199 protein-coding genes, 10 tRNA genes and 7 pseudogenes (2 of these 216 cut by a window edge) are annotated in these 230,686 nt (G+C 64.7%); 89 read left to right on the forward strand and 127 right to left on the reverse strand.

From position 1 onward, the window contains the following. From boxA to OKW26_RS27895, 4 genes are all read right to left on the reverse strand, one after another. Positions 1-76, reverse strand: the start of a protein-coding gene (gene boxA / locus OKW26_RS27880) for a benzoyl-CoA 2,3-epoxidase subunit BoxA (RefSeq protein WP_429355826.1). 1,163 nt of this gene lie to the left of the window's left edge; the window shows 76 of its 1,239 coding nt (coding positions 1-76); the start codon lies at positions 74-76; its stop codon lies off the left edge, out of view. Between the two features lie 16 nt (positions 77-92). Beyond that, positions 93-1,520, reverse strand: a complete 1,428-nt coding sequence (gene boxB, locus OKW26_RS27885; protein WP_429355827.1) for a benzoyl-CoA 2,3-epoxidase subunit BoxB — start codon at positions 1,518-1,520, stop codon at positions 93-95. Positions 1,521-1,618: 98 nt separating this feature from the next. Further along, positions 1,619-3,298: a 2,3-epoxybenzoyl-CoA dihydrolase gene (gene boxC / locus OKW26_RS27890; RefSeq protein ID WP_429355828.1), complete on the reverse strand. Its 1,680-nt coding sequence runs from the start codon at positions 3,296-3,298 to the stop codon at positions 1,619-1,621. Positions 3,299-3,412: 114 nt separating this feature from the next. Beyond that, positions 3,413-4,411, reverse strand: a complete 999-nt coding sequence (locus OKW26_RS27895; protein WP_429355829.1) for a helix-turn-helix transcriptional regulator — start codon at positions 4,409-4,411, stop codon at positions 3,413-3,415. Positions 4,412-4,634: 223 nt separating this feature from the next. On the opposite strand from OKW26_RS27895, the gene OKW26_RS27900 reads away from it, so the two are divergent. The 5 genes from OKW26_RS27900 to OKW26_RS27920 all read left to right on the forward strand — a co-directional run bounded on the left by OKW26_RS27900 (position 4,635) and on the right by OKW26_RS27920 (position 10,314). Continuing rightward, positions 4,635-5,102, forward strand: coding sequence for a DUF4863 family protein (locus OKW26_RS27900; RefSeq protein ID WP_429355830.1), 468 nt, complete (start codon positions 4,635-4,637; stop codon positions 5,100-5,102). A gap of 59 nt (positions 5,103-5,161) precedes the next feature. After that, a complete protein-coding gene (locus OKW26_RS27905) occupies positions 5,162-6,751 on the forward strand; it encodes a benzoate-CoA ligase family protein (protein WP_429355831.1) in 1,590 nt (529 codons plus the stop codon). An 11-nt stretch (positions 6,752-6,762) separates the two neighbouring features. After that, positions 6,763-7,623, forward strand: a complete 861-nt coding sequence (locus OKW26_RS27910; protein ID WP_429355832.1) for an alpha/beta fold hydrolase — start codon at positions 6,763-6,765, stop codon at positions 7,621-7,623. A gap of 120 nt (positions 7,624-7,743) precedes the next feature. Further along, positions 7,744-8,055, forward strand: coding sequence for a hypothetical protein (locus tag OKW26_RS27915; RefSeq protein ID WP_187610906.1), 312 nt, complete (start codon positions 7,744-7,746; stop codon positions 8,053-8,055). A 129-nt stretch (positions 8,056-8,184) separates the two neighbouring features. Beyond that, positions 8,185-10,314: a phosphocholine-specific phospholipase C gene (locus OKW26_RS27920; protein ID WP_429355833.1), complete on the forward strand. Its 2,130-nt coding sequence runs from the start codon at positions 8,185-8,187 to the stop codon at positions 10,312-10,314. 96 nt (positions 10,315-10,410) lie between these two features. On the opposite strand, the gene OKW26_RS27925 is transcribed toward OKW26_RS27920, so the two are convergent. Then, a complete protein-coding gene (locus OKW26_RS27925) occupies positions 10,411-10,791 on the reverse strand; it encodes a DUF5594 family protein (RefSeq protein WP_429355834.1) in 381 nt (126 codons plus the stop codon). 49 nt (positions 10,792-10,840) lie between these two features. Then, positions 10,841-12,304: an AMP-binding protein gene (locus tag OKW26_RS27930; protein ID WP_429357135.1), complete on the reverse strand. Its 1,464-nt coding sequence runs from the start codon at positions 12,302-12,304 to the stop codon at positions 10,841-10,843. A 524-nt stretch (positions 12,305-12,828) separates the two neighbouring features. Here OKW26_RS27930 and OKW26_RS27935 point away from each other — a divergent pair. After that, positions 12,829-13,695, forward strand: a complete 867-nt coding sequence (locus OKW26_RS27935) for a hypothetical protein (protein WP_184063706.1) — start codon at positions 12,829-12,831, stop codon at positions 13,693-13,695. A 10-nt stretch (positions 13,696-13,705) separates the two neighbouring features. On the opposite strand, the gene OKW26_RS27940 is transcribed toward OKW26_RS27935, so the two are convergent. Continuing rightward, on the reverse strand, positions 13,706-14,614 hold the full coding sequence (locus OKW26_RS27940; RefSeq protein ID WP_429355835.1) for a LysR family transcriptional regulator: 909 nt from the start codon (positions 14,612-14,614) through the stop codon (positions 13,706-13,708). 126 nt (positions 14,615-14,740) lie between these two features. On the opposite strand from OKW26_RS27940, the gene OKW26_RS27945 reads away from it, so the two are divergent. The 4 genes from OKW26_RS27945 to OKW26_RS27960 all read left to right on the forward strand — a co-directional run bounded on the left by OKW26_RS27945 (position 14,741) and on the right by OKW26_RS27960 (position 20,110). After that, positions 14,741-16,861: a 3-hydroxyacyl-CoA dehydrogenase NAD-binding domain-containing protein gene (locus OKW26_RS27945; RefSeq protein WP_429355836.1), complete on the forward strand. Its 2,121-nt coding sequence runs from the start codon at positions 14,741-14,743 to the stop codon at positions 16,859-16,861. A gap of 30 nt (positions 16,862-16,891) precedes the next feature. Then, positions 16,892-18,100: an acyl-CoA dehydrogenase family protein gene (locus OKW26_RS27950; RefSeq protein ID WP_429355837.1), complete on the forward strand. Its 1,209-nt coding sequence runs from the start codon at positions 16,892-16,894 to the stop codon at positions 18,098-18,100. A gap of 12 nt (positions 18,101-18,112) precedes the next feature. Then, complete coding sequence (locus OKW26_RS27955) at positions 18,113-19,264, forward strand: acyl-CoA dehydrogenase family protein (RefSeq protein WP_429355838.1); 1,152 nt, start codon at positions 18,113-18,115, stop codon at positions 19,262-19,264. Between the two features lie 579 nt (positions 19,265-19,843). Then, complete coding sequence (locus OKW26_RS27960; protein ID WP_429357136.1) at positions 19,844-20,110, forward strand: lysozyme inhibitor LprI family protein; 267 nt, start codon at positions 19,844-19,846, stop codon at positions 20,108-20,110. Between the two features lie 95 nt (positions 20,111-20,205). Here the strand turns inward: OKW26_RS27960 and OKW26_RS27965 are convergent. From OKW26_RS27965 to OKW26_RS28035, 15 genes and pseudogenes are all read right to left on the reverse strand, one after another. After that, positions 20,206-20,282: transfer RNA gene (locus OKW26_RS27965), tRNA-Pro, on the reverse strand. Positions 20,283-20,357: 75 nt separating this feature from the next. After that, positions 20,358-20,774, reverse strand: coding sequence for a MerR family transcriptional regulator (locus OKW26_RS27970; protein ID WP_184021872.1), 417 nt, complete (start codon positions 20,772-20,774; stop codon positions 20,358-20,360). A 39-nt stretch (positions 20,775-20,813) separates the two neighbouring features. After that, positions 20,814-21,230 carry an integration host factor subunit alpha gene (locus tag OKW26_RS27975; RefSeq protein ID WP_090800976.1) on the reverse strand — a complete coding sequence of 139 codons (417 nt, stop codon included), beginning with the start codon at positions 21,228-21,230 and terminating at the stop codon, positions 20,814-20,816. Positions 21,231-21,299: 69 nt separating this feature from the next. Then, a pseudogene (gene pheT / locus OKW26_RS27980) lies at positions 21,300-23,736 on the reverse strand (phenylalanine--tRNA ligase subunit beta). 160 nt (positions 23,737-23,896) lie between these two features. Next, entirely contained in the window at positions 23,897-24,910 is a 1,014-nt protein-coding gene (gene pheS / locus OKW26_RS27985) for a phenylalanine--tRNA ligase subunit alpha (RefSeq protein WP_008918800.1), read from the reverse strand. A gap of 158 nt (positions 24,911-25,068) precedes the next feature. Then, a complete protein-coding gene (gene rplT / locus OKW26_RS27990) occupies positions 25,069-25,428 on the reverse strand; it encodes a 50S ribosomal protein L20 (protein ID WP_006052502.1) in 360 nt (119 codons plus the stop codon). A 29-nt stretch (positions 25,429-25,457) separates the two neighbouring features. Continuing rightward, positions 25,458-25,655, reverse strand: a complete 198-nt coding sequence (gene rpmI, locus OKW26_RS27995) for a 50S ribosomal protein L35 (RefSeq protein ID WP_006052501.1) — start codon at positions 25,653-25,655, stop codon at positions 25,458-25,460. 258 nt (positions 25,656-25,913) lie between these two features. Beyond that, the gene (gene infC / locus OKW26_RS28000; RefSeq protein ID WP_075643713.1) at positions 25,914-26,438 is read right to left on the reverse strand and encodes a translation initiation factor IF-3; all 525 of its coding nucleotides are present in this window, start codon (positions 26,436-26,438) and stop codon (positions 25,914-25,916) included. Between the two features lie 49 nt (positions 26,439-26,487). Continuing rightward, positions 26,488-28,395, reverse strand: coding sequence for a threonine--tRNA ligase (thrS, locus tag OKW26_RS28005; protein WP_429355839.1), 1,908 nt, complete (start codon positions 28,393-28,395; stop codon positions 26,488-26,490). A 254-nt stretch (positions 28,396-28,649) separates the two neighbouring features. Next, positions 28,650-28,726: transfer RNA gene (locus OKW26_RS28010), tRNA-Val, on the reverse strand. 105 nt (positions 28,727-28,831) lie between these two features. After that, the gene (locus OKW26_RS28015) at positions 28,832-31,075 is read right to left on the reverse strand and encodes a RelA/SpoT family protein (RefSeq protein WP_429355840.1); all 2,244 of its coding nucleotides are present in this window, start codon (positions 31,073-31,075) and stop codon (positions 28,832-28,834) included. A 69-nt stretch (positions 31,076-31,144) separates the two neighbouring features. Then, positions 31,145-31,498, reverse strand: a complete 354-nt coding sequence (locus tag OKW26_RS28020; protein ID WP_184021856.1) for a RidA family protein — start codon at positions 31,496-31,498, stop codon at positions 31,145-31,147. Between the two features lie 79 nt (positions 31,499-31,577). Next, on the reverse strand, positions 31,578-32,492 hold the full coding sequence (locus tag OKW26_RS28025) for an alpha/beta fold hydrolase (RefSeq protein ID WP_429355841.1): 915 nt from the start codon (positions 32,490-32,492) through the stop codon (positions 31,578-31,580). Positions 32,493-32,719: 227 nt separating this feature from the next. Then, positions 32,720-33,361 carry a CoA transferase subunit B gene (locus tag OKW26_RS28030; protein WP_184021841.1) on the reverse strand — a complete coding sequence of 214 codons (642 nt, stop codon included), beginning with the start codon at positions 33,359-33,361 and terminating at the stop codon, positions 32,720-32,722. A 2-nt stretch (positions 33,362-33,363) separates the two neighbouring features. Further along, positions 33,364-34,068 carry a CoA transferase subunit A gene (locus OKW26_RS28035; RefSeq protein WP_090800989.1) on the reverse strand — a complete coding sequence of 235 codons (705 nt, stop codon included), beginning with the start codon at positions 34,066-34,068 and terminating at the stop codon, positions 33,364-33,366. Positions 34,069-34,287: 219 nt separating this feature from the next. On the opposite strand from OKW26_RS28035, the gene OKW26_RS28040 reads away from it, so the two are divergent. After that, positions 34,288-34,833, forward strand: a complete 546-nt coding sequence (locus tag OKW26_RS28040) for a LuxR C-terminal-related transcriptional regulator (RefSeq protein WP_018421157.1) — start codon at positions 34,288-34,290, stop codon at positions 34,831-34,833. A 44-nt stretch (positions 34,834-34,877) separates the two neighbouring features. Here OKW26_RS28040 and OKW26_RS28045 read toward each other — a convergent pair whose 3' ends face one another. Together OKW26_RS28045 and OKW26_RS28050 are read right to left on the reverse strand one after the other, a co-directional pair. Then, positions 34,878-35,309 carry an acyl-CoA thioesterase gene (locus OKW26_RS28045; RefSeq protein WP_090800991.1) on the reverse strand — a complete coding sequence of 144 codons (432 nt, stop codon included), beginning with the start codon at positions 35,307-35,309 and terminating at the stop codon, positions 34,878-34,880. A 56-nt stretch (positions 35,310-35,365) separates the two neighbouring features. Continuing rightward, entirely contained in the window at positions 35,366-36,142 is a 777-nt protein-coding gene (locus OKW26_RS28050) for an SDR family oxidoreductase (protein ID WP_018421159.1), read from the reverse strand. 198 nt (positions 36,143-36,340) lie between these two features. On the opposite strand from OKW26_RS28050, the gene OKW26_RS28055 reads away from it, so the two are divergent. Beyond that, positions 36,341-38,014: an electron transfer flavoprotein-ubiquinone oxidoreductase gene (locus tag OKW26_RS28055; protein ID WP_429355842.1), complete on the forward strand. Its 1,674-nt coding sequence runs from the start codon at positions 36,341-36,343 to the stop codon at positions 38,012-38,014. Between the two features lie 175 nt (positions 38,015-38,189). Here the strand turns inward: OKW26_RS28055 and aroC are convergent, their stop codons facing one another. The 3 genes from aroC to OKW26_RS28070 form a co-directional block, all read right to left on the reverse strand. Beyond that, positions 38,190-39,290, reverse strand: a complete 1,101-nt coding sequence (gene aroC, locus OKW26_RS28060) for a chorismate synthase (RefSeq protein WP_429355843.1) — start codon at positions 39,288-39,290, stop codon at positions 38,190-38,192. A gap of 163 nt (positions 39,291-39,453) precedes the next feature. Beyond that, positions 39,454-41,391 carry an MFS transporter gene (locus OKW26_RS28065; RefSeq protein WP_429355844.1) on the reverse strand — a complete coding sequence of 646 codons (1,938 nt, stop codon included), beginning with the start codon at positions 41,389-41,391 and terminating at the stop codon, positions 39,454-39,456. A 202-nt stretch (positions 41,392-41,593) separates the two neighbouring features. Continuing rightward, on the reverse strand, positions 41,594-42,073 hold the full coding sequence (locus OKW26_RS28070) for a CBS domain-containing protein (RefSeq protein WP_429355845.1): 480 nt from the start codon (positions 42,071-42,073) through the stop codon (positions 41,594-41,596). 272 nt (positions 42,074-42,345) lie between these two features. Here OKW26_RS28070 and OKW26_RS28075 point away from each other — a divergent pair, with 272 nt between their 5' ends. The 3 genes from OKW26_RS28075 to OKW26_RS28085 all read left to right on the forward strand — a co-directional run bounded on the left by OKW26_RS28075 (position 42,346) and on the right by OKW26_RS28085 (position 45,100). Next, positions 42,346-43,740 carry an O-acetylhomoserine aminocarboxypropyltransferase gene (locus tag OKW26_RS28075; RefSeq protein WP_187610890.1) on the forward strand — a complete coding sequence of 465 codons (1,395 nt, stop codon included), beginning with the start codon at positions 42,346-42,348 and terminating at the stop codon, positions 43,738-43,740. Next, positions 43,737-44,570 carry an alpha/beta fold hydrolase gene (locus OKW26_RS28080; RefSeq protein ID WP_429355846.1) on the forward strand — a complete coding sequence of 278 codons (834 nt, stop codon included), beginning with the start codon at positions 43,737-43,739 and terminating at the stop codon, positions 44,568-44,570. Before OKW26_RS28075 ends, OKW26_RS28080 begins: the two co-directional genes overlap by 4 nt. A gap of 209 nt (positions 44,571-44,779) precedes the next feature. Then, a complete protein-coding gene (locus tag OKW26_RS28085; RefSeq protein WP_184006183.1) occupies positions 44,780-45,100 on the forward strand; it encodes an Mpo1-like protein in 321 nt (106 codons plus the stop codon). A gap of 34 nt (positions 45,101-45,134) precedes the next feature. Here the strand turns inward: OKW26_RS28085 and OKW26_RS28090 are convergent, their stop codons facing one another. Next, positions 45,135-46,448: a YihY family inner membrane protein gene (locus tag OKW26_RS28090; RefSeq protein WP_429355847.1), complete on the reverse strand. Its 1,314-nt coding sequence runs from the start codon at positions 46,446-46,448 to the stop codon at positions 45,135-45,137. A gap of 142 nt (positions 46,449-46,590) precedes the next feature. Here OKW26_RS28090 and wrbA point away from each other — a divergent pair, with 142 nt between their 5' ends. Genes wrbA through OKW26_RS28110 form a run of 4 tightly spaced genes read left to right on the forward strand, consistent with a single transcriptional unit; the run spans position 46,591 to position 50,083 of the window. Then, the gene (gene wrbA, locus OKW26_RS28095; RefSeq protein ID WP_184063646.1) at positions 46,591-47,193 is read left to right on the forward strand and encodes an NAD(P)H:quinone oxidoreductase; all 603 of its coding nucleotides are present in this window, start codon (positions 46,591-46,593) and stop codon (positions 47,191-47,193) included. A 10-nt stretch (positions 47,194-47,203) separates the two neighbouring features. Then, a complete protein-coding gene (locus OKW26_RS28100) occupies positions 47,204-47,773 on the forward strand; it encodes a DUF2069 domain-containing protein (protein WP_429355848.1) in 570 nt (189 codons plus the stop codon). Between the two features lie 32 nt (positions 47,774-47,805). Continuing rightward, positions 47,806-49,224, forward strand: a complete 1,419-nt coding sequence (locus OKW26_RS28105; RefSeq protein WP_429355849.1) for an FAD-binding oxidoreductase — start codon at positions 47,806-47,808, stop codon at positions 49,222-49,224. Between the two features lie 52 nt (positions 49,225-49,276). After that, positions 49,277-50,083 (forward strand): metallophosphoesterase, encoded by an 807-nt coding sequence (locus OKW26_RS28110; RefSeq protein WP_429355850.1) that lies wholly within the window; start codon positions 49,277-49,279, stop codon positions 50,081-50,083. Positions 50,084-50,122: 39 nt separating this feature from the next. Here the strand turns inward: OKW26_RS28110 and OKW26_RS28115 are convergent, their stop codons facing one another. Next, positions 50,123-50,275 (reverse strand): hypothetical protein, encoded by a 153-nt coding sequence (locus tag OKW26_RS28115; protein ID WP_429355851.1) that lies wholly within the window; start codon positions 50,273-50,275, stop codon positions 50,123-50,125. A gap of 253 nt (positions 50,276-50,528) precedes the next feature. Next, positions 50,529-51,467 carry a LysR family transcriptional regulator gene (locus OKW26_RS28120; RefSeq protein ID WP_184063634.1) on the reverse strand — a complete coding sequence of 313 codons (939 nt, stop codon included), beginning with the start codon at positions 51,465-51,467 and terminating at the stop codon, positions 50,529-50,531. Positions 51,468-51,622: 155 nt separating this feature from the next. On the opposite strand from OKW26_RS28120, the gene OKW26_RS28125 reads away from it, so the two are divergent. From OKW26_RS28125 to OKW26_RS28140, 4 genes are read left to right on the forward strand one after another with little or no spacing between them, the layout of a single operon-like run. Then, positions 51,623-53,257, forward strand: coding sequence for an efflux transporter outer membrane subunit (locus tag OKW26_RS28125; RefSeq protein WP_429355852.1), 1,635 nt, complete (start codon positions 51,623-51,625; stop codon positions 53,255-53,257). An 8-nt stretch (positions 53,258-53,265) separates the two neighbouring features. Continuing rightward, positions 53,266-55,485 (forward strand): FUSC family protein, encoded by a 2,220-nt coding sequence (locus tag OKW26_RS28130; protein WP_429355853.1) that lies wholly within the window; start codon positions 53,266-53,268, stop codon positions 55,483-55,485. After that, entirely contained in the window at positions 55,475-55,675 is a 201-nt protein-coding gene (locus OKW26_RS28135) for a DUF1656 domain-containing protein (RefSeq protein ID WP_018421177.1), read from the forward strand. The genes OKW26_RS28130 and OKW26_RS28135 overlap by 11 nt, the downstream gene beginning before the upstream one ends. A 13-nt stretch (positions 55,676-55,688) precedes the next feature. Further along, entirely contained in the window at positions 55,689-56,594 is a 906-nt protein-coding gene (locus tag OKW26_RS28140; RefSeq protein ID WP_429355854.1) for an efflux RND transporter periplasmic adaptor subunit, read from the forward strand. A 261-nt stretch (positions 56,595-56,855) separates the two neighbouring features. Here the strand turns inward: OKW26_RS28140 and OKW26_RS28145 are convergent, their stop codons facing one another. After that, positions 56,856-57,677, reverse strand: a complete 822-nt coding sequence (locus OKW26_RS28145; RefSeq protein ID WP_184021766.1) for an ankyrin repeat domain-containing protein — start codon at positions 57,675-57,677, stop codon at positions 56,856-56,858. A 14-nt stretch (positions 57,678-57,691) separates the two neighbouring features. Continuing rightward, a complete protein-coding gene (locus OKW26_RS28150; protein WP_184063614.1) occupies positions 57,692-59,008 on the reverse strand; it encodes a DUF2974 domain-containing protein in 1,317 nt (438 codons plus the stop codon). 115 nt (positions 59,009-59,123) lie between these two features. Between OKW26_RS28150 and OKW26_RS28155 the strand changes: the two are divergent. Further along, positions 59,124-59,525 (forward strand): annotated as a pseudogene (locus tag OKW26_RS28155) (efflux transporter periplasmic adaptor subunit); the annotation flags it as partial. A 15-nt stretch (positions 59,526-59,540) separates the two neighbouring features. Here OKW26_RS28155 and OKW26_RS28160 read toward each other — a convergent pair. Beyond that, positions 59,541-61,142: a methyl-accepting chemotaxis protein gene (locus OKW26_RS28160; RefSeq protein ID WP_429355855.1), complete on the reverse strand. Its 1,602-nt coding sequence runs from the start codon at positions 61,140-61,142 to the stop codon at positions 59,541-59,543. Between the two features lie 482 nt (positions 61,143-61,624). Between OKW26_RS28160 and OKW26_RS28165 the strand changes: the two genes are divergently transcribed. Continuing rightward, positions 61,625-62,890 carry an MFS transporter gene (locus OKW26_RS28165; RefSeq protein WP_429355856.1) on the forward strand — a complete coding sequence of 422 codons (1,266 nt, stop codon included), beginning with the start codon at positions 61,625-61,627 and terminating at the stop codon, positions 62,888-62,890. Between the two features lie 713 nt (positions 62,891-63,603). Here OKW26_RS28165 and OKW26_RS28170 read toward each other — a convergent pair. Further along, positions 63,604-63,846, reverse strand: coding sequence for a hypothetical protein (locus OKW26_RS28170; protein WP_184063607.1), 243 nt, complete (start codon positions 63,844-63,846; stop codon positions 63,604-63,606). A 384-nt stretch (positions 63,847-64,230) separates the two neighbouring features. Between OKW26_RS28170 and OKW26_RS28175 the strand changes: the two genes are divergently transcribed. Further along, on the forward strand, positions 64,231-66,135 hold the full coding sequence (locus tag OKW26_RS28175) for a propionate--CoA ligase (RefSeq protein ID WP_429355857.1): 1,905 nt from the start codon (positions 64,231-64,233) through the stop codon (positions 66,133-66,135). A 44-nt stretch (positions 66,136-66,179) separates the two neighbouring features. Here the strand turns inward: OKW26_RS28175 and OKW26_RS28180 are convergent, their stop codons facing one another. The 4 genes from OKW26_RS28180 to OKW26_RS28195 form a co-directional block, all read right to left on the reverse strand. Beyond that, positions 66,180-66,974 carry a 5'-methylthioadenosine/adenosylhomocysteine nucleosidase gene (locus tag OKW26_RS28180; RefSeq protein ID WP_429355858.1) on the reverse strand — a complete coding sequence of 265 codons (795 nt, stop codon included), beginning with the start codon at positions 66,972-66,974 and terminating at the stop codon, positions 66,180-66,182. Then, a complete protein-coding gene (locus tag OKW26_RS28185; RefSeq protein WP_429355859.1) occupies positions 66,971-69,334 on the reverse strand; it encodes a UvrD-helicase domain-containing protein in 2,364 nt (787 codons plus the stop codon). The genes OKW26_RS28180 and OKW26_RS28185 overlap by 4 nt, the downstream gene beginning before the upstream one ends. A gap of 18 nt (positions 69,335-69,352) precedes the next feature. After that, positions 69,353-70,156, reverse strand: a complete 804-nt coding sequence (locus tag OKW26_RS28190) for an IS5 family transposase (protein ID WP_143037180.1) — start codon at positions 70,154-70,156, stop codon at positions 69,353-69,355. Positions 70,157-70,972: 816 nt separating this feature from the next. Then, the gene (locus tag OKW26_RS28195) at positions 70,973-71,965 is read right to left on the reverse strand and encodes an IS5 family transposase (protein ID WP_429355860.1); all 993 of its coding nucleotides are present in this window, start codon (positions 71,963-71,965) and stop codon (positions 70,973-70,975) included. 321 nt (positions 71,966-72,286) lie between these two features. Here OKW26_RS28195 and OKW26_RS28200 point away from each other — a divergent pair, with 321 nt between their 5' ends. Continuing rightward, the gene (locus OKW26_RS28200) at positions 72,287-75,166 is read left to right on the forward strand and encodes a valine--tRNA ligase (RefSeq protein WP_429355861.1); all 2,880 of its coding nucleotides are present in this window, start codon (positions 72,287-72,289) and stop codon (positions 75,164-75,166) included. A 62-nt stretch (positions 75,167-75,228) separates the two neighbouring features. Continuing rightward, positions 75,229-76,110, forward strand: a complete 882-nt coding sequence (gene galU / locus OKW26_RS28205) for a UTP--glucose-1-phosphate uridylyltransferase GalU (RefSeq protein ID WP_090801031.1) — start codon at positions 75,229-75,231, stop codon at positions 76,108-76,110. Positions 76,111-76,210: 100 nt separating this feature from the next. Here galU and OKW26_RS28210 read toward each other — a convergent pair whose 3' ends face one another. The 4 genes from OKW26_RS28210 to OKW26_RS28225 all read right to left on the reverse strand — a co-directional run bounded on the left by OKW26_RS28210 (position 76,211) and on the right by OKW26_RS28225 (position 79,514). Next, a complete protein-coding gene (locus OKW26_RS28210; protein WP_026225937.1) occupies positions 76,211-76,438 on the reverse strand; it encodes a sulfurtransferase TusA family protein in 228 nt (75 codons plus the stop codon). A 136-nt stretch (positions 76,439-76,574) separates the two neighbouring features. Continuing rightward, positions 76,575-77,621, reverse strand: a complete 1,047-nt coding sequence (locus OKW26_RS28215) for a Gfo/Idh/MocA family oxidoreductase (RefSeq protein WP_429355862.1) — start codon at positions 77,619-77,621, stop codon at positions 76,575-76,577. Next, a complete protein-coding gene (iolG, locus tag OKW26_RS28220) occupies positions 77,621-78,637 on the reverse strand; it encodes an inositol 2-dehydrogenase (RefSeq protein ID WP_429355863.1) in 1,017 nt (338 codons plus the stop codon). Before iolG ends, OKW26_RS28215 begins: the two co-directional genes overlap by 1 nt. After that, positions 78,630-79,514 (reverse strand): MurR/RpiR family transcriptional regulator, encoded by an 885-nt coding sequence (locus OKW26_RS28225; RefSeq protein WP_187616890.1) that lies wholly within the window; start codon positions 79,512-79,514, stop codon positions 78,630-78,632. The genes iolG and OKW26_RS28225 overlap by 8 nt, the downstream gene beginning before the upstream one ends. Positions 79,515-79,790: 276 nt before the next feature. Here OKW26_RS28225 and OKW26_RS28230 point away from each other — a divergent pair, with 276 nt between their 5' ends. The 7 genes from OKW26_RS28230 (at position 79,791) to iolB (ending at position 88,835) form a co-directional block, all read left to right on the forward strand. Continuing rightward, entirely contained in the window at positions 79,791-80,837 is a 1,047-nt protein-coding gene (locus OKW26_RS28230) for a sugar ABC transporter substrate-binding protein (protein WP_187610874.1), read from the forward strand. Positions 80,838-81,012: 175 nt separating this feature from the next. Then, entirely contained in the window at positions 81,013-82,203 is a 1,191-nt protein-coding gene (locus tag OKW26_RS28235) for an ABC transporter permease (RefSeq protein ID WP_429355864.1), read from the forward strand. 13 nt (positions 82,204-82,216) lie between these two features. Then, positions 82,217-83,023, forward strand: coding sequence for an ATP-binding cassette domain-containing protein (locus tag OKW26_RS28240; RefSeq protein ID WP_184061477.1), 807 nt, complete (start codon positions 82,217-82,219; stop codon positions 83,021-83,023). Positions 83,024-83,109: 86 nt separating this feature from the next. Then, positions 83,110-85,134 (forward strand): bifunctional 5-dehydro-2-deoxygluconokinase/5-dehydro-2-deoxyphosphogluconate aldolase, encoded by a 2,025-nt coding sequence (locus OKW26_RS28245; RefSeq protein ID WP_429355865.1) that lies wholly within the window; start codon positions 83,110-83,112, stop codon positions 85,132-85,134. Then, complete coding sequence (gene iolD, locus OKW26_RS28250) at positions 85,131-87,110, forward strand: 3D-(3,5/4)-trihydroxycyclohexane-1,2-dione acylhydrolase (decyclizing) (RefSeq protein ID WP_429355866.1); 1,980 nt, start codon at positions 85,131-85,133, stop codon at positions 87,108-87,110. The genes OKW26_RS28245 and iolD overlap by 4 nt, the downstream gene beginning before the upstream one ends. 19 nt (positions 87,111-87,129) lie before the next feature. Beyond that, entirely contained in the window at positions 87,130-88,038 is a 909-nt protein-coding gene (gene iolE / locus OKW26_RS28255) for a myo-inosose-2 dehydratase (protein ID WP_184061474.1), read from the forward strand. Beyond that, the gene (gene iolB / locus OKW26_RS28260) at positions 88,035-88,835 is read left to right on the forward strand and encodes a 5-deoxy-glucuronate isomerase (RefSeq protein ID WP_429355867.1); all 801 of its coding nucleotides are present in this window, start codon (positions 88,035-88,037) and stop codon (positions 88,833-88,835) included. The genes iolE and iolB overlap by 4 nt, the downstream gene beginning before the upstream one ends. Positions 88,836-88,857: 22 nt before the next feature. Here the strand turns inward: iolB and OKW26_RS28265 are convergent, their stop codons facing one another. The 9 genes from OKW26_RS28265 to OKW26_RS28305 all read right to left on the reverse strand — a co-directional run bounded on the left by OKW26_RS28265 (position 88,858) and on the right by OKW26_RS28305 (position 97,565). Beyond that, complete coding sequence (locus tag OKW26_RS28265; RefSeq protein WP_090801053.1) at positions 88,858-89,583, reverse strand: ABC transporter ATP-binding protein; 726 nt, start codon at positions 89,581-89,583, stop codon at positions 88,858-88,860. Further along, positions 89,580-90,380 carry an ABC transporter ATP-binding protein gene (locus OKW26_RS28270; RefSeq protein WP_429355868.1) on the reverse strand — a complete coding sequence of 267 codons (801 nt, stop codon included), beginning with the start codon at positions 90,378-90,380 and terminating at the stop codon, positions 89,580-89,582. The genes OKW26_RS28265 and OKW26_RS28270 overlap by 4 nt, the downstream gene beginning before the upstream one ends. Beyond that, positions 90,377-91,723 carry a branched-chain amino acid ABC transporter permease gene (locus tag OKW26_RS28275; protein ID WP_429355869.1) on the reverse strand — a complete coding sequence of 449 codons (1,347 nt, stop codon included), beginning with the start codon at positions 91,721-91,723 and terminating at the stop codon, positions 90,377-90,379. The genes OKW26_RS28270 and OKW26_RS28275 overlap by 4 nt, the downstream gene beginning before the upstream one ends. Beyond that, a complete protein-coding gene (locus OKW26_RS28280; RefSeq protein ID WP_429355870.1) occupies positions 91,716-92,660 on the reverse strand; it encodes a branched-chain amino acid ABC transporter permease in 945 nt (314 codons plus the stop codon). Before OKW26_RS28280 ends, OKW26_RS28275 begins: the two co-directional genes overlap by 8 nt. Positions 92,661-92,664: 4 nt before the next feature. Continuing rightward, positions 92,665-93,114: an acyl-CoA thioesterase gene (locus OKW26_RS28285; protein WP_184028416.1), complete on the reverse strand. Its 450-nt coding sequence runs from the start codon at positions 93,112-93,114 to the stop codon at positions 92,665-92,667. Positions 93,115-93,142: 28 nt separating this feature from the next. Further along, positions 93,143-94,291 carry an iron-containing alcohol dehydrogenase gene (locus OKW26_RS28290; RefSeq protein WP_429355871.1) on the reverse strand — a complete coding sequence of 383 codons (1,149 nt, stop codon included), beginning with the start codon at positions 94,289-94,291 and terminating at the stop codon, positions 93,143-93,145. 184 nt (positions 94,292-94,475) lie between these two features. Then, on the reverse strand, positions 94,476-95,006 hold the full coding sequence (locus OKW26_RS28295; protein ID WP_090801064.1) for an NUDIX domain-containing protein: 531 nt from the start codon (positions 95,004-95,006) through the stop codon (positions 94,476-94,478). A gap of 126 nt (positions 95,007-95,132) precedes the next feature. Further along, positions 95,133-96,164, reverse strand: a complete 1,032-nt coding sequence (locus tag OKW26_RS28300) for a threonine aldolase family protein (RefSeq protein WP_429355872.1) — start codon at positions 96,162-96,164, stop codon at positions 95,133-95,135. An 87-nt stretch (positions 96,165-96,251) separates the two neighbouring features. Continuing rightward, complete coding sequence (locus OKW26_RS28305) at positions 96,252-97,565, reverse strand: YbfB/YjiJ family MFS transporter (protein WP_429355873.1); 1,314 nt, start codon at positions 97,563-97,565, stop codon at positions 96,252-96,254. Positions 97,566-97,666: 101 nt separating this feature from the next. Between OKW26_RS28305 and OKW26_RS28310 the strand changes: the two genes are divergently transcribed. Next, positions 97,667-98,587: a LysR family transcriptional regulator gene (locus tag OKW26_RS28310; RefSeq protein ID WP_429355874.1), complete on the forward strand. Its 921-nt coding sequence runs from the start codon at positions 97,667-97,669 to the stop codon at positions 98,585-98,587. A gap of 160 nt (positions 98,588-98,747) precedes the next feature. Here OKW26_RS28310 and alaS read toward each other — a convergent pair whose 3' ends face one another. Further along, entirely contained in the window at positions 98,748-101,384 is a 2,637-nt protein-coding gene (gene alaS, locus OKW26_RS28315) for an alanine--tRNA ligase (RefSeq protein WP_429355875.1), read from the reverse strand. A 289-nt stretch (positions 101,385-101,673) separates the two neighbouring features. On the opposite strand from alaS, the gene OKW26_RS28320 reads away from it, so the two are divergent. After that, the gene (locus OKW26_RS28320) at positions 101,674-102,894 is read left to right on the forward strand and encodes a CaiB/BaiF CoA transferase family protein (RefSeq protein WP_429355876.1); all 1,221 of its coding nucleotides are present in this window, start codon (positions 101,674-101,676) and stop codon (positions 102,892-102,894) included. A gap of 18 nt (positions 102,895-102,912) precedes the next feature. Here the strand turns inward: OKW26_RS28320 and OKW26_RS28325 are convergent, their stop codons facing one another. Together OKW26_RS28325 and ggt are read right to left on the reverse strand one after the other, a co-directional pair. After that, the gene (locus OKW26_RS28325) at positions 102,913-103,473 is read right to left on the reverse strand and encodes an RBBP9/YdeN family alpha/beta hydrolase (RefSeq protein ID WP_429355877.1); all 561 of its coding nucleotides are present in this window, start codon (positions 103,471-103,473) and stop codon (positions 102,913-102,915) included. Between the two features lie 55 nt (positions 103,474-103,528). Then, positions 103,529-105,325 carry a gamma-glutamyltransferase gene (ggt, locus tag OKW26_RS28330; protein WP_429355878.1) on the reverse strand — a complete coding sequence of 599 codons (1,797 nt, stop codon included), beginning with the start codon at positions 105,323-105,325 and terminating at the stop codon, positions 103,529-103,531. A 350-nt stretch (positions 105,326-105,675) separates the two neighbouring features. Between ggt and OKW26_RS28335 the strand changes: the two genes are divergently transcribed. Together OKW26_RS28335 and OKW26_RS28340 are read left to right on the forward strand one after the other, a co-directional pair. Next, a complete protein-coding gene (locus OKW26_RS28335; RefSeq protein WP_429355879.1) occupies positions 105,676-107,385 on the forward strand; it encodes a glutamine--tRNA ligase/YqeY domain fusion protein in 1,710 nt (569 codons plus the stop codon). Between the two features lie 105 nt (positions 107,386-107,490). Then, complete coding sequence (locus tag OKW26_RS28340; RefSeq protein WP_429355880.1) at positions 107,491-108,480, forward strand: transporter substrate-binding domain-containing protein; 990 nt, start codon at positions 107,491-107,493, stop codon at positions 108,478-108,480. Between the two features lie 16 nt (positions 108,481-108,496). Here the strand turns inward: OKW26_RS28340 and OKW26_RS28345 are convergent, their stop codons facing one another. The 5 genes from OKW26_RS28345 to OKW26_RS28365 form a co-directional block, all read right to left on the reverse strand. Continuing rightward, positions 108,497-108,946 (reverse strand): NUDIX hydrolase, encoded by a 450-nt coding sequence (locus tag OKW26_RS28345; protein WP_184061458.1) that lies wholly within the window; start codon positions 108,944-108,946, stop codon positions 108,497-108,499. Between the two features lie 46 nt (positions 108,947-108,992). Continuing rightward, complete coding sequence (locus OKW26_RS28350; RefSeq protein WP_090801080.1) at positions 108,993-109,376, reverse strand: RT0821/Lpp0805 family surface protein; 384 nt, start codon at positions 109,374-109,376, stop codon at positions 108,993-108,995. Positions 109,377-109,490: 114 nt separating this feature from the next. After that, positions 109,491-111,056, reverse strand: a complete 1,566-nt coding sequence (locus OKW26_RS28355; protein WP_429355881.1) for a methyl-accepting chemotaxis protein — start codon at positions 111,054-111,056, stop codon at positions 109,491-109,493. Between the two features lie 189 nt (positions 111,057-111,245). After that, a tRNA-Arg gene (locus OKW26_RS28360) sits at positions 111,246-111,322 on the reverse strand. A gap of 119 nt (positions 111,323-111,441) precedes the next feature. Further along, entirely contained in the window at positions 111,442-112,272 is an 831-nt protein-coding gene (locus OKW26_RS28365) for an undecaprenyl-diphosphate phosphatase (RefSeq protein WP_429355882.1), read from the reverse strand. A gap of 587 nt (positions 112,273-112,859) precedes the next feature. Between OKW26_RS28365 and OKW26_RS28370 the strand changes: the two genes are divergently transcribed. The 5 genes from OKW26_RS28370 (at position 112,860) to OKW26_RS28390 (ending at position 117,795) form a co-directional block, all read left to right on the forward strand. Continuing rightward, positions 112,860-113,768 (forward strand): aldose epimerase, encoded by a 909-nt coding sequence (locus OKW26_RS28370; protein ID WP_429355883.1) that lies wholly within the window; start codon positions 112,860-112,862, stop codon positions 113,766-113,768. Between the two features lie 153 nt (positions 113,769-113,921). Further along, positions 113,922-114,644, forward strand: a complete 723-nt coding sequence (locus OKW26_RS28375; RefSeq protein ID WP_429355884.1) for a peptidoglycan DD-metalloendopeptidase family protein — start codon at positions 113,922-113,924, stop codon at positions 114,642-114,644. 94 nt (positions 114,645-114,738) lie between these two features. Then, positions 114,739-115,065, forward strand: coding sequence for a hypothetical protein (locus OKW26_RS28380; protein ID WP_018433468.1), 327 nt, complete (start codon positions 114,739-114,741; stop codon positions 115,063-115,065). Positions 115,066-116,062: 997 nt separating this feature from the next. Then, positions 116,063-116,371, forward strand: a complete 309-nt coding sequence (locus OKW26_RS28385; RefSeq protein ID WP_184047728.1) for a DUF2288 domain-containing protein — start codon at positions 116,063-116,065, stop codon at positions 116,369-116,371. A 56-nt stretch (positions 116,372-116,427) separates the two neighbouring features. Further along, positions 116,428-117,795 (forward strand): MATE family efflux transporter, encoded by a 1,368-nt coding sequence (locus OKW26_RS28390; RefSeq protein WP_429357137.1) that lies wholly within the window; start codon positions 116,428-116,430, stop codon positions 117,793-117,795. A gap of 218 nt (positions 117,796-118,013) precedes the next feature. Here OKW26_RS28390 and OKW26_RS28395 read toward each other — a convergent pair whose 3' ends face one another. After that, positions 118,014-118,181, reverse strand: coding sequence for a hypothetical protein (locus tag OKW26_RS28395; protein ID WP_167368601.1), 168 nt, complete (start codon positions 118,179-118,181; stop codon positions 118,014-118,016). A gap of 178 nt (positions 118,182-118,359) precedes the next feature. Between OKW26_RS28395 and OKW26_RS28400 the strand changes: the two genes are divergently transcribed. The 5 genes from OKW26_RS28400 to OKW26_RS28420 all read left to right on the forward strand — a co-directional run bounded on the left by OKW26_RS28400 (position 118,360) and on the right by OKW26_RS28420 (position 120,905). Beyond that, entirely contained in the window at positions 118,360-118,536 is a 177-nt protein-coding gene (locus OKW26_RS28400; RefSeq protein WP_018421224.1) for a hypothetical protein, read from the forward strand. 384 nt (positions 118,537-118,920) lie between these two features. Further along, a complete protein-coding gene (locus OKW26_RS28405) occupies positions 118,921-119,079 on the forward strand; it encodes a DUF3309 family protein (protein WP_090801093.1) in 159 nt (52 codons plus the stop codon). A 110-nt stretch (positions 119,080-119,189) separates the two neighbouring features. Next, positions 119,190-119,266: transfer RNA gene (locus tag OKW26_RS28410), tRNA-Pro, on the forward strand. Between the two features lie 212 nt (positions 119,267-119,478). Further along, on the forward strand, positions 119,479-119,937 hold the full coding sequence (locus OKW26_RS28415) for a SixA phosphatase family protein (RefSeq protein WP_184061447.1): 459 nt from the start codon (positions 119,479-119,481) through the stop codon (positions 119,935-119,937). A 155-nt stretch (positions 119,938-120,092) separates the two neighbouring features. Continuing rightward, positions 120,093-120,905 carry a GNAT family N-acetyltransferase gene (locus tag OKW26_RS28420; RefSeq protein WP_184028352.1) on the forward strand — a complete coding sequence of 271 codons (813 nt, stop codon included), beginning with the start codon at positions 120,093-120,095 and terminating at the stop codon, positions 120,903-120,905. 93 nt (positions 120,906-120,998) lie between these two features. Here OKW26_RS28420 and ppx read toward each other — a convergent pair whose 3' ends face one another. Beyond that, on the reverse strand, positions 120,999-122,651 hold the full coding sequence (gene ppx / locus OKW26_RS28425; RefSeq protein WP_184061446.1) for an exopolyphosphatase: 1,653 nt from the start codon (positions 122,649-122,651) through the stop codon (positions 120,999-121,001). Between the two features lie 204 nt (positions 122,652-122,855). Here ppx and ppk1 point away from each other — a divergent pair, with 204 nt between their 5' ends. Beyond that, complete coding sequence (ppk1, locus tag OKW26_RS28430; protein WP_090801097.1) at positions 122,856-124,919, forward strand: polyphosphate kinase 1; 2,064 nt, start codon at positions 122,856-122,858, stop codon at positions 124,917-124,919. Positions 124,920-125,035: 116 nt separating this feature from the next. Here ppk1 and phoR read toward each other — a convergent pair whose 3' ends face one another. The 11 genes from phoR to OKW26_RS28485 form a co-directional block, all read right to left on the reverse strand. Then, positions 125,036-126,349 carry a phosphate regulon sensor histidine kinase PhoR gene (phoR, locus tag OKW26_RS28435; RefSeq protein WP_429355885.1) on the reverse strand — a complete coding sequence of 438 codons (1,314 nt, stop codon included), beginning with the start codon at positions 126,347-126,349 and terminating at the stop codon, positions 125,036-125,038. Between the two features lie 85 nt (positions 126,350-126,434). Beyond that, a complete protein-coding gene (gene phoB / locus OKW26_RS28440) occupies positions 126,435-127,136 on the reverse strand; it encodes a phosphate regulon transcriptional regulator PhoB (protein ID WP_085480866.1) in 702 nt (233 codons plus the stop codon). A gap of 26 nt (positions 127,137-127,162) precedes the next feature. Further along, the gene (gene phoU / locus OKW26_RS28445) at positions 127,163-127,867 is read right to left on the reverse strand and encodes a phosphate signaling complex protein PhoU (RefSeq protein ID WP_027198295.1); all 705 of its coding nucleotides are present in this window, start codon (positions 127,865-127,867) and stop codon (positions 127,163-127,165) included. A 28-nt stretch (positions 127,868-127,895) separates the two neighbouring features. Then, a complete protein-coding gene (pstB, locus tag OKW26_RS28450; RefSeq protein ID WP_184061444.1) occupies positions 127,896-128,744 on the reverse strand; it encodes a phosphate ABC transporter ATP-binding protein PstB in 849 nt (282 codons plus the stop codon). A 16-nt stretch (positions 128,745-128,760) separates the two neighbouring features. Beyond that, on the reverse strand, positions 128,761-129,657 hold the full coding sequence (gene pstA / locus OKW26_RS28455; protein ID WP_187610850.1) for a phosphate ABC transporter permease PstA: 897 nt from the start codon (positions 129,655-129,657) through the stop codon (positions 128,761-128,763). After that, on the reverse strand, positions 129,654-130,655 hold the full coding sequence (gene pstC / locus OKW26_RS28460) for a phosphate ABC transporter permease PstC (RefSeq protein WP_429355886.1): 1,002 nt from the start codon (positions 130,653-130,655) through the stop codon (positions 129,654-129,656). The genes pstA and pstC overlap by 4 nt, the downstream gene beginning before the upstream one ends. Positions 130,656-130,815: 160 nt before the next feature. Then, on the reverse strand, positions 130,816-131,847 hold the full coding sequence (gene pstS, locus OKW26_RS28465) for a phosphate ABC transporter substrate-binding protein PstS (protein ID WP_184061442.1): 1,032 nt from the start codon (positions 131,845-131,847) through the stop codon (positions 130,816-130,818). A gap of 420 nt (positions 131,848-132,267) precedes the next feature. After that, a complete protein-coding gene (glmM, locus tag OKW26_RS28470; protein ID WP_184061441.1) occupies positions 132,268-133,626 on the reverse strand; it encodes a phosphoglucosamine mutase in 1,359 nt (452 codons plus the stop codon). 29 nt (positions 133,627-133,655) lie between these two features. Then, complete coding sequence (folP, locus tag OKW26_RS28475; RefSeq protein WP_429355887.1) at positions 133,656-134,555, reverse strand: dihydropteroate synthase; 900 nt, start codon at positions 134,553-134,555, stop codon at positions 133,656-133,658. Between the two features lie 83 nt (positions 134,556-134,638). Next, a complete protein-coding gene (gene ftsH, locus OKW26_RS28480) occupies positions 134,639-136,528 on the reverse strand; it encodes an ATP-dependent zinc metalloprotease FtsH (RefSeq protein ID WP_018421239.1) in 1,890 nt (629 codons plus the stop codon). 190 nt (positions 136,529-136,718) lie between these two features. After that, entirely contained in the window at positions 136,719-137,381 is a 663-nt protein-coding gene (locus tag OKW26_RS28485) for an RlmE family RNA methyltransferase (protein WP_429355888.1), read from the reverse strand. Between the two features lie 197 nt (positions 137,382-137,578). Here OKW26_RS28485 and OKW26_RS28490 point away from each other — a divergent pair, with 197 nt between their 5' ends. Beyond that, positions 137,579-138,106 carry a YhbY family RNA-binding protein gene (locus tag OKW26_RS28490; protein ID WP_429355889.1) on the forward strand — a complete coding sequence of 176 codons (528 nt, stop codon included), beginning with the start codon at positions 137,579-137,581 and terminating at the stop codon, positions 138,104-138,106. Positions 138,107-138,307: 201 nt separating this feature from the next. Here OKW26_RS28490 and OKW26_RS28495 read toward each other — a convergent pair whose 3' ends face one another. The 7 genes from OKW26_RS28495 to gloB all read right to left on the reverse strand — a co-directional run bounded on the left by OKW26_RS28495 (position 138,308) and on the right by gloB (position 148,640). Continuing rightward, complete coding sequence (locus tag OKW26_RS28495; RefSeq protein WP_026225946.1) at positions 138,308-138,817, reverse strand: DUF4149 domain-containing protein; 510 nt, start codon at positions 138,815-138,817, stop codon at positions 138,308-138,310. A gap of 20 nt (positions 138,818-138,837) precedes the next feature. Continuing rightward, positions 138,838-139,314 (reverse strand): transcription elongation factor GreA, encoded by a 477-nt coding sequence (greA, locus tag OKW26_RS28500; protein ID WP_026225947.1) that lies wholly within the window; start codon positions 139,312-139,314, stop codon positions 138,838-138,840. Between the two features lie 153 nt (positions 139,315-139,467). Next, positions 139,468-142,722, reverse strand: coding sequence for a carbamoyl-phosphate synthase large subunit (gene carB, locus OKW26_RS28505; RefSeq protein ID WP_429355890.1), 3,255 nt, complete (start codon positions 142,720-142,722; stop codon positions 139,468-139,470). Positions 142,723-142,880: 158 nt separating this feature from the next. After that, a complete protein-coding gene (gene carA, locus OKW26_RS28510) occupies positions 142,881-144,035 on the reverse strand; it encodes a glutamine-hydrolyzing carbamoyl-phosphate synthase small subunit (protein WP_429355891.1) in 1,155 nt (384 codons plus the stop codon). A gap of 462 nt (positions 144,036-144,497) precedes the next feature. Continuing rightward, on the reverse strand, positions 144,498-145,739 hold the full coding sequence (locus tag OKW26_RS28515) for an MFS transporter (RefSeq protein ID WP_429355892.1): 1,242 nt from the start codon (positions 145,737-145,739) through the stop codon (positions 144,498-144,500). A 263-nt stretch (positions 145,740-146,002) separates the two neighbouring features. Then, entirely contained in the window at positions 146,003-147,691 is a 1,689-nt protein-coding gene (locus OKW26_RS28520; RefSeq protein ID WP_429355893.1) for a transglycosylase SLT domain-containing protein, read from the reverse strand. Positions 147,692-147,848: 157 nt separating this feature from the next. Next, positions 147,849-148,640: a hydroxyacylglutathione hydrolase gene (gene gloB, locus OKW26_RS28525; RefSeq protein WP_090801121.1), complete on the reverse strand. Its 792-nt coding sequence runs from the start codon at positions 148,638-148,640 to the stop codon at positions 147,849-147,851. A gap of 18 nt (positions 148,641-148,658) precedes the next feature. Between gloB and OKW26_RS28530 the strand changes: the two genes are divergently transcribed. The 5 genes from OKW26_RS28530 (at position 148,659) to OKW26_RS28550 (ending at position 153,315) form a co-directional block, all read left to right on the forward strand. Then, a complete protein-coding gene (locus tag OKW26_RS28530; RefSeq protein ID WP_429355894.1) occupies positions 148,659-149,540 on the forward strand; it encodes a class I SAM-dependent methyltransferase in 882 nt (293 codons plus the stop codon). After that, positions 149,537-149,983, forward strand: a complete 447-nt coding sequence (gene rnhA / locus OKW26_RS28535) for a ribonuclease HI (RefSeq protein WP_184028269.1) — start codon at positions 149,537-149,539, stop codon at positions 149,981-149,983. Before OKW26_RS28530 ends, rnhA begins: the two co-directional genes overlap by 4 nt. Positions 149,984-150,064: 81 nt before the next feature. After that, complete coding sequence (gene dnaQ, locus OKW26_RS28540; RefSeq protein ID WP_184061433.1) at positions 150,065-150,799, forward strand: DNA polymerase III subunit epsilon; 735 nt, start codon at positions 150,065-150,067, stop codon at positions 150,797-150,799. Between the two features lie 48 nt (positions 150,800-150,847). Beyond that, positions 150,848-150,922: transfer RNA gene (locus tag OKW26_RS28545), tRNA-Val, on the forward strand. Positions 150,923-151,440: 518 nt separating this feature from the next. Next, a complete protein-coding gene (locus OKW26_RS28550) occupies positions 151,441-153,315 on the forward strand; it encodes an ABC transporter ATP-binding protein (RefSeq protein WP_429355895.1) in 1,875 nt (624 codons plus the stop codon). 84 nt (positions 153,316-153,399) lie between these two features. Here the strand turns inward: OKW26_RS28550 and OKW26_RS28555 are convergent, their stop codons facing one another. The 3 genes from OKW26_RS28555 to OKW26_RS28565 form a co-directional block, all read right to left on the reverse strand. Then, entirely contained in the window at positions 153,400-153,864 is a 465-nt protein-coding gene (locus OKW26_RS28555; protein ID WP_184006244.1) for a DUF2214 family protein, read from the reverse strand. 150 nt (positions 153,865-154,014) lie between these two features. Beyond that, complete coding sequence (locus OKW26_RS28560) at positions 154,015-154,863, reverse strand: hypothetical protein (protein ID WP_429355896.1); 849 nt, start codon at positions 154,861-154,863, stop codon at positions 154,015-154,017. Positions 154,864-155,123: 260 nt separating this feature from the next. Continuing rightward, complete coding sequence (locus OKW26_RS28565; RefSeq protein WP_090801132.1) at positions 155,124-156,188, reverse strand: glycosyltransferase family 4 protein; 1,065 nt, start codon at positions 156,186-156,188, stop codon at positions 155,124-155,126. 696 nt (positions 156,189-156,884) lie between these two features. Between OKW26_RS28565 and OKW26_RS28570 the strand changes: the two genes are divergently transcribed. Further along, entirely contained in the window at positions 156,885-158,720 is a 1,836-nt protein-coding gene (locus tag OKW26_RS28570; protein WP_184061429.1) for an ABC transporter ATP-binding protein, read from the forward strand. Positions 158,721-158,810: 90 nt separating this feature from the next. On the opposite strand, the gene otsA is transcribed toward OKW26_RS28570, so the two are convergent. The 3 genes from otsA to OKW26_RS28585 all read right to left on the reverse strand — a co-directional run bounded on the left by otsA (position 158,811) and on the right by OKW26_RS28585 (position 161,374). Further along, entirely contained in the window at positions 158,811-160,289 is a 1,479-nt protein-coding gene (otsA, locus tag OKW26_RS28575; RefSeq protein WP_429355897.1) for an alpha,alpha-trehalose-phosphate synthase (UDP-forming), read from the reverse strand. Positions 160,290-160,342: 53 nt separating this feature from the next. Continuing rightward, complete coding sequence (otsB, locus tag OKW26_RS28580) at positions 160,343-161,092, reverse strand: trehalose-phosphatase (RefSeq protein WP_429355898.1); 750 nt, start codon at positions 161,090-161,092, stop codon at positions 160,343-160,345. Positions 161,093-161,155: 63 nt separating this feature from the next. After that, complete coding sequence (locus OKW26_RS28585) at positions 161,156-161,374, reverse strand: hypothetical protein (protein ID WP_429355899.1); 219 nt, start codon at positions 161,372-161,374, stop codon at positions 161,156-161,158. Positions 161,375-161,578: 204 nt separating this feature from the next. Between OKW26_RS28585 and OKW26_RS28590 the strand changes: the two genes are divergently transcribed. From OKW26_RS28590 to OKW26_RS28600, 3 genes are read left to right on the forward strand one after another with little or no spacing between them, the layout of a single operon-like run. Beyond that, positions 161,579-162,193, forward strand: a complete 615-nt coding sequence (locus tag OKW26_RS28590; protein ID WP_429355900.1) for an SCO family protein — start codon at positions 161,579-161,581, stop codon at positions 162,191-162,193. 28 nt (positions 162,194-162,221) lie between these two features. Then, positions 162,222-162,683, forward strand: coding sequence for a copper chaperone PCu(A)C (locus tag OKW26_RS28595; protein WP_429355901.1), 462 nt, complete (start codon positions 162,222-162,224; stop codon positions 162,681-162,683). Between the two features lie 39 nt (positions 162,684-162,722). After that, positions 162,723-163,607, forward strand: coding sequence for a cytochrome c oxidase assembly protein (locus tag OKW26_RS28600; RefSeq protein WP_429355902.1), 885 nt, complete (start codon positions 162,723-162,725; stop codon positions 163,605-163,607). 11 nt (positions 163,608-163,618) lie between these two features. On the opposite strand, the gene OKW26_RS28605 is transcribed toward OKW26_RS28600, so the two are convergent. Together OKW26_RS28605 and OKW26_RS28610 are read right to left on the reverse strand one after the other, a co-directional pair. Further along, entirely contained in the window at positions 163,619-164,119 is a 501-nt protein-coding gene (locus tag OKW26_RS28605; RefSeq protein WP_429355903.1) for a GNAT family N-acetyltransferase, read from the reverse strand. A 139-nt stretch (positions 164,120-164,258) separates the two neighbouring features. Further along, positions 164,259-164,786: pseudogene (locus tag OKW26_RS28610) on the reverse strand (TraB/GumN family protein); the annotation flags it as partial. A gap of 237 nt (positions 164,787-165,023) precedes the next feature. Between OKW26_RS28610 and OKW26_RS28615 the strand changes: the two are divergent. Further along, on the forward strand, positions 165,024-165,224 hold the full coding sequence (locus OKW26_RS28615; RefSeq protein WP_429355904.1) for a hypothetical protein: 201 nt from the start codon (positions 165,024-165,026) through the stop codon (positions 165,222-165,224). A 142-nt stretch (positions 165,225-165,366) separates the two neighbouring features. Here the strand turns inward: OKW26_RS28615 and OKW26_RS28620 are convergent. From OKW26_RS28620 to uvrC, 5 genes are all read right to left on the reverse strand, one after another. After that, a tRNA-Cys gene (locus tag OKW26_RS28620) sits at positions 165,367-165,440 on the reverse strand. A 128-nt stretch (positions 165,441-165,568) separates the two neighbouring features. Then, positions 165,569-165,644, reverse strand: a tRNA-Gly gene (locus OKW26_RS28625). A gap of 61 nt (positions 165,645-165,705) precedes the next feature. After that, positions 165,706-165,781, reverse strand: a tRNA-Gly gene (locus tag OKW26_RS28630). A 181-nt stretch (positions 165,782-165,962) separates the two neighbouring features. Further along, positions 165,963-166,556: a CDP-diacylglycerol--glycerol-3-phosphate 3-phosphatidyltransferase gene (pgsA, locus tag OKW26_RS28635; protein WP_184061423.1), complete on the reverse strand. Its 594-nt coding sequence runs from the start codon at positions 166,554-166,556 to the stop codon at positions 165,963-165,965. 203 nt (positions 166,557-166,759) lie between these two features. Continuing rightward, on the reverse strand, positions 166,760-168,991 hold the full coding sequence (gene uvrC / locus OKW26_RS28640) for an excinuclease ABC subunit UvrC (protein ID WP_429355905.1): 2,232 nt from the start codon (positions 168,989-168,991) through the stop codon (positions 166,760-166,762). A 261-nt stretch (positions 168,992-169,252) separates the two neighbouring features. On the opposite strand from uvrC, the gene earP reads away from it, so the two are divergent. From earP to OKW26_RS28660, 4 genes are all read left to right on the forward strand, one after another. Further along, complete coding sequence (gene earP, locus OKW26_RS28645) at positions 169,253-170,446, forward strand: elongation factor P maturation arginine rhamnosyltransferase EarP (RefSeq protein WP_429355906.1); 1,194 nt, start codon at positions 169,253-169,255, stop codon at positions 170,444-170,446. Between the two features lie 396 nt (positions 170,447-170,842). Further along, positions 170,843-171,400, forward strand: coding sequence for an elongation factor P (efp, locus tag OKW26_RS28650; protein WP_008919334.1), 558 nt, complete (start codon positions 170,843-170,845; stop codon positions 171,398-171,400). A gap of 274 nt (positions 171,401-171,674) precedes the next feature. After that, a complete protein-coding gene (locus tag OKW26_RS28655; protein WP_429355907.1) occupies positions 171,675-171,881 on the forward strand; it encodes a CsbD family protein in 207 nt (68 codons plus the stop codon). A 188-nt stretch (positions 171,882-172,069) separates the two neighbouring features. Next, positions 172,070-173,452 (forward strand): sigma-54-dependent transcriptional regulator, encoded by a 1,383-nt coding sequence (locus OKW26_RS28660; RefSeq protein WP_184061420.1) that lies wholly within the window; start codon positions 172,070-172,072, stop codon positions 173,450-173,452. 110 nt (positions 173,453-173,562) lie between these two features. On the opposite strand, the gene nagZ is transcribed toward OKW26_RS28660, so the two are convergent. The 22 genes and pseudogenes from nagZ to OKW26_RS28770 form a co-directional block, all read right to left on the reverse strand. Beyond that, complete coding sequence (gene nagZ / locus OKW26_RS28665) at positions 173,563-174,591, reverse strand: beta-N-acetylhexosaminidase (protein ID WP_429355908.1); 1,029 nt, start codon at positions 174,589-174,591, stop codon at positions 173,563-173,565. 64 nt (positions 174,592-174,655) lie between these two features. Continuing rightward, positions 174,656-175,123, reverse strand: coding sequence for a holo-ACP synthase (acpS, locus tag OKW26_RS28670; protein ID WP_429355909.1), 468 nt, complete (start codon positions 175,121-175,123; stop codon positions 174,656-174,658). 24 nt (positions 175,124-175,147) lie between these two features. Next, positions 175,148-175,912 carry a pyridoxine 5'-phosphate synthase gene (pdxJ, locus tag OKW26_RS28675; RefSeq protein WP_429335072.1) on the reverse strand — a complete coding sequence of 255 codons (765 nt, stop codon included), beginning with the start codon at positions 175,910-175,912 and terminating at the stop codon, positions 175,148-175,150. Further along, positions 175,909-176,824, reverse strand: a pseudogene (gene recO, locus OKW26_RS28680) (DNA repair protein RecO). Before recO ends, pdxJ begins: the two are co-directional and overlap by 4 nt. Further along, positions 176,811-177,710, reverse strand: coding sequence for a GTPase Era (gene era, locus OKW26_RS28685; protein ID WP_429355910.1), 900 nt, complete (start codon positions 177,708-177,710; stop codon positions 176,811-176,813). Before era ends, recO begins: the two are co-directional and overlap by 14 nt. 54 nt (positions 177,711-177,764) lie before the next feature. Further along, a complete protein-coding gene (rnc, locus tag OKW26_RS28690; protein WP_429355911.1) occupies positions 177,765-179,045 on the reverse strand; it encodes a ribonuclease III in 1,281 nt (426 codons plus the stop codon). Positions 179,046-179,219: 174 nt separating this feature from the next. Then, entirely contained in the window at positions 179,220-180,113 is an 894-nt protein-coding gene (lepB, locus tag OKW26_RS28695) for a signal peptidase I (protein ID WP_184061413.1), read from the reverse strand. Between the two features lie 18 nt (positions 180,114-180,131). After that, positions 180,132-181,925 carry a translation elongation factor 4 gene (gene lepA / locus OKW26_RS28700; protein ID WP_429355912.1) on the reverse strand — a complete coding sequence of 598 codons (1,794 nt, stop codon included), beginning with the start codon at positions 181,923-181,925 and terminating at the stop codon, positions 180,132-180,134. A 229-nt stretch (positions 181,926-182,154) separates the two neighbouring features. After that, positions 182,155-182,427: a glutaredoxin family protein gene (locus tag OKW26_RS28705; RefSeq protein ID WP_184061411.1), complete on the reverse strand. Its 273-nt coding sequence runs from the start codon at positions 182,425-182,427 to the stop codon at positions 182,155-182,157. Continuing rightward, positions 182,424-183,935 (reverse strand): DegQ family serine endoprotease, encoded by a 1,512-nt coding sequence (locus OKW26_RS28710; RefSeq protein WP_184061410.1) that lies wholly within the window; start codon positions 183,933-183,935, stop codon positions 182,424-182,426. The genes OKW26_RS28705 and OKW26_RS28710 overlap by 4 nt, the downstream gene beginning before the upstream one ends. Before the next feature lie 37 nt (positions 183,936-183,972). Next, positions 183,973-185,013 carry a MucB/RseB C-terminal domain-containing protein gene (locus OKW26_RS28715; protein WP_429355913.1) on the reverse strand — a complete coding sequence of 347 codons (1,041 nt, stop codon included), beginning with the start codon at positions 185,011-185,013 and terminating at the stop codon, positions 183,973-183,975. A 4-nt stretch (positions 185,014-185,017) separates the two neighbouring features. After that, a complete protein-coding gene (locus tag OKW26_RS28720; RefSeq protein ID WP_184061408.1) occupies positions 185,018-185,632 on the reverse strand; it encodes a sigma-E factor negative regulatory protein in 615 nt (204 codons plus the stop codon). Positions 185,633-185,726: 94 nt separating this feature from the next. Continuing rightward, positions 185,727-186,326, reverse strand: coding sequence for an RNA polymerase sigma factor RpoE (gene rpoE / locus OKW26_RS28725; RefSeq protein ID WP_006051939.1), 600 nt, complete (start codon positions 186,324-186,326; stop codon positions 185,727-185,729). A gap of 106 nt (positions 186,327-186,432) precedes the next feature. Beyond that, positions 186,433-186,825: a hypothetical protein gene (locus OKW26_RS28730; RefSeq protein WP_409259406.1), complete on the reverse strand. Its 393-nt coding sequence runs from the start codon at positions 186,823-186,825 to the stop codon at positions 186,433-186,435. A gap of 122 nt (positions 186,826-186,947) precedes the next feature. After that, positions 186,948-188,205, reverse strand: a pseudogene (fabF, locus tag OKW26_RS28735) (beta-ketoacyl-ACP synthase II). Between the two features lie 256 nt (positions 188,206-188,461). Continuing rightward, positions 188,462-188,701, reverse strand: coding sequence for an acyl carrier protein (gene acpP, locus OKW26_RS28740; RefSeq protein WP_004197638.1), 240 nt, complete (start codon positions 188,699-188,701; stop codon positions 188,462-188,464). A gap of 152 nt (positions 188,702-188,853) precedes the next feature. Next, positions 188,854-189,603, reverse strand: a complete 750-nt coding sequence (gene fabG, locus OKW26_RS28745) for a 3-oxoacyl-ACP reductase FabG (RefSeq protein ID WP_090801174.1) — start codon at positions 189,601-189,603, stop codon at positions 188,854-188,856. Between the two features lie 114 nt (positions 189,604-189,717). After that, positions 189,718-190,653, reverse strand: a complete 936-nt coding sequence (gene fabD, locus OKW26_RS28750; RefSeq protein WP_429355914.1) for an ACP S-malonyltransferase — start codon at positions 190,651-190,653, stop codon at positions 189,718-189,720. Positions 190,654-190,771: 118 nt separating this feature from the next. After that, the gene (locus tag OKW26_RS28755; RefSeq protein WP_184028002.1) at positions 190,772-191,761 is read right to left on the reverse strand and encodes a beta-ketoacyl-ACP synthase III; all 990 of its coding nucleotides are present in this window, start codon (positions 191,759-191,761) and stop codon (positions 190,772-190,774) included. Beyond that, positions 191,761-192,867 carry a phosphate acyltransferase PlsX gene (gene plsX, locus OKW26_RS28760; protein ID WP_090801179.1) on the reverse strand — a complete coding sequence of 369 codons (1,107 nt, stop codon included), beginning with the start codon at positions 192,865-192,867 and terminating at the stop codon, positions 191,761-191,763. The genes OKW26_RS28755 and plsX overlap by 1 nt, the downstream gene beginning before the upstream one ends. Positions 192,868-192,990: 123 nt before the next feature. Continuing rightward, a complete protein-coding gene (rpmF, locus tag OKW26_RS28765; protein WP_027198353.1) occupies positions 192,991-193,170 on the reverse strand; it encodes a 50S ribosomal protein L32 in 180 nt (59 codons plus the stop codon). Positions 193,171-193,272: 102 nt separating this feature from the next. Then, the gene (locus tag OKW26_RS28770) at positions 193,273-193,929 is read right to left on the reverse strand and encodes a DUF177 domain-containing protein (protein WP_187612377.1); all 657 of its coding nucleotides are present in this window, start codon (positions 193,927-193,929) and stop codon (positions 193,273-193,275) included. A 308-nt stretch (positions 193,930-194,237) separates the two neighbouring features. Between OKW26_RS28770 and OKW26_RS28775 the strand changes: the two genes are divergently transcribed. After that, positions 194,238-194,855: a Maf-like protein gene (locus OKW26_RS28775; protein WP_184027985.1), complete on the forward strand. Its 618-nt coding sequence runs from the start codon at positions 194,238-194,240 to the stop codon at positions 194,853-194,855. After that, positions 194,852-195,571 (forward strand): SAM-dependent methyltransferase, encoded by a 720-nt coding sequence (locus OKW26_RS28780; RefSeq protein WP_429355915.1) that lies wholly within the window; start codon positions 194,852-194,854, stop codon positions 195,569-195,571. The genes OKW26_RS28775 and OKW26_RS28780 overlap by 4 nt, the downstream gene beginning before the upstream one ends. A 111-nt stretch (positions 195,572-195,682) precedes the next feature. On the opposite strand, the gene OKW26_RS28785 is transcribed toward OKW26_RS28780, so the two are convergent. From OKW26_RS28785 to OKW26_RS28800, 4 genes and pseudogenes are all read right to left on the reverse strand, one after another. Continuing rightward, positions 195,683-196,684: a S49 family peptidase gene (locus tag OKW26_RS28785; RefSeq protein WP_429355916.1), complete on the reverse strand. Its 1,002-nt coding sequence runs from the start codon at positions 196,682-196,684 to the stop codon at positions 195,683-195,685. A 28-nt stretch (positions 196,685-196,712) separates the two neighbouring features. Beyond that, positions 196,713-197,130, reverse strand: a pseudogene (locus OKW26_RS28790) (Rieske (2Fe-2S) protein). Beyond that, positions 197,127-197,786, reverse strand: coding sequence for an HAD-IA family hydrolase (locus tag OKW26_RS28795; protein WP_184071591.1), 660 nt, complete (start codon positions 197,784-197,786; stop codon positions 197,127-197,129). The pseudogene OKW26_RS28790 and the gene OKW26_RS28795 overlap by 4 nt, the downstream one beginning before the upstream one ends. Further along, entirely contained in the window at positions 197,779-198,828 is a 1,050-nt protein-coding gene (locus OKW26_RS28800; protein WP_429355917.1) for an RluA family pseudouridine synthase, read from the reverse strand. The genes OKW26_RS28795 and OKW26_RS28800 overlap by 8 nt, the downstream gene beginning before the upstream one ends. Positions 198,829-199,553: 725 nt before the next feature. On the opposite strand from OKW26_RS28800, the pseudogene OKW26_RS28805 reads away from it, so the two are divergent. From OKW26_RS28805 to OKW26_RS28830, 6 genes and pseudogenes are all read left to right on the forward strand, one after another. Beyond that, positions 199,554-202,809 (forward strand): annotated as a pseudogene (locus OKW26_RS28805) (Rne/Rng family ribonuclease). A 186-nt stretch (positions 202,810-202,995) separates the two neighbouring features. Beyond that, positions 202,996-204,105, forward strand: a complete 1,110-nt coding sequence (gene moaA / locus OKW26_RS28810) for a GTP 3',8-cyclase MoaA (RefSeq protein WP_429355918.1) — start codon at positions 202,996-202,998, stop codon at positions 204,103-204,105. 11 nt (positions 204,106-204,116) lie between these two features. Then, positions 204,117-204,743, forward strand: a complete 627-nt coding sequence (gene mobA / locus OKW26_RS28815; protein WP_429355919.1) for a molybdenum cofactor guanylyltransferase MobA — start codon at positions 204,117-204,119, stop codon at positions 204,741-204,743. 61 nt (positions 204,744-204,804) lie between these two features. Further along, entirely contained in the window at positions 204,805-206,121 is a 1,317-nt protein-coding gene (gene moeA / locus OKW26_RS28820) for a molybdopterin molybdotransferase MoeA (protein WP_429355920.1), read from the forward strand. Positions 206,122-206,221: 100 nt separating this feature from the next. Then, complete coding sequence (locus OKW26_RS28825) at positions 206,222-206,497, forward strand: hypothetical protein (RefSeq protein ID WP_008923126.1); 276 nt, start codon at positions 206,222-206,224, stop codon at positions 206,495-206,497. Then, positions 206,497-206,979: an N-acetyltransferase family protein gene (locus OKW26_RS28830; protein WP_429355921.1), complete on the forward strand. Its 483-nt coding sequence runs from the start codon at positions 206,497-206,499 to the stop codon at positions 206,977-206,979. Before OKW26_RS28825 ends, OKW26_RS28830 begins: the two co-directional genes overlap by 1 nt. Before the next feature lie 18 nt (positions 206,980-206,997). Here the strand turns inward: OKW26_RS28830 and OKW26_RS28835 are convergent, their stop codons facing one another. The 5 genes from OKW26_RS28835 to pncB form a co-directional block, all read right to left on the reverse strand. Further along, positions 206,998-208,446, reverse strand: coding sequence for a DNA recombination protein RmuC (locus OKW26_RS28835; RefSeq protein ID WP_429355922.1), 1,449 nt, complete (start codon positions 208,444-208,446; stop codon positions 206,998-207,000). Then, on the reverse strand, positions 208,443-209,432 hold the full coding sequence (locus OKW26_RS28840; RefSeq protein ID WP_090801203.1) for a 2-hydroxyacid dehydrogenase: 990 nt from the start codon (positions 209,430-209,432) through the stop codon (positions 208,443-208,445). The genes OKW26_RS28835 and OKW26_RS28840 overlap by 4 nt, the downstream gene beginning before the upstream one ends. A gap of 48 nt (positions 209,433-209,480) precedes the next feature. Then, entirely contained in the window at positions 209,481-210,872 is a 1,392-nt protein-coding gene (locus OKW26_RS28845) for a sodium:proton antiporter (protein ID WP_429357138.1), read from the reverse strand. A gap of 139 nt (positions 210,873-211,011) precedes the next feature. Then, positions 211,012-211,674, reverse strand: a complete 663-nt coding sequence (locus tag OKW26_RS28850; RefSeq protein WP_429355923.1) for a LutC/YkgG family protein — start codon at positions 211,672-211,674, stop codon at positions 211,012-211,014. 186 nt (positions 211,675-211,860) lie between these two features. Beyond that, complete coding sequence (gene pncB, locus OKW26_RS28855) at positions 211,861-213,057, reverse strand: nicotinate phosphoribosyltransferase (protein ID WP_429355924.1); 1,197 nt, start codon at positions 213,055-213,057, stop codon at positions 211,861-211,863. 291 nt (positions 213,058-213,348) lie between these two features. Here pncB and fdxA point away from each other — a divergent pair, with 291 nt between their 5' ends. From fdxA to OKW26_RS28895, 8 genes are all read left to right on the forward strand, one after another. Next, positions 213,349-213,672 (forward strand): ferredoxin FdxA, encoded by a 324-nt coding sequence (gene fdxA / locus OKW26_RS28860; protein ID WP_090801209.1) that lies wholly within the window; start codon positions 213,349-213,351, stop codon positions 213,670-213,672. A 118-nt stretch (positions 213,673-213,790) separates the two neighbouring features. After that, positions 213,791-213,866 (forward strand) — tRNA-Asn (locus tag OKW26_RS28865). 61 nt (positions 213,867-213,927) lie between these two features. Next, positions 213,928-214,003 (forward strand) — tRNA-Asn (locus tag OKW26_RS28870). Between the two features lie 159 nt (positions 214,004-214,162). Then, positions 214,163-214,639, forward strand: coding sequence for a CreA family protein (locus tag OKW26_RS28875; protein ID WP_429355925.1), 477 nt, complete (start codon positions 214,163-214,165; stop codon positions 214,637-214,639). 120 nt (positions 214,640-214,759) lie between these two features. After that, positions 214,760-215,602 carry an AraC family transcriptional regulator gene (locus tag OKW26_RS28880; RefSeq protein WP_429355926.1) on the forward strand — a complete coding sequence of 281 codons (843 nt, stop codon included), beginning with the start codon at positions 214,760-214,762 and terminating at the stop codon, positions 215,600-215,602. Positions 215,603-215,780: 178 nt separating this feature from the next. Further along, on the forward strand, positions 215,781-216,542 hold the full coding sequence (locus OKW26_RS28885) for an AzlC family ABC transporter permease (RefSeq protein WP_429355927.1): 762 nt from the start codon (positions 215,781-215,783) through the stop codon (positions 216,540-216,542). After that, positions 216,539-216,862, forward strand: a complete 324-nt coding sequence (locus OKW26_RS28890; protein WP_187612389.1) for an AzlD domain-containing protein — start codon at positions 216,539-216,541, stop codon at positions 216,860-216,862. Before OKW26_RS28885 ends, OKW26_RS28890 begins: the two co-directional genes overlap by 4 nt. A 335-nt stretch (positions 216,863-217,197) precedes the next feature. Then, a complete protein-coding gene (locus OKW26_RS28895; protein ID WP_429355928.1) occupies positions 217,198-217,968 on the forward strand; it encodes a DUF4088 family protein in 771 nt (256 codons plus the stop codon). Positions 217,969-218,057: 89 nt separating this feature from the next. On the opposite strand, the gene OKW26_RS28900 is transcribed toward OKW26_RS28895, so the two are convergent. Next, a complete protein-coding gene (locus OKW26_RS28900) occupies positions 218,058-220,253 on the reverse strand; it encodes an ATP-dependent helicase (protein ID WP_429355929.1) in 2,196 nt (731 codons plus the stop codon). Here OKW26_RS28900 and OKW26_RS28905 point away from each other — a divergent pair. Further along, complete coding sequence (locus tag OKW26_RS28905) at positions 220,217-220,441, forward strand: hypothetical protein (protein WP_429357188.1); 225 nt, start codon at positions 220,217-220,219, stop codon at positions 220,439-220,441. The two genes, OKW26_RS28900 and OKW26_RS28905, sit on opposite strands and share 37 nt — an antisense overlap. A 53-nt stretch (positions 220,442-220,494) precedes the next feature. Here the strand turns inward: OKW26_RS28905 and OKW26_RS28910 are convergent, their stop codons facing one another. Next, the gene (locus OKW26_RS28910) at positions 220,495-221,013 is read right to left on the reverse strand and encodes a hypothetical protein (RefSeq protein ID WP_429355930.1); all 519 of its coding nucleotides are present in this window, start codon (positions 221,011-221,013) and stop codon (positions 220,495-220,497) included. Positions 221,014-221,352: 339 nt separating this feature from the next. On the opposite strand from OKW26_RS28910, the gene OKW26_RS28915 reads away from it, so the two are divergent. From OKW26_RS28915 to fumC, 5 genes are all read left to right on the forward strand, one after another. After that, entirely contained in the window at positions 221,353-221,571 is a 219-nt protein-coding gene (locus tag OKW26_RS28915) for an RNA-binding S4 domain-containing protein (RefSeq protein WP_013090085.1), read from the forward strand. 294 nt (positions 221,572-221,865) lie between these two features. Then, positions 221,866-223,281 (forward strand): MATE family efflux transporter, encoded by a 1,416-nt coding sequence (locus OKW26_RS28920; RefSeq protein WP_090801226.1) that lies wholly within the window; start codon positions 221,866-221,868, stop codon positions 223,279-223,281. A 342-nt stretch (positions 223,282-223,623) separates the two neighbouring features. Beyond that, entirely contained in the window at positions 223,624-224,583 is a 960-nt protein-coding gene (gene panS, locus OKW26_RS28925) for a ketopantoate/pantoate/pantothenate transporter PanS (protein WP_429335094.1), read from the forward strand. Positions 224,584-224,711: 128 nt separating this feature from the next. Continuing rightward, positions 224,712-226,436, forward strand: coding sequence for a phospholipase D family protein (locus tag OKW26_RS28930; protein WP_429355931.1), 1,725 nt, complete (start codon positions 224,712-224,714; stop codon positions 226,434-226,436). A gap of 15 nt (positions 226,437-226,451) precedes the next feature. Beyond that, positions 226,452-227,849 carry a class II fumarate hydratase gene (gene fumC / locus OKW26_RS28935; protein WP_429355932.1) on the forward strand — a complete coding sequence of 466 codons (1,398 nt, stop codon included), beginning with the start codon at positions 226,452-226,454 and terminating at the stop codon, positions 227,847-227,849. 10 nt (positions 227,850-227,859) lie between these two features. Here the strand turns inward: fumC and OKW26_RS28940 are convergent, their stop codons facing one another. Together OKW26_RS28940 and OKW26_RS28945 are read right to left on the reverse strand one after the other, a co-directional pair. Continuing rightward, positions 227,860-228,366, reverse strand: a complete 507-nt coding sequence (locus tag OKW26_RS28940; RefSeq protein ID WP_176105428.1) for an acyl-CoA thioesterase — start codon at positions 228,364-228,366, stop codon at positions 227,860-227,862. A 118-nt stretch (positions 228,367-228,484) separates the two neighbouring features. After that, on the reverse strand, positions 228,485-228,625 hold the full coding sequence (locus tag OKW26_RS28945; protein WP_167368602.1) for a hypothetical protein: 141 nt from the start codon (positions 228,623-228,625) through the stop codon (positions 228,485-228,487). A gap of 210 nt (positions 228,626-228,835) precedes the next feature. Here OKW26_RS28945 and OKW26_RS28950 point away from each other — a divergent pair, with 210 nt between their 5' ends. Both OKW26_RS28950 and OKW26_RS28955 read left to right on the forward strand, forming a co-directional pair. Continuing rightward, positions 228,836-229,549, forward strand: a complete 714-nt coding sequence (locus tag OKW26_RS28950; protein ID WP_429355933.1) for an ArsR/SmtB family transcription factor — start codon at positions 228,836-228,838, stop codon at positions 229,547-229,549. Positions 229,550-229,698: 149 nt separating this feature from the next. Beyond that, positions 229,699-230,686, forward strand: partial view of a DUF6600 domain-containing protein gene (locus OKW26_RS28955; protein ID WP_429355934.1) — the beginning only. It continues 1,556 nt past the right edge of the window; only the first 988 of its 2,544 coding nucleotides appear in the window; its start codon is at positions 229,699-229,701; its stop codon lies beyond the right edge, outside the window.

Below are 230,686 nucleotides of genomic sequence, written 5' to 3' on the forward strand. Positions count from 1 at the left end.
AGGTATTGCAGCGAATGCAGATCTCCGGATCGATCAGATGCTGCCGCAGAACTTCGACCGATACTGGCCCGTTCATGACTTCCTCGCCTGCTTCAGTTGAAGCGCACGTATTCGAAATCGACCGGCTGACGGTTCACGCCCATCGCGGGCGGCGCGATCCAGTTCGCGAACTTGCCCGGCTCGGCGACGCAGCCCATCAGCGAGGCGACGAACGCGCGGTCTTCCGGCGTGGCGAGCCAGTTCGCTTCGTTGGCGGCCCATTCGGCTTCGCTGAGCACGCGGCCGTCCGGCGACACCCGCGTGCCGGCGAACGTGCCGATCTGCCGGTTGAACGCCTTGTGCGGCACCGTCATGCGAAAGTCGACGCCGGCCTTCTCGAGCACCTTGTTCCAGCGCCCAACGCCCGCAACCGAGTCCTTGATGTAATCGTCGCGCAGCACTTCGTTCATCGCGTTGAGCATCGGCACTTCGCGCTCGACGAGCTTGCCGTCCCGCACGTCGAGCAGCTTGTAAGCATGCTCGTTCAGGCGATGATCGTCGTCGCGCTTGCCTTCCTCGTAGCGGCCCTTCAGACCCGAGCTATAGAACGTCGCCGCGTTCGACGAATGATCGGCGCCGAACAGGTCGATCGTGACCGAGTAATGGAAGTTCAGATAGCGCTGGATGGTCGGCAGATCGATCGCGCCGGCCGCGCGGATCTTCGCGACGTCGTCGGTGCCGAGTTCGTTCATCACCTGAGCGGTGCGCTGGATCACGCGCGACACGCCCGATTCGCCGACGAACATGTGATGCGCTTCCTCGGTCAGCATGAACTTCGTCGTGCGCGCGAGCGGATCGAAGCCCGACTCCGCGAGCGCCGACAACTGGAACTTGCCGTCGCGGTCGGTGAAGTACGTGAACATGTAGAACGCGAGCCAGTCCGGCGTTTTCTCGTTGAACGCGCCGAGAATGCGCGGGTTGTCCTCGTCGCCGGAGCGGCGGCCGAGCAAGGCTTCGGCTTCCTCTCGACCGTCGCGGCCGAAGTAGCGATGCAGCAGGTACACCATCGCCCACAAGTGGCGGCCTTCCTCGACGTTGACCTGGAACAGGTTGCGCAGATCGTACAGCGACGGCGCGGTCAAACCGAGGTGACGCTGCTGCTCGACCGAGGCCGGTTCCGTATCGCCCTGCGTGACGATGATGCGGCGCAGGTTCGCGCGATGCTCGCCGGGCACGTCCTGCCACGCGACTTCGCCCTTGTGCTCGCCGAAGTGGATCGTGCGATCCTGCTCGCCCGGCGTGAGGAAAATGCCCCAGCGGTACTCGGGCATCTTCACGTAGTCGAAGTGCGCCCAGCCGCCCGCATCGACGCTGACCGCGGTGCGCAGATACACGTCGTACCCGTGCGAGCCTTCCGGGCCCATGTCGCCCCACCATGACAGAAAGTTCGGCTGCCATTGTTCGAGCGCGCGTTGCAGCGCGCGGTCGTCGGCGAGGTTGACGTTGTTCGGAATCTTTTCGCTGTAGTTGATCGAGGACATGGTCGGTTCCCTGGGTCAATTCCCTGTTCGGAAGCTGCAGTGGCGAGAGGCGCGTATCGGCAGGCGGCGTCGTTTAGTCGGAGTGAGCGCGGCGCATCTCACACGCGCGACACATCGAATTGCGCCTTGCTGCCCTTGCCGTACACCTTGAGCGCACCCTTCTCGCCCACTGCGTTCGGCCGGTTGAAGATCCAGTTCTGCCAGGCGGTGAGACGGCCGAAAATGCGCGTCTCCATCGTCTCCGGCCCATTGAAGCGCAGATTCGCTTCGAGGCCGGTCAAGGCATCGGGCGACATCGCCGCGCGTTCTTCGAGCGCGATGCGGATTTCGTCGGCCCAATCGATATCGTCAGGCGACGCGGTGACGAGACCGAGGCGCTCCGCGTCGAGCGCCTTGACCGGCTGGCCGATCAGCGCGCGCGCCGCGTCGAGCGGCTCGGCTTCCTCGTAGAAGCGCCGCGCGAGCCGCGACTGATGCGTCACCATCGGATACAGGCCGAAGTTGACTTCCGACAGCGTGATCGCCGGCTCCTCGTCCTCGTTGTCGGGCAGCGCGGCCATGTAGGTGCGATCGGCGGCGAACGCGAGTTCCGCGAACGTGCCGGCGAAGCATGAACCCGGCTCGATCAGCGTGAAGATGGAGCGCGACGACACGTCGAGGCGCGCGAGCGTGCGGCGCAGCATGCCGATCGTTTCGCGCACGAACCAGTGATTCCGGTGCTGCAGCAGCGTCGCGTCGACCGCGAGCAGGTGGCGCGCGTCGCCTTCGGTCTTGAACACCCAGGTGCCGATGTCGAGCGCGTTGGTGCGCATCGAGAGGATCGCGTCGTCGAGTTCGCGCGCGAATTGCAGCGGCCACCAGTTGGCGCCGGCCGCGGCGATCGCGGCGAGGTCGGTCGGTTGCTCGGTGCGCGGCGCGCGCGCGGTGAAGGTCGCCATACGTTTCGCGCGATCGATCGTGACGTCGACCGTCTGATAGCTGAGGCCAGCTTCGCGATCCGTGCGTTCGATGCGCGCGAGCGCGACGCCCGGCGCCCCGGCCGGACGATCGCTGTGCGCGCCGAGTTCGAGCGCGCGCGCCTGAATGGCCTGCTCGAACTGGTTCGGTTTCACGACTTCGTCGACGAGACGCCAGGCCTTCGCGCGTTCGCCGCGCACGCCCTCGACCACCGTGCAGAAGATATCCGCGCGATCGTGGCGCACCTTGCGCTTGTCGGTCACGCGCGTGAGTCCGCCGGTGCCGGGCAGCACGCCGAGCAGCGGCACTTCCGGCAGCGACACCGAAGAGGAACGATCGTCGATCAGATAGATTTCATCGCAGGCGAGCGCGAGTTCATAACCGCCGCCCGCGCACGCGCCGTTCACCGCGGCGAGAAACTTCAGCCCCGAATGGCGCGACGAATCTTCGAGCCCGTTGCGCGTTTCGTTCGTGAATTTGCAGAAGTTGACCTTCCACGCGTGCGATGACAGCCCCAGCATGAAGATATTCGCGCCCGAGCAGAACACCCGGTCCTTCAGGCTCGTCACCACCACCGTGCGGACTTCCGGATGCTCGAAGCGAATGCGCTGAATCGCGTCGTGCAGTTCGATGTCGACGCCGAGATCATACGAATTGAGCTTCAGCTTGTAGCCGTCGCGAATGCCGCCGTCCTCGGCGACGTCGAGGCCGAGCGTCGCGACCGGACCGTTGAAGCTGAGCTTCCAATGCTTGTACTGCGACGGGTCGGTGCGATAGTCGACCGGCGCGGCCTGAGCAATGGCGGCGGGTGCTGTGGACATGGGGCGTCTCCTGACTGGACGATGCAATCTGTTTTTTGAACAATAGTGCATCGTCATACCAGCGTAAAGCACTTTAGTGCATTTTTACGGGGAAACCCTGGTGCCCGCGATCGGTCAGTTCACGCGCGCCTCGTCGGGGGCTTCCGCCGCGAGCCGCGCGGCGAGACGGTCGCGCAACTGCAGGTACGCATCGGCGAGCGTCTTTTCGCTGGTGTCGAACGACATGTCCGCGCGTCCGTATAGCTCGGCGCGCCCGGCGAGGATGCGCTTCAGGTCGTCCATCGCCTCGCGGTTGCCGGACATCGGCCGCAGATCGCCTTGCGCGACGACGCGGCGCATATGCTCCTCGGGCGTCGCCTGCAACCACACGGTGAAGCAGTGCGACAGCAGCACGTTGAACGTGCCCGATTCCGACACGAGCCCGCCCGGCGACGCGATCACCGCGTGCGGATGCTCGTGGATCACGGCCTCGAGCGCGCGTTGCTCGTAGCGTCGATACGCGCTCGCGCCGTACAGCGAATGAATCTCTGACGGCGGACAGCCCGCGAGCTGTTCGATCACGCGCGTGAGCTCGATGAACGGCACCTTGCGCTCCTGCGCGAGCATGCGCCCGAGCGTCGACTTACCCGCGCCGCGCAGGCCGATCAGCGCGATGCGGTCCTTGCGGTGCGGGTCGCGCGGCGCCTGCGCGAACATCTCGGCGAGCGCGATGCGCGCGCGCTGCAGTGCCGCCTGGTCGCGCCCCTGCAGCAGCTCGCGGATCAGCAGCCATTCGGCGGACGCGGTGGTTTCGTCGCCGATCACCTCGGCGAGCGGGCAGTTCAGCGTGGCCGCGAGCTGCCGCAGCACCAGCACCGACGCATTGCCGACGCCCGATTCGAGGTTCGCCAGATGTCGCTCCGACAAACCGGTTTCGGCCGCCAGCGTCTTGCGCGTCATGCCGCGGCGCGCGCGCAGCAAACGCACACGCTCGCCCATCGCGGTCAGGAACGGATCGCGTTCTTCGCGCTCGCCGCCACGTTCGGCCGTGCGTTCACCCGCGCGCTCGGTGCGTTCGGCGCGGGCCGCGTCGTCGGTTTCGTCCAACGGTGCGGGAGGGTACTTTTGATTCATGTTTTGCGACCTCGTGACTACGATACATGTACTATAGTGCTTGACACGCACCAGGTGAACGGTTTAATTTTCGCCAAAAGCTGATCCAATCACAAACACAGTCGCGCGCCGCCTTGGCATTCCGGCCGCGTCACGGAGACGGCGCCGCAATACGCATGCACCCAAGTTCCGGCGGCCGGCGACCCGGCGGCCGGCCTGCGTGAGCGCGCTTCTGGAGGCTCGCATGTCCCCACAGGAATTCCGGCGCCTGATCGCAGGCGTCACTGGGCAACTCGCCGGGCGGCCGCTGGACGCCGCGCTCGCCGACTGGCTGAACGACACCTGGCCTGCCGGCAGCCCCACCTTTCACGAACTCGCGAACGCATGCCGCAGCGGCGTCGCCGAAGGCTGGCTGTGCAACCGCGAGGCCGGCGGCATCCGCTACGGCCGCATGTTCAAGGCGCTGCCCGACACGCACGGCTTTTCCGTCGACGTCGTCGACATGCAGGACATTGCCGGTCCGCACCACGTCCATCCGCACGGCGAGATCGATCTGATCATGCCCCTCACCGACGGCGCGACGTTCGACGGCCATCCGGGCGGCTGGTGCGTGTACGGCCCCGGCTCGGCGCATCGTCCGACCGTCGCGAACGGCCGGGCGCTGGTGCTGTATCTGCTGCCGCAAGGGGCGATCGAATTCACGCGCGCGTGAGCCGCGAGCAGATCACGATCACACAAGAGCCGGACCGTGTCCACGGATGGAGGAGACATATGGAAGCCCTGCTGGAAACGAGCGCGCGCGAGCCGGTTGCGCCGCCGCCCCCGCTGTTCAACTTCGCGAGGCATCTGTTCCAGTTGAACGAAGCGCGCGCGAGCAAAGTCGCCTATATCGACGACTACGGCGCGATGACCTACGGCGAACTCGAACAGCGCGCGCGGCGCTGCGCCAGCGCACTGCGTGCGCTCGGCGTGCATCCCGAGGAACGCGTGCTGCTCGTGATGCTCGACACCGTATCGCTGCCGGTCGCATTTCTCGGCGCGCTTTACGCCGGCATCGTGCCGGTCGTCGCGAACACCTTGCTGAGCGCCGCCGACTATACGTACATGCTGACGCACAGCCACGCGCGAGCGGTGATCGTATCGGAACCGTTGCTACCTAACGTGACGGAGGCGCTGAGCAGCATCGACGACGACGGCTGCCAACCGATCGTCTCGCAGCCTCACGCCTCTACCGAAGCGCCGCTCGCGGCGCCCCGCTTCGAAACGCTGGTCGACACCGCACTACCCGCCGGCAAAGGCTGTGCAAGCAACGCGGACGACATCGCGTTCTGGCTCTATTCGTCGGGCTCGACCGGCAAGCCGAAAGGCACCGTCCATACGCACGCGAATCTGTACTGGACCGCCGAGCTGTATGCGAAGCCGGTGCTCGGCATCGTCGAGAGCGACGTGGTGTTTTCGGCGGCGAAACTGTTCTTTGCATATGGGCTCGGCAACGCGCTGACGTTTCCGCTGTCGGTCGGCGCGACCGCGATCCTGATGGCCGAGCGCCCGACCGCCGAGGCGATTTTCGCGCGCCTCGTCCGGCATCGCCCGACCGTGTTCTACGGCGTGCCGACCTTGTACGCGAACATGCTGGTGTCGCCCAACCTGCCCGCGCGCGCCGACGTCGCGATCCGCGTGTGCGCGTCGGCCGGCGAGGCGTTGCCACGCGACGTCGGCGAACGCTTCACCGCGCACTTCGGCGCCGAGATTCTCGATGGCATCGGCTCGACGGAAATGCTGCACATCTTCCTGTCGAATCGCGCGGGAGAAGTCGAATACGGCACGACCGGGCGCCCCGTGCCGGGCTACGAAGTCGAGTTGCGCGACGAAGCCGGGCGGCCGGTGCCCGATGGCGAAGTCGGCGATCTGTTCATCAAGGGGCCGAGCGCGGCGCTGATGTACTGGAGCAATCGCGAGAAAACGCGCGCGACGTTTCTCGGCGAATGGATCAGAAGCGGCGACAAATATCGGCGTCTCGCGAACGGCTGCTATGTCTACGCGGGCCGCAGCGACGACATGCTGAAAGTGAGCGGCCAATATGTGTCGCCGGTCGAGGTCGAGATGGTGCTCGTCGCGCATCCGGCGGTGCTCGAAGCGGCGGTGGTCGGCGTCGATCATGGCGGGCTCGTGAAAACGCGCGCGTTCGTCGTGCTCAAGCGCGACTTCATGCCGTCCGACCTGCTCGCTGAGGAACTGAAGACCTTCGTCAAGGAACGGCTCGCGCCGCACAAGTACCCGCGCGATATCGTGTTCACCGACGATCTGCCGAAGACCGCCACCGGCAAGATTCAACGCTTCAAGCTACGCGAACAGTCATAGGTGATTCATTGATGCAGAACCGAGGTACCGCCCCTGCCACTTCCTCCGCGGTTGCCGCCAGCCGCTTTGCCGCACTGCCGGCGAGCGCGTCGCATGGACCGCTGCGCATCGAGTACCGCTGGGTCAACGAGCAGGCGAATGCTCAGCAGGACGATTCGCCGATGGCGGTATTCCTGCACGAAGGTCTCGGCTCGATCGCGATGTGGCGCGACTGGCCGCAGACGTTGTGCGCGCGACTCGGCATGCGCGGGCTCGTCTATTCGCGGCCAGGCTACGGACTCTCGACAGCGCGTGCGCCTGACGACAAATGGCCGGTCGATTTCATGACCGCACAGGCGCGCGACATCCTCCCCACCCTGCTCGACGCGCTCGATATCGACCTGCGGCAACGCCAACGCATGTGGGTGATCGGTCATAGCGACGGCGGCTCGATCGCGTTGCTGTATGCGGCGCTGTACCCCGATGCGCTCGCGGGCGCGGTCGTGATCGCGCCGCACGTATTCGTCGAAGACATCTCGGTGCAAAGCATCGCCCAAACGAAGCAGCTTTACGAAACCACCGATCTTCGCGCGAAGCTCGCCCGCTATCACGCGGACGTCGATTCCGCGTTCTACGGCTGGAACGATATCTGGCTCGACCCTGCGTTCAGGCGGTGGTCGATCGTCGAGGCGCTCGCGCCGATCCGTCGACCGCTACTCGCGATCCAGGGCAACGACGACAACTACGGCACGATGGCGCAGATCGACACGATCGCCGCGCGCGTGCCGCACGCCCAATTCGTGAAGCTCGACGCATGCGGACACTCGCCGCATCGCGACGCGCCCGCCGCACTCAACGACGCCATCGCGGCGTTCGTGCGCGCACAACGATAAGCGGCGCCCGTCTGTTACCGATACTTCATAAAAATTACACGGATCGGCGATTATGCTGCTGCATCGCTGACCTCGGCACATCGATTGCGAGGCATCCCTTCCCCGCCCGGAGACAGTGCCATGCCCTTCGTGTCGAAGCCGATTCGTGCGCCCCGTCGCAAACGTTTGACGGGCGCCATCGCGGTGATCGCGCTGTGCGCGCTAGCAGGAGCGTGCAGCGACGACGCCCCGCCCGCCGGCACGAATACGATCAGTTCAACCGACCATTCCGCCGCTAACCCCGGCGACCCATCGATCGCCCCGCCGCCGGCCGACTCCGCGCCGCCGACGCTGACGATCCAGACACCGGCGGCACCCGCATCCGAAGCCGGCACGGCGCTGTCCGCCACCTCGCCGCCGCTGGCCAGCCCCGTCATCCATACCGTCGATTGAGAATCGCACCGCGCGCGGCGGCTAGCCCGCCTTCGCGCGTCCGACGCAGCATCGCCGTTTCAGTACCGCAATTTGTCGTCCCCGTGCCTTTTTCCTCCACCGAAGATCAAAGCCACCACCGCCCCAACCATGACCTCAAACAATCGTCGTGATTTTCTGCGCTCGGCCGCGCAAGCCGCCGGTTCCTTCACCGCGTTGAGCATGCTGCCGCCGGGCATCCGCAATGCGCTCGCGATTCCGGCCAACAACCGGACCGGCACGCTCCGCGACGTCGAGCACATCGTCGTGCTGATGCAGGAGAACCGTTCGTTCGACCACTACTTCGGCACGCTCAAAGGCGTGCGCGGCTTCGGCGACACGCGCGCGATCAACCTCGCGAACGGCCAGCCGGTGTGGTATCAGCCGCAAACCACCGATGCCAGCGGTGCCAGCTACGTGCTGCCGTTCCGTCCGGGCGCGCCGAACCTCGGCCTGCAATTCCTGCAGGATCTCGCGCACGACTGGAGCTCCACGCACGCCGCATGGAACGGCGGCCGCAACGATCAGTGGGTACCGTCGAAAGGCGCGACCACGATGGCCTACCTGACGCGCGACGACATCCCGTTCCACTATCAGCTCGCCGACGCATTCACGATCTGCGACGCCTACCACTGCTCGCTGATGGGCCCGACCGATCCGAATCGCTACTACATGTGGAGTGGCTGGGTCGGCAACGACAGCAGCGGCGGCGGTCCGGTAATCGACAATTCGGAACTCGGCTACGGCTGGTCGACCTACCCCGAAGTGCTGCAGAACGCGGGCATCTCGTGGAAGATCTATCAGGACATCGGCACCGGGCTCGACGCGAACGGCTCGTGGGGCTGGACGCAGAACGCGTACATCGGCAACTACGGTGACAACTCGCTGCTGTATTTCAATCAGTACCGCAACGCGCAGCCGGGCAACCCGCTATACGACAACGCGCGGACCGGCACCAACGCGGTCAACGGCGACGGCTACTTCGACATTCTGAAGCGTGACGTGCAGAACGGCACGCTGCCGCAGGTGTCGTGGATCGTCGCGCCCGAAGCGTACAGCGAGCATCCGAACTGGCCGACCAACTACGGCGCGTGGTACATCGATCAGGTGCTGCAGATCCTCACGTCGAACCCGGACGTGTGGAGCAAGACCGTGCTGCTGATCAACTACGACGAAAACGACGGCTTCTTCGATCACATCGCCGCACCGTTCGCGGCCGCGTCGAGCGCCAACGGTTTGTCGAGCGTCGACATCACGCACGAAATCTATGCCGGCGATGCGAAGAACGTCGCCGGGCCGTACGGGCTCGGACCGCGCGTGCCGATGCTGGTGGTCTCGCCGTGGTCCAAAGGCGGCTACGTGTGCTCGGAAGTGTTCGACCATACGTCGGTGATCCGCTTCATCGAAAAGCGCTTCGGCCAGCAGCACAATCTCGGCGAATCGAACATCACGCCGTGGCGTCGCGCGGTGTGCGGCGATCTGACCTCCGCGTTCAACTTCGCGAATCCGAACGCGTCGGTGCCGTCGCTGCCGGGCACGAGCGGCTACGTGCCGGCCGACCAGAACCGTCACCCGGACTACGTGCCGCAACCGCCGACGGTGCAGACGGTGCCGAAGCAGGAAGCGGGCGTGCGCCCGGCGCGCGCGTTGCCGTACGAACTGTTCGTGCGCGTCGACGAAGGCTCGAACGGCAAGCTGACGATGCGCTTCGTCAACACGGGCCGCGCGGGCGCGGTATTCCTCGTGTACGCGGCCAATAGCGCCGACGCGCCGCGCAGCTATACCGTCGAAGCGGGCAAGCATCTGCAGGACGCGCTGCTGCTCAACGCCGACGGCAGCTACGACTTCAGCGTGCACGGGCCGAACGGCTTCCTGCGCCGCTTCGCGGGCAAGGTGGTCGCACGGAACTGGTGGAATGGTTCGGACACCGCACGGCCGGCCGTCGCCGAAGGCTACGATGTCGCGAACGGCAATCTGCAACTGCGGCTCGAGAACGTCGGCAGCGCGCGTTGCCAGTTCACGATCGTCAACGCGTACGACGCGAGCCATGTGATCAAGCGTTCGGTACGCGGCGGCGACACCGACAATCTGTACCTCGATCTGCGCAACGCATACGGCTGGTACGATCTCGCGATCACCGTCGATACGGACCCGACGTTCGCGCGCCGCATCGCCGGTCATGTCGAGACGGCAAACAACAGCATGAGCGATCCGGCGCTGGGCGGCTGGGCGTCGCTGTAACCCAACGCTGCAAAAGCAACGGCCGCTGGCTCTTCGAGCACAGCGGTCGTTCTTTATCCAGCTCTCGAACGCAAACCCGCAAACGCGCGCGAGCGTCTACGATTCGAAATCGAGCCCGCCGATCAACGTAACCGGCTCACCCTGCGTGTGCGTGGAGAAATCGAGTTCGCGCGCCTGGGTCCACGCATTGAGCTTGCGCGGCAGCGCGGCCAGATATCTGGCGAAACGCATCGCGCCCTGCTCGCCCATCAGCCTTTCTATTTCGTCGCCGTCCCAGGTCAGATACAGATTCAACGGATGCGGGTAATGACCGAGCTCATCGAGCGGCGCGGCGTGAATCCGCACGCGGGTGGGCTGACCCTGTTCGCCATGCGGCAACACGTCGGTGTGCACGGTCTTTGCGATACACGCGGCGATCGCCTCGGCAATGCGCGGCGCGAACTCCTGATCGAAACGCATTGCACTCTCGGGGCGCATCCAATCTCTCCGCTGTGATTCCCATCGTGGGTTGGTCATCGTAGCAGACTCAGTTTTTCGCCGGTGAGATCGCGTCCGGACCGTGCGTCACCGCCTCGCGCAGCGTCTTGCGGATCACCTTGCCGGTGGCCGTCATCGGCAGGCTTTCGACGAAGCGAATCTCGCGCGGATATTCGTGCGCGGCCAGACGCGTCTTCACGTGCTGCTGGATCTCGCGCACGAGTGCATCGTCGCCGACGAAACCCGCTTTCAGCACGACGAACGCCATCACGATTTCGGTGCGCTCGCGATCGGGGGCGCCGACCACGGCCGCCATCGCGACGGCCGGATGACGCAGCAGCGAATCCTCGATCGACGCCGGCCCAATCCGGTAACCGGCGCTCGTGATCACGTCGTCGCCACGACCGACGAAGCGAATGAAGCCGTCCGCGTCGCGGGTGCCGAGATCGCCGGTCAGCAGAAACCTGCCGCGGAATTTGTCGTTGGTGGCCGCAACATTCCGCCAGTAGCCGAGAAACATCACCGGATCGGGCGCGGCCACCGCGATATCGCCGATCGCGCCGGGCGGCAGCTCGTTGCCGGCGGCATCGACGATCGCGACATGGTGCCCCGGCACCGCGCGCCCGATCGCGCCGAAGCGCGGCTCGAACAGCGCCGCGCACGACGACACCACGACGTTGCACTCGGTCTGCCCGTAGAACTCGTTGATCGTCACGCCGAGTGCGTCGCGCCCCCAGCCGATCAGTTCCTCGCCCAGCGATTCGCCGCCGCTCGCGACCGATTGCAACGCGAGACGCAGATGGGCGGGCCGCTCGACGCCGCGCATCATCTTCAGCGCGGTCGGCGGTAGAAACGCATGGGAGACCGCGTGACGCGCGAGCAGATCGAACGCGGCGTGGCCGTCGAATTTCGCAAAACGGCGCGCCAGCACCGCGACACCGTGATGCCACGATGGCAGCAGCACGTCGAACAGACCGCCGATCCACGCCCAGTCCGCGGGCGTCCACATCAGCGTCGCGCGCGCGGGAAAGCCCTGCTGCGACATCTCCACGCCGGGCAGATGCCCGAGCAAAACGCGATGCCCGTGCAACGCGCCCTTCGGTTTTCCGGTCGTGCCCGACGTATAGATGATGATCGCCGGATCGTCCGCGGCGGTGTCGGCCGGCGTGAACTCGGCGCAAGCGCCATTCAACGCCTGCCAGAACGACCGCACGGGCGCGTCCGATGCTTCGTCATCCTGCTCGATATCGACACTGAACACGTGTCGCAACTCGGGCAGCGCGCCGCGAATTTCGTCGATCTTTTGCACGCCGGCGTGATCGGTGATCAGCGCGAGCGCGCCGCTGTCGCCGAGCCGATGCTCGATCGCGTCCACGCCGAACAGCGCGAACAGCGGCACCGCGACCATGCCGGCCTTGTAGGCCGCGAGATGCGCGATGGCCGTTTCGATCGATTGCGACAGAAAGATGCCGATGCGCTCGCCGCGCCGCGCGCCCGCCGCGAGCAGCGCAATTGGCGAAGCGGTCGGACAGGGCTTTCAGTTCGTCGAACGTATAGCGGGTCGCGCGGCCGTCGGCGTCTTCGTAGATCAGCGCGAGACGCCCCGAGCCATCGGCCCACTTGTCGCATGTGTCGACGCCGATGTTGTAGCGCGGTGGAATACGCCACGCGAATCTGGCCGTGAGCGAATCGTAAGTCTCGCCGTCGAGGTTCATCGGGTCTCCTGGATATCGTCGTTGTCGCTGCATGGCGTGATGCATGGTCCGTCGCTTGCTGCCTCTGCGCGCATGGCCGGTGTTCCGCAGTTTAGCCCACGACCTTGCGCACTCGGTTGATGCATTGCCGTGCGCAACTGAATTCGCCAGATACGACATAGTCCCGCTCATAATCGCCGACTCGTGGCGCTGAACTCAACGTTTTGCGACAACTCCTGTGCGATTCAAGCCCTTTACATCTGACCTGTGCCGCGCCCGTCTAGGATCGTTACACAGGTTCGGCGCGCATGTTGCGCCGCATGATCGCTACCCTGGATGACATATGCGCAAGGCAAGGTTTGCATCGTTCTGGCATGGCCCGGAACTTTCTCCCTACGAGATCGCCTGTCTGAATTCGTTCACGCTGTACGGCAGCGAGGTCGCGCTCTATAGCTACGAGCCGATCGACACTCTGCCGCCCGGCGTGATCGCGAAGGACGCGACCACGATACTGCCGCGCGACTCGCTGAACGACTTCCCGATTCACGGCGTGCCGTCGATGCAGCATTTCACCGACTATTTCCGCTTCGTGATGTTCACGAAGACCGATGAGATCTGGGTCGATACCGACATGCTGCTGCTACGCGATTTCGATCTCAACGCCAAGGGCGATCTGATCGGCCGGGAAACCCAGTCGAGCATCTGTAATGCGATTCTGCGGCTCGATCCGGATCAGCCGCGCTTGCACGAGGCGATCGAACGGGTCGAAGCGATGAAAGGCCGGGCACTGAAGTGGGGCGACACCGGCCCGCGTCTGCTGACCGCCATCTACGGCGTGAAGGCCGGTCTTCCCGAAAGCCTGTTCTATCCGGTGCACTTCAACGATTACTACAAGGTGTTCCTGCCGCGCTATTTCGACGAGTGCGCGGCGCTCTGTTCCAATGCGTACACGCTGCATCTGTGGAACAACCGGGTGGTCAAGATGGGCCTGTTCAAGCGCATCGGCCCCCCCGTTGGGTCGCTCCTGCACCACGTGTTCGAGCAAACCGGCGCCAACACGCTGTTTCGCGAATTTTATCCGGCGAGCGTGATGCAGGCGATGATCGACAACGCGGTGGGCAAAGTCGGTAGCGACGAAGGCGTGCGCAAGCTGCTGCGCGTCGGCGTGCCGATGGTCACGACGGCCATCGCGCGCAGACTCGGCGCCTGAGTTCGCAGCTTCAGTTCGCGCCGCCCCTGCCCGAGCCCTGCGCCCGCTCCAGCACGAAGTCGATGAACGTCGCCGCCGCGCGCGTGTGATGCCGATTCGGCATGTACAGCATGTACATGTGCGTGCCGAAGATGCTGAGCCGCCATGCATCGAGCGCGGTCAGCACGGCGCCGAGCTTCAGATCGTCCTGCACCACGTAGTCGGGCACGAGTCCGACACCGAGACCGGCCAGCACCGCCTGGCGCAAAAATAGAAAGTTTTCCGAAATAATCGTCGGTTCGAGCAGGACTTCATGACGCTCGTCGCGCAGATACGCGGCGAGCCGCAACTGCTTGCCGATCACGGCCGCGGTAATCAGCGGCGCGGTGCGCAGGTCGTCGAGCGTCGCGGGCAGGCCGTGTGTCCGCGCGAATTCGGGGGATGCGCAGGCCACGTACCGGACTGGCCCCATGTCCCGCGCGACGAGGTTTTGCGGCGGCTCCGACATCACGCGCACCGCGATGTCGATCTCGTCGCGCATCAGATCCTCGACACGGTTCTCGAACATCACATCGAGCACGATACCCGGATACAGCCGCTTGAACGCGATCAGCCAGTCGGACATCACGAGCTGGCCATAGCCGCTCGGCACGCTGAGCCGCACGCGCCCCTGCAGGCTCTGGCCCAGTGTGGTCACCGACTCGCGCGCGGCCAGCAGCGCGTTGCGGATCGTGCGGCCGTGCTCGTAGAGCCGCAGACCGATCTCGGTCGCCTCGACGCGACGCGTGGTGCGTCGCACCAATTGCAGGCCGACCGAACGCTCGAGCTGATTCAGGTGATAGCTGACGTTCGCGCGGCTCATCTTGAGCCGGCGCGCCGCTTCGCTCAGATTGCCGGCGTCGAGGATGTCGACGAGCAGGGTCAGCGAGTTGACGTCCATGGCCCAGTCTTTGTCAAAATAATTTTGACAGTCTGTCAATCAACGGTGTCATTGTCAATGAACGTTGACCACTCCAGAATGGGACGATCCGGCGCGCCTCGCCATCCTCAAACGGAGACACCTACGATGACCCTTTCCTCCTCAGCCGACGTCGTCACGCGCGAATTGCACGGCAAGGTCCTGCTCGTCACGATCGACCACGCGCCGGTCAACACGCTATCCGCCGACGTGCGGCGCGGCCTGCTGGCCGCGATCGAAGCCGCCGACGCCGACCGCGCGGTCGAAGCCGTGCTGATCGTCGGCGCGGGGCGCAACTTCATCGCCGGTGCCGAGATTCGCGAGTTCGGCAAGCCGCCGGTGCCGCCTTCGCTGCCGGACGTGTGCAACCGCATCGAGGCATGCACGAAACCCGTGATTGCCGCGCTGCATGGCGCGGCGCTCGGCGGCGGGCTCGAAGTGGCGCTCGCCGCGCATTACCGGATCGCCGTCGACGGCGCGAAGCTCGGCCTGCCCGAAGTGCAGCTGGGTCTGCTGCCTGGCGCGGGCGGCACGCAACGCACGCCGCGTCTGATCGGCGCGCCGGCGGCGCTCGACCTGATGCTGAGCGGCCGTCACGCGAACGCGAAGGAGGCGCTCGCGCTCGGCCTCGTCGACCGTCTCGGCGACAGCGGCGACATCCTCGCCGAAGGGCTCGCCTACGCGCACGAGCTGCTCGCCGCGCACGCGCCGGTACGCCGCACGCGCGACGCCGCCGCATTGATCGATCGCGCCGCGAGCCGCGCCGCCGTCGCGAAAGCGCGTGACGAAACCGCGAAGAAAGCGCGCGGCCTGTTCTCGCCGCTGAAAATCGTCGATGCCGTCGAAGCCGCGATCGAACAGCCCTTCGAGGAGGGCTTGAAGCTCGAACGCAAGCTGTTCCTGCAATGCCTCGACAGCCCGCAGCGCGCCGGCCTGGTTCACGCATTCTTCGCCGAGCGCGAAGTGCTGAAGGCGCCCGAAACGCGCGACGCGAAACCGCGCGCGCTGGAGGCGATCGGCGTGATCGGCGGCGGGACGATGGGCGCGGGCATTGCGGTCGCAGTGCTCGACGCGGGGCTGCCCGTCACGCTGATCGAACGCGACGAAGCGGCGCTCGCGCGTGGCCGCGCGCACATCGACAAGGTCTACGATGGGCTGATCGCCAGGGGCCGCCTCACCGCTGAGAAGAAAGCCGCGACCATGGCGCGCTGGAGCGGCAGCACGTCGTACGATGCGCTTGCTCACGCCGACCTCGTGATCGAAGCCGTGTTCGAAGATCTCGACGTCAAAAAGGCCGTATTCGCCGAGCTCGATCGCGTCTGCAAGTCCGGTGCGGTGCTCGCGACCAACACGTCGTATCTGGACATCGACGCGATCGCAGCCAGCATCTCGCGCCCCGCCGACGTAATCGGCCTGCACTTCTTCTCGCCCGCCAACATCATGAAGCTGCTCGAAGTCGTGGTGCCGAAGCAGGTCAGCGCCGACGTCGTCGCGACTGCGTTCGAGTTCGCGAAGAAGCTGCGCAAGACGCCGGTGCGCGCCGGCGTGTGCGACGGCTTCATCGGCAATCGCCTGCTTGCCGTGTACCGCGCCGCCGCGGACGCGCTGATGGAAGACGGTGCATCGCCGTATCAGATCGACGCGGCGGTGCGGGCGTTCGGCTTGCCGATGGGCCCGTTTCAGGTGGTCGATCTCGCGGGCGGCGACATCGGCTGGGCGGCGCGCAAACGCCGCGCGGCCACGCGCGACCCGAACGCGCGCTACGTGCAGATCGCCGACCGCCTGTGCGAGCGCGGCTGGTTCGGCCAGAAGACCGGCCGCGGATTCTATCTGTACCCCGAAGGATCGCGCGGCGGCATGCCCGATCCCGAAGTCGAGGCGATCATCGACGCCGAGCGTGCGCGCGCGGGCATCACGCCGCGCAGCTTCACCGACGAGCAGATCATGCGCCGCTATCTGGCCGCGATGATCAACGAAGGCGCGAACGTCGTCCACGAAGGTATCGCGCTGCGCCCGCTCGACGTCGACGTGACCCTGCTGTACGGCTACGGCTTTCCGCGCTACCGCGGCGGTCCGATGAAATACGCGGATAGCGCCGGCCTGCCGACGATTCTCGCCGACATCCGCGAGTTCGGTAAGGAAGACCCGCTGTTCTGGCGGCCGTCGCCGCTGCTCGTCGAGCTGGTCGAGCGCGGCGCGGATTTCGCGAGCCTGAACACGACGGCCTGAACCACCACGAACACTGACGGAACGACTGCGATGGATCTGAACTTCACCTCCGAGGAAGAAGCGTTTCGCGCCAGCGTGCTGGCGTTTCTGCGCGACAAGCTCCCGCGACGTCTCGCCGGCAAGGTGCACGGCGGGCGGCGTCTGACGCGCGGCGACATGGCCGAGTGGCACGCGATTCTGAACGCGCAAGGCTGGCTCGCGAATCACTGGCCGAAAGAGTACGGCGGCCCGGGTTGGAGCGCAGTGCAGAAATTCATCTTCGAAAACGAATGCGCACTCGCCGGCGCGCCACGCGTCGTGCCGTTCGGCGTCAACATGCTCGGGCCGGTGCTGATCAAGTACGGCAGCGAGGCGCAGAAGCGTCACTGGCTGCCGCGCATTCTCGACGGTTCCGACTGGTGGTGCCAGGGCTATTCGGAGCCGGGCGCGGGCTCCGATCTCGCTTCGGTCAAGACGACGGCAGTGCGCGGCAAGGACGCGCAGGGCGAGCACTACCTCGTCAATGGCCAGAAGACGTGGACCACACTCGGTCATTACGCGAACATGATCTTCTGCCTCGTGCGCACCGCGACCGACGTGCGCAAACAGGAAGGCATCAGCTTTCTGCTGATCGACATGAACACGCCGGGCGTCGAAGTCCGGCCGATCATCACGCTCGACGGCGAGCACGAGGTCAATGAAGTGTTCTTCACCGACGTGCGCGTGCCGGTCGGAAATCTCGTCGGCGAAGAAAACAAGGGCTGGACCTACGCGAAATATCTGCTTACGTACGAGCGCACCAATATCGCCGGCGTCGGCTTTTCCGTCGCCGCCTTCAACCGTCTGCGCAAGATCGCCGCGACACAGCTGCGCAACGGCCGGCCGCTCGCCGAGGATCCGGCGTTCGCGGCACGCATGGCGCGCGTCGAGATCGATCTCGAGAACATGAAGACGACCAATCTTCGGGTGATCGCGGCCGTGGCGGGCGGCGGCGTGCCCGGTGCCGAGAGTTCGATGCTGAAGATTCGCGGCACCGAGATCCGTCAGGAGATCTCGTCGCTGACGCGGCGTGCGATGGGCGCTTATGCGCAGCCATTCGTCGAGCAAGCGCTGCACGAAGGCTTCGACGGCGTGCCGGTCGGCCCCGACGAAGCCGCGAGTGCCGCGTCGCAGTACTTCAATAATCGCAAGCTGTCGATCTTCGGCGGCTCGAACGAAATCCAGAAGAACATCATTTCCAAAATGATCCTCGGACTGTAAGAGGCGCACGTCATGAATTTCCAGCACACTGAAGAGCGCCGCATGCTGGCGGATACGCTGAATCGGTTTATCAGCGAGCAGTACGGCTTCGCGACGCGCGATGAAATCGCACGCTCGACGCAAGGCTTCAGCACCGAATTGTGGGCACGCTTCGCGGAGCTTGGCGTGATCGGCGCACTGTTCGACGAAGCGAGCGGCGGTTTTGGCGGCGGCGGGTTCGATATTTCCGTGGTGTTCGAGAGCATCGGCCGCGGGCTCGTCGTCGAACCGTTTCTCGATACGCTGATCGTCGGCCGGGCGATCGCTCGCAGCGGCGGCGACGTGCAGAATGCGGCGCTGGGTTCGTTGATCGACGGCTCGCGGATCGTTGCGCTCGCGCATGGCGAACCGGACAGTCATTACGAGCTTGCCCGGGTCGCGACGACGCGCGCGCGCCGCAGCGTAAATGGCAACAGCGGCGTGTGGACGTTGCACGGCGCAAAGGCCGTCGTTCAGCATGGCGAGCATGCTCAGGTGTTCCTCGTCTCGGCACGCACGAGAGGCGAGGACGATGCCGAAGCCGGCATCACGCTATTTCTGGTGCCGAGGGACGCGACGGGTGTGAGCGTGCGCGGCTACCGCAAGATCGACGGAGGACGCGCGGCCGAAGTGACGTTCGACGACGTCACGCTCCGCGACGACACCGTGCTCGGCTCAGCGGATCACGGCTTTGCGACGCTCGAATATGCGCTGAGTTGCGGCGTGCTCGCGCTGTGCGCGGAAGCGGTCGGCGCAATGGACGTCGCGAAAGACTACACGCTCGACTATCTGCGCACGCGCAAGCAGTTCGGCGTGCCGATCGGCAGCTTCCAGGCGTTGCAGCATCGCATGGCCGATTTGCTGCTCGAAATCGAGCAGGCGCGCTCGGCGGTGATCAACGCGGCGGCGGCGCTCGACGGTGAACGAAACGCGCGCGAGCGCGCGGTGTCGGCGGCCAAGTACAGCATCGGCCGGATCGGCACGCGAGTCGCGGAGGAATGCATCCAGTTGCACGGCGGGATCGGTATGACGTGGGAACTGCCGCTCGCGCATTACGCGAAGCGGCTCGTGATGATCGATCATCAGCTTGGGGATGAGGATCATCATCTGGAGCGGTTTGTCGCGTTGGGCGCTCGAGGGCTGTGATTCGTGTGCGCTTGCGAATGCGAACGCGTGCCGGTGACAAGTCTGCCAGATTGCACTCGCCTATTCTTGAGGAGCTGAGCCTGCCAAACGAATCAAAAAAAAGTTGAGCGATGCCGGATGGACTGCATTGCGGATGCACGTGGGCGCTGTCCTTCGCTACGACAACGACGTAGCGAACAATTGCACCTTCGGGATAGGCACACCTGCGTACTTTGGCCGATGCACCAATGACGAGATTCGGCGACCGGTGACCTTGCAGATGTCAACGCTCAACTCGCAGCAGAAAGATGAAGTCGCAATCGAAATGGCACGCAACGTCTACGTACATCCTCGCGATGCCCACGGGCGACGGCTATCGGCTGTGCGAGTGCCAAGCTTGGTAAATCGCCGCCGCGAAGAAGCGGCGCCGTTCCTGATGCAGGGCCGGCAATGAGACGGCTGTGTGTCGCGCTTGCGCTTGTTAGCAGTTCGGCACTGGCCGCCGCATCCAATCCAGCCCACGTCATCGCAACCCGCAGTGGACTGCCCGCCAGTGAGGTCGACGCGGCCCTGTCGCATTGCGACGCGAATCAGATGAGCATGAATCTGTGCGCGTGGCGCGATCAGATCGTCGCGGAGCAGAAGCTGGAGCAGGTCGTCAAGGGCAAGGCCGCGGTGTCGGCGAGTTGCAAAGCGGCGATCGAGAAGAGGCTCACCGCGTGGAAAACGCGCCGTGACGCCAACTGCAAAAAATCGGCTTCTCGAGAATGGGGCGGCGGGTCGATGCTGCCCACGGCGGTCGCGATGTGCAAGACAGCCGAAACCGAGCGCATAAGCAAAGCAATCGAGGCTTCGGGATGCAGATGAGCTTGTGCGAAGCGTTGACAGCGGGAAACGCTGCCCCGCGCGACGGGCAAGAAAAAAGGACTTACGGCTTTCACCGTAAGTCCTTTTGATCTTTTTGGTCGGGGCGAGAGGATTTGAACCTCCGACCACCTGCACCCCATGCAGGTACGCTACCAGGCTGCGCTACGCCCCGAACAGAAGAAAATTATAACAGACACTTCATTCGATTAGAACCGCTCGACACGAACAAAGCGAACAAGTCCATGAACTAGTGGCCCAGCAGATCGATTACGTTCTGCAGTTCCTTGCGCAACTTCTCGACATCGACCGCAACCGTTGCCGCCGATGCCTGCACCTGACCCGCGACTCCGGCGGTAGCCTCACCCTCTTCGACCACCGCATCCGGCCCACCGCCGCCATGCGAATCGAGCCGGTTGCGCGCCCCGTTGATCGTAAAACCCTGCTCGTACAGCAACTCTCGAATCCGCCGGATCAGCAGCACCTCGTGATGCTGATAATACCGACGATTGCCGCGCCGCTTGACCGGCCTCAACTGGGTGAACTCCTGCTCCCAGTAACGCAGCACGTGAGGCTTTACCCCACAAAGTTCGCTGACCTCACCAATCGTGAAGTACCGCTTCGCCGGAATCGGAGGCAAGACGACTTTTTCGATCGTCGCTGTCATCGTCAGTTAGCCGTGATGGGTTGCCCGAAAGCGCGCCAGTCAATCAGCGCGCGAGAAGCTCGCTTCGGCGCCGTTTTCGACGAGCGCCTTCAGTTTTTGACTTGCATGAAACGTCACCACGCGACGTGCTGCAATCGGAATCGCCTCGCCCGTCTTCGGATTTCTGCCGGGACGCTGCGGCTTGTCGCGCAACTGGAAGTTGCCGAAGCCCGACAGCTTCACGCTGTCGCCGCTCTCGAGCGCATCGCGGATCACCTCGAAGAACGCCTCGACCATGTCCTTCGCTTCCCGCTTGTTGAGCCCGACATTGTCGAACAGCAACTCGGCAAGTTCCGCCTTGGTGAGTGTCGGCGTTTCATTGGAAACGACGGCGGATGATGTCGGAATATCTCGAATCATGGCGCTGCGTTGCGCCGTAAGAAGGGCTTCGAAATCACTCGAGTTCATTTCATTCATATCTATCAAATGGCGCGCCAAGCGTAAAACAATGGATGCGGAAACAGCCGTGCAATTGTTAAATGCGGGTTATCCGCGCAACCGTGCGCCATATACTCGAGCTAGACGTTCCACCAGAGTTTGAATAGCCAGATCGACCGTTTCATCCTGAAGGGTTCCGCCAGTATCTTGCAAGGTCACCCGGAACGCAAGGCTTTTCTCGTGCGCGGCCAGACCACCGGAAGTGTTTGATTTTGGACGAAATTCGTCGAAAAGTGCAACCTTCTGGACAGCCTTGCAGGCCGGTTCGGACTGGGCCTTCTGAAGCTCGTCGAGCAGCGCCTGAACCTCGATTTTCTGATCGACGACCACCGCGATATCACGTCGTACCGGCGGGAATTTTGAAACTTCCGACGGAATCGGCAATACCCGTTGCATTAATGCTTCCGCTTCGATTTCAAACAGAATCGGCGCATGCGGCAAATCATATTTTTGCATCCAGCGCGGATGCAATTCGCCAATCCAGCCCACTGCGCGACCATTCAATTCGATCCGCGCGCTGCGTCCCGGATGCAGCGCAGGATGCTCGGCCTGTACGAACCGCGCGAGCGCCGGTGCGACCAGCGCTTCGAGGTCGCCCTTCACGTCGAAGAAGTCGACGGCACGCGTCGGTGCGCCCCACTGCTCGTCGAGCGCGGGCCCATAGGCGAGCGCGCCGATCATCTTCGGCTGCGCGAAACCTTCGACGGTCAGCTCGCCGGCCTTGATCGACGGATCGTGCAGGAATACGCGACCTGCTTCAAACACGCGTACGCGGTCCGCCGCGCGACGGTTCAGATTCGTGCGCAACACATGAATCAGGCTGCCGAACAACGTCGTGCGCATCACCGACAGTTGGCTCGCGATCGGGTTGATAAGACGCACGGGGTTGCTGTTGCCTGCGAAGTCCTGCTCCCACTCCGCGTCGACGAAGCTGAAGTTCACCGTTTCCGCGTAGTCGCGCGCGGCGAGCGCATGACGGATCGCGTGGATGGAGCGTTGCGTCTCGTTGGTCGCGCGCATTTCGCTGGTCGCGACCGGCGGGCGCGCCGGAATCTTTTCGAAGCCGTGGATACGCGCGACCTCTTCGATCAGGTCCTCTTCGATTTCGATATCGAAGCGGTACGACGGCGGCATCACCGAGAACGTATCGCCGTCACGCTCGAACGAGAGGCCGAGGCGCGTGAAGATCTGCGCGATTTCATCGACACCGATCGCGACGCCGATGATGCGGTTCGCGCGCGAAACGCGCATCTTCACGGGCGCGCGCTTCGGGACGTTGACGATCTGATCGTCGACCGGACCCGCTTCGCCGCCGCAGATGTCGAGGATCAGCTGCGTGATGCGCTCGATATGATCGACGGTCGTCGCGTAGTCGACGCCGCGCTCGAAGCGATGGCCTGCATCGGTCGAAAAGTTGTACTTGCGCGAGCGACCACGAATGCTGTCGGGCCACCAGAACGCGGCCTCGAGATAGATGTGGGTGGTGTCGAGCGTGACCGCGGTGCTGTCGCCGCCCATGATGCCCGCGAGGCTTTCGATATGCTGCTCGTCGGCGATCACGCCGACCGTTTCGTCGAGCTCGACCGTGTTCCCGTTCAGCAGCTTCAGCGTTTCGCCCTTGCGGCCCCAGCGTACGTCCATGCCGCCGTGGATCTTGTCGAGATCGAACACGTGCGACGGACGCCCCAGCTCGAGCATCACATAGTTCGAGATGTCGACGAGCGCGGAAATGCTGCGCTGGCCGGAGCGCTCGAGACGCTCGACCATCCATTGCGGCGACTTTGCACGCGCATTGACGCCGCGGATCACGCGGCCCGAGAAACGGCCGCACAGATCGGGCGCGGAGATTTTCACGGGCAGCGTTTCGTTGAGCGTGACCGGAGCCGGCTTGATTTCGAGCGGACGCAGCGGCGCTCCGGTAATCGCCGACGTTTCTCGCGCGACGCCGAATACCGACAGACAGTCGGCCTTGTTCGGCGTCAGCTTGATTTCAAAAACGGTGTCGTCGAGATTGAGCGTGTCGCGGATGTCCTGGCCGATCGGCGTGTCTTCCCGGCAGGATCATCAGACCGCTGTGATCTTCGGAGAGCTTCAGCTCGCGCGCCGAGCACAGCATGCCCTGGCTTTCCACGCCGCGCAGCTTCGACAGCTTGATCGCGAACGGTGCGCCGCCCTCTTCGGCCGGCGGCAGTTGCGCGCCGACCAGCGCGACCGGCACCTTGATGCCGGGCGCAACATTCGGCGCGCCGCACACGATGTTGAGCGTCGCGCCGGTGCCAGCGTCGACCTGACACACGTTGAGCTTGTCCGCATCCGGGTGCTTGACGACTTCCAGCACCTGGCCGACGACGATCTTCGAGGTCGGCGGCGCGGCCGTCCGCAGGTCTTCGACTTCGAGACCCGCCATCGTCAACGCGTGCGACAGCTCGTCGGTGGTCAGTTGCGGATCGACAAAAGTTCTGAGCCAGGATTCCGGAAATTGCATGGTTCTGTGTACGTTGTGATCAGGTTAGGTCCACGTCCGGCAGATGCTTCGTAAAGCCCGGTGGTCTTGCGCCGGTTCAGCGAGCTCTGCCGGGGACGCTCGCGGCGCGCACCAGGTGCGCTGCCGCGATTTATGCTTCGTCGCGCTCGCGCGCGCCGGGTCACGCGAATTGACGCAGGAAACGCAGGTCGTTTTCGAAAAACAGGCGCAGGTCCTGCACGCCGTAACGCAGCATCGTGAGACGCTCGAGGCCACTGCCGAAAGCGAAGCCGATGTAGCGCTCCGGGTCGAGACCCATGTTGCGGATCACAGTCGGATGCACCTGGCCGGAGCCCGAAATTTCGAGCCACTTGCCCGCGTTCTTGCCCGTTTCGAACTGCATGTCGATCTCGGCCGACGGTTCGGTGAACGGGAAATACGACGGACGGAAGCGCACGAGAATGTCGTCGCGCTCGAAGAATTTCTTCAGGAAGTCGGTATAGACGCCCTTCAGGTCCGCGAAGCTGATGTTCTCGTCAATCCACAGGCCTTCGACCTGGTTGAACATCGGCGAATGCGTCGCGTCGCTATCCACGCGATACGTGCGGCCCGGCACGATCACCTTGATCGGCGGCGTGTTGGTGCGCGCGTAGCGCACCTGCATCGGGCTCGTATGCGTGCGCAGCAGCAGCGGGCGGCCGTCGGCATCCTTGCCGTCGACGTAGAAGGTGTCCTGCATCGAACGCGCCGGATGGTTTTCCGGGCTGTTCAGCGAGGTGAAGTTGTACCAGTCGGTTTCGATCTCGGGGCCGTCGGCCACGTCGAATCCGATCGTACGGAAAATCTGTTCGACGCGCTCCCAGGTGCGCATCACCGGGTGCAGGCTACCTGCATTGGCGCCGCGGCCCGGCAGCGTGACGTCGATCGCTTCAGCAGCGAGACGCTGGTTCAGAAGTGCGTCGGCGAGCGCCTGACGACGTGCCGTCAGCGCGGCCTCGACCTGTTGCTTGACGAGGTTGATCCGTGCGCCTTCGGTCTTGCGCGTTTCGGGATCGAGTTTGCCAAGGCCCTTCAACAGCTCGGTCAGCGCACCCGCCTTACCGAGAAAGCGCGCTTTCTCGTTCTCGAGGGTGGTGACGTCGGGGGCTTCTGCGAAGGCTTTTTGCGCGTCGGCGACAATCTGGTCCAGATCCATTGATCCCATCATTTCAACGTCAGTGTTCTATCGAAACAAAACTGGTTCTACCAACAAAAACGGGGCTCGGTGAGGAGCCCCGTTTTTGTTGCAGCGTCACCGAGACTACCGGATGTTCGCTGCAACGAACCACGCAGTTTTAATTGCCAGAAGCGCAATCAGGCTGCAACGGCGGCTTTCACCTGCTGAACGATCGCAGCAAAAGCAGCCTTGTCGAACACAGCCATGTCGGCCAGCACCTTACGGTCCAGTTCGATCGATGCCTTCTTCAGGCCGTTGATGAACACGCTGTACGTCATGTCGTGCTGACGCACCGCCGCGTTGATACGCGTGATCCACAGTGCGCGGAACACACGCTTCTTGTTGCGGCGGTCGCGGTAGGCGTATTGGCCTGCGCGCATGACCGCCTGCTTGGCGATGCGATAGACGTTATTGCGACGGCCGCGGTAACCCTTGGCCAGCTTGATGATCTTCTTGTGACGGGCCCGTGCGGTAACCCCACGTTTTACTCGAGGCATGTTTCGCTCCTATGAGTGTCGGTTAAGGGTTAAGCGAACGGCAGCATTGCGCGAACGGAGTTCAGATCGGAATCATGAACTGCCGTGGAGCCGCGCAGATGGCGTTTGTTCTTGGTGGTCTTCTTGGTAAGAATGTGACGCTTGAAGGCCTGACCGCGCTTGACGGTACCGCCCGGACGCACCACGAAGCGCTTTGCAGCGCTCTTCTTGGTCTTCATCTTCGGCATGACAACTCCATTATTAGATGGACATGGGTGTGCGGTCGGCCAGATGGCCATTTCCCGCCCTTCGAAACCCATTCCACTTGGTATGCAGACCGCCGATACCGCCAGCGGCCGCTTTTCGGGAACCACTGCGCACTTGCATGCGCGACGTTCCGAAACCTTCCGACACCAAGCCGGACACCCAGCACAGCATCAAACAACCTTGCGCCGCCGGAGCGCGCGCCACATGGCACGCCGTCGCTCCGGCCAACTGCTTCGCGCTTACTTCTTTTTCTTCGGAGCGAGCACCATGATCATCTGGCGCCCTTCCATTTTCGGCATCTGCTCGACCTGACCGACTTCGTCGAGGTCGGTGCGCAGGCGTTCGAGCATGCGCATGCCGATTTCCTGGTGAGCCATTTCGCGGCCCCGGAAACGCAACGTGATTTTCGTCTTGTCGCCGTCTTCGAGGAAGCGGACGAGGTTGCGCAGCTTGACGTTGTAATCACCGTCGTCGGTACCTGGGCGGAATTTGACTTCCTTGACCTGGATGACCTTCTGCTTGAGCTTGGCCTCGTGTTGCTTCTTCGCTTCCTGGTACTTGAACTTGCCGTAGTCCATCAAGCGGCAAACCGGCGGAACCGCTTGCGGAGCGATTTCGACCAGATCTACGTCCTGCTGTTCCGACATGCGGAACGCATCAGCGAGTTTCACGATGCCGAGCGGTTCGTTCTCGACGCCGACCAGTCGCACCTCGGGTGCTGTAATTTCACCGTTGATGCGGTGCGCAGACTTATCAGTAGCGATGTTACGTTTCCTCTAAAAATTAAAAAAAACGAGCCGGGTACCAAGTGGCTCAGTTGAACGACTGCACGTCCTGGCGCAGACGCTCAATGAAGGCGTCAACAGGCATTACACCCATATCGACACCACCACGGGCACGCACGGCTACCGTTTGCGCTTCACGCTCCTTGTCGCCGACCACCAACAGGTAGGGGACCTTTTCCAGCGTGTGCTCGCGTATTTTATAGCTAATCTTCTCGTTGCGCAAATCGGCCTCGACTCTAACCCCTTGTTTTTGCAACGATTGGGCTAGCGCCTGCGCGTATTCGGCCTGACTTTCCGCAATATTCATCACTACGACCTGCATCGGCGCGAGCCAAGCGGGCATTGCACCAGCATGGTGCTCGATCAGAATCCCGAGGAAACGCTCCATCGATCCGACGATCGCCCGGTGCAGCATGATCGGGCGACGGCGACTGTTGTCTTCGGCAACGTATTCGGCACCCAGCCGCTCCGGCAACACCATGTCGAGCTGCAGCGTACCGCACTGCCACGAGCGGCCGAGCGCGTCCTTGATGTGATACTCGACCTTCGGGCCGTAGAATGCACCCTCGCCGGGCAACTCTTCCCACGTGACGCCGCAGGCCGTCAGCGCATCGCGCAGTCCCTGCTCCGCGCGATCCCAAGTTTCGTCGGTGCCGGCGCGCGCATCCGGGCGCAGTGACAGCTTGATCTCGACGCTATCAAAGCCGAAGTCTCGGTAGACGCTCATTGCCAGCGTGTTGAACGCGATCGATTCGCTGATGAACTGATCTTCGGTACAGAAAATATGCGCGTCGTCCTGCACGAAGCCGCGCACACGCATCAGTCCATGCAGCGCGCCCGACGATTCGTTGCGATGGCACGAACCGAACTCCGCGTAACGCAGCGGCAGATCGCGATACGAGCGCAGACCGTGATTGAACACCTGCACGTGACCGGGGCAGTTCATCGGCTTGATCGCGTAGTCACGCTTTTCCGATTCCGTCGTGAACATGTTTTCACGATAGTTCTGCCAGTGGCCCGAAGCTTCCCACAGCGAGCGGTCCATGATCAATGGCGTCTTGATTTCTAGGTAGCCGGCGTCGTTCACGCGACGGCGCATGTACTGCTCGACTTGCTGCCACAGCGTCCAGCCGCGCGGATGCCAGAACACCATGCCCGGCGACTCGTCCTGCATGTGGAACAGGTCGAGCTGCTTACCAAGCTTGCGATGGTCGCGCTTCTCGGCTTCTTCGAGCATGTGGAGATACGCTTCCTGGTCTTCCTTCTTCGTCCAGGCCGTGCCGTAAATGCGCTGCAGTTGCTCGTTCTTCGAGTCGCCACGCCAGTACGCGCCCGCGACTTTCATCAGCTTGAAGACCTTCAGCTTGCCGGTGGACGGCACGTGGGGGCCGCGGCACAGGTCCGTGAAGCCGCCATGCGAGTACAGTTTGATTTCGTCGCTAGCGGGGATCGATTCGATGATCTCGGCCTTATACTTTTCACCGATGCTCTTGAAGTACTCGACCGCTTCGTCGCGGGACACCACGCGACGCGACACCGGCTCGTCCCTCTTCGAGAATTCCTGCATGCGCTTTTCGATCTTTTCGAGATCTTCCGGCGTGAAAGGACGGTTATAGGAGAAGTCGTAATAGAAACCGTTGTCGATGACCGGGCCGATCGTGACCTGCGCTTCCGGGTACAGATCCTTCACCGCGTACGCGAGCAGGTGCGCCGTCGAGTGGCGGATGATATCGAGACCGTCTGCGTCCTTCTCCGTGACGATGGCGAGCGCCACGTCGTGATCGATCAGCATGGACGTATCGACCAGCTCCCCGTCGATCTTGCCGCCGAGCGCGGCTTTCGCGAGACCGGGGCCGATCGAGGCGGCCACTTCGGCGACGGTCACCGGATGCTCGTACTGTCGAACAGAACCGTCAGGCAAACGTATCGAAACCATTGCGTTCTCCGTGGTGCCGACCGGCGGCGGCACATACAACCAGGGTCAAAAAGATAAAAAAAATGCGGCCCCGCTTTCGAGGGGCCGCATTCACATTTTATGCAAACTTCACTGGCGAAAGTGGTCCTCGACTAGCGTCGTTCCGAAGTGGTTTCGGTCAACGTTCGCGGTGTCATAACCGTATTCGCCTTTTTGCGCTCAAAGCGCTTACTGCAGTTTGCGAAACCCCAGCGAGGCCGGAATTTCATTTTCGTTGGTAGGCTCGATTGGACTCGAACCAACGACCCCCACCATGTCAAGGTGGTGCTCTAACCAGCTGAGCTACGAGCCTGAAGAGACGAGAGTATATGGAGTATAGCGCGGCTTGGCAAGTACTTTTATGCAGCGACTTTAGTCCGTCGCGCCACTAGCAGGGCTTTTTCCAACCGCCCGCGCCTCAGTTCTTGCGCGTCGCGCGCACGACACCCGTGATCTCGCCCAGCAGCGTGCACGCGCGCTGAATCTGCGCGGAGCTCGACACCTCGACGGTAAATTGCATGAACGCGGCATTGCGGCGCGATTGCGTCTTTACGCCGATCACGTTCATCTTTTCCCGCGCGAATACTTCGGAGATATCGCGCAGCAGACCTTGCCGGTCCGTCGCCTCGATGCTGAGGTCGACCGGGTAGACGGAATGGCCGCGGCCGCTCATCACGTCCGCCGACCACGCCGTCTGAAGCACGCGCTCCGGCGCGCGCTCCGCCATCCGGCGGAACGTCGCGCAGTCGCTGCGATGAACCGACATGCCCTTGCCTCGCGTAACGAATCCGCAGATGTCGTCGGGCGGCGCCGGCCGGCAGCAGCGCGCGAGCTGGGTGAGCAACGCATCGACGCCGACCACCAGCACCCCCGTGGATGCGCCGCGCGCGACGCTCGCGCCGCTGCTGCGTTTCTCGAACTTCTCCGGCGCATCGACCTCGGGCTCGGGCGGCGGCGCATCGTGCAACGCCTGCTCGACGAGCCTCAGACTGAACTCCTCCTTGCCGACCACGGAGAACAGGTCGTCGGTGGTCTTGAAACCGAGCCGCGCGGCCAGTTGATCGAGATTGACCGAGGTCTTGCCTTCGCGCTGCAGGGTTTTTTCAACCATCGCGCGACCGTTCGCGATGTGCTCCTGTAACTCCACCGCGTTGAACCATGCGCGCACCTTCTGCCGCGCGCGCGGGCTTTGCAGATAGCCAAGTTGCGGATTAAGCCAGTCGCGCGACGGACCGCCCTCCTTCACCGCCACGATCTCGACCGTCTGGCCGTTCTGCAGCGGCGTGTTGAGCGGCACCATCGCGCCGTCGACGCGCGCGCCGCGGCAACGATGCCCAAGCTCGCTGTGCAGGTGAAACGCGAAGTCGATCGGCGTCGCGCCGTGCGGCAACGGAATCACGCGCGCCTGCGGCGTCAGCACGTAGATGTGATCGTCGTCGAGCGTGGCCTGGCGCAACTGCTCCCACGGCTGTGCCGAGCCCGCTTCGCCATGCTCGCCCTCGGAGACCTCGTCCTTCCACGCGAGCAGCTGTCGCAGCCAGGCGATCTTCTCGTCGTATTTCTCGCTCGCGGTGAACGTGCCGCCATAGCCGCGCGCACCCGCTTCCTTGTAGCGCCAGTGCGCGGCCACGCCGTATTCGGCGAAGCGATGCATTTCCTGCGTGCGGATCTGCACTTCGAACGCGCGGCCGTCGTCGCCGATCACGACGGTGTGCAGCGACTTGTAGCCGTTCGGCTTCGGCCGGGAGATGTAATCGTCGAACTCCTTCGGCACCGGCTGCCACAGGTTGTGCACGATGCCGAGCACGGTGTAGCAGTCCTTGATGTCCGGCACGATCACGCGAAACGCGCGCACGTCGTACAACTCGGCGAAGTCCAGCTCCTTGCCGCGCATCTTGCGCCAGATGCTGTAGATATGCTTCGGCCGACCGCTCACTTCCGCGCGGATATGCGCGGCGGCCAGCTCCTGCTGCAGGCTTTCGATCGCCTGCGCGACATAGCTCTCGCGCTCGACGCGCTTCTCGTCGAGCAGTTTCGCGATGCGCTTGTAGGTGTCCGGCTCCTCGAAACGGAACGCGAGGTCCTCGAGCTCCCACTTCAATTGCCAGATGCCGAGGCGGTTCGCGAGCGGCGCGTAGATATCGAGCGTTTCGCGTGCGACGTCGGGCGACGGCGTGAGCTTCGCGGCCGCGTAATAACGCAGCGTTTGCAGCCGCGACGCGAGGCGGATCAGCACGACGCGAATGTCCTGCGCGAACGCGAGCAGCATTTTGCGCAGCGCCTCGACCTGCACGCGGCGCGCAGCCTGCGCGTCACGCCCGGCCTCGGGCATCGCGTTTTGCGCCGCGCGCAAACTGACCGTGCCGAGCCGCAGCAGCTTGCGTACGTCGCTGACCAGTTGGGCGACTTCTTCGCCGAAGTCGTCGGCGATCACGCGCTCCGGATCGCGCAGATGCGGTGTCAGCGCAAACAGCGCAGCGGCCAGCACCGCCGGCGGATCGACGTTGAGCTTGCGCATGATCGACGCGGTGCCCGCCGCGTGATCCGCGAGCAATTCGCCCGACGACAGCCGCACCTCGCCCGCATGTTCGCGCACGAACGCCATCGCTTCGTCGAAGGAACGATGGGGATGAGGCGCGCTCGGAACGGTATCGGTGTTCATGGTGCGACGGCCCGCCGGGCCAGACGATTCAACGGAAAATCAACCACGGTGCTGCCGGACGGCCGCGACTCAGTTGCGCTGCGCCGCGATCACGACGATTTCGACGAGGCACTTCGGATTCGCAAGCTTTGCCTCGACGGTCGCGCGCGGCGGCGTGTCGCCCTGCGCGACCCACTCGTCCCACACGGCGTTCATGCCGGCGAAATGCGCCATGTCCGAGATATAGATCTGCACCGACAGCAACAGCGACTTGTCGCTGTTCGCTTCGGCGAGCAGACGGTCGATGTGGCCGAGCACTTCGCGCGTCTGGCCGGCGATGTCCTGATCGTCGTCTTCGGCGATCTGACCCGCGAGGTACACGGTGCCGTTGTGCACGGCCATTTCCGAGAGACGCTTGCCGACGTGATAACGAATGACTGCCATGAAAAGTCCTGAGCTGAGGGGTTAATCGAACTACGTCCCACACGACACTGCCGATGAAATCGTCATGCGGAACTCAATATTATGACGCGTTCGCGGCCTGACCGATGAAGAACTCCCTCGCGAGCGCGATCTGGTCCGCCGCCAGGAACGCCGGCGCATGCCCGACGCCGGCGATCTCCACGCTCGAAGCGGCACGCGCGGTCGACACCATCTTCGCGACCGTTTCACGCGACAGCAAATCCGACTGCTCGCCGCGCACCACCAGCACCGGCCCCTGGAACGACGCGAGCGAATGCCACAGCGCCGCCTCGCCGAGCTTCGCCGCTTCCTCGGCGACCGCCGCGAACGGCTGCGCGATGCGCGGGTCATAGCGCAGCACCCATGCGCCGTCCTCTTCGCGCAGCAACGGCGTATTGATTTCGCGCCATTCGTCGGGAGTCAGCGGTCCGAAGCTCTGCGCGAGCTGCGCGGCATAGTCAACGCCCTGCTGCAGCGTTTCGAAGCGTGCGGGCTTGCCAAGGTAATCGCCGATGCGCTTGACCGCGACCGGCTCCAGATGCGGCCCGACGTCGTTCAGCAGCAGCTTGCGGATCGGCGTGTCCGGCAGGCCGGCGAGCCCCATGCCGATCAGGCCGCCCATCGAGGTGCCGAACCAGTCGACGGTGTCGACGTCGAGCCGCGCGATCAGTGTGACCATGTCGGAGACGTACTGCGGCACCGCGTATAAGTTGGGGTTCGCGAGCCACGACGACAAGCCCCGGCCAACCACGTCCGGGCACACCACGCGATAGGTGTCCGCGAAGTTGGCGGCGAGGCGGTCGAAATCGCGCCCCGATCGCGTGAGTCCGTGCACGCACAGCAACACTCGGGGATTGTCCGGGTCGCCCCACTCGGTATAGGCGACGCGATGCAGGCCGGCAGCGCTCGCGCACCGCACGTAACGTTGACGCGGCGCGGGCCGCCCGGTGGTGGAAGCGGAAGTCGTTGCGGCCATCTGGTGTCCTTGCAAAGACGCTGCGGATTGGGCTGCAAACGATTGTAAACCGCTTCGTCGCCCGGCAAGCATCGGCCAGAAGGCTTAGGAAGGTCGATCCAACCGTCCGGCGCATCCGCCGCCGCGCGCCAAAAACAGAACGGGCGAGACTCACGTCTCGCCCGTCCGGAACACACCGTTGCCGCCGCGCGGTCGCGCCGACGCGCGCAGCGGCGTTTCAAGCCGCGTCAGCTCACCGCGCTCACATCGAGCGGCGCGCCGGTTTTCGCCTTGATTTCGTCGACGCTCACACCCGGCGCGAGTTCGGTCACTTTCAAGCCGTTTTCGGTCACTTCGATCACGCCGAGATCGGTAATGATCTCGTCGACCACACCCACGCCCGTCAGCGGCAGCGTGCATTCTTCGAGGATCTTGTGCTGATCGCCCTTCGCGACGTGCTCCATCAGCACGACCACGCGCTTGACGCCCGCGACCAGGTCCATCGCGCCGCCCATGCCCTTGATCATCTTGCCCGGGATCATCCAGTTCGCGAGATCGCCCTTCCTGCTGATCTGCATCGCACCGAGAATCGCGAGATTGATGTGGCCGCCGCGAATCATCGCGAACGAATCCGCCGAAGAGAAAATCGACGAACCGGGCAGCGTCGTCACCGTTTGCTTGCCGGCGTTGATCAGGTCGGCGTCGACTTCGTCTTCGGTCGGCGACGGGCCGATACCGAGCAGACCGTTCTCCGACTGCAGCCACACTTCGACGCCCGCCGGCACGTGGTTCGCGACCAGCGTCGGCAAGCCGATGCCGAGGTTCACGTAAAAGCCGTCCTGCAGTTCCTTCGCCGCGCGCGCGGCCATTTCGTCACGAGTCCATGCCATGATCAGTCTCCTTTCGCGCGGACGACGCGTTGTTCGATGCGTTTTTCCGGATGCGCATTCAGCACGATGCGCTGCACGAAGATGCCAGGCGTATGGATCGCGTCCGGATCGAGCTCGCCCACTTCGACGATCTCTTCGACTTCCGCGACGGTGATGCGGCCCGCCATCGCGCACATCGGATTGAAGTTGCGCGCGGTGCGGCGATAGATCAGGTTGCCGGCCTTGTCGGCCTTCCATGCCTTGACGAGCGCGACATCGGCGGTCAGCGAATGTTCGAGCACGTAGTGGTTCTCGCCGAACTGGCGGGTTTCCTTGCCCTCGGCGATCTGCGTGCCGTAGCCGGTGTTCGTGAAAAACGCCGGGATGCCCGAGCCGCCCGCGCGCAGCTTCTCGGCGAGCGTGCCTTGCGGCGTGAATTCGAGCTCGAGTTCGCCGGCCAGGTACTGGCGCTCGAACTCCTTGTTTTCGCCAACGTACGACGAGATCATTTTCTTGATCTGACGCGTCTCGAGCAGCAGGCCGAGGCCGAAACCGTCGACGCCCGCGTTGTTGCTGATGCAGGTGATGCCCTGCACCTTCGAATCGCGCAGCGCAGCGATCAGCGCCTCAGGAATGCCGCACAGCCCGAAGCCGCCGACGGCGAACGTCTGCCCGTCCTTGACGATGTCCTTCAGCGCCTCGGCGGCGCCTGGATAGACCTTGTTCATCTGTATGTCCCTTCCTTTATGGAAACCCGAAACGTGTACGCAGGCCGCCGGATCATTGCGGCTGATATCGCAACGGGTGAACTTCACGTCGCCTCACGATACCGCTACGTCATTCTAGTCATCCGCGGCTTGAGCCGCGTTGTCATCCGCCCGAAAGAGTACGCTGAGCCCGCCATGCGGCACAATACGCAAAAATACATAAGTACTTGCCGCCCGCCCATGCCCGCCCTGGATTACCGCACTGCGTTTCACCTCGCGCCGATCGGACTCGTGCTGTCCCGCGAGCGGACCATCGAAGACTGCAACGACGAGCTAGCGTCGATATTCGGCTACGCGCGCGACGCGCTGATCGGTCAGTCGTTCCAGGTGTTGTATCCGTCGGCGGATGAGTTCGAGCGGATCGGCGCGCGCATTCCGCCGATCATGACCGCGCAAGGCAGCTACGCGGATGACCGGATCATGAAGCGCGCGAACGGCGAGCTGTTCTGGTGTCACGTGACGGGCCGCGCGCAGCAGCGCACCGACCCGCACGCGGCGGGTGTCTGGACCTTCGAGGATTTGAGCGCAACCCGGCGGGTCGCGGTGGAGCTGACGCCACGCGAGCGCGAAATCGCCGCGCAACTGGTGACGGGCAAGACCAGCAAGCAGATCGGCCGCGTGCTCGACATCAGCCCGCGCACGGTCGACGTCTACCGCGCGCGGCTCATGCGCAAATACGATACGGGCAATGCGACCGAGCTGTTGCAGCGGCTGCTCGGGGATTGAGAGAGGGCGTTTGAAGCGCGCGACAGCGCTGTCAAGCCGCGCGCTCAGGCCGCCTTGACGAGCGCCGCGCTCTCGATGGCCGCGCGCAGTACGTCAGGCACCGGCACCGACTTGCCCGCCGCGTAGTCGATCCACACGCATCGCGCGGCGCCTCGCGCATAGAGCGTATCCGGCTCATCGGCGCGCAGGAGCTCGAAAGCCGTATCGAAGCTGCTGCGCCCCGGTGTCGCCACCGACATCCGGCCGATCACGTCGCCCGGATAGTGCAGCTGCTTCAGAAACTCCATCGACGCATTGACGATCACCGGCCCCTGCCCGTGCGCGCGCTGGCCGACAAAGTCCATGTGCTCGAACCAGGAAATCCGCACCTGCTCCATGTAGCGGAAATAAACCGTGTTGTTGACGTGACCGAAGGCGTCCATGTCGCCCCAGCGGATCGGCATCGTCATTTCGAAAACTGCGTGAAAATCGCTCATTCCGTACTTCCGTTCTTCCTTTTTCTGCCTGACTTTTGAAACTTTGGACAACCCGCTCACGCGAGTCCGAAGCCGTCGTCGGCGACGATCACCGAGCCGTTGATGAACTGCGATTCATCCGCCGCGAGCAGCAGGAGCAGCCCATCGAGATCCTCCGGCTTGCCGACCCGATGACGCGGCAGCATCGCCACGAGTTTCTGGCCCTGATCGGTCGACCAGTGGTGATGGTTGATCTCGGTGTCGATATACCCGGGGCAGATCGCGTTCACATTGATGCCATGCTTGCCCCACTCGAGCGCCATCGCCTTCGTCATGTGGACGACCGCGGCCTTGCTCATCGAATACAGGCCGATTTGCGGCAGCACGCGCAAGCCCGCCATCGACGCGATGTTGATGATCCGGTACGACGGCTTCTGCGCGTTGTTGCCGCGCATGATCATGCGCTTGGCGACTTCCTGCGCCACGAAAAACGCGCCGCGCGTATTCGTGTCGAACACGTATTCGAAGTCCGCCGGCGTGACCTCGGACAGCTTCTGCGTGGTCGACACGCCCGAGTTGTTGACGAGGATATCGATGGTGCCGGCCTCGGTCTCCGCATGCGCGACCGCCGACTTGATGCTCTGATAGTCGGTCACGTCGAGCGACACGACGTGCGCGGCGCCGCCGGACGCCTCGATTTCCGCGCGCAGCTCCTTGAGCCGCTCGGTACGTCGGCTCGCCAGCACGACCTTCGCGCCCGCCTGCGACAGCACCTGCGCGAAGCGCTTGCCCAGCCCGCTCGAGGCGCCCGTAATCAGCGCGACCTTGCCTTCCAGATTGATCGAACGGCCCATTGTCTTTCCTTGTTCGGTTGTGGTGACAACTGCGGTTGACGGGTTCGGTAGGACCCGACTAAGGGTCTATACCGTATCATGAAATAGTACGGTCGTGCTAATCTGCGGATTTCGGGTTGCGGCGCGGGAATCGATCGCCCACAATACGAACCCGAAAAAAGCATTCTAACGGACATTCTAACGGTAAGAGGAGCATCAATGACCCCCGCAAGTCTCATTGAGCAGTACGGCCCGCGCGAGTCGATGGAGTATGACGTCGTCATCGTCGGCGGCGGCCCTGCGGGCCTGTCGGCGGCCATTCGCCTGAAGCAGCGCGCCGCCGAACGAGGCGCTGACATTGGCGTGTGCGTACTCGAAAAAGGCTCTGAGATCGGGGCCCATATTCTGTCGGGCGCGGTGATGGACCCGCGCGCGCTGACCGAGCTGATCCCGGACTGGAAGGAAAAAGGCGCGCCGCTGACGGTCGACGTGACCGAAGACCGCTTCCTGTTCCTCTCGGAGACGGGCGCGAAGAGCGTGCCGACCTGGGCGCTGCCGGACAATTTCAAGAACCACGGCAACTACGTGATCAGCCTCGCGAACGTGACGCGCTGGCTGGGTCAGCAGGCCGAGGCGCTCGGCGTCGAGATATTCCCGGGCTTTCCGGCGGCCGAAGTGCTGTACAACGACGACGGCTCGGTCAAGGGCGTCGCGACCGGCAACCTCGGCATCGGCAAGGACGGCGAACCGACCGAAAACTTCCAGCTCGGCATGGAGCTGCACGCGAAGTACACGCTGTTCTGCGAAGGCGCGCGCGGCCACCTCGGCCGCCAGCTGAACGAGAAGTTCAAGCTGCGCGACGGCGTCGATCCGCAGGTGTACGGCATCGGTATCAAGGAGCTGTGGGAGATCGATCCCGCCAGGCACAAGCCGGGTCTGGTGATGCACACGGCCGGCTGGCCGCTCGAAAACGACACGTACGGCGGCTCGTTCCTCTACCACATGGACAACAACCAGGTCGTGGTCGGCTTCGTGGTCGGCCTCGGCTATTCGAATCCGTATCTGTCGCCGTTCGAGGAATTCCAGCGCTACAAGACGCATCCGGCGATCCGCGCGATTCTCGAAGGCGGCAAGCGCGTGTCCTACGGCGCGCGCGCGATCACCGCGGGCGGCCTGATGTCGTTGCCGAAGCTGGTGTTCCCGGGCGGTGCACTGGTCGGCGACGACGCGGGCTTCCTGAACGCGTCACGCATCAAGGGTTCGCACGCCGCGATCAAGACCGGCATGCTCGCCGCCGATGCCGCGTTCGACGCCGTGCAGGCCGGCCGTCAGTCGGACGAACTGAGCGCCTACCCGGAAGCGTTCAAGACGTCGTGGCTCTACACCGAGCTGTATCGCGCGCGTAACTTCAAGCAGTGGATGAGCAAGGGTCTCTACCTCGGCACGCTGATGGTCGGTCTCGAGCAGAAGCTGCTCGGCGGCAACGTGCCGTGGACGCTGCATCATCAGCATTCCGATCACGAGATGCTGAAGCCGGCTTCGCAGTGCAAGCCGATCACGTATCCGAAGCCGGACGGCAAGCTGACGTTCGACCGGCTCTCCTCGGTGTTCATCTCGAACACGAACCACGAAGAAAACCAGCCGGCGCACCTGACGCTGAAGGATCCGACCGTGCCGGTCAACGTGAACTGGCAGACCTACGCGGGACCGGAGGCGCGTTATTGCCCCGCTGCAGTGTACGAGTTCGTGAAGAACGACGACGGCAGCGAGCGGCTCGTCATCAATGCGCAGAACTGCGTGCACTGCAAGACCTGCGATATCAAGGACCCGACGCAGAATATCGTGTGGGTCACGCCGGAAGGCGGTGGCGGTCCGAACTATCCGAATATGTGATTGATGTGCCGTCTGCCTGTGCGGCGCTGCGCGATAACCGGCAGCGTCGCGCAGGCAAATTCCGATAGCGCGCTCGCGCTTTCGTCTGCGCGCATTCTTGCGCGTTTCGTTGGTCCCCTTCCCTATTCTTTTTTATGGCGGCTCGTTCGCCGCCAATCGCGGGACCGCGTCAGGGTTACGGCGCGCTCGCCGCGATCTTCGGCGTGCTCACCGCCACATCGCCGCATTGCGCGCGATGGCGCAGCGCGTGATCGATCAGCACGAGCGCAAGCATCGACTCGGCGATCGGCGTCGCACGAATGCCGACGCAGGGGTCGTGCCGCCCGAAGGTCTCGACGATCGCGGGGTTCCCCGCCTTGTCGATCGAACGGCGCGGCGTGCGAATGCTCGACGTCGGCTTGATCGCGATCGACACCGTGATGTCCTGCCCCGTCGAAATACCGCCGAGCACGCCGCCCGCGTGATTGCCGACGAAACCTTCCGGCGTCAGCTCGTCGCCATGCACCGAGCCGCGTTGCGCGACGCTCGCGAAGCCGGCGCCGATCTCGACGCCCTTCACCGCGTTGATGCCCATCATCGCGTGCGCGATGTCGGCGTCGAGGCGGTCGAACAGCGGCTCGCCGAGGCCGACCGGCACACCGGAGGCAACCACGTTGATGCGCGCGCCGATCGAATCACCGTCCTTGCGCAGCGCGTCCATATACGCCTCGAGCTGCGGAACGATCTCCGCATTCGGCACGAAAAACGGGTTTTCGCGCACCTGCGCCCAATCGACGAACGGCACGTCGATCTCGCCGAGCGCGGCCATATAGCCGCGAATTTCGGTGCCGAACTTCTCGCGCAGCCACTTCTTCGCGACCGCGCCCGCCGCGACCGCCGGCGCCGTCAGCCGTGCCGACGAGCGGCCGCCACCGCGGTAGTCGCGAATGCCGTACTTTTGCCAGTACGTGTAGTCGGCGTGGCCGGGGCGGAACGTTTCCGCGATGTTGCCGTAGTCCTTGCTGCGCTGGTCGGTATTGCGGATCAGCAGCGCAATTGGCGCGCCGGTGGTTTGACCTTCGAACACGCCCGAGATGATCTCGACCTTGTCTTCTTCCTGGCGCTGCGTCACGTGGCGCGACGTGCCCGGCTTGCGGCGATCGAGTTCGAACTGGATGTCGGCTTCGTTGAGCGCCATGCCCGGCGGGCAGCCGTCGATCACGCAGCCGATAGCGGGGCCATGCGATTCGCCGAAGGTCGTGACAGTGAAAAGCGTACCGAGCGTGTTGCCGGACATGAGCGTCGTCCAAAGAAATACGGGGAGAACGCTATTATGCCAGCCCGCTCGTCTCGAAGCCGGGCCTGGCGACGGCGATGGCCGATCGGCCTGGGCGCACTCGGCCGAAAGCGGGTGATGGTGGGCGAGCCCGCCATCTCGGCGTCCGCGCACCGGCCCACGGCTACTTGCGGGCGCCGCGCAGCTCGGTCACGATCCGCTGCAGCGTCTCCGGCGTCGCGAGCGCCGAGTCGATCGGCTCGCCGACGGCGAGGCTCAGCCGGCTCATCACACCTTTGCTGATCGGCCGCGGCCAGGTTGCGTCCACCGCGCGCGAAAACACGCTGCCCCACAGCCCGCGCAGCGCCATCGGAATGACGGGCGCCGGCGTCCGCCTGACGATCTCGGCGACGCCGTGGCGAAACGGATTCAGCTCGCCGGTACGCGTCAGCTTCCCTTCGGGAAAGATACAGACGAGCTCGCCGTCCGCGAGCGCCTGCGCGCACAGGTCGTACGCACGCGCGAGCAGCGCCGCGTCCTGATGCGCGGACGCGATCGGAATCGCCTTCGCGTGCCGGAACAGCCAGCCGACGAACGGCGAGCGGAAGATCTGGTGGTCCATCACGAAGCGGATCGGCCGCGGGCTTTCGGCCATGATGACGATCGCATCGACGAAACTGACGTGGTTGCACACGAGCACCGCCGCGCCCTGCTCCGGAATCCGCTCCGCGTGCACGAGCCGGATCCGGTAGAACGTATGCACGAGCAGCCACGCGATGAAGCGCAGCAGGAACTCGGGCACGAGCGAATAGATGTAGCCCGCGACGACCACATTCAGAAGCGCGGTGACGAGGAAGATCGCCGGAATACTGAAGCCCGCGGCGGTCAGGCCCACCGCCATCAGCGCCGACACGATCATGAACAGCGAATTGAGGATGTTGTTCGCGGCGATGATGCGTGCGCGATGGCTCGGCTGACTACGACTCTGGATCAGCGCATACAGCGGCACGCTGTAAAAGCCGCCGAACATCGCGAGCAGGAACAGATCGGCGAGCACGCGCCAATGCGCTAGCCGCGCGAGAAATTCGCCAACGCTGAGCAGATGCCCCGCCGGCGGCAGCGCGTGGCTCGCGAAAAAAAGATCGATCGCGAACACGCTCATGCCGATCGAGCCGAGCGGCACGAGGCCGACTTCGATCCGCCGCTTCGAGAGCCGTTCGCACAACAGCGAGCCGATGCCGATGCCGATCGAAAACGTGGCGAGCAGCACGGTCACGACGTCGGGATCGGCGGACAGCACGTCCTTCGCGAAGTTGAAGAACGACGCGAGGAACGTCGCGCCGACGAACCACAGCCACGAAATGCCGAGCAGACCAAGAAACACCGTGCGGTTTTCGTGCGCGAGCTTCAGATTGCGCCACGTTTCGCTGACCGGGTTCCAGTTGATGCGCAACCCGGGCTGCGGCGCGGGCGTAGCCGGCACGAAGCCCGACACGGCGCGCCCGATCAGCGCGATCGCGATACACGCGCAAGCGAGCACCACCGCGCCATGCTCGGCGAACCCCGCGCCCGCGCCGCCGACGATCGTGCCGATCAGGATCGCGACGAAGGTGCCCATCTCGACCATGCCATTGCCGCCGACTAGCTCCGCCTGCGACAGATGCTGCGGCAGATACGAGTACTTGACCGGCCCGAATACCGTCGAATGCACGCCCATCAGGAACGTGCACAGGTACAGCAACGGCGCGCCATGCAGCCAGAACCCCGCACCGCCGACCAGCATCACCGCGATCTCGAAAGTCTTGACGAGGCGCGTGAGCAACGCTTTGTCGTACTTGTCCGCGATCTGGCCGGAAGTGGCCGAAAACAGCACGAAAGGCAGAATGAAAATCGCGGAGATCAGGAACGCCGCGGTTTTCGGGTCGACGCCCGAAAACCGCGCCGCGTGATACGTGACGAGCGACGTGAAGCCGATCTTGAACACGTTGTCGTTCATCGCGCCGAGAAACTGTGTCCAGAAGAACGGCGCGAAGCGGCGCTGGCCGAGCAGGCGGAACTGGGATTCGTGCGCTTCGTGCGCGCGAGCGGCGCGGCGGGCAGCGGGCAACGGACGATCGTTCATGAAGTCAGGAGAACGGCGCGGAAAAATGGCGATGACGCGGGCGGCACGGCCGGCAAGCGGATCGCCGCGACTCGCGCACGCGGCTGCCGCAATCCGTCCGCACCAGCTCCAGACACAAAAAAAGCGCCCGCTTGCGCGCGCGCCCTGTCGGCGGATTCGCGCTCGCGGCGACGGCCGGAGCGCGACCTTCGAGCCACGCGCATCAACGCGCCGGCTGCTGGGCCGGCTGCTGGTCCTGTCCTTCCTGCTCTTCCGGCCAGTCGCGGATATAGGCCTTCAGCATGCGGTTCTCGAACCCCTGCTCCTCGACCACCGCCTTCGCGACGTCGTAAAACGAGATGACGCCCATCAGCGTGCGGCTTTCCATGACGGGCAGATAGCGCACGTGATGCTCGAGCATCATGCGGCGCACTTCGTTGACGTCGGTTTCGGGCGTGCAGGTGAGCGGATGGTCGTCCATCACCTTGCGGATCGTCGAGGTGCCGACGCTGCCGCCGTTCTCGCTCAAGGTCAGAATGATTTCGCGAAACGTCAGCATGCCGACGAGGTCGCCGTACTCCATCACGACGAGCGAGCCGATGTCGTGCTCGGCCATGGTATTGACGGCGTCATGCAGCGTGGTATCCGGCGTGACCGTAAAAAGGGTATTGCCCTTGACTTTAAGAATGTCGCTGACTCGCATGATCTATCTCCTGATACCGCCAATCTTGCAGTGCATGAAATGTTTTTTCGATCCTATCGGAAAGGCCCATAAAAGGAAAGCGGCCCGCCAGCCAAGGCGCGGCGGGCTTCGGAGACTCGAATTCGTCTGACTTCCACATTGCGAGCATGCCCCGCTCCCGGCACGAGCCGCAGGAACCCGCGGGAAAACCGCGCTTGAAGCGGCGCGCGCCAATGGTAGGATGGCCGCCCACCCCGATCTTTCGCGAGGCCGCTCGCGGCCCGCCGCCCACGATGTCCGCCAACCGTTTCGATACGCTTGCGCTGCACGCCGGCGCAGCCCCGGACCCTGCCACCGGCGCGCGCGCGACGCCGATCTACCAGACCACGTCGTTTTCGTTCCGCGACTCGGATCATGCCGCCGCGCTGTTCAACATGGAGCGCGCCGGCCACGTCTACTCGCGCATCTCGAATCCTACCGTCGCTGTGTTCGAGGAGCGCGTCGCCGCGCTCGAAAACGGCGCCGGCGCGATCGGCACCGCGAGCGGCCAGGCCGCGCTGCATCTGGCGATCGCGACGCTGATGGGCGCGGGTTCGCACATCGTCGCGTCGAGCGCGCTGTACGGCGGCTCGCACAATCTGCTGCATTACACGCTGCGACGCTTCGGTATCGAGACGACCTTCGTCAAGCCCGGCGACCTCGACGCGTGGCGCGCCGCGCTGCGCCCCAACACGCGCCTGCTATTCGGCGAAACGCTCGGCAATCCGGGCCTCGACGTGCTCGACATCGCCGCACTCGCACAGATCGCGCACGCGCACCGCCTGCCGTTGCTGGTCGACTCGACCTTCACGACGCCCTACCTGCTGCGCCCCTTCGAGCACGGCGCCGACCTCGTCTACCACTCGGCGACCAAGTTTCTCGGCGGCCACGGCACGACGATCGGCGGGGTGCTGGTCGACGGCGGCACGTTCGACTTCGAGGCTTCCGGCCGCTTTCCCGAATTTACCGAGCCGTACGACGGTTTCCACGGCATGGTATTCGCCGAGGAAAGCACCGTCGCGCCGTTCCTGCTGCGCGCGCGTCGGGAAGGCTTGCGCGACTTCGGCGCGTGCCTGCATCCGCAGGCCGCGTGGCAGCTGCTGCAAGGCATCGAGACACTGCCGTTGCGCATGGAGCGTCACGTCGTCAACACACGGCGCGTGGTCGAGTTTCTCGCCGGTCATGCGGCGGTCGAATCGGTCGCCTATCCCGAGTTGCCGACGCATCCCGACCACGCGCTCGCCAGGCGGCTGCTACCGCGCGGCGCGGGCGCCGTGTTCAGCTTCAACCTGCGCGGCGACCGCGCGGCCGGGCGCGCCTTCATCGAAGCGCTCACGCTCTTCTCGCACCTCGCGAACGTCGGCGACGCGCGCTCGCTGGTGATTCACCCGGCATCGACGACGCACTTCCGCATGGATGCCGCCGCGCTCGCCGCGGCCGGTATCACCGAAGGCACGATCCGCCTGTCGATCGGGCTCGAAGATCCGGATGACCTGATCGACGATCTCAAGCGCGCGCTGAAGGCCGCGCAAAAAACCGCGCAACCGGCGAGCGGCGGTCGTACCGCAACGCCGAGCAGCGCCTCGCAACAGACCGCCACTGCCGCGCCCGCCGCCACGAGCACCCCTGCCCGCCCGGAGTCCGCATGATCGTCAGCGTTCAAGGCAAACCGGCCTACGCCTACACCGGCGGCAAACCCTTCGACGCGAGCCTGCCAACCGCCGTGTTCATCCACGGTGCCGAGCACGATCACTGCGTGTGGGCGCTGCAAAGCCGCTACTTCGCGCATCACGGCTTCGGCGTGCTCGCGGTCGATCTGCCGGGCCACCGACGCAGCGCCGGCCCCGCGCTCGCCAGCATCGCCGCGCTGGCCGACTGGCTCGCTGCGCTGCTCGACGCCGTGGGCGTCACGCGTGCGTTCGTCGCCGGTCACAGCATGGGCTCGCTGATCGCGCTCGACTTCGCCGGCCGCTATCCGCAGCGCGCAACGCATCTTGCGCTGCTCGCCACCGCGCTGCCGATGACGGTCTCCGACGCGCTGCTCGACGCCGCGCTCAATCGCGAGCCCGAGGCAATCGGCATGGTCAACCAGTGGTCGCATTCGACGCTCGCCGCGAAGCCCTCGTGCCCCGGCCCCGGTTTCTGGCTGCACGGCATGAACCAGCGGCTGATGGAGCACGTGTCCGCCGGCGGCGAGCCGCATCTGTTCCACACCGACTTCACGGCCTGCCATACCTATGCGGACGGCCACGCTCGTGCGGCGCAGGTGCGTTGCGCCACGCGCCTGATCGTTGGCCGGCGCGATGCGATGACGCCGCCGCGCGCGGCGAAAGCGCTTGCCGATGCGCTCGCGCAGGCGGGCACGCCGGTCGACACCGTCACGCTCGATGCGGGCCACGCGTTGATGACCGAGCAACCCGACGCGACGCTCGATGCGCTCTATGGCTTCGCTTCGCGGCCGCCGCACGAAGCGGGCTGAAGGGGCGCGCGATGGCCGCTCGCCGCGCGCCTCGGTGCTCCGCGGGCGGCCGTCGGGAATGCCGTTGCGAATCGCCACCGAATCACTGCCGAACGACCACGATACCCACGCCGAACCCGCCGCGCCATCTGCCGAATGGCCAGGTTGCGCCAGGCAGGCGATCGCCGGAGAATGATCGAAGCTGTCTTTTTCAGCCTCCGGAGGCCGTCATGGCTCATACAGCACATACCGATCACTTCGCGAACTTCGCGGAGTTTTATCCGTACTACCTGAGCGAGCATCGCAATCTCGTGTCGCGGCGGCTGCATTTCGTCGGCTCGCTCGGCGTCATTGGCTGCCTCGCGATGGCGCTCGCCACCGGCGACTGGCTATGGTTGCCGGCGGCCGTGGTGTGCGGCTACGGCTTCGCGTGGGTCGGCCATTTCTTCTTCGAAAAGAACCGGCCTGCCACCTTCCGTCATCCGTTTTACAGCCTGATGGGCGACTGGGTGATGTTCAAGGACATCTGCGTGGGGAAGATTTCGTTGTAGTTTTATCGGGGCGGCTCGAAGTCTGGCGGCCCTATCACGCCGCCTGGTGCGGCATCGAAGCCGCCGCGCGCTCGCCATCGCCGGCTCGCGCCGCCCGTGCCGCCGCGCGCGAGGCGAGCAACGCGGCGAGCGTCACCTTCAGCTGGTCGTTGTCGAGCGCGGCGAGCAGCATGCCGCCGTCCACGCGTGTGGAGTCGAGTTCGAGCTGATACGTAAGCTCCGCGCGGTCGATCACGAACAGGTCGTACAGCCGCTGCACGGTCACCTGCGCCGGGTTCGCGAGGAGCACGAAGTGCGGGCCGGTATGGTCCTCCTCCAGCCGCGCGATCCACTCGATCTCCTCGAGACGCTGCAACAGCATCAGCGTCGTATCCTTGTCGCGGCGAAGCATCCGGGCAAGCTCGGGCATCGTGTAGCCGCGTCTGCCGCTCTCACGCGCCTCGCACAGCCGTGCGAGCAATTCGAGCGAATCGAACAGATTGCTGCCATAGAACACAGGGCGGTGAAACTGACCGATGCGAATCGCCGGCAACGCCGATGCGATCATCGCGCCGGTCAGCGTGATGAACCAGCACAGGTACATCCACAACAGGAACAGCGGCACCGCGGCGAACGCGCCGTACACCGCCGTATAGGTCGGAATACGGCGCACGTAGTAGCCGAAGCCGCGCTTGGCGAGCTCGAACGCGACCGCGGCGATCACGCCGCCGACCACCGCGTCGCGCCATTCGACACGGCAGTTCGGCAGATAAACGTAAAGGATCGTGAACGCGAGCATCGTGAACGGCAGCGAGGCGCTCGCGAGCGCCCATTCGATCAGCGGTGTGATGCGCTGCGCGGCGCTAAACGACATCGATTGCGTGAACACATACGACGAGATGGAGAGGCTCACGCCGATCAGGATCGGACCGAGCGTGATGATCGCCCAGTACACGAGAATGCGCTGCGCGACGGGCCGCGCCTTGCGCACGCGCCAGATCACATTGAACGCGGACTCGACGGTCATCATCGTCATCACCGCGGTGACGAACAGGATGATCATGCCGATCGTGGTCAGCCCTTTGGCCTTCGATGCGAACTGGTTCAGATACTTGAAGATCTGATCGTTCAGTTGCGCGGGCATCAGGTGGTCGGCAAGAAAAAACTGCAGCGACGCCTGAAACGAGCTGAAGATCGGAAACGCGGTGAACAGCGCAAACGCGACGGTGGCGAGCGGCACGAGCGCGAGCATCGTCGTGAACGTCAGGCTGCCCGCGACCTGCGGAATCCGGTCCTCGCCGATGCGTTGCGCCGCGAATTGCGCGAGCCGTTTGAGCGTGTCGAGATCGAAACGCATCCTAACCAACAAACCTGCCTCCTTGCTTGCTGAACCGTCAGACCGGGACTGCGGGAACTCCGCGCGGCGTTTGGCCGAAGCTCCTGGCCGAACGGCTATGAGCGGCCTGTGCAACTGACCGAACCCCTATAATACCCGTTCAATGATGAGGCCTATGAAAGACATTCTCGTGCTTTATTACAGCCGTCACGGCGCCACCCGCGAGCTCGCGCTGGCGATCGCGCACGGCGTCGACAGCGTCCCCGGCATGCAGGCGCGCGTGCGCACCGTGCCGGCGGTTTCCACGGTTTGCGAGGCGAGCGAGCCGGACATTCCCGCCGAAGGACCACCGTACGTCGAGCTGCGCGACCTCGAAGAATGCGCGGGCCTCGCGCTCGGTTCGCCGACCCGCTTCGGCAACATGGCTGCCGCGCTCAAATACTTTCTCGACGGCACCACGCCGCAGTGGCTATCCGGTGCACTGTCGGGCAAGCCGGCCTGCGTGTTCACGTCGACCGGCAGCCTGCACGGCGGCCAGGAATCCACGCTGCTGTCGATGATGCTGCCGCTGCTCCATCACGGCATGCTGATCGTCGGCATTCCATACACGGAGAGCGCGCTGTCCACCACGCAGACCGGCGGCACGCCGTACGGCGCGTCGCATTACGCGCGCGCGGGCACGACCGGCCATGGCATCTCCGCCGACGAACGGACGCTGGCGATTGCGCTTGGTGCGCGCGTTGGGCGCACGGCGGCGTCGATGTCCGAAAGGCCGTGAGCGTAAAGCCGTGAACGAACCGGATCCGCAACCGACCGAACGCGACGACGCCCGTCGTGACGCGGGTGGCGCTGAACTCGCGGCCACGAACTCCGGGGGCCACGCGAACGCGGCGCCCGCAAGCCTCGCGGCCAACGCGTCGGCATCTACGACCGTCGTGCCCGTGCAACCCAAAGCTGCCGCCGCGCTCGTCGCCGCTTTCACACTGGTCTCGATGATCGTGCTTGCCGTCGCATGGGAATGGTGGCTCGCGCCGTTGCGCTCTGGCGGCTCGCTGCTCGTGCTGAAAGCGTTGCCGCTACTCTGCGCGTTGCCGGGCGTGTGGCGACGTCGGCTTTACACGATGCAATGGGCGTCGATGCTGATCCTGCTGTATTTCGCCGAAGGCGTCGTGCGTGGCTGGAGCGATCATGGCTTGAGCGCGCGGCTCGGCTGGCTTCAAGCGGCGCTCGCCATGATCTTCTTCACCTGCGCACTCGCGTATGTCGGACCGTTCAAGCGCGCGGCGAAACGAGCTGCGAAGCAGGCTGCAAAGCAGGCTGCACAGCAAGCCGCCAGCGAACCGACCCCGCCCGCCTGACGCCCAGGCCCCGACACCGTCAACCGATCCACATGACCCACACCGCTTTTCTCGCCGCCTGCCGCGACGCCATCGGCGCGACTTACGTACTGACCGATTCGCACGACACCGCTCCCTTTCTGACCGACTGGCGCCGCCGCTACACCGGCGCGGCCTGCGCGGTGCTGTGCCCGGCCACGTCCGCGGAAGCCGCCGCGCTCGTCAGGCTCGCGGTCGAACATTGCGTCGCGCTGGTGCCGCAGGGCGGCAACACCGGCCTCGCGGGCGGCGCGACACCCGACGCGAGCGGCGCGCAGGCGGTCATCAGCCTGCGCCGCCTGAATCGCGTGCGCGACATCGATCCGCACAACAACACGATCACGGTCGAAGCCGGCGTGATCCTCGCCGACGTGCAGAAGCACGCCGAAGCGGCCGGGCGTCTGTTTGCGCTGAGCCTCGCCGCCGAAGGCAGCTGCACGATCGGCGGCAATCTGTCGACCAACGCGGGCGGCACCGGCGTGCTGCGCTATGGCAACTCGCGCGAGCTATGCCTCGGCCTCGAAGTGGTGACGCCGCAAGGCGAACTGTGGGACGGCCTGCGCGGGCTGCGCAAGGACAACACCGGCTACGATCTGCGCGACCTGTTCATCGGCGCGGAAGGCACGCTGGGCCTGATCACCGCGGCGGTGCTCAAGCTGCATCCGCAGCCGGCCGCGCGCGTCACCGCGCTCGCCGCGCTCGCATCACCGCATGCGGCGCTCGATTTTCTCGCGCTCACGCAACGCGTCGCCGGGCCGCTCCTGACCGGCTTCGAACTGATGTCGGATTTCTGCCTGCGCCTCGTCGGCCGGCACTTCGAGCAGATGCGTTATCCGTTCGCCGAACCGCATGCGCAGGTCGTGCTGCTCGAACTGTCGGACAGCGAAAGCGAAGTGCACGCGCGCACGCTGTTCGAGGGGCTGATGGAAACCGCGCTCGAACAAGGTCTCGTGGAAGACGCCGTGGTGGCGGAAAACCTCGCGCAGTCTCGCGCGTTCTGGAATCTGCGCGAGCACATTCCGCTCGCCCAGGCCGAGGAGGGCCTGAACATCAAGCACGACATCGCGGTGCCGATTTCACGCATCGGCCATTTCATCGAAGCGACCGATGCGGCAATCGCGCAAGCCGCGCCGGGCGCGCGCATGGTCACGTTCGGCCATCTCGGCGACGGCAATCTGCACTACAACGTGCAGGCGCCCGAGGGCGTCGATGCGAAGGCGTTTCTGCGGCAGTACCAGAGCCCGATCAACCGGATCGTCTACGACAGCGTCGATGCGCATCGCGGCAGCATCAGCGCGGAACACGGACTCGGCCAGTTGAAGATCGACGAAGCCGCCCGCTACAAGCAGGACGTCGAGGTGCGGATGATGCGCGCGATCAAGCAGGCGCTCGATCCGCTGAACCTGATGAATCCGGGCAAGGTGCTACGCTAATATCTGAAGCCTGCGCGATCCGGCGCGCAGGCGTTTTGCAGGAGTCGCGTCCGTGAAGATTCGCGTGCTGTCCGATCTGCATCTGGAAAACGACGAGCCTGAACTGATCCCGCATGCGCAGGCGGATCTCGTGGTGCTGGCGGGCGACATCCACAATCATGCGGCCGGCCCGCGCTGGGCCGCGCAGGCGTTCGACGACGCGGTGCCGGTCGTCTACGTGCCGGGCAATCACGAGTACTACGACGGTGAATTCGGCGCGCTGGAGAGCGCGATGCTCGACGCGGCCGCGCAGGTCGACAACGTGCATATGCTGAACAACGCCGCGCTGGTCGACAGCCAGGGCCACTGGCGCGTGCTCGGCACGACGTTGTGGACCGACTTCGCGCTGTACGGCGCGACACCGGATGCAATCGAGGAATCGATCGTCGCCGCGCGCCGGGTCATGCTCGACTATCGCGGGCTGATCCAGATGAACTGGCCGCACGACCCGCGCGACGCCGCGCGCGACTTCACGCCCGCCGATTCGCTCGCGCTGCACCAGCATGCGCGCGCGTGGCTCGAAAGCGAGCTTGCCAAACCGTTCGCCGGCCAAACGATCGTGGTCACGCATCACGCGCCGCATCGGCTGAGCCTGGCCGGGCGTTTTGCCGAAGACCGCGTGTCGGCGGGCTTCGTCAACCATCTGCCCGAGCTCGTGCGCGCGCCTGTCGCGTTGTGGATTCATGGCCACACGCATACGTCGTTCGACTACGTGGTGGACGGCACGCGCGTCGTGTGCAATCCGCGCGGCTATTTCGACCGGCGCACGCGCCAGTGGGAAAATCCGCTGTTTGCGTGGGACAAGGTCGTCGAGATCTAGCGGGTGCGGGCCTCTTGCATCAGATCAACCCGCCGCCGCTCACCGCTCGCGCCGCGGCGCATCCTTTGACTCGACCTCGACCGGCACGAGCTGCGGCTGCTGTTCGCGCATGCGGCGCAGCAGATCGCGCGACGCGGCGACGCCGATCAGTCCAAACATGACGGCCAAGCCGATCATCAGGTGCGTATCCATGGATGTGTCGTCCTTCAGTGGTTGCGAGGCGCCGAACGGCGGCGAATCCAGCGCGTCCGGCCAGAGCGGCGACGCGTGAACGACACGTTAACAAATCGGCTGCGCGGCAGAAGTAAAGAAATGTTGCGGCGCGGCGCGTGTGTAACAGGCTGTCACGCCGCGTACCCACTCCGCGTGCCGCACTCCGCGTGCCGCACTCCGCGTGCCGCACTCCGCGTGCCGCTCGAACGTCAATGCATGACGAGCAGATCGGTCAGGTCCGCGCGAACTGCCGCAACTCCTCCTGATCCGCCGCCAGCGTCGAAGGCAACTCGTCGCGCAGGAATTCGACCCACGTGCGGATCTTCGCATCGAGATACTGCCGCGACGGATACAGCGCATACAGATTCATCTGCTGCGACGTGTACCCGGGCATCAGCCACACCAGTTCGCCGCTGCGCAAACGGCTGATCGCCGAGTAGATCGGAATCAGCGCTACGCCCATGCCCTGGGCGACGGCCACGACCATCGCCTCGGCCACGTTCACCTGAAACGTCGCCGCGCCGAGCGAGACCACTTCCTCGCCGTGCGGGCCGTCGAAGGTCCATTTGTCCGGCGGATTCACCGGCGTCACCATCTGCAGGCAGACGTGCTGCGCCAGGTCCGCAGGCGTTTGCGGCACGCCGCGCCGTTCGAGGTACGCCGGCGACGCGCACGCAATGCTGAACGCGCTGCCAAGGCGCTGCGACACGAGCCCCGAATCCGGCAGGCCGGTCGCGAGCGTCAGCGACACGTCGAAGCCTTCGTCGAGCAGATCGGGCATGCGCTGCGCGAGCGTCAGTTCGATATGCACGTCCGGGTAGCGCTGCTGGTAACGGCCTACGGCCGGCACCACGTAGTGCTGGCCGAAGCTCGTCATCGCGTGAACCTTCAGCTTGCCGGACGGACGCGCGTGCGCGTCGCTCGCCTCGGCCTCCGCCTGATCCACGTACGCGAGAATCTGCTCGCAGCGCTGCAGATAGCGCTCGCCAGCTTCGGTCAGCGCGATGCGGCGCGTGGTCCGGTTCAAAAGCCGTGTGCGCAGATGCGCTTCCAGATCGGAAACCGCGCGCGACGCGTAGGCCGTCGTCGTATTCAGATGCTGTGCGGCGCCCGTGAAGCTGCCCGCTTCGACGACGCGGACGAAAACGCGCATGTTTTGAAGCGTGTCCATACCTATCCTCAGAAATCGGCATCGATTGTTACACGATCAGCAATGGCGATTGTCTCATGTCTGGTAAAAATGCCTTGCATCTTTACCGGTTATTCCGCAATCGATCAAAAAATATAATTGCGCACAAGCTTCTATAGTCAAATTTGGAGGAAATCGTGCAGTCTCCGGTACTCAAAGGGATCGCCGCGGCCGCGGTTCTTACGATCCTATTAACAATCGCCGGATGCGCAAGTACCGGAGGCGTCGCGCCGCAAACGCACACGATCAATCCTGCGTCGCTCGATGCGGGCAACGCAATCCGCGCCGCCAACGCCGACGCGCAGTGGCCCGCCGCCGACTGGTGGCGCGCCTATGACGATCCGCAGCTGGACCGGTGGATCGCGGACGCGCAAGCCGGCAATCCCAGTCTCGCGGTCGCCCAGGCGCGCGTGCGTGAGGCGGCGTCGATGGCCGGCGTCGCGCGCGCGGCGCTCGCGCCGCAAGTCAACGGCAGCCTGTCGATCCAGCGCCAGCAGTGGGCCGACAACGTGTTCTACGGTCCGGGGCCGCTCGCCGGCGAGCAGTCGTGGAACAACACCGGCACGCTCGGCCTCGCGTATCACCTCGATTTCTGGGGCAAGGACAAGAACGCCGCCGAGCGCGCGCTCGACCTCGCGCACGCCAGCGCCGCCGACGCGCGCGCCGCGCAGCTCGAACTGCAGGCGAACGTCGTGCGCACCTATATCGAGATGTCGCTGAACTACGCGTTGCTCGACATCGCGAAGGCCACGCTGCAGCAACAGCAGCAGATCGTCGACCTCGCGAACCGGCGCCTGAAGGGCGGCATCGGCACGCAGCTCGAAGTGAGCCAGGCCGAGACGCCGATGCCCGAGTACGAGCGCCAGATCGACGCGATCGAGGAGAAGATCGCGCTCGGCCGCAATCAGTTGGCCGCGCTCGCGGGCAAGGGTCCGGGCGCCGGCGACGCGATCCAGCGCCCGGCGCTGTCGCTCGCCGCGCCCGCTGGTCTGCCGGCCGCGCTGCCCGCGGATCTGATCGGCCACCGGCCCGACGTGGTCGCGGCACGCTGGACGGTCGCCGCGCAGGCGCGCGGCATCGACGTCGCCAAGGCCGGGTTCTATCCGGACATCAACCTGCTCGCGTCGATCGGCGGCTATGCGGCGATGGGGCCGCTGTTCCAGTTTCTGAAGAGTCCGTCGCATAGCTGGAGCGTGGGTCCCGCGCTGACGCTGCCGATCTTCGACGGCGGCCGGCTGCGCTCGCAGCTCGGCGCGGCGTCGGCGGGCTACGACGAGGCCATCGAGCGCTACAACCAGTCGATCGTGGGCGCGCTGAAGGACATCTCCGACCAGGTGATCCGCATCCGTTCGCTGACCACCCAGGCCGACGACGCCGACCGCTCGGTCGCCGCCGCGCGCAGGAACTACGAGCTGTCGCGCGAAGGCTACCGGCGCGGCTTGACCGACTACCTGAACGTGCTGGTCGCGCAAAACCAGTTGCTGCGCGCGCAGGAAGGTGTCGCCAAAGTGCAGGCCGAGCGGCTCGGCGCGCATGCGTCGTTGATGACGGCGCTCGGCGGCGGTCTCGACGATCCGGCCAACGGTCCGCGGGATAACGAAACGTTGCCGGCGCATGGCAAGGGCAGCGGTGAGAGCAAGAGCGGCGCGGCGAGTAGCGACACGGCAACAGCGGATGCGGATGCAGATGCGAACGCCAACGCAAAGACCAACGCGGCCATCACCTCTGCCACCACCGCCTCGCGCGCCCCGAACGCGCCCGCGTCCGAGTAAGGAAGGCCATGTCCTCCTCGCCCTCCCCGTCGAGCGCGCGCCCCGCCTCGTTCGCCGCGCTCTACGAAGCCGCCGCCCACTGGGCGCGCACCGACGGCCTCGTATGGATCTATCTGTTCAAGTCGCTCGCCGCGTGCTTCCTCGCGCTCGGCATCGCGATGAAGCTCGATCTGCCGCAGCCGCGCACCGCGATGACCACCGTGTTCATCGTGATGCAGCCGCAAAGCGGCGCAGTGTTCGCGAAGAGCTTCTATCGGATCTGCGGCACGCTGGTCGGTCTCGTCGTGATGCTCGCGCTGATCGGACTGTTCGCGCAGCAGCCGGAGCTGTTCCTCGTCACGACCGCGATCTGGGTCGGCATCTGCACCGCCGGCGCCGCGCGCAATCGCAACTTCCGTTCGTACGGCTTCGTGCTGGCGGGCTACACGGCCGCGCTGATCGGCATCCCCGCTTCGCAGCATCCGGACGGCGCGTTCCTGAGCGCGCTCACGCGGGTCGCGGAAGTGGTGATCGGGATCATCTGCGCGGGTGCGGTCAGCGGCCTCGTGTTTCCGCAGTTCGCCGGCCTGCAGATGCGCAGCACCGTGCGTGCGCGCTTCTCCGCGTTCGTCGAGTACGTGTCGGCGTCGCTTGCCGGGCGCAACGATCGCGCGCAGATCGAGGCGACCAATGCGCGCTTCGTCGCCGACATCGTCGGCTTCGAGGCCGCGCGCAGCATCGCCGTGTTCGAAGGCCCCGATTCGCGGATGCGCGGCGGGCGCCTCGCGCGTCTGAACAGCGAGTTCATGACCGCGTCGACGCGCTTTCACGCGCTGCATCAGCTGATGAACCGTCTGCGCGACAGCGGCACGCACGGCGCGGCGATCGCGATCGCCGCGCTCGAACCGTACTTCAAGGAGATCGCGCCGTTGCTCGCGAAGTCGGGCGAGCCGGTGCTGAGCGCGGCCGACGCCGCGCACGCCGCGGCCCAGCTCGACACCTACAGGAGCGAGTTGCCCAAACGCGTGCGCGCGACGCGCGACGAGCTCGAAACGCACCCCGACGCGCCGTTGCTCGATTTCGACACGGGCGCCGAGCTGCTGTACCGCTTCATCGACGACCTGCATGCGTACGCGGCGACCTACGCGTCGCTCGCCGTCGACAAGCACGCGCGCGAACGCTGGATCGAGCGCTACGAGCCGAAAACCAACGCGATCGCGGCCGGCGTCGCGGGCCTGCGCGCGGCCATCGTGATGACGGTGCTCGGGGCGTTCTGGATCGCCACCGCGTGGCCGAGCGGCTCGACGTTGACGCTGGTCGCAGCGACCGTGTGCGCGCTCGCGTCGGCGTCGCCGGATCCGAAGCGCACCGCGTTCAAGATGGCCGGCGGCACGGTGCTCGCGACGCTGATGGGCATGATCGCGGTGTTCGGCGTGTATCCGCACATCGACGGCTTCGTGATGCTGTGCGTCGCGCTCACGCCGTTCCTGCTGCTCGGCGTGTTGATGACCACGCGTGCGACGCTCGCGGGCTACGGCGTCGGCTACTGCATCTTCTTCTGCTTCCTCGCCGGCCCCGACAACGTGATTCACTACGACCCGAGTGCGTTCATGAACGACGCGCTCGCGCTGGTGCTGTCGATGCTGGTGTCGTCGATCGCGTTCGCGGTGCTGCTGCCGCCGTCGACGCCGTGGCTGCGCAACCGTCTGCTCGTCGACCTGCGCCGCCAGGTGGTGCTGGCCGGCCGCGCGGGTCTGGCACGCGTGCGCTCGCGCTTCGAAAGCGGCGCGCGCGATCTGATGTTCCAGATCGACGCGCTGTCGCAGAACGAGCCCGAAACGAAGCGCGACACGCTGCGCTGGCTGTTTTCGGTGTTGGAGATCGGCAACGCGATGATCGACCTGCGCCGCGAAATCGCGACGCTGCCCAACGAGCCGCGCTACCACAAAGCGGCACCGTGGCGCGTCGCGCTGCGCGCGCTGCGCGATGCGCTCGCGGCGCTGTTCGAGCGGCCGCGGCAGCAGCACTTCGCGCGCGCGCTCGCGGCGACCGCCGATGCGATCGCGCAAGTGCAGCAGCTGATGGCCGGCTTCACGCCATCGCGTGAAGAACGCCATCAGCTGTTGCGCATCCTCAGTCAACTGCATTTCATCCGTACCGCGCTGCTCGATCCGCAATCGCCGCTTGCCTCGGCGATCGGCGCGCGCGCGGACGCATCAGAAGAAAAAGGAGTTCCTCATGCCGCGTGATATCGCCGTGCTCGATGCCTATGTGCCAGCCATTGTGCTGCTGTTCATCGCGGGCGCCGCGCTGACCTGGCTCGTCGATCGCGTGATCGCCTATACGGGCCTCTATCGCGTGGTGTGGCACCCCTCCCTGTTCCGGGCCAGCTTGCTCGTGTCCGTGTGCGGCCTTCTCGGCCTCGCCGTTTATCGTTGATCAGAGTCGAAACATGACCATCCGAAATCTTGTGGGCTTCATCGCGACAGCCGTCATTTTCATCGTCGCGATCGTGATTGGCCGCGTGCTGTGGGTCCATTACATGGACGAACCGTGGACCCGCGACGGCCGCGTGCGCGCCGAGATCGTCAACGTCGCGCCGGACGTGTCGGGCGCGATCGTCGATCTGCCGGTCAAGGACAACCAGTTCGTGAAGAAGGGCGACCTGCTGATGCAGATCGATCCGTCGCATTACCAGATCGCGGTCGAGCAGGCGCAGGCCGCCGTTGCCGCGCGCAAGGCCGAATTGCAGATGAAGCGCGACGACGCGCAACGGCGTGCCGACATGGATTCGCAGGTGGTGTCGAAGGAAAGCCGCGAAAACGCGACGCATACCGCGTCCGCCGCCGATGCCGCCTATCAGCAGGCACTCGCCGCGCTCGACGCCGCGAAGCTGAACCTCGAACGCACGCGCGTGGTGTCGCCGGTCGACGGCTACGTGACGAACCTGTCCGTGTTCCGCGGCGACTATGCGAGCGCGGGCGCGGCGAAGCTCGCGATCGTCGATAGTCACTCGTTCTGGGTGTATGGCTACTTCGAGGAAACCAAGCTGCCGCACGTGCGCGTCGGCGATCAGGCCGAAGTGCGGCTGATGAGCGGCGGCACGCTGCAAGGCCACGTGGAGAGCATCTCGCGCGGCATCTACGACCGCGACAATCCGCAGAGCCACGAGCTGCTCGCGGACGTGAATCCGACCTTCAACTGGGTGCGCCTCGCGCAGCGCGTGCCGGTGCGCGTGCGGATCGACTCGGTGCCGCCCGACGTGATGCTGGCGGCGGGCACGACCTGCACGGTGGTGGTGCGGCCGGGGACGGGTTCCGCGTCGGCGTCGGTGTCCGGGTCGAACAACGCGAGCTGACGCCCGCGCCGCCTCTTATAGCCGGAACTGCCCCACCATCGCCTTCAGCCCGCGCGCCTGATCGTCGAGCGAGCGGGCTGCGGCGGTGGCCTCCTCCACCAGCGCGGCGTTCTGTTGCGTGCCCGGAGCCTATCCGCCTTTTCGTGTGCGAGTCGGTTTAAAAAATCCTACCCCCTCGCCAGCGTGAAGCGCTCGCCAAACAGGATGACAAACTGGTTCATCGCGGACTTCCAGTCGAAGGTTGCCCTTTCGGTCTCTGCGTCAAGGCAGCGGAAGCTTGCTGTCATCGAGCCGTCGCGGAGGATTGGCTCCCCAACGTGCTTTTATCTGTTCCGGAGTCTCCGGAGGCCATTTCACGCCCATCTTGATGATGCGGTCCCGGATTTCGACCAGCTTCATGTAGGCTGGTGAATCAGGCGCGGAGGCGTTTCTGTTGATGTCATGTGAAAGCGCGAATGGGAACGATACTCCGTTGATGTTGTAAGTAGACGGGTTTGCGCCGTGATCGAGAAGGTAGTCAATCTGGTCGAGTGCGTTGTTCATCAATGCTTCAAATAGCACTGAATTACGCAACGAATCGCGCCGGTTCACATCTGCGCCACGCTCCACCAGCAGCCTGAGCGAACCAGATGTCGACTCCTTTGCAACATCAAAAATTATCGGGGTGCCTTCTGAAATCAAGTTTGGATCAACACCGCCGTCTAGCATCGCACGCAGGAATTCCGGGTGCGAGCTGTTGAGCACGACCCCGAGCGGATCGCCAAAATTCGGCACTTCCTGCAAGGAATCGGCCCCCGCCCTCACCACCTCCGACGCAACCGCAAGCCGATGCGGGTCGCGCTGCAACGCCTCCTGAAACGCAAAAAACAGCATCGTCATGTTCTTGCGTCCGGGCGTGTTCAGGTCTGTCTTCGGGGCCAATCGCCGGACCTGCTCCATATCACCTCGCTCGATGGCCTGCGCCAGTTCGAGTTGCGGGCCGCTAAAAAAATCAGTGGCGGGAAATTTTTTCATTGCATGAACTACAGGGGATAGCGCCAGTAACAGCACCGGCACGATAAGAATTCGGCTGAGTGTTTTCATCGCTTTCAGCCCCGTTATGACAGTGTTTCAAGTACGGAGATGTCCTCCGCCTTCTGCTGCTCGATGCCGTCTATTGCCTGCCTGATGAAGTGCCGCGACACCGGCGATCCGCTGCCGGGCAGGGGATAGGCAGTACCGGCTGCACCGGGTAGGGGCGTCCACGTCTGTGCCACGGTCAGAATGTCGCCGTTCACATGGTACGCATTGATGTTCGATGGCGTGACCTGGCCGCCGTAATGCTGGACCGTCTTCGGGTGCAGGCCCGCTGCATTGAAGCTCCAGCAGTCCTTGCCGCTGGCGACGGATGCAGCCGAACACAGGCCACCGCCTAACGAGTGACCCGTTATGTCGATAGGTTCTGCTGAGAAGGCTAATTTTTTGCCTGTATTGACAGCCCTCTCGTAATAGGGCGATTCCCTATCCACGCTTTGGCTAAAGTTGTTCGACCAGTCGGCCAGGCTCGTCATTTCGGTTCCCTTGAAGGCGAGGGTGGGCTTCATATCGTCGCCGAAGACATGACGATCGGGTTCGTATAGCTGCGCTCCAAAATTGGAACCCTTGATTTTCAGGTCTTTCGGCTTCAAGCCATACCAATCCAGAAATTCCATATCCCCGCTGCGGTTCGTCCACCCTTCGGGCACCGGCCTGGACGGCTCGTAGACATGATCGGAGAGTCTGGCCTTCTCCACCGCGACATTGTTGCGCGCAAGCCGTTCAGCCGCTGCCCGCACGCGCCCGGACATGGTCGCATTGCCCGCCGCAATCAGCGCCTTGCGCGTCTGCCACCGCTGCGCCTTGGTCAGTGCCTGTGGTATCTCGATGCGCGGCGGTGTCGCCCGGGCTGCGCGCGCAGCGTTCAGCTGCGTTTGCCAGGTGGCCGGATCATACTGGACGGACAGCACAGGTTCACCGTCCGGGTGACTGCCGGTCCTCCCTTCGGGATTCATTAACGGCGTGCCGCTGTACGGTGACGGAAACAGGCCATTACGCGGACCTTTAACGGCAAGCAGTTTGCCCCGGCGCATCTCTTCGAACAGAGCAACGATGACCCGCCAGCCATCGGTGTCAGGGTTCCGGTCCCGTACATCATGAAAAAACAGCCAGTGACTGTCGATGAGATTCCTGACCAGCTTCCGGTCCTCCTCCCACTTTCCGCGATTCAGTGTGGCGATAGCAAGAAATTCCCGGGTCTCCGCCCTGGCTCTCTGAAGGTCTGCGGCCTTGCCGAGGCACGCTTTATAGTGCCATTCGTCGCAGATGACGTAACAGGTACCCGGTGGCCGCTGGCAGAAAAGCTCCAGGGAGTGCATCTCAAATACGGACAGGGACATAGGTGTGTCGATGGTCTATCTGAAGTCGCTGCCGGGGTGACAGCAGTCAGATAATTACCGTGCGACAGGCAGTCCGTACATGGGCGACGGCCCAAAATCTCCACAGCTTTCGATGAACCTGTCCGTGTTCCGCGGCGACTATCCGACGGCCGGCGCCGCGAAGCTCGCGATCGTCGATAGTCACTCGTTCTGGGTGTATCGCTACTTCGAGGAAACCAAGCTGCCGCACGTGCGCGTCGGCGATCAGGCCGAAGTGCGGCTGATGAGCGGCGGCATGCTGAAAGGCCACGTGGAGAGCATCTCGCGCAGCATCTACGACCGCGACAATCCGCAAAGCCACGAACTGCTCGCGGACGTGAATCCGACCTTCAACTGGGTGCGCCTCGCGCAGCGCGTGCCGGTGCGCGTGAAGATCGACTCGGTACCCGCGGACGTGATGTTGGCGGCGGGCACGACCTGCACGGTAGTCGTGCGGCCGGGGACGGGCTCCGGCTCCTCGTTGGCCAACGCGAGCTGACGCCCGCGCCGCCTCTTATAGCCGGAACTGCCCCACCATCGCCTTCAGCCCGCGCGCCTGATCGTCGAGCGAGCGGGCCGCGGCGGTGGCCTCCTCCACCAGCGCGGCGTTCTGCTGCGTGCCCGAGTCCATCTGCGTGATCGCGAGACTGATCGCCTCGATACCGGCGCTCTGCTCGGACGACGCCGCCGAAATCTCGCCCATGATGTCGGTCACGCGCTTCACGGCCTTGACGACTTCGTCCATCGTCTGACCGGCGTCAGCGGCGAGCGTCGAGCCGTTGCCGACGCGCTCGACCGAAGTCTGGATCAAGCCCTTGATCTCCTTCGCGGCCGCCGCGCTGCGCTGCGCGAGATTGCGCACTTCCGCCGCGACGACCGAAAAGCCGCGCCCCTCCTCGCCCGCGCGCGCCGCCTCGACGGCCGCGTTCAACGCGAGGATGTTGGTCTGGAACGCGATCCCCTCGATCACGCCGATGATGTCGCCGATGCTGCGCGCGCTCTCGTTGATGTCGTTCATCGTCGCCACCACGCGGCTCACGACCGCGCCGCCCTGCTCGGCGATCGCCGACGCGTTGTTCGCGAGCGTGCTCGCCTGCTTTGCGTTGTCGGCGTTCTGACGCACCGTCGAGGTCAGTTGCTCCATGCTGCTCGCGGTGCGCTCGAGCGCAAGCGCCTGCTGCTCGGTTCGCTGCGACAGATCGAGGTTGCCCATCGAAATCTGCGCGGACGCGGTCGCGATCGCATCGGCGCTCGACGCGATGTCGGCAACCGTCGTCGCGAGTCCGCTTTGCATGTCGGACAGCGCGAACAGCATGCTCGCACGGTCCTTGCCGCCGAGCGCGATGCGATTCGACAGATCGCCCGCGGCGATGCGGCGCGCGATCTCCTTCGCGTACGCGGGCTCGCCGCCGAGCTGCGCGGTGAGCCGCCGCACGACCCACGCGGCGATGCCGACCGCGAGCACGATCAGTGAGAGCGTCATCGCCGCGATCATCACGAACGACGAGTGATAGATGAAGCCGGACGCGTCGATCGTCGCCTTCGCGGCGGTGCCGCGCTGCGCGACGAGTTCGTCGACGAGCTTTTCGAGCTTGCCGGTTTCGACGAGCAGCGACACGTCCTGCGTGCCGACCTGCCAGTTCATCTGCGACAGATCGAGCGGCTGCGCTTTCACGAGCGTGACGAAGTCGCGCAGGTGACCGCTCCATGCCGCGACCGCCGCGGTGAACGCCTTCTGCGCGCCGACTGCCTTCGCGTCCGACTTATCGACGTACTGCTGGAGCGTGCCCAGCTGCTCGTTGAGACCCGCGAGGCCGCGCTCGATGTCGGCCCCGAGTTCGTCGCGCTCCTTCGCGGTGGTCGCGGTCAGCAGCATCTTTTGCGCGCGGCTCGCGCGCAGCATGTGGCCGCGCGCTTCCTCGGCGGCGCGGCTCGCGACGTGGCCCTGGTCGTAGATCGATTGCGCGGACGCGTTCAGCCGGCCGATCTGCAGCAGCGAAAACACGCCGATCAGCAGCGTGCCGGCGAGCAGAATCGCAAACGCGATCCGCAGCGTCGCCTTGACCGACAAGCCGTTGAACTTCGTTGCCGCTGCGCTGTGTGCCACTGCTTTCATCATCCCCGTCCCCACATGTCGACGCGCCGGACGGTCGGTTCCGGCATCACCACTTATCTCTCCGGGTCTACGGCAGCGCGCCCCGCGATCTTGAATTTCGCTTGTGCAGGCCGGGGCGGGTCGTGCGCCGCTTGCCGTTCCCGGTTCCATGTTCGACGCGCCGCTTCGTGGGCCGCGCAATCGCGAGCGCTTTATACCGTGGCCAAAAACTCGCCAAAAAAAGTTTCTTCAGGCAAAGAGCTGACGATTCGTCGTTTCACCGCCGAATGAAAAGCCATCCGCCCCCTTGTCCGATTCGCGACAAAACTTGTCCTTACAATTCGCTTCGGCCACATTAAACTTCGGCTAGATATTCAAAACGCCGGTTGCCGCGACGAAACGCCGCAGTGCTTCGCGGAACGCGCCTACGAGGCGTGCTGCCCGCACCGGTTTTCGGTGCCGATCTTTCATTCCACCGTTTTCCCGATCTTTTTTTCTAGCGTATGGAAACGAGCCTCGATAAAAGCGCCCTTGCCGGCGCATCCGCCACGGGGGCGAGCGCGTCCCCGGCCGCCGCTGCGCCGGCGGCCGCCAAGGTCCAGCGCACGGTGTATTCCGTGCTCGGTGCGATCAGCTTTTCGCACCTGCTCAACGACATGATCCAGTCGCTGATCCTCGCCATCTACCCGATGTTCAAGGACAACTTCTCGTTGTCGTTCGGGCAGATCGGTCTGATCACGCTGACCTACCAGATCACCGCGTCGCTGCTGCAGCCGCTCGTCGGCAGCTATACCGACAAACATCCGAAGCCGTACTCGCTGCCGGTCGGCATGGGCTTCACGCTGACCGGGCTGCTGCTGATGTCGGTCGCGCCGAACTTCGGCGTGCTGCTGGTCGCCGCGGCGCTGGTCGGCTGCGGATCGTCGGTGTTCCATCCGGAGTCGTCGCGAGTCGCGCGGATGGCCTCGGGTGGCCGTCACGGTCTCGCGCAGTCGTTGTTCCAGGTCGGCGGCAATGCGGGTTCGTCACTCGGGCCGCTGCTCGCCGCGCTGATCGTGATTCCGCACGGGCAACGCAGCATCGCGTGGTTCTCGGCGGCGGCGCTCGTCGCGATCGTCGTGCTCACGCAGATCGGCCGCTGGTACAAGCGTCATCCGTCGGTCAGGAAGGCGCGCGGCCAGGGCGCGCATGTGACGCTGCCGCGTAACAAGATCATCCTGGCGATGAGCGTGCTGGTGTTGCTGGTGTTCTCCAAGTACTTCTATCTCGCCAGCATCAATAGCTATTTCACGTTCTATCTGATCGACAGGTTCCATCTGTCGGTGCAGGCCGCGCAGATCCATCTGTTCGTGTTCCTCGCGGCGGTCGCGGCGGGTACGGTGATCGGCGGGCCGATCGGCGACAAGATCGGGCGCAAGTACGTGATCTGGGTGTCGATTCTTGGCGTCGCGCCTTTTACGCTGCTGTTGCCGTATGCGAATCTGTTCTGGACTAGTGTGCTGACGGTTGTTATTGGGGTGGTGCTCGCCTCGGCGTTCTCGGCGATTCTTGTTTATGCGCAGGAGTTGATCCCCGGGAAGGTTGGGATGGTGGCTGGGTTGTTCTTTGGTTTTGCCTTTGGGCTTGGCGGCGTGGGCGCCGCCGTGCTTGGGGAACTCGCTGACGCTACCAGTATTGTGTTTGTTTATAAGGTTTGTTCGTTTTTGCCGTTGATTGGGGTGCTGACTGTTTTGTTGCCGGATGTTGAGGGGAAGCGGGTTAAAGGGTGAGCGCGTGCCGCGGGGTTGGGGCTTTTTCCTTATCGTGCGGTGTTGGCCTTTCCTTGCTGGCTTGTCGGTTTATTAGCGTTGCCCCGGTGCGGGGCGGGGCTTTTTTCGTTGTTCTGGCTTTGTTGGCCTTTCCTTGCTGACTTATCGGTCTATTAGCGTTGCCCCTGTGCGGGGCGGCACCTACTTTCTTTGCTGCTGCAAAGAAAGTAGGCAAAGAAGACAGCTCAAACCGCCAACTCCTAAGCGGGTTCCTCGGTCTGCATGAGGTAGTGGTGCATCTGGAATCCGTGCTCCCGCACATTCCGCGCTAGTGACAAGGCTGTCATTCTTCCGGCGGCGCTACGCGCGCCGAAACTCCGCTCAAAAACCACTGGTTGTTTCGGCGCATCGCCGAGGCACAGCCGAGGGCCCCCGCTGCGCGGGCAAAGCCGTTGGTTTCCCTGGCAGACCCGTCCGCGACGCACGTAGTGCGGAGTGGGAGGGATGACGGCTTTGTCACGAACGGCGGAATGTGCGGGGGCACGGATTCCAGATGCACCACTACCCCTTCCAAGCCAGGGGACCCACTTAAGAGTTTGCGGTTTTAGCTGTCTTCTTTGCCTACTTTCTTTGCAGCAGCAAAGAAAGTAGGTGCCGCCCCGCACAGGGGCAACGCCAATAGACCGATAAGTCAGCAAGGAAAGGCCAACACCGCAAAGAACACCACCCTCGCCTTAGCCCCGCATCCGCCTCCACAGCAAAAAACCCACCGCAATGACGATAACCGCAACACCGTCGACAACAGCCAGCACCGGCAAAGGATCGCTCCACTTGTCCATGTTCGTCGTGCGCGAATAATAGGGCTCGCCGCTTCCATACGCTTCGTCCAGGTTAATCACGTTAAACGCAGCAACCGCAACGACAAGGGCAAGCAGAACTACGCCAGCGAGAAAACGGGCGATGCTGGACTTGCGCATGTCAGTACCTGACCGTTAATGGAATGTAGCAATCTAGCGACGGCGTAGCCCCCTCCTTCAGGTCGCGCAGGCTGGAACGCCCGCTCTACCACGCTCATAAGCGTATCGATTGAACATGCAAGCCTCACCATCCTGGGGGAAAACGACCTGTCACGTTGATCGCCTCTACCTTACCTGGCGGTGCAGAAACAACAAATGGGCGACGGATGAAAATGCCGAACAACGACTTTCTTCTGTTGCCCTTCGCCCTTACGGCGAACCCGCTTGCCCCCCCTCCCGCCCGTGGCTATGCTTGTGCGCATAACCAGCGCCGCACCGGGCGCGCAATTTGCGATTCCGTTTCATCCAACCCCGTCCACTCCCGCCGCACGAGGATCGCCGCCGATGACCCGCTACCGCGATTTCCACCGCCGCTCGATCGACCACCCCGAAGCCTTCTGGCGCGAAGAAGCCCGGCGCATTCACTGGCACACGCCATTCGGCACCGTGCTCGACCGCTCGAAGCCGCCGTTCGCGCGCTGGTTCGTCGGCGGTCGCACGAACCTCTGCCATAACGCGGTCGATCGGCATCTGGCCGAACGCGCGCAGCAGAACGCGCTCGTCTACGTATCGACCGAAACCGGCATCGAGCGGCACTACACGTATGCCGATCTGTACGCCGAAATCAACCGGATGGCCGCCGTCATGCGCTCGCTCGGCGTGAAGCGCGGCGACGTCGTGCTGATCTATCTGCCGATGATCCCCGAGGCGCTGTTCGCGATGCTCGCCTGCGCGCGGCTCGGCGCGATCCACTCGGTCGTGTTCGGCGGCTTCGCGGCGCCGAACCTCGCCACGCGTATCGACGACGCGAAGCCCGTGCTGATCGTCACGGCCGACGCCGGCGCGCGCGGCGGCAAGGTGGTCGACTACACGCCGCTCGTCGACGAAGCGCTCGCGCGCGCCATGCACAAGACACCGCATGTGCTGCTGATCGACCGGCAGCTCGCGCCCGCGCGACTGAACGCACCCTACCTCGTCGCCTATGAGCCGCTGCGCGAACAGTTCTTCGACGCCCACGTCCCGTGCGAATGGCTCGAATCGAACGAGGCGTCGTACGTGCTGTACACGTCGGGCACGACCGGCAAACCGAAGGGCGTGCAGCGCGATGTCGGCGGCTATGCGGTCGCGCTCGCGGCATCGATGGAATACATCTTCGAGGGCAAACCCGGCGACACCATGTTCACCGCGTCCGACGTCGGCTGGGTGGTCGGCCACAGCTACGTCGTGTACGCGCCGCTGATCGCGGGGCTGACCACCGTGATGTACGAAGGCACGCCGATTCGTCCGGACGGCGGCATCTGGTGGCGGCTCGTCGAACAGCACAAGATCAACCTGATGTTCACCGCGCCGACCGCGATACGCGTGCTGAAGAAGCAGGACCCGGCGCTGATGAAGGCAGCCGATCTGTCGAGCCTGCGCACGCTGTTTCTCGCCGGCGAACCACTCGACGAACCGACCGCCGAATGGATCTCCAACGCGTTGAACAAGCCGGTGATCGACAACTACTGGCAGACCGAAACCGGCTGGCCGATGCTCGCCATTCCGCGCGGCATCGAGGCACTGCCGACCAAGCTCGGTTCGCCGGGCGTGCCCTCGATCGGCTATAGCCTGACCGTGCGCGACGAGCTGACCGGCGAGCCCTGCGCGCCCGGCGAGAAAGGCGTGCTGACGCTCGACTATCCGCTGCCGCCGGGCTGCATGTCGACGGTATGGGGCGACGACAAGCGCTTCGTCGGCACCTACTGGTCGAGCGTGCCGAACCAGCAGGTGTATTCGACGTTCGACTGGGGCGTGCAGGACGAGGACGGCTACGTGACGATCCTCGGCCGCACCGACGACGTCATCAACGTCGCGGGCCATCGCCTCGGCACGCGCGAGATCGAGGAGGCGCTGTCGAGCCATGCGGCTGTCGCGGAAGTCGCGGTGGTGGGTGTGACCGATCCGGTCAAGGGTCAGGCGGCGATGGCCTTCGTCGTGCTGCGCGGCGCGCAGGGAGAAGGCGACCCGAGCGAGCGCGCGCGGCTCGAAGCCGAGCTGGCGATGACGGTCGACCGCCATCTCGGCTCGATTGCGCGGCCCGCGCGCGTGGTGATGGTATCGATGCTGCCGAAGACGCGCTCCGGCAAGCTATTGCGCCGCGCTATCGCGGCGCTCGCCGAAGGGCGCGAGCCGGGCGATTTGCCGACGATCGAAGATCCGGCCGCGCTGCAGCAGGTGCGCGACGCGCTCGGCGACGGCAGGAAGGAATAAGCGGGCCAAGCAGCGGGCGACCAGGCGGACGAACAGGCGGGCGCTCAGCCCGCGGTGTCTCGCGTGCCGAGAAAGTGCGCGAGAATCGCGTTCGAATACGTGCCCGCGATCCCGGTCAGGAACGACATGAACGATCCGGGCGCGTGGTCGTCGGCGGTATCGGAGATCGTGCGCACGACCGCGCACGGCACGCCGTACTCGTAGCAGACCTGCGCGATCGCCGCGCCTTCCATCTCGACCGCGAGCGCGTCGGGCAGCGCGTCGCGCAACGCCGCGAGGGCCGCCGCGCTCGCGACGAACTGATCGCCGCTGACGATCAAGCCGCGATGCACGCGCGGCGCGCGCGTGCCGAAGCGCGCCGCGCAGGCCGCGCCTTCCTCGGCGACGAACTGCTCGCATGCGGCCATCAGACGGTCGGCGAGCGCCACATCGGTGGTGAAGCGCGACATGCCGAGCAGCGGCACCTCGAAGCGCGGAAAAAGCGGCGACGCGTCGACATCGTGCTGCATCAGCGCGCTCGCAACGACGATATCGCCGACATGCACGTCGCCGCCGACACCGCCCGCGACACCGGTGAACACGATCGCCTCGACATCGAACGCGTGGATCAGCGCACTGACCGTCGCGGCCGCCGCGACCTTGCCGATGCGCGCGAGCGTGACGACGCACGGCGTGCCGTGCACGGTGCCGACGTGGTAGTCACGCTGGCCGTGCGTGACCGTGCGCACGCCGGACTCGGCGCGCATCGCTTCGATCAGGTCGCCGAGTTCCTGCGGTAACGCGGCCAGAACGCCGAGCGGCCGCCGCGCATCGTGGCTGAGATTCAAGGGCGTGCTCATTCGACCGCCTGCAATTTAGCCACCGCCAGCGCCAGCCACTTTTCGCCGTGCCGCTTGAAGCGGACCTGCGCTTTCGCGTCGGTGCCGTTGCCTTCGAGTGCGGTGATCGTGCCTTCGCCGAACTTGGTATGGAACACCTGCTGGCCGACGCGGAAGCCCGTGTCGGCCGCGCGTTGCTCGTTCGCGAACGCGGGCGCCGGCGCGGAGCTCACCGCCGCCGTCGACGCCGAACCGCCGCCGTACCCCGGCCGCGCGAACCAGTCGCGCCCGTAGCCGGCGTTGTCCGAGCGGCCGCCCCAGCGCGAGCCCGCCTCGACCTTCGGCGTCAGCCACTTCAGCGTTTCGTGCGGCAATTCGTCGAAGAAACGCGAGCGGATGTTGTAGCGGGTCTGGCCGTGCAGCATCCGGCTCTGCGCGAAAGACAGGTACAGCCGCTCCTTCGCGCGCGTGATCGCGACGTACATCAGACGCCGCTCTTCTTCGAGGCCGTCGGCCTCCATCGCGCTGTTCTCGTGCGGGAACAGCCCCTCTTCGAGGCCGGTGATGAACACCGCGGTGAATTCGAGCCCCTTTGCCGCGTGCACCGTCATCAGTTGCACAGCTTCCTGGCCGGCCTGCGCCTGGTTGTCGCCCGCTTCGAGCGATGCGTGCGACAGAAAGCCCGCGAGCGGCGTCATCGTGTCGGGGTTTTGCGCCGGATCGGCGATGCCCGGTGCGTCGAGGACCACCGTGGTCGGATCGTCGGTCGCGACCGCGAGTTCGGGCGCGGCGCTGGCTCCTGGGCGCAGCGGAATCGAGCGCGCGGGCGTATCGAGCCCGTAGCCTTCCTCGCTGACGAACGCGGCGGCCGCGTTGACGAGTTCCTGCAGGTTCTCGAGCCGCTCCTGGCCTTCGCGCTCGTTCTGATAGAAGTCGGCGAGACCGCTCGCGCGGACCACGTACTCGACGGTCTCCGGCAGGCTCATCTGCTGCGTGTCGGCGCGCATCTTGCCGACGAGGTTCGCGAACGCGGCGAGGCTCGAGCCGGCCTTGCCGGCGACGTACGGAATCGCCGCGGCCATCGAGCAGTTGTACAGACGCGCCGCGTCGGCGAGCTGTTCGATCGAACGCGCGCCGATGCCGCGAGTCGGGAAATTGACGACGCGGCCGAACGCGGTGTCGTCGTTCGGGTTGTCGATCAGGCGCAGGTATGCGAGCGCGTGCTTGACTTCCTGACGTTCGAAAAATCGCAGGCCGCCATACACGCGATACGCGATGCCCGCGTTGACGAGCGTGTGCTCGATCGTGCGCGACTGCGCGTTGCTGCGGTAGAGCACCGCGATTTCGCTGCGCGACAGGCCGGTGTTGATCAGCGCGCGGATCTCTTCGACGATCCAGCCGGCCTCCTGCGAATCGGTCGCCGATTCGTAGACGCGCACCGGTTCGCCGTGACCCGCCTCGGTACGCAGATTCTTGCCGAGGCGTCGCGAGTTGTTCGCGATCAGCTGGTTGGCGGCATCGAGAATATGGCCGTGCGAACGATAGTTTTGCTCGAGCTTGATCAGATTGCGCACGTTGAACTCGTGCTCGAAGTCGCGCATGTTGCCGACGTTCGCGCCGCGGAACGCGTAGATCGACTGGTCGTCGTCGCCGACCGCGAAGATTGCGTTGTGCTGGCCCGCGAGCAGCTTCAGCCACGCGTATTGCAGCTTGTTGGTGTCCTGAAACTCGTCGACGAGGATGTGCCTGAAGCGCGCCTGGTAATGCGCGCGCAGCGGCGGATTGTGCGCGAGCAGTTCGTAGCAGCGCAGCAGCAGCTCGGGGAAGTCGACGACGCCTTCGCGCTGGCATTGCTGATCGTAGGCTTCGTAGAGTTCGACGAACTTGCGGTTGAAGTTGTCGGTGGCGTCGACGTCTTTGGGGCGCAGGCCCTGCTCTTTCGCGTTGTTGATGAAGTACTGGAGATTTTTCGCGGGGTACTTTTCGTCGTCGATGTTGAGGCCCTTCATCAGGCGCTTGATCGCCGACAGTTGGTCCGCGGTATCGAGAATCTGGAACGTGGCGGGCAGCCCGGCGTCGCGGTGATGCGCGCGCAGCATACGGTTGCACAGGCCGTGGAACGTGCCGATCCACATGCCGCGCGTGTCGATCGGCAATAGCGCCGAGAGGCGCGCCATCATTTCGCGGGCGGCTTTGTTCGTGAAGGTCACCGCGAGGACGGTCGCGGGGGACGCGAGGCCTTGCTGAATCAGCCACGCGATGCGGGTGATCAGGACGCGGGTTTTGCCGCTGCCGGCGCCCGCCAGGATCAGGGCGGGCTCATTCGGGAGCGTTACGGCGGCGTGTTGTTCGGGGTTTAGATTCGAGAGGAGGTCGGGCATTTTTTTGCTTAGAGCGTGTTAGGCACTTTTCATAATCGGTGCAGCATGAACGAGCATAAGCATGGCGAAGACGACGAAGTGCAGGCCTGCCAGGGTTTCGGGCAGGCGCTCGTAGTCGCGTGCCAACCGCCGGAAGCGGTTGAGCCAGCCGAAACTGCGCTCGACCACCCAGCGGCGGGGCAGCAGCACGAAGCCCTTCTTCGCCTCAGGCAGCTTGATGACCTGCAGTTCAATGCCTTCATCACGTGCGGCCTGTGCAGCAGTGTCGCCCGTATAGCCCTGGTCAGCAAACGCAAGTTTCACCGTCTGACCGGTGACGTGCTGAACCTGACGCGCAAGCTCGGCCACCTGCGCGCGCTCCTGCTCGTTGGCCGGCGTAATGTGCACCGCGAGCAGCATCCCCAGCGTGTCGACAGCCATGTGAACCTTGCTGCCCCGCTTGCGCTTGTAACCGTCGTAGCCCGCACGCGGCCCGCTTTCACACGTGGACTGCAATGTGCGTCCATCCAGAATGACCGCACTGGGCTGGCCCTGACGCTGTTGCGCCACGCGCAGCACCGAGCGCAAATCGTTGACCATCGCCTCGAAACAACCCGCGTTCAGCCAGCGCTGCGTTTGCTGGTAGACCATTTCCCACGGCGGAAAGTTGGTCGGCAGCATGCGCCACGATGCACCCGCGCGCGCCATCCAGCGAAGCGCGTTGAACATTTCGCGCAGTTCGTATCGGCGCTGCGGTGCATCTTCGTTCATCAAGGTCAGATACGGAGCGGCGAAGCTCCATTCCTCGTCCGAAACATCTGTCGGGTATGGCTTGCGTTCTATCATCCCGCCAGGTTACCAGGTCTGACAGAAAGTGCCTAACACGCTCTAGGCGCAGTTCGGGGGACATTATATGCCCCGGCGGGGGCGGCGCTTTTTTTGGTTTTTTTTGTTCTTCTGGATATGGGTTGGGTTTTTTCGTTGTTCTGGCTTTGTTGGCCTTTCCTTGTTGTCTTGTCGGTCTATTAGCGTTGCCCCTGTGCGGGGCGGCACCTACTTTCTTTGCTGCTGCAAAGAAAGTAGGCAAAGAAGACAGCTCAAACCGCAAACTTTTAAGCGGGTCCCCTGGCTTGGAAGGAGTAGTGGTGCATCTGGAATCCGGGCCCCCGCACATTCCCCGTTCGTGACAAAGCCATCATCCCTCCCACTCCGCACTACGTGCGTCGCGGACGGGTCTGCCAGGGAAACCAATGGCTTGGCCCGCGCAGCGGGGGCCGTCGGCTGCGCCTCGGCGATGCGCCGAAACAACCGGTGGTTTTTGAAGGGGTTTCGGCGCGCGCAGCGCCGCCGGAAGAATGACCGCCTTGTCACTGGCGCCGAATGTGCGGGAGCACGGATTCCAGATGCACCACTACCTTATGCGGACCGAGGGACCCGCTTAAGAGCTGGCGGTTTTAGCTGTCTTCTTTGCCTACTTTCTTTGCAGCGGCAAAGAAAGTAGGTGCCGCCCCGCACAGGGGCAACGCTAAGGAAACGCTGATTAATGAACTGTCGGATCGGCTTGCAGATCAAGACGCGTCAAATTTTCTGGATAACGAATCGAATCGACGCTCATTTCGGTGAATTTGGCTCGCAAACGAGCCCCTCTTCTCTCATTTTTCATACGCATGACGGATTGATCCCATGAACCGATCGCAACAGATTTCGCGCAGTCACCAGATTCGCCAGAGCGAACAGGCTGAACAGTTGCGCCGTGTTCTTGGCCAAGCCCTTGTATCGGGTTTTGCGATGGTGAAACAGGTTCTTGACGATATGGAACGGATGCTCAACGCGCGAACGGATTTGCGCCTTGGTTCGCTCAAGCGCAGTCACCAGGTCCTTCAGCGGCCCGTCCTGCATCGCCTTGATCTTTCCGCGCTTGGCAGCGACGTGCCAATTTACTGCCTTGCCTTTCATTTCATCACGCTTGTCTACACCAATGTAGCCTGCGTCGGCGAACGCTTCCTCTTCATGGCCGTGCAGCAGCAAATGGGCTTGCGACACATCCGACACGTTGGCCGCCGTGCCAACCACACTGTGGACCAAGCCCGAATCGGCGTCCACGCCAACGTGGGCTTTCATCCCAAAGTGCCATTCGTTTCCCTTCTTCGTTTGATGCATCTCCGGGTCACGGCTCTTCCCGGCGTTCTTGGTCGACGGTGGCGCTTCGATGATCGTCGCATCAACCAGCGTGCCTTCCTTCATCATCAGTCCACGCTCACACAGCGAGATACCGATCTCGTCGAACAGCTTCCGTGTCAGTTCGTGCTCGATCAACAGGCGCCGGAATTTCAGCAGCGTGGTCGCATCCGGAACGTTCTCGACTGCCAGATCGATGCCGGCGAAGGCGCGCAGCGCAATGCTGTCATACAGCGCGTCTTCCAGCCCTTCGTCCGACAGCCCGTACCACTGTTGCAGGAAATAGATCCGCAGCATTCGCTCCAAGCCAATCGGCGGACGGCCTCGCGTGCCCTTCGGGTAATGCGGTTCGATTGCAGACAGCAAACGCTGCCACGGCACAATCTGCTCCATCTCCGCCAGGAAGCGTTGGCGCCTCGTCACGCGCTTCTTGCCTGCAATTTCTGCTTCCGCGAAGCCGATCTGCCTCTTCATCCTCGTGAGTCCGTTCTGTGAGCTGCCTTCTATAACGTCTTCGGCTACGTGAGCGATGACCGCCGAGCTCCATTAATCAGCGTTTCCCTAATAGACCGATAAGTCAGCAAGGAAAGGCCAACAAAGCCAGAACAACGAAAAAAGCCCCGCCCCGCACAGGGGCAACGCTAATAAACCGATAAGACAACAAGGAAAGGCCAACAAAGCCAGAACAACGAAAAAAGCATAACCCCTGTCCACACCGGCCGCCGGCCGGCAAAAAACCTCGTCCAGCTATAATCAACCCTTCCCCGCCTCCAAAATCCTGCCTTTAACAGAAACATGAGCGACACCCCGAGCGACCCGACCTCGACGCTTGCAAAAAGCTTCGAACCCCACACCATCGAAGCCCACTGGGGCCCTGAATGGGAAAAGCGCACCTACGCCGCGCCCTCCTTCGACGCGAACCGCAAGGATTTCTCGATCCAGCTGCCGCCGCCGAACGTCACGGGCACGCTGCACATGGGCCACGCGTTCAACCAGACCATCATGGACGGCCTGACCCGCTATCACCGCATGCTCGGCGAGAACACGCTGTGGGTGCCGGGCACCGACCACGCAGGCATCGCCACGCAGATCGTCGTCGAACGCCAGCTCGACGCGCAGGGCGTGTCGCGCCACGACCTCGGCCGCGAGAAGTTCGTCGAGCGCGTGTGGGAGTGGAAGCAGCAATCCGGCTCCACGATCACGAATCAGGTGCGTCGTCTCGGTGCATCGATCGACTGGTCGCGCGAATACTTCACGATGGACGACAAGACGTCGGCCACCGTGCGCGACGTGTTCGTGCGTCTGTATGAACAGGGCCTGATCTATCGCGGCAAGCGCCTCGTGAACTGGGACCCGGTACTGCTCACCGCCGTATCCGACCTCGAAGTGGTCAGCGAAGAAGAAAACGGCCACCTGTGGCACATCCACTATCCGTTGACCGACGGCTCGGGCCATCTGACCGTCGCCACCACCCGTCCGGAAACCATGCTCGGCGACACCGCCGTGATGGTGCACCCGGAAGACGAGCGCTACGCCCACCTGATCGGCAAGACCATCACGCTGCCGCTGTCGAACCGCGAAGTGCCGATCATCGCCGACGATTACGTCGACCGCGGTTTCGGCACAGGCGTCGTCAAGGTCACGCCCGCGCATGATTTCAACGATTATCAGGTCGGCCTGCGCCACAAGCTGCCGCAAATCGAAATCCTCACGCTCGACGCGAAGATCAACGACAACGCGCCCGAAAAATACCGCGGCCTCGACCGTTTCGAAGCCCGCAAGCTGGTGGTCGCCGATCTCGAGGCGCTCGGTGCGCTCGAATCGGTCAAGCCGCACAAGCTGATGGTGCCGCGCGGCGACCGCACCGGCGTCGTGATCGAGCCGATGCTGACCGACCAGTGGTTCGTCGCGATGAGCAAGCCGGCGCCCGAAGGCACGTTCAATCCGGGCAAGTCGATCACCGAAACCGCGCTCGACGTCGTGCGCAACGGCCAGATCAAATTCGTGCCGGAAAACTGGACCACCACGTACTACCAGTGGCTCGAAAACATCCAGGACTGGTGCATCTCGCGTCAGCTGTGGTGGGGTCATCAGATTCCGGCGTGGTACGGCGAGAACGGCGAAGTGTTCGTCGCCAAGACCGAAGAGGACGCGCGCGCGAAGGCCGTCGCGGCCGGCTACACCGGCGCATTGAAGCGCGACGAAGACGTGCTCGACACGTGGTTCTCGTCCGCTCTGGTGCCGTTCTCGTCGCTCGGCTGGCCGAACGAAACCGAAGAGCTCAAGCACTTCATGCCGTCGTCGGTGCTCGTCACCGGCTTCGACATCATCTTCTTCTGGGTCGCGCGCATGGTCATGATGACCACGCACTTCACGGGCAAGGTGCCGTTCGAAACGGTCTATATGCACGGTCTGGTGCGCGACGCCGAAGGCCAGAAGATGTCGAAGAGCAAGGGCAACACGCTCGACCCGATCGACATCGTCGATGGCATCGACCTCGACGCGCTCGTCGCGAAGCGCACCACCGGCCTGATGAATCCGAAGCTGGCCGCGTCGATCGAGAAGAAGACCCGCAAGGAGTTTCCGGACGGCATTGCGGCGTTCGGCACCGACGCGCTGCGCTTCACGATGGCGTCGATGGCCACGCTCGGCCGCAACGTCAATTTCGACCTCGCGCGCTGCGAAGGCTATCGCAATTTCTGCAACAAGCTGTGGAACGCCACGCGCTTCGTGCTGATGAACTGCGAAGGCCACGACTGCGGTTTCGGCCAGCCGGCGCAATGTGGCGAATGCGGGCCAGAAGGCAATCTGCATTTCTCGCAGGGCGACCGCTGGATCGTGTCGCAACTGCAGCGCGTGGAAGCGGAAGTCGTCAAGGGTTTTTCCGACTATCGTTTTGACAATGTGGCCAACGCCATATACAAGTTCGTATGGGACGAATATTGTGACTGGTACGTCGAACTCGCCAAAGTGCAGATCCAGACGGGGCAGCCGAACCAGCAGCGTGCCACGCGGCGGACGCTTTTGCGTGTGCTCGAAACGGTGCTGCGCCTCGCGCATCCGGTGATCCCGTTCATCACCGAAGCGCTGTGGCAGAAAGTGGCGCCGCTCGCGGGACGCTACCCGGAAGGCAAGGCCGAGGGCGAGGCGTCCATCATGGTGCAGCAGTACCCCGTCGCGGAGCCGTCGAAGCTCGATGAAGACGCCGAGCGGTGGGCGACCGACCTCAAAGCGGTGATCGATGCATGCCGTAATCTGCGCGGTGAAATGAACCTGTCGCCGGCGGTGAAGGTGCCGTTGCTCGCCACCGGCAATGCGGAGCGTCTTCGTACTTTCGCGCCTTACGCTCAGGCACTTGCGCGTCTGTCGGAGGTGCAGATCATCGCCGACGAGGCCGCGCTCGACGCCCAGGCGGATGGCGCGCCGATTGCTATCGTAGGAACGGACAAGCTCGTGTTGAAGGTCGAAATCGACGCAGCGGTCGAACGCGAACGCCTGTCGAAAGAGATCACGCGGTTGAGCGCCGAAATCGTCAAGTGCAACGGTAAGCTACAGAATCAGGCCTTCGTTGCGAAGGCGCCGGCGGCGGTCGTGGAACAGGAGCAGAAGCGGCTGGCCGATTTCGAAGCCACCGTCGGCAAGCTGAAAGCCCAACTGGCCCGCTTGCCGGCCTGACCGACGCGCCCGCCCCCCTCAACGGCGGGCAAGGATTTAACCAGAGGACTCAGGGTATTCACATGCTAAAAGTTACGAAGGCGGTCTTTCCGGTAGCCGGTCTTGGCACCCGCTTCCTCCCCGCCACGAAGGCTAGCCCGAAGGAGATGCTGCCGATCGTCGACAAGCCGCTGATTCAGTACGCGGTCGAAGAGGCGATGGCGGCCGGCATCACCGAAATGATCTTCGTCACGGGCCGCAGCAAGCGCGCGATCGAAGACCATTTCGACAAGTCCTATGAGATCGAGGCCGAACTCGAGGCGCGCGGCAAGGACAAGCTGCTCGAACTCGTGCGCAGCATCAAGCCGAGCCACGTCGACTGCTTCTACGTGCGCCAGGCCGAGGCGCTGGGCCTCGGCCACGCCGTGCTGTGCGCCGAGAAGCTGGTCGGCGACAACCCTTTCGCCGTGATTCTCGCGGACGACCTGTTGTACGGCACGCCGCCCGTGATGACGCAGATGATCGAGGTGTTCGATCACTATCACAGCTCGGTGATCGGCGTCGAAGAGATCCCGCCGCAAGATACGAAATCGTACGGCATCGTCGACGGCAAGGAATGGGAAGACTCGATCATCAAGATGTCGGGCATCGTCGAAAAGCCGGAGCCGGGCGTGGCGCCGTCGAACCTCGGCGTGGTGGGCCGTTATGTGCTGAAGCCGCGCATCTTCGATCACCTGCGCTCCATCAAGCCGGGCGCGGGCGGTGAATTGCAACTGACGGACGCGATCCAGTCGCTGCTCGCCGACGAACAGGTGCTCGCGTACAAGTATCACGGCACACGTTTCGACTGCGGCAGCAAGCTGGGCTACCTGAAGGCGACCGTCGAGTTCGCCCTGCGTCACCCGGAAGTAGCCGCCGATTTCGAAGAATATCTGCGTACCCGCTCGCCGGTTCTCGAAGGCTGACGTCGAAAGTCCGGCTGAAACGAAGAAGGCGCTGTACCCCGAATAATGGGGACAGCGCCTTCTTTTTTTACATCGGACGGACAGTTTTACCGAATGCAGCTCATCGACGCCGCATCAGAAACGTAAACACCTTGTCATGCGCCGAGCTTTCGACGATCTCGTTGCCGGTCTGCTTCGCGAACGCGGCGAAATCGCGCTGCGAGCCGGGATCGGTGGCGAGCACCTTGAGAATCTGGCCGCTTTCCATGTCGGCGAGCGCCTTTTTGGCGCGCAGGATGGGCAGCGGGCACATGAGCCCGCGCGCATCGACTTCCTTGTGAATCTGAATTTGCATCGACGATGACCTTCGGGACGGGGCGTCGCTGACGACGCCGGACAGAGGGTCAAATTTTACAGCAGGCGGAGCGGCGGCGCCGGGCATCGCCACGACGCCCATTTCCAAGCGCGAGCCGTGCCGCGCGCCGTTACAGCGTCACCGCCTCGCCGCTTTGCAGCGACTCGCGCAGCGCCACGCCGATACGCATCGCTTCGAGCGCATCGGCGAGCGTCGCGCCACGCTGTGCCGCATCGCCCTTCCCCGGCCCTTTTTGCACCGATGCGACGAACGCGCGTGCCTCGTGCAGAAACGCGTCCTCGAACCGGTCGAAAAAGTTCGGCGTGCACTCGTTGCGAATGCCGGTCGCATCGTAGATCTCGACGCGGTTCGCACGCGGATTGCGGCCGATCGTCAGCGCGCCCGCCGTGCCGATCACTTCGCTGTGCGTATCGTTGCCGTGCGCCTGGGTGCGCGACGCGTAGAACATCGCGAGCTTGCCGCCCTCGAATTCGCAGATCGCGACACCGTTGTCGACGTCGCCGAATTCGCGCAGACCCTCGTGCAGCGCGACCGTGCCCGCCGCGAACACGCGCGTCGCGCGCGGCTTGCCGAGCAGCCAGCGGGCGACGTCGATGTCGTGCACCGTGCAGTCGAGAAAGATGCCGCCCGAGGTCGCCGCGAAGCGCACGAAGAAACCGTCGTCGTCGTTTTTATCGGTGGTTTGCGAGCGCACGAGGAACGGCCGGCCGATCTGGCCGGCGGCGATTTTATCGAACGCGTCGCGGTAGCTCGGATCGAAGCGGCGCATGAAGCCGATCGTCGCCTGCAGGTGCGGATAGCGCGCCGCTTCGGCCAGCACGCGCTCGCATTCGGCGACATCGAGCGACAGCGGCTTTTCGCAGAACACATGCTTGCCGGCGCGCAATGCGTCGACGATCTGCTGCGCGTGCAGCGACGACGGCGTGACGAGCCATACCGCGTCGACGTGCGGATCAACGAGCAGGTCCGCGTAATCGGCGTAGAGACGCGGTTCGGGTAGTGCATCACGCGCCCATGCCAGTTCATCTTCGAGCGGACTGCACGCGGCCATGAGCGTCGCGCCCGGCACGCGATACGCGAGATTCTCCGCATGCCGCTTGCCAAGCCGCCCAAGGCCGACCACGCCGATCCGCAAGCGCTCCGTGGCGGGCTTCATCACGCTGCCTCGCCGAGTTTGACCGCGCGGCCCTCGCGCCACGACCGCGTCGCGGCTTCCGCGAGTTCGAGCGCTTTCAGGCCATCCGCGACGGTCGTGCGCACCGGCTTGCCATGCGTGACCGCGTCGAAGAAATGCGCGATTTCGAGCGCGTAGGCCGCGCGATAGCGTTCGAGAAAAAACGCCTCGGGCACGTCGGTCGATACTTCCGTCTTCGAGTACGCGGTGACTTCGGTGGGCCGCACGTTGCCTGCTTGCAGCATGCCGGTGCTGCCGAGCACTTCGAAGCGCTGGTCGTAGCCGTAGGCAGCGCGCCGCGCGGTGTTGATCTGGCACAGCCGCCCGCGCTTCGTGCGGATCGTCACCGCGGTCGAATCGATGTCGCCCGCGTCGGCGATCGCGGGGTCGGTGAGGCAACTGCCGGTGGCGTGCAGCGTGTCGGCTTCGTCGTCGAGAATCCAGCGACAGATGTCGAAGTCGTGAATCAGCATGTCCTTGAAGATGCCGCCCGAGTGCCGGATGTACTCGACCGGCGGCGCGCCCGGATCGCGGCTCGTGACGACGAGCATTTCCGGCGTGCCGATCTCGCCCGCGTCGAGACGCGCTTTCAACGCGGAAAACGTCGGATCGAAGCGCCGCTGAAAACCGATCATGCACACGACACCGGCGCGCTCCACCGCTTCTGCGCACATCCGCGCGCGCTCCAACGTGAGATCGACCGGCTTCTCGCAGAACACGTGCTTGTTCTGCGCGGCCGATTTGACGATCAGGTCCGCATGCGTGTCGGTGCTCGAACAGATCACGGTCGCGCCGATCGATGCATCGCCGATCGCGCCGTCGCTATCCGCAACCTGCGCGCCATGCTGCGCGGCGAGCGCGGCGGCCGCCTCGCGATTCACGTCGACCACGTATTTGAGCCGCACGCCGGGCTGCCGCGCGAGATTCGCCGCATGGATCTTGCCGATGCGCCCCGCGCCGAATACGGCGACGTCGATCGTGTTTACCGCGTCAGTCATCGTAGCCTCCAGTGTCGTTGGATTCTTCAACGTTCAGTTCGAGCTTGTACGCGAGCGCGATGAAGAGCGCCTGGCACAGGCAGATCGTGCTGGTCAGCGAGCGGAACGCGAACGCGCTGCCCTCTTTCACGTACAGCTGCGTGCTGGCGTAGCGCGCGAGCGGCGATAGTTGGCTATCCGTAATGACGAGCGTCTTCGCCTGATGATGATGCGCGACGCGCAGACAGTACTGCGTCTCCTTGCCGTACGGCGCGAAGCTGATCGCAATCACCACGTCGCCCTTCCTGACACTGCGGATCTGCTCGCGATACATGCCGCCGAAGCCAGACACCAGATGCACGCGCTTGTGCGTGTGCTGCAACGCATAGACGATGTAGCTCGCGACCGGAAACGAGCGCCGCACCCCGATCACGTAGATGTTGTCGGCCTGCTGCAGCATCTTCACGGCGGCGTCGAACTGCTTGTCGTCGAGGCCCGCTTCGAGTTCTTCGAGGCCGCCGCGCGACGCGGCGATGAACTCGCGCGCGACCGCGCCGCCCGACAAGGTGCCGGGCTTCTCGTCGATCAGCTTGCGGATGCGCTGCTGATAGCTCGACGACGACACGCCCTGCCCCGTATACGCCTGACGAAACACCGCCTGCAGATCCGAAAACCCGGAAAAGCCGAAACGCTGCGCAAAGCGCACGACCGCCGACGGATGCACGCCGCAGCTCGCGGCGATATCGCTCGTGCGATCCATCATCACGCTCGCGCGATGCTGCTCGATGTACGTCGCGACGCTTTTCAACTGCCGCGGCAGCGACTCGTAGGTATCCGCGATGCGCTGCATCAATTCGTCGACGCTCGGCACCGCTTCTTCGGTGATCTGTTCCGCCATGACAGCCTCTCGGGGTTTCCTGCAATGCGGCAGACGCGCCCGCGGCCCGCCGCAACGTGCATCCGACGTTGCCGAGTATAGGCGGCCGCCCCGTCAAATGGAACGTATTTTCCATTTTTATTTGTCATGAAATTTTCTTTGCAAGGCTTCGGAAGATGACCTACTCTTGGTCGTGAGCGATGGCGCTTCGGCCTCGTAGTGTGGGTCATCGGAATGGAAAGCCGCCCGCCAGTCGCTCCCTCAATAACGAACGACAGACCGAGAAAGGTGGAGACAATGAGACTTTGCAGAGGCAAGGCAACGCTCAGGATTCTGGTGACGGCGTTGACGTTGGCGACGGGATTCGGCGCGACCTCGGCCGCCCGCGCGGCGGACGCGCACTTCGTGCTGATCAGCCACGCGCCGGATTCGGACTCATGGTGGAACACGATCAAGAACGCGATCAAGCAGGCCGACGAGGACTTCAACGTTCAGACCGACTACCGCAACCCGCCGAACGGCGACATCGCCGACATGGCGCGTCTCATCGAACAGGCGGCCGCGCGCAACTACGACGGCGTGATCGTGTCGATCGCCGACTTCGACGTGCTGAAGAGCTCGATCGCGAAGGTCACCGAGAAGCACATTCCGCTCGTCACGATCAATTCGGGCACCGAGGAGCAAAGCGCGAAGCTCGGCGCGATCATGCACGTCGGCCAGCCCGAGTTCGCGGCCGGCAAAGCCGCCGGAGAAAAGGCCAAGGCCGCCGGCATCAAGTCGTTCCTGTGCGTGAACCACTACGCGACGAACCCGGCTTCGTTCGAACGCTGCCGCGGTTTCGCCGAAGCGATCGGCGCCAACTTCAAAACCTCGACGCTCGACACGGGCCAGGACCCGACCGGCGTGCAGTCGAAGGTCAGCGCGTTCCTGCGCAATCACCCGGATACCCAGGCGGTGCTGACGCTCGGTCCGCTGTCGGCCGATCCGACGCTGAAGGCGCTGCAGCAGATGGGCCTCGCCGGCAAGATCTGGTTCGCGACGTTCGACTTCGACAGCGACATCGCGAAGGGCATCCAGGACGGCACGATCCAGTTCGCGATCGACCAGCAACCGTACTTGCAGGGCTATATCCCGGTTGCCGTACTCGCGATCGTGAAGAAGGACCACACCACCGATCCGGCCAAAATCCGCGAGATCCTGCAGGCGAATCCGAAGTTCAAGGAGCGTCTTGCCACTTATGGGCTCACGCCGTCCTACGGGCCGCGCAATATCGGCTCGGGCCCGGGCTTCATCACGAAGGCCAACGTCGACAAGGTGCTGAAGTACGCCGGCCAGTACCGCTGAACGCACGGCAACGCATCGCATCGCGCGCCTGAGCCGCCGCGCCGGCGGCAAGGTTAAAAGGCAGTGACCGGCGGGACGCATGGCGTCTTGCCGGCGCTCGCCCGCTCAGCGGATTCGCAAACGCCCACGGCATTGCGCCGACCCGCCGGTCGCGGGCGTATCAAGGAGAGCTTCAATGGGTGTCGCCGACCTGTTTCATCCCCATCACCGCAAGCAACCGCCGCCTGATCCGCAGGACTCGGCGAAGTCTGCTGCGACGACCGCCTCGCAATCCGCTGCCGTCGACGAACGCGTGCGCGAGGAATCCTGGTTCCGCCATCTGCTCGGCCGACCGGAATTCGCGGCGCTCGCCGGCACCGTGATGGTGTTCATCGTGTTCGGCGTGGCGGCCGGCAACTCGGGGATGTTCAACCTCGACGGCGTGATGAACTGGTCGCAGGTCGCCGCCTATCTCGGTCTGATCTCGGTCGGCGCGTGCCTGCTGATGATCGCCGGCGAGTTCGATCTGTCGATCGGTTCGATGATCGGCTTTGCCGGCATGATGGTCGCGCTGCCGACCATGTACTTCCACTGGCCGATCTGGCTCGCGATCGTGTTCGCGTTCGTCGGCTCGATGCTGCTCGGCGCGCTCAACGGCTATCTGGTGATACGCACGCGCCTGCCGTCGTTCATCGTCACGCTCGCGTTCCTGTTCATACTGCGCGGTCTCACGCTCGCGCTATCGGTGATGTTCGCCGATCGCACCATCATCTCCGGCGTCGGCGACGTCGCGCGTCAGGACTGGTTCGCGCACACGCTCTTCCAGGGCGTCGCGTTCAAAGGTCTGTTCGTGTGGCTCGGCCACCTCGGCCTCGTGAAGCTGCTCGACAACGGCACGCCGCTCGTGCCGGGCATTCCGAAGGTGCTGCTGTGGTGGCTCGTGCTCGCCGTGGTCTGTGCGTTCACGCTCGCCAAGACGCGCTTCGGCAACTGGATTTTCGCGGTCGGCGGCGATGCCAACGCGGCCAAGAACGTCGGCGTGCCGGTGCGTCGCGTGAAGATTTCGCTGTTCGTGCTGACCGCGTTCTGCTCGGCCCTGTATGCGGTACTTCAGGTGTGCGACATCGGTTCGGCCGCGGCCGACCGCGGTTTGCAGGCGGAGTTCGAGGCGATCATCGCCGCGGTGATCGGCGGCACGCTGCTGACGGGCGGCTACGGCTCGGTGATCGGCGCATGCTTCGGTGCGCTGATCTTCGGCGTCGTGCAGATCGGCATCACGTACACCAACGTCGATTCCGACTGGTTCCGCGTGTTCCTCGGCGTGATGCTGCTGTTCGCCGTGCTGTTCAACCACTACGTGCGCGGCCGCGTCGCGGCATCGCGCTAGACGGAGGTTCACGATGAGCACCCCGGAACAGAACACCGACGACATCATTCTGTCGCTGGAAAACGTCAGCCGTTATTTCGGCAACATCATCGCGCTGAACGACATCACGCTGCGCCTCGTACGCGGCGAAGTGCATTGCCTGCTCGGCGACAACGGCGCCGGCAAGTCGACGCTGATCAAGACGCTCGCGGGCGTGTATCAGCCGAGCAAAGGCACCTACCGGGTGGACGGCAAACCGGTGCATTTCACGTCGCCGAAAGACGCGCTCGATCTCGGTATCGCAACCGTCTACCAGGATCTCGCGCTGGTGCCGCTGCTATCGGTCGCGCGCAATTTTTTCATGGGCCGCGAGCCGCAGAAAAAGCTGTTCGGCCTTCTGAACGTGATGGACCTCGAAACCTGCGCAACCACCGCGCGCGACAAGCTCGCCGAAATGGGCATCAACGTGCGCGACCCGCATCAGCCGATCGGCACGATGTCGGGCGGCGAGCGTCAATGTCTGGCGATTGCGCGTGCGATCCACTTCGGCGCGCGCGTGCTGATTCTCGACGAACCGACCGCCGCGCTCGGCGTCAAGCAGAGCTTCAACGTGCTGAAGCTGATCCACAAGGCGCGCGCCAAAGGCATCTCGGTGATCTTCATCACGCACAACGTCCACCACGCGTATCCGATCGGCGATTCGTTCACGCTGCTCAATCGCGGCCGCTCGCTCGGCACGTTCACCAAACAGACGATCAGCAAGAACGAAGTGCTCGACATGATGGCCGGCGGCGCCGAGATGCAGAAGATGATCGGCGAACTCGAAGGCGCGACGATCTGACCGATTCGCGCGGCACGTCCAGCCTCGGCGCGTTTCGCCCGGCTGGCCGACGCGCACCTACCGCGCACTGTTACTCAGGACTATTCATGGCTCACTCCAGCACCTCCAGCGGTAACGCAGCGGACAGCCGGTTCGCGCCGGGGCGCGCCCGCGACATCGTGTGCCTCGGCCGGCTGGCCGTCGATCTGTATGCGCAGCAGGTCGGCGCACGGCTCGAAGACGTGTCGAGCTTCGCGAAGTATCTCGGCGGCTCGTCGGCGAACATCGCGTTCGGCTGTGCGCGGCTCGGGCTTGCCGCAGCCATGCTGGCGCGCGTCGGCAACGATCACATGGGGCGTTTCCTGACGGAGACGCTCACGAAGGAAGGCTGCGACGTGAGTCACGTGCGCATCGATCACGATCGGCTGACCGCGCTCGTGCTGCTCGGCCTGAAGGACCGTGACACCTTTCCGCTGATCTTCTACCGCGAGAACTGCGCGGACATGGCGGTCGACGAGGCCGACTTCGACGAGGCCTTCATCGCGTCGTCGAAAGCGCTGCTGATCACCGGCACGCATTTCTCGACCGAGCAGGTCAATCGCACGAGCCGTCGCGCGCTCGACTACGCGCGCCGCAACGACGTGCGCACCGTGCTCGACATCGACTACCGCCCGGTGCTGTGGGGACTCACGGGCAAGGCCGACGGCGAGACGCGTTTCGTGGCGAGCGAAGGCGTCAGCGCGCATTTGCAGCGGATTCTGCCGCTGTTCGATCTGGTGATCGGCACCGAGGAAGAGTTTCGCATCGCCGGCGGCAAGGCCGACCTCGCCGACGCGCTCGCGATGGTGCGCGCGGTGACGCCGGCCACGCTCGTGCTGAAACGCGGGCCGCTCGGCTGTCAGATCATCGACGGCGAGGTGCCTGCATCGCTCGACGATGCGCCGATTCATGGCGGCGTCGAAGTCGAAGTGCTGAACGTGCTCGGCGCGGGCGACGCGTTCGCTTCCGGCTTCCTGTCCGGCTGGCTGCGCGATCAGCCGCTCGACGCCTGCGCGCACGCCGCGAATGCGAGCGGCGCGCTGGTCGTGTCCCGGCACGGCTGCGCCCCGGCGATGCCGACACCGGCCGAACTCGACTACTTCCTGCGCGAAGCGCAGGCCGATCCGCAACGCATGCGCCGCCCCGATCGCGACGCGAAGCTCGCAAGACTGCATCGCGTGTCGCCGGCGCGCAAAGCGTGGCACGAGGTGCTCGGCTTCGCTTTCGATCATCGCAACCCGTTCTTCGAACTCGCGCAGCAGACCGGTGCCGACGAAGCGCGCATTGCCCGGTTGAAGGGCCTGTTCGTCGAAGCGGTCGCGCAAACCGAACGTGCATTGAACTTGCAGGGACGCATCGGCGTACTGATCGACGACCGCTATGGTCAGGACGCGCTGAATGCCGCGACCGGTCGCGGCTGGTGGATCGGCCGCCCGGTCGAACTGCCCGGCTCCGTGCCGCTCGTGTTCGATCATGGTCGTTCGATCGGCACCACGTTGATCGCGTGGCCACAGGAACACGTCGTGAAATGCCTCGTGCAGTTTCATCCCGACGAGCCGATCGAGCAGCGGCTCGAACAGGAGGCGCAACTGCGCGCGCTGTATGACGCGACCCAGGCAAGCGGCCACGAACTGCTGCTCGAAGTGATTGCTCCGAAGCATGCGTCGCTGCCGCAGGGACCGGACATCGTGTATCGCGCGTTAAAGCGCATCTACAACCTCGGCATCTACCCCGAGTGGTGGAAGCTCGAACCGATGGACGCCGCGCAATGGCAGGCCATCGACGCGCTGATCGCCGAGCGCGATCCGTATTGCCGTGGCGTCGTGCTGCTCGGTTTATCGGCGGCGGTCGAGCAATTGAGCGAGGGCTTTCGCGCGGCCGCGCAAGCGGCGACGTGCCGCGGCTTCACGGTCGGCCGCACGATCTTTCACGAACCGAGCCATGCGTGGCTCGCCGGTGAAATCGGCGACGACGAACTGATCGCGCGCGTGCGCCTCACGTTCGAAACGCTGATCGCCGCGTGGCGCGGTGCGCGCGGCGAACCGGCGGCGCACGGCACACCTCATCACGCTCATCAGGAGAAGGCCGCATGAACGAGCGCATCATGGATGACGACACCCCATCCGCCAGCGGCGCGACGCAAGCGCACGCGCCTGCGCGCAGCGGCGGCACGATTCGCCTGACGATGGCGCAGGCGCTCGTGCGCTATCTGGCCGCGCAACGCGTCGCCAGCGAAGACGGCACCAACGTCGAACCGCTGTTCGGCGGCGTGTTCGCGATTTTCGGTCACGGCAACGTCGCGGGCATCGGCGAGGCGCTGTATCAGCATCGCGACGCGCTGCCGACCTTGCGCGCGCACAACGAGCAGGCGATGGCGCACAGTGCGATCGCCTACGCGAAGGCGCACTTTCGCCGCCGCATGATGGCCGTGACGACGTCGATCGGCCCAGGTGCCACCAATCTGCTGACCGCGGCCGCGCTCGCGCACGTGAACCGTTTGCCGGTGCTGCTGTTGCCCGGCGACATCTTCGTGTCGCGCGCGCCCGATCCGGTCTTGCAGCAGGTCGAGGATTTCAACGATGGCGGCGTGTCCGCGAATGACGCGTTCAAGCCGCTGTCGCGCTACTTCGACCGCATCGTGCATCCTGCGCAATTGCTGAGCGCGCTGCCGCGCGCGATCCGCGTGCTCACCGATGCCGCGTTGTGCGGCCCCGTCACGCTGGCGCTGCCGCAGGACGTGCAGGCGCAGGCGTGGGACTTCCCGGAGGACTTTTTCACGCCGCGTGTCGTGCGCTTTCATGCACCCGCGCCGCGTAGCGACGAGATCGACGCCGCGTGCGCGCGCTTGCGGCACGCGAAGCGTCCGCTGATCGTCGCGGGCGGCGGCGTGCTGTACAGCCGCGCGGCCGATGCGCTGCACCGCTTCGCGAGCGCGCATGGCGTGCCGGTCGCGGAAACGCAGGCCGGCAAAAGCTCGCTCGCGTGGAACGATCCGCTGAATGCAGGCGCGCTCGGGGTGACCGGCTCAGCGGCTGCCAACGCGCTTGCGCATGACGCCGACTGCGTGCTCGCGCTCGGCACGCGGCTGCAGGACTTCACGACCGGCTCGAACACGCTGTTCACGCAAGCCGACGTGATCGCGATCAACGCGAACGGATTCGACGCGCTCAAGCATCGCGGCTTCGTCGTCGAAGCCGATGTGAAACTCGCGCTCGATGCGCTAACGGGGCCGCTGCATGGCTGGCACGCCGAGCGCAGCTGGACCGCGCGCGCGCACAAGCTCGCGGCGAGCTGGCGCGACACCGTGCAAACGCTCACCCATGCGCCCCAACGCGACGCGGTACTGCCCTACGAGGGCGACGTGATCGGCGCGGTGCAGCGTTCGAGCGCGCACTCGCCGACCGACGACATCGTCGTCTGCGCGGCCGGCACGCTGCCCGCCGATCTGCACAAGCTATGGCGCGCGGGCCGGCCCGGCGCGTATCACGTCGAATACGGCTATTCGTGCATGGGCTACGAGATCGCGGGCGGCCTCGGCGTCAAGCTCGCGCGGCCCGAGCGCGAGGTGATCGTGATTCTCGGCGACGGCAGCTATCTGATGATGAACAGCGAGATCGCGAGCTCGGTGATGCTCGGCGCGAAGCTGATCGTCGTCGTGCTCGACAATCGCGGCTTCGGCTGCATCAATCGACTGCAACAGGCTTGCGGTGGCGCACCGTTCAACAATCTGCTCGACGATTGCGTGCACGCACCGGAAGGCGCGCCGCGCATCGACTTCGCCGCGCACGCGCGCGCGCTCGGCGCGCAAGCCGAGCATGCGCGCAATCTCGCCGAGCTCGAAGCGGCACTGCAACGCGCGCGCGCCGCGCGAGGCACGTACGTGATCAGCATCGACACCGACCCGGCTCGCACCACCGAAGACGGTGGCTGGTGGTGGGAAGTCGCGGTGCCCGAAGTGTCGACGCGCACCGAGGTACGCGACGCCCGCGCGAAGTACGACGCGCAGCTCGCCGCGCGCGCGGCGCCGCCCGCGACGCCTGCGCCGTCACAGGGTGCCGATCGTGACTGAGAACCATGAGGACTCCGGCATGACTGCTTTCGACGTACGCATCGGCATCAACCCGCTGTCGTGGATGAACGACGACCTGCCGTCGCTCGGCGGCGAGACGCCGCTCGAAGTCGCGCTGACCGAGGGTCGCCAGATCGGCTATCAGGGCTTCGAACTCGGCAACAAGTTTCCTCGCGAGCCGCAAGCGCTGAAAACGCTGCTCGCGCAATACGACCTCGCGCTCGTGTCCGGCTGGTACTCGGGACAACTGGCCAGGCGCAGCGTCGCCGAAGAAATCGACGCGGTCGGCCCGCATCTGGAGTTGCTCGCGCAGAACGGCGCGACCGTGATGGTGTATGGCGAAGTCGCCGATTCGATCCAGGGCGCGCCGCGCCCGCTGTATCAACGGCCGCGCTTTTTCAGCGACGCGCAATGGGCCGGCTACGCGGCACGCGTCGATGAATTCGCGCGTTATACGCTGAGTCGCGGCGTGCGGCTCGCCTATCATCATCATATGGGCGCGTACGTCGAAACGCCGGCCGACGTCGATCAGTTGATGGCGCGCACCGGCGACGCGGTCGGCCTGCTGTTCGACGCCGGGCACATCACGTTGGCGGGCGGCGATCCGTTGGCCGTGCTCGACCAACACATCGCGCGCGTTTGCCACGTGCACTGCAAGGACGTGCGCCCCGCCGTGATGAAGCTCGCCCGCAATCGCAACTGGAGTTTTCTGGATGCGGTGATCGCCGGTGCGTTCACGGTGCCCGGCGACGGCGCGGTCGATTTTCCGGCGCTGATCGACCGGTTGAAGCGGCACGGTTATTGCGGCTGGCTCGTCGTCGAGGCGGAGCAGGACCCGGTGGTCGCGCCGCCGTTCGACTATGCGCAGAAGGGATATGGAACTTTGCGGGCGCTCGTCGATGCGCCGCTCGGCAAGGAGGCAGCATGAGCTTATTGGTGAAGGCAGAGCGCGAAGGCCAGACGATCGCGCGCGTGACGCCGCAGTCGGCCTGCTGGCGCTATGTGGGATTCGCCGCGTACCGGCTCGGCGCGAACGAACTCGTCTACGTGTTCGAGCCGGCGCGTGAAGCGTGCATCGTCGTGCTGAGCGGCGCGGTCGATATCGAAACGCCGGGCACGACGTGGAGCTCGCTCGGTTCACGCGACAGCGTGTTCGAAGACGCGGCGCCGTACGCGGTGTATGTGCCGCCGAAGGTGCGCGCGACGGTGCGCGCATGCCGCGACGCGGAGATCGGTGTGGCGAGCGCGCCGGCCAAGGGCGAGTATCCGGCGCGGCTGATCGAGCCGGCGTGGATGAAGCGCTCGACGCGCGGTAAGTCGCTGAATACGCGTTACGTGTGCGACATTCTTCCGCACACCGAGCCGGCGGAATCGCTGCTGGTGGTCGAAGTGAGAACGCCGGGCGGTCACGCGTCGAGCTACCCGCCGCACAAGCACGACACCGACAATATCCCGCTCGAAAGCTCGCTCGAAGAAACCTATTACCACCGGCTCGATCCGCCGCAAGGCTTCGCATTCCAACGCGTGTACACCGACTCACGCGATATCGACGAATCGATGGCCGTCGAGGATCACGACGTCGTGATGGTGCCGCGCGGCTATCACCCGGTCATCGTGCCGTACGGCTACGACTCGTATTATCTGAACGTGATGGCGGGCAGCCAGCGGGTCTGGCATTTCCATAACGATCCGGCGCACGAATGGATCATCAACAAGGATGCTTGACTAATTTGTTCGTAGTCGCGCGTCAGCCAACCCCGAGCCATTCGCGCATCACGTCGTCGCGCGACATAAACGACGCCAGCGCGCCGTCGAACACGATCTCGCCGTGCCCCATCACCGCGACGCGGCACGCGATGTCCCGCGCGATCACGAGCCTCTGCTCGATCAGCAACATCGCGACGCCACGCTCGCGCAGCGCGTGCAGACAGGCGGCGACCTGCTGCATCACGAGACTCGCGAGCCCTTCGCCGGGCTCGTCGATCAACAGCAGATCGGGATCTCCGAGCAGCGCCCGCGCGAGCGCGAGCATCTGTTGCTCGCCGCCCGACAGCGCGCCGGCGCGCGTGCGCTTGCGCCCGGCGAGCACGGGAAAAAGCGCGTACGCGTCGTCGAGCGTGAAGCGCGGCGCGCGGCCGCGCGCACGCGATGCGGCAGCCGGCGCAATGCCGAGCAGCAGGTTTTCATGCACGCTCAGCGCGGCGAACACGTCGCGATGCTCGGCCACATAGCCGAGCCCGAGCCGCGCGATCTCGAACGTGCGCCGACCGGCGAGCGAACGCCCCGCGAAACGCAGTTCGCCCTCGCAGCGCACGAGGCCCATGATCGCGCGCGCGAGCGTCGAGCGGCCCGAGCCGTTGCGGCCGACCAGCGCGACCACTTCGCCGGGCTCGATGCTCAGCGTGACGCCGTGCAACGCCTGGCTCGCGCCATACCACGCATTCAGGTCGCAAATGTCGAGCAGCGCGCTCATCGGCCTGCTCCGTGGTCCGGTTCATCACCCGCCCGCGCGCCTGAGCCGACGTCGAAGCGTTCACCCAGATACGCGGCCCGTACCGCCGCGTCCGCGCGAATCGCGGCCGGCGATCCACTTGCGATGATGCGCCCTTGCACCAGCACCGAAATGCGATCGGCGATCGCGAACACCGCATCCATATCGTGCTCGACCATCAGCAGCGTGCGGCCGGCGGTGGTGTCGCGGATCAGCTCGATCGCGCGTGCCGCTTCCGCGCGGTTCATGCCCGCCGTCGGTTCGTCGAGCAGCAGCGTGTGCGCGCCGCCCGCGACCGCGATGCCGAGGTCGAGCGCGCGCTGCTCCGCGTAGCTGAGCGTGCCGGCCGCGACGTCGCGGCGCGCGCCGAGGCCGACCGCGTCGAGCACGTCGGCCGCGCGCGCATCGACTGCGGCCGTGCCGGTCAGACGCTGCCACCAGCGCGTGCGATCGCGCTCGGCAAGCTGCGCCGCGCAGCGCAGGTTGTCGAACACTGATAGCCGCGCGAACACGCTGGTGCTCTGAAAGCTGCGCGCGAGGCCACGGCGCGCGATCGCGGCCGGCGCGAGCCGCGTGATGTCCGCGCCGAACAGGTGGATACGCCCCGCGCTCGGCCGCGCGCCGCCCCCGATCAGGTTGAACAGCGTGGACTTGCCCGCGCCGTTCGGGCCGATCAGCGCGTGCCGCTCGCCTGGCTCGATCGCGAGATCGATGCCGCGCAGAATTTGCGTCGAGCCGAAACGCTTTTCGATGCCGTGGAGCGCGAGTGCGGGGATCATCGTGCGGCTCCGGGGAATCGTGCCGCGCGTGCGTGGGCCGTGACGCGCGCATGCGCGCGCAGCGCATGGCGCGTGGTCAGCGCAGCCAGAGCGGCGAGCGCAACGAGCGCCAGCGCAAGAGGAAGCGGCGACAGCGGCAGCGCGACGGTGACTTCGGTACCCGCGCCAGCGCCCGCACCTGCACCGGCGCCGAACCATGCGCCGAACAACCCACCTGAAACCGCACCTTCGTCCGCGCCGAACTGCGCCGCATAAGCCCACTGCACCGCGAACACGATGGCCGCGAGCCACAGCAACCCCGCCGCCGCGCTCCACCAATACGCGGCGCGGCAACGTCGCCAGCCGTTGGCGGCAATCCGAGCCGTCTGCCGCGAGGCAAAGCCGGCGAGCCCATCCGGCGCGGCCAGCACGACGGCGACGAAAAACAGCCCGAGATAGAACAGCCACGCCCGCGTAACACTGGCGACCACCACGCTGAAAAACGTCAGTACGATCGCCCCCGCGACCGGCCCGAAGAACGCCGCCGTGCCGCCGATCACGGTCGCGATCAGCACCGCGCCCGAGCGCATCATGCCGACGCTCTCAGTCGATACGAGCTCGATATTGATCAGCCCGAGCGTGCCCGCGACGCCCGCGAAAAACGCCGACAGCACGATCACGCCATAGCGAACCCGCCGCGGATAGCAGCCGATCGCCGCCGCGCGCGCCGGGTTGTCGCGCACAGCGTTCGCGAGCCGCATGAACGGTGTGCGCGACAGCGCGAACATCGCGACACTGGCGACGACGCACCAAAGCGCGATCAGCGCATAGGCCTCGCCCGCCGGACCGAAGCTCCAGCCGCCGAAGAGTGGCCCGCTCGCGCGATCGATCGCGACGCCCGCCTCGCCGCCGAACCAGCCCGGCAGCGTCCACGCGGCCGCGACGACGAGCTCGCCGAGACCGAGCGTGATCATCGCGAATGCGGTGCCGGCACGGCGCGTCGCGATGAAGCCGAAAAGCACGCCGCACAGCGCGCCGCCGATGCCGCCGACCAACGGCAGCAGCACCAGCGGCATGCCGCCCGCGTTGAACACCCGCGCGGCGATCAACGCGCCGAGCCCCGCATAAGCGGCGTGCCCGAACGACAGCAGCCCGGTCCCACCGAGCAGCAGGTTGTACGACAGCGCGAACACGATCATCGTCGCGCTTTGCGCGAGATAGCCGAGCAGCCAGCTGTGCGGCCAGATGAAAGGCGGTACGGCCAGAAAGGCGACGAGCGCGAGCCACGGCGCGAGCGCACGGCCGCCCCCGCGAGGCGGCACCTCGCTTTCCAGCGCGTTTGACGACCCGCTCCGCTTACGCATGATCGTCACGCCGTCCGAACAGCCCGCGCGGCCTCGTCGCCAGCACCGCGACGAGCAGCAGGTAAGGCAGCAGCGGCGCCAGTTGCGCGAGCGTCAGCGCGTCCCATTCGGGCGGCAGCACCGCGCCGGCGAGCGACACCACGTCGCCCAACGACAGATCGCTCGCGACCGCCAGCGTTTGCAGGCACCCCACCAGCAGCGACGCGACGAGCGCCCCGCTCAGCGACCCGAGCCCGCCGATCACGACCACGACGAACACGATCGAGCCGAGCGACTCCGCCATCGCCGGCTCGATGACGAACAGCGGCGCGCCGATCACGCCGGCCAGTGCGGCGAGCGCGGTGCCGGCCGCGAACACGCCGGTGAACACGCGCGGCACGTCGTGCCCGAGCGCTTCGACGGCCTGCGCATGCGTGAGCGCGGCGCGCACGATCAAGCCCGTCTTCGACACGCGCAGCATCGCGACGAGTGCCGCGAGCATCGCGAGCGACACCGCCATCATGAACGCGCGGTAGCGCGTGAAGACCGCGCCGTACAGCGAGAACAGCGGACCGTCGAGCACCGCCGGAATCCTCGCCGACAGCGAACCGAGCCCCCAGCCGAGCTTGACGAATTCGCCGAGCAGATAGGCCGCGCCGAACGTCAGCAGCAGTTCGGGCAGATGCCCGTGCCCGTGCCCGCGCACGCGCCGCAGCAGCCAGCGTTCGAGCGCCGCGCCGAGCAGCCCGACGAGGAGCGGCGCAACCACCAGCGCGCTCCAGAAGCCGGCGCGCGCCGCCACCGAAAAGCCGACGTACGCGCCGAGCATATAGAAGCTCGCGTGCGCGAAGTTGAGCACGCCGAGCATGCTGAAGATCAGCGTCAGCCCGGCCGACAGCATGAACAGCAACAGCCCGTAGCTCAGGCCGTTGAGCAGAGTGATGATGAACGACTGCACGCGTCTAGTCCGCCGGCCCGACGACGCACAACGGTTCGAGCGCCGCGCGCAGCTCGGCGGGCAGGTTCACGGGACGACGCGTCGCGCGATCCACGTAGACGTGCACGAAGTGCCCTTGCGCGGCGGGCTCGGCGTCGCCGTCACGAAATAGCCCCACCTCGTAGCGCACGCTCGACGTGCCGAGCCGCGCCACGCGCAAGCCCGCGTCGATGCGATCGGGAAACACGAGCGGCGCGAAGTAGTTGCACTGCGTCTCGACGACCAGCCCGATCGTCGTGCCGTGTTCGAAATCGAGTACGCGCGCGCGGATCAGATACTCGTTCACGACGGTGTCGAAATAGCTGTAGTAGACGACGTTGTTCACGTGGCCGTAGACGTCGTTGTCCATCCAGCGCGTGGTGATCGGCAGGAAATGCGGATACGCGGCGCGGCCGGCGGGGGCGGGTTTGTTCATCGGACGTGGCGGTGGGTGGAGGCGAGGATCACAGCGACTCGGTCAGCATGCGGCGATAGTCGTCGGCGCTCGCCTCGCGCGGATTCGTGCGATGACAATGGTCGACCAGCGCGCCCTGCACGACCTTGTCGAACATGCTTTCGTCGACGCCCATTTGCCTGAGGCCGGTCGGCAGTCCAAGCCGCGCCGTCATGTCGAACAGCGCCTGCGCGAGATCCGCATGCTCGGGCACCCCCATCACGCGACGCATGCGCGCATAGCGACGCTCGGCCACCACGCTCGGCGCGCGCTCGTTGAAGCGCAGCACCGCGGGCAGCACGACCGCGTTCAGCGTGCCGTGATGCAGCGACGTGCGGCCGTTCACCTTCAGGCCGCCCAGCGGATGCGACAGCGAGTGCACACAGCCGAGGCCCTTCTGGAACGCCATCCCGCCCTGCATCGACGCGCTCATCATGTTCAGGCGCGCCTCGCGATCGCGGCCGTCCGCGCACGCGCGCTCGATGCTGTGCCACGCGCGTTCGAGGCCGTCGAGCGCGATACCGTCGGCGGGCGGATTGAAGGCCGGCGCGAGGAAGGTCTCGATGCAATGCGCGATCGCGTCCATGCCGGTCGCGGCGGTCAGCCCCGGCGGCAGGCCGAGCGTGAGACCGGGATCGCACAGCGCCGATTTCGGCAGCAGATTCCACGAGTGAAAGCCGAGCTTGCGGCCGTCGTTCAGGATCACGATCGCGCCGCGCGCGACTTCGCTGCCAGTGCCGGCCGTGGTCGGAATCGCGATCAGCGGCGCGACGGCGTCCGTGATCTTCGCGCTGCCGCCTTCGATCGTCGCGTACTGCGTGAGCGGCCCCGGATGCGTGGCCGCGATCGCGACGCCCTTCGCGAGATCGATCGACGAACCGCCGCCCACCGCGATCAGCCCGTCGCAGCGCTCGTCGCGATACACCTGGGCGGCCGCGAGCACCATTTCCTCGGTCGGGTTCGACGGCGTGTCGTCGAACAGCGGCACGTCGCCGAGCTTCAGCGCGTCGAGTGCCTGCCGCGTGATGCCGGCCGCGACGACGCCCTTGTCGCTGATCACCAGAGGCCGCTCGATGCCGATGCGCGTGCACTCGGACGACAGTTGCGACAGTGCGTCGTAGCCCAGATGAATATGGGTCAGGTAGTAGATGTAGGCCATGCCGTTTTCTCCCTGAGCGTGCGCTCATTGACCGCCGATTGACGTGGATGATCGGTTCGGTGATGCGTCGATGGATGTGCCGAGTCGTGTGGTGTCGCGTGCGTTGTGGGCTGTCTCCATGTTGGCTGTGATTTCTGCGTCGGCTGTGTGCTGGCTAATGTTGCGGCTCGATGGGCCGAACGCCTCACTGCCCCGGCCGCTCGACGAATTCAAACGGCAACCCGCGTCGCCGCATCCATTCGCCGAGCGCCTGGCCGGTGCCCGCGCGCCACGGCCGCAGCTTCGCGGGCTCGACGAGCCGGTATTCGAGCAGTTCGGGCGACAGCGCGATCGTCCCATGCGCCTTCACGTGATACGCGATGATCAGCTCGTTCTTGCGGATGAATTCGTACACGCCGATCAGCTCGACCGACCCGGCGTGCAGCGACGTCTCCTCCATCACTTCGCGCGCGATGCCCTGCTCCGGCGTCTCGCCGTTTTCGAGGAAGCCGGTGATCAGCGCGAACATGCCCTCGGGCCACGCGGCATTGCGCGCAAGCAGGATCTTGCCCTCGTACTCGACGATCGCCGCGACGACCGGCAGCGGGTTATTCCAATGGACGTAGCCGCACTCGGTATCGGGACAGCTCTGACGGACGCGGCCGCCCTCGTGGTCGGGGTCGGCGCGTTCGGTCAAGGGTTTCGCGCAGCGGGGACAGAATCGGTACTCGGTCATGGCGGGGGACGTCTCTTTGTTTCGTGTTTTCTGGCGGGGCGTAGTTGGGTGGCTTTGCGCGTGTGCCGAGTGGTGCATCGAGGCGCCGGTGGTAACTCGGGTTCCAGCAACCTCACGCGTCTTCCATCACGCGACGCACAGCTCACGCACGTCGGCGGCGAAACGCTCGACCGTGTCGGGCTGCGTGTCCCACGCGCACATCAGCCGGCAACCGCCCGCGCCGATGAACTCGTAGAACTTCCAGCCGCGCGCGCGCATCGCCTTCGCGGCATGCGGCGGCAACTGCGCGAACACCGCGTTCGATTCGCTCGCAAACATGATGCTCACGCCGGGGATTTCCTGCAACCGCGTCTCCAGCAGACGCGCCATCGCGTTCGCGTGACGCGCATTGCGCAACCACACGTCGTTGTCGAGCAGGCCGAGCCACGGCGCGGAGATGAAGCGCATCTTCGATGCGAGCTGCCCCGCCTGCTTCAGCCGATAGGCGAAATCGTCGGCGAGCGCGCGGTCGAAGAACACCACCGCCTCGCCGACCGGCAAGCCGTTCTTGGTGCCGCCGAAACACAGCACGTCGACGCCCGCGCGCCATGTGATTTCCGACGGATGCACGTCGAGCGCGGCGACCGCGTTCGCGAAGCGCGCGCCGTCCATGTGCACCTTCAGATGACGACGCTTCGCGATCGCCGCGATGGCGCGCACTTCCTCGACGCTGTAGACGGTGCCGACCTCGGTCGACTGCGTCAGCGTGACGACCTTGGGCTTCGGATAGTGGATATCGGCGCGCCGCGTGACGATGGACTCGATCGCATCGGGCGTGAGCTTGCCGGCGATGCCCGGCGCCGTCAGCAGTTTCGAGCCGCCCGAAAAGAACTCGGGACCGCCGCACTCGTCGGTCTCGATGTGCGCGAGTTCGTGGCAAATCACCGAGTGGTACGACTGGCACAGCGACGCGAGCGCGAGCGAATTGGCCGCCGTGCCGTTGAACACGAAGAACACTTCGCAATCGGTCTGAAACAGGTCGCGCAGACGGTCGCAGACCTGGTTGGTCCAGGAGTCGTCGCCGTAGGACGGCTCGTGGCCGCTGTTGTTGGCTGCGATCAGCGCGTCGAGCGCTTCGGGACAGATGCCGGCGTAGTTGTCGGACGCGAAATGTTGCATGGTCGAGCGACGCGCCCGGCGACAGGCGCGAGGGAATGACGGAAAGCGGTCATTTTAGTGCGCTCGTGCGAGATTTGTTTTCGCGTCTTAGCTGCAACCGCAATCCGGCATGCGGCCACGGCGCGGGCCACGCGGCACGCGCGTCACTGCGATCAGGCCCGCCGCCCCCGCCAGCAGCGCGCCCGCGGCAAGCCACAGCGCCAGCGAAAACGACCCCGTGTGCGCGGCAATCGGCGCGGCCACCAACGGACCCGCGATCTGACCGATGCCATAGGCCGCCGTCGCATAACCCATCAGCCCGGCCGCGTCGTCGCCGCGCAGACGCCGCGCCTCGCGCATCGCGAATAGCGTGATCGCGGTGAACGGCAGGCCGATCAGGATGCTGCCGAGCGAGAACCCGCCCGCCGTCGGCCACACGATGCCCAGCGCGATGCCGAGCGCCTGCAGCACATACGAGCCCGCGAGCAGCGCGCGGTTGTCCCAATGCACGGGCAAACGCGCGGCGAGCAACGCGCCGACGATCAGCGCCGCACCGAACATCGGCCAGAACAGGTCCGGCCACGCCGAGCCCGGCAACGCGTGGCGCGCGATGACCGGCAAAAAGGTCGCGGTGATGATGTAGCCGAAGCCCGGGATACCGTAGAGCAGGACCAGCCAGAACGCGTCGGCGCGGTGGACGGCATGGCTCGTCTGAATGCCGGCCGTACGAGGCGGCTGGTTTGCGCCGGCGCGCGATCCGGTGGCGGGCTTTGCGGTTGCGGAGCTTGCAGCGGCAGGCTTCGCTGTTCCCGCACGCCGCGCTTCGCCAAACACCGGCCACACCAGCACCGACAGCACCGCGCCGATCACCGCAAAGCCGATCCATCCGACCACCGCGCCATAGCCGCCCGCGACGCTGACCAGCAAGCCGGTGCCGACGATGCCCAAGCCCGGCCCCGTATAGATGACGCCGCTCCACGCCTGCGCGCCGAGTTCGGCGAGCCGCCGCAAGCCCCACTGCGACGCGAACACGAAGGTCCATGCGCTGACCGCGCCGGCGACGAAGCGCACCAGCGCCCACACCCAGAACTGGCCGGTGACGCCCATCGCGAGCGTCAGCAGTACGGTCGCGGCGAGTCCGACGCGCACCATCCGCGCGGGCTCGATCCGCAGCGCCGCGCACGTCATCGCGCCGGCGAAATAGCCGGCGTAATTGAACGACGCGAGCCAGCCGCCATGCTGGATATCGATCTGCGGCTGGCCGAGCGCGGCGCCGTGCAGCATCAGCGGCAGCAGCGGCGTGAATGCGAAGCGCCCGATACCGAGCGCGACGGCCAACGTGACCATGCAGGCGAGCGCCGCGCGCCGGGCGGCGTGCGGCTCGTGGAAGCGCGGGTACGCGTGGGAAGCGAGATCGTTCATGATCGGACGGTCAATCGGCGATGGTATGAATCCATATTAGCTTGACCTTTGAATCACGAAAAATGAATAATTACGATGTTATTCATCGCCGGGAGAGAATCATGGATCTGGCCGCTTTGACCATCTTTCGCGCGGTCGTGCGCGAAAACGGCGTGACGCGCGCCGCGGCGAAGCTCAATCGCGTGCAATCGAACGTGACCACGCGCATCAAGCAGCTCGAGGAGCAGCTCGGCACCGAGCTGTTCATCCGCGACGGCCGCCGCCTCGTGCTGACGCCGGCCGGCGAGACGCTGCTGCCCTACGCGGAACGGCTGCTCGCGCTCGCCGACGAGGCGCGGCACGCGGTGCGCGAGGATCGTCCGAGCGGGCGTCTGCGTCTCGGCACGATGGAAAGCGTCGCGGCGACGCGTCTGCCGGGCCTGCTCGCGCAATATCACCAGCAATGGCCGGCCGTCGAACTGGAATTGGAGACCGGCACGACCGGCAGGCTGATCGAGCGGGTGCGCGAGTTCGAGGTCGATGCGGCGCTGGTCGCGACGCCGCTCGATCCGGCCACGCTCGGCGATCTGTTCGAGACCGTGCCGATCTTCCGCGAGGAACTCGTGATGCTGACGCCGCGCGGTCATCGGCCGATCCGCGAAGTGCGCGACATCGCGCTATCGACGCTGATCGCGTTCGAGCGGGGCTGCGCTTATCGCGCGTATATCGAGAAGTGGTATCTGGAGCACGGCACGCGGCCGCAACGGGTGCTGGAGCTCGGCTCGTATCACGCGATCGTCGCGTGCGTGGCGGCCGGCGCGGGCGTCGCGGTCGCACCGCGCTCGGTGCTCGATCTGCAGACCGACACGAGCAATATCGCGGTGCACGAATTGCCCGATATCGGCAAGATCGACACGCTGCTGGTGTGGCGACGCGGCCATTTTTCGTCGGCGCTCAATGCGCTGCGACGCACGCTGGTGGCGTCGCAGGAAGGGACGGCCGAGGTGGATGCGGTGGCGTCCGCGGATGCGAATGTGGTCTGACCGTTGAATCCGCCCCGCCGACCAGGTTCGACGCAACCCGGTCGGCTTCAGCAAAAGCGAAGGGGCCACGCAACGCACCAATCCTGCTGGCGCACCGCGTGGCCCCTTCGTCGAACCCGGCTCGACTTCGCGTCGAGCCGGACTCAACCGACCATCAGAATCAAAGCTGCCCTTCGACCCAGCCCTTGACGCCCGCGAGCGCCGCCGGCAGGTTGGCCGGCTCGGTACCGCCGGCCTGCGCCATGTCCGGACGGCCGCCGCCCTTGCCGCCCACCTGCTGGGCCACGAAGTTGACCAGTTCGCCCGCCTTGACCTTCTTGCTGGCGTCCGCGGTCACACCCGCGATCAGGCTGACCTTGCCGCCTTCCACCGACGCGAGCACGATCGCCGCGCTCTTCAGCTTGTCCTTGAGCTTGTCGACCGTTTCGCGCAGCGTCTTCACGTCCGCGCCTTCGAGCGTCGCCGCTAGCACATGCACGCCGCCGACTTCGATCGCCTGCCCCGCGAGTTCGTCGCCCTGGCTCGACGCCATCTTCGACTTCAGCGCGCCCAGTTCCTTCTCGAGCGCCTTCACCTGGTCTTGCACCTGGCCGATGCGCTGCGTGAGTTCCGCCGGTTGTGCCTTCAGCACGGCCGCGGCCGCGTTGACGCGCGCTTCGAGCTCCTGCACGTAGCGCACCGCGTTGTCGCCGGTGATCGCCTCGACGCGACGGATACCGGCCGCGACGCCACCTTCCATCACGATCTTGAAGAAACCGATGTCGCCCGAGCGATTCACGTGCGTACCGCCGCACAGCTCGCGCGAGAAGCCGAGGTCGAGCACGCGCACTTCGTCGCCGTACTTTTCGCCGAACAGCGCCATTGCGCCGCCCTTCACCGCCTCGTCGTACGACATCACACGCACGATGCCGGGCGCGTTCGCCAGCACTTCGGCGTTGACGATTTCCTCGACGCGGCGGATCTGCTCGTCCGTCATCGGCGCGTTGTGGGCGAAGTCGAAGCGGGTCTTGTCGGCGTCGACGAGCGAGCCCTTCTGCTGCACGTGCGAGCCGAGCACTTCGCGCAACGCCTTGTGCATCAGGTGCGTGGCCGAGTGGTTGCGCGCCGTGCGGGCGCGGCGCACCGCGTCGATTTCGGCCTTGACGATGTCGCCGAGCTTCAGCGTGCCCTGCTCGAGCGTGCCGTGGTGGCCGACCACGTCGGCCCGAACCTTCAGCGTATCGACGACCGCAAAGCGCGTGCTGGCGTTCGCGAGCACGCCCTGGTCGCCGACCTGGCCGCCCGACTCCGCGTAGAACGGCGTGTGATCGAGCACGACGACAGCCTGCTGGCCGGCCTGCGCCTGCTGCACCGACGCGCCATCGACGTACAGCGCGACGACCTTTGCGTCGTCGAAGACGATTTCTTCGTAGCCGTGGAAGGTGGTCTTCGCACCCGAGTATTCGAGGCCCTGCGCCATCTTGAACTTGCCCGCCGCGCGAGCCTGCTCGCGCTGACGCGCCATCGCGTCGTCGAACGCGGATTCGTCGACCGTCACTTCGCGCTCGCGGCAGACGTCCGCGGTCAGGTCGAGCGGGAAGCCGTAGGTGTCGTGCAGCTTGAACGCGAGTTCGCCGTCGAGCGTCTTGCCGCTGGTTTTGCCACCTGCGGCGTCGAGATCGGCCAAAGCGGCTTCGAGAATCGACATGCCGTGTTCGATCGTCTCGAAGAAGCGCTCTTCTTCCTGACGCAGCACGTCAGTCACGCGCTGCTCGGCCTGCTTCAGTTCAGGGTAAGCGTCGCCCATCTGCGCGACGAGGTCGGCGACGAGGCGATGGAAGAACGAACCCTTCTTGCCGAGCTTGTAGCCGTGGCGGATCGCGCGGCGCACGATACGGCGCAGCACGTAGCCGCGGCCTTCGTTGCCCGGAATCACGCCGTCGACGATCAGGAACGAGCACGCGCGGATGTGATCGGCGATCACCTTCAGCGAGTTGTTGCCCAGATCGGTCACGCCGGTTTCGCGGCCAGCGGCTTGAATGAGCGCCTGGAACAGGTCGATCTCGTAGTTGCTGTGCACGTGCTGCAGCACCGCGGCGATGCGCTCGAGGCCCATGCCGGTGTCCACGCATTGCTTCGGCAGCGGCGTCATGTTGCCCTGCGCGTCGCGGTTGAACTGCATGAACACGAGGTTCCAGATTTCGATGTAGCGGTCGCCGTCTTCCTCGGGCGATCCCGGCGGCCCGCCCCACACGTCCGGGCCGTGGTCGTAGAAGATTTCCGAGCACGGGCCGCACGGGCCGGTGTCGGCCATCTGCCAGAAGTTGTCCGATGCGTAGCGCGCGCCCTTGTTGTCGCCGATGCGGACGATGCGCTCGACCGGCACGCCCACTTCCTTCGCCCAGATGTCGTGCGCTTCGTCGTCTTCCTGGTAGACGGTGACCCAGAGCTTGTCTTTGGGCAGCTGGTAGACGCCGGTCAGCAGCTCCCACGCGTAGTGGATCGCGTCGCGCTTGAAGTAGTCGCCGAACGAGAAGTTGCCGAGCATCTCGAAGAACGTGTGGTGACGCGCGGTGTAGCCGACGTTCTCGAGGTCGTTGTGCTTGCCGCCGGCGCGCACGCTGCGCTGCGCGGTCGTGGCCCGCGAATACGGACGCGATTCCGCGCCGAGGAACACATCTTTGAACTGCACCATCCCCGAATTGGTGAAGAGCAGTGTCGGGTCGTTGCCGGGCACGAGGCTCGACGAACGGACGATCGTATGGCCCTTCGATTCGAAGAACTTGAGGAATTTCTCGCGGATTTCAGCGGCTTTCATAGCGGGCGGGGGACGGTCCTGACGGTTCCTGACGGAGACTGGCGGTCGGTGGGATGCGCCAACTGTCGGTTTCTTTAAACGACTGATTATACGGGATCGGCAAGCGCGCGCGGCGCTGCGCGCCGCCTGGTTGGCGCTCGCTTGTCCGATCGTCCGATCCGCGCCATGACGTTCGGCTGACTGCGCCCGCGAGCGCGAATCGCTTAAGATGACTTCCGCGAAACTACGCGCGAAATAACGCATGGCAACTCGCCGCGCGGCCTGCAACCATCAGGAGACATTCAGGAACATGGGCGCTCTCAGTCACATCCGCGTGCTGGATCTCACCCGCGTGCTCGCCGGTCCATGGTGCGCGCAGACGCTCGCCGATTTCGGCGCCGACGTCATCAAGATCGAACGCCCCGAGGTCGGCGACGACACGCGCCACTGGGGGCCTCCCTATCTGAAAACGCCGGACGGCGCAGACACGCGCGAGGCCGCCTACTATCTCGCGGCGAACCGCAACAAGCGCTCGGTCACGCTCGACATCGCGTCGCCCGAGGGTCAGCGGATCGTGCGCGAACTGGCCGCGCAAAGCGACGTCGTGCTCGAGAACTACAAGGTCGGCCAGTTGAAGAAGTACGGCCTCGACTATGACTCGCTCAAAGAGGTCAAGCCCGACCTGATCTACTGCTCGGTGACGGGCTTCGGGCAGACCGGCCCGTATGCGCAGCGCGCCGGTTACGACTTCATCGTGCAGGGGATCGGCGGCTTCATGAGCATCACCGGCGAGCGCGATGGTCAGCCGGGCGGCGGCCCGCAGAAGGCCGGCGTCGCGATCGCCGACCTGATGACCGGCATGTACTCGACGATCGCGGTGCTGACCGCGCTCACGCACCGCGACCGCACCGGCGTTGGCCAATACATCGACATGGCGCTGCTCGACGTGCAGGTTGCGATGCTCGCCAACATGAACTCGAACTACCTCGCGAGCGGCCAGCCGCCGGCGCGCTGGGGCAATGCGCATCCGAACATCGTGCCCTACCAGACCTTCCAGACCAGCGATGGCTGGATCATCGTCGCGGTCGGCAACGACGGACAGTTCCGCAAGTTCGTCGAAGTGGGCGGCCGCCCGGAACTCGCCGACGACGAGCGTTTCGCAACCAACCCCGCGCGCGTGCGCAACCGCGAACTGCTCGTGCCGATGCTCGCGGACATGGTCCGCCTGCAGGGCAAGCAGCAATGGATCGCGGCGCTCGAAGCGGCCGGCGTGCCGTGCGGGCCGATCAACAACCTCGACGAAGTGTTCGACAACGAGCAGGTGGTCGCGCGCGGTCTGCAGGTCGATCTGCCGCATCCGTCGGGCGGCACGGTCAAGCTCGTGCGCAATCCGATCACCATGACCGGCACGCCGCCGCAGGCGCTGAGCCATCCGCCGCTGCTTGGCGAGCATACCGAGCGGGTGCTGAGCGACGTGCTCGGATACGACGCGCAGACGATTGCCGAGTTGAAGCGCAAAGCGGTGATCTGATCGAGGAGGCGGCGAGACTCAGCGCATCGCCGTTAGCGAAGCCAGCCAGCCGCGCCCCTCGTCCCAATCGTCGAGACCGCTGTCGGCGTTGATGTGGCCGCGCGCGCCGATCCCGATCCAGCGGCTGCCCCACGCGTTCGCGCAGGTTCGTGAAAACGGCACGCCGCCATAAGGATCGTCGCTGCTCGCCACCACGATCGTCGCAAACGGCAGGCGGGTGAGCGGCACCGGCGCAAAGCCGCCCGCGTCCCTCGGGAAGTGCGCTTCGTCCGGATCGGGCACGGCGACCAGCAGCGCGCCGGCCACCTTCGCGAGCTGCGCCGCGCTTGCGTACTGCGAGGCCCAGAACGCCGTGGTCAGACAGCCGAGGCTGTGAGCGGCTAACACGACCGGCGCCTCCACGGCGTCAAGCGCGGCGGCCAGCGTACGGCACCAGGCGTCGCGTGAAGGGTGGTCCCAGTACGGCATCTGCACGCGGACGAACGCGGGATCGAGCGCTTCCCAGCGCGTTTGCCAGTGGCCTGGGCCGGAGTCCAGATAGCCCGGCAGTACGAGTGTGGTTGGTTGGTGTTCGCTCATCGTGCTTCCCCGTGTTCGGCTTATCGCCCGCTCGCGGGATAGCGCGGCGGGCCGTCTACCGTATCACGCGTGCCACGCCGCCACCACGGGGATCGCTCGCGGGCTCGGGTGTCGTGCCGTCCACGCGGATCATCTGCACGTCGCCGTTGAACGACTGCTGCTCGACCGTAAAGCCGAGCGCCTTCAATTGCGTGGCGAGCTCATCCGGCGCGGGACGGTACGGCTCGAAGTAGATCGTCTTTGGCGGCAGCAGCTGATGATGGAAACGCATCGCGGCGAGCGCGTCCGTCGGTGACATGTCGAAGTCGTACAGATTCGTCATCACCTGGAAGATCGTCGTCAGGATGCGAGAGCCGCCGGGCGTGCCGATCGCTAGCGCGATCTTGCCGTCCTTCAGCAGCAGCGTGGGCGTCATCGACGAAATCGGGCGGCGGCCCGGCGCGATCGCATCCGGCTCGGCATCGGCGGCGCCGGGTGTCGACGCCGCGCGCGTCGCGCCAGCGACGGCTGGCTTGATCACGAAATCGTCCATCGCATCGTTCAGCAGGAACCCGCCGCCGTCCACCACGACGCCCGAGCCGAAATCGCCGTTCAGCGTGTAGGTGTTCGACACCGCGTTGCCCCATTTGTCGACCACCGAGAAATGCGTGGTTTGCGCCTTCTCCGTCGCCGCGCCGCCGTCGACACCGGGTTTCACCGTCGCGGCGGCCGGCGCTTCGTCGGCTTTGACTTCGGCCGCGCGCTGCGCGAGGTAGGCGTCGTCGATCAGCTTCGCGACCGGCACCGGCGATGCGTCCGGGTCGCCGATATGGCGCTGCCGGTCCGCGAACACGCGATCCTCGATCTGCGCGATCAGATGGATGTACGGCGCTGAATTCAACGCAAGGCCGTCGAACGCCGGCTGCAGATCGGCCCGCATCTTCAGCATCTGGATCAGCCCGAGGCCGCCCGAGCTCGGCGGCGGCGCGGTGATCACGCGGTAGCCGTGCCAGTCGGCCGCGAGCGGCTCGCGCCACAGAGCCTTGTACTGGCTCAGATCCTGGCTCGTGATCAGGCCGTGGCCGTACATCTGCGCGGCGATCATTTGAGCGGTGCGGCCCTCGTAAAACTCGCGGCCGCCGTCGCTCGCGATCCGCCCCAGCGTCTGCGCGAGTTCCGGTTGGCGCAGCATCGCGCCCGCCTTCAGGTTCGCGAAGTAGGCGTCGAAATTGGTTTTGCCGGCGAAGCTCTTCGCGGCCGCGTCGCGTCGCTGCTGCAGCCGCGGGTCGACCTGGAAGCCGTCGGTCGCGTAATGGATCGCGGGCGCGAGCACCTGCTTCCATTTGAGCTTGCCGAAGCGCCGCTGCGCTTCCCACATGCCATCGACAGTGCCCGGCACGGCCGCCGCGCGATGCCCGACCGTGCTGATGCCCGGCGCCACGTTGCCCTTGTCGTCGAGGTACATGTCGCGGGTCGCCTGCTGCGGCGCGCGCTCGCGATAGTCGAGAAAATACGGCTTGCCGTCGACCAGCAGCGTCATGAAACCGCCGCCGCCGAGGTTGCCCGCATCGGGCCGCGTGACGGCGAGCGTGAAGGCCATCGCGACCGCGGCATCGACCGCGTTGCCGCCTGCGGCGAAGATCTGCTGCGCGGTGTCAGCGCTGTAGCTATCCGGCGCGGCGACGGCCGACGCATCGAGCGCCGGCTTCGGCGCCGGTGTTTTCGCGGCGGCGGACAGCGGCGCGGCCACGTTCACGGCAAGCGCGGCAAACCAGGCCGAAGCGAGCAAACGACGGTTACGGCAAGAAAATCGGGCGCTAGCCAAAGCGCGGGCAAAGGGCGCGCGAAACGCGCCGTGCGTCGGGACAGACATCCGATAAAACTCCGGCAACGAGGCGAGCATGGCGCACGAGCAGCAGAGCCTCGTGCAGGAAGATGAAGGACAGCGTGGACGGCTCGGGCAAGCCCGCCCCGCGCGAAGGCCCAGCACAGGCGCGCGGGCCGCGCGCAGCAGCGCATCCTAAGTCGGCGCGTCGCGCGTCGCCAACCCGTTTTACCTCCTGTTACAGCCCCGCGCGCCGGCTTCCCTGACTCCGGCAGCCGCGCCAAACCCACTGCGCCGTTGGCTGCGCGCCGCAACCACCTGCCGCGAACGGGCTCGTCAGGTAGAATTGACGGCTACACGGGCGCATTGCGCGCCCCCACGGACTCTCATCTTCTCGCATGAATACCGAACGCAACGACGCGCCCGCGACATCCAATTTCATCCGCAACATCATCGACGACGACAACCGCACCGGCAAATGGAGCCAGCGCGTCGAAACGCGCTTCCCGCCGGAGCCGAACGGCTATCTGCACATCGGTCACGCAAAGAGCATCTGCCTGAACTTCGGCGTCGCGCGCAGCTACGGCGGCGTGTGCCATCTGCGCTTCGACGACACCAATCCGGAGAAGGAAAGCGTCGAGTACGTCGAGTCGATCATCGACTCGGTGCGCTGGCTCGGCTTCGAATGGGAAAAGGACCGCACCGAGCATCTGTACTTCGCGAGCGACTACTACGACAAGCTGTACGAGTTCGCGGAGCTGCTGATCCAGCGCGGCAAGGCTTACGTGGATAGCCAGTCGGCCGAGGAAATTCGCGCGAACCGCGGCTCGGCCACCGAAGTCGGCACGCCGTCGCGCTTCCGCGAGCGTTCGGTCGCGGAAAACCTCGACCTGTTCCGCCGCATGAAGGCGGGCGAGTTCAAGGAAGGCGAGCACGTGCTGCGCGCGAAGATCGACATGTCGTCGCCGAACTTCAACATGCGCGACCCGGTCATCTACCGCATCCGTTTCGCGCATCACTACCGTACCGGCGACACCTGGTGCGTGTACCCGATGTACGACTACACGCACTGCATCTCGGACGCGCTCGAAAACATCACGCATTCGCTGTGCACGCTCGAATTCGAAGACCACCGCCCACTGTACGACTGGATCCTGAACGAACTCGCCGAGGCCGGTGTCTTCGGGCGTCCGCTGCCGCAGCAAATCGAGTTTTCGCGCCTGAACCTGACCTATGCGATCACCAGCAAGCGCAAGCTGCTGCAACTCGTCAACGAAGGCCATGTGGAAGGCTGGGACGACCCACGCATGCCGACCATCGTCGGCTTGCGCCGGCGTGGCTTCACGCCCGAGTCGATCCAGCTGTTCTGCGAGCGCATCGGCGTAACCAAGGTCGACTCGTGGATCGACATGAGCGTGTTCGAAGGCGCGCTGCGCGACGATCTCGACGAGAAGGCGCCGCGCATCGCCGCCGTGCTCGATCCGGTCAAGCTGATCATCGACAACTTCCCCGAACGCCTCACCGAGCCGTGCCACGCACCGGTGCATCCGCATCATCCGGAACAGGGCATGCGCGAGTTTCCGATTTCGCGCGAGCTGTGGATCGAGCGCGAGGACTTCGCGGAGACGCCGCCGAAGGGCTACTTCCGCCTGTTCCCGGGCAACAAGGTGCGGCTGCGCTACGGCTACGTGATCGAATGCACGCACGCGGACAAGGACGAGAACGGTAATATCGTCACGGTGCACTGCAACTACTTCCCGGACAGCAAATCGGGCACCGAAGGCGCGAACAATTACAAGGTCAAGGGCAACATCCACTGGGTCAGCGCGGCGGCCGCGTGCCCGGCCGAAGTGCGCATCTACGACCGGCTGTTCAAGGAACCGCAACCGGACGCCGGCGGCCGCGACTTCCTCGAAGCGCTGAATCCGGACTCGAAACGCGTGGTCCAGGCCTACCTCGAAACCGGCGCGCGCCATGCGCTGCCGGAGCAGCGCTACCAGTTCGAGCGCCACGGCTACTTCGTCGCCGACCGCGTCGATTCGAAGCCGGGTAAGCCCGTATTCAACCGCATCGTCAGTCTGCGCGACAGTTGGGGCAAGCCGGCCTGAGCCCGCGCCAGCGAGGGCCCGGCGTTGCGGGCCCAGCCGGGTTGCCGGATGTTTCGATCGACACTCACTGCGCGCTCGCCTGAGCGCGCCGTTCCGGGAGGTCCGATGAAGGTTGCAGACCGCCACGGGGAAGGGTCTGAAGGTAGGGTTCGCGTCGCACGGAGCGCGTGCGGCTCACGCTTCCCGCGTCTGCTGCGCGGCGTGCACAGCGTGCTGCTTACGCTGGCCGCCTGTGGCGCGCTCGCGTTCGCCGGCCCCGCCCGCGCGGATGAACTGACCGGCACGCTGAGAAAGATCCACGACGACGGCGTCGTCGTGCTCGGCGTGCGAGAGGCGTCGATCCCGTTCTCGTACTTCGACGGCAAGCGCACGGTCGGCTACTCGCAGGCGATCGCGATGCAGATCGTCGACGAAATCAGGAAAACGCTCGGCATGGCGCAGCTGCGGGTTCACGAAGTCACGGTCACGTCGTCGAACCGCATGCCGATGCTGCTGAACAACCAGATCGATCTCGAATGCGGCTCGACCACACACACGGTCGAGCGCGAAAACGTCGCCGCGTTTTCAGACAGCTTTTTCCAGTACGCGGTGCGCATGATCACGCGCAGGAACAGCGGCATCACCGATTTCCCCGATCTGGCCGGCAAGCCGGTCGTGACGACCGCGGGCACGTCCGACGAGCGCCTGCTGCGCAGCCTCAACACCGACAAGCAGCTGAACATGCGCGTCATGAGCGTGCGCGACCATCAGGACGCCTTCAACGCGATGAAGGACGGTCACGCGGTGGCGTTCGTGATGGACGAGCCGATCGTCTACGGTTTCAAGGCGACCGACCCGCATCCCGACGATTTCATCGTGACGGGCACACCGCTTGGCTACGAGGTTTATGCGTGCATGTTCCGCAAGGGCGACGAGCCGTTCCGCGCGCTCGTGAATCGCGTGATCGTGCGCTCGCAGACGTCCGGCGACGCCGAGCGTCTGTATCGGCAGTGGTTCACGCAGCCGATTCCGCCGCATGGCATCAACGTCAATTTCCCGCTGTCGGAGCAGAACCGCGCGTTGTTCGCGCATCCGAACGACCACGCGCTCGATTGAAGGCGGCGTGCGCCGTCTATAGCGACCGGTGCAACTCCGCGAGCGACAGCGTCGTCTCGAAGAGCCGCGTCAGACTACGGCTCGCATAGCGCGGCACCTCTTCGATCGACGCCCAGCGGTAATCATCCATTTCGGGGATCAGCGTGCCGTCCGAGCGGCGCGGAAACAGCGACGTGCAGGTGCACGTGCTCAGATCGAGCTCGCCGGCACCCGCGCGCGCCGCGAACAGATGCAGGTCCTTGTCGCGCCGGTAGACGAACAGGCCGAGATCCTTCAGCCGATCGGCCTCGAGCGCGATGCCGGTTTCCTCGACCATCTCGCGCAGCGCCGTCACGTGCGGCGCCTCGCCGTCCTCGCCCTGGCCTTTCGGGATGTCCCAGTGCGTCGTTTCGGTGGCGTGCGCGAGCAGCACGCGTCCGTCGGGATCGAGCAGCACGATCCCGCACGAGACGATTCGCGGGCTCATCGCGCAGCCTCACTGCATGCACCTCTCGCGCCGCGCTCACGCATACTCAACGCTTCTGCAGCTGCCAGGCACCGCCTTCCTTGCAGAAGTTCGGACGCAGGTTCATCGATTGCCCTTTCGCATTGAGTACGACCCCGAGGGTGCGGCAGGTGCGTCCGCCGTCGGTCGAGGTGCTGTCCATCGAGATGGTCGCGTCGATCTTCACGCTATTGCCGGTGCCGTCGTTGACCCACGTGAAGCTCTCGCCGTCCTTCCTGTCATTGAGCGCGCTCATGACCGCATGCTTGATCGAGGCGTTGTCACGCTGTCTCATATAAGTGATCGGCGTGTCGCTCAGAAAGCCGAGGTTCGCCGCTTGCGCGCCGATCGCCGCACCGAGCAGGAGGCTCGCGGCACTGAGGTGGAACAGCACACGGGTTCGCGTCGACATGTAGGACTCTCCTCGAAGTGTGCACGGCGCGCACGGGCGCACGGCGGCTTTTGATCCTGACCTCAAAAGCATAGCATGCACACTTCGGCAGGCAGCGCGCCATCGACGCGGCCATCAACGCGCGGCGGCCGTCCCCTGCAGGCGGAACGTGTTGACGACGTCGCGCAGCATCTGCGCCTGCTCCTGCATCGACTGCGCGGCGGCCGCCGCCTGTTCGACCATCGCCGCGTTCTGCTGGGTGGTCTCGTCCATCTGCGCAATCGCGAGATTGACCTGCTCGATGCCGCGGCTCTGCTCGTCGGACGCGGCGGAAATCTCGCTGATGATGTCGGTCACGCGCTTCACCGCATCGACGAGCGACTCCATCGTGCCGCCCGCCTTCTCGACGAGCGTCTTGCCGCTGCCGACGCGCGCGACCGAATCCTCGATCAACGTCTTGATCTCCTTGGCCGCGTCGGCGCTGCGGCGCGCGAGGTTGCGCACCTCGCCCGCGACGACCGCGAAGCCGCGGCCCTCCTCGCCGGCGCGCGCGGCTTCGACGGCCGCGTTCAGCGCGAGGATGTTGGTCTGAAACGCGATGCTTTCGATCACGCCGATGATATCGACCACCCGCGCCGAGCTCGCCGCGATGCTCTGCATGTTCGCGACGACGTGCTGCACGGCCTCGCCGCCCTCGCCCGCGAGCTGCGACGCCGAGCGCGCCATGCGATTGGCCTGCAGCGCGTTGTCGGCGTTCTGCTTGACGGTCGCCGTCAGCTGCTCCATGCTCGCCGCCGTTTCGCCGAGCGACGACGCCTGCTGTTCCGTCCGCGCCGACAGATCGAGATTGCCCGCGGCGATCTCTTCGGCCGCGACCGTGATCGTTTCGGTGCCGCCGCGAATGCGCCGGATCGCGTCGGCGAGGCGGCTTTGCATGCGCTGCATCGCGTACAGCATGCTTTCCTGATCGTCGCCGGCCAGCGTGACCGGGCACGACAGATCGCCGTCGGCGATCGTCTCCGCGACGCTCGCCGCATAGGCGGGCTCGCCGCCGAGACTGCGCTTCACGTTGCGGATGATCAGCACGAGCGCGACGGTGCTGAAGCTGCCGATCACGAGGATCGTCAGCAGATAGCGCAGCAGGTCGGCGCGGAACGCCGCGTCGATGTCGTTGACGTAGACACCCGAAATCAGATACCAGTCCCACGCGGCAAAGCGCTTGACGAAGCTGATCTTCGGCACGCGCTCGTTGTTGCCGGCGAGGCGGCCCATGTAATCGACGAAGCCCTGCCCGTGCGCCTGCGCGACCTTGACCATTTCGACGAACAGCAGCTTGCCGTCGCTGTCCGCGTAGTGCGACACGTCCTTGTTGCGCAGATCGGCGAGCACCGGATGCATGATCACGACCGGCGCGGCAGTCGACACGATCATGTAGCCGCTGCCGGGGTAGCGCATCGCGGAGAGCCGCGCCAGCGCCTGCTGCCGCGCCTGTTCGGGCGTCAGCTCGTGCTGGTCGGCGCGCTGCGCGTAGTCGGCGACGATACCGTACGCGCTTTCCACGACGTTCTGCACCGCCGACTTGCGCTCGGCCAGCATCGTCGCGCGCGACTGCCATGCGGCCCAGCCGCCGAGGCCGAGCAGGCCGAGCCACGTAATCAGCAGCGCGAGCCAGAGTTTGGTGTTGAGGCTAAGTCGGTTCACGCTGATTCCTCCATCGCGGTGCGTCACACGGTTCTGTTGGATTAACGGCGCCGCGCGCGATTTCCTGAGTCGGGAAACACCCGAAGCGAGCCGTACGAACACGCGACAGCCTGGCAGCCACCGGGCGCGCAACATGGCACAAAAACAAAAAGGGTTACAGGCGCGAAACCTGTAACCCTTCGATGATTCTGGTACGGCAGGAGGGGCTCGAACCCCCGACCCTCGGCTTAGAAGGCCGATGCTCTATCCAGCTGAGCTACTGCCGTATGGATCGATATCTGCATGAAACCGGCACTCGCGGCGAGCCGCCCGATTTCCGACAAACTAAAATTCTAACTGACCTGCAGCCAAACGGGCCCGGATTATAACCGATCGCCCGGCGCGCTCAGACCGGCTGCGGATGCAGCATGAACCAGCCGAGGAACAGGATCCCCGCGATCGCGCAGTACGCGCCGAACGACGCGAGACGTCCGCGGCCTTCGAAATAGCGCATCAGGAAACGCACGCTCAGGTACGCTGCGATCGCGGTCAGCACGCCGCCGAGCACTGCGTCGGCAAGCTGGCTCGGCGCGTGAAGCAGCTTCGGCAGTTCGAGTACCCCAGCCGCGAAAATGATCGGCGTGCCGAGCAAGAACGAAAACTCGGCGGCTTTCTCGGTGGTGAGGCCGGCCGCATTGCCGGCGATCATCGTCAGGCCACTGCGCGAGAAGCCCGGAATCAGCGCGCCGATCTGCGCGAGGCCGACGAAGAACGCCTGGCGCAACGTCAGCTTTTCCGGCGCCTGATGCGCGCGCGCGCGTTGCAGACGATCGCCGAACCACAGCAGAACGCCATTCACGATCAACGCAATCGCGACGATCCGCAGATCATGAAAAAGCGCCTCGAGGCGCTTTTCCAGCACGAGACCGACGAGGCCCGCCGGAATCGTACCGATGATCAGCGCCCACATCATGTGACCGTCGTCATTGCGGCGGCCGCCGAGCGACGCGAAGAAACCGCGCACCAGCGCATACCAGCGCGCGCGGAAGTACCACAGCAGCGCGAACGCGGTGCCGAGATGCAGGGCGACGAGGAACGGCAGCAGTTGCGGCGCATGCTTGTCGATATGCATGTCGAACAGGGCTGGCACGAGCAGCGTGTGGCCAAGGCTGCTCACCGGAAACAGTTCGGTAACGCCTTGCAGCACGCTCAGAAAAATGAGAAACGACAGGTTCACGCGGCGGTCCTTGTAAGCAAAGTGTCGAGAACTGCGCGCCGCACAAAAGGGGAGCCGGCGCGTCAAAGGCGCACCGATTATGCCTGGCTACACACCCAGCGCCAAGCGGTTAGGCCACATTCGGAGAGATATTGACGCGCCGCGTCACAACTCGACACCGTTGTTACGCGAGAGCAAGAAAGCGGGCGGCGGATTCGTCGCGCGCGTGCTGCGAAAGCAGGGAATGAAAACCAGCGGATCAGCGCTCGAGAGAGTGGAAGAAGTAGTACGTGCTGGCGGTGAATATACCGAATAAGGCCACCGCCATTGCCGTTGCGAGATCCATGATGCCTCCTGAGCCGATTCGCCCGGGAGTCGGATGGACCGGACGCTCCGACGGATTATCAATAGGATTCGCCCTTTTCCGACACCCGCAATTTCCCGGGAAGGGTTTCCCCGTAGCGCAAAGCAGCGCAAAATCGCGGTTTCGCCGCGCGAGACGCAGTCGCCGCGAATGGCGCAAAACGCCGCTTCCATGCAGATGCAACGGCCGACCCACGCGGCGCGCTTTGCGCGACCCTCAACCTCTATCTGGCTAGCTATTGACCATGCCCCTCTCCCCGGAACAGGACATTCTCGAGATCGCCCAGGACGCCTCGGTGCTCCGTTTTTCGCCGCAAGCCGGCGGCCGTCTGCTGTCGTGGACGATCGACGGCGAAGAGGTGATTCACTGGCCCGAGCACGCTGACTGGAGCGTGCCCGCGCGGATTCGCGGCGGCAATCCGCTGCTGTTTCCATTTCTCGGCCGTCATCGCGTCGACGGCAAGATCGGCTATTGGCGTGACGCGCGGGGCACCGTGCGCGAGCTGCCGATGCACGGCTTCGCGCGCGACCTGCCGTTCGAGCCTCACGCCGACGTGCATGGCGCCGGCCTGCGGATGGTTCTGACCGACAGTGAAGCGACCCGCGGCTCCTATCCGTTCGGCTTCCGCTTCGAGGCCGCCTACGAGCTCATCGATCCGCACACGCTCGACGTGACGCTGACCACCACCAATACCGGCGACGCGCGCCTGCCCTACTACGCCGGCCATCACTTCTACTTCACGCTGCCGCACATGCAGCGCGCGCAAACGACGCTCGAACTGCCGCGCACCGAGCGGTGCCGTCAGCTCGAGGACGGCTCGATCAGCCCCGCCGAGCCGGGCGAAGCGAGCTACACGCTCGACGAAGACCGGATCTACGACCGCTTCCATTGCCTGACCGGCACGCCCGATCGACCGGTGAGGGTCGAGGCGCCGGGCATCGATCGCGTGATCACGATCGATCTGCAGCGGCCCGGCTCGGTGCCCTGGTACGCGGTGACGACGTGGACTGAAACGCCGCAGTCGGACTTTTACTGCGTGGAGCCGTGGCTCGGGTTGCCCGATGCGATCCACAACGGCCGAGGTTTGCGCTGGCTCGAGCCGGGACAAACCGAAACGGCGGCACTGCGCATTACCGTCGAGAAGACCAGCTGATACGCCGGCGCCGGCGGCGAGCCGCTCGAAGCGGCCGCCCGCCACTTCGCCCCCCTCGCCGGGGGGCGCAACACAAAACCGTTAGAATCGAACGCTTTGTCTGTCTGTGCCGCGTGATCGGGATCAGCGCGCGGCAGTGCTTTGCGAGGTCCAATGCTGGAAATGACAAGAATCAAACGACTCGGCTGCGCGGCATTGCTCGCGCTGCTCGCCGCGTGCGGGTCGGCGCCGGTGGGGCCGGGCTACTACCGGGTCGAACGGGGCGACACGCTGTCGAAAATCGCGCGCGGCAACCGGCAATCGGTGCAGAGCATCGCACGCTGGAACAACCTGACCAATCCCGACAGCATCGAGGTCGGCCAGGTGCTGCGCGTCGCGCCACCGGGCGGCGCGGCGTCGACGAGCGGCGCGATCCGCGGCGGCGGTGGCGGTAGCAGCAGTGGCAGCGCGAGCGCGGCGGTCGCGCCGCGTCCTGCGCCCGCGGACACTGCGCCGGCGACCGCGCCCGCACCGATCTCGCTGGTATGGCCGGCCGACGGCACGGTGTTCCGCCGTTTCGACGGCGGCAACTCGAAGGGTATCGATATTGCCGCGGCGGCCGGCACGCCCATCGTCGCGGCGGCGCCTGGCACCGTCGTCTATGCGGGCAACGGTCTGCGCGGCTACGGCAATCTGCTGATCCTCAAGCACAACGCCGACTATCTGACCGCTTACGCGCATAACCGCGCGCTGTTGGTGAAGGAAGGCGAATCGGTCAAGCGCGGCCAGAAAATCGCCGAAATGGGCGACACCGATACCGATCGCGTAATGCTGCATTTCGAACTGCGCTACCAGGGCCGTTCGATCGATCCGTCGAAACAACTGCCACCGCGCTAGGCGGCGGGCGCGGGAACCCGCCGTGCTATAAACGCTCAATTCGAAGCGGCGTGGCTGCGCGCCACTCCCTTCCGTTATTTGCAAGGAATCTGAAATGAAAAGCCCATTGGCGCGCGTCGCGACGGCGGCGACGATCAGTCTTGGCCTCCTGACGCTCGGCGGCCTCGGCGGCTGCTCGACCACGACCACGATGACCTATCTGCCGAGCGGCGACACCGGCTTCGCGATCAACTGCAGCGGCAGCGACGCCAGCACGAGCTGGGCCGAGTGCTACAAGCGCGCGGGCGAAACCTGCGGCAACTACGGGTACGACGTGGTTTCGAAAGACGTCGACAACGGCGCGACGTCGGGCGGCACGATCGGTGGGATTTTCGGCGCGAATGTGAAAAACCGTTCGATGGTCATCCGCTGCAAGCAGTAAAAGGCAGCGCGCCGAGCGGCACGCGTGGCCGCCGAGCGGCAGAGCGTCACCGCTTAGCGGCGTCGCCAGCGCCCGGAGCGCGGATCGATGCGCGCGGCGAAGCGCACCAGCAACGCGAGCGCGATTAGCCACACGCCGACAAAAATGATCACCCCGGTCATGAGTCTCACGCCGAAAAAAATAATCCGCCATCATCGGCCGCACATGTGAATTCGCGGTGAAGATCGCTGCGGCAGGTTAAACATCCGCGTAAATCCATTCAAAAAAAAGCCCGGCACGAGGCCGGGCTAACGGGGGTTCGGCGCATATCGGCAAAGGACCGGTTCACCATGCGCCAGAACGAAATCTAACAATCCGCATTTCCAAGCGCAATGTATTAATTTTGCGGCCAATGTTACACGGCGTACGGATTCCGCAATCCGTGAATCGGAAATGTCGGAATCAGACCGGCTTAATGCGCCGCAGCTGGGATACTCCACACGCCAAATCATTCAAACCAGAAATGTCGGAGTATCGCACCGGCTAATGTTCCTGGGCTATCGGCGGAAAGTCCCGCCAAACCAGCAGAGGAAAGACGTCTGGCCGAATAACACTAACTCATCCGGCAATAACGCCGCTTTGGCTTGCGAATATTAACTTGGTGCGCAAACGCACGTAACGCATCGATTAGTCGCGGCAACTCTTCCGAATAAGCGCCGATACGTTTTCACAACAAATTCGCGAATAGTGAAATCTTTAACATTGACAATTCCGCCGACAATATTGAAACCGCATTCAAACTCGTTTCAGTTTTGAATATTCGGACGATTAATAGCCGGTGCTGATGGGCGGCACGCCTCGTGTGCCGCCGTCGTTGAATCCGCCGGCATCCAGGTTCAGAATCCGATTCAGTCCGCGCTGCATAAAAGGCCGCCCGGCGCGTTGCGCAAGGCCGCCACGCGGCCCGCCGGTCCTTGCCAATAGTTTATAGTGACGGCCCCGTCCGACCCTGTCCACGATGACTTCCAACGACGCCTCCCAAAGCCCCCTTTATGCGAAGCTGCTCGGCGAAACCGCCAAGATCGGCTGGAGCGAACTCGAACGTTTTTTTGCGCGCGGCATACTGCTGCACGTCGCGCGCGACCTCGATCTCGTGAGCGTCGCCGAGGCAATCGCCAACGACGACACCACCCGGGTCGCCCAATGGTTGTCCTCCGGCCTCGTCGTGCGCGTTCAGGCGGAGACGGCCGCCGATTTCGCCGCGCGCGACCCCGAGCTGTGGGCCGTCGTCGTCTCGCCTTGGGTGTGCGTGCAGGAGCGCTCTTGAACGACGCGAGGACGCCCGATGCCGGTATGCCCGATGCCGGTACGCCCGATGCCGGTATGCCCCCCGCCGCGCGATCCGAAGCCGCCGCACACCCAGCCAGCGCGCCCGCGCTGCCGGTGCGCTGGCATCGCCGGGTGCTCGCGCTCGCATTCCCGATCGTCCTCGCGAATCTGACGCAACCGATCCTCGGCGCGGTCGACACCGCCGTCGCTGGTCATCTGGACAGTGCCTCTTACCTCGGCGGCGTCGCGCTCGGCGGGCTCTTCTTCAACTTCGTGTTCTGGGGCTTCGGCTTCCTGCGCATGGGCACGACCGGCCTCGTCGCGCAGGCGCACGGCGCGGGCCGCAGCGACGAGTTGCGCAACACCGTCGTGCGCGCACTGCTGATGGCGGCCGCGATCGGCGCACTGGTGCTGCTCGTGCAGCAACCGCTGATCGACTATGCGCTGCGGGCGATCGGCGGCAGCGACGCCGTGCAGCGGCACGCGCAGGTTTATTGCCACGCGCGCATCTGGGCCGCGCCGCTCGCGCTCGGCAACTACGTGATACTCGGCTGGCTGCTCGGCACGCAGCAGGTGCGGCTCGCATTGCTGTCGCAGGTCTTCATCAACAGCGTGAACATCGCCGCGGTGCTGCTGTACGTGTACGCGTTTCATTGGGGCGTGGCCGGCATCGGCGCGGCTACCGCGACCGCCGACGCGCTCGGCTTCGTACTCGGGCTCGCCCTGCTATGGCACGGCAGGCCGCGCGGCCTGCCCGCGCTGAATCGCGCCGCCTTGTTCGACGCCGCCGCGCTGAAGCGGCTCGTCGTGCTTAATCGCGACATCTTCGTGCGCACGCTGTGCCTGCTGTCGTCGTTCGGCTGGTTCGCGCATCTCGGCGCGCGGCAAGGCGACGCGACGCTCGCCGCGAACGCATTGCTACTCAATTTCCAGACCTTCATGGCGTACGGGCTCGACGGTTTCGCGCACGCGGCCGAGGCGCTGGTCGGCGCGGCGATCGGTGCGCGCGATCGTCACGCGTTCGCGCAGGCGGTCAAGGTCACCGCGCTGTGGTCGGCGCTCGGCGCGATCGGCTTCTCGTGCGTGTACTGGGGCGCGGGCGCGTGGATCATCGAGCGGCTGACCGATCAGGCCGCCGTGCGTGCCGCGGCCGAAACCTATCTGCCGTGGGCGGCGCTGTCGCCGGTCATTTCGGTGTGGGGCTTCCTGCTCGACGGCGTGTTCATCGGCGCGACGCGTACGCGCGAGCTGATGATGTCGATGGCGGTGTCGCTTGCGATGTTCGTGGCGGCGTCGTCGGCATTGCTCGCGTGGCACGGCAATCACGGGCTGTGGATCGCGCTGCTGATCTTCATGGCCACGCGTGGCGCAACGCTCGCGCGTTACCTGCCGGGCGTGTCGCGGGGGCTTGCGGCTGCCTAGCGCGGTGCGCTGGGCACCGTTGGCTATTCGGCGGACGACAGACCGTTACGGCTTGAAACAAGCGCATACATATCGCATAACGAGCGCGTCCTGGAATGCTCTCAGCCCGTGCTCTCCGCGCGAACCGTCGGCACGGGTCAGAAGTGCCGGCGTGCCCGCGCCGGTGCTTCGCTTTCCCCGCCCTTTCCCGCTCGTTTTCACTTCAATTCAACGAGCGCTCACTGCGCGACGGGCGCGGGCACCATCGCGGGCGGCCGATCGTCGGTGGGCACGCCGTGGTAGTCGGCGGGATCATGTGGTGGGCTGCCGCGATGCGCGGACGGATTGTCCGCACAGCCGGCGACGCCGGCGCACAACAGCAAGGCAAGAGTCAGAACGCGGGTCATTTTGCAATCGTCTCCGGGACAAAGCGATGGCGGAGGTCCGCCATCGCGCCGAGAGTCTAACCGCAAAGCGCGTTCGGCGACGCCATCACACACCTCGTGCGTCGCCCGTTCCAGTTCGTGAGATTTCACCGGACCTGCGCTACTATGGGTTCATGGCTGAACCTACCGGGAGACTGCCATGGACGGTGAATCGATCGCGGGCCTGATCGGGCTCGCAATAGGCCTGATCGTGCTGGTGGCGTTGTCGATTTTCGAATCGCGGGCCTACCGGCGTGAACACGATGGCGAGGGCATGCTGCATCACTGGACGCATCAGCATCTACATATGCCGCATTGGAGGCGTCCAAGGCATTGATGCGGGTGATCTTCAACTCTGACCGAATGGCCTCTGGCCTCGGCACCGGCATGTCACGGTACCTCAGTCGCGCGTCCGCTCGATGACGCGTTGACCGGCGTTGCGGCGCCTGCGCGCATCGAGGTCCGCTGGACGTGCGCAACGCTTTTCCGGTTCGTTGGGCATACCTACATCGAACGACGACGCTTCCTGCGTCGCTCTCTCCTTCTGCGCTTTCGTCCAAGTCCTCACTGCATCGAGCTTAACGGGTGATGGGCACATGCCTTGCTGGTTCCGATCCAGCAACAGACGCGCGACACGCTCGTCTGTTGTCGCGGCGCGCGCGCCAAACCAGCGTGAAGATACGGCCAGCGATTTCGCGGCCCCCTCAAAAAGGAGAACGCCATGACCGTCGGAACCATCCTGCTAATCGTGCTCATCCTGCTGCTGATCGGCGCGTTGCCAAGCTGGCCGTATAGCAGCGGCTGGGGCTATCGGCCGACTGGACTCGTCGGCGTCGTGCTGATCATCGTGATCGTTCTGCTGTTGATGGGGCGTATATAGCCCACCGCGAGGCCGGCGCGAGCCCGCTACGGTGAACGTCGTTGCCCATGCGGTTAGGGCCGCCAAGGGATTGACGCCCCTGCCCGCACCCCCTATACTCTCGGATTCGTCGGAGCGTAGCGCAGCCTGGTAGCGCATCTGATTTGGGATCAGAGGGTCGTAGGTTCGAATCCTATCGCTCCGACCACGAAAAGCAGCTCGAAACCCGCGAAGCCTCCGGCTTCGCGGGTTTTTGCTTTTTTGGCTCGCGTTCAGGTGGACGCCGACAGCCGACCCGTCAGGCACTCGCCTTGCAAATCATCACCTGCGCATGCGACAGTGCTTGAGGCAGGTACCTCGCTGCGAAGACGCGCAAGCCCGCCGCAACGCCATCCCAAGCCGCTCAAAAAGGAGACTCCCATGGACCTGATCCTCTGGCGTCACGCCGAAGCAGAAGATGTCGCCGCGAGCGATCTCTCCCGCGCGCTCACCACGCGCGGCCGCAAGCAGGCGCAGAACGCCGCGAAATGGCTGCGCGCCCGTTTGCCCAACGACGCGGTCATACTCGCGAGCCCCGCCGTGCGCACCATCCAGACCGCCGAGACGTTGAGCGACCAGTACCGCGTCGTGCGCGAACTCGCGCCGAACGCGAGCGCGAACGACGTCCTGGAAGCGGCCGGCTGGCCCGGCGGCATCGCGCAAACCGTGGTGATCGTCGGCCATCAACCGACGCTCGGCCACGTCGCCGCGCAACTGCTCGGTGACAGCCGCGCGAGCTGGCCACTGAAAAAAGCCGGCATCTGGTGGATCGAGAGCCGCGAGCGCAACGGCGAAGATGAGGCGGTGTTGCGCGCCGCCATCAGCCCCGATCTGATCTGAGCGCGCGTGTCGCGCGACGCCTCCGACATTACAGGCACCCACGCGAGGGCTTACGGGCAGTCATCCAATCGTCACGGCTTTGCCATGCGAGCGTCACCGCGCGTTACTACATTGGCGAAAAAAGAAATCCTCACTCTTTTCGACCAGGACAGCCAATGCGAGAACTGCCGACGCCCACCCTGCCCTTCGCCTCGCTTTTCGAACCGCGCCGCCTGCCGCGCGCCGAGGAAACGGTCACCGCGCAGCATCGCCTGCAAGTGTCGTGGGCGCGTACCGACGAAGAGCTGCGTGAAGCGCAGCGTCTACGCTATCGCGTCTTCGCCGACGAAATGGGCGCACGCCTCAGCGGCCCCGCGGGCCTCGACGTCGATGCCTTCGATTCGTACTGCGACCATTTGCTGGTACGCGATCTCGACACGTTGAAAGTAGTCGGCACGTATCGCGCTCTGCCGCCGCATCAGGCCGCGCGCATCGGCCGTCTATATGCGGAAAGCGAGTTCGACGTGTCGCGTCTCACGCATCTGCGCGCGAAGATGGTCGAGGTCGGCCGCTCGTGCGTGCATCCGGACTATCGCAGCGGCTCGGTGATCATGTCGCTATGGGCTGGGCTCGCCGCGTACATGAAGCACAACGGCTACGAGACGATGCTCGGCTGCGCGAGCGTCGCGATGGCCGACGGCGGCCACTATGCGGCGAACCTGTATTGCTCGCTGCGCGACAACGCGCTGACCGCGCCCGAATATCGCGCGTTCCCGCATACGCCGCTGCCGGTCGACGAACTGCAGACGGGTGCCGCCGTCGCGCCGCCCCCGCTCGTGAAGGGCTACTTGCGTCTCGGCGCGAAGATTTGCGGCGCACCGGCGTGGGACCCCGACTTCAATACCGCGGATTTCCTGACGCTGTTCCGTCTGTCCGATATCAACGCGCGCTATGCGCGGCACTTCCTCGGCGATGCGTTGCCGCGATAAGCTGCGCCGAGATACGAAAAAGCCCTGCATTTGCAGGGCTTTTTTTGTTCATGCACACGCCGCGAATCGACGCGTGCGTCGATTCGCATCGCGTCAATCGTCCGTATAAACGACACGGTACGGAATCCCGACTTTCTCCCACTCCGCCGCCTCCTGGATCAGGCTGTAATCCGTCAACGGATTGTTGGCGACCCACTCGTTCGGCAAACGCACCTCGTAACCGCCGTTCGCCTGAGCAACCGTGATGCCCGGCAGGCCGACGTCCGCGCGTCGACGGCACAGCAACGCCGCGAGCCGCAGACAGAACAGCAGCGGCCATTCGACGTCGCGCGTCTGCGACAGCTTGCCGAGCTTGCCCGCGTGGCCGAGCACGAGCGCGGCGAGGCGCGCCTGGTCGGTACGCGAAAAGCCCGGCATGTCGGCATTGCTCGCGATATAAGCCGAGTGTTTGTGATACGCGCTATGCGAGATCGACAGCCCGATTTCGTGTAGCGACGCCGCCCAGCCGATGAACATGCGGTTTTCCGCGCGGCGTTCCTCGTCCGGTTCGACGAACTGGTCGTAGAAGCTCGTCGACAGATCGCGGATGCGCCCCGCCTGCGGGCGATCGATGCCATAGCGGCGCATGAAGCCCTCGACCGTCACCGTACGCATGTCCTCGTGCTGCGAACGGCCGAGCAGGTCGTACATGACGCCGAGGCGCAGCGCGCCGTCGGTGGTGTCGACATAGTCGACGCCCAGTTCGTCGAACACCGCGATCATGATCGACAGCCCGCCCGCGAGCACCGGCACGCGGTCGCTCTTCAGCGCAATCAGTTTCAGCCGGTTGACGTTTTCGGCCTTGATCAGCGCGCGCTTGAGCCGCTCGAGGCCGCCGCGCGAAATGCCGTGGGTGACGCCCGCATCGTTGAAATTGTTCGCCTCGACCAGTTCGGCGAGCGCGCGCGCGGTGCCCGACGAGCCGATCGCCTGCTCCCAGCCGGTCTTCTTGTATTCGGCGGAAATGATCTGGATTTCGCGGCGCGCGGCGAGCTCGGCCTGGCGCATCGTGTACTCGTCGACGTTGCCGGCCGGGAAAAACGCGCGGCTATGGCTCACGCAGCCGATATACAAGCTCTCCATCATGATCGGCGTGTAGTGCGAGCCGATGATGAATTCCGTCGAGCCACCGCCGATATCGACGACGAGCCGCTTGCCCGCGCTCGCCGGCACCGAGTGCGCGGCGCCCGCATAAATCAGGCGTGCTTCCTCGCGCCCGGCGATCACTTCGATCGGAAAACCGAGCGCGGCCTCCGCCTCGCCGAGAAATTCGCCCGCATTCTTCGCGATGCGCAGCGTATTGGTCGCGACCGCGCGCACGTGGTCCGGATGAAAATCGCGCAACCGCTCGCCGAAGCGCTTCAGCGCATCCCAGCCACGCACCTGCGATGCGCGATCGAGCATCTTGTCGCTCGATAGTCCGGCCGCGAGCCGCACCGGCTCGCGCAAGGCGTCGACCTGATAGATCTGGCTGCCCGCGTCGGTTTCCTCGACCCGGCCCACGATGAGCCGGAAGCTGTTCGAACCGAGATCGACGGCGGCGAGGAGATGAGGAATATTGACCATCGGGTAAGCGTACTCCATGCGCGCGAGCGCCGCGGCTGCGGCCGAGGGCGTGGCGGCGGACTCCGGCAGCGCCACGCGCCGGCCCGGCGCCTTCGGCGCATGGTGCGCGTCGCGGCCAGCCGCACTGTTCAAAGACGCCATTCTAAGCGTAGCAGCCTTCACGGTGTCACCTCGCGGCGCAGGGAGTTCGGTATCGTCGCATAGGTAGCGCGTCATATTGACGACAGACGACGATTGCGGCATAAAATGTTAAAAACATCGCCGATGTCATCAGGACGTCATCAAACCGTGAGAATTTCCGAGCGTCTTTCCGTCTCCATTTCAGACATTCCAATCTCGCCGCCGATGTCCGTCCGCTATCCCCTATTGAATCGCGAGCTGGGCATTCTGGGTTTCAACGAGCGTGTGTTGGCGCAAGCCGCCGATCCCGCCGTCCCCTTGCTCGAACGTCTCCGCTTTATCTGCATCACCAGTAGCAACCTCGACGAATTCTTCGAAGTCCGCATGGCCGGGCTTCAGGAACAGATGGGCGACAACCCCGGCGCATTGTCGCCCGACGGCATGTCGCTGCTTCACATGTACGACCTCGTGGTCGAACGTGCGCAGAAGCTCGTGCATCGCCAGTACACGATGCTGCACGACACGGTGCTCACCGCGCTCGAACAGGAAGGCATCTATTTCCACGGCAACGAAGCCTGGAGCGACGCGCAGACCGAATGGGCGCGCAACTACTTCTTCAACGAACTGCTGCCGGTGCTCACGCCGATCGGTCTCGACCCCGCGCATCCGTTTCCGCGCGTGCTGAACAAGAGCCTGAACTTCGTCGTCGAGCTCGAGGGCAAGGACGCGTTCGGCCGTCAGGCGATGATGGGCATCGTGCAGGCGCCGCGCGCGCTGCCGCGACTCGTGCGCATGCCGCAGGAGTTGTCGGGTTATCCGCATGGCTTCGTGCTGCTGAGCTCGCTGCTCCAACACTTTGTCGGCGAGCTGTTTCCGAATCTCTTCGTGCGCAGCTGCAATCAGTTTCGCATCACGCGCAACAGCGAGCTGTTCGTCGACGAAGACGAAATCACCAATCTGCGCGTCGCGTTGCAGGGCGAACTGCCGGCGCGGCATCTGGGCAATGCGGTGCGGCTCGAAGTGTCGGCGGAAACGCCCACGCATGTGGTGCGGCGCCTGCTCGACGAAAGCGGTCTGTCGAACAAGGACTGCTACTACGTGAACGGCCCCGTCAATCTGGTGCGGCTGATGCAGCTGCCCGAGATGGTCGACCGGCCGGATCTGAAGTTCGTGCCGCACATTCCGTCGACGCCGAGGCAGATCGCCAACAGCGCGAGCATGTTCGACGTGATCGATCAGGGCGACGTGCTGCTGCATCATCCGTACGAGAGCTTCCAGCCGGTGCTCGAGCTGCTGTTGCAGGCGGCCAAGGACCCGAACGTGGTCGCGATCAAGCAGACCATCTATCGGACCGGCACCGACTCGCCGCTGATGGATGCGCTGATGCAGGCCGCGCGCAACGGCAAGGAAGTCACGGTGGTCGTCGAGCTGCTCGCGCGCTTCGACGAGGAAACCAACATCAACTGGGCCTCGCAGCTCGAAGCGGTCGGCGCGCACGTGGTCTACGGCGTAGTCGGCCACAAGTGCCACGCGAAGATGATGCTGATCGTGCGACGCGTGTCGGCGGGCGGCAAGGCGAGCCTGAAGCGCTACGTGCACCTCGGCACGGGCAACTATCACCCGCGCACCGCGCGCCTCTATACCGATTTCGGTCTGATGACCGCCGATCAGAAGATCTGCGAGGACGTGCACCATGTGTTCCAGCAGCTCACCGGCATCGGCGGCGAGCTGAAGCTGCACGAGCTGTGGCAGTCGCCGTTCACGCTGCATCCGAAGCTCGTCGACGCGATCCGCAAGGAAGCCGAGCATGCGCGCGCGGGCAAGAAGGCGCGCATCGTCGCGAAGATGAACGCGCTGCTCGAGCCGACGGTGATCGCCGAGCTGTACGAAGCATCGCAGGCCGGCGTGAAGATCGATCTGATCGTGCGCGGCGTGTGCTCGCTGCAGCCGGGCGTGCAAGGGCTCTCCGAGAACATCACGGTGCGCTCGATCGTCGGGCGCTTTCTCGAACACCATCGCATCTACTACTTCTACGACGGCGGCAAGGAACAGGTCTATCTGTCGAGCGCCGACTGGATGGATCGCAATCTGTTCCGGCGCGTCGAAGTCGCATTCCCGGTCAACAACCGGCGACTGAAGCGGCGCGTGATCGCGGAAGGGCTGTCGGCGTTTCTCGGCGACAACCAGTCGGCCTGGTTGATGCAGAGCGACGGTCACTATCGCCGGCGCCGGCCGGGCAAGGCGTCGCGCAATGCTCAGATGAGTCTGCTCGGCAAGTTCTGTTCGTAGTCGCCCGCGTTTCGGGTGCTCGCCGCGATGGCGGGCACCCGACGATCCGCGCGCATAAAAAACCGCCTTTTTCAGGCGGTTTTTTTATGCGTCGACCAGTCGTACGACTGCCGCGTTCAAACCTGTGCGGTTTGAACGCGCGCCGTCCGATACACCGGAAAGCGCACCGTGAACGTGCTGCCGCGCCCTTCTTCGCTCTTCACGTCGAGTTGCGCATCGTGCCGTTGCAGTACGTGCTTGACGATCGCGAGACCGAGCCCGGTGCCGCCCGTGTCGCGCGAACGGCTGCGATCGACGCGATAGAAGCGCTCGGTGAGCCGCGGGATATCGGCGGCCGGAATGCCGAAGCCGCTATCAGTGACCGAGAACACCGCATGGCCACCCTGCGCACGCCAGTTGACCTTGATCGAGCCGCCGTCCGGCGTGTAGCGGATCGCGTTCGTCACCAGATTGCCGAATGCGCTGAAAATCTCGGTTTCGACGCCGGTGACGGTCAGTGCTTCGTCGGCATCGAAGACGATCTTGTGATGATCGCTGGACAGGCTCTGCGCGTCGTCATGCAGATGCCGCAATACCGCGCGCATGTCGATCATCTGATCGCTCGGTGGCTTGTTGTCGCCTTCGAGCGTCGCGAGCACGAGCAGATCGCTGACGATATGACGCATGCGCGACGCCTGCTGCTCCATCAGTTCGAGATAACGCGCGCGCTCGGCTTCGCCCAACGGCAGCTCGCGCATCGTCTCGAGAAAGCCGGACAACACCGTGAGCGGCGTTTTCAATTCGTGCGACACGTTGGCGACGAAGTCACGCCGCATCGCATCGGTGCGCTCGAGCTCGGTGATGTCCTGCGACAGCACGAGCTTGCGATTGTCGCCGTAAGGAAACACCTGCACCGACAGCACGTTCTGGCGCTTGTCGCCCATGCCGCGCATGATCAGCATTTCCTCGTACCGATGCGAATTCAGATAGCGCACGAAATCCGGATGACGCACCAGATGCGTGATGTGCTGACGCAGATCGCGCTTCGCATCGAGCCCAAAGTGGCTTTCGGAAATCGCGTTGCACCACTCGATCTGATCATGATCGTCGAGCATCGCGACACCGTTAGGCGACGCCTGGATCGCCTGGATGAAACGCGAATGCTGCTGCTCGACCTGGCGCACCTGGGCATGCCAGCGCTTCGCGAGCTTGTGCAGACGGTAATAGATTTCGCCCCAGATGCCGGGGGCGCTCGGCACTTCGCCGTACACCGGCGCGTCGAGCAGACGCCACAGACGCTGCTTGTGGAAGGTACTGAAGACACTCTGTACGAGCAGCAGGACGATGGCGAGAGCGAGCCCTGCCTTGACGTTCAGCAGTGCGCCGACCACCGCGCACAGAACAGCAAGCAGCACGACCGACACGATGGAGCGCGCCCAGATGATGTTCATGGTCTAGCGATCGAAGAGAAAATACAGCGCAGGAGGGAGGTACGGCGGCACAGCGCCATGCGATGCAGCGCGCCGCCGACGGCTATCAGGCGCTCTTCGCCAGCCGGTAACCGCTGCCGCGTACCGTTTCAATCATAGCATCGCACCCGGCCGGCTTGAGTGCCGCGCGCAGACGCTTGATATGCACGTCGACGGTCCGCTCTTCGACGAACACGTGATCGCCCCACACCTGATCGAGCAGTTGCGTGCGGCTGTGCACGCGCTCCGGGTGAGTCATGAAGAAGTGCAGCAGACGGAATTCGGTCGGGCCGAGATCGAGCTTGATCTCGCTGCCTTCCGCATGCGCGGCGACGCGGTGCGTGGCCGGATCGAGCTTCAGGCCGTTGATTGCGACCACGTCTTCGGTCAGCTGCGGCGCGCGGCGGCGCAGCACCGCCTTGATGCGCGCCATCAGTTCCTTCGGCGAGAACGGCTTCGTCACGTAGTCGTCGGCGCCGATCTCGAGGCCGAGCACCTTGTCCTGCTCGTCGCCTCGCGCGGTCAGCATGATGATCGGGATATGCTTCGTACGCTCGTTGTTGCGCAGATCGCGCGCGAACGAAATACCCGATTTACCCGGCAACATCCAGTCGAGCAGCACGAGATCGGGCAGTACGTCGCTGATCAGGTTTTGCGCCTGCTCCGCGTTGTACGCGCGAATCGGGCAGTGCCCGGCGTGTTGAAGATTGACCGAAATCAGTTCGGAAATGGCGGGCTCATCTTCAATGACGAGAATGCTGCTGGGCATCGGCACCTCTGTTCCTTATCTCTGGATTAGCTGAGCGCTTCGCGTTCGAGCGCGTCGCGCGACTGGTGCCGCACGTCGGTACCCTTGACGATGTAGATGATGAATTCCGCGATGTTCTTCGCGTGGTCGCCGATCCGCTCGATTGCCTTGGCGATGAACAGGAAGTCGAGGCCCACCGAGATCGAACGCGGATCTTCGGTCATATACGAAATCAGCTTGCGCACGAACGCGCGGAATTCCTCGTCGATCGCCTTGTCGTCGCGCACGATCTGCGCGGCGGCGACCGTGTCCAGACGCGCGAACGCGTCCAGCGCACGGCGCAGGATCGACACGGCCATTTCGCCCGACAGCTTGATCTCGGCGATGTTGATGGTGCGCGATGCGCCGTCTTCCATCAGACGCTTGGTGCGCTTCGCGATCTTTTCGGCTTCGTCGCCGGCGCGCTCGAGGTTCGTGATGGTCTTCGAGATCGCGATCAGCAAGCGCAGATCGCGCGCGGCCGGCTGACGGCGCGCGATGATGTTGCTGCACTCTTCGTCGATCTCGACTTCCATCTTGTTCAGACGGTCTTCGGCGACGATCACCTGCTCGGCGATGTCGAGGTCGAATTCGTTGAGCGCCTGCATCGCGTTGACGATCTGCGATTCGACGAGGCCGCCCATTTCTAGCACCTTCGACGAAACGAGGTTCAGGTCTGCGTCGAACTGGCTGGACAGATGTTTATCGGACATGTCGTACTCCGTTGTATTGCCCGGCGGATTAGCCGAAGCGGCCAGTGATGTAGTCCTCGGTTTCCTTGCGGACCGGCTTGATGAAGATCTTTTCGGTGTCGCCGAATTCGATCAGTTCGCCGAGGTACATATAGGCAGTGTAGTCCGAACAGCGGGCCGCCTGCTGCATGTTGTGCGTGACGATCACCACCGTGTAGTCGCTCTTGAGTTCGGCGATCAGCTCTTCGATACGGCCCGTCGAAATCGGGTCGAGCGCCGAGCACGGCTCGTCGAGCAGCAGCACTTCGGGGCGAATTGCAATACCGCGCGCGATGCACAGACGCTGCTGCTGGCCGCCCGACAAACCGTAGCCGCTCTGGCCGAGCTTGTCCTTCACTTCGTTCCACAGCGCCGCCTTGGTCAGCGCCCATTCGACGCGGTCGTCCATTTCCGAGCGCGACAGCTTCTCGAACATCTTCACGCCGAAAGCGATGTTGTCGTAGATCGACATCGGGAACGGCGTCGGCTTCTGGAACACCATGCCGATGCGCGCGCGCAGCAGCGAAATGTCCTGGCGCATGGTCAGCAGGTTTTCGCCGTCCATCACGATCTCGCCTTCCGCGCGCTGCTCCGGATAGAGCGCGTACATCTTGTTGAAGGTACGCAGCAGCGTGGACTTGCCGCAGCCCGACGGGCCGATGAACGCGGTCACCTTGCCTTCGGGAATCTGCAGATTGATGTTCTTCAGCGCGTGATACTTGCCGTAGAAGAAGTTGAGGTCCTTGACCTCGATCTTCGGACGCGACGGGGTTTGCGCTTGAGCGCTGTGTTCGGGGTCGGAGCCCGCGGGCGCGGCTGCGTGCCCGATCGGATTGAGTTGGGTTTCTGCCATGTTCATCGGATTCACTCCGCCCTTACTTGTTCGAGAAGATCGTGCGCGCGAGGACGTTCAGTCCCAGCACCGCGAGCGTGATCAGAAAGACGCCGGCCCACGCGAGCGATTGCCACTGCGCGAACGGGCTCATCGCAAACTTGTAGATCGTGACCGGCAGGTTCGCGACCGGCTGACCCATATCGACCGAGAAGAACTGGTTCGACAAAGCGGTGAAGAGCAGCGGTGCGGTTTCGCCGGCAATTCGCGCGACACCGAGCAGCACACCGGTGACGATGCCCGCGATCGACGCCTTCAGCGTGATCGACAGCACCATCTTCCACTTCGGCGTGCCGAGCGCGAACGCGGCTTCACGCATCGCATTCGGCACGAGCTTCAGCATGTTTTCGGTCGTGCGAATCACGATCGGAATCTGCAGCAGCGCCAGCGAGAGCACGCCGGCCCAGCCGCTGAAGTGGCCCATCTTCACGACGACGAGCGCGTAGACGAACAGACCGATGACGATCGACGGCGCCGACAGCAGGATGTCGTTGATGAAGCGCGTGAGGTTCGCGAGCCAGCCTTTCTGGCCGTATTCGGCGAGATAGACGCCCGCCATGATGCCGATCGGCGTGCCGACGAAGGTCGCGAGCCCGACCAGCAACAGGCTGCCGACGATCGCGTTGGCGAGACCGCCGCCATCGGTGTTCGGCGGCGGCGTCGACTGCGTGAACAGTTCGATCGACAGACCACCGATACCGAGACGCAGCGTCGTATAGAGAATCCACACGAGCCACAGCAGGCCGAACGCCATCGCCGCGAGCGACAGCGTCAGCGCAAGCGCGTTGGTCATGCGACGGCGCCCTTGCAGACGCACGCGCATCGTTTCGAGCGTCGCGGCGTCCTTCAGACCCGGCATGTTCAGGGACGGCCCGCTCATTTCGCGCCCTCCCCTTTCTCGAGACGCAGCAGCATGATTTTCGAAATCGCCAGCACGATGAATGTAATCACGAACAGGATCAGGCCGAGCTCCATCAGCGCCGACGTATGCAGGCCCGGCTCCGCTTCCGCGAACTCGTTGGCGAGCGCCGACGTGATGCTGTTGCCCGGCGAAAACAGCGAAATATTGTCGAGCAGATTGGTGTTGCCGATCACGAACGTGACCGCCATCGTCTCACCCAGCGCGCGGCCGAGACCGAGCATGACGCCGCCGATCACACCGCTCCTGGTGAACGGCAGCACGATCTTCCACATCACTTCCCACGTCGTGCAGCCGATACCGTACGCCGATTCCTTCAGCAGCACCGGCGTCACTTCGAACACGTCGCGCATCACCGCTGCGATGTACGGGATGATCATGATCGCAAGGATCACGCCCGCGCACAGAATGCCGATGCCGATCGGCGGACCGGCGAACAGCGCGCCGACGATCGGAATGCCGCCGAGCACCGCGCCTAGCGGCTTCTGGAACCACACCGCGAAGATCGGCGCGAACACGAGCAGACCCCACATGCCGTACACGATCGACGGAATCGCGGCGAGCAGCTCGATCGCGATGCCGAGCGGCCGGCGCAGCCACGCGGGCGACAGTTCGGTCAGAAACAGCGCGATACCGAAGCTGACGGGCACCGCGATGAGCAGAGCGATGATCGACGTCGCGAGAGTGCCGTAGATCGGCACGAGCGCGCCGAATTGGTTGCTGGGTGGATCCCACACCGCCGTCCACAGGAACGCGAGACCGAACTCGCGAATCGACGGCATCGAGGCGACGATCAGCGACACGATGATGCCGCCGAGCAGCAGCAGCGTGACGATGGCGGAAAGGCGTGCGAGGCCGCCGAAGATCACATCGCCCGAGCGGCCAGGCGCTTTTTGCTGCGACGCGCGGCCAGGCGGAGTGGCCCGGCTCGTGCCGGACGCTAAATGAATATCGGACATGAGAGCCTGAGGGACCTGTTTCCAGTTGCCGGACGACACATGTCGGGCGGTCGGTGATGCATGCGGCGCATGCCGCGTGAAAGTCACAGGCCGTCCTCGCACGAGGACGGCCGGGGTGCTACAGGGCGCGGCCCAAATCGACCGCGCCAGCTTACGCCTGTTACTCGGCGAGCGTCTTGCCTGCCGAATCCTTGACCTTCTGCTTCCACTGCGTGCGGATTTCCGAGACGACCGACTGCGGCAGCGAGATGTAGTCCAGATCGTTCGCAGCCTGGCCGCCGTTCTTGAACGCCCAGTCGAAGAACTTCAGCGTTTCCGAGCCTTGCGGTGCCTTGTCCTGCGTCGTGTGCAGCAGCACGAACGTCGCGCCGACGATCGGCCATGCGTTCTTGCCCGGCTCGTTCGTCAGGATCTGATAGAACGACTTCGACCAGTCGGCGCCAGCCGCCGCTGCCTTGAACGTGTCGGTCTCCGGCTGAACCACCGCGCCGGATTCGTTCTTCATCGCGACGTAGTTCATGTGGTTCTGCTTGGCGTACGCCCATTCGACGTAACCGATCGCGCCCGGCAGACGCTGCACGAAAGCCGCGACGCCGTCGTTGCCCTTGCCGCCCGTGCCGGTCGGCCAGTTGACCGTCGCACCTTCACCGACCTTCGTCTTCCATTCCGGGTTGACCTTCGACAGGTAGTTCGTCCAGATGAAGCTGGTGCCCGAACCGTCGGCGCGGCGCACCACGGCGATGTCCAGATCCGGCAGCTTGACCTTCGGGTTCAGCGCGACGATTGCCGGGTCGTTCCACTTCTTGATCTTGCCCAGGTAGATGTCGCCGAGCACTTCACCCGACAACACCAGTTCGCCCGGCTTGACGCCCGGCACGTTGACTGCCGGCACCACGCCGCCGACCACCGTCGGGAACTGGAACAGGCCTGCCTTCGCGAGTTCGTCGTCCTTCAGCGGAGCGTCCGACCCTGCGAAATCGACGGTCTTGGCCTCGATCTGCTTGATGCCGCCCGACGAACCGATGCCTTGGTAGTTAACCTTGCCGCCGCCGGTCTTCTGATAAGCGTCGGCCCACTTCGTGTAAATCGGTGCCGCGAACGTGCTGCCCGCGCCGGTGATGTCTGCGGCTTGCGCTGCGATTGCGAAGAGCGCGCCAGCGACGCCAGCGAACACGGTTTGCATCAATTTCATGAGACCTCCAAGGGGGTGTGAGCGTGTGGTGTGAGCGTGAAACTCGAACACCGCGAAGCTTAGGGTCTCTTTATGACAAAAACGTGACTGATAATGAATCAGATGTGACAGTAATATTACCCCGTGAAAGGTGCCGAAGCCGCCGAATTGCCGCTGTGCCGATGCCCGTTGCATCGCATTTTTCGAGGTAGACAAAAAAAGATGGGGCGCGAACGTTTGCGCTGCGCGCGGAGGTCGTTTTTGTGCGGGATGTGCCGTCCTTTTGGCGGCTGCGGAGTGGATTCGATGGGGTGAGGAATGAGCCTTCGTTGGGTGTGAAAGCCCGGCCGCCCAGTTTATGGAGCCCGCTGAATCTTCTGCTTGCGACGCTCAGGCAGGCGGCAAGCGGTCGCCACCGCCCGCCGTCGACTCGGGAACCGATCAGGCCGTCGCTACCCGCACGGCTTCGGCAATCGCTTCAGAATGCTCGAGCGCGTCCGCGACGTTCTGCGCCTCCACCATCACGCGCAGTACCGGCTCGGTGCCCGACGCGCGGATCAGCACGCGGCCGCGGCCGTCGAGCGCGCCTTCGGCCACCTTGATCGCACTGCGGATCGTCTCGCTGCCCTTCCAGTCCGAGCCGGGCTTCATGCGCACGTTGATCAGCTTCTGCGGAAACAGGGTGACACCGTCGAGCAGATCCGTGAGCGATTTGCCGCTGCGCTGCATCGCCGCCAGCACGAGCAGAGCGGACACGATGCCGTCGCCGGTCGAATGGCGATCGAGTGACAGAATGTGGCCCGAACCTTCGGCGCCGAGCTGCCAGCCGTGCTCACGAAGCTGTTCGAGCACATAGCGGTCGCCGACCGCGGCGCGCACGAACTTGACGCCAGCATTCTGCAGCGCGACCTCCACGGCCATGTTGGTCATCAGCGTGCCGACCGCTCCTTCCACGTGGCCGGCGGTCGCGATACGGTCCTTGACCAGCACGTACAACAGCTCGTCGCCGTTGAAAAGGCGGCCAGACTCGTCGACGACCTGCAGACGGTCGGCGTCGCCATCGAGCGCGATACCGAGGTCCGCGTGGTTCGCGCGCACCGCGCGAACCAGCGCATCCGGCGCGGTCGCGCCGACGCCGTCGTTGATATTGAAGCCGTTCGGCGAGACGCCGATCGGGATCACTTCCGCGCCGAGCTCATGGAACACGTGCGGCGCGACGTCGTACGCGGCGCCATGCGCGCAATCGACGACGAGCTTCATGCCGCGCAGGTCGTACGCGGCCGGGAACGTGCTCTTGCAGAACTCGATGTAGCGGCCACCTGCGTCATCGAGACGGCGCGCTTTGCCCAGTTGCTCGGAGGCCGCGCACGCGAGCGGCAGTTCGAGCTGCTCCTCGATCTGCGCCTCGACGTCGTCCGGCAGCTTGTTGCCGTCGGCCGAGAAGAACTTGATGCCGTTGTCGTAGTACGGGTTGTGCGATGCGCTGATCACGACACCCGCGGCAAGCCGCAGTGCGCGCGTCAGATAGGCGATGCCGGGTGTCGGCATCGGGCCGGCCAGCATCACGTCGACGCCGGCGGCCGAAAAGCCCGATTCGAGCGCGGCTTCGAGCATGTAGCCCGACACCCGCGTGTCCTTGCCGATCAGCACGGTCGGACGGGTGCCTGTTTTCGCCCATTGATCGGCGCCCGCGAGCACCTTGCCGGCCGCATAGCCGAGCCGCAACACGAATTCCGGCGTAATCGGGCCTTCGCCGACCTTGCCTCGAATGCCGTCCGTTCCGAAGTAACGACGTGCCATGTTTGTTCTCCCTGTCCGTGGCTGCGGGTTCAACCGTGCGCGCGGCTCTGCTTGTCCGCGTCGCGCAGGGTTGCCCATACTTTCAATGCATCGACTGTTTGCGCGACGTCGTGTACGCGCAGAATCGCGGCGCCCCGTTCGGCCGCGCACACCGCCGCGGCGATGCTGCCGGCCACGCGCTCCGGCGCCGGCCGCCCCGTCACCGCGCCAACCATCGACTTGCGCGACATGCCCGCAAGAATCGGATACGGCGAAGCGGCGCGCGGAGCCGTGTCGCGCAGATGCGCGAGCAGCGCGTAGTTATGCTCGACGACGACCTTGCCGAAGCCGAAACCCGGATCGACGCTGATACGCTCGCGCGCAATCCCCGCCTGCTGCAACGTCGCGACACGCTCCTCGAGGAAGTGGCGCACTTCGCCGACGACGTCGTCATAGTGCGGCTCGCCCAGCTGCATGGTCTGCGGCTCACCTAGCATATGCATGACACAAAGGCCGCAGTCGCTGTCGCGCACCGCGTCGATCGCGCCGGGCATGCGGAAGCCCCAGATGTCGTTGATCAGGTCGGCGCCCGCGTTCAACGCATGACGCATCACTTCCGGCTTGTACGTATCAACCGACAATGGCACGTTCGCGCCACGCAGTTGCTCGACGAGCGGCAACACGCGCTCCAGCTCTTCGTCGAGCGGCACCGGCGGCGCGCCAGGACGCGTCGATTCCCCGCCGATATCGATGATGTCCGCGCCCTCGAGCATCATGCGCTCGGCCTGGCGCAGCGCATCGCCGCGCGTCGCGAACTTGCCGCCATCGGAAAAGGAATCGGGAGTGACGTTCAGGATGCCCATGACCAACGGGCGTTCGAACGTCAGCTTGAAGCGGCCACACTGCAGCGGCTCTGGAAGGGGTACGGAACAAGAATCGACTTTCGACACGTAGCAATGCTTCACTTGGAACGGATAAATGCAAAACGGGCCGGTGTGTAGCACACCGGCCCGCACTTTCTACTGGCTGCCGATCAGGCCGGCGCGGTTGCGCTGCCCGGCTTGACTTCGGTGCCCGGGCTGCCGCCCGACGAGGCGTCGCTTGCCGACGGCGGCGAGCTCTTCGGCGAACGCGGCGGACGGCCTGCCATGATGTCGTTGATCTGATCGGCGTCGATCGTCTCCCACTCCATCAGTGCGGCGGTCATCGCTTCGACCTTGTCGCGGTTCTCTTCGAGCAGGCGCCGTGCGAGATTGTACTGCTCGTCCAGCACATGACGGATTTCCGCGTCGACCTTCTGTTGCGTCGCTTCCGAAATGGTCCGCGTGAAGCCTCGGCCGAACGGCGAAGCGTCGTTCTCGTCATCGACATAGACCATCGGTCCGAGCGCATCCGTCATGCCGAAGCGGGCAACCATTGCGCGAGCCGTCTGCGTCGCTTTGTTGAAGTCGTCCGACGCACCGGTGCTGATCAGGTTCAGGAACAGCTCTTCCGCGACGCGGCCACCGAACAGGATGGCAAGACGGTCGAGCAGATATTCCTTCGAGTACGTTTCGTTGTCATGCTCCGGCAACTGCCATGTGACGCCCAGCGCACGGCCGCGCGGAATGATCGTGACCTTGTGCACCGGATCGGCCTTCGGCAACAGCTTCGCGATCACCGCGTGACCCGATTCGTGATACGCGGTAGCACGCTTCGATTCTTCGCGGATCACAGCCGACTTGCGCTCCGGACCCATGAAGATCTTGTCCTTCGCGTCCTCGAAGTCCGTCATTTCGACGATGCGCTTGCCGCGGCGCGCCGCGAACAGTGCTGCTTCGTTGACGAGGTTTGCGAGATCTGCGCCCGAGAAACCCGGCGTGCCGCGCGCGATCACTGCCGCATCGACGTCGTTCGAGATCGGCACCTTGCGCAGGTGCACCTTCATGATGTGCTCGCGGCCGCGAATATCGGGCAGACCCACGTACACCTGACGGTCGAAACGGCCCGGACGCAACAGCGCCTTGTCGAGCACATCCGAACGGTTCGTCGCGGCGATCACGATGACGCCCGAGTTCGCCTCGAAGCCGTCCATTTCGACGAGCATCTGGTTCAGCGTCTGTTCGCGCTCGTCGTTACCGCCGCCCATGCCGGCGCCTCGATGACGGCCGACCGCGTCGATTTCGTCGATGAACACGATACACGGCGCGTGCTTCTTGGCCTGCTCGAACATGTCGCGCACGCGAGCCGCGCCGACGCCGACGAACATTTCCACGAAATCTGAACCTGAAATGCTGAAGAACGGCACCTTCGCCTCGCCGGCGATGGCGCGCGCGAGCAGCGTCTTACCGGTTCCCGGCGGGCCAACGAGCAGCACGCCGCGCGGAATACGACCACCGAGCTTCTGGAATTTCTGCGGATCGCGCAGGAAGTCGACGAGTTCCGACACTTCTTCCTTGGCTTCGTCGCAACCGGCGACGTCGGTGAAATTGATTGCGTTGTTGTTCTCGTCGATCAGTCGCGCGCGCGACTTGCCAAACGAGAAGGCCCCGCCTTTGCCGCCCCCCTGCATCTGTCGCATCATGTAAAACCAGAAACCGATGATCAGGATCGTCGGTCCGAGGTAATACAGCACGGACATCAGTGCATTGGGTTCGTCGTCAGCCTTGCCGCTCACCTGTACGCCATACTTCATCAGATCGCCGACCATCCAGATGTCGCCGGGCGACACGATCTGGTACTTCTGGCCGTCTGCTGGAGTGACCGTGAGGTTCCGCCCCTGGACAATGACGTTCTTGACTTTGCCGTTCTTCGCGTCGTCCATGAACTGCGAATAGGAAACGCCTTCCTGGACACGGGGCTTGTCGAACTGCTTGAACACCGTAAACAGCACCAGTGCGATCACCAGCCACACTGCTGCTTTCGAAAACATATTGTTGTTCAAAGCACCACTCCTTCACTTAGACGGGCGCCTACATTTGCCTTGCGGCACCACGAAAGCATTCTAATCCAGTCCGCAGACCCCTGCCATAAGGTTTCACTACCACGGAAATAGGGTAGCGGGCCGGCTTGACGCCCGTCTCCGGACGCATCGGGCTAATTATTGGCAGAGATGGAACCGGCTCGCCGCATCCCTATGCGGGACGCTTCAGATGCTTACCCAAAATAAATGTTTCTGACGATTTATCCCGCGACGCCTTCGGCTTGCGGGCCGCCACCACCTTGAATTGGCGTTTGAACTTTTCGACAATCTGACTATACCCGCTGCCATGAAAGCATTTGACTAAAAGGGCACCATCCGGCTTCAGGTGATTTTGCGCGAATTCGAGCGCGAGATCGCATAAATGCTCGATCCGCGCCGCATCCGCGATCGCCACGCCCGACAGGTTGGGCGCCATATCCGAAATTACAAGGTCTACCTGGCGCGCACCGACCAATTCTTCGAGCTGGACCAGCACCGGGTCTTCGCGGAAATCGCCCTGGATGAAGTGCACGTCGGCCACCGGCTCCATCGGCAGAATGTCCAAAGCGATGATCGTGCCGTCGATGCCACCTTCGCGCTCCGCGTTGCGCTGCGAGCCGCCCGCGAGCTTGTTGCGCACGTACTGGCTCCAGCTGCCCGGCGAGGAACCGAGATCGACGATCACCTGCCCGGGACGGATCAGCTTGTCCTGCTCGTCGATTTCCTTGAGTTTGTAGGCCGCGCGGGCGCGATAACCTTCCCGCTGCGCCATTTTGACGTACGGATCGTTGATGTGGTCGTGCAGCCACGCGGTATTGAACTTGTTTTTTGCCATTAAAGATTTAACTATTGCTGCGTCGGGTCGCGCTTTAGGGGATAATACGCGGTTAATTCGCGCGGCCCCCGCCAGACTGGCGGCGATCCGCGATTCTGTTGTTCTGACGCGCGCCCTGCTGAATCGAGTCGCCCGAATCGCTCGGCGATCGGACGAAAACGCAGGAGCCGCCATTTTAGTCGAGTCTTCCACTTTCCATGCCAGCCCTCAAAGTCTCTTCCGACCAACGCGCCGAGTTGCGCTCCCAGGCACATGCGCTCAAACCGGTCGTGCTCGTCGGCGCCGAAGGCTTGACCGACGCTGTGCTCGCCGAAATCAAGGTGCACCTCGCCGCGCATCAACTGATCAAAATTCGCGTGTTCGGCGAGGAGCGCGAGGAGCGCATCGCTATCTACGAAGAAATCTGCGACGCGCTGAACGCTGCACCGATCCAGCATATCGGCAAGCTGCTCGTGATCTGGAAGCCAGAATCGGCACAGCCGGCGGCAAAAGCGAAGCGCGGCGCGTTGCCGAGCGCCCGCGAAGCGGCAGCCGAAGAAACCCGGCCGGCCAAGGGACGCGCACCCCGCATCGTCAAGGTCGCCAAGCCGACCGACGTGCCGATGCGCAAGCCGCGAGCGAAAGCGGTGCTGGTGCGCGGCAATGAACGCGTGACGCAGGGCGGCAACATCAAGCGCGCGAAGAAGCGTCAAACCAGCGCAAAGCGTTCGCATCAGTCAAAGTAAGAGAACACGCGCCCAAGGTGCGGACCGACTCCGCACTGCGCATTGGCGGCCTTGAGCGCGAGGCCCGAAGCAGCGCGAATGAACCGTAGTTGGACACCGGAATCGCGACGATTCGTCGCAACGTGAGGTTCATCGCGGGCATCGGCATCGACCCGGCGGCCATGGCACGCGCACCGTCACACCATCAGCCACCCGCGAGCTTCAGCCCGCCACCTTGCCCGTGACGCCGCGCGCGCCCTCTTCCTCGGCCGCGGCACCAACAGGCGCCGGCAGCAGCCAAACGAGCGCAACCCCTAGCAGGCTCTCGATCAGGTAGAACAGACTGGACACGCCATGCAGGATGCCGAAGCGCGTCGCATAAACGGAATGCCCGATGTCGCTGCCCGCCTCGAGCGCCGCCACGCGCATCGCGTTCATGAACGGCTGCAACGCGAAATAGCCAACCAGCACGCATACGAGCATACCGGCGAGCAGCCAGCGCAAGCGGCGATATGCGCCACTCCCGCGCCGCACGAGCAAATTGGCGAGACCGAGCAGCAAAATGCCGCACACGACGCCAATCACACCCTGAATACGAAACAGCTGCGCGGCGACGGCGCCCGCCGTCATCCGGTCGAGCGTTGTGAACAGCACGGGCGCAACCGCATAGCCGATAGTCAACAGACTACCGACCCACACCACCGTCAACAGGCGGAAAAAACGATGCGGCATCAAAGACACCGGCGCCACCCTCAGATGTAGCTGACCGCGATGATTTCGTATTCGCGCACGCCGCCCGGCGCTTGCACCGACGCGACGTCGCCTTCCGACTTGCCGATCAGCGCACGCGCGATCGGCGAGCTGATCGAGATCAGGCCGTGGTCGATGTCCGCTTCGTCGTCGCCGACGATCTGGTATTTGACCGACGCGCCCGACTCGAGGTCTTCGAGTTCGAGCGTCGCGCCGAACACCACGCGGCCGTCCGCTTCCACTTGCGACGGATCGATCACCTGCGCGCCCGCGAGCTTCGACTCGATTTCGGCGATACGGCCTTCGATGAAGCCCTGCTTTTCCTTCGCAGCGTCGTATTCCGCGTTTTCCGACAGATCGCCCTGGGCGCGCGCTTCCGCGATCGAGTTGATCACGGCCGGACGTTCAACCGATTTCAGGCGCTGCAATTCATCGCGCAGCATGTCTGCGCCGCGCTTCGTCAATGGAATAGTGCTCATAAACAACTCTGGAGGCAAAAAACGGCCATAAAAAAAATCACCGCGGTTAAGTGCATTCCGCGAAAGCCGCCGCCCGTGGACAAACCCGGGCCGCAGCACCTGCGGAACGCCGCTTAACCGCGGCACTTACATCTTGGACAGCTAGTCGAAGCCTTAGTTTAGGCGAGCATGGAGTCCTTGTAAATCATAGACTTCCAGGTTCTTCAGATAACGAAGACCCTCCACCGCCGCGCGTGCGCCCGACATCGTCGTGTAGTAGGTGACCTTGTTCGCCTGCGCGCTCATGCGGATCGAACGCGAATCGGCGATCGCCGCGCGCGTTTCGTCGACGGTCGTGAAGACGAGCGCGATCTCGCCGTTCTTGATCATGTCGACGATGTGCGGACGGCCGTCCTTCACCTTGTTGACGACCTTGACTGGCACGCCGGCCGCTTCGATCGCGGCAGCCGTGCCCTTGGTCGCGACGATCGGGTAGCCGAGCTCGTGCAGCATGCGCGCGACTTCGACTGCCTTCGGTTTGTCGGCGTCCATCACGGTCAGCAGCACCGTGCCCGATTCGGGCAGACGCGAACCCGCCGCGAGCTGCGACTTGAACAGAGCCTCGCCGAACGTCTGGCCGACGCCCATCACTTCGCCGGTCGAACGCATTTCAGGTCCAAGCACCGGGTCGACCGCCGGGAACTTGACGAACGGGAACACCGCTTCCTTCACGCTGAAGTACGGCGGCTCGACTTCCTTCGTCACGCCTTGCGCGGCGAGCTTCTGGCCGACCATCGCGCGCGCTGCGATCTTCGCGAGCGGCAGGCTGGTCGCCTTCGACACGTACGGCACCGTGCGCGACGCGCGCGGGTTCACTTCGAGCACGTAGATGATGTCGTCCTTCGAGCCGTCAGCCTGCGGTACCTGCTGGATCGCGAACTGCACGTTCATCAGGCCGACCACGTTCAGCGCCTTCGCCATCGCAGCGGTCTGGCGCTTCAGTTCGGCGATGGTCGCCCTCGATAGCGAATACGGCGGCAGCGAGCAGGCCGAGTCGCCCGAGTGCACGCCCGCCTGTTCGATGTGCTCCATCACGCCGCCGATGAACACGGCATCGCCATCGGAAATGCAATCCACGTCGCATTCGATCGCGTCGTTCAGGAAGCGGTCGAGCAGCACCGGCGAGTCGTTCGACACCTTCACCGCCTCGCGCATATAGCGCTCGAGATCTCGCGGCTCGTGGACGATTTCCATCGCGCGGCCGCCCAGCACGTACGACGGACGCACGACGAGCGGATAGCCGATTTCGTCGGCGAGCTTCAGTGCTTCGTCTTCGGCGCGCGCGGTGCGGTTCGGCGGCTGGCGCAGACCGAGGTCCTGCAGCAGCTTCTGGAAGCGCTCGCGGTCTTCGGCCGCGTCGATCATGTCCGGCGACGTACCGATGATCGGCACACCGTTCGCCTCGAGGTCGAGCGCGAGCTTCAGCGGCGTCTGGCCGCCGTACTGCACGATCACGCCGACGGGCTTTTCCTTGTCGACGATTTCGAGCACGTCTTCGAGCGTCAGCGATTCGAAGTACAGACGGTCGGAGGTGTCGTAGTCGGTCGACACGGTTTCGGGGTTGCAGTTGACCATGATCGTTTCATAGCCGTCCTCGCGCATCGCGAGCGCGGCATGCACGCAGCAGTAGTCGAACTCGATACCCTGGCCGATCCGGTTCGGGCCGCCGCCCAGCACCATGATCTTCCTGTTGCTGGTCGGATTCGCTTCGCACTCTTCCTCGTACGTCGAGTACATGTACGCGGTCCTGGTTGCGAACTCGGCCGCGCAGGTGTCGACGCGCTTATACACCGGACGCACGTTCAACTCGATACGACGCGCGCGCACGTCCGCCGGCTTCGCGCCGAGCAGCTTGGCCAGACGACGATCCGAGAAGCCGCTCTGTTTCAGATACTTCAGCTCCTCCTTCGTCAGGCTCGCCAGCGCGCGGCCTGCCAGCGCCTTTTCCTTCAGCACGATCTGTTCGATCTGCGCGAGGAACCACGGGTCGATCGCGGTTTCCTCGAAGATCTCTTGCGCGCTCATGCCCACACGGAACGCGTCGCCAACATACCAGATGCGATCCGGACCAGCTTCGCCGATCTCGCGGATGATCTCATCGCGATTGGCGGTCTTTTCATCGAGACCGTCGACGCCGACTTCGAGGCCGCGCAGCGCCTTCTGGAACGACTCCTGGAACGTGCGGCCAATCGCCATCACTTCGCCGACCGACTTCATCTGCGTGGTCAGGCGCGAATCGGCTTCACGGAATTTCTCGAACGCGAAACGCGGGATCTTCGTGACGACGTAGTCGATCGTCGGTTCGAACGAGGCCGGGGTCTGGCCGCCGGTAATTTCGTTCTTGAGTTCATCCAGCGTGTAGCCGACCGCGAGCTTCGCCGCCACCTTCGCGATCGGGAAGCCGGTTGCCTTCGACGCCAGCGCCGACGAACGCGACACGCGCGGGTTCATTTCGATCACGATCATGCGGCCGTCTTTCGGATCGATCGAGAACTGCACGTTCGAGCCGCCCGTGTCGACGCCGATCTCGCGCAGCACCGCGAGCGACGCGTTACGGAGGATCTGGTATTCCTTGTCGGTCAGCGTCTGCGCCGGTGCGACGGTGATCGAGTCGCCGGTGTGGATGCCCATCGGGTCGAGGTTTTCGATCGAGCAGACGATGATGCAGTTATCCGCCTTGTCGCGGACCACTTCCATCTCGTACTCTTTCCAGCCGAGCAGCGACTCTTCGATCAGCAGTTCGCGCGTCGGCGACAGGTCGAGCCCACGCTTGCAGATCTCTTCGAACTCGTCGCGGTTGTACGCGATGCCGCCGCCCGAGCCGCCCAGCGTGAACGACGGACGGATCACGACCGGATAGCCGCCGCTGCCAGTTTCCGCGGCGATCTTCGCCTGCACCTGCAGCGCTTCTTCCATCGAATGCGCGGTGCCCGACTTGGCCGAACCGAGGCCGATCTTGGTCATCGCGTCCTTGAACTTCTGACGGTCTTCCGCTTTGTCGATCGCTTCCGGCGATGCGCCGATCAGCTCGACCTCGTACTTCGCCAGCACGCCGTGCGCGTGCAGGTCGAGCGCGCAGTTCAGCGCGGTCTGGCCGCCCATCGTCGGCAGGATCGCGTCCGGGCGCTCCTTCGCGATGATGCGCTCGACCACTTCCCACGTGATCGGCTCGATATAGGTCACGTCGGCCGTGTTCGGGTCGGTCATGATCGTCGCCGGATTGCTGTTGACGAGAATGACCTTGTAGCCTTCCTCACGCAGCGCCTTGCATGCCTGCGCGCCCGAATAATCGAACTCGCACGCCTGACCGATGATGATCGGACCCGCGCCGATGATGAGGATGCTCTTGATGTCTGTCCGCTTGGGCATAACGCTCTCGCTAATGTATTTCTGAATTCTTTCCGTCGGCGCGCGCCGTTTTCACGTTGCGCGCGCTGTTTCGCGGCATGCCCGCCGCGTAGCGCCGCGGGCTGCGGCCGCCGCCGCGAGCCGTTTCCGGCTGGCCCCTGCGGCCGGCCTGTACTACTTCAAGCCCCTGCGCTCTTGCCGTTCTTGTGCGCGTCCATCAACGCGGTGAAGCGGTCGAACAGGTACGCGATGTCGTTCGGACCGGGCGATGCTTCCGGGTGGCCCTGGAAGCAGAACGCCGGCTTGTCGGTCAGCGCGAAGCCCTGCAGCGTGCCGTCGAACAGCGACACGTGGGTCACGCGCGCGTTGGCGGGCAGCGTGTCGGCATCGACCGCGAAACCATGGTTCTGCGACGTGATCACCACGCGGCCGTCTTCGAGATCCTTGACCGGATGGTTCGCGCCGTGATGGCCGGTCTTCATCTTCATCGTCTTCGCGCCGACCGCGAGGCCCATGATCTGGTGGCCCAGGCAGATGCCGAAGGTCGGAATGCCGCGCTCGATGAACTCCCTGGTCGCCGCGATCGCGTAGTCGCACGGCTCAGGGTCGCCCGGGCCGTTCGACAGGAACACGCCGTCGGGGTTGAGCTCGAGCGCGTCAGCGGCGCTCGCTTGCGCCGGCAGCACGGTGACATGGCAGCCGCGCTCGGCCAGCATGCGCAGGATGTTCTGCTTGACGCCGTAGTCGAATGCGACCACGCGGTACGTCGGCGCTTTCTGCTCGCCGTAGCCCGTGCCCAGACGCCATTCGGTTTTGGTCCACTCGTAGGTTTCCTGGGTCGACACGACCTTCGCGAGGTCCATGCCGGCGAGACCCGGGAACGAGCGCGCGAGTTCGATGGCCTTCGCTTCGTCGTCGGAGCCAGCGAGGATCGCGCCGTTTTGCGCGCCCTTGTCGCGCAGGAGGCGGGTCAGCTTGCGAGTGTCGATGCCGGCGATGGCCACCACGCCTTCGTCCTGCAGATATTGCGGGAGCGTGCCCTCCATGCGGAAGTTCGACGCGAGAACCGGCAGATCACGGATGATCAGGCCGGCGGCATGGACTTTCGTCGCTTCGACGTCTTCGGCGTTCACGCCGACGTTGCCGATATGCGGGTACGTGAGGGTCACGATCTGGCGCGCGTAGCTCGGGTCAGTCAGGATTTCCTGATAGCCGGTGATGGCAGTGTTGAACACGACTTCACCGATGGTATGCCCAGGGGCGCCGATCGAATAACCACGAAAGACCGTGCCGTCGGCGAGCGCGAGTAGAGCGGGAGAAAATGACGGCAACACGGGAGACTCCTTGGGGGAACACCCTGTTGCCACCTGTCTATCCGATTGCAAGCCGCAGCGAAACACATCGTGGATGCGCGCGCAGACTCGCTCGCGAGCTGCCGGTGACGCTGCAAGGGGCGCGATGGGTCCATTGTGTGGACGACTCGGCTGGGTGTGGAGCCCTTCTTGCTACGCCAATGGCGCGCGGCGGATGAACGGTATGGGGGAGGTAGGCGCTAGGGTGCGGGTGGATAAGCTCAAACCTTCAAATTATAGCCTGAATGCACTGTTCCCTCCAAATGGGAGATAGGACGAGGCGTTGAGGCGACGTGCCTGGGCGGATCTTCAAAGCCTTGCCGGGCCGCGTCGCCAGGTACTTGCCACGCCTGTCCATGCGGTTCTGTCGAGACACCACTATTGACGGGGACCGAACCGCCGTGGCGGCCCCTCCGGGTCCGACGCAAGGCCTGGCGCGGCCGTTCAGGCCTCCTGTTCCCCGCGCATCTCGCCCGAACGGGCAAGCTGCCGACCCGGCAACACGTACCAGATCGCACTCAGCACCTGCAGCGCGACGAGGATTTCCCACGCGCTCAGATGCGCGAGCGCCGGGTAATGCCCGCCGCTCGCCGGCCAGTGCGACAGCACCGCGCCAACGCCGATCTGGAAACCGAAGATCAGCAGAAAAATAATTAGCGTCAGCGTCGTGTTGACACGGCCGATCATCTGCGGCGGGAAATGCCGCGCCATCACCGCGTAGCTCAGAATCCCGGTGCCGCCGAAGATGCCGTAGGCGGCCCACAACAGGCTCGCCGGCAACGGCGCGTTAAACATGATGAGCATCTGCGTCAGCACATATAGCGCCATGCCGATGCCGCAGAACGCGTACAGCGAGAGGCCGCGCCGCTCGAGACTACGCGCCGCCGCGCCGAAACCGACGCAGCCGGCCATCATCGCGAAGCCGAGAATCGACACGAGCGCCGCCGCCTGGTGCGGCTCGAAGCCTTGTACGTCGCGCAGCCATGCTCCGACCCACAACGACTGCATCGCGTAGAAGACGCCTTGCGTAACGACCGAGAACGACGCGATTTTCCAGAATGCCGCGCTGCGCAGGATGTGCCACGTACCCTTGAACTGCGCGACGATGCTCGCCTGGCGATGCGTTTCGCGCGCGTCCGGAGCGAGCGTCCATTGCGCGAGCGCAACCGCTACCGTCAGCACACCGAGTCCGACGCAAACCGGGCGCCAGCTGGAAAAACCGAGCACCCACGTGAGCGGCGAACCGACCATCACGCCGCCGAAACCGCCGATCGCCATTACAAGCCCGTTCATCAATGGCAAACGCGCCACCGGAAAATGCTGCGCGAGCGCCTTGAACGCGGCGCCGAGACACACCGACACGCCAACGCCGATCAGCAGCCGCCCGACCATCATCATGCCGAGACTGTGCGCGGCGCCGAATACCCAGATGCCGAGCGCGGCAAAAAGCAGCGTGACGGACGTCACGCGACGCGCGCCGAAGTGATCGAGCAGCACGCCAGCGGGGATCTGCGCGCCCGCGAAACCGAGGAAATACAGACTCGTCAGCACACCCAGATCGGCGGCTGACAGACCGAGATCGCGCGTGATGAACGGCGCGAAACCAAGATTGACGCCGCGAAACACGTAAGAGACGAAGTAGCCGGCGGAAAAAAGCAGAAAGACGCGCAGTTGGGTCGACGACATAAATCAGGAAGTAAACCTGGAAATGACCTCAAGAACCTCTCCCGAGGTTCGGACGGATCAGGACGGACCGGCACCCCGCGGCCAACGCGGCCGAAGCACGAACAATAAAGTAAATACCGCAAACGCGCAGGAATCGTCCGCGCAATGAAAAACGCCGTCACCCTGAGGTGACGGCGTTGGATGAACACGGTACGTGATCGGAGCGCAATCCATGCGCTGCCCCCGCAACGCATGTGGTCACTACCGTGAGAGCCGCTATTGGTCTATTTACCCTTCTTCTTCGCGTTGGCCACGGTCTTCGGGCGGCTCTCAGCCGCGGCCTTCGACGCCTTGCCGGGCTCCGAGGCCGAGACCTTCTCGACCTTGCCCTTGCTGGCAACGGGCGCCGCCGGCTTGGTACCCTTGCCGCCCGGCTCGGAGACCTTGACGATGGCGGAGTGGCCGCGCCCTTTCTTCTTATCGTAGCGCGATTCACCGTGTGTGTCTGCGACGTGGACGCCAATCTTCTGCACACTGCCGCCTTGCACATCGGCGGTGATCTTTTCCGGACCCGGCTCGCTGGGTACCGGCTTGCCGACCGGCACGTGCAGCACGATCACCTGGCCGCGCGAAACCTGATCGCGATGCGTCCTGTTCCACGCCTTCAGCTGACCGACCGACACGCCGTAGCGCACCGCGATGGCCGCCATCGACTGATTGCGACGCACGCGGATCAGCATCTTGCGCGTGTCGGGTACGTCGGGTTCCATCGCGAGCACCGCGCTTTCGGCGACGTCGGCGCTGATGTCCTCGTCGTCGTCCGAGCCGCGCGGCACGACGATCGTCGAGCCCGGCTTCAGGCGCATACCGACCGGAATCTTGTTCACTTCCATCAGCGTGTCGGGGTCGACGCCGATCTTCTGTGCGATCGCCGCGGGCGTCGCGCGTGCGTCGACCGTGTAGGTGGTCCAGGACGACAGCGAGCCCGAGTATGTTTTCAGATTGCGCTCGAACGCGGACGCGTTGTCGAAAGGCAACAGAATCTGCGGCTGCGTCGCGCCGAGAATCACCGGCTTCCTGAACGACGGGTTCAGCGAACGGAACTCGTCCGTCGACATATTGGCGAGCCGCGCGGCGACGTCGACGTCGATGTCGTGCGAGGTCGTGACCGTCACGAAGTACGGGTGGTTCGGAATAGACGGCAGGGTGAGCCCGTACATCTGCGGGTTCATCACGAGGTTCTTGACCGCTTGCAGCTTCGGCACGTAGTTGCGCGTTTCGTTCGGCAGACGCAGGCTCATGTAGTCGGTCGGCAGACCCGCCGCCTCGTTGCGCGCGATCGCGCGCTGCACGTTGCCCTCGCCCCAGTTATACGCAGCGAGCGCGAGCTGCCAGTCGCCGAACATGTCGTGCAGGTTCGACAGGTAGTCGAGCGCGGCACTGGTCGACGCAAGCACGTCGCGGCGCTCGTCCTGCCACATGTTCTGCTTCAGGTTGTAGGTCCGGCCCGTGCCCGGCATGAACTGCCACATACCCGCAGCCTTGGCGACCGACAAAGCCTGCGGGCTATATGCAGACTCGATGAACGGCAAGAGCGCGAGCTCGGTCGGCATATGGCGCGACTCAAGTTCCTCGACGATGTGATACAGGTATTTCTGCGAGCGCTCGGTCATGCGCTGCACGTAATCGGGACGCTGCAGATACCAGTTCAGCTGCATGTCGACGAGGTCGCTCTGCAGGTCCGGCATCTGGAAGCCACGGCGAATGCGGCCCCACAGATCGGCGTCCTGGCTCGTCAACTGATTGACGGAGCTCTGGTCGACGTTGATGGTTTCTTTAGCTGTGGCGTTCTTGCGAAGGGCGTCGGCTACGGCCTGCTGGCTGGCGGGGTTAGTGGCGGTATTCGTCGTCGGTCCCTGACTCGCGCACGCGGCGAGTGTCAGGACCAATAACGCACTTAAGATAAATCGCATGAACGTCTCGGTTTCCACAAGGGCTGGAATTTGCAGCCGATAGTACGAAACGTCAACGTTTCCGTCAATTGGAAAATCAAGAAAAAAATCAACCAAATCTGGGGCTTGGCGAATTTTTCCGATTCATCGCGTGAAGAACCGCCGAATGCGCTCCGGATCAACGGAAGCGGTTCTTCCATTCGCGCATCAATGTGAAGGCCTTCAGCCGGTCAGACACCGTTTCGTGCAATCGTGCTTCGAGGTTCGACTGGATCGCCGGCTCGCCTGCGCGCAGGAACGGATTGACCGCGAGCTCGTGCGCGATCGTGGTCGGCAGCGTCGGCTGGTGGCGGGCGCGCAACTCGTTCGCCTTGTCGCGCCACGCCTGCAGTTCGGCATTGTGCGGCTCGCAAGCGAGCGCGAAGCGAATGTTCGACAGCGTGTATTCGTGTGCGCAATGCACTTCGGTTGCGCCGGGCAGCGCGGCGAGCGCATCGAGCGAATTCAGCATCTGCTGCGGCGTGCCTTCGAAAAGGCGCCCGCAACCGCACGCGAACAGTGTGTCGCCGCAAAACACGTGCGGCGTGCCGCGCGTATCGGCCGCCTGGAAATAGGCGATGTGTCCGCTCGTGTGACCGGGCACGTCGAGCACGCTGAATTCAAGTGCGGGTGCAGCGATCGTCACGTGATCGCCACTCTTGAGACGATGTGTCAGGTGCGCGATCGCTTCGCCGGCGGGGCCGTAGACCGGCACGTCCTGGCCGTTCAGCAGATCGGCCACCCCGCCGACGTGGTCTTGATGATGGTGCGTGAGTAAAATAGCGCTCAGCCGCCAGCCTCGTTGGGCCAGACAGGCGCGCACAGGGGCGGCTTCGCCCGGATCGACGACGACCGCGTGGTGTCCGTCGGCAATGACCCAGATGTAATTGTCTTCAAACGCCGGGACCGGTACGTACTCGAGCGCATTCATAGGCGACGCATTTTTAATATGACTGACCGAGCGATTATAGACTGGCCCGCCTGGACCGATTCGCCGCCAGGCCGCTACGTGCTCGACTGGGAGCAAACCCAGCTCGATCGCGTGGTGTCGGACGTGTTCGGCTATCATGCGCTGCAACTCGGCCTGCCGCAGCTCGACGCGCTGCGCGAGAACCGCATGCCGTGCCGCGGCCTCGTGCTCGACGCGGCGAGCGGCGCGAGCGCGCCGTACACGTATCCGCGCTGGGCACGTCGTGGCAGCGTGAGCGGCATCAGCAGCGCGGGCAACGCTGGCGACGACAACCGCGCGAACGCCGCGCGAGGCGCCCCTGGTCTGCACGCGCCGGCCGGGCGCAGCGCGGTCTGGTGCGACCTGCTCGATCTGCCGTTCGAAGCGCAAAGCGTCGACCTGCTCGTGATGCCGCATACGCTCGAATTCACCAGCGACCCGCATCGGCTGCTGCGCGAAGCCGAACGCGTGCTGGTGCCTGAAGGCCAACTGATCATCCTCGGCTTCAACTCGTTGTCGCTGTGGGGAGTACGGCAGTCGATCGGCAAGATGACAGGCCGCCCGTTCGTGCCCTCCGCCGTCGATCTGATCGCGTTCACGCGCCTGAAGGACTGGATCAAGCTGCTCGGCTTCGACCTTGAACGCGGGCGCTTCGGCTGCTATCGTCCGCCGCTCGCGAGCGATCAATGGCTCGCGCGTTACGGCTTCATGGAAGCCGCCGGCGACCGCTGGTGGCCGATTTTCGGCGCCACCTACATGATCAAGGCGATCAAGCGCGTGCGCGGCATGCATCTCGTCGGGCCGCTCAAAGTGAAAAAGCCCGTGCTCGCGGCAGGCCTCGCGCCCGCCGCCGCCCCGAACACACGAAACCACACCGAATGACTCCAGATCACATCGACATCTATACCGACGGCGCCTGCAAGGGCAATCCCGGCCCTGGCGGCTGGGGCGCGTTGCTGCGCTTCGGCAGCCAGGAAAAAGAACTGTTCGGCGGCGAGGCCAACACGACCAACAATCGCATGGAGCTGATGGGCGTGATTTCCGCGCTCGAGGCGTTGAAGCGCCCGTGCAAGGCGATCGTGCACACCGACTCGCAGTACGTACAGAAAGGCATCAGCGAGTGGATTCACGGCTGGAAGAAGAAAGGCTGGGTCACCGCGGCGAAACAGCCGGTCAAGAACGCCGATCTGTGGAAGCGGCTCGATGCGCTCGTCGCGCAACACGAGATTGAATGGCGCTGGGTGCGCGGCCACAATGGCCACCCGGAAAACGAGCGCGCCGATCAGTTGGCCAATCGCGGCGTGGCATCGCTCGCCGAGATGTAAAGAGCGTGCGCGCATCGGCAACACCGCGCGCCGCCCTCCCCGCTTTTTTTCCGCAATTTTTTCGAAGCAGGCTAATCCGACATGCGTCAACTGATCCTCGATACCGAAACTACCGGCCTGAACGCCCGCGGCGGCGACCGGATTCTCGAACTCGGTTGCGTCGAGCTCGTGAACCGCCGGCTGACCGGCAACAACCTGCACTTCTATATCAACCCCGGGCGCGACAGCGATCCGGGCGCGCTCGCGGTGCACGGCCTTACCACGGAATTTTTGAGCGATAAGCCGAAGTTCGCCGAGATCATCGACCAGTTCCGCGATTTCATCCAGGACGCGGATCTGATCATCCACAACGCGCCATTCGACATCGGCTTTCTCGACGCCGAGTTCGCGCTGCTCGGTCTGCCGCCAGTGAGCATGCACTGCGGCGAGATCATCGACACGCTCGCGCAAGCCAAGCAGATGTTCCCCGGCAAGCGCAATTCGCTCGATGCGCTGTGCGACCGCTTCGGCATCAGCAATGCGCACCGTACGCTGCACGGCGCGCTGCTCGACTCGGAACTGCTCGCCGAGGTCTATCTGGCGATGACGCGCGGTCAGGAAAGCCTCGTCATCGACATGCTCGGCGAAGCGCAGGCCGGCGGCGATACGCACGCGCCGCGTGTCGCACTCGACTCGCTCGAACTGGTCGTGATCGCTGCGAGCGACGACGAAAGCACCGCGCACGAAGCCGTACTCGACGATCTCGACAAAGCGCTCAAAGGCGCAAGCGTATGGCGTCTTGAACCCGCGCCGGCAACTGATGAGCAAACTGCTTAAAAAAGACTAGACGAACCCTAAATTCCCTGACATAATTTCGACCTCTTCGGGTGGTTAGCTCAGCGGTAGAGCACTGCCTTCACACGGCAGGGGTCACTGGTTCGATCCCAGTACTACCCACCAGATTCTTGGTGTGTCGATCACCGAAGACAAAAGGGCTTACGCAGCAATGCGTAAGCCCTTTTTCTATTTGCCGGCAAATACGTCGCATGCGCCATACGAGATATCGTTGGCTATAGAACCACGTCGTTCCGTAGGTTGGCGAGCGCCCCGCACTATTGCTATATTCGGCAAACGGGCATTCGCCCGGTCCGGCTCCGTCCGGTTTCTCCATCTTGAACCATCTCAGGGAGGCGCCCCATGTTTGCAGTGCATCGCGCGCTCCCCCGCATGGTTCCACGACCGCCGGCCCGTCCGCCGCGACCGATGCGACCTTGAAGCCGCAGCGTTGTCGCTGATGCGCCGCCGCCTCGGCAGGCGCACCGCGTTCATTCCAGACAGTCCGTTGTTCCGTTGCCGTTGTTTGCCGTCATATTTTTTCGCGCGTTCCCGCGCGGATTCCGGCATCCGCTGGCTGTCTACCCCTTTTTCGCTTCTGACTGGAATCTCGGCGCGCTCGTGCTTCGCCGGGCCCAAAGCAAATGGCTAACAGAAAACTCGACTTTCGCGGACAAGCCTTCAAGGATGTCCTCGGCTTCACCTTCCGTCACTGGGCGCAACAGCCGGGGCGCATCGTCGTGATCGCGGCGCTCGCGCTGTTCACGGCGGGCGCGGACATCCTGACGCCGGTCTTCGCCGGACGTCTCGTCGACGCGATCGCGGCCGGTCCGGCGTCGTCGGCGCCCGTCTGGCATCACGCGCTTGCGGCCTTCGGCGCGCTCGCCGCGCTCGGCCTCACCGCGACGCTGCTGCGCCAGGGCGTGTACTTCAACATCATCCGCTTCACGCTGAAGATGATGAGCGAGATCGCCGCGCGCGCGTTTCATCGCGTGCAGCGCTTTTCGACCGACTGGCACGCGAACAGCTTCGCCGGCTCGACCGTGCGCAAGATCACGCGCGGCATGTGGGCGCTCGACCTGCTGAATGACACGCTGCTGATCGCGCTGCTGCCATCGCTGGTGATGCTGATCGGCGCGACCCTGCTGCTCGGCTCGCGCTGGCCCATGATGGGCAACGTCGTCGGCATCGGCTCGCTGCTGTACATCGGCGTGACCGTGACGGTGTCGCTGGGCTTCGTCGCGCCGTCCGCGCGTCTCGCGAACGCGTGGGACACACGCATGGGCGGCGCGCTCGCCGATGCGGTCAGCTGCAACGGCGTCGTCAAGGCATTCGGCGCGGAAGCGCGCGAGGAAGCGCGCCTCGCGCACGTGATCGGCAAATGGCGGCAACGCACACGCCGCACGTGGGTGCGCGGCACGCTCAACGGCGGCCTCCAGGGCGGCATGCTGGCCGCGATCCAGGCGGCGATTCTCGGCGTGGCGCTACTGCTGTGGGCACGCGGCGAAGCGAGCGTCGGCGACATCACGTTCGCGCTGACGATGTTCTTCATGCTGCAAGGCTATCTGCGTGACATCGGCATGCACATCCGTAACCTGCAGCGCTCGGTCAACGACATGGAGGAACTGGTGTCGCTCGAGAGTCAGTCGCTCGGCGTCGAGGATCGTCCCGGCGCCGGCGCCATCGCGATCCGCGACGGCGAGATCCGCTTCGAGCAGGTGTCGTTTCACTATGGCGCGCACAGCCGGCCGCTCTACGACGACTTTTCCATCCGCATCGCGCCGGGCGAGCGCGTCGGGCTGGTCGGTCATTCCGGCTCGGGCAAGACGACCTTCATCAAGCTGATCCAGCGCCTTCACGACATTTCGGGCGGGCGGATCACGATCGACGGCCAGGACATCGCGCAGGTCCAGCAAGCGTCGCTGCGCAGCCAGATCGCGATCGTCCAGCAGGAGCCGGTACTGTTTCACCGCTCGCTTGCCGAGAACATCGCGTATGGACGGCCCGGCGCGAGCCGCGCCGACATCGAGCGGGCCGCGCGGCTCGCGAGCGCGCACGACTTCATCGCCGCGCTGCCGAACGGCTACGACACGCTGGTCGGCGAACGCGGCATCAAGCTATCGGGCGGCGAGCGTCAACGCGTCGCGATCGCGCGGGCTTTTCTCGCCGACGCGCCGATCCTGATTCTCGACGAAGCCACGTCGAGCCTCGACAGCGAAAGCGAAGTGCTGATCCAGCGCGCGATGGAGCGGCTGATGCAGGGGCGCACGACGCTGGTGGTCGCGCATCGGCTGTCGACGGTGCGCGCGCTCGACCGGCTCCTCGTGCTCGACAAGGGCAAGGTGATCGAGGAAGGCAGCCACGACGCGCTGATCAAACGCGACAACGGCTTGTACCGTCGCTTGTTCGAGCGTCAGGCGCTGGAGCTGATCAAGGGTCTCGGCGAGCCGGAGCTCGTGCGCGAGTCGGCAAAGGTCAAAGCCGACCGGGTCGACGATTCTGGCTTGTTGGTCGGCTAGCGCGACGCAGGCATGCACCAGGCTTCGCGGCAAACGATGCCACGCCTGGCGCCACCAGCCCCTGGCAATAGAAGGCCCGCCGCGCTACACCGCGCCGGCGGGCAACCCGATGCCGCGCGCCATTCCGGTCGCGGCAAACACCATCAGAACCAGCAGCACGGTCTGGATCACGCTGAAATGCGCGTAAGATCGCGCCTTCTTCAGATTCGGCGCCGCGCCGCTGCGGATCGACGCGCGCCAGCGCATCAGGCCGAGCATCGTGGGCACTTCGAGGATCAGGATCAGCACCAGCAACGTCATCTTCACGTGAAAGAGCGGCTGGTGCAGGTAGTAGTCGGCGCCCTTCTCATAGCTACCGAACATGCGCATCAGGCCGGTCACGATCAGCACCAGCGCGGCGATGCCCCAGCGTGAATCGGCGCGGAACACCGAACGCAACGCGGCGGGCACCGATGCGCGACGCAGCGACCACGTGCGTCTGAGAATCGACGCGAGCGCAAAACCATAAGCGAGCAGATGAAGGGCGGCAAGCAACCAGCGAACCAGCATGGCGACTCCTGCGAAAGACGCAATATGATCGATGAGTGTCCCACTCGCCCGCCTGCAGGCCGGGCGCCTTGATTGCATTATCGACGAAGCTTCGCTTCGGGATGCGTGCATCGGCCACGCGATGTGACCGATAGCACAAAACATGCAGCGTCAGACCTGGCGCAGCGTGGTGTCGAGCGCGCGAGCGGCGACGCGATCGCCTTCGGTCGTCAGCGCGGCGCGGAAAACGGTCTGCCGGTTATGACCCGCGGCGGCCGGCGAATCCCACAGCAACTCGACCTTCGGACGTACGCCGAACGCGCTGCGCGCAAGCGAGGGCGCCGCGACCGACCCTATCGGCGCCGCTGACGCGCCGGCCTTGCCCGGCGCGCCGAACGCGACCGCGGGCGCCGGCGTCGCGCTCGCATTGGAACCGCTCGCCCAGCGCACCGACAATTCGCGCGCATCGTATTGCCCCACCTTGCGCCGCTCGGCCCACACGACGACGGTGCGGGTCAGCGGATCGAGCGACACCGCATAGCGGCCGATCGCAAAGCGCCGCGCCGCCACATTGGTGCGCCACAACGGCAGCGGCCGGCAGATCCACAAGACGATCGCATACAGCACCGGCGCCGCGACGAGCCAACCGTTGCTGGCCGCGACCGCCTGCATCGCCCGACGCCAGCCTGCGCTCGCGACGAACGCGCCGACCGACCACACCGCAAACAGAAACCCGAGGAACGCGAACAGGCGCAGCGCCTGACGCAGCCATTGCGGCAACGGATGGAACGGACGCTCCGCGACGGCGCGCGCGCCCGGCAGGAAGATCAGCAGGAACAGAAAAACGAGGTTGATACATGCCCACGGTGAAGACGCCATCGCGGTCAGCGCGGTGGTCAGCTTCATCTCGGACATCGAGGAAAACCAGCGGGCGGCGAGCACGAGACCGATGGCGCGCAACGTAAAAATCGTTCCGGCGCCGGGCGCGGCGTTCGCGCGCGTCTCTTTCGTTCTCGCCAAGGCATCCTCCTGTCGTCGGCGGCACCGCAGCCCAATTTGCGGCACGGCAATTATAGGGATATTACCGAGACTGGCTCGTTCGCGCCGCGCGGAAACCCGTATTTTCAGTTGTGCACCGACGAAAAACGCAGCGCGCATGCAACAACGCCCCGCCGGCGACGTGCCGGCGGGGCGTTCAGAGCAACGAAGGAAGCGTGCAACGGGTTCCTGCCGACAGCGTTTTATCTACCGCGAAACAACCGCGGCGAAACAATCGCCAATCAGCCCGCGTTGACTTCGCGCAGCACCGTGCGATGTTTGCGGCGCAGCAGCTCTTCATAGGTGGCGACGTAGTTCTGCGCCATCACCTTCGACGAGAAGCGCGCCTCGAACGCCTTGCGCACGCCAGCGCGGGGCAGCGTGTGCAGACGTTTGACGGCGGCGACCGCGCTGATTTCGTCCTCGACGACGAAACCCGACACGCCGTTTTCGATCACTTCCGGCACCGAACCGCGATTGAACGCGATCACCGGCGTGCCGCAAGCCATCGCCTCGATCATCACGAGACCGAAGGGCTCCGGCCAGTCGATCGGGAACACCAGTGCGTGCGCATTGCCGAGAAACTCGCGCTTTTCAGCTTCGCCGATTTCGCCGATGTACTCGACGTGCGACAACGACATCAGCGGCTTGATGACTTCTTCGTAGTAGGCACGGTCGGCCTTGTCGATCTTGGCGGCGACCTTGAGCTTCATGCCTGCCTGCCCGGCGATGCGAATCGCCCTGTCAAGCCCCTTCTCCGGCGAGACGCGGCCCAGGAATGCGAGGTAGCCGGGCTCGACGTTGGGAATCGGCTTGAGCACGTCTTCCGGCAAACCGTGATAGACGGTTTGCAGCCAGTGCGCCTGCGGCAGCGGAATGCGCTGGTTGTCCGAGATCGACACGACCGGCACGTCATTGAACGTGTTGAAGATCGGCTGCAGTTCAGGCAGATCGAGACGGCCGTGCAGCGTCGTGACGAACGGCACAGGCTGACGCGCGAACAGCGAGAACGGGTAGTAGTCGATGTGGAAATGCAGCACGTCGAATTCGTCCGCGCGGCGGCGCACTTCTTCGAGCAGCAGCATGTGCGGCGCCATCACGTCGCGGATCGTCGGGTCAAGGCGCAGGGCCTGCGGCCAGAAAGCTTCGAGCTTCGCCGAGGTTTGCGAATCACCGCTTGCAAACAGCGTGACGTCGTGGCCCTGCTCGACCAGCGCCTCGGTCAGATAGGACACCACGCGTTCCGTACCACCGTACAGCTTGGGAGGAACCGCCTCGTGCAGCGGAGCGATTTGAGCGATTCGCATATTGACGAACTCCTAGTAAAAAATCAGGCAAAAGTACTGCATTTGGAAAAAGCGACTCGCTTGCTCGCCAGGGCAGTCTGGCCGGAAATGCCGGCGCGGGCCTGATTCTTTTGAGAAATCCTGCGATGGATCGCTTGGTAACGAGCCCGGACAAGTGGATCAGCGACTGGGCATGTGCGAGTAAACGCGCACGTTGCACCGACGTTGACAAACTGTCAGAAAAATTGCCGGGCTAACGAGCATGCATTATCGATGCCTGGATTGTTGCAGCACCACAGCATTTCAAAGTCTTTACGTTGTTACAAACGCGAAACACTTTGCAAACCCTTGTTTTCAAAGACAGTTCTACAGTATGCACGAGGTTTCGGGAGGCGCGGCGGTACCGTGTCTGTTAGCTCTCGCCCATCAGCGTTGCCGGTAGGAATTGCAAAATTGCCGCAGCGCGGTCGAAGGCAATCTGTAATCATATCTCGAAATTTTCCGCAATCTGCCTGAATGGCCCGTCGGCTGGTGTGTCGGGACGACGCAGATCGCGGAGGTCCATCGCGAAATCAATCGCGTCAAAGCCCCGGATACACAGGGCGCAATCGCCTTTGCATGTTTACAATGCGAAGCATCGGCTTCACGCAGAGCCATGCTTGTCCGTGTGGTCCGCGCATTGCATGCACAACCCGCAACACATCGATCTCAGCTCAATTGGAACACTTGACCATCGCCCAGCGTAACGCCCAGAACGCCAAGCTCGCGAGCTATGCGCACCGGCCACTTGCGTTTCTCTTCCGCTTTATCCGCCGCCATCCGCTCGCGCATGCGATCGTGTTGTGCAGCGTGTTTGCGGCCGTGGGCTGTGCACTCGCTTCGCAGTACGCGATCAAACATCTGATCGACGTGCTCGGCGGCGGCAGGCATCATCCGGGACCGCTGTGGGGCGCGTTCGCGATCCTCGTCGGCCTGATCGCTGCCGACAACCTGTTGTGGCGGATCGGCGGCTGGTTCGCCGCGCACACGTTCGTCGCCGTGACGGGCGATTTGCGGCGCGACCTGTTTCAGTACCTGAGCGGCCACTCGCCGACCTACTACGCCGAAAAGCAGCCCGGCATGCTGGCAAGCCGGATCACCGCGACCTCGAACGCCGTCTACACCGCCGAAAACACCACCGCGTGGAACGTGCTGCCGCCGTGCATCGCGGTGCTCGGCGCGATCGTGATGATCATCGCGGTGAACCCGCTGATGGCCGCCGGCCTGATGCTGTGCTCGGCGATCCTGTCGGTCGTGCTGTACAAGCTCGCGGGCCGCGGTTCCGCGCGTCACCATAATTTCGCGACCAAGGCGGCATCGGTCGACGGCGAGCTTGTCGACGTGATCAGCAATATGGGGCTCGTGCGCGCGTTCGGCATGACGTTCCGCGAACAGCACCGCTTTGCTTCGACGGTCAAGTCGGAAATGGACGCGCGCCAGCAAAGCCTGCTGTACCTGGAAAAGCTGCGTCTGCTGCACGCCGTGGTCACCGCGCTGCTGTCGGCCGGCCTGCTAGGCTGGGCGCTATGGCTGTGGGACCAGGGCCGCGCGACCTCGGGCGACATCGTGCTCGTCAGCTCGCTCGGCTTCACGATCCTGCACGGCACGCGCGATCTCGCCGTCGCGCTCGTCGACGTCACGCAGCACGTCGCGCGACTCGCAGAGGCCGTGCGCACGCTGCTCGAACCGCACGGCATGCCCGATCGCGACGACGCGACCGAACTCGTGCCGCAGGGCGGCCGCGTCACGTTCGACGGCGTCACGTTCGCCTATCCGCGCCGCCGGCCGATTCTCGATCACTTCGACCTCGATATCGAACCGGGTCAGCGCGTCGGGCTGATCGGCAAGTCGGGCGCCGGCAAATCGACCGTGCTCGCGCTGTTGCAGCGCTTCTACGAGACCCAGGGTGGCGCGATCAAGATCGACGGCCAGGACATCGCGTCGATTACCCAGGACAGCCTGCGCCACGCGATCGCGCTGGTGCCCCAGGACATCTCGCTGTTCCATCGCACGGTGTACGAGAACATCGCGTACGGCCGCCCGGACGCGAGCCGCGAGGAAGTGCTCGCCGCCGCGCGCGAGGCGCGTTGCGTGGACTTTATCGAAGCGATGCCGGAAGGCTACGACACGATCGTGGGCGACCGCGGCGTGAAGCTGTCGGGCGGTCAGCGCCAGCGCATCGCAATCGCGCGCGCGATTCTGAAAAACGCGCCGATCCTGCTGCTCGACGAAGCCACGTCCGCGCTCGACAGCGCGTCCGAGGAAGCGATCCAGAAGGCGCTCGACCGCCTGATGGTCGGCCGCACCGTGATCGCGATCGCGCACCGTCTGTCGACGCTGAACAACTTCGACCGGATCATCGTGATGAGCGCCGGCAAGGTCATCGACGACGGCACGCCGGAAGAACTGCGCCAGCGTCCGGGCCTCTATCGCGACCTGCTCTCGAAGCAGTATGGCAAGGGCCAGACGCTGCATATCGGCGGCAAGAAGGTCGACGAACAGCACGTAGCCTGACGCACGCCTGGTCCACGCGCTGCGCATCGCTTGAAAAAAAGCCGCTCCCTGGAGCGGCTTTTTGCTGTCTGGCTCGCGGCCCGGCTTGGCTTAGCCGGTCACGCTCTCGCGCGCCGCCCTCTTGCGCGCGGCGCCCGCCGCACCCGTGGCCGCGTGCGCTTTCCCGCTTCTGGCGCGCTTCGCGCCCTCGACGCTCTGCAGATCGCGCATGAAGTTATCGCGCCACACCGACACGTTGTTCTCGCGCAGCTGCGCCATCATGTCGCGATAGCGCCCCTGGCGCTCGGCGAGCGGCATGTCGAGCGCCCGCGCGAGCGCTTCGGCCATGCCGTCGATATCGACCGGATTGACGATCAGCGCGCCGTCGAGCTCCTGCGCCGCGCCCGCGAAGCGCGACAGCACCAGCACGCCGGGATTCTCCGGATCCTGCGCCGACACGTATTCCTTCGCAACGAGGTTCATGCCGTCGCGCAACGGCGTCACATAGCCGACGTGCGCGGTACGGAACAGCGCCGCCAGCACCGAGCGCTCGTACTGCTTGTGGATGTATAGGATCGGCGTCCAGTCCAGCTCGGCGAAACGTCCGTTGATCCGTCCCGACTCGCCTTCGAGCTGCAGCCGGATGTCTTGATACGCGTGCAGGTCGGCGCGCGTCGGCGGGGCGATCTGCAGGAACGACACTTGGTTGCGCTGCGCGGCCGTATGCTCGAGCAGGCGCTCGAACGCGCGGAATCGCTCGACCAGCCCCTTCGAATAATCGAGCCGGTCGACACTCATGATCAGCTTGCGCGAATGCAGCGTCGCCTTCATCGTGCGCACCGGCTTGCCGCGTTCGCCCGCCTTCGCGAGCTCGGCGACCTCGTCCGGATAGACGCCGATCGGATACGCAGAGGCGCGCAACATGCGGCCGAACGCATGCACACTCAGCGGTCCTTTCGCCGACGCGTCGATCGAGCCGCCCGCCTCGTTGATCACGTAGTCGCAGAACGCGCGCAGATCGGGACCGGTCTGGAAGCCGAGCAGGTCGAACGAACACAGCGCCTCGACGAGCTCGCGATGCGGCGGCACCGTCAACAGCACCTGCGCGGCCGGAAACGGAATGTGCAGAAAAAAACCGATGCGGTTCTTCACGCCTGCCGAGCGCAGCGCCTGAGCGAACGGAATCAGGTGATAGTCGTGCACCCAGATCACGTCGTCCTCGCGCAGGAGCGGCACGAGTTGCTGCGCGAGCCACGCGTTGACGCGGCAGTAGCCTTCGAAGTCGTGCCGGTCGTAATGCAGCAGGTCGGATCGATAGTGGAACGCGGGCCACAGCGTCGCGTTCGAGAAACCACGGTAGTACTGGTCGTAATCGCGGCGCATCAGCGGGACGGTCGCGAAGGTCACCGGACCGCGCTCCTCGAGCTTGATCTGCGGCTGGCCGGAGCTCAGCACGTCGCCGCTCCAGCCGAACCACATGCCGCCGGTCTCCTTCAGCGCGTCGTACACGCCGACCGCCAGACCGCCTGCCGCCGGACCGCCCTCCGAAATAGGCGCCACCCGGTTCGAAACAATGATCAGTCGGCTCATGAAGCGCGATTCCCGATGCAGTATGTTGTTTTCGTTGAACGGGGCCGCCGGCGTCATGCGCCGCGCGCCGCCGCGACGATGGTTTCGAGCCAGTCGAGCAGCGACGACACCGATTCGACGCGCGTGTGCGCCATCGTTTCGCCCGCGCCGACCTTGATCGACAGACCGCCGCGCTCGTTGACGACCGCGAAGCCCTTCTCGTCGGTCAGATCGTCGCCGGCGAATATCGGCGTGCGGCCGGTGAACGGCAGCTCGTCGAGGAACGCGCGCGTCGCGCGGCCCTTGTCGACGTCCTTCGGCTTGATCTCGTAGACCATCTTGCCGGGCTGCAGCACGTAAGAAGCGGGGTAATCGGCGACGAGCCGCTCGGTCGCCTCGCGCGCGACCGGCTCGCGGTCCGGCGCGTTGCGGTAGTGCAGCGCGAGCGCCGCGCCCTTGATCTCGAGCAGCATGCCCGGATGTTCGTTGACGACCTGCGCGAGCACCTGCTCCATGCGCAACAGGCGCTCGTCGTGAAAGCCGATGCGCTGCGTGTCGCCATTCGCATCGCGCCGCTCGGCGCCGTGCAGACCCGCGACCGGCAGGTCCGGCATGCCGAGAAAACTGTCGATGCTGTCGATGCCGCGCCCCGACACCACCGCGACCGCGCCATTCGTCAGACTGCGCAGTTCGCGCAGCAGGTCGATCACGCGCGGCTGCACCAGCACGCCCTCCGGTGTGGGGGCGAGTTCGACGAGCGTGCCATCGAAGTCGAAGAAAAATGCCGTCTCGCTCGGAGACAGAACAGCCGGAAGTGCTTGCATCGCCTAGGTTCGCCTTTCAGCCATCTATGGCCGGAAAAGTGTGCGCATCTTACCGCGCATCCGTCAATTTTTCGAGAAAGTAAGCTGGGACTCAAGCCCGATGGGCGATCGATCCATCCGCTTCTGTCGATTGCGTTCAAAAGCGCAACGATCGGGCTTCAACCGGCTTTCAGCAAGCTGCGTCAAATTGACCCGCAAATCGTGCGCCCGGCGCGCTGCGCGACGCTGGCGCCAATTTTGCGCTACAGTCGCTGCCACGCGGACCGTCGGCGTGATGGACATCGTTGCACGCTCTTGCTCAATCGCGTGTCGCGCGCGAATCTTGCGCGGCATGATCGGGCGACGGTGCGGCCCCCTGCTCCATCGATTCGTGTTGCCTGCTCTTCAATCGAGTCATTGAACCCTGCTTTGTTCCCGATCCTGCCACCCCAGCGCCCGCGGCCGAACCTGTCCCGCTCACGACCCAAGCGACTCACGCACCGCTTGATGCACGGGTTGGCACGCCGGTTTGCGGCGGCAACTGCGCTGGGCATGCTGGTCGCGCTCGCCGCGCTGACCGGTTGCACACAGCGCGCCGAGCCGTGGCAGTTGACCAACGTGACCGGCCACCTGCCGGATCTGGACTTCACCTTGACCGACGACACCGGCCGTCCCGTCAACGCCGCGTCGTTCAGGGGCCGCACGTCGCTGGTTTACTTCGGCTACACGCATTGCCCGGACGTCTGTCCCGAAACGATGGGCCGTCTGATGCAGGTGCTCGGCAAGCTCGGTCCCGATGCGCAGAAAGTGCGCATTCTGTTCATCACCGTCGATCCCGCGCGCGACACGCCGCGGGCCTTACACGACTATGTCGGCGCGTTCGACGCACAGCACGCCGAAGGGCTGACCGGCACCGACTGGCAGATCGAGTCGCTGGCCAAGCGCTATCGTGTCGCTTATCAGATGGAAAAGCGCGACTCGAACGGCAACTACGAGGTCACGCACAGCTCCGCCGTCTATGTGTTCGACAGCCGGGGCCACGCGCGCCTGCTCGCCACCGATCACGACACGCCCGATGCGATCGCGCAGGACCTGCGCCGCATCATCGATGACCAATCCTGATTCTTCTTTGATCCCACTCCATTCCATCATGACGATCAAGCTCAAACCAATCGCCTCCCTCGCCTGCGCGCTCGCGCTGTCACTCGGCGCCGCGTCGGCCGCGCAAGCGGCCGATGCTCACGCGATCAGCATCAAGGACGCGTGGGTGCGCTGGCTGCCGAACAACCTGCCCGCGGCCGGCTATGCGACGCTCGTCAACGCGAGCGACAAGCCGATCGACCTCGTCGATGTATCGAGCGACGACTACGGCGATGCGATGCTGCATCAAACCGTATCGAACGGTTCGACGCAGAAGATGGTGATGGTCGACAAGCTGTCGGTGCCCGCGCATGGCCAGGTCGCGATCGCGCCGGGCGGCTATCACGTGATGCTCGAGGACGCGAAGCAGAAGGTCGCGCCGGGCGACACCGTGCGTCTGACGCTGAAGTTCTCCGACGGCGAAACAGTGAGCGCGCCGTTCGCGGTCAAGTCGCCGGGCCAGACCAGGTAAGCGGCACGACGAGCCGCCGCCACCGCACGCGCCATCGCCATGAACCTGCTCTACTGGCTCGATCCCTGGGAGTTTTCGCCGACCGTCGTGATCGCGTTGCTGATCCCCGCGATCCTGTTCGTGCGCGGCGCACGCAAGGCGCGGCTGTCGTTCGCGCGGCGTCTGTCATTCTGGTTCGGGCTGCTCGCGCTGTATGTCGTGCTGCATACGCGGCTCGATTATTTCTTCGAGCATGAATTCTTCATGCATCGCTTGCAGCATCTGGTGCTGCATCATCTCGGGCCGTTCTTCATTGCGCTGTCGTATCCGGGCGCGGCGTTGCGCGCGGGAATTCCGTTGCGCTGGCGACAGCGCTTCGTGCGGCCCGCGCTGCAAACACCGCTCGTGCGCACGGCGCTCGACGTCGTCATGCACCCGGTCGTCGCGGTCACGCTATTCGTCGGGCTGATCTATTTCTGGCTGCTGTCGCCGATCCATTTCGTCGCGATGCTCGACTGGCGGCTCTATCGCGTCATGAACTGGAGCATGGCGATCGACGGCCTGCTGTTCTGGTGGCTCGTACTCGATCCGCGTCCGGCGCCGCCCGCGCGTCTGTCTCCGGGCAAGCGCGTGCTCGTCGTGATCGCGGCGATTCCGCCGCAGATCGTTCTCGGCGCATTCATCTTTTTTACGACGCACGAGTTGTATCCGATCTACTCGATCTGCGGCCGCGCGTTCACGTGGCTGAGCCCGATGCGCGATCAGCAGATCGGCGGGCTCCTGCTATGGATTCCGGGTTCGATGATGAGCGTGGTCGGCGCGCTGATCGCGCTGCGTCACTGGATGCGGCTGTCGTCTCGCGGACGCCTGCGCGCCGAGCGGCATGCAAAAGCGGCGCGCGGGCTCACGCATGCGGCGTCGACGACCACGAACGTGCCCCGCTGACCCGTTCGCGTTCACAGCGCGCGCATCCACACATGCGGGATGCCGTCTTCGTCGTGAATCTCCGAGATCGGCATGAAGCCGAACGCACCGTAAAAACCTTGCAGATGCGCCTGCGCGTGCAGACGGATCGGCGTATCGGGCCACTGCGCACGGATTTGCGCGAGCGAGCGTTCGAGCATCGCATTGCCGAGACCGATGCCGCGAAACGGCGCGGTCGTCAACACCCGGCCGATGCGCACATCGGCATCCGCCGCATCGGGCAACAACACGCGCAGATAGCCGGCCAACGGCGGCAGCGCCGCACCGTCGCCGGTGCCATACGCAAGCAGATGCCAGGCTTCGACGTCGAACCCATCGATATCGCCATACACGCAGTTCTGTTCGACGACGAACACCGCGCTGCGGGCGGCCAGCATCTCATAGACTTCGACGCTCGTGAGGTTCCCGAACGGCTTCCAGCGCCATTCGAGCTGGGCGAGCCGCCCGGCGGCGGTGTGTTGCGGTTCAGTCATCGGTAGCTTTCAGGGTCAATGCGCGACAGCGCGGGCAACGATCCGCAATTATGCCGCGCGCCTCGTCATCGAGCATGCGCAGGCCTGGCATCCGGGCGGTCGACACGGCTGTCTTCAGTCGCGAAAGCCGCGCACGCGTTCAGAACACCGCTTGCACGGGTCGCGCGAGACAGTCGGGGAGATTGCCGGGGCCGCATAGATGCAGCGCGCCGACGACCACCAGCGTGCGCTCGCGAACGTCCAGCAACTCGCTCAGCCGCGCGGCCCACGCGCGATTGCGCACGTCGAGAATCGCCAGACGGATGCCGGCCAGATTGAACATCGGCGCTTCGACGGCGATTTGCTGTATCGCGTGCAGATCGCCCTCCAGCCACGCCGCGTGCATCCGCTCGAGCGTGCGCTGCGGTTCGCCGCGGTCGGCCATCAGCATGTCGAGCGCCGCGGCAATGGCTTCGAGCGGAATCGATTCGAGCGCGACTGCGACGTCCCGCGCGGACTCGAGATAGCGATACGGCTTCGCCTGCGCGAGCGCCGAGCGCAACATGCGCGGCTCGACACCCTCGCCGACCTGCTGCAGCAGCGTCGGCGCGACGATCAGCGCGGCCCACGGACGCAGTGTTTCAAGCGGCGCGAGCAGGCCATCGGTCGGCCACAGCGCCTGCAGTTGCCTCTAGGCGACGCCGTCCGAACTCTTCACGAATAGCGCGTTGGGCCTGATCACGAATACGATCAACGGGCAATCGCTGTATAGCCCGCAGGCAAACTGGCAAGCAGGCGCTGCCTACATCAAGGTGGTGCGGCAAATGGTCGGAGACGAGTTGTACACCTACGATTGCATCTCACCGGCTACGACAGGCAGTAGTCCGACGCCCTGCTCGTCACGTTGCAAGGCGTTCGCGCATGGGTGGCCAACAGCGTGCTCGGGGGTAGCACGACCGACTATCGCGTGTATTACCAGAACAACGGCGGCATCTACGCGGGTTACATGATCAGGAGCGGCACAACGATGCAGATAGCACCGCTCGGAGGCGGTACGCCGCAAGAGCACTACTGCTTCCTGAACACCGCTGCCGTGCAGTCAATCAAATCCGCGCTCAATTTCTGATCGATTCGGAGGAACGTCTGCGGCACGCAGTCGGATCGACCGCTCCGCTCACCTTGATGACGACGATCGACAAGGCTGGCGAAGAGAGAAACAGAAAAAGAAAAGCCCCGACAAGTCGGGGCTTTCGCTTTACATCAAAGACTGGAGGCGCGAGCCGGAGTCGAACCGGCCTAAACGGCTTTGCAGGCCGCTGCATAACCGCTTTGCTATCGCGCCACAAGCGGACTGGAACCTGGACACGGGTTCGCAGATTTATCTGGTGATAACCAGAAGAACCGAAGCTCTGGAAGTTCAGAACGAGCGGCCTTCCAAACAAAAAGGGAAGCGCTGCTTCCCCTGATGTATGGAGCGGGAGACGAGGCTCGAACTCGCGACCTCAACCTTGGCAAGGTTGCGCTCTACCAACTGAGCTACTCCCGCATTGAACTGCTTCACCGCGCTGCCTTTTTTACTTCGCCAAACAACGCGATGCTTCGAATACTGGAGCGGGAAACGAGGCTCGAACTCGCGACCTCAACCTTGGCAAGGTTGCGCTCTACCAACTGAGCTATTCCCGCGTTGTGCTGCATTTACTGCGTCTCCGGTGTTTCGCGTTGCTCGCATCGGAGAAACGAGATTATGGAGAATCGACTGAAACGTGTCAACCCCTTTGCCCGTCTGTGTTAAAGAAAATATTTCTCTCGTAGTAGTGCGGGGTTCGAACACACTTTTGCGCCCCGTGCTCTTCTATTCACACCGTCACGCAATGCCGCCGCGCTCGCGAATCTGCGGCCACGCGAGCTTCATGTAGTACAGCATCGACCAGATCGTCAGGAACGCAGCCAGATAGATCAGCCACAGGCCCCACACGCGCGTGTCGACCGTCACGCCGCCACCGAGCGGCAGCGGGCCATAGAACAGCAGCATCGGAATCGCGACCATCTGGCAAGCGGTCTTGAACTTGCCGAGCGAGTTCACCGCGACGCTCTTCGACGCACCGATCTGCGCCATCCATTCGCGTAGCGCCGAGATCGCGATTTCACGTCCGACGATCACGAGCGCGATCGCGGAATCGATCCGCGTGAGTTGGACGAGCACGAGCAGCGCCGCGGTCACCATCAGCTTGTCGGCGACCGGATCGAGAAACGCGCCGAATGCCGAGGTCTGATTCCATTTGCGGGCCAGAAAGCCGTCGAACCAGTCGGTGAGCGCCGCCAGGATGAAGATCGTCGCGGCCGCGAGATTGCGGTGCGCGAGGCTCATCATCATGTCGGGCAAATAGAACACACCGACGACGAGCGGAATCAGCACGATCCGCAGCCAGGTCAGGAATATCGGGAAATTAAACGGCATGGGGCAGGCGCAGCGTCTGACGAGTGAGTTGCAATTGTGCCGTGTCACAGGGCCTGCCACAAGCAAGCGCGCCCTGGCATGGCCGCTCGGGGGCGGCAAGCGAGCCGCCCCCGGCGCGTGGGTCGCAGCCAGCGCATCCGCAGCGCGACGCCGCGGGTCCGACGAACCGTCGTTCCGATCACAGCCCGGCGTGGCCCGCCAATTCAATGCAGTTGCCGGTAGATCTGCTCGGCGAGCGCCTGCGAAATGCCTTCGACGCTCGCAAGATCCTCTACGCTCGCGGCCACCACGCCGCGCAAGCCGCCAAAGCGCGCCAGCAGGCGCTGACGCCGCTTCGCCCCTACGCCTTCGAGTTCTTCGAGCCGCGAGGTCTGGCGCGTCTTGCCGCGTTTGGCGCGCATGCCGGTGATCGCGAAACGATGCGCTTCGTCGCGGATCTGCGCGACCAGCATCAGCGCGGCGCTTTCCTTGCCGAGTTCGAGCGGCGTGCGGCCGTCCGCGAAAATCAGCGTCTCGAGACCGACCTTGCGCCCCTCGCCCTTCGCGACGCCGACGAGCATGCCAGTATCGAGCCCCAACTCCGTGAACACCTGCCGCGCGATCTCCACCTGCCCCTTGCCGCCGTCGATCAGCACGATGGTCGGCAGCACGCCGCCGGCCGCGGCCGGCTCGGCGGCATCGGCGGCGAGCGCGGGATCGGCGGCCGCGTCACTTTGCGATTCGGCGGCTTCGTCGCTCGCATTCGCGGCGGCCTGCGCGACCATCTTTTCATAGCGGCGCGTGAGCACCTGGCGCATCGCCGCGTAATCGTCACCGGGCGTGATGCCGGCGATGTTGTAGCGGCGATACTCGGACGACTGCATCTTGTGGTGGTGATAGACGACGCAGGACGCCTGCGTCGCCTCGCCCATCGTGTGACTGATGTCGAAGCATTCGATGCGCAGATGCGCGAGGTCGTCGCACTCCATGCCGAGCGTGTCGGTCAACGCGCGCGTGCGCGCCTGCTGCGAGCCCTGCTCGGAGAGCAGGCGCGCGAGCGCGAGCCGCGCGTTCTGCTCGGCCATCGCGAGCCACGCGCGCCGCTGTCCTTGCGGTTGACGCAGTACGGTCACCTTGTGGCCCGCCTGCTCGATCAGCACGTCGACGAGTTCGCGCGCCGGCGCGTGGCTGACCACCAGCACCGGCGGCACGCGATTGCCGAGGTAATGCTGCGCGATGAACGCTTCGAGCACTTCGGATTCGATGCCGCCTGGCGCGCGGCTTTTGCGGCGCTTCGCCGCGCGGCCGGACTCTGCGTTCCCGTCGGTGCCTTCGTCCGCGCCTTCGTCGCTGACGGCGTCCGGGGTCGCTTCGGCAGCCTCGTCGATCGCGTCTTCTTCACTACCATCGGCGTCCTCGTCTTCCGACGGCATGTCCTGAGCGATCGCGAGCGCATCGGCCGAGGCGCTCGCCGCCGCGGCCGATGGCGCGACCGCTCGCGCATCCGCCGATGCATCGTCCTGATCGCCGTCTTCTTCGAGCCCGCCTTCCTCCGCCGTCAACGCGCTCTCCACGTGCGTGGGAAAGTACGCCTTGTCGCCGAGATGTCGTCCGCCGCGCACCATCGCGAGATTCACGCACACGCGGCCGCCCAGCGCGACTACCGCGAGAATGTCGACGTCGCTGTCGCTGCCGACTTCGATTGCCTGCTGATGCAGCACCGTCGACAGCGAACTCATCTGGTTGCGCACCGCCGCGGCCTGCTCGAACTTCAGCTCGGTCGCGAACGCATGCATCTTCTGCTCGAGCTCCTTCATCACCTCGCCCTGACGGCCGAGCAGAAAGCGCGACGCGTTGGCGACGTCGCGCGCGTAATCCTCCTCGCTGATGTTCGCGACGCACGGCGCCGTGCAACGGCCGATCTGATGCAGCAGACACGGCCGCGTGCGGTTGTTGAACACCGAGTCTTCGCAGGTGCGCAGCTGGAACACGCGCTGCAGGATCTGAATGCTCTCGCGCACCGCCCACGCGCTCGGGAACGGGCCGAAGTACTGGTTCTTGCGATCGACCGAGCCGCGGTAATAGGCCATGCGCGGAAACTTGTGGCCGGTCAGCTTCAGATAGGGATACGACTTGTCGTCGCGAAACAGGATGTTGTAACGCGGCGTGAGCGCCTTGATCAGGTTGTTTTCGAGCAGCAGCGCCTCGGCCTCGGAACGCGTGACCGTGGTCTCGATGCGCGCGATGCGCGTGACCATCATCGCGATACGCGGCGACAGCTGCGTCTTCGTGAAGTAGCTCGATACGCGCTTCTTCAGATCGCGCGCCTTGCCGACGTAGAGCACCGCGCCACTCGTGTCGTAATAGCGGTAGACGCCGGGCAGATGCGGCAGTTGGGCGAGCACTGTTTTCGGCTCGAAGGTGTCGGGGGCGTCGCTGGCTTCGGGTTCGGTCATGCGGGATCGATTGGGGTGGGACTGTCTCGCGCTGCCTCGCCGCTTGCACCGGTTGCACTGATTGCACTGATTGCGCCGATTGCGCCGTCGGGTGCCCAGCATCGTGCGCCGGGGGTCATGTCGCGTGTCGCCGATGCGGCCCGCATGGCGGACAAAGGGCGCGCGCGATCGCGAGCGAGGCTTTAGAATCGCCAGTTTAGAACATTCCGCATTCGTTCGAACCGCTCCGTTCGCCGGAGTCACCGAGCCAGCCGAGCCGCCATGTCCTCCGTCGCGCCCGATTCCGGATCACCCGCCGCCCCTGCCAACCCGATCGCCTGCGATATCTTCTGCGCGGTGATCGACAACTTCGGCGACATCGGCGTGTGCTGGCGCCTTGCGCGCCAACTCGCGCGCGAGCACGGCTGGCAGGTGCGCGTGTTCGTCGACGATCTGCATGCGTTCAGGAGGCTGTGCCCGTCGCTCGAGCTGGAGCGTGCGCGGCAGACGCTCGACGGCATCGTCGTCGAGCATTGGCACGAGCCGTCCCATGCTGGCGATACGCTCGAAATCGCCGACGTCGTGATCGAGGCGTTCGCCTGCGAACTGCCGCCCGTCTATATCGCGGCGATGGCAGAGCGAGCGAGCGTGCCGCTCTGGTTCAACCTCGAATATCTGAGCGCCGAGGACTGGATCGCCGATTTTCATCTGCGGCCGTCGCCGCATCCGCGCTACGCACTCAGCAAGACCTTCTTTTTCCCCGGACTCGGCCCCGGCACCGGTGGCGTCCTGAAGGAGCGAGATCTCGACGCGGCGCGCGCCGCGTTCGAAGCATCGCCCGCCGCGCGCACCGACTGGTGGCGCAACGTCACGGGCCACGCGCCGCCGCCCGCCGACGCGACGGTCGTGTCGCTGTTCGCCTACGAAAACCCGGTCGTCGACAGCCTGCTCGAACAATGGCGCGACAACGCAAGCCCGATCGTGCTGCTGGTGCCCGAAGGACGCATTTCCGGCGCGCTGGCGCGTTTTTTCGGCCTACCTTCGTTTGCAGCGGGCACCCATGCGACGCTCGGCAACCTCAGCGCGCACGCGCTCGCGTTCACCGAACAGCCTGGCTACGACGCACTGCTCTGGGCGAGCGACGTCAATTTCGTCCGCGGCGAGGACTCGTTCGTGCGCGCGCAGTGGGCCGCCAAGCCGTTCGTCTGGCACATCTACCCGCAGGCCGACGACGCCCATCTGCCAAAGCTCGACGCCGCACTTGCGCACTACACCCGCGCGCTCCCAGCTGACGCGCGCGCCGCGCTCGAGCGCTTCTGGCACGCGTGGAACGGCGCTGGTCAGCCGGACTGGGCGGAATTCCAGCGCCACTATCCGGCCCTGAAACGGCGCGCCGCCGGCTGGGCGGTCGAACTCGCGCAAGTCGGCGATCTCGCCGGAAATCTGACCTCGTTCGCAAAAACTCAGTTAAAATAAGCGGTTATCCAACGGCCGACGACGCAAGCGCGGCCCGATTAGACCAACTACCCCATGGTCAGCCCGTCTGACCGGTCCCCTCGAAAAACAGAGCACGCGTCCCCAATCTTCCGGTCGGGCACGCGAATGTCAAAAAAGGGACGTATGTTTGGGCGTGTTGCAGATCGGCGCCACTCGTGTACACGCCCGAACAGGGTAAAAATCAGGTAACGGACAGGTGGAACGCCGAGGCATCACGCCCCCGGGTTTTCGCCGCGAGCCGATCCCGTTTCACGCATCCGGGCTGCGCGGCCGCTTCACGCGGCGCGCGGCAGGCGGTGGGCGAAACGCCGAAGCCGCTTGCGCCGTATGCCGTTGAGCAACAGTTAAGCTATTTATCTCGTACAGGACAGTTTTATGAAGACCGCACAGGAACTCCGCACCGGCAACGTCGTGATGATCGGCGCAGACGCAATGGTCGTGCAAAAGGCCGAATACAACAAATCGGGCCGTAACTCCGCCGTCGTCAAGATGAAGTTCAAGAACCTGCTGACCGGCGCAGGCATGGAAACCGTGTACAAGGCGGACGACAAGTTCGACGTCGTCGTGCTCGAGCGCAAGGAAGTGACGTACTCGTACTTCGCCGACCCGATGTACGTGTTCATGGACGCCGACTACAACCAGTACGAAGTCGAAGCCGAAATGATGGGCGACGCGATGCACTACCTCGAAGACGGCATGGCTTGCGAAGTCGTGTTCTACAACGAGAAGGCGATCTCGGTCGAACTGCCGACCACGCTGGTTCGCGAAATCATCTACACGGAACCGGCCGTCAAGGGCGATACGTCGTCGGGCAAGGTGCTGAAGAACGCCAAGCTGAACACCGGCTTCGAACTGCAAGTGCCGCTCTTCTGCAACATCGGCGACAAGATCGAAATCGACACGCGTACGCACGAATACCGCAGCCGCGCCTAAGCGCCCGCCTGCGTCACCCCGCCAGCGCCGGCGCCCTGCCGGCCTGCACAAAAAGCGCTCAATTTTTGGGCGCTTTTTCTTTTCTGTCGCGCCGTGTATGGTTTAGGAAAACTTTACCGGCAAATTTCTCAAAATTACCATCGCGACATCCGGATTTCGCGTTGGGCGCGCGGCAAGCCCTTGATCGATTTCATCCACGCTCTTTGGCACGATCTCTGCTAGGTGGAGAGAGTTACGCGAGTATCGCTCATTTTCCACTCTTGGGAGAGGCACCATGAACAACGACATCGCTGAAGGTAAATGGAGACAGATGATCGGCAAGGCGAAGACCGCATGGGGCGAACTGACGGACGACGAGTTGACCAAGGCCGAAGGCCGGGCCGACAAGCTCGCTGGTCTGATTCAGGAACGCTATGGCAAAACCCGTGATCAGGCGGAACTCGAAGTGCGCCGGTTTTTCGATAGCAACCGGGATTTCTGACAGGACCAGTGAAGGAACTACAGGCGCCGGCCCGCGCGACTCAAGGCGCAGTGCCGGCGGCTGTCGTTTTTTCACCGCCCAAGGACCGTTGGTTTAGCCCTGTCATCGAGCCCTCAGAGCCCGGAGTGCGCGCCATCAGCGTTGGCGGCGCGCCGGGCATTCGACCCATTCATAAAATTGCGCTCGCCATGCCACACGCCCTGATTGTTGAAGACGATCCCAATAGCCTGTCCGGTCTGTCGGCAATCCTCGCCGCCGACGGCTTTTCAGTCGACACCGCGACCACGCTCGCCGAGGCCCGCGGCGCATTGACGCGCTTCATCCCCGACGTCGTGCTCGTCGACCTGAATCTGCCGGACGGCAGCGGCCTCGATCTGTTGCAGCATCTGCCCGCGCATCCGCCGGGCGGCGCGCTTCCGGTGATCGTGATGACCGGCAATGCGACCGTCGAGAGTGCGATCGAGGGCTTGCGGCACGGTATCTGGGACTATCTGCTGAAGCCGGTCAACATTCCGCGCCTGCGCAGCCTGCTCGCGCGCATTCCGCGGCCTTATGAGCTGACCGAGGAGGTCCAGGCGCTGCGCGCGGCGCTGCGTCAGCTTGGGCGCTTCGGCTCGATGCTCGGTCGCAGCGGCGCCATTCAGCACGTGTACGACACGATCGAGCGTCTCGCGCCGACAGAAGCCGCGGTGCTGATCTCCGGCGAGGCTGGCACCGGCAAGCAGATCGCCGCGCGCACGCTGCACGACATGAGCCGCCGCCGCAAAGGCCCGTTCGTCACGTTCGATTGCCGCGGCGCGACCGCGGGCGGGCTCAATCGCTCGCTCGACAGCATGCTGCTCGGTCACGAACGCGGAGCGTTCGGCGGCGCCGAGCAGCGCGAGCCGGGCCTCTTCGAACAGGCGAGCGGCGGCACGTTGTTCATCAACGAAATCACCGAGCTGCCGCGCACGCAGCAGGAAGCGCTGTTGCGCGCGCTCGATTCGCAGACCTTCATGCGCGTGGGCGGTACCAGCCAGATCGTGACCGACTTCCGGCTCATCGCGTCGACGCGCAAGTCGCCGCGCGCGGCGGTCGCGGACGGCTCGCTGCATCAGGACCTCTCGCTGCGCCTCGAAGCCGCCGCGGTCATGCTGCCACCGCTGCGCGAGCGTGGTGAAGATCCGCTGCTGATTGCGCAGGCAGCCGTCGACGAACTGAATGTGGAAGCGACCGCGCGCGGTACGGCCGAGGTCGCGAAGCAGGCGGCGCCGAATTTCCTGCGCGAATGCCTCACGTACGACTGGCCGGGCAACGTGCGCGAACTGCAGGAGCGCGTGCGGCGCGCTTATCAGGCATCGGGCGACGTGATCGAGTCGTTGCGCGCCGACGAAGCCAGCACGGCGAACGGCCGCGATCTGAACGGCAGTCGCGTGCAGGTGACCGTCGGTACGCCCCTCGCGGACGTCGAAGAAATGCTGATCCGCGCGACGCTCGACGCGGTCGGCGGCACGCGGCATCGAGCGGCGTCGTTGCTGGGAATCAGCCCGAAGACGCTGTACAACAAGTTGCAGCGCATGCGCTTGAACTGAGCGATCGGATCGCGCGTGCTGCGGTTGTCAAGCAAAGCTTGACGGCGGCTCGCACCGTTCGAAGCTGATAAAAAATGGCGCCTTGAATTGCTTCAAGGCGCCATTTCCTTTTATGCAAACGTACTGCGCAGCAGCCTCTGCGCTTCGGCGTACCGTGGCTCGGCCATCAGCTTGTTCCACGTGAGCGCTTTACCGCGCGGCCGCATGCGCTTCAGCCGCCGCTGCGATTCCCTCGCCGGCGTGACGCGCAGCGCGTCGAGCACCTTCTCCGCTTCGTCCGGCCGATTGCAGATCAGCACCATGTCGCAGCCGGCCTCCAGGGCCGCTTGCGCACCTTCGGTCAGCGTGCCGCCCTGGCGCGCCGCTTCCATCGACAGATCGTCGCTGAAGATCGCGCCTTCGAAGCCAAGCTTGCCGCGCAGGATGTCCTGCAACCAGATGCGCGAGAAGCCGGCCGGCTTCGCATCGACGCGCGGATAGACGACGTGCGCGGGCAGCACCGCGCCAAGCGACAGACCGAGCCAGTCGTACGGCGCGACGTCGTTGCCGAGGATTTCGTCGATCGGGCGTTCGTCGACGGGCATCGCGACGTGCGAATCTGCCTGCGCGAATCCGTGCCCTGGAAAATGCTTACCGCAATTGCTCATGCCGGCGAGCGCGAGGCCGTGGTTCAAACTCTTCGCGAGCAGCGCGACCACGCGCGCATCGCGATGAAACGCACGATCGCCGATCACCTGCGAGTGTCCATAGTCGAGGTCGAGCACCGGCGTGAAGCTCATGTCGATACCGCACGCGCGCAGTTCCGCGGCGAGGATATAACCGACCGCGGTCGTCACCTTGGTCGCGTGCAGCACGTCCTGGTCCCACAGCGCGCCGAGCTTACCCATCGACGGCAGCACCGTGAAGCCGTCGGTGCGAAAGCGCTGCACGCGGCCGCCTTCGTGATCGACGGCGATCAGCAGATCCGGGCGAATCGCGCGGATGGCATCGGTCAGCCCGACCAGTTGCGCGCGGCTCTCGTAGTGGCGCGCGAACAGGATCACGCCGCCGGTCATCGGGTGAGCGAGACGCCTTTTGTCATCGCGGTTCAGCGTTTTGCCGACCACGTCGAGCATTACCGGTCCGGGTGTGGTTTTCATCGAATTCCGCGGGAAAACTGTGAGACAACACAAACGCGACCGCCAGCGCCCGCGCTCAACCTTTTCATTCTGTGGCGGAACGGGCGGACGAAGCTCGCGACGACGCCGCCGCCAACGAACCTTCCGTATCGCCCGGCCGCTGCGTCTCCGCGATCACGAACGACACCGCGTAGTCGCGCTCGTCGCTGATCGTCACGCGCGCCGTGATGCCGCGCGCGTCGAGCCAGTCGGCCAGCTCGCCAGAGGCGACCACCATCGGCTCGCCGCTCGGCCGGTTCAGCGTTTGCAGCGCGCGCCAGCTCATCGGCCAGTGCATGCCGAGGCCGATTGCCTTCGAGAACGCCTCTTTCGCCGAGAAGCGCGTCGCGAGAAACGCAAGACCGCGCGCCGCCGAACGGGCGTGGCGCGCGTGGTACACGCGTAGTTCGTCGGGACCGAGCACCTTCTCCGCGAAACGGCCATTGGTGCGAGTCATCACCGCTGCTACGCGGCTGACCTGAACGATGTCGGTGCCGATTCCGTAGATTGCCATGCGTGCGTCCGTCGCCAGGTTGCGTTACGCGCGCGCGCCGAGACGTGCGGCGACCATGATCGCCTTCATCTCGCGCACCGCGTTGTCCCAGCCCGCGAAGATCGCATGCGCGACGATCGCATGGCCGATGTTGAGTTCGACGATGCCGTCGATCGCCGCGATCTGCTGCACGTTCGTGTAGTGCAGGCCGTGGCCCGCGTTCACTTTGAGGCCGAGCGTCGCGCCGAATTCGACTGCTCGCACGATGCGCTCGTATTCGCGCTGCTGTTCCGCGGGATCATGAGCTTCCGCGTAACGGCCTGTGTGCAGCTCGATCACCGGCGCGCCGGCTTCGTGCGCGGCGCGAATCTGCGTCTCCTCGGGGTCGATGAAGAGCGACACGCGCGAGTTCGCGTCCGCCAGTTGCTTGCACGCGGCGCGCACCGCCTCGAACTGTCCGGCGACGTCAAGACCGCCTTCGGTCGTCAGCTCCTCGCGCTTTTCCGGCACGAGGCAGACGTCGTGCGGTTGCACTTCGCACGCGATGTCGAGCATTTCCGGCGTGACCGCGCATTCGAGATTCATGCGCGTTTTCAGCAGCGGACGCAGCTTGTGTACGTCGGCGTCGACGATATGCCGGCGGTCTTCGCGTAGATGCAGCGTGATCGCGTCGGCGCCGGCTTCTTCGGCCATCAGCGCGGCGCGGATCGGATCGGGATAGGACGTGCCACGCGCGTTGCGCAGCGTGGCGACGTGGTCGATGTTCACGCCGAGGTCGATCGCGGTCGGCGAAGTCAGGAAGAAGCTCATAGGTTCTGCAGGTCAATCAGGATCTGGCGGGTGGCAAGCGGCGCGCCGCCGAGATAGGTGTTGAGCAGGAAGCGCATCAGCGTTTTGCTTTGCGCGACGGTCTGCGCTCGATGGTAATCGTCCTTTTCCATATCGAGCAAGGTTTGTCCCGTCACTACCGGCCACTGCGCGGGCCATTCGTCCGATGCCTCGCGTACCCCGCGCTCGGGATCGAACACGTAGCGGCCGTCGGCGAGCACCGCTTTGCGTGCGACCGTGCGGTCGAGCGCCATCGCGTAACCGGTCTCGCGTAGCAGCACGCGTTCGAACGAGCGCAGCACCTGCACCGGCGGCTCATCGTGCGCGAGCCGCGTCAGCGTGACGACGTAGTGATGGAACAACTGAGGATGCGGGTCCTCGCGCCGCGCAGAAGCGCACCAGCAGTTCGTTGACGTAGAAACCGCACAGCAGCGCGTCGCCGGTCAGCGGCAGCATGCCGCCGACCCATTCGGCGCCGGTCAGCGTGCGCATTTCGGACTTGCCCGACCACGCGAGCGACAGCGGCTGGAACGTTTGCAGCACGCCGCGCAGCGCGGAGTGCGGGCGCTTCGCGCCCTTTGCGACCAGCGCGAGACGGCCGTGATCGCGCGACAGCACGTCGATGATCAGGCTGGTCTCGCGATACGGATAGCTATGCAGCACGAACGCGGGCTGCTCGGTGATCCGATATTCGGATGTGGAGGTGCGCGGCGCGCGGCGTGCCGGCGTTTTGCGTGGCTCGCCATCGTCGGCGGGTGCGCTTTTCGCGCTTTTTGGGCTTTTTGCGTCGGCCGACGATTTCCTCGCGCTACGCGCGGGCCGAGACGGTTCGTGCTCCGGCTGATCCGAAGCCTCGTCTGAATTGAGCGTCATCCACGCGTCATTCGTACCCATACGCACGAAGCCCGGCTTCGTTGTCGGCCCAGCCGCTCTTCACCTTGACGAAGGTTTCGAGGTACACCGGCCCGTCGAACAGCTTTGCCATGTCGAGGCGAGCCTCGGTGCTGATCTGCTTCAGCTTCGCGCCCTTCTGGCCGATGATCATCGCCTTGTGCATGTCGCGATCGACTAGGATCGTCGCGAAGATACGGCGCAGCCGCCCTTCGGTTTCGAACTTCTCGATCAGCACGGTGCTCGTGTACGGCAGCTCGTCGCCGGTCCAGCGGAAGACTTTCTCGCGCAGGATTTCGGCGGCAAGAAAGCGCTCGCTGCGATCGGTCAGGTCGTCCTCGCCGTAGATCGGCTCGCCTTCCGGCAGGAACGGCTTGACGGTGGCCATCAGACGTTTGATGTCGTCGGAATTTTTCGCCGACAGCGGCACGATCTCGTTGAACTCGCGCAGCGTGCTCATCTGCTGCATGAACGGGAACAGCGAGTCTTTATCCGACACGCGATCGAGCTTGTTCGCGATCAGCAGCGTCGGGACCTTCGCCGGAATCAGATCGAGTACCTTCTGGTCGTCAGGGCCGAAGCGGCCTGCTTCGATGACGAACAGGATCGCGTCGACCGAGGTCAGCGTCGACGTAACGGCGCGATTCAGCGAGCGGTTCAGGGCGCCGCTGTGTTTGGTCTGAAAACCGGGCGTGTCGAGGAAGATGTACTGGGCGTCTTCGAGCGTATTGATGCCGGTAATGCGATGGCGCGTGGTCTGCGCCTTGCGCGACGTGATGCTGACTTTCTGGCCGACCAGCGCGTTCATCAGCGTGGACTTGCCGACATTCGGGCGGCCGACGATCGCGACCATGCCGCAGCGAAAACCAGTGGGAGTGGGAGCGTTCATATTCGGACTACGGCAGGTTCAGTTGGACGCGCGCGACGCGCACGCCGATGGCAATCAATGGCCCGCATCGGCGACGCGCGTTTGCACCGCGTCGGCGACGCCGGGTTCGTGTTCGGCAGGTGCCGGGGGCACCGAGACAACCGACGCGGGCGCGGCGGTCACGCTCGATGCAGCAGTACCCGGCGCGGCTTCGCGGCTGCGCTGACGGTCTGTGCTGCGAGCGTGTGACGACGTGTCGGCTTTGAGGTCGGGGGTTTTGTCCGCTGCGGGTTTTTCGGCCGGCTTGTCGACAGGTTTCTCGCCCGCGTGGATCGAAACCTTGTCGGCCCTCTCCGGCTTTTCGGACTTTTCGGCGCGCTCCGGCTTGTCCTGTCCGCTGTACTCCACATGCGCGGCACGAATTACAGCCAACGGCGCACCGGCGGGACCCGGCGCGGCACGCTCGGCCGCCGGTCTTTCAGCGGCTGATTTTTCCACGAAAGGTTTGTCGGCGTGCGCCTCCAGCGCGACAGGCGCGCGCCCTTCACCGCGCGCGCTCTTGCGATCCGGTGTGCGCAAATCCAGTGCGGCCTGTACGCCGGTCACGCCCGGCACGATTTCCTGCTCGGCATTTTTCGCGGCACGCGCGCCCTTCGAGCGCTTCGGCTTCGCGACCACGGCAGGCGCCGCGGCCATCACTTCGTCGAGCGCCTTCTTTGCGGCCGCCTGCTCCGCCGCGCGACGGCTCGCGCCGGAGCCAGATACCTTGACGTCCAGCTTCGGCACCGTACATTCGACTTCGAACTGCTGATTGTGCGCCGCACCATGCGTGGCGACGACCGTATAAGTAGGCAACGCGATCTTGTGGCCTTGCAGATACTCCTGCAGCAGCGTCTTCGCGTCCTTGCCAAGCGTGCGCGGGTCGATATGGTCGAGAATCGGTACGTAAAGGCGCTTGATGACCGTCTGCGCAGCCTCGAATCCGCCGTCCAGAAATATCGCACCGAGCACCGCCTCGAGCGTATCCGCGAGGATCGACGGGCGGCGGAAGCCGCCGCTGCGCAACTCGCCCTCGCCGAGGCGCAGGCCCTCCGAAATATTGAGTGCCTGAGCAATCTCGTAGAGTGACTGCTGTTTGACCAGATTGGCGCGCACGCGAGACAGGTCGCCTTCGTCGAGTTTGCCGAAACGTTGGAACAAAAGCGCAGCCACCGCGCAATTCAGAACGGAGTCGCCGAGAAATTCGAGCCGTTCGTTATGCGTGGAGCTATGACTGCGGTGTGTTAGAGCCTGACGCAGCAATTCCGCATTGCGAAATTCGTAGCGCAAACGGCTTTCCAACGGAGATAGGGGCATGGGCAGAGTATAACGCGGGCGCCTGACCCGGCGGAAACACGGGGCGCCAGCGGAAAAAGCGTGGTGAAACGACGTTACCGCGAGTTCTTAAAGTAGCATGACAACACGCCGCGACCGAGATAACCGGGTGCCGGTTGTTCGCGCGGCGTGTGAGAAGCGCTCAATGCACGCGACTCACTGGAAAGGGCCGATGCGTCGCAGATCGCTGAAGTTCATCCAGATGAAAAATGCGCGGCCGACGATATTGCGTTCAGGCGCAAAACCCCAGTACCGGCTATCCGCGCTGTTGTCGCGGTTATCGCCCATCATGAACAAATTGCCCGGCGGCACTTTGCAGATCACGCCACGCGCGTTGTACTGGCAGTTGTCGCGATACGGATAATCTTCCGCACCGACGATGAACGGCGGCACCGCCGGATTATTCAGAATCGCGTTCTTGCGGCCGTCGATATCTTCCTGGAACTGCTTCGCATAACCGAGACGCTCTTCGTCGAGATAATCGGGCAACGGCGTTTCAGGCACCGGCTTGCCGTTGATCGTGAGTTTCTTGTCCTGATACTCGATCACGTCGCCGGGCAAACCAATGACGCGCTTGATGTAGTCGACCGATTCGTCTTTAGGATAACGGAACACCACCACGTCGCCGCGATGGACCGGACTGCCCTGCGTGATCCTCGTGTTGGTAATCGGCAAACGTAGACCATATTCGAATTTATTCACGAGGATGAAGTCGCCCACCAGCAGCGTCGGCACCATGGAGCCCGATGGGATCTTGAACGGCTCGATCACGAACGAGCGCACGGCGAACACCACCAGAATCACCGGAAAAAAGCTCGCCGTATATTCGAGCCACCACGGCTGACGCAGCTTGTCGTCGCGCAGACGCGCGCGCGTTTGCGCGGCGTTTTCATCGGCGAAACGCTCGCCGATGCGTGCCTGCTGACGATCGAATTCGGCGACTGCGGCTTCCGCCTCGCGGCGCCGTTTCGGCAGGAAAACCAGTTTGTCCGCGACCCATGCGACACCCGTCAAAACGACGAGCACAAAAAGAATCAGCGCAAAATTCATAGGGTTCCGTTATTCAACTTATTTGTCTTCGACACGCAGAATAGCGAGGAAAGCCTCTTGCGGGATTTCAACCGAGCCCACCTGCTTCATTCGCTTCTTGCCTGCCTTCTGCTTTTCAAGCAGCTTCTTCTTACGCGTGATATCACCGCCGTAGCATTTTGCCAGCACGTTCTTACGCAACGCTTTAATGTTTTCGCGCGCAATAATGTTCGAACCGATCGTGGCTTGAACCGCTACGTCGTACATCTGACGCGGAATCAGCTCGCGCATTTTCGCCGCCACTTCGCGGCCGCGGTACTGGCTTTGCGAACGGTGCACGATAACCGACAGCGCATCGACCTTGTCGCCGTTGATCAGCATGTCGACCTTCACGACGTCCGACGCGCGGTATTCCTTGAACTCGTAATCCATCGACGCATAACCGCGCGAAATCGACTTCAGACGGTCGAAGAAATCGAGCACGACTTCACCCATCGGAATTTCGTACGTAAGCTGAACCTGACGACCGTGATACTGCATGTTGATCTGGTTGCCGCGCTTCTGCGTACACAACGTGATCACCGCGCCGACGTAGTCTTGCGGCATGTACAGGTTCACGGTGACGATCGGCTCGCGCACTTCCTCGATCTTCGACGGCTCCGGCATCTTGGCCGGATTCTCGACCATCAGGGTCGTGCCGTCGCGCTGCAGGACTTCGTAGACCACGGTCGGCGCCGTCGTGATCAGGTCCATGTCGAACTCACGTTCGAGACGTTCCTGCACGATTTCCATGTGCAACAAACCGAGGAAGCCGCAGCGGAAACCGAAACCGAGCGCCTGCGACACTTCCGGTTCGTACTGCAGCGACGCGTCGTTCAGCTTCAGCTTTTCGAGCGAATCGCGCAGCGCGTCGTACTGATTCGCTTCGACCGGATACAGACCCGCGAACACCTGCGGCTTCACTTCCTTGAAACCCGGCAGCGGCACGGCCGCCGGCTGGTTCACGAGCGTAACCGTGTCGCCGACCTTCGCCGCCGCGAGTTCCTTGATGCCGGCGATGATGAAGCCCACCTGCCCCGCCGACAGTGATTCGAGATCCTTCGACTTCGGCGTGAACACGCCGATATGTTCAACCGGATACTGCGCGCCGGTTACCATCAGCCGGATCTTGTCCTTCGGACGCAGCGTGCCGTTGACGATGCGCACCAGCATCACGACGCCGACGTAGTTGTCGAACCACGAGTCGATGATGAGAGCCTGCAGCGGCGCTTGCGGGTCGCCCTTCGGCGGTGGCACTTTCGCGATCAGCGCTTCGAGCACGTCTTCGACGCCGAGGCCCGTTTTCGCGCTGCAATGCGTCGCGTCGGTCGCGTCGATGCCGATCACGTCCTCGATCTCGGCGATCGCGTTTTCGGGGTTCGCCGCCGGCAGATCGATCTTGTTCAACACCGGCACCACTTCGACGCCGAGTTCGATGGCCGTGTAGCAATTGGCGACGGTTTGCGCCTCCACACCCTGGCTCGCGTCGACGACGAGCAGCGCGCCTTCGCACGCGGACAGCGAGCGGCTGACTTCGTACGAGAAGTCGACGTGCCCCGGGGTGTCGATCATGTTCAGGTTGTAGAGCTGCCCATCGCGCGCGCGATACGACAACGCGGCGGTTTGCGCCTTGATGGTAATGCCGCGCTCGCGCTCGAGATCCATCGAGTCGAGCACCTGAGCTTCCATCTCGCGGTCGGACAAACCGCCACAAATCTGGATGATGCGATCGGCGAGCGTCGACTTGCCATGGTCGATGTGCGCGATGATCGAGAAGTTACGAATATGATCCATTCAGTGCCGATCAAGCGAAAAGGCGCGCCCCGGACAATAGCGGAGCACGCCTTGTAAGTAGGTGAAAATCCTATCTATTTTAGCCGAAAAGCCCATCGGCCGGCGCATCTTGCGAAGCGCGGGCCTCAAGACGGCGTAGAGGATGCGAGAAAATTACCGCGCGCATCGCAGTGAGCCGCGGCAAAAATGCGCATGGATCGCGCGAAACCAGATGCCCCGCGGGTGCGTATCAGGATGCCGCCGCGACACGCGACGCATGTGCAGCCAATGCTGCCCGCACGGGCGCTTCGTCGAGATGATAGTGGCACAGTTCGACGCCATCGCAAACCAGCACCGGCACCAACTCGTTGTAACGCGCTTCGAGCAACGGATCGCTGTCGACGTCGATCACCGCCAGCTGCGCTCCGAACTCGGCCAGCATTGGCTCGAGCGCAGCGCGCATGTCCTCGCACAGATGGCACCACGCGCGCCCATAGAGCGTGAGCGATGCCGTCTTCGTCATTTCTGCGCGCTGCGCGGACGAATCGGCACGAACTGCGTGTTGTCGCCGCGACGAACCAGCAACGCGACCATCTTCTGCGAATCGAGGTGTGAGGTCAGCTCGTCGAACTGTTTCGTGCTCGTCACATCCGTATCGCCAATCCGCAGGATGATGTCGCCCTTTTGGAGCCCGACACGCGCGGCCGGACCGTCGACCGCGTCGATCTGCACGCCGTTCTGAATCTTCAGCGCTTTCTGCTGATCGGCGGGAATGTCGCTGACCGCGATGCCGAGCGCGTTGGTCGCGCGCTGCTGCGGCGCTTGCGGCTTCTTCTGATCCGCCTTCGCGACCTTGTCCGGCTGCATTTCTGCGATCGTGACCGGCAGTTCGCGCGTTTGACCCTTGCGCCAGATCGTGATCGACGTCTTCGTGCCCGGCTTCGTATCGCCGACCATGCGCGGCAGGTCCGTCGCCGTGTCGACCGAATGACCGTTGAACTTCAGGATGATGTCGCCCGGCTGCACGCCGGCCTTATCGGCGGGTCCGCCCGGCTCCACGCTGCTCACAAGCGCGCCCTGCGCCTTCGGCAAACCGAGCGACTCGGCGACGTCCTTCGTCACTTCACCAATCGCCACCGCGATGCGGCCGCGCACCACCTTGCCCGAACTCTTCAGCTGATCGGCCACGCGCATCGCCTCGTCGATCGGAATCGCGAACGAAATGCCCATGAACCCGCCGGTGCGGCTATAGATCTGCGAATTGATGCCGATCACCTCGCCCTGCATGTTGATCAGCGGACCGCCCGAATTGCCCGGATTGACGGCCACATCAGTCTGGATGAACGGCAGGTAGTCGCCGGTATCGCGTCCCTTCGCGCTGACGATACCGGCAGTCACCGTGTTTTCGAGACCGAACGGCGAACCGATCGCGACGACCCATTCGCCGACGCGCACCTTGTTCGAGTCGCCGATCGTGATGGTCGGCAGGTTCGACGCGTTGATCTTCACGACCGCGACGTCGGTACGGTCGTCGACGCCGATCAGCTTCGCCTTGAATTCGCGCTTGTCGGTCAGCGTCACGTAGATCGTGTCCGCGTCGTCGATGACGTGCGCGTTGGTCATCACGTAGCCGTCCGCCGACAGGATGAAGCCCGAGCCTACCCCGCTGTTCTGTTCGGCGTCCGAGTTGTCCGGTGAATCCGGGCTGCCGCCACTACCGCCGCCGCCGCCCCCGTTATCACCCCCGTGCGGCGATTGCGGTGACTGCGGCAACGGAATCCCGAAGAAGCGCCGGAAGAACTCCGACATGTCGCCGTCGTCCATACCCGGCGGCAGGCCGCCGCGGGAACTACCGTTCGACACGCGCGTTGTCGTGCGAATGTTGACGACCGCCGGGCCAACCTTGTCGACGAGGTCGGTGAAGTCGGGCAGGTTGGCAGCGGGAGCCGCCGATGCCATATGCGGCACAAGCGGCAAACACGCCGCCACCACTACGGCCGCGAGGAATTTGCGCACCGAGAAAGTCGTCATATCGTAGCAAGCCGAGGGATTTCAGGATTCGGAAGGGTTACTTCGGAGCTTTGTATTCTATGGCAGACGCGAACTGCTGCAATGTGGTTTGGGGCACTTCACCGAGCAGGGTAATCCAGAAGTCGCCCTGACGCTTGACCAGTACGTGCGTCGCGCCGCTATCGCCCGTGCCTTCCTTACGCGTATTTTTCTCGACGGGCTCGACGAACACCGAAATCGCTGCGAGGCCGTCGGAAAACACGGCCTGGTCGACCGGGATCGGAGGCTGCCCCGCCTCGCGCGACGCCATCGGACGACGCAACTGGCGGATCATATGGAAGCCCGGTACCGACGGCGTGATTTGCCAACCCTGCGCGGCCATGTCGACCGGCTCGAGTGGCGGACGCACTACCGTCCAGCCCGTGAGATTGCGGATGCCGTTGACGATGCCCGTCTTTTCGACCGGCACGCCGATGCGGACTTGCGAAAACGACAACTGCTCGAGCACCTGACCGCTCGGGTCGAGCGTCTGCGCGCGCAACAGCAGACCGGTCTTTTTGTCGGCCCACAGCTTGTACGCGAACCGGTACGCGTCTTTCGGTTCGAGCTCCATCACGAGGCTGTCGACGCCCGCGACGCGGTCGTCGCCAAGCATCTTCGGCTCGTAGACGGACAGCACCTGCTCGCCGTTCACCGACAGCAGCGCAGGGAATGAGTCCTTGTTCTGCCGTTTTTCGAAGACCACGATACGCCGCTCCGGCAAGAACGTGTACATGTCGTCGTTGTGACGCAGCATTTTGCGCGGCTTGCCGTCGAGGCTTTCGAGCTGCTCGAACTCGCCGTCCGTACGCGTGGAGTAATGTGCGATGCGCGACGTCTGCACGAAACTGCCGCGCTGATAGACGAACGCGCCCTCGTAGTTCTGCTGCTGGGCGGCCTGATGGATGCGATCGAGCAGTTCCGCGGCCGCGCGACGGGCGACGGCAGGATCGTCTTGTGCGAAGACCCGCGGTGCAGCGGACAACAACACGGCTGCGCAGAACAGAAATGCTGGCAACCGCCCCCAGATAGTCGTTTTATTGAACCGCGGAGTCTGCATCAAACTATTGGCCCTGCGTGGAGACTGAGGCAGCGCGAATCACCGGCATCGAGCCTGCCATCGCCGGTTGTTGCGCGAATTGCTGATGAGCTTCGAGGTACTGATCGAGGCTCGCGTCGCGAATGATGTTGGAGTCTTGCGCGGGCACCGAGGCCATGGCGACACGCTGCACCGCGTCGCCGTGCGATTGGAGCGAAGCGAGCTGGGCACCCGGACCACCCGGCACGCCCTGCAACTGCGGCACGACGATCCAGGTCAACGTAGCGGCCGCGGCAGCGACGGCAAGAGCCGGCACGACTCTGCGGCGCAGCCCGAGCAGGCGGCGCGCGACCGATGCAGACGCGGCGGCGGGCGCCAGCACATGCGGCTCGCTTTCAAGACGCACGGCAAACCCGCTCAGAAAGGCACTGCTCCGTGCGGGGCTGACTGCCAGATCGTCGGAACGTAGCGCGTCGCCGATCAGGTGGTAGCTCGACCAGGCAGCGCGATCATCGCCGCCCAGCTCCGCAAGAAACTTGTCCAGATTCAGATGCTCTTCGCCGAACAACTCACCGTCGACGAAAGCGGACAGACGCTCGCCGTGCGAGCCTGCTTGCGATTGCATCGAGACCGACCCCATGATGCTCCCCATCTTCCAAATACCCCGTAGTGACACCACTAATCCAGATATTGCACCGCTGCCCCGCCAAGGCCAGCTGGACGTTCGGAAACGTCTACCAACGCTTGCCTTCGGGTGTGTCAAGCAACGGTCGCAATTTTGCCGCAATGGCTTCGCGAGCGCGGAAAATTCGTGATCTGACTGTGCCAATCGGGCAACCCATCATCTCGGCGATTTCCTCGTAACTCAAACCCTCAATTTCTCGGAGAGTAATGGCGGTGCGCAATTCTTCCGGTAAAACCGCCATCGCAGCATTGACCGTCTCAGCGATCTGCTTGCTCATCAACATCGACTCAGGCGTGTTGATATCCCTTAGTTGGTCGGCATCGGAGAAAGTTTCAGCTTCTTCAGCATCCGCTTCGGTTGAGGTCGGCGCGCGCCGGCCCTGGGTGGCAAGGTAGTTCTTCGCGGTATTGACCGCAATCCGGTACAACCACGTATAAAACGCCGACTCGCCGCGAAACTGCGGCAACGCGCGATACGCCTTGATAAAAGCGTCTTGCGCGACGTCTTCGACTTCGGCGGGGTCCCGCACGAGACGCGAGATCAGCCGGAGAATCTTGCGGTGGTATTTGGAGACCAGAAGCTCGAACGCGGCCTTGTCGCCCTTCTGGACGCGCTCGACCAGCACCTGATCAATTTCTTTTTCGCTCACCTGATAAATCCGTTAACTTAACTATAGGGCGCATGGCGGGGGACCATTGTAGCGTCCCCCTCGTGAGGGCACGTTACTACGGTAACAGCGGTTACAGTCGTTACAGTCAGGCGCCGGCCGCACGCCGGCCCAGCACGGAAAGTTCGCGGAAAACAGTGGACGGCAGCGCGTCCGCGGCGAGCAGCAGGGAGCGCCTGCGACCCGTCGGTGCGCGGATGAGGCCGCGCCTTCGACCACCCTCGGGATCGAGCTCAAGCACCAGCAAACGGCCGCTCCACTGCGCGCAACCGACCATGCGGCCCCGCGCGAGCAACTCACCCGCGTGGTTCCAGGCGGAAATCTCGCCCATCGCGACATGCAGCGCGATGGCCTGCGCCGCGTCATGCCTCGCCGCGCAGAGCATGAGCAGTGCTGCGACGGCGAGCGTCAACGGAGCGGCCTGCCAAGCGCCCACTCGCGGCGCGAGACAGGTATAAACGGCTAACGTCGCAATCAGCACGAACGCTCCCACCGCGGCACGCATTGCGATGGAGCGACGCAGCGTGATCCGCTGCGCTGCCCTACCCAACGTTGCCGGTGCGGGGGAAAGCGCCGGCGAAGCCGGCGTCGTGAACCGACGCGTCACCCGAGATCAGGCGATCCGGCGCGCTTGAACACCAGCGTGCCGTTCGTGCCGCCGAACCCGAACGAGTTCTTCAGCGCGACGTCGATCTTCATTTCCCGCGCGGTGTTCGCGCAGTAATCGAGATCACAGGCCGGGTCCTGGTTGAAAATATTGATGGTCGGAGGCGACACCTGGTGATGCACGGCGAGCACCGTGAACACCGACTCCAGACCGCCAGCGCCGCCCAGCAGGTGACCCGTCATCGACTTGGTCGAGTTGACGACCATGTTCTTCGCGTGGTCGCCGAACGCCCGCTTGATGCCGGTCGTTTCCGCCAGATCGCCGAGTGGCGTGGACGTGCCGTGCGCGTTCAGGTAGCTCACCTGATCGCCGTTGATGCCCGCGTTCTTCAGCGCTGCGAGCATGCAGCGGCGTGCGCCGTCACCGTCTTCGAGCGGCGCGGTCATGTGATACGCATCGCCGCTCATGCCGTAGCCGCCGATTTCCGCGTAGATCTTCGCGCCACGCGCCTTCGCGTGCTCGTATTCTTCGAGCACCATTACGCCGGCGCCTTCGCCCAGCACGAAGCCGTCGCGGTCCATGTCCCACGGACGGCTCGCGGTAGCCGGATCGTCATTGCGTTGCGACAGCGCGCGCGCCGCCGCAAAGCCGCCGATACCGAGCGGCGACACGGTCGATTCCGCGCCGCCCGCGATCATCACGTCGGCGTCGCCATATTCGATCAGGCGCGAAGCCTCGCCGATGCAGTGCAGACCGGTCGTACACGCGGTAACGATCGACAGATTCGGACCCTTGATGCCGAACTTGATCGACAGGTGGCCGGAGATCATGTTGATGATCGAAGCCGGCACGAAGAATGGCGAAAATGCGACGCGGGCCGCGATTGAGCAATTCGGTTTGGGTGATTTCGATCATCGGCAGACCGCCGATGCCCGAACCGACCACCACGCCAATGCGCTCCGAATTCTCGTCGGTGACTTCGAGGCCGCTGTCCCGCATCGCCTGGATGCCCGCAGCCACGCCGTAATGGATGAACGTATCCATGTGGCGCGCTTCCTTACCGGGGATGTAGTCCTCGATATTGAAGCCCTTCACCTCGCCGGCGAAACGAGTCGAGAAGTTCGACGCATCGAACTTCGTGATATTGGCAATCCCAGACTTGCCGGCGACCAGATTGGCCCAGCCATCGGCAACATTATTGCCAACAGGCGAAATCAGCCCCAGGCCTGTAACAACAACACGACGGCGGCTCACGGTAACCCCTTTTTCATAGATGACAAAAAGCAAAAGCCACAGCGGCCACAGGAATCGCCCTGTGTGCCCTGTGGCTGTTTAAGTCGGCAATCGCGCGGAAAGTTGCGCTGTCAACATCGCTGGCTCCTGCGTGGCAAGCGGCGCGACGTATGGTGTGCCAATGGGCACGCCCGATAGCGTCGACCCTGCTGGCGCCGGCAAGCGGCACGGCAGGGCGTCATGCGCGGCCCGTGCAGAAACGCAGGCGCGAATGACCTTAGGCCTTGACGTTTGCGCGAGCGTAGTCGATCGCTTGCTGAACGGTGGTGATCTTCTCGGCTTCTTCATCTGGAATTTCCATGCCGAATTCGTCTTCGAGGGCCATCACGAGTTCAACGGTGTCGAGCGAGTCGGCGCCGAGATCGTTCACGAACGACGCTTCGTTCTTGATTTCCGCTTCCGCAACGCCCAGTTGTTCCGCGACGATCTTCTTGACGCGCTGTTCGATATTGTCCATTACCCCTCCAAGGGAAAAGAAGTTCAAAAATACAGGTGCGCGCATTTTATCAGGTTTGACCCGGCAAAAAAGCGGCGCATCGGGTTCCTGTCAACGCATGCGCCTCGTGCTTTCCGCAAACGCATCAAGGCGCGGATAGTAACCGAAATTGGTTACTGCATATACATGCCGCCGTTCACGTGCAGCGTCGTGCCGGTGATGTAGCCCGCTTGCGGCGACGCGAGGAACGCGACCGCGTGCGCGATGTCTTCCGGGCTGCCTAGACGGCCGAGCGGAATCTGCGTTTTCAGCGCGGTCTGCTGCTCTTCGGGCAGCGCCTTCGTCATGTCGGTATCGATGAAACCAGGTGCCACGCAATTGACCGTGATGCCGCGGCTGCCGATCTCGCGCGCGAGTGCGCGCGTCATGCCCGCGACGCCGGCCTTCGCGGCCGCGTAGTTGATCTGCCCCGGGTTGCCGGCCGAGCCGACCACCGACGTAATATTGATAATCCGACCGCCCTTCGCTTTCATCATCGGGCGCAGCACCGCACGCGACAGACGGAACACCGACTTCAGGTTGGTGTCGACCACGGCGTCCCAGTCGTCGTCCTTCATGCGCATCGCCAGTTGATCCTGCGTGATGCCGGCGTTGTTCACCAGCACGTTCAGCGCGCCGAATTCCTTGACGGTGCCGTCGATCAGCGCTTCGGCCGCGGCCGCGTCGTTGACGTCGAGCACCGCGCCGCGGCCGTTCACGCCCGCCGCCTTGAACGCTTCGGTGATCGCCGTCGCGCCGCTTTCGCTCGTCGCGGTGCCGATCACCGTCGCGCCCTGACGCGCGAGTTCCATCGCGATCGCACGGCCGATGCCGCGCGATGCGCCCGTCACGATTGCGATCTGCTTGTCGAGAGTCTTTTCCATCTGTCAGTCCGGATGCCCTTCAAATAGGGCTCATTGATTCTTGTTGATTCGTCTGTCGAGGGATGCCGCGCCAGCGCGGCATTGCTCTGTCGATACCCGTTCGCGAATGCGCGCTCAGTCTGCCGTCACGAGCTTCAGCGTTTCTTCGAGCGACGCCGGATCGAACACCGACGCGCCGACGAGATTGCCGTCGATGCGCCTCGTCAAACCCGCAAGGACCTTGCCCGGGCCGCATTCGATCACGTGCGTGACGCCCTGCGCTGCCATTGCCTGTACGCATTCGACCCAGCGCACCGCACCAGCCGCCTGGCGCACGAGCGCGTCCTTGATTTTGGCCGGCTCGTTGACCACGGCGACGTCGACGTTGTTGATGACGGGAATCGACGACACCTGCACGTCGATGCTCGCGAGGTATTCGCGCAATTGATCCGACGCCGGCTTGAGCAGCGACGAGTGGAACGGCGCCGACACCGGCAGCGGTAGCGCGCGCTTCGCGCCCTTCGCCTTCGCGACTTCGCAGGCTTTCTCGACCGCGGCTTTGTGGCCCGCGATCACGACTTGCGCCGGCGCATTGAAATTGACCGCTTCGACGACGCCCGCCGCCGACGCTTCCGCGCAGACCGCGCGCACCGTGTCGTCGTCGAGGCCGAGAATCGCGGCCATGCCGCCTTCGCCCACCGGTACCGCGGTTTGCATCGCCTGCGCACGGAAACGCACGAGCGGCACCGCGTCGCGGAACGCAAGCGCGCCGGCCGCGACGAGCGCCGTGTATTCGCCAAGGCTATGGCCGGCGACAAGCGCCGGCGCCGGGCCGCCCGCCTGCTGCCACGCGCGATAGATAGCGTAGGCCGCGGTCAGCATGACCGGCTGGGTATTGGTGGTGAGATTGAGATCTTCGGCGGGGCCTTCGGCGATCAGCTTGCCGAGGTCCTGGTTGAGTGCGTCGGAGGCTTCCTGAACCGTCTCACGCACGATCGCGTAATCGGCGAATGCGTTGAGCATGCCGACCGCCTGCGAACCCTGCCCAGGAAAAACGAACGCGAATTTCATATCGTCCCCAAAATCTGTTTAATCGGATGTGGCGGCCGGCCGCGGCTGCCAGATGGCGCGCGGTGTTATTCCGGCCGCACGGGCGCCGCCAGCGACGCCCCGGAATGCGTCGTCCCGCTCAGTAGCGGATGACCGACGCGCCCCACGTGAAGCCGCCGCCGACGCCTTCGATCAGCACGTTATGGCCACGCTTGATGCGGCCGTCGCGCACCGCGACGTCGAGTGCAAGCGGAATGGACGCCGCCGACGTATTGCCGTGCTCGCCCACCGTGACGACCATGCGCTCCTGCGGCAGGCCGAGCTTGCGGCAGGTGCTTTGCATGATGCGGATGTTGGCCTGATGCGGAATCAGCCAGTCGATCTGCTCGGGCTTCAGATCGGCTTTTTCCAATGCTTCGATCGCGACCTTCTCGAGCACGTTGACGGCAAGCTTGAACACCGCCTGACCGTCCATGTGCAGGAAGGCGCTGCCGGCGACCACGCCGCCATTCACGTTGCCCGGCGTGCACAGAATGTTCGAATGGCTGCCGTCCGCGTGCAGCGCGCTCGAAAGCACGCCCGGTGCGTCGGACGCTTGCAGGATCACTGCGCCGGCGCCGTCGCCGAACAGCACGCAGGTGGTGCGGTCGTTGAAATCGAGAATGCGCGAGAAAGTTTCCGCGCCGACCACGAGCGCCGTGCGATGCTGGCCGCTGCGAATCAGGGCGTCCACCGTCGCCACCGCATAGGCGAAGCCGGAGCAGACCGCCTGTATGTCGAACGCGGCACCGTGATTCTTGATCCTGAGCTTGTTCTGCAGCAGGCAGGCGGTGCTCGGGAACACGAAGTCCGGCGTGGAGGTGGCGACGACGATCAGGTCGATGGACTGCGGATCGATGTCCGCCGCTTCGATCGCTCGCTGCGAGGCGATCAACGCGAGGTCGCTGGTCGTGACGTCCGGCTCGGCGAAGTGACGCGCATGGATCCCCGTGCGCGCGACGATCCATTCGTCGCTCGTTTCAACGCCTTGCCTGGCGAGACGCTCAGCCAGATCCTGATTGGTGACGCGGTTGGGCGGCAGACAGCTGCCGGTGCCCAGCACGCGGGAGTAGATTGTGGATTGAGCCATTATGCCTTCGAGGATTGCGCAGCGTAGGGCTCGGCCGGCTGGCCTGCGATCGGGCTTGCGTGACCCGCACCGCTTGCGTCGCGCGCCGCCTGTTCGAGAGAACTCGCATTCTCTTCCATCGCTCGCGCAAGGCGCTCCAGCACGCCGTTTTTGACGGCATCATACCCGCGTTTGATAGCCCACTCAAACGCGTAGGCATCGGCTGAACCGTGGCTTTTGATCACGAGACCGCGCAAGCCGAGCAGCGCGGCGCCGTTATATTGCCGATGATCGACGCGTTTCTTGAAGCGCATCAATACCGGCAGCGCGAGCACCGCCATCACCTTGGTCAGCCACGAACGGCCGAACTCTTCCTTGATGATGTTGGACAGCATCTGCGCGAGACCTTCCGACGTCTTCAGCGCGACATTGCCGACAAAGCCATCGCAGACGATCACGTCGACGGTGCCCTTGTAGATGTCGTCGCCTTCGACATTGCCATGAAAGTTGAGTGTACTCGCACGCAGCAGTTCGCCGGCGCGCTTGATGATGTCGTTGCCCTTGATGACTTCTTCGCCGATGTTGAGCAGGCCGATGGTGGGCCGCTCTTTTCCTTCGAGCGCGGACACGAGCGCGTGCCCCATCTCGGCGAACTGCAGCAGATGCTGCGGCTCGCAGTCGACGTTGGCGCCCAGGTCGAGCATCATCGTATAGCCGGTGGGATTAGGCAGGGCAAACGCGATGGCCGGGCGTTCGATGCCCGACAGCGTTTTCAGCACATAGCGCGAGACCGCCATCAACGCGCCGGTATTGCCGGCGGAAATGCAGGCTTGCGCCTCGCCTTCCTTGACGCGGTTCAGCGCCACGCGCATCGACGAATCTTTTTTCTTGCGCAGCGCGACCTCGACCGGGTCGTCCATCGCGACGACCTCGGTAGCAGGTACGACGGTCAGCGCCGGCAGATCCTGAGCCTTGAGCTTCTTCAGCTGCGCACGAATCGCACTTTCAATGCCGACGAGCAGCAACTGCGCGTCGGGATGCGAACGAACGAAGTTGACGGCAGCGGGAACGGTCACGGACGGGCCGTGGTCGCCTCCCATGCAATCTATCGTGAGCTTTACTGTCATGGAGTGCGACGAATTTCAGACACAAAAAAGCGGCAGTTGAATGCCGCCTTTTTGCCGAACCGGGAAAATGTCAAGCGAGCCGATCGCTACGCGAAACGCCACAGGGCGCATCGCAGTCAACGATTAGTCGTTCTTCGTCTTGACGACTTTCTTGCCGCGATAGTAGCCGTTCGGGCTAATGTGGTGACGTAGATGCACTTCGCCCGTGCTCGGCTCGACGGCCATCGGCGCTGCCGTCAGGAAATCGTGCGAACGGTGCATGCCGCGCTTCGACGGCGACTTCTTGTTTTGTTGAACTGCCATGACTAAAACTCCAAAAAATTTTCCGAATTCTAACACAGCCCGACACGGACTTAACCACTGGCCGAATGGCCAATGCGCCCGCATCGCGCCCCCTGCAACTGTTTAGCGCTTCTTGCCGCCCGGTTCGTCGCGTTTCAGACTTTCGAGCGCCGCGAACGGATTGCGCCGCTCGCTGGACTGGTCCGGCTTGCTGGCATCGCCAGCTTCTTCCTGCGCGGCTTCGTCGCCCTCGCCTTCGCTACCGTCCGTGCCCGAGACAAGGCTCTCGTGCACTTCGGGACAGACCTCGTGTTTGGGCACGAGCGGCAAGGAAAGCAGCAACTCTTCTTCGATCAAGTCGATGAGATCGAACTGGCGCGAGCCGACGACCACCTCGACTTCATCCTCGTCCAGCGGAAACTCTTCGGCTTCCGCCTCCGTATTGACGATCCGGTAAGTTGCATCGACGTTGAACGCCTGCGAATACGGCGTCAAGCACCGCTGGCATTCGAGCCACGCGGCACCGTGAATCGCCAGCCGCAGATAAGGCTGGGAACCTTCGGTGCCATCGTCCTGCAATTCCGGCTGCATCGTCCCTTCGGCCTGCCATGTGAACGCGGTGTCGCGATCTGGCGCTTCCGCCGGGACTTCGTTTAACATGCGCGGCAGTTGCGAGACGCGCACGACACCCGCGGCCTGACGCCCGCTCCGCGCAAATTCGAACAGATCGAGTTCATGCGGGTCGGACAGACCTGCAGGTTTGCCAGGATGTTGAGTCATGTGCGCTCCTGCGTCGGCAAACATGTTGCCGCGGTGATTCGCGAAGGATGATCAGATCCGCCGCGAAGATAATCCGGTGTGCGGGGCAGCCAGTGGGGCCCGCGGCCGTTGCGTTCACCCTGCCGGGCTTTCTTCAACCTTCCGACTGCCGAAAGCCGCTGAACGCGCCGAGACCCTTCAAGTGCAAGCATACCGTGAAAAGCCCAAAATCATATCCGTTTTGTCTTTTCGAGTCAAACACTTAAGCCCGTACGTACGGGAGCCTCGCGCGACCCCGTACGACCCGCCACTCCCGTTGCCCGTAAACTATGCCTGAATCCTCCAAACGCCCGCCACGCCTGATTCTGGCGTCGAGTTCGCGGTATCGCCGCGAGTTGCTCGAACGCCTGCGCGTGCCGTTCGACGTCGTCGTGCCTGCGATCGACGAAACCCCGCTCGCCGCCGAAACGCCCGAAGCCACTGCGCTGCGCCTCGCCGAAGCCAAAGCGCGTGCGGTCGCCCAAGGCCTCGCCGCCGACGAACACGCGCTCGTGATCGGCTCCGACCAGGTCGCCACCTATGACGGCCTGCAGATCGGCAAACCCGGCACGCACGACAGGGCGCTCGCGCAATTGCAGGCGATGCGCGGCCGCGACGTGTTGTTCCACAGCGCGCTGTGTCTGTTCGACAGCGCGACGGACAGCGCGCAAACGATCGACGTGATCACCCGCGTGCGCTTTCGCGATCTGCCGGACGCGGCGCTCGACGCCTACCTGCACGCTGAAACGCCGTACGACGTGGCCGGCAGCGCCAAATCCGAAGGGCTTGGCATCGCGCTGCTGGAGGCCATCCATTCCGACGACCCGACCGCGCTCGTCGGCCTGCCGCTTATCGCGCTGTCGCACATGCTGCTCGCGGCCAACTACCCGCTTTTGGGGGCCCGATGACCGGTACGCTCTATCTCATTCCCAACACGCTCGGCGAAGGCGACGCAAGCGCGCTCGATCTGGTGCTGCCCGCGCCCGTACGCGCCCGCGCGGCGTTGCTGCACTATTACATTGGCGAAAACGCCAAAACCACGCGCGCGTTCCTGAAGAAAGTCGGCTCCGATCGGCCGATTCAAGAAATCGAGATTCGCGAACTGAACGTCAATACGCCGGCCGGCGAAATCGACAAGCTGCTCGCGCCGCTGCTGTCGGGCACCGATGCGGGCCTCGTCTCCGAGGCTGGCTGCCCGGCAGTCGCGGACCCGGGCGCGCTGCTGGTGCGACGCGCGCACGAGCGCGGCGTAAAGGTTGTGCCGCTGGTCGGGCCGAGTTCGATTCTGCTCGCGCTGATGGCATCGGGGCTGAACGGCCAAAGCTTCGCGTTTCACGGGTACCTGCCCGTCGACTTCACCGAGCGCGCCAAACGTCTGCGCGATCTCGAGCAGCAGTCGCGCAAGGGCAAGCAAACGCAGATCTTCATCGAAACGCCGTACCGGAATCGCGCGCTGCTCGATACCTTGCTCGCGACCTGCGCGCCGTCGACGCTGGTCTGCGTGGCGGTCGATCTGACGCTGCCGAGCGAACTGATCGCAAGCCGGAGCGTCGCCGACTGGAAAAAGAAGGCGGAGATCGACCTGCATAAGCGGCCGGCGATTTTTCTGATTCTGGCGGCCTGAACGTAGACACCGGCCAGGCAACTGAGGGCGACCAGGGCCCGAAACTCACAACGCAAAGTCCGCGCGGTCGGCCAAAACCGACCGCGCGGGCGTCTTTTTAAAACTGTGGATTCAACGCAGATTCATTTTCGCGCCGAGCGCCATCGCCCGAACCGCGCCGGCGCCGATGGCCGCGCCGAATTTGCGGGCAACACGATCAGTAATGCTCTCTTTCACCGTGTAATCGACGATATCCGGCGCCTTGAAGATCTCACGCGCGACGTAATCTGCATCGCCAAAACCGTCCGCGAGTCCAAGTTCGACGCTCTTCTGCCCCGTCCAGAATAGACCCGAGAACATGTCCGATGTCTCATGCAGACGCTTGCCGCGCCCTTGACGCACCGCGTCGATGAACTGCGCGTGGATCTGATCGAGCATAACCTGCGCATGTTCGTCCATCTTCGGCGTTTCGGGCGAAAACGGATCAAAAAAGCCTTTGTTCTCACCCGATGTGTGCAGTCGGCGCTGAATCCCCAACTTGTCCATCAGGCCGGTGAAACCAAAGCCGTCCATCAGCACGCCGATCGAACCGACGATACTCGCCTTGTCGACATAGATCTTCTCCGCCGCCGCGGCCGCGTAGTAGCCGCCGGACGCGCACATGTCGCCGACCACGACATACAGCGGAATAGACGGATATTTGCCACGCAATCGCCGAATTTCGCTGTTGATAATGCCCGCTTGCACTGGACTGCCGCCCGGGCTGTTGCAATAAAGAATCACGCCGGCTGTATCGGAATCCTCAAACGCGGAATCGAGTGCAGTGTTGATATCTTGGGCGTTCGCACTCGCATCCGTCGCGATCTCGCCATCAAGCGAAACCATTGCCGTATGACGGCCAGTCGTGGCGACCCGCTCGCCCGAGAAGTTCAGCGCACCCCATACCGCCAGTGCGAGCACTACGAGGAACAGGAAGCGGAAGAAAATCCGCCAACGTCGCGCGGCGCGTTGCTCGTTGATCGCGGCCAGCGCGATGCGCTCGAGCGCGGCCCTTTCCCAGCCGGGCTGGTCGGCGGGTGCACGGGAGCCGCCTCCCGAGGCAGGGTCTTGTTCGGGGGTCAAGTTGTCGGACATGCGGACAGTGGAAAATTGGAAGAGGAAATCAGCGCGTAACCGGCAGCAAATCGCCGTCAGGCAGCCAGAATAGCGCGCGGCCCTCGAGCGTATCGCGTTCCTCGACCTGCACGCGACGCAATCTGCCCCCGCCGACACGGACCACCGACGCATTTGCCAGTATCCGGCGCGTAAATCGCGCCATGTGTCGCGCACATCAAGTATAAGCCGGACGATTCGAAGAACTGCCCTTCCTGCCAGTCGAGCTCCATCGGCACATGAGCGCAACGGTTCAAATAGCCGTAGGCGCAGCCATCATAGCGGACGAAAAACACCACGGCATCCTGCCCGCCGAGCCGCGCGTCGCGCCGGATGCCGTCGCCACCGTCGACCAGCTCGTCGGCCGCGCAAATGCGCACTGCCTGCGCAGCCGCGGCAGTAGCAGTATCCACGCCGTCGGCGCTCATGCGTTCTCCCGCAGCCAACCGGACAGATCGCTGATGCTCGACGCCACGAACTTCGGTGACATCGCATTCAGCGAATTCGCCGGATGCGCGCCATAAGTCACGCCAATGCCCGCCACGCCGGCGTTGAGCGCCATCTGCAGATCGTGTGTCGTATCGCCGATCATGACCGTGCGCGCCGTATCCTGCCCCAATTCGCGGGTGAGTTCGTGCAGCATGGCCGGATGCGGTTTCGAGAAGGTTTCGTCAGCGCAGCGCGTGCCGTCGAACAGGCTCGTCAGGCGCGCCTGGTCAAGCGCGCGATTGAGCCCGACGCGGCTCTTGCCGGTCGCGACCGCGAGCAGATAGCCGACCTCGCGCAACTCCTGGAGCATCTCGCGCACGCCGGGGAACAGCTCGGTAGTCTGGTCTTTTACAAGAAAATGAAAGCGGTAACGCTCAGAAAGCCGCGGGTAGTCGGCCGGATCGAGCGTCGGCGCGGCAATCTGCAGCGCGTCGCGCAGGCCGAGGCCGATGACGTAGCTCGCGGCTTCGTCCGCGGGAACCGGCAGGCGGAGATCGCGGCACGCCGCCTGGATGCTGCGCGTGATATGCGCGGTGGAATCCATCAGCGTGCCATCCCAGTCAAACACGATCAGATCGAATTGCTCTCTAGCCATGCCAGGTCGTCTCCGGGTTGAACCCAGTGCGTAGTTCGTTGAGTTGTTCTATAAAGCCGCGACAGTCGGCAGGCAGCGGTGCCTCCAGCTGCAGCGGCGCGCCCGTCGCAGGATGCGTGAGCTTGAGCCGGTAAGCGTGCAGAAACATCCGCTTGATGCCGGGCTTCGCGTTGGCGCGCGCAAGCGCCTTGTTCAGCGCGAAATCGCCATATTTGGCGTCACCGACGATCGGGAGTGCCAGATGCTGCAGATGCACGCGAATCTGGTGCGTACGCCCCGTCTTCAGTTCCGCCTCCAGCAGCGCATATTCAGGCCAGCGCTCGACCAGATTGAAGATCGTGTGCGAAGCGAGGCCATCGGCCTGCACGCGCACGCGGCGCTCGCCGTCGGCGGTCAGGTACTTGTGAAGTGGCTCCTTTACCGCGCGGCGGCGACCCCAGTCGCTCGCCCATTCGCCGTGCACGCACGCGTAGTAGCGCTTGTCCATCCGGTTATCGCGAATCTGCTCGTGCAGATTGACGAGCGCCGCGCGCTTCTTCGCGAGCATCAGGATGCCCGAGGTCTCTCGATCCAGTCGATGCACGAGTTCCAGGAATTTCGCCTGCGGCCGCGCCTCGCGCATCTGCTCGATCACACCGAACGCGACACCGCTGCCCCCGTGGACCGCAACGCCGGCCGGCTTGTCGATCACGAGCAGATGCTCGTCTTCGAACAGGATGTGAAAGCGCGGCGCGGGCACGGGCACGCGGGCTGCGGCCTGATTCGGCTGCGCGACGCGGATCGGCGGCACACGCACCAGATCGCCCAGTTCGAGCCGGTACTGCGCGTCGATCCGGCCCTTGTTCACGCGCACTTCACCGCTGCGCAGGATGCGATAAATATGGCTTTTCGGCACGCCCTTGCAGACGCGCAGCAGGAAATTGTCGATGCGCTGACCAGCCGAGCTGTCGTCGATTTCGATCAGCGAAACCTGGTCGCTTGAAACCGAGTCTTCGACCGCGCCTGCAACCGATCTCTGGGATGTTTTGCCTAACTCTTTCATTCTGAATATAATTTGCCCAGCAGTCCGCGACGGCCGGCGCAGTGTCCGGAATGCGGCGGATTGCGCGAGCGCAAGCGATAAACCGTTATTTTACTTGCGCCGGGGTCTGGTTGCTCGCCCTGAAAATGAGATGCAACAAGTTGCACGCACGAAGTCAGCACCCGGCAGGGACGGCGCCCGCAGGCGCGTTCGGTCAAGGTCGGCTTCGACGGTAACGGAATTTTGGTAAAAAAGAATTTAGCTTTCAGCTTCGTGATCCGGGTGGTATGACGCCCAGCTGGACGAAGCTGCAAGTCGCGAAAATACGGCGTGCGCCCAAGGCGTCTTGTAGAAAGTACAAGACTTGGCGACGTCAAAAGAAGGCGAGACACCCCCAGCAGGAAAAGACGCGCCGCCTGCGCGAACTTCCCGTTGCGGCATGACCGCGGACTTCGGCCCTTCGCTCGCGCGCCCATTTGGCGCGCCGGCTTCAGAGGGCGAAGACTTATGAAGGTCTGCTGGCTAAACGCGGCGTGTCAGGCCATGATTTGAAGCCGTGTTCGCATGTGCCCTGCGGCACCGTGCCCGTTTTTTATCGGGCTGGGCCCTCTCAGGCAATTCTCCCGCCATCTTTCCCGCTCCAGCGTGTTTGTGAAAACACAATAAGGCGCGGCACGCCTACTCTCCCCGCTCTCGCGACTGACAACCGAGCAGCTGGGCCGGCGAGGCCGCTCTGGAGCCGTTCAATGAAACGAATGTTGTTCAATGCGACGCAGCAGGAAGAGCTGCGCGTCGCCATCGTCGATGGGCAAAAACTCATCGATATCGATATCGAAACCGCCGGTCGCGAACAGCGCAAAGGCAATATTTACAAGGGCATCATCACGCGCATCGAGCCGTCGCTCGAGGCCTGCTTCGTCAACTACGGCGAAGACCGTCACGGCTTCCTGCCGTTCAAGGAAGTCGCCCGCCAGTACTTCCGCGATGGCGTCGACATGCGTTCCGCACGCATCCAGGACGCACTGAAGGAAGGTCAGGAACTGATCGTCCAGGTCGAAAAGGAAGAACGCGGCAACAAGGGCGCAGCCCTGACCACGTTCATCTCGCTCGCCGGCCGCTATCTGGTGCTGATGCCGAACAACCCGCGCGGCGGCGGCGTGTCGCGCCGGATCGAAGGCGACGACCGTCAGGAACTGCGCGAAACCATGGCGCAGCTGCAACTGCCGGAAGGCATGAGCATCATCGCGCGCACGGCCGGCATCGGCCGCAGCGCCGAAGAGCTGCAGTGGGACCTGAACTACCTGATGCAGCTGTGGCGCGCAATCGAAGCCGCGTCGCAAAGTGGCACGGCCGGCCAGCCGATGCTGATCTATCTCGAATCGAGCCTCGTGATCCGCGCGATTCGCGACTACTTCCAGCCCGATATCGGCGAAATCCTGATCGACACGACCGAAATCCACGACCAGGCCCGCGCCTTCATGGACATCGTGATGCCGGACAACGTCGGCAAAGGTAAAGCGCTACCACGACGACGTGCCGCTCTTCTCGCGCTTCCAGATCGAGCACCAGATCGAAACCGCGTACTCGCGCACCGTGCCGCTGCCGTCGGGCGGCGCGATCGTCATCGATCACACCGAAGCGCTCGTCGCGATCGACGTGAACTCGGCGCGCGCCACCAAGGGCGCGGACATCGAGGAAACGGCCGCGCGCACGAACCTCGAAGCCGCCGACGAAGTCGCTCGCCAGCTGCGTCTGCGCGACCTGGGCGGCCTGATCGTGATCGACTTCATCGACATGGAATCGGCCAAGAGCCAGCGCGAAGTCGAACAGCGCCTGAAAGACGCGCTCAAGCACGACCGCGCCCGCGTCCAGATGGGCAAGATCTCGCGCTTCGGCCTCATGGAGCTGTCGCGTCAGCGTCTGCGTCCGGCGCTGTCGGAAGGCAGCCACGTCACGTGTCCGCGTTGTAACGGCACGGGCCACATTCGCGATACCGAATCGTCCGCGCTGCAAGTGCTGCGGATCATTCAGGAAGAAGCGATGAAGGAAAACACCGCGGCGATCCACTGCCAGGTGCCGGTCGAAGTGACCGCCTTCCTGTTGAACGAGAAGCGCGCCGAAATCAACAAGATCGAGTCGCGTTTCAAGGTCAACGTCGTGCTGATCCCGAACAAGCACCTCGACACGCCGCACTACAAGCTCGAGCGTCTGCGTCACGACGACGCGCGCCTCGACGAGCCGCGCGCATCGTGGAAGATGGCCGAAGAAGCGGCCCGCGAACTCGAATCGGAAACCGGCTACAGCAAGCGCGCTGAGGAAGTGAAGCCGAAGCAGGAAGCGGCGGTCAAGGGCATCACGCCCGAGAAGCCGGCTCCGAGCGCGCCGGCCCGCCCGGCGGCTATCCCCGCTCCGGTCGCGGTGACGCCGGCCAGTGGCGGCTTCATCGGCTGGCTGAAGAATCTGTTCGGCATGCAGCCGGCTGCTCCGGCGCCCGCCGCGCCGGCCACCACCGACAAGCAGGCCCGTCCGCAACGCGGCGAGCGCACCGAGCGCGGTGAGCGCACCGGCGAGCGCGGCGGCGATCGCAACCGCAATCGCCGTGGCGGCGCAGGCGGTCGCGACGCGGCAGCGCGTGGCGAAGGCGTGACCGGCGGCCGTCAGGCGCAAGGTCAGCAGCCGTCGCCGCGTCGCGAGGAACGCGAAGGCCGCGAGGCACGCGAGGGCCGCGAACCGCGCGCGCCGCGTGAGCAACGCGAACCGCGTGAGGCCCGTGAAGGCCGTGAACTGCGTGAGGCTCGCGAGCCGCGTGAACCGCGTGAACCGCGTGAACCGCGTGAGCCGCGCGAGGCTCGCGAACGCGACACCCGCGGCGCCGAGCGCGCGGAAGCCGTCGAAGGCACAGCACGCGGTGAGCGTCGCGAGCGTGGCGAGCGCGCTGAACGCGTCGAGCGTGGCGAGCGTCGCAAGCCGCAGGCGGAAGCCGCCTCGGCGCTGACGCAAACCGACACGCAAGCTGCCGACGAACTGGCGCGCAACCGCGCCGCAGCGGGTGAAAACGGCGTGCCGGTCGATCAGGAAACAATCGCACGTGACGGCGAAGAGCGTCGTCGTCGTCGCCGCGGCCGTCGTGGTGGTCGTCGCGAGCGTGAAGAGGACGTGAATGGCAATCTCGCGGCGGATGTCGCGGAAGCAGAAGGCGACAACGTTGCCGCCAGCGACGAAGCGCCGGTGCGCACCCAGCAGCCGGTCGAGCACACGCCTGCAGCGAGCGAAGCGAAGGAAGTGACCCCGGTCGAAGTGGTGGTCGCCGCTGTCGCAACGGAAAGCGCCGTCGTGGCCGAACTGCATGCGGCAGCCGAAACGCCGGCTCTCGCCGCGGAAAATGCCGCGAAGACCGAAAAGGTCGTGCCGGTGGAAGAGGCCCCGGCGGCGTCGATCGAACCCGTGGCGGCGGAGCCGGCTATCGAAGCGCCAGCGCAGGCAGAGCAAGCCGCGTCGGCCGCGAGCGAACCGGTTACGCCGGCCGCTTCGGTCGAATCCGCCGCGCATGCCGAATCCCCGGCAGTCGAACCGGCCATGGAAGTGCAGCCGACCGTCCCGACCGAACCGCGAGCCGTCCCGGCTGCGCTCGACACCGCGGCTCCGGCCACGATCGTCGAGGCACCCGCAGCCGTGCCGGCACCGCAGGCCGAAATCGTCGAGCCGCAACCGGTCGTCGCAACGGAACCGGCCGTGGTCGAACCGGCGCCCGTCGCCGCGGCCCCGCAGCCGGCCCTCGTCCGCAGCGCAGCCCCCGCCGCCGCGTCGGCCGACGCCTTGCAGCCGATCCTCGAGCAGGCTGGCCTGATCTGGGTGAACACCGACGCCGACAAGCTGCGTGCCGCGCAGGAAGCGGCGGCGCAGACGGTCAAGCCGCCGCGCGTGATCCGTGAGCGCAAGGCGCTGCCGCCAGACGACCACGCGCCGATGCAACAGGTCGAAACGATCAAGCATCCGCAGTAAGCCGCGTCGTTGTTCGTGAAAAAGCCCGCCCTTTCCGGCGGGCTTTTTCTTTAGGCGATCATTTGTCGCCGCGAGCCGCGCCGCTCCCCGTATACCCCGACAACGTCCGTCGCGCATCTGCCGCCACCGGCATTTCCGATAGAATCAAATCATCCCCGTCCGTTAAAGCACCTGACGAAGCATTTCATGTCACGACGCATCATCCCTGTTGCCGATCTCAGCGCGGCGCCGGTCATCACCGGCCCAGTGCAGACACCTAGCGGCGTGCTGCACGATGCGCTCGCGCGTCCGCTGCACGATCTGCGCATCTCCGTGACGGACCGCTGCAACTTCCGCTGCGTGTATTGCATGCCGCGCGCAGTGTTCGACAAGGACTACGCTTTCCTGCCGCACAGCGCGTTGTTGAGTTTCGAGGAGATCGAGCGGCTCGGGCAGTTGTTCGTCGCGCATGGCGTCGAGAAAATTCGCCTGACCGGCGGCGAGCCGCTACTGCGCAAAAACCTCGAATTCCTGGTCGACCGGCTCGCCCGGTTGACCACGCCTGCGGGCCGTCCGCTCGATCTCACGCTGACCACCAACGGCTCGCTGCTCGCGCGCAAGGCGCGCAGCCTGAAGGACGCCGGCCTCACGCGCGTGACCGTCAGCCTCGATGCGCTCGACGACGCGCTGTTCCGCCGCATGAACGACGCCGACTTCGCGGTCGCCGACGTGCTCGATGGCATCGCCGCCGCGCAAGCGGCCGGGCTCGCGCCGGTCAAAGTCAACATGGTCGTCAAACGCGGTACCAACGACGGCGAAATCGTCCCCATGGCGCGTCATTTCAAAGGCACGGGCGCGGTGCTGCGCTTCATCGAGTACATGGACGTCGGCACCTCGAACGGCTGGAACATGACCGAAGTGCTGCCTTCCGCCGAGGTCGTCACGCGCATCGCCGAGCATTTCCCGCTGGTGCCGCTCGAAGCGCACAGCGCCGCCGAAACTGCGCAACGCTGGGGTTATGTCGACGGCGGCGGCGAGATCGGCGTCATTTCGAGCGTCACCCGCGCGTTCTGCGGCAATTGCACGCGCGCGCGTTTGTCGACCGAGGGCAAGCTATACCTGTGCCTGTTCGCATCGACCGGACATGACCTGCGCGCGCTGTTGCGCGGCGGTGCGAGCGATGCCGGGATCGCCACCGCCATCGCCGAAATCTGGCAGGGCCGCGGCGACCGCTACTCGCAGCTGCGCGGCAGCCAGCCGGCCGATCAGGGCGAGCCGGCCAAGCGTCGCGTGGAAATGTCCTACATCGGCGGCTGAGCGGCCGACGCATGTCCATCCCCCGCGAACAGATCACTGGCCTCGTGCTCGCGGGCGGGCGCGGCACGCGCATGGGCGGCGTCGACAAGGGGTTGCAGCCGCTGCACGGCGAACCGCTCGCCGCTCACGTGCTGCGGCGCCTCGCGCCGCAGACCGGCCCTCTGATGATCAGCGCGAACCGCCATCCCGATACCTATGCGGCGCTCGGCGCGCCATATCGCGCAACGCTCGTCGCCGACACCCTCCCCGACTTTCCCGGCCCGCTCGCCGGCATGCTCGCCGGACTGCGCGCCGCCGGCACGGTGTACCTGCTGAGCGCGCCCTGCGATTCGCCGTGGCTACCGGCCGACCTCGCCGCGCGCCTCGCGGATGCGCTCGACGCGAACCACGCCGACATCGCAACGGTCGCTACCGTCGACACCGGTGGAGAAACCTCCCTGCACCCGGTATTCGCGCTGATGCGCACCGCCGTCGCGGACGACCTGGCCGGATTTTTGGCCTCCGGCGAGCGCAAGGTCCGCGCGTGGTACGCGCGCCACAAGACGGTCGAAGTCGTCTTTGCCGACGAGCGCGCGTTCTACAATGCCAACTCGTTACAAGAACTCGCCGACCTCGAACGCAATCGGGGCCCCGGCTGACATCCGCTCCGGCCGCACGGCAACAGCCGCGCCCATCACCGGTCGCGACGCCCAGCCATTCATGACCACGCTCAACGACTTTTCCCGCTGCGTCGCGCAGTACGATCCTCATGCGCTACCCGTCCCGGCCGCTCAGGCGATCGTCCGGCAGTGGGCGACGCCGGTCGCGGCCGTCGAGCGCCTGGCGTTGCGCGATGCACTCGACCGCGTGCTAGCCGCCGACATCGTGTCGCCGATCGACGTGCCCGCGCACGACAACTCCGCGATGGACGGCTACGCGTTCAATCACGCGGCGCTCGCGGCCGCTATGCGAGGCGGCGCGGACAGCGTCGAGCTGACGGTCGCCGGCAAGGCGCTCGCCGGTCATCCGTTCGCGGGCCGCGTCGCGGCGAACCAGTGCGTGCGCGTGATGACGGGCGCCTGCATGCCTGCCGGTTGCGACACCGTCGTGCCGCAGGAACAGGTGGAGCGCGACGGTGCGGATTCCACGTCGATCCGCTTCGCCGCCAGCGCGGCGGCGGCGGGTGCGAACCGCCGCCGCGCCGGCGAAGACCTCGCGCGCGGCCACGTCGCGCTGCATGCCGGCCGCATCGTGCGCGCGTCGGACCTCGGCCTGCTCGCGTCGCTCGGCATTGGCGAAGTCAGCGTGCGGCGGCGTTTGCGCGTCGCGTTCTTTTCGACCGGCGACGAACTGCGCTCGCTCGGCGAACCGCTCGACGCGGACTCGGTCTACGACAGCAACCGCTACACGCTGTTTGCGATGCTGCGGCACCTGAACATCGACGCGCTCGATCTCGGCGTCGTGCGTGACGAGCCGGCCGCGCTCGAAGCCGCGCTGCGCAGTGCCGCGGCCAACGCCGACGTGGTGCTGACTTCGGGCGGCGTGTCGGTGGGCGAAGCGGACTTCACGAAGCAGTTGCTACAGACCTTCGGCGACGTCGCCTTCTGGAGTCTCGCGATGCGTCCCGGCCGGCCGCTCGCGTTCGGCCGCCTGTGGTCCGGCGAAAAGCCCGGGCTCGGCAAACCTGCGCTATTCTTCGGCCTGCCAGGCAACCCGGTCGCCGTGATGGTGACGTTCTATCAGATCGTGCGCGAAGCGCTGCTGCTGATGGCCGGCGCGACGCCGCGGCCGCCGCCGGTGATTCACGCGACGAGCCGCGTGGCGGTGGGCAAGCGCGCGGGCCGCACCGAATTCCAGCGCGGCATCGCCGAACAGGACGCGCACGGATACTGGCACGTGAGCCCGACCGGGTCGCAAAGCTCAGGCGTGCTGAGCTCGATGAGCGAAGCGAACTGCTTCATCGTGCTCGGCCACGACGAGGGCGACATCGACGTCGGCGATCGCGTGTCGATCATGCTGTTCGACGGTCTCATCTGACGTTCCAGGCAGCGCATCGATCGCACGACATCGGCACCACAGCAGCACTTCATCGACACGCCACCCACTATCACTACTACGACACACGGGTTTGACTTACATGAAAAAACAGATCTCGTTCATCGCACCGGGACAGACGGCCAAAGCGCTGATCCTCGTGTATCTGACGTTCTCGGTGCCGATCGTGCTGCTCGGCGTGGTGGTCGCGTTCGTGCGATATGGCTCGGTCGAGCTGAGCACGGTGTTCAGCGCGCTGCTGCTGAACGCGATCCTCGGCTTCGTGCTGTTGTGGATCGCGTGCCACGCCTACAACTGGGTCGCGTCGCGCTTCGGTGGTATCGAAATCCATCTGGCCGACGCGCCGGAAGAAGCGTAATGCCCGCGACGATCCGCGCCGCCAAGCCCGCGGATACCGGCGCGAGCTTCGCGCTCACCTACGAACTCGCGCAGTTCGAGAACCTCACGCACATCTTCGTCGCGACGGAACATAGCCTGCGCGACGCGCTGTTCGGCGCGCGGCCGTCGATCGAAGCGCTGGTTGCCGAAGACGCGGGGAGCATCGTGGGCTATGCACTGTTCTTCCACAATTTTTCGAGCTTCGCGGGCCGCCGCGGGCTCTATCTCGAAGACGTCTACGTGCAGCCCGCGCAGCGGGGCAGCGGGCTCGGCACCGCGCTTCTGCGACACGTCGCGGCGCTGGCGGTGGAGCGGCAATGCGTGCGCTTCGAGTGGACCGTGCTCGACTGGAATCAGCCGGCGATCAGCTTCTATCAGAAGATGGGGGCGGCGGTGTTGCCGGACTGGCGCGTCATGCGCGTGACGGGCGATGCGCTGGCGCGGCTGGCTGCAAGGGCGTGAATTCCAGCGCCTCGCCCCTCATTGCTCATCAGGCTCCACACCCGACAGCGCATCGTCGAGCAACCCGCTCGCCTCGTCGCCCGGTAACGCCTCGACGTCGCGCAGCTTGCGGTTCATCATGCGCGTGCGCGTTTCCGCGGCCTCGATCGAACGCGTGACGGTTTCGAGCTGCGCCTTGGTCTTCGCGAGCACGTCGCCGAATTTGCCGAACTCCGTCTTCACCGCGCCGAGTACCTGCCACACCTCGCTCGAACGCTTTTCGATCGCGAGCGTGCGGAAACCCATCTGCAGACTATTGAGCAACGCGGTCAGCGTGGTCGGCCCCGCAATCGTCACGCGATAGTCCCGCTGCAGCAGATCCGTGAGCCCCGGTCGGCGCAGCACTTCCGCGTACAGGCCTTCGGTCGGCAGGAACAGCAGCGCGAAGTCGGTCGTATGCGGCGGCGCCACGTACTTCTCCGCGATCGTGCGCGCCTCCGCGCGAATTCGCACTTCGAGCGCGCGCGATGCTTCCTCGACCGCGACCGGATCGGCGCGCTCCTGCGCTTCGATCAGCCGCTCGTAGTCCTCGCGCGGGAATTTGGCGTCGATCGGCAGCCATACCGGCGTATTCGCGCCGCCGGGCTCCTGCCGCCCCGGCAGACGAATCGCGAACTCCACGCGATCGGCGCTTTTCGGCACCGTCGCGACGTTCTTCGCGTATTGATCGGCGGTCAGCAATTGTTCGAGCAAGGCTTCGAGCTGCACTTCGCCCCACGTGCCGCGCGTCTTCACGTTGGTCAGCACGCGCTTCAGATCGCCGACGCCGGCCGCCAGCGTCTGCATTTCACCGAGACCGCGATGCACCTGTTCGAGCCGGTCGGACACGAGCTTGAACGACTCGCCGAGACGCTGCTCAAGCGTTGCGTGCAGTTTTTCGTCCACGGTGCGGCGCATTTCCTCGAGCCGCGTCGCGTTGTTCGCCTCGATGTCCTTCAGACGCTGCTCGATCGTCGCGCGCACTTCGGCGAAGCGTCGGTCGTTCGCCTCGGTTAGTTGCCCGAGTTGCAGGCTCAGCGTGTCGCCGAACTGCTTCAGCGAGCGGCCCTGCTCGTCGCGCGCCTGCTGCGCCTGTGCCTGCAGGCTGTGACGCACGGCGTCGAGCTGTTGCGCGAAGCCGTCGATCTTGCCGCCCTGCACCGTCGTCATGCTGCTGAACTGCGCGGCGAGCGTCTGCTGAAAATGCGCGAAGCCGCCGCTTTGCTCGGTGCGCGACACGCGCGCGGTCTCGGCGATGTCGTTGCGCAGTTGCCGCTCGAGCCGCTCGGCGGTATGCGCCTGCGCGTCGACGACGGCATCGACGCGTTCGTTCAGCATCTCGAACTGTTCGCGCTGCTCCGTGCGGTCGTGACCGCGTAGCAGCAAGGCCAGTGCGATCACGAGGGCAACCGCCAGCACCGCGACGGCCGCCACCAGAATCATTGTCATGAACGCGCCTTGCCGATCACGTCGGGGTTGATCGGATTCGGCGGCTGACCGGCGCGCGGTCCTGCGCCGAGGCCGGCGATCAGGTTGTCCGCGGCGAGATTCGCCATGGCGCGGCGCGTGGTTTCGGTCGCGCTCGCGATGTGCGGCGTCAGCACGACGTTCGGCACGTTCAGCAGCGCCGGGTGTAGTTGCGGCTCGCCTTCGAACACGTCCAGACCGGCCGCCGCGATGCGCCTGTCACGCAGCGCGTCGGCCAACGCCGCATCGTCGACGATGCCGCCGCGCGCGATGTTGGTGAGCGTCGCGCTCGGCTTCATCAGCGCCAGTTCGGCCGCGCCGATCGTGTGGTGGTTGCCTTTGTTGTACGGCAGCACCAGCACGACGTGGTCGGCGCGCCGCAGCAGATCCTCTTTCGACACGTACTCCGCGTTCAGCTCGGCCTCGATTTGCGGCGCGACGCGCGAGCGATTGTGATAGATGACCCGCATGTTGAAGCCCTGCGCGCGCCGCGCGAGCGCCTGGCCGATGCGGCCCATGCCGATCACGCCGAGCGTCGAACCGTATAGGTCGCTGCCGAGGAAGCCGTCGTAGCTCCACTTCTGCCAATGTCCGGCGCGCAGCCAGTGCTCCGATTCGGCGATGCGGCGCGCGGCTGCCATCATCAGCGCCCAGCCGAAATCGGCGGTCGATTCGTTCAGCACGTCCGGCGTGTTGGTGCCGAGTACGTTCGCCGCGTTGAACGCGGCCATGTCGAAGTTGTTGTAGCCGACCGCCATGTTCGACACGACGCGCAGACGCGGCGCCGCGGCGAGCACGCCCGCGTCGATCATCTCGCCGGCCGTCAGCGCGCCGTCCTTGTCCGCGAGACGGCGCTTCAGTTCGTCGGCGGGCAACACGTCGCCCTCGTTCCAGTCGACGTCGAAGTACTGCTTGAGCCGGTCGATCACGTCGGGAAAGATCGAACGGGCAACGAGGATTTTCTGCAATGCAAGTCTCCGTATCGCACGTCGAGGGATTGTCTCGGCGTTGCAGAGTCAGCGTTCAAAAAAGAGCCAGCCGGTCAGCGCGAACAACGGCAGCAGCACCGCGCCGGACCAGCCCAGATACGCAAAAAAGCTCGGCATGCGCACGCCGCGCGATTGCGCGATCGCCTTCACCATGAAGTTCGGCGCGTTGCCGATGTAGGTGTTCGCGCCCATGAACACGGCGCCGGCCGAAATCGCCGCGAGCGTGGTCGCGCCGGTGGTCATCAAGGTCTGCGCATCGCCGCCGGCCAGGTTGAAGAACACGAGGTAGGTCGGCGCGTTGTCGAGAAACGAAGATAGCAGGCCGGTCGCCCAGAAGTACATGATGTCGCGCGGCTCGCCTGACGGATCATTGACCAGATGGACGATGCCCGCGAACGCGCCGGCTTCTCCCGCGCGCAGGATCATGATGACCGGCACGATCGTCACGAAGATGCCGGCGAACAGTTTGGCGACTTCCTCGATCGGCGCCCACTTGAAGTCGTTGCCCGCGCGGGCCGCGCGCGGTGTCCACGCGAGCGATAGCAGCGTGACCACGATCAGCGCGGCGTCGCGCACGATGTTTTGCAACGCGACGTGCGTGCCGAGCACGTCGAATGTGATTTGCGGGCGCCACAGTCCGCTCATCAGCACGAACGCGATCAGCGCGGCGAGCAGCACGAAATTGATCTTGCCGTCGATGCCGAGCGGCGCGCCGTCGGGCGTCGGATCGAGGAAAGCCGAACGCACCTCCTCGCGCTTGTGAAAGTAGTACGAGTCGAGCGCATAGAACGCGGCGAGCAGCATGCCGCTCACGAACAGCATCGGGGGCGCGAGATGCGTAGTGGTCCAGAAAAAGCTCACGCCTTCGAGAAAACCGAGGAACAGCGGCGGGTCGCCGAGCGGCGACAACGCGCCACCGACGTTCGCGACGAGGAAGATGAAGAACACGACCACGTGGGTCACGTGGCGGCGATTGTCGTTTGCGCGCAGCAACGGGCGGATCAGCAGCATCGCCGCGCCGGTCGTACCCATCACGCTCGCGAGCAAGGTGCCGAGCGCGAGAATCGCGGTGTTCAGACGCGGTGTGCCATGCAGGTTGCCGCGCACGCAGATGCCGCCCGCGACGGTATAGAGCGCGGTCAGCAGAATGATGAACGGGATGTACTCGTCGAGCATGGCATGCGCGAGCGCGCCGAGCGCCGCGCTCGCGCCGAAGCTCCCGGCAAACGGCACGATGAACGCGAGCGCCCACGCCGCGGCGATCTTGCCGAAGTGGTGATGCCAGAGGGCTGGCGCGATCAGCGGAAGGATCGCGATCGACAGCAGCACACCCGCGAAGGGCAAGCCCCACAACGCCGACAAGCGCGCGCCGTCGAGGAGCGTCTCAGCCTGCACGGACGGCGAGCACAGCGCAAGCATCGACGCAACGGCGAGCCACCAGCCCGCGCGGCCGGCCTGCGAATTCATGCCGATACAGGCCGCGCGACGGCTTGCAACCGCACGCATGACAGATAACGCGTGTGTCGCGTATGCGCTGGCACGCCGCCGCGCGACGCGTTCAAGCATCCTGCACGACGATCGCATGCACCCGGTAGGGGCCGTGCGCGCCCAGCACGATGGTCTGCTCGATGTCGCCGGTGCGCGATGGTCCTGACACGAAATTGACCGCGCGCGGCAGCTCGCCGCGTTCCTTGCGGATCAGGTCGAACGCCTCTTCATGACCCGCGACGATCCGCGAGCCCGGCACGATCGCGATGTGCGTCTCCGGCAGCAGCCCCGCCGACGCATACGTCTCGGGACCGGACAGCAACACGAGCGTGCCGGTCTCCGCGGTCGCGCAGAAACAGCCGGTGAGACCGACCACGTCATTGTCTTGCGGTTTGCGATATTCGACGGCGAGGCCGGCCGCGGCCCACGGCAGATCGCGCAGCGTTTGCCACGCGATGGCCTGCAACGGCAAACCGTGTTGCGTCAGATAGCGATGCGCGGCGGCGGGTACATCGGCGAAGGTCTGAACGGTGTCGACAGTACTCGCCATTTTCTGCGCTTCCTCGATGAAGCGCGCGCGCAGATCGATGGGCATGTCCGGACGCGGGCCGGCCGGATGACGCGCGAGATAGTCCGCCGCAGCTTCGCGCTCGGCGGCGCTCGGTTCGCGCTCGCGCCCTTGCGCGGCGCGGATGCGCGCCAGGATGTTGCGGCGGGCAATCGATGTGTCCATGGGCGAAATCCTCGTGTCGACGGCCGTGCGATATGGCGAGGATTATACCGGCCGCGCTCCGCGCGAACACCCTGGCCGAACGGCATATTGCCGCCAGTCGATCGCGCGGCGACACTGTTCGCCGTAACCCCGAACGCGAGCAGATCATGGTCAGGCGATGAACCGAAAAGCAGTCCGCAAAGCGCGCTACCTGGCCGCCTCTTCTTCCGGCTGCGCGATGCCGAACACCTGGCGCAGATACGCGAGATACGCCTTGTCCTCGCACATGTTCTTGCCCGGCGAGTCCGACAATTTCGCGACCGGCTGACCGTTGCAACGAACCATCTTGATCACGATCTGCAGCGGGTTGTAGCCGAGGTCGTTGGTCAGATTGGTGCCCACGCCGAACGCGAGCTTGCAGCGGCCGCGGAAGCGCTCGTATAGCTGCAGCACCTTCGGGATGTCGAGCGCGTCGGAGAAGACGAGGACCTTGGTGCGCGGGTCGCAACGATTCGCCTCGTAGTGTTTGAGCAGGCGCTCGCCCCAGTCGAATGGGTCGCCGGAATCGTGGCGAGCACCGTCGAACAGCTTGCAGAAGTACATGTCGAAGTCGCGCAGGAACGCCTGCATGCCGTACACGTCGGAGAGCGCGATCCCGAGGTCGCCGCGATATTCCTTCGCCCACATCTCGAAGCCGAAGATCTGCGAGTCGCGCAGCCGCGGACCGAGCGCCTGGCAAGCCTGCAGGTACTCGTGCGCCATCGTGCCGAGCGGTGTCAGGCTGTGCTTCATCGCGTAGAAGACGTTGCTCGTGCCGGCGAACTGCTCGCCGAGACCGTCCTTGAGCGTGAGGATCACTTCCTCGTGCCACTGCTTCGAGAAGCGGCGGCGCGTGCCGTAATCGGCGATCTTGCAGTCGGCGAACTCCGGACGAGCGCCGAGCAGTTGAATCTTGTCGAGCAGACGGCCACGGCCTACGTGATAGTCGGGCGTTTGCTGGGTGTTGCGGAAATAGACTTCGTTGACGATCGCGAGCACCGGAATTTCGAAGAGGATCGTATGCAGCCACGGCCCCTTGATGTCGATGTCGATTTCGCCATTGCCCTTCGGCGACGGCGTGATCGAAATGTACTTCTCGTTCAGATGGAACAACGCGAGGAACTCGATGAAGTCGCCCTTGATGAAGCGCATGCGGCGCAGGTAGTCGAGTTCGTCGTCGGTGAAACGCAGTTCGCAGAGCTCGCGCACTTCGTCGCGAATCTCGTCGACGTACGGCACCAGATCGACGTTCGGCGTGCGGCAGCGGAAGCGGTACTCCACGTTGGCGGCGGGGAAGTGATGCAACACCACCTGCATCATCGTGAACTTGTACAGATCGGTATCGAGCAGCGAAGTAATAGTCATGATGGTACGAACTGGACCGCTGAAAAAACGAAAAGGGCTCACTGCACCCTTGCAACGGACGCGCTGAGCCGAGCGGCGCGCCAACCTGATGCATGTTACCCGAATGCGTCCGCATCCAGCGTGCCACCGGGCCTTCGCCGCCATTGCGCGGCCGCTCGCGGCACCCCATAAACTAATCACAAAAACATATAAGACGCACGGCCCGATGCTTTATGCGCCTGTTGACGTTACGTTACAATAGTGTTTTTGGCGTCCGCGCCCTCCCCGATTCCGCATGCAGGAGCTGCCTGAATGACTCACGTTGTGACCGAAAGCTGCATCAAGTGCCGCTATACCGACTGCGTCGATGTGTGCCCGGTGGACTGCTTTCGCGAAGGTCCCAACTTCCTCGCGATCGACCCCGATGAATGCATCGACTGCGCCGTGTGCGTGGCCGAGTGCCCGGTGAACGCCATCTATGCCGAAGAAGACGTGCCGGGAGACCAGCAGGACTTCATCGCGCTGAACGCCGACCTGGCGAAAGCGTGGCCGAGCATCACGAAGACCAAGGCACCGCTGCCGGAAGCCGAGGAATTCAAGGATGTGAAGGAAAAGCTCGCGCTGCTCGCGCGCTGAGCGCGGCCGCCTGTCACCTGCCTTGGCCGTTCAGATTCAGTATCAGGATGAACGCCGAGGTATTGACAGACGTTTCAGCTGCCTCTAAAATTTCGTTTCTCTGCTGTTGTTGTTCTGTTCCTCGATAGCTCAGTCGGTAGAGCGCCGGACTGTTAATCCGTAGGTCCCTGGTTCGAGCCCAGGTCGAGGAGCCAAGAATTGCAAAAGCCCGTTAATCAGACGGGTTTTTTTATGTAGATCAAGTTGTACTGCTGTTCCTCGATAGCTCAGTCGGTAGAGCGCCGGACTGTTAATCCGTAGGTCCCTGGTTCGAGCCCAGGTCGAGGAGCCAAAAAATTTGAAAGGCCCGCATCCATGCGGGCCTTTTTGTTTTTGTGCCACGATGGACAGCCTCACGCGCGCCGCGCGCCGTTATACGATGGCGACTTCACGGCGCACGTTTCGCCCCGCTCTGGCGCTGGCCCACTCCAGACACTCAACCGGCACGCTCATGAAATCCACCTCGCTACGCATCGCGCTCGCGGCCGTCGGCGCCCTGCTGCTTTCTTCGGCGCGCGGCGAAGAAATCGCCAGCGTCAATACGAATTTTCACGTTACCGGCTCCGACCGCGTGGTCGTGGAGGCCTATGACGATCCCATCGTGCAAGGCGTCACCTGCTACGTGTCGCGGGCGCGGACGGGCGGCGTCAAAGGCACGCTCGGCATCGCCGAAGATCCGACCGAGGCGTCGATCGCGTGCCGCCAGATCGGGGAGTTGCATTTCACCGGCCCCGTCAAGCAGAAGGACGACGTGTTCTCGGTCAGCATGTCGCTGATCTTCAAGTCGCTGCACGTGGTGCGCGTGGTCGACACGAAGCGCAACGCCCTGGTCTATCTGACCTACAGCGACCGCGTCGTCAGCGGCAGCGCGAAAAACAGCGTGAGCGCCGTGCCGATGCCCACTGGCACGACGATTCCGGTCAAGTAAGGCAAGTCAGGACAAGTACCGGCAATTGACGGCACCCGCGGCACGCGGCGCGGCGCTGCACACCCGCCGCCGTCCCCGACAACGACGCGTTAAACTGACCGGTCCAGCCAGACTTTCGTCATGACCGCCACCCCTCGTTTCCGCGATTCCGCCCGCTACTGGCGCACGCCGCTACTGCCCGGCGCGGATCTGCTCACCGCCGAATATCACGATCACGAGTTCGCGCCGCATTGGCACGACGCCTACACGATCCCGGTGATCGTCGCGGGTGCGGAATGCTATCGGTATAACGGCGAGCACCATGTCGCCGAAGCGGGCAGCGTGCCGGTCATCAACCCGGGCGAGTTGCACACGGGGTCGAAGGCGGTCGAGGCGGGCTGGCGGTATCGCGTGATGTACGCGCCGGTCGGGTTCCTCTGCGCGCTGGCCGACGAAGTCGCCGGCAAGCCGCAGGCCTTACCGTGGTTCGCGCCCGGCGTGATCCGCGATTCCGATCTCGCGACGCGGCTCGCGCACGCCCACCGTCTGCTCGAAGCCGGCGACGACGCGCTCGCCGCCGAAACCGCGATGCTCGACGCGCTGTCCACGTTGCTGGTCCGCTATGCGCGGACGCGCCCCGCCACCGCTCGCGTCGCCACCGACGACACTCGCGTCGCACTGATGCAGGAGCGTCTGACCGGCGACCTCGTCGAACCGGTGACGCTCGCCGAGGTCGCGAAGGCAGCGGGTCTGTCGCCGTTCCACGCGGCGCGGCTATTCACCCAATCGACCGGCCTGCCGCCCCACGCGTGGCGCAATCAGGTGCGCCTGCAGCGCGCGCTCGCGCCGTTGCGCGCCGGCGTCCCGGTGACCGACGTCGCCGCCGCGAGCGGCTTCACCGATCAGAGCCATTTCACGCGGCATTTCCGGCGCATGTTCGGCGTGCCGCCGGGCCAATGGCAAGGAACGCAGCGCGGTTCGTAACGCGATGCGGCACCGCCGGCGCCTGCACCGCGCGCCGTGAGCGTGCCGCCGCAATCCGTCAGCCCGTCATCAGCCATCCCCCCGCTACACCGTAGCACCCCATCCGCAACCCGCCGCAAGAACGTACAAGTCCGAACGCCGGTCAGCCGCTATGCTTCCGACATCAAGGAGGCTTAGATTGACCGATTCCACCCAAGGCCAGCCCACCCGGGGCGGCCATCTCAAAGAATTCGCCGCCGGCGCGCGCGACATCATCCCGATGATGGTCGGCGCCGCGCCGTTCGGCGTCATTTTCGGCACGCTCGTGACCTCCAGCCCGCTGCATCTGTGGCACGGCCAGTTGATGTCGCTCGTCGTTTTCGCGGGCTCCGCGCAGTTCATCGCGCTCGGCCTGATCGCCGGGCATGCGAGCTTCGCCGTGATCTGGGCGACCACGCTCGTCGTCAATCTGCGTCACGTGCTGTATAGCGCGACGCTCGCACCGCACGTCGCGCATCTGCCGAAGCGCTGGCGTTGGGCGCTCGGCGCGCTGCTCACCGACGAAGTCTTCGCGGTCGCGTGGGAGCACTACCGGCATCGCGAGCCGGGCACGGTCGGCCCGTACTACTTCTTCGGCGCCGGCGTCGCGATGTATCTGAACTGGCAGCTATGGACCGTCGCCGGCCTGCTGTTCGGCTCGGCCTTCCCCGGCCTGCAGTCGCTCGGTCTCGACTTTGCGATGGTTGCGACGTTCATTGCGATCGTCGTGCCGCAACTGGTCGCGCTGCGCTATACCGCGGCGGCCGTCACCGCCGGCGCGCTGGCGTTTTTCTGGCAGGCGTGGCCGTATAAGCTCGGCCTGCTCGGCGCAGTGTTCGCGGGAGTCGCGGTCGGTGTGCTGCTGTCGATGTCGCGTCTGAACCTGCGTGGTGCGCGCCGTCCCGTGGAGGCCGCGCGATGAACTACGTCGTTCTGATCGTCGGCATGGCCGCGATTACGTGGTTGATCCGCGCGGCCGTGTTCGTGCTCGGCGACCGGCTCGTGTTCCCGCCGCTTCTGCGCACCGCGCTTAGCTTCGTGCCGGTCACCGTGCTGACCGCGATCATCGTCCCGATGGCCGTGTCGCCGCACGGCAACAACGCCGAGCTGAACTGGCGCAATCCGCAGCTGGTCGGCGCGCTCGCCGCGATCGTCGTTAGCGCGCTGACGCGCCGGCCGCTGCTGACGATCGCAGTCGGTCTAGGCGTGTTCTTCGTCTGGCAGTGCGTGGTGCTGAAGTAAGCGCGCCCTGTCTCTACGCTCATCGACTCATCAGCGGTCCCGTCGACACCTCGCCGCGTCGCGGGCCGCGCACTCCCGTTCAAGCGACTCCCAAGCGGGCCATTGCCCGAAGCTTCCCTCCGAAGCGCCCGCGCGTCGCCGGGCCGCCCTCAAGTTTCCCGCCACCCCGCCGATATGCAGTCGAGGTCCGCTCATCGGGAGTCGTCCCGCTGGTTACGCGGCAACAGGCTGGAATCAAGCGCGTCGGCAACCGGCGTCGCATCGCCTCGGTCCGCGAGCGGCCGGGCGATCTTGCGACGGCGCGCCGCGCGCGGCCGCATTAAACGGGATAACACATGGGTCAAATCACCCTGAAGCTCAAGGACGAGACCGTCGCGTCGCTGCGCAAGGACTTCGAGGCCTTTTTACGGGTCTCGCTGAAGCTCGATCCGCAGTTCGCGACGCCGTCGTTCGAGGATTTCTTACGCGCCAAGCTGCTCGACAACATGGTGCCGCTCACCGAGCACGCGGTACAGCGGATGCTGCAAGGCGGCCAGTACGCGTGGGCCAAACGCACGCTCGACAAGGAATTCCCGGACGTCGTGTCGATCCTGATGCGGCAGGCGGGCGAGTTCGGGTTCGGTTTCGCGGCGCGCTCGGAATGGACGCCCGAGGAGCTCACCAAGCAATGCCGCGACTGGGCCGCCGCAATCGTCAAGGAGGCGGAAGGCGACGCGACGCTGGTCGACCCCCTCGCCTCGCAGATCAAGAGCACGGTGCAGGACATTCAGGCGCTCGAGGAAGTGATGCAGACGCCGGCATGGCGGCTCGTCGAATCGCTGCGTCAGCGCGTCTACGAGGCGAAGGTCGCGTGCGAGATGAGCGTGGGCAGCACCGCGCGCGAGAAGCTCGGCGAACTGCGTGGGCTGTTGCGGCTAGGCATTTCGCACGGCACGTTCCAGAAGCAGGAAGCGCAGCAGATCATGGAGTATCTGCGGCTCTTGAAGCCGGAGATTTTCGTCGAGGAGCCGTACGACGTGTTCTCGCGGCTCGCGGCATGGCTGCGCAATTTCTTCGTGCCGCCGCCGCCTCCGGTCGCGCAGCAACAGCAGCGGCAGTCGCGCTGAGCTTCCACTGACCCGCGCGGCGCGCGTCCCTTCGTCGGATCAACGCGCCCCCTGCCCGCGCGTCGATCCCAACGCGCGGTGCTAGCCGCTCAATCCCACATCTTCCTGAGCTTCGCCGCGATCTCGATCTTCGCCTGCGCGGCCGCGGCGAGCCCCGCCGCGCTCGGCGCGCTCGCCACCGCAATGCGCGGCCATGCATAGGCGTCGAACAGCGGCAGCATCGGGGTGGCGATGAAGCGCGTGCGCGACGCCCACACATGGCGGTCGCCCAGATGCGTCTGGTTGTGCACGTAAAAGCGCTGTGGCACGACGATGTGCAGGTCTTCCTTCGCGCGCGTCATCGCCACGTACAGCAGGCGCCGCTCCTCGTCGATTTCCTCGTCGCTGCCGGTGCCGAGATCGGACGGAATGCAGCCGTCGACGCCGTTCAGCACGAACACGTTGCGCCACTCCTGACCCTTCGCCGAATGGATCGTCGACAGGATCAGGTAGTCCTCGTCGATCAGCGGCACGCCGGATTCGTCGCTGGTCGCGTCGGGCGGATCGAGCGTCAATTCGGTCAGGAAGCGTTCACGCGACGGATACGTACCCGCGATGCTTTCCATCTGCAGCAGGTCCGCGTGACGGATCGCGGCGTCCTCGTGATTGCGCTCCAGATGCGGCTCGTACCAGCGCCGCACCATCTCGAACTCGGCGGGCCACGGCGTTTGCCGGCCGTACACGCTCGACATCAGCTTGACGAACGGATGCCAGTCTTCCTGCGTGCGCGCGGGCGCCGCAAACGCGGCCAGCACACCGCCCGCAGTCGCGACCGGATCGCCGCCGTCCGCGCGCGCGACGATGTCGTCGAGCACCTTCGCCGCAGTGGCCGGGCCGACGCCCGGCAGCAGCTGCACGACGCGAAAGCCGGCGACGCGATCGCGCGGATTCTCGGCCCAGCGCAGCACCGCGAGCACGTCCTTCACATGCACCGAGTCGAGAAATTTGAGCCCGCCGAACTTGACGAATGGAATGTTGCGGCGCGTGAGCTCGATCTCGAGCGCGGCGCTGTGATGCGCGGCGCGAAACAATACCGCCTGCGACTTCAGCTTCACGCCCTGCTCGCGCGCCTCGAGCACCTGCTCGACGACGTAGCGAGCTTGCGCGGCATCGTCGGCGACCGTGACGAGACGCGGGCGCTGCGCCGACGCCTTGTCGGTCCACAGATTCTTGGTGTAGCGCTCGCTCGCGAGTTCGATCACCGCGTTCGACGCGGCGAGAATCGGCTCGGTCGAGCGATAGTTGCGCTCGAGCGTGACCTGCCTGGCGGGCGGCTCGAACTGCGTGGGAAAGTCGAGGATATTGCGCACCGTCGCGCCGCGAAACGAATAGATCGACTGCGCGTCGTCGCCGACCACGGTCAGGCCACGGCCGTCCGGCTTCATTGCGAGCAGGATCGACGCCTGCAGGCGGTTGGTGTCCTGGTATTCGTCGACCAGAACATGATCGAAACGCGCCGACAGATCGGCCGCGATGCTGGGCTCGGCGGCCATGTGCGACCAGTAGAGCAGCAGATCGTCGTAGTCGAGCACGCTCTGCTTCTGTTTGGCGTCGACGTATGCGGCGAACAGCCGGCGCAGATCGCCCTCCCACTCGCGACACCACGGAAACGCGCGGTCCAATACCTGGCCGAGCGATGCGCCGGTGTTGACGACACGCGAGTAGATCGCGAAGCAGGTGCCCTTCGCCGGAAAGCGCCGCTCCTTCGCGGACAGTCCAAGCTCGTGGCGCACGAGGTTCATCAGGTCGGCGGAGTCTTCGCGGTCGTTGATCGTGAACGCGGGCGCGAGGCCGATCAGATCCGCGTATTCGCGCAACAGCCGCGCGCCGACACTATGGAAGGTACCCGCCCACGTGAGCCCTTGCGCGAGCGCGGCGCGTGGGCCGACGGTAGTGGCCGCGGCGCCCGCGATGCGGGTCACGCGGCGGATCATTTCGAGCGCCGCGCGGCGCGAGAAGGTCAACAGCAGGATGCGCTGCGGATCGGCGCCCTTCACCACCAGATTGGCGACGCGGTGCGCGAGCGTGTTGGTCTTGCCGGAGCCGGCGCCCGCGATCACGAGCAGTGCGCCGGGCAGCGCGTCCGGCGTGTCGGTCCCGTATTCGACGGCTTCGCGTTGCGCGTCGTTGAGCTTCGCTAGCCAGGCGGCGGTATCGAACGACGGAGCGGATTCGGCGACGGTGGACACTGATCGGTTTCGCGGGTTGGATGGATCTTCAGGATGCGACGCACACTGTATATCCATACAACCTCATGCGACAAGCGCCCCTTTTTTCGGGCGCCTATCCGCCGGTCTACGCCGCGCACTACTGTTTCTTCGCGTCCTTCAGGTTGGCAGCAGCGCTGGCCTTGTCGGCGTCGGCCTGCGCGTCGGCTTTGGTCTTGTCCGCTTTCGCCTGGGCGAGCGCGGCTTTCTTGTCGGCCTTCGCCTGACGCCCGCGGCGCGCGAGCCTCGCAGACCCGCGCGCCGCGGCATCCAGCAGGGCTTAGTGCTTGACGTCCGCGCCGTCGCCCTGCGCGGCACCCTGCCCTTCCATGTTCATCTTCATTTCGTTATTGGCGGTCTGTTTGTCCGCCTTCTGGTTCAGCTTCGCGCCGCGCACCTGCTCCTTGTACTGGTCCTTCGCGGCCTTCTGCTCCGCCTTCAATTCCGCTTTCGAGGACTTCCTGGCCGCGCGATACTCGGCGTTGGCCTTCGCGTCGGCGTCGCGCTTCTGCACGAGCGGGTCGGTGGAGCCCGAAGCCGTCAAACGAGCCGGCGGCGGCGCCTCGACGCCTTGCGCGGCGGGTGCGCCCGGGACTTGCTGCATGCCCTGCGTCGAAGGCGCCACCTGCATGCGCTGGGCGCCAGCTGCGGACGGCGGCGCCATGTCGGCGACGCCCTGGCTCTGGATCTGCGCCTGAGCGCCGATGCCTGCTGCCGGCTGCGCGGTCTGCGCAATGGCCGCCGTCGCGGCAAAGGCAGTGAGGGCGGTACCGATCAGGAGCGAACGAATCTGGGTCATGGCTATCCTCTCTGGATGGAGTTGTTGTGACACGGGCGGACTCTCTGGCGTCGTGATGACGGAACGTCGCGCGCGCCTCGTCCGGTCTGTGCGTCGCTGGATGGGCGGCTGGGGAGCGATCCCGGAAGCCAGCGGGCTTTGCTGCTGAACTGCACTCTAGGAGTGAAATCCGTCCGGTGCGACCAGCGTTACGGAACGTTTCACTTTCCGACAACTGAATAACATCTACTTTCATTTGCTTGCGCGAAGGGCTCGCCGGATGGCCGCGCCGCCGCTCCGGGTGCGCTTGCTTTATGATGCGAACCCCAACGCGACCCCGTGCCCAAAGGTGCAAACGTCATGCCCAACCTCAATTTCACGCTGACCGGCGAATACGTCGAACTCCACAATCTGCTGAAGATCACGGGCCTCGCGGATAGTGGCGGCTCCGCGAAAATGATGGTTGCCGACGGCGCCGTGATGGTCGATGGCCGGGTCGAGACGCGTAAGACCTGCAAGATCCGCGCGGGCCAGGTCGTGCTGCTCGGCGATACGCGGATCGCGGTCCACGAAGGCTGACGGCAGTCCGGAAAATCGCAGGACGGCACGCACCAGAATTGTGCGTCGTCCATCGACAGCGGCCGGGGGAGGCAATAAGCTGTCGGTTTCGACAGGTAAACGACGGACCGCGCCACGGGCGAGGAGTCGGCTGACCGGCTCGGCGCCGTGTCGCGGTTTTTTCCCGTCCGCTGCCCGGCCGCTCCAACGCCCGTCGGAGCGCGCGGCGAGATGCAATGCGGCGCCGCTCGCGCCCGCCTTTCGCTGACGCCACCGCTGTTGCCACCGCTGCCACTTTTCGCCGTCAGGCATTCGATGACTCAACCCAGCTTCGCTCGCGCGGCCAGCCGGCCACCGACCCTATCCCGCCACGCGGCCGACACCGCGCGGCTCGCCGCGCCGCTCGCGATCGCGCAACTGTCGCAAATGGCGATGAGCGTCACCGACACGATCCTGCTCGGCTCGCTCGGCCCCGATGCGCTCGCCGCCGGCGGCCTCGGCGCGAACCTCTTTTTCGTCGTCGTCACGCTGCTGCAGGGCGTGCTGACCTCGGTCAGCGTCAGCGTCGCGCACGCGCGCGGCGCGCGGGACGACGGCCGGGTACCGCATATTTACTGGACCGGTTTCGTGCTGTCGGTGCTGCTGTCGGTGCCGGCGTTCATCCTGCTGTCGTTCGCGTCGAGGATCCTGCTCGCGGTCGGCGAGCCGGGCCTGCTCGCGCACAACGTCGGCCGATACGCGGCGGTGTTGCGCTGGGGCGCACCCGCGAGCCTGATCGGCGTCGGCCTGATGCGCTCGTTTCTGCCGGCGATCGGCGCGGCACGGCGCCTGTTGTGGGTGTCGATCGCGAGCGTCGGCGTGAACGGCTTCCTGAACTACGGGCTCATCCACGGCGCGTACGGGCTGCCGCGGCTGGGTTTTCTCGGCTCGGCGGCCGCGACCACGATCACCGTGTGGCTGACCGCGCTCGTGCTGATGGCGCTGCTGCATCTGCGGCCGCGCTTCCGCCATTTCGTCGTCGCGACGCGGCCGAAGCTGCCGTTGATGGGCGAATTGTTCGGCATCGGCTGGCCGGTCGCGATCACCTACGGCGTCGAGTCGACGCTGTTCCTCGCCACTGGCCTGATGGTCGGCCTGCTCGGCGAATCGCAACTGGCCGCGCATCAGATCGCGCTGAACGTCGCGTCGGTCGCGTTCATGGTGCCGCTGTCGATCGGCCAGGCGGCCAACGTGCGGGTCGGCTACTGGGCCGGCGCCGGTCAGCCGCTCGCCGCGCGCCACGCGGGCTTCGTCGCGCTCGCACTCGGCGTCGGCTTCATGTCGATGTCGGGCCTCGTGCTGATCACCGCGCCGCACTGGATCGTCGGTCTGTATCTGCATCTGGACGACCCGGCCAACGCCCCGACCATCGCGCTCGCCAGTTCGCTGCTCGGCGTGGCGGCGATTTTCCAGATCGTCGACGGGATGCAGGCGGTGGGCTCCGGTTGTCTGCGCGGCCTGAAGGACACGCGCGTGCCGATGATCGCCGCCGCGTTCGGCTACTGGGTGATCGGTTTTCCGACCGGCTATCTGCTCGCGTTTCACGCCGGCCTCGGCGCGCGCGGCTTGTGGTGGGGGCTCGCCGCAGGTCTTGCGAGCGTCGCGCTGCTGATGACGCTGCGTTTTCACAGGCTGAGCCGGCGGCAGGCGCCGACGGCGGCATCGGCCACGCCGCCCGCGCGCTCGGTTTGAGCGAAGTAGCGGCAAGCCCCACTCCTGAAGCACTCCCTGTAAAAGGTAAAATGGCCGCCGCGGCACGCGAGCGCTAACCCGCGCTCACGCGCCACGAACCGCACGACGGCGCGCCTCACGAAGGCAGGCGCCGGACTGGCGCCGCTCGCGCGCTCACCATTGCCCGCTTCGCGTGCGGCTTCAATTGGCCGCCCGTTTTTGCCGCGCTTTCGACATGGCGCTTGCCGTAGCCGCTTCACCCGCTTTGGCGCGGCAAACGCCGCAACGCCAGCCGTCAGCCGACACCCGGCCGCGCCGCAGCCCCACTTTCCCGCGATACAACATAACCAAGGACCACCCGCCATGCTTGCCCGCGTCACCCGCCTGTTCCCGCTCTGGGCCGTGCTCGTCTCGGTCGCCGCGTACTTCTCGCCGGCCTCGTTTTCCGGCGTTGCGCCGCACGTCACCACGCTCCTCACGATCATCATGCTGGCGATGGGCGTCACGCTGTCGGCCGGCGATTTCCTGCGCGTGTTTTCGCGGCCCGCGCCGGTGATCGCCGGCATCGTGCTGCACTACCTCGTGATGCCGCTCGCCGCGTGGGTCATCGCCCGGGCGCTGCGCATGCCGCCCGAGCTGACCGCCGGCATGGTGCTGGTCGGCAGCGTCGCGAGCGGCACCGCGTCGAACGTGATGATTTATCTCGCGCGCGGCGACGTCGCGCTGTCGGTGACGATCAGCGCGCTGTCGACGCTCGTCGGCGTGTTCGCGACCCCGCTGCTCACGCGCCTTTACGTCGACGCGTCGATCGTCGTCGACGTGCACGGCATGCTGATGAGCATCCTGCAGATAGTCGCGCTGCCGATCGTCGTCGGTCTCGTCGTCAATCATCTGTTCGGCAAGCTCGTGCGCAAGATCGAACCGATCCTGCCGCTCGTGTCGATGGTCGCGATCGTGCTGATCATCGGCGCGGTGGTGGGCGGCACGCAGAAGAGCATCGCGTCGGTGGGCCTCGTCGTGATGGTCGGCGTCATCCTGCACAACGGCATCGGCCTGCTCGGCGGATACTGGGGCGGCCGTCTGCTCGGTTTCGACGAAGCCGTCTGCCGTACGCTCGCGATCGAAGTGGGCATGCAGAACTCCGGTCTCGCCGCGACGCTCGGCAAGCTCTACTTCACGCCGCTCGCCGCGCTGCCGGGTGCGCTGTTCTCGGTCTGGCACAACCTGTCGGGCTCGCTGCTCGCGGGAGTGTGGGCGGGTCGCCCGGCGAAAGGCTCGACCCATCCCGATGGCGAGCGCGCGCTGCGCGCCGGGCGCGTCTGATAGAGCGTCGGCGCGCCGCGGTTCGCATCAGGTGATGGATCACCGAACCGCGGCGCGCTCCCGACCGACGCGCGGCACGCTGCTGCGTTTGCGGACGAACGACGAACACGCGCCCCAATTCCCTTAGAATGGTTTTCTCGACAGCGTGCGCAGGCCTTCGCTGTCGCCACGCGAAAAGCTTGCAAAACAAGGGGGAAAACAGCGTGCAGGGCCAATTCGAACAACATCGGCGAACCGCGCGCCGCCATTCGATAGTCAGCACGACGAGGCAATTTTTCCTGCTCTGCTGTGCGGCGGCATTTGTGACCGCCTGCGCGACGAAGCCGCCCGCCACCGCGTTCGACCGCCAGCTCACGCACGCACTCCCCGCCACCGCGGATACGCCGCTGCGCGAAGCGCTCGCGCCGTTCGAGGCGAAGCATCCGGAGCAGTCGGGCTTTTGCGTGCTGGCGAACGGCACCGACGCGCTGCAGATGCGCATCGCGCTCGCGCGCGCGGCGACCAAAACCCTCGACATGCAGTACTACATTGCCAACGAGGACACCACCGGCAAGCTGCTGCTCGGCGCCGCGCTGTATGCGGCCGATCACGGCGTGCGCGTGCGCATGCTGGTCGACGATCTGAACTTCAAGGACATCGACCGCATCATGGCGGGGCTGAACTCGCACGACAACATCGAGATTCGCGTCTTCAATCCGTTCGGCAGCGCCCAGCAGGGCATGTTCGAGCGCACCACGAACGTATTCACGCAGATCGGCCACTTCACGCGCCGCATGCACAACAAGGCGATGATCGCGGACAACCAGCTCGCGATCGTCGGCGGGCGCAATCTTGGCGACGAGTACTTCAGCGCCAGCGAAACGCTGCAGTTCCGCGACATGGACGTGCTCGCGGCGGGCCCGATCGTCGCCGACGTCTCAGCGAGTTTCGACGACTACTGGAACAGCGACCTCGCCTATCCGCTGCGTGCGCTGAACAAGCAGAAATTCGACCAGAAAGAACTCGACCAGACGCGCGACGACCTGCGCCACCACTGGCGCACCCATGCCGATCCGTACAACGCGAAACCGCTGAACGCGACGCCGCTCGCCGCGCAGATTACGAGCGAGCAGCTCGGCCTCACGTGGGCGGGTGCGGAATTCAGGGCGGACCTGCCGGAGAAGATCGCGCATCCGTCGCCGGACTACGTGAGCCCGCCGCTCGCGCGGCTGCGCGAACTGATGCGCGACGCGCAGCACGACTTCCTGATCGTGTCGCCCTACTTCGTGCCGCACGCATCGGGCGTGCAGGCGGCCGGCGAGCTCACGCTCCGCGGCATCCGCATCGCAGTGCTGACCAACTCGCTCGCGGCTACCGACGCGGTCGCCGTGCAGGCCGGCTACAGCCCGTTCCGGGTGCCGCTGCTAAAGGCAGGCGTCGAACTGTACGAATTCAGGTCATACCAGGACACGCCGAACGTGGGGCTGGTCGGCTCGCGTTCGCGCGCGAGTTTGCATGCGAAGACTTATGTGATCGACCACCAGATTCTCGTCATCGGCTCGATGAACCTCGACCCGCGCTCGGCCAATCTGAACACCGAGCTCGCACTCGTGATCCACAGCCCCGAACTCGCGAATCAGGTCGCCAACATCTTCGAGCGTGCCATCCAGCCCGATCACAGCTACCACGTGACGCTCGCCGACGCGGCCCAGCTCGCCTATCTGCGCTCGATCGGCGCGCCCCTGTCGCCGCTCGTCTGGACCGACGTCGAGAACGGCCAGACACGCACCTACATTTTCGATCCGCAGGCCGGTTTTTACCGGAATGCGCTAACGGGTCTATTCTCGTTATTGCCTGTCAACTCGGAACTTTGAGAAGCGGAGTCAACCATGACTGAAGACGTACGGATGGAGCGCGACACGTTCGGCGAAATCGCGGTGCCGAACGCCCGCCTGTGGGGTGCGCAGACGCAGCGCTCGCTGCAGAACTTCAAGATTTCGACGGAAAAGCAGTCGCCCGAGCTGATCACCGCGCTCGCGGTGATCAAGCGCGCGGCCGCCGAGGTCAACCTCGGCCTCGGTGTGCTCGACGAGCAGAAGGCCCACGCGATCATGCAGGCGGCCGACGAGATCATCGACGGCAAGCATCCGGACGAATTTCCGCTGGCGGTCTGGCAGACCGGCTCGGGCACGCAGACCAACATGAACCTGAACGAGGTGATCGCGAACCGCGCGAGCGAGCTGCTCGGCGGCGAGCGCGGCGAAGCGCGCAAGGTGCATCCGAACGATGACGTGAATCGCGGGCAGTCGTCGAACGACGTGTTTCCGACCGCGATGCACGTGGCTGCCGCGGATGCCATCGTCAAGCATCTGCTGCCCGCGCTGAAGACGTTGCGCGACACGCTCGACGGCAAGGCGAAAGCGTTCACCGACGTCGTCAAGATCGGCCGCACGCACCTGCAGGACGCGACGCCGCTCACGCTCGGCCAGGAATTCTCGGGCTATGTCGCGCAGCTCGAGCACGGCATCCGGCACGTCGAGTCGGCGTTGCCGCATCTGTACGAGCTTGCGCAGGGCGGCACTGCGGTCGGCACGGGACTGAACGCGCACCCGAAGTTCGCCGACGGCGTCGCCGCCGCGATCGGCAAGCTGACCGGTCTACCGTTCGTGTCGGCGCCGAACAAGTTCGAGGTGATGGCAGCCGCCGACGCGCTGGTATTCGCGCACGGCGCGCTCAAAACGGTGGCCGCGAGCCTGAACAAGATCGCCAACGACATCCGCTGGCTCGCGAGCGGCCCACGCTGCGGTCTCGGCGAGCTGTCGATCCCCGAAAACGAGCCGGGCAGCTCGATCATGCCGGGCAAGGTCAATCCGACCCAGTCCGAAGCGTTGACGATGCTATGCGCGCAGGTGTTCGGCAACGACGTCGCCGTGAACATCGGCGGCGCGAGCGGCAACTTCGAGCTCAATGTGTTCCGTCCGATGATCGCGCACAACGTGCTGCAGTCGGTGCGCCTGCTCGCCGACGGCGCGCACAGCTTCAACGACAACTGCGCGGCCGGCATCGAGCCGAATCACGAGCGCATCGATACCTTGCTCAACGAATCGCTGATGCTGGTGACGGCGCTCAATCCGCACATCGGCTACGACAAGGCCGCGCAGATCGCGAAGAAGGCGCACAAGGAAGGCACGACGCTGAAGGTGTCGGCGCTGGCGCTCGGCTATGTCACCGAGCAGCAGTTCGACGAGTGGGTGCGACCGAAGGATATGGTCGGACGCACCGCATGATGATGCGCGCTTAGATCTTTCCCTGCGCGACTTCTTCCGGCTTCAGCTCGACGATCGCGTCGAGCGCTTCCTTCACGTCCATCGCGTACCTGGCGAGGCGTTTCTGCTCCTCGGTCTCTGGCAGGAAGGCGGGCACCGGCACCGGATGGCCGTTCTCGTTGACGGCGACCATGACGACGAGACAGTCGGTGGTCTGCAGCAGTTCGCCGCCCTTCGGGTCGCCCGCGTGCACCGACACGTGGATGTGCATGCTGGTGCGGCCCGTCGCGACGACGCGCGCGCGCAGCTCGACCAGATTGCCGACGAGGATCGGCCGACGGAAACGGATATTGCCGACGCTGACCGTCACGCAATAGCGCCCAGACCATACCGCCGCGCATGCGTAGGCGGTTTCGTCGATCCACTTCATCAGCGCGCCGCCATGCACCTTGCCGCCGAAGTTGACCGAGGTCGGCTCGGCGAGAAAGCGGAAGGTGGTTTCCGAACGGTCCAGCGGTGCGGTGGGAACAGTGCTCATCTTGACTCCGGTCAATCGGATGCATTGAAAGGAGGCGATTATACGAGCGCAATATTGCGCGCGGCGCGGCGTCGATTGGGGACGCGGCGCGAAGCGCGCCGATGGGCCGACGGTGGGCCTAGTTGTGGACGCTGATCCCTGTGTCGACGGTGCCGTACATGTTGATGCTGCCGCTGCCGGCCGACCCCGAGCCGGCTCCGCCCCCCGCGCAGGCGCTGGACAGCAGAACCGCCGCGGCGACGGCGAGAAGAGTTTTCATCACATCGATTTCCTGCAAGGACAGGCTTCGATTCTAGCCTGGCGGCTCGCGACGACGCGCAAACGCGGACCGAGCCGGACACGTCCGTCGCATCGATTGTTCACGCGAAGCTGAAACATCGAATACCCGATGCGCGTAGAGTAGGAATCGTGGCGGCGGGCTTTGCGATTGGACCGCGCTGCCCTGTGCCGCCCATTCAGGAGACGCGCCATGACCGCCCCCCTCTTAGACGACCAGAACCACTTCCCCGGCCTGAGCCGCATCGGCGCGCTACTCGCCGATCCCGGCCGCGCCGCGATGCTGTGGGCACTAATGGACGGCAGCGCCCGCCCAGCCGGCGAACTGACGATGATCGCGGGGCTGTCGCCATCGGCGGCGAGCGCCCATCTCGGACGGCTCACCGACGGCGGGCTGCTCGCGCTCGAAGTGCGCGGCCGGCATCGCTATTTCCGTATCGCGTCGGCGGACATCGCCGCATCGATCGAAGCACTCGCCAACGTCGCGCAGGTCAGCGCGCCACAGCGCTCCGTGCAGCGTCCGGCACGCACCGTGCCGCTAGAAATGCGCTATGCGCGCACCTGTTACGACCACATGGCAGGCGAGCTGTCGGTGCGCATGTTCGAGCGCATGCTCGAGCGCGGACTGCTGACGCAAGACGGCGCATCGCTCGAAGCGACCGCGCAGGGCGTCGCCCGCTTCGCCGACTGGGGCATCGATATGGCCGCGCAGAAGACCCGACGGCGGCGCTTCGCTTGCACCTGCCTCGACTGGAGCATGCGCCGGCCGCATCTGGGCGGCGCGCTCGGCGCGGCGTTGCTCGATGCGTGGTCGGCGCATGGCTGGGTCGAGCGGACCGAGCGGCCGCGCGTGCTGCGCGTCACGCCGGCCGGCCATCAACAGTTCGATGCGTTTCTGGCCGGATAGACCGTTCACCTGCCGGCGGCCCGACGTGGCGAGACCTTTTGTTACACGCCAGCGAATCCACCTTACAAATGAGCGAGTCTTGAAACATAGGCGGCGGGTACAGTGAGTGAACGGACCCGGCCCATTGCCACGTCCGTCGGAGATCAGTCATGACACACGCCAAGCAGCCCGTGCAGCATGCCGGGATCCGACGCCGGATGAGCGGCTATACGCTGATCGCGGCCGCCGTCGCGCTCGCGGCGCAGAGCGCCCTGGCGCAGCAAGCGACACCCACGCCACAAGCCGCGGCGGCCGTCGGGCCGGGCGGCGATCCGTCGGGCGGCGCTCCGTCGGGCGGCGATCCGCCGGGGCGCGTCGCGCGGCTGAACTACACGGCCGGCGCCGTGACTACCGAGCCCGCCGGCGCGACCGACTGGTCGTACGCGCAGATCAACCGGCCGCTGACGACCGGCGACCAGCTATGGAACGACCAGAACGCACGCTCCGAGCTGCACATCGGCTCGACCGCGGTGCGCCTCGGCCAGAACACGAGCCTCGACGTGCTCAATCTCGACGACACGACCGCGCAACTGAAAGTCGCGCAAGGCACGCTATCGACGCGCGTGCGCGAGCTCGCGCCGGGCTCGTCGTATGAAATCGACACGCCGAACCTTGCGCTCGGCGTAAATGGTCCCGGCGACTACCGCGTCGACGTCGCGCCGGACGGCAGCAGCACGACCGTCACCGTGCGCAGCGGCAGCGCGATCGCGTACGGCGACGGCGGCCAGGTGCCCGTCGCGGCGGGTCAGCAGATCCGCTTTGCCGGCACCAGCCTGCAGCAGCTCGCCGACAACCGCGCGCCCGCTGCCGACGAGCTCGACCAGTGGGCCGCCAGCCGCGACGCCACCGAAGACCGCTCGCTGTCGGCGCGCTACGTGTCGCGCGACATCCCCGGCTACGAGGACCTCGATGCCAACGGCACATGGCGCGAGACGCCGCAGTACGGCGAAGTGTGGGTGCCGAACGCGACGCCGGCCGGCTGGGCGCCGTATCACGACGGCCACTGGGTCTGGCAGGCGCCGTGGGGCTGGACCTGGGTCGACGACCAACCTTGGGGCTTCGCGCCGTACCACTACGGCCGCTGGGCCGAGGTCGACG

The organism is Paraburkholderia sp. 32 (assembly GCF_050435345.1).
Taxonomy (GTDB): Bacteria; Pseudomonadota; Gammaproteobacteria; order Burkholderiales; family Burkholderiaceae; genus Paraburkholderia; species Paraburkholderia tuberum.

Excerpts from the sequence above, each read along its gene's own strand:
- boxB (WP_429355827.1), bottom strand. The coding sequence starts at position 1,520 with ATGTCCTCGATCAACTACAGCGAAAAGATTCCGAACAACGTCAACCTC.
- boxC (WP_429355828.1), bottom strand. The coding sequence starts at position 3,298 with ATGTCCACAGCACCCGCCGCCATTGCTCAGGCCGCGCCGGTCGACTAT.
- OKW26_RS27895 (WP_429355829.1), bottom strand. The coding sequence starts at position 4,411 with ATGAATCAAAAGTACCCTCCCGCACCGTTGGACGAAACCGACGACGCG.
- OKW26_RS27900 (WP_429355830.1), top strand. The coding sequence starts at position 4,635 with ATGTCCCCACAGGAATTCCGGCGCCTGATCGCAGGCGTCACTGGGCAA.
- OKW26_RS27905 (WP_429355831.1), top strand. The coding sequence starts at position 5,162 with ATGGAAGCCCTGCTGGAAACGAGCGCGCGCGAGCCGGTTGCGCCGCCG.
- OKW26_RS27910 (WP_429355832.1), top strand. The coding sequence starts at position 6,763 with ATGCAGAACCGAGGTACCGCCCCTGCCACTTCCTCCGCGGTTGCCGCC.
- OKW26_RS27915 (WP_187610906.1), top strand. The coding sequence starts at position 7,744 with ATGCCCTTCGTGTCGAAGCCGATTCGTGCGCCCCGTCGCAAACGTTTG.
- OKW26_RS27920 (WP_429355833.1), top strand. The coding sequence starts at position 8,185 with ATGACCTCAAACAATCGTCGTGATTTTCTGCGCTCGGCCGCGCAAGCC.
- OKW26_RS27925 (WP_429355834.1), bottom strand. The coding sequence starts at position 10,791 with ATGCGCCCCGAGAGTGCAATGCGTTTCGATCAGGAGTTCGCGCCGCGC.
- OKW26_RS27935 (WP_184063706.1), top strand. The coding sequence starts at position 12,829 with ATGCGCAAGGCAAGGTTTGCATCGTTCTGGCATGGCCCGGAACTTTCT.
- OKW26_RS27940 (WP_429355835.1), bottom strand. The coding sequence starts at position 14,614 with ATGGACGTCAACTCGCTGACCCTGCTCGTCGACATCCTCGACGCCGGC.
- OKW26_RS27945 (WP_429355836.1), top strand. The coding sequence starts at position 14,741 with ATGACCCTTTCCTCCTCAGCCGACGTCGTCACGCGCGAATTGCACGGC.
- OKW26_RS27950 (WP_429355837.1), top strand. The coding sequence starts at position 16,892 with ATGGATCTGAACTTCACCTCCGAGGAAGAAGCGTTTCGCGCCAGCGTG.
- OKW26_RS27955 (WP_429355838.1), top strand. The coding sequence starts at position 18,113 with ATGAATTTCCAGCACACTGAAGAGCGCCGCATGCTGGCGGATACGCTG.
- OKW26_RS27960 (WP_429357136.1), top strand. The coding sequence starts at position 19,844 with ATGAATCTGTGCGCGTGGCGCGATCAGATCGTCGCGGAGCAGAAGCTG.
- OKW26_RS27970 (WP_184021872.1), bottom strand. The coding sequence starts at position 20,774 with ATGACAGCGACGATCGAAAAAGTCGTCTTGCCTCCGATTCCGGCGAAG.
- OKW26_RS27975 (WP_090800976.1), bottom strand. The coding sequence starts at position 21,230 with ATGAATGAAATGAACTCGAGTGATTTCGAAGCCCTTCTTACGGCGCAA.
- pheS (WP_008918800.1), bottom strand. The coding sequence starts at position 24,910 with ATGGATCTGGACCAGATTGTCGCCGACGCGCAAAAAGCCTTCGCAGAA.
- rplT (WP_006052502.1), bottom strand. The coding sequence starts at position 25,428 with ATGCCTCGAGTAAAACGTGGGGTTACCGCACGGGCCCGTCACAAGAAG.
- rpmI (WP_006052501.1), bottom strand. The coding sequence starts at position 25,655 with ATGCCGAAGATGAAGACCAAGAAGAGCGCTGCAAAGCGCTTCGTGGTG.
- thrS (WP_429355839.1), bottom strand. The coding sequence starts at position 28,395 with ATGGTTTCGATACGTTTGCCTGACGGTTCTGTTCGACAGTACGAGCAT.
- OKW26_RS28015 (WP_429355840.1), bottom strand. The coding sequence starts at position 31,075 with ATGAACACCGATACCGTTCCGAGCGCGCCTCATCCCCATCGTTCCTTC.
- OKW26_RS28020 (WP_184021856.1), bottom strand. The coding sequence starts at position 31,498 with ATGGCAGTCATTCGTTATCACGTCGGCAAGCGTCTCTCGGAAATGGCC.
- OKW26_RS28025 (WP_429355841.1), bottom strand. The coding sequence starts at position 32,492 with ATGGCCGCAACGACTTCCGCTTCCACCACCGGGCGGCCCGCGCCGCGT.
- OKW26_RS28030 (WP_184021841.1), bottom strand. The coding sequence starts at position 33,361 with ATGGCATGGACTCGTGACGAAATGGCCGCGCGCGCGGCGAAGGAACTG.
- OKW26_RS28035 (WP_090800989.1), bottom strand. The coding sequence starts at position 34,068 with ATGAACAAGGTCTATCCAGGCGCCGCCGAGGCGCTGAAGGACATCGTC.
- OKW26_RS28040 (WP_018421157.1), top strand. The coding sequence starts at position 34,288 with ATGCCCGCCCTGGATTACCGCACTGCGTTTCACCTCGCGCCGATCGGA.
- OKW26_RS28045 (WP_090800991.1), bottom strand. The coding sequence starts at position 35,309 with ATGAGCGATTTTCACGCAGTTTTCGAAATGACGATGCCGATCCGCTGG.
- OKW26_RS28050 (WP_018421159.1), bottom strand. The coding sequence starts at position 36,142 with ATGGGCCGTTCGATCAATCTGGAAGGCAAGGTCGCGCTGATTACGGGC.
- OKW26_RS28055 (WP_429355842.1), top strand. The coding sequence starts at position 36,341 with ATGACCCCCGCAAGTCTCATTGAGCAGTACGGCCCGCGCGAGTCGATG.
- aroC (WP_429355843.1), bottom strand. The coding sequence starts at position 39,290 with ATGTCCGGCAACACGCTCGGTACGCTTTTCACTGTCACGACCTTCGGC.
- OKW26_RS28065 (WP_429355844.1), bottom strand. The coding sequence starts at position 41,391 with ATGAACGATCGTCCGTTGCCCGCTGCCCGCCGCGCCGCTCGCGCGCAC.
- OKW26_RS28070 (WP_429355845.1), bottom strand. The coding sequence starts at position 42,073 with ATGCGAGTCAGCGACATTCTTAAAGTCAAGGGCAATACCCTTTTTACG.
- OKW26_RS28075 (WP_187610890.1), top strand. The coding sequence starts at position 42,346 with ATGTCCGCCAACCGTTTCGATACGCTTGCGCTGCACGCCGGCGCAGCC.
- OKW26_RS28080 (WP_429355846.1), top strand. The coding sequence starts at position 43,737 with ATGATCGTCAGCGTTCAAGGCAAACCGGCCTACGCCTACACCGGCGGC.
- OKW26_RS28085 (WP_184006183.1), top strand. The coding sequence starts at position 44,780 with ATGGCTCATACAGCACATACCGATCACTTCGCGAACTTCGCGGAGTTT.
- wrbA (WP_184063646.1), top strand. The coding sequence starts at position 46,591 with ATGAAAGACATTCTCGTGCTTTATTACAGCCGTCACGGCGCCACCCGC.
- OKW26_RS28105 (WP_429355849.1), top strand. The coding sequence starts at position 47,806 with ATGACCCACACCGCTTTTCTCGCCGCCTGCCGCGACGCCATCGGCGCG.
- OKW26_RS28115 (WP_429355851.1), bottom strand. The coding sequence starts at position 50,275 with ATGGATACGCACCTGATGATCGGCTTGGCCGTCATGTTTGGACTGATC.
- OKW26_RS28120 (WP_184063634.1), bottom strand. The coding sequence starts at position 51,467 with ATGGACACGCTTCAAAACATGCGCGTTTTCGTCCGCGTCGTCGAAGCG.
- OKW26_RS28130 (WP_429355853.1), top strand. The coding sequence starts at position 53,266 with ATGTCCTCCTCGCCCTCCCCGTCGAGCGCGCGCCCCGCCTCGTTCGCC.
- OKW26_RS28135 (WP_018421177.1), top strand. The coding sequence starts at position 55,475 with ATGCCGCGTGATATCGCCGTGCTCGATGCCTATGTGCCAGCCATTGTG.
- OKW26_RS28140 (WP_429355854.1), top strand. The coding sequence starts at position 55,689 with ATGACCATCCGAAATCTTGTGGGCTTCATCGCGACAGCCGTCATTTTC.
- OKW26_RS28145 (WP_184021766.1), bottom strand. The coding sequence starts at position 57,677 with ATGAAAACACTCAGCCGAATTCTTATCGTGCCGGTGCTGTTACTGGCG.
- OKW26_RS28150 (WP_184063614.1), bottom strand. The coding sequence starts at position 59,008 with ATGTCCCTGTCCGTATTTGAGATGCACTCCCTGGAGCTTTTCTGCCAG.
- OKW26_RS28160 (WP_429355855.1), bottom strand. The coding sequence starts at position 61,142 with ATGAAAGCAGTGGCACACAGCGCAGCGGCAACGAAGTTCAACGGCTTG.
- OKW26_RS28165 (WP_429355856.1), top strand. The coding sequence starts at position 61,625 with ATGGAAACGAGCCTCGATAAAAGCGCCCTTGCCGGCGCATCCGCCACG.
- OKW26_RS28170 (WP_184063607.1), bottom strand. The coding sequence starts at position 63,846 with ATGCGCAAGTCCAGCATCGCCCGTTTTCTCGCTGGCGTAGTTCTGCTT.
- OKW26_RS28175 (WP_429355857.1), top strand. The coding sequence starts at position 64,231 with ATGACCCGCTACCGCGATTTCCACCGCCGCTCGATCGACCACCCCGAA.
- OKW26_RS28180 (WP_429355858.1), bottom strand. The coding sequence starts at position 66,974 with ATGAGCACGCCCTTGAATCTCAGCCACGATGCGCGGCGGCCGCTCGGC.
- OKW26_RS28185 (WP_429355859.1), bottom strand. The coding sequence starts at position 69,334 with ATGCCCGACCTCCTCTCGAATCTAAACCCCGAACAACACGCCGCCGTA.
- OKW26_RS28195 (WP_429355860.1), bottom strand. The coding sequence starts at position 71,965 with ATGAAGAGGCAGATCGGCTTCGCGGAAGCAGAAATTGCAGGCAAGAAG.
- OKW26_RS28200 (WP_429355861.1), top strand. The coding sequence starts at position 72,287 with ATGAGCGACACCCCGAGCGACCCGACCTCGACGCTTGCAAAAAGCTTC.
- galU (WP_090801031.1), top strand. The coding sequence starts at position 75,229 with ATGCTAAAAGTTACGAAGGCGGTCTTTCCGGTAGCCGGTCTTGGCACC.
- OKW26_RS28215 (WP_429355862.1), bottom strand. The coding sequence starts at position 77,621 with ATGAAGCCCGCCACGGAGCGCTTGCGGATCGGCGTGGTCGGCCTTGGG.
- iolG (WP_429355863.1), bottom strand. The coding sequence starts at position 78,637 with ATGACTGACGCGGTAAACACGATCGACGTCGCCGTATTCGGCGCGGGG.
- OKW26_RS28225 (WP_187616890.1), bottom strand. The coding sequence starts at position 79,514 with ATGGCGGAACAGATCACCGAAGAAGCGGTGCCGAGCGTCGACGAATTG.
- OKW26_RS28230 (WP_187610874.1), top strand. The coding sequence starts at position 79,791 with ATGAGACTTTGCAGAGGCAAGGCAACGCTCAGGATTCTGGTGACGGCG.
- OKW26_RS28235 (WP_429355864.1), top strand. The coding sequence starts at position 81,013 with ATGGGTGTCGCCGACCTGTTTCATCCCCATCACCGCAAGCAACCGCCG.
- OKW26_RS28240 (WP_184061477.1), top strand. The coding sequence starts at position 82,217 with ATGAGCACCCCGGAACAGAACACCGACGACATCATTCTGTCGCTGGAA.
- OKW26_RS28245 (WP_429355865.1), top strand. The coding sequence starts at position 83,110 with ATGGCTCACTCCAGCACCTCCAGCGGTAACGCAGCGGACAGCCGGTTC.
- iolD (WP_429355866.1), top strand. The coding sequence starts at position 85,131 with ATGAACGAGCGCATCATGGATGACGACACCCCATCCGCCAGCGGCGCG.
- iolE (WP_184061474.1), top strand. The coding sequence starts at position 87,130 with ATGACTGCTTTCGACGTACGCATCGGCATCAACCCGCTGTCGTGGATG.
- iolB (WP_429355867.1), top strand. The coding sequence starts at position 88,035 with ATGAGCTTATTGGTGAAGGCAGAGCGCGAAGGCCAGACGATCGCGCGC.
- OKW26_RS28265 (WP_090801053.1), bottom strand. The coding sequence starts at position 89,583 with ATGAGCGCGCTGCTCGACATTTGCGACCTGAATGCGTGGTATGGCGCG.
- OKW26_RS28270 (WP_429355868.1), bottom strand. The coding sequence starts at position 90,380 with ATGATCCCCGCACTCGCGCTCCACGGCATCGAAAAGCGTTTCGGCTCG.
- OKW26_RS28275 (WP_429355869.1), bottom strand. The coding sequence starts at position 91,723 with ATGCGTAAGCGGAGCGGGTCGTCAAACGCGCTGGAAAGCGAGGTGCCG.
- OKW26_RS28285 (WP_184028416.1), bottom strand. The coding sequence starts at position 93,114 with ATGAACAAACCCGCCCCCGCCGGCCGCGCCGCGTATCCGCATTTCCTG.
- OKW26_RS28290 (WP_429355871.1), bottom strand. The coding sequence starts at position 94,291 with ATGGCCTACATCTACTACCTGACCCATATTCATCTGGGCTACGACGCA.
- OKW26_RS28295 (WP_090801064.1), bottom strand. The coding sequence starts at position 95,006 with ATGACCGAGTACCGATTCTGTCCCCGCTGCGCGAAACCCTTGACCGAA.
- OKW26_RS28300 (WP_429355872.1), bottom strand. The coding sequence starts at position 96,164 with ATGCAACATTTCGCGTCCGACAACTACGCCGGCATCTGTCCCGAAGCG.
- OKW26_RS28305 (WP_429355873.1), bottom strand. The coding sequence starts at position 97,565 with ATGAACGATCTCGCTTCCCACGCGTACCCGCGCTTCCACGAGCCGCAC.
- OKW26_RS28310 (WP_429355874.1), top strand. The coding sequence starts at position 97,667 with ATGGATCTGGCCGCTTTGACCATCTTTCGCGCGGTCGTGCGCGAAAAC.
- alaS (WP_429355875.1), bottom strand. The coding sequence starts at position 101,384 with ATGAAAGCCGCTGAAATCCGCGAGAAATTCCTCAAGTTCTTCGAATCG.
- OKW26_RS28320 (WP_429355876.1), top strand. The coding sequence starts at position 101,674 with ATGGGCGCTCTCAGTCACATCCGCGTGCTGGATCTCACCCGCGTGCTC.
- OKW26_RS28325 (WP_429355877.1), bottom strand. The coding sequence starts at position 103,473 with ATGAGCGAACACCAACCAACCACACTCGTACTGCCGGGCTATCTGGAC.
- ggt (WP_429355878.1), bottom strand. The coding sequence starts at position 105,325 with ATGTCTGTCCCGACGCACGGCGCGTTTCGCGCGCCCTTTGCCCGCGCT.
- OKW26_RS28335 (WP_429355879.1), top strand. The coding sequence starts at position 105,676 with ATGAATACCGAACGCAACGACGCGCCCGCGACATCCAATTTCATCCGC.
- OKW26_RS28340 (WP_429355880.1), top strand. The coding sequence starts at position 107,491 with ATGAAGGTTGCAGACCGCCACGGGGAAGGGTCTGAAGGTAGGGTTCGC.
- OKW26_RS28345 (WP_184061458.1), bottom strand. The coding sequence starts at position 108,946 with ATGAGCCCGCGAATCGTCTCGTGCGGGATCGTGCTGCTCGATCCCGAC.
- OKW26_RS28350 (WP_090801080.1), bottom strand. The coding sequence starts at position 109,376 with ATGTCGACGCGAACCCGTGTGCTGTTCCACCTCAGTGCCGCGAGCCTC.
- OKW26_RS28370 (WP_429355883.1), top strand. The coding sequence starts at position 112,860 with ATGCCCCTCTCCCCGGAACAGGACATTCTCGAGATCGCCCAGGACGCC.
- OKW26_RS28375 (WP_429355884.1), top strand. The coding sequence starts at position 113,922 with ATGCTGGAAATGACAAGAATCAAACGACTCGGCTGCGCGGCATTGCTC.
- OKW26_RS28380 (WP_018433468.1), top strand. The coding sequence starts at position 114,739 with ATGAAAAGCCCATTGGCGCGCGTCGCGACGGCGGCGACGATCAGTCTT.
- OKW26_RS28385 (WP_184047728.1), top strand. The coding sequence starts at position 116,063 with ATGACTTCCAACGACGCCTCCCAAAGCCCCCTTTATGCGAAGCTGCTC.
- OKW26_RS28390 (WP_429357137.1), top strand. The coding sequence starts at position 116,428 with ATGCCCCCCGCCGCGCGATCCGAAGCCGCCGCACACCCAGCCAGCGCG.
- OKW26_RS28395 (WP_167368601.1), bottom strand. The coding sequence starts at position 118,181 with ATGACCCGCGTTCTGACTCTTGCCTTGCTGTTGTGCGCCGGCGTCGCC.
- OKW26_RS28400 (WP_018421224.1), top strand. The coding sequence starts at position 118,360 with ATGGACGGTGAATCGATCGCGGGCCTGATCGGGCTCGCAATAGGCCTG.
- OKW26_RS28405 (WP_090801093.1), top strand. The coding sequence starts at position 118,921 with ATGACCGTCGGAACCATCCTGCTAATCGTGCTCATCCTGCTGCTGATC.
- OKW26_RS28415 (WP_184061447.1), top strand. The coding sequence starts at position 119,479 with ATGGACCTGATCCTCTGGCGTCACGCCGAAGCAGAAGATGTCGCCGCG.
- OKW26_RS28420 (WP_184028352.1), top strand. The coding sequence starts at position 120,093 with ATGCGAGAACTGCCGACGCCCACCCTGCCCTTCGCCTCGCTTTTCGAA.
- ppx (WP_184061446.1), bottom strand. The coding sequence starts at position 122,651 with ATGGCGTCTTTGAACAGTGCGGCTGGCCGCGACGCGCACCATGCGCCG.
- ppk1 (WP_090801097.1), top strand. The coding sequence starts at position 122,856 with ATGTCCGTCCGCTATCCCCTATTGAATCGCGAGCTGGGCATTCTGGGT.
- phoR (WP_429355885.1), bottom strand. The coding sequence starts at position 126,349 with ATGAACATCATCTGGGCGCGCTCCATCGTGTCGGTCGTGCTGCTTGCT.
- phoB (WP_085480866.1), bottom strand. The coding sequence starts at position 127,136 with ATGCCCAGCAGCATTCTCGTCATTGAAGATGAGCCCGCCATTTCCGAA.
- phoU (WP_027198295.1), bottom strand. The coding sequence starts at position 127,867 with ATGTCCGATAAACATCTGTCCAGCCAGTTCGACGCAGACCTGAACCTC.
- pstB (WP_184061444.1), bottom strand. The coding sequence starts at position 128,744 with ATGAACATGGCAGAAACCCAACTCAATCCGATCGGGCACGCAGCCGCG.
- pstA (WP_187610850.1), bottom strand. The coding sequence starts at position 129,657 with ATGAGCGGGCCGTCCCTGAACATGCCGGGTCTGAAGGACGCCGCGACG.
- pstC (WP_429355886.1), bottom strand. The coding sequence starts at position 130,655 with ATGTCCGATATTCATTTAGCGTCCGGCACGAGCCGGGCCACTCCGCCT.
- pstS (WP_184061442.1), bottom strand. The coding sequence starts at position 131,847 with ATGAAATTGATGCAAACCGTGTTCGCTGGCGTCGCTGGCGCGCTCTTC.
- glmM (WP_184061441.1), bottom strand. The coding sequence starts at position 133,626 with ATGGCACGTCGTTACTTCGGAACGGACGGCATTCGAGGCAAGGTCGGC.
- OKW26_RS28485 (WP_429355888.1), bottom strand. The coding sequence starts at position 137,381 with ATGGCAAAAAACAAGTTCAATACCGCGTGGCTGCACGACCACATCAAC.
- OKW26_RS28490 (WP_429355889.1), top strand. The coding sequence starts at position 137,579 with ATGCCAGCCCTCAAAGTCTCTTCCGACCAACGCGCCGAGTTGCGCTCC.
- OKW26_RS28495 (WP_026225946.1), bottom strand. The coding sequence starts at position 138,817 with ATGCCGCATCGTTTTTTCCGCCTGTTGACGGTGGTGTGGGTCGGTAGT.
- greA (WP_026225947.1), bottom strand. The coding sequence starts at position 139,314 with ATGAGCACTATTCCATTGACGAAGCGCGGCGCAGACATGCTGCGCGAT.
- carB (WP_429355890.1), bottom strand. The coding sequence starts at position 142,722 with ATGCCCAAGCGGACAGACATCAAGAGCATCCTCATCATCGGCGCGGGT.
- OKW26_RS28515 (WP_429355892.1), bottom strand. The coding sequence starts at position 145,739 with ATGTCGTCGACCCAACTGCGCGTCTTTCTGCTTTTTTCCGCCGGCTAC.
- OKW26_RS28520 (WP_429355893.1), bottom strand. The coding sequence starts at position 147,691 with ATGCGATTTATCTTAAGTGCGTTATTGGTCCTGACACTCGCCGCGTGC.
- gloB (WP_090801121.1), bottom strand. The coding sequence starts at position 148,640 with ATGAATGCGCTCGAGTACGTACCGGTCCCGGCGTTTGAAGACAATTAC.
- OKW26_RS28530 (WP_429355894.1), top strand. The coding sequence starts at position 148,659 with ATGACTGACCGAGCGATTATAGACTGGCCCGCCTGGACCGATTCGCCG.
- rnhA (WP_184028269.1), top strand. The coding sequence starts at position 149,537 with ATGACTCCAGATCACATCGACATCTATACCGACGGCGCCTGCAAGGGC.
- dnaQ (WP_184061433.1), top strand. The coding sequence starts at position 150,065 with ATGCGTCAACTGATCCTCGATACCGAAACTACCGGCCTGAACGCCCGC.
- OKW26_RS28550 (WP_429355895.1), top strand. The coding sequence starts at position 151,441 with ATGGCTAACAGAAAACTCGACTTTCGCGGACAAGCCTTCAAGGATGTC.
- OKW26_RS28555 (WP_184006244.1), bottom strand. The coding sequence starts at position 153,864 with ATGCTGGTTCGCTGGTTGCTTGCCGCCCTTCATCTGCTCGCTTATGGT.
- OKW26_RS28565 (WP_090801132.1), bottom strand. The coding sequence starts at position 156,188 with ATGCGAATCGCTCAAATCGCTCCGCTGCACGAGGCGGTTCCTCCCAAG.
- otsA (WP_429355897.1), bottom strand. The coding sequence starts at position 160,289 with ATGAGCCGACTGATCATTGTTTCGAACCGGGTGGCGCCTATTTCGGAG.
- otsB (WP_429355898.1), bottom strand. The coding sequence starts at position 161,092 with ATGCAAGCACTTCCGGCTGTTCTGTCTCCGAGCGAGACGGCATTTTTC.
- OKW26_RS28585 (WP_429355899.1), bottom strand. The coding sequence starts at position 161,374 with ATGTCCATCACGCCGACGGTCCGCGTGGCAGCGACTGTAGCGCAAAAT.
- OKW26_RS28590 (WP_429355900.1), top strand. The coding sequence starts at position 161,579 with ATGCACGGGTTGGCACGCCGGTTTGCGGCGGCAACTGCGCTGGGCATG.
- OKW26_RS28595 (WP_429355901.1), top strand. The coding sequence starts at position 162,222 with ATGACGATCAAGCTCAAACCAATCGCCTCCCTCGCCTGCGCGCTCGCG.
- OKW26_RS28600 (WP_429355902.1), top strand. The coding sequence starts at position 162,723 with ATGAACCTGCTCTACTGGCTCGATCCCTGGGAGTTTTCGCCGACCGTC.
- OKW26_RS28605 (WP_429355903.1), bottom strand. The coding sequence starts at position 164,119 with ATGACTGAACCGCAACACACCGCCGCCGGGCGGCTCGCCCAGCTCGAA.
- pgsA (WP_184061423.1), bottom strand. The coding sequence starts at position 166,556 with ATGCCGTTTAATTTCCCGATATTCCTGACCTGGCTGCGGATCGTGCTG.
- uvrC (WP_429355905.1), bottom strand. The coding sequence starts at position 168,991 with ATGACCGAACCCGAAGCCAGCGACGCCCCCGACACCTTCGAGCCGAAA.
- earP (WP_429355906.1), top strand. The coding sequence starts at position 169,253 with ATGTCCTCCGTCGCGCCCGATTCCGGATCACCCGCCGCCCCTGCCAAC.
- efp (WP_008919334.1), top strand. The coding sequence starts at position 170,843 with ATGAAGACCGCACAGGAACTCCGCACCGGCAACGTCGTGATGATCGGC.
- OKW26_RS28655 (WP_429355907.1), top strand. The coding sequence starts at position 171,675 with ATGAACAACGACATCGCTGAAGGTAAATGGAGACAGATGATCGGCAAG.
- OKW26_RS28660 (WP_184061420.1), top strand. The coding sequence starts at position 172,070 with ATGCCACACGCCCTGATTGTTGAAGACGATCCCAATAGCCTGTCCGGT.
- nagZ (WP_429355908.1), bottom strand. The coding sequence starts at position 174,591 with ATGAAAACCACACCCGGACCGGTAATGCTCGACGTGGTCGGCAAAACG.
- acpS (WP_429355909.1), bottom strand. The coding sequence starts at position 175,123 with ATGGCAATCTACGGAATCGGCACCGACATCGTTCAGGTCAGCCGCGTA.
- pdxJ (WP_429335072.1), bottom strand. The coding sequence starts at position 175,912 with ATGAGCTTCTTCCTGACTTCGCCGACCGCGATCGACCTCGGCGTGAAC.
- era (WP_429355910.1), bottom strand. The coding sequence starts at position 177,710 with ATGAACGCTCCCACTCCCACTGGTTTTCGCTGCGGCATGGTCGCGATC.
- rnc (WP_429355911.1), bottom strand. The coding sequence starts at position 179,045 with ATGCCCCTATCTCCGTTGGAAAGCCGTTTGCGCTACGAATTTCGCAAT.
- lepB (WP_184061413.1), bottom strand. The coding sequence starts at position 180,113 with ATGAATTTTGCGCTGATTCTTTTTGTGCTCGTCGTTTTGACGGGTGTC.
- lepA (WP_429355912.1), bottom strand. The coding sequence starts at position 181,925 with ATGGATCATATTCGTAACTTCTCGATCATCGCGCACATCGACCATGGC.
- OKW26_RS28705 (WP_184061411.1), bottom strand. The coding sequence starts at position 182,427 with ATGACGAAGACGGCATCGCTCACGCTCTATGGGCGCGCGTGGTGCCAT.
- OKW26_RS28710 (WP_184061410.1), bottom strand. The coding sequence starts at position 183,935 with ATGACGACTTTCTCGGTGCGCAAATTCCTCGCGGCCGTAGTGGTGGCG.
- OKW26_RS28715 (WP_429355913.1), bottom strand. The coding sequence starts at position 185,013 with ATGCAGACTCCGCGGTTCAATAAAACGACTATCTGGGGGCGGTTGCCA.
- OKW26_RS28720 (WP_184061408.1), bottom strand. The coding sequence starts at position 185,632 with ATGGGGTCGGTCTCGATGCAATCGCAAGCAGGCTCGCACGGCGAGCGT.
- acpP (WP_004197638.1), bottom strand. The coding sequence starts at position 188,701 with ATGGACAATATCGAACAGCGCGTCAAGAAGATCGTCGCGGAACAACTG.
- fabG (WP_090801174.1), bottom strand. The coding sequence starts at position 189,603 with ATGGAAAAGACTCTCGACAAGCAGATCGCAATCGTGACGGGCGCATCG.
- fabD (WP_429355914.1), bottom strand. The coding sequence starts at position 190,653 with ATGAAATTCGCGTTCGTTTTTCCTGGGCAGGGTTCGCAGGCGGTCGGC.
- OKW26_RS28755 (WP_184028002.1), bottom strand. The coding sequence starts at position 191,761 with ATGGCTCAATCCACAATCTACTCCCGCGTGCTGGGCACCGGCAGCTGT.
- plsX (WP_090801179.1), bottom strand. The coding sequence starts at position 192,867 with ATGACAGTAAAGCTCACGATAGATTGCATGGGAGGCGACCACGGCCCG.
- rpmF (WP_027198353.1), bottom strand. The coding sequence starts at position 193,170 with ATGGCAGTTCAACAAAACAAGAAGTCGCCGTCGAAGCGCGGCATGCAC.
- OKW26_RS28770 (WP_187612377.1), bottom strand. The coding sequence starts at position 193,929 with ATGACTCAACATCCTGGCAAACCTGCAGGTCTGTCCGACCCGCATGAA.
- OKW26_RS28775 (WP_184027985.1), top strand. The coding sequence starts at position 194,238 with ATGCCTGAATCCTCCAAACGCCCGCCACGCCTGATTCTGGCGTCGAGT.
- OKW26_RS28780 (WP_429355915.1), top strand. The coding sequence starts at position 194,852 with ATGACCGGTACGCTCTATCTCATTCCCAACACGCTCGGCGAAGGCGAC.
- OKW26_RS28785 (WP_429355916.1), bottom strand. The coding sequence starts at position 196,684 with ATGTCCGACAACTTGACCCCCGAACAAGACCCTGCCTCGGGAGGCGGC.
- OKW26_RS28795 (WP_184071591.1), bottom strand. The coding sequence starts at position 197,786 with ATGGCTAGAGAGCAATTCGATCTGATCGTGTTTGACTGGGATGGCACG.
- OKW26_RS28800 (WP_429355917.1), bottom strand. The coding sequence starts at position 198,828 with ATGAAAGAGTTAGGCAAAACATCCCAGAGATCGGTTGCAGGCGCGGTC.
- moaA (WP_429355918.1), top strand. The coding sequence starts at position 202,996 with ATGTCACGACGCATCATCCCTGTTGCCGATCTCAGCGCGGCGCCGGTC.
- mobA (WP_429355919.1), top strand. The coding sequence starts at position 204,117 with ATGTCCATCCCCCGCGAACAGATCACTGGCCTCGTGCTCGCGGGCGGG.
- moeA (WP_429355920.1), top strand. The coding sequence starts at position 204,805 with ATGACCACGCTCAACGACTTTTCCCGCTGCGTCGCGCAGTACGATCCT.
- OKW26_RS28825 (WP_008923126.1), top strand. The coding sequence starts at position 206,222 with ATGAAAAAACAGATCTCGTTCATCGCACCGGGACAGACGGCCAAAGCG.
- OKW26_RS28830 (WP_429355921.1), top strand. The coding sequence starts at position 206,497 with ATGCCCGCGACGATCCGCGCCGCCAAGCCCGCGGATACCGGCGCGAGC.
- OKW26_RS28835 (WP_429355922.1), bottom strand. The coding sequence starts at position 208,446 with ATGACAATGATTCTGGTGGCGGCCGTCGCGGTGCTGGCGGTTGCCCTC.
- OKW26_RS28845 (WP_429357138.1), bottom strand. The coding sequence starts at position 210,872 with ATGCTTGCGCTGTGCTCGCCGTCCGTGCAGGCTGAGACGCTCCTCGAC.
- OKW26_RS28850 (WP_429355923.1), bottom strand. The coding sequence starts at position 211,674 with ATGGACACATCGATTGCCCGCCGCAACATCCTGGCGCGCATCCGCGCC.
- pncB (WP_429355924.1), bottom strand. The coding sequence starts at position 213,057 with ATGACTATTACTTCGCTGCTCGATACCGATCTGTACAAGTTCACGATG.
- fdxA (WP_090801209.1), top strand. The coding sequence starts at position 213,349 with ATGACTCACGTTGTGACCGAAAGCTGCATCAAGTGCCGCTATACCGAC.
- OKW26_RS28875 (WP_429355925.1), top strand. The coding sequence starts at position 214,163 with ATGAAATCCACCTCGCTACGCATCGCGCTCGCGGCCGTCGGCGCCCTG.
- OKW26_RS28880 (WP_429355926.1), top strand. The coding sequence starts at position 214,760 with ATGACCGCCACCCCTCGTTTCCGCGATTCCGCCCGCTACTGGCGCACG.
- OKW26_RS28890 (WP_187612389.1), top strand. The coding sequence starts at position 216,539 with ATGAACTACGTCGTTCTGATCGTCGGCATGGCCGCGATTACGTGGTTG.
- OKW26_RS28895 (WP_429355928.1), top strand. The coding sequence starts at position 217,198 with ATGGGTCAAATCACCCTGAAGCTCAAGGACGAGACCGTCGCGTCGCTG.
- OKW26_RS28905 (WP_429357188.1), top strand. The coding sequence starts at position 220,217 with ATGGATCTTCAGGATGCGACGCACACTGTATATCCATACAACCTCATG.
- OKW26_RS28900 (WP_429355929.1), bottom strand. The coding sequence starts at position 220,253 with ATGGATATACAGTGTGCGTCGCATCCTGAAGATCCATCCAACCCGCGA.
- OKW26_RS28910 (WP_429355930.1), bottom strand. The coding sequence starts at position 221,013 with ATGACCCAGATTCGTTCGCTCCTGATCGGTACCGCCCTCACTGCCTTT.
- OKW26_RS28915 (WP_013090085.1), top strand. The coding sequence starts at position 221,353 with ATGCCCAACCTCAATTTCACGCTGACCGGCGAATACGTCGAACTCCAC.
- OKW26_RS28920 (WP_090801226.1), top strand. The coding sequence starts at position 221,866 with ATGACTCAACCCAGCTTCGCTCGCGCGGCCAGCCGGCCACCGACCCTA.
- panS (WP_429335094.1), top strand. The coding sequence starts at position 223,624 with ATGCTTGCCCGCGTCACCCGCCTGTTCCCGCTCTGGGCCGTGCTCGTC.
- OKW26_RS28930 (WP_429355931.1), top strand. The coding sequence starts at position 224,712 with ATGGTTTTCTCGACAGCGTGCGCAGGCCTTCGCTGTCGCCACGCGAAA.
- fumC (WP_429355932.1), top strand. The coding sequence starts at position 226,452 with ATGACTGAAGACGTACGGATGGAGCGCGACACGTTCGGCGAAATCGCG.
- OKW26_RS28940 (WP_176105428.1), bottom strand. The coding sequence starts at position 228,366 with ATGAGCACTGTTCCCACCGCACCGCTGGACCGTTCGGAAACCACCTTC.
- OKW26_RS28945 (WP_167368602.1), bottom strand. The coding sequence starts at position 228,625 with ATGAAAACTCTTCTCGCCGTCGCCGCGGCGGTTCTGCTGTCCAGCGCC.
- OKW26_RS28950 (WP_429355933.1), top strand. The coding sequence starts at position 228,836 with ATGACCGCCCCCCTCTTAGACGACCAGAACCACTTCCCCGGCCTGAGC.